The sequence below is a fragment of the Tenacibaculum sp. Ill genome (assembly GCF_051938915.1).
GTDB lineage: Bacteria > Bacteroidota > Bacteroidia > Flavobacteriales > Flavobacteriaceae > Polaribacter > Polaribacter larymnensis.
The window spans coordinates 1,158,430-1,389,115 of sequence record NZ_JBPSCW010000002.1 but is presented as its reverse complement, the minus strand read 5'-3'; the positions used below and the strand labels follow the sequence as shown (position 1 = coordinate 1,389,115).

General features: G+C 31.6%; 228 protein-coding genes, 1 tRNA gene, 1 other RNA gene and 1 riboswitch (2 of these 231 running past the window's edge). Of the genes, 78 read left to right on the top strand and 152 right to left on the bottom strand.

The genetic code is table 11. The annotated features are described in order from the left end of the window. The 4 genes from ACTPNM_RS06620 to ACTPNM_RS06605 form a co-directional block, all read left to right on the top strand. On the top strand, nucleotides 1–680 hold the 3' portion of the coding sequence (locus ACTPNM_RS06620) for an endonuclease/exonuclease/phosphatase family protein (RefSeq protein ID WP_440121085.1). The gene continues 334 nt to the left of window position 1, outside the view; only the last 680 of its 1,014 coding nucleotides appear in the window; its start codon lies off the left edge, out of view; it ends in the stop codon at nucleotides 678–680. 55 nt (nucleotides 681–735) lie between these two features. Then, nucleotides 736–1,878: a geranylgeranyl reductase family protein gene (locus ACTPNM_RS06615; RefSeq protein WP_440121084.1), complete on the top strand. Its 1,143-nt coding sequence runs from the start codon at nucleotides 736–738 to the stop codon at nucleotides 1,876–1,878. A 157-nt stretch (nucleotides 1,879–2,035) separates the two neighbouring features. Then, nucleotides 2,036–2,761, top strand: a complete 726-nt coding sequence (locus tag ACTPNM_RS06610) for an aspartyl/asparaginyl beta-hydroxylase domain-containing protein (protein WP_440121083.1) — start codon at nucleotides 2,036–2,038, stop codon at nucleotides 2,759–2,761. 6 nt (nucleotides 2,762–2,767) lie between these two features. Continuing rightward, nucleotides 2,768–3,766 (top strand): hypothetical protein, encoded by a 999-nt coding sequence (locus ACTPNM_RS06605; RefSeq protein WP_440121082.1) that lies wholly within the window; start codon nucleotides 2,768–2,770, stop codon nucleotides 3,764–3,766. On the opposite strand, the gene ACTPNM_RS06600 is transcribed toward ACTPNM_RS06605, so the two are convergent. The 5 genes from ACTPNM_RS06600 to ACTPNM_RS06580 form a co-directional block, all read right to left on the bottom strand. Then, nucleotides 3,763–4,305 (bottom strand): hypothetical protein, encoded by a 543-nt coding sequence (locus ACTPNM_RS06600; protein WP_440121081.1) that lies wholly within the window; start codon nucleotides 4,303–4,305, stop codon nucleotides 3,763–3,765. The two genes, ACTPNM_RS06605 and ACTPNM_RS06600, sit on opposite strands and share 4 nt — an antisense overlap. A 166-nt stretch (nucleotides 4,306–4,471) precedes the next feature. Further along, nucleotides 4,472–4,891, bottom strand: a complete 420-nt coding sequence (locus tag ACTPNM_RS06595) for a hypothetical protein (protein WP_125068289.1) — start codon at nucleotides 4,889–4,891, stop codon at nucleotides 4,472–4,474. Nucleotides 4,892–4,927: 36 nt separating this feature from the next. Then, entirely contained in the window at nucleotides 4,928–5,269 is a 342-nt protein-coding gene (locus tag ACTPNM_RS06590) for a hypothetical protein (RefSeq protein WP_440121080.1), read from the bottom strand. Between the two features lie 108 nt (nucleotides 5,270–5,377). Beyond that, nucleotides 5,378–6,022, bottom strand: a complete 645-nt coding sequence (locus ACTPNM_RS06585) for a response regulator (RefSeq protein ID WP_440121079.1) — start codon at nucleotides 6,020–6,022, stop codon at nucleotides 5,378–5,380. Nucleotides 6,023–6,025: 3 nt separating this feature from the next. Next, nucleotides 6,026–7,816, bottom strand: coding sequence for an ATP-binding protein (locus ACTPNM_RS06580; RefSeq protein ID WP_440121078.1), 1,791 nt, complete (start codon nucleotides 7,814–7,816; stop codon nucleotides 6,026–6,028). A gap of 307 nt (nucleotides 7,817–8,123) precedes the next feature. On the opposite strand from ACTPNM_RS06580, the gene ACTPNM_RS06575 reads away from it, so the two are divergent. From ACTPNM_RS06575 to ACTPNM_RS06555, 5 genes are all read left to right on the top strand, one after another. Beyond that, nucleotides 8,124–8,357: a thioredoxin family protein gene (locus ACTPNM_RS06575; RefSeq protein ID WP_274641363.1), complete on the top strand. Its 234-nt coding sequence runs from the start codon at nucleotides 8,124–8,126 to the stop codon at nucleotides 8,355–8,357. 67 nt (nucleotides 8,358–8,424) lie between these two features. After that, nucleotides 8,425–8,688: a DUF2024 family protein gene (locus tag ACTPNM_RS06570; RefSeq protein WP_440121077.1), complete on the top strand. Its 264-nt coding sequence runs from the start codon at nucleotides 8,425–8,427 to the stop codon at nucleotides 8,686–8,688. Then, nucleotides 8,688–9,290 carry a MarR family winged helix-turn-helix transcriptional regulator gene (locus ACTPNM_RS06565; protein ID WP_440121076.1) on the top strand — a complete coding sequence of 201 codons (603 nt, stop codon included), beginning with the start codon at nucleotides 8,688–8,690 and terminating at the stop codon, nucleotides 9,288–9,290. Before ACTPNM_RS06570 ends, ACTPNM_RS06565 begins: the two co-directional genes overlap by 1 nt. Before the next feature lie 91 nt (nucleotides 9,291–9,381). Next, complete coding sequence (locus tag ACTPNM_RS06560; protein WP_440121075.1) at nucleotides 9,382–10,107, top strand: AAA family ATPase; 726 nt, start codon at nucleotides 9,382–9,384, stop codon at nucleotides 10,105–10,107. Next, the gene (locus ACTPNM_RS06555; RefSeq protein ID WP_440121074.1) at nucleotides 10,100–10,834 is read left to right on the top strand and encodes a YggS family pyridoxal phosphate-dependent enzyme; all 735 of its coding nucleotides are present in this window, start codon (nucleotides 10,100–10,102) and stop codon (nucleotides 10,832–10,834) included. The genes ACTPNM_RS06560 and ACTPNM_RS06555 overlap by 8 nt, the downstream gene beginning before the upstream one ends. Here ACTPNM_RS06555 and ACTPNM_RS06550 read toward each other — a convergent pair. Genes ACTPNM_RS06550 through ACTPNM_RS06540 form a run of 3 tightly spaced genes read right to left on the bottom strand, consistent with a single transcriptional unit; the run spans nucleotide 10,831 to nucleotide 13,317 of the window. Then, entirely contained in the window at nucleotides 10,831–12,519 is a 1,689-nt protein-coding gene (locus ACTPNM_RS06550; protein WP_440121073.1) for an ABC transporter substrate-binding protein, read from the bottom strand. The two genes, ACTPNM_RS06555 and ACTPNM_RS06550, sit on opposite strands and share 4 nt — an antisense overlap. Continuing rightward, nucleotides 12,503–12,820, bottom strand: a complete 318-nt coding sequence (locus ACTPNM_RS06545) for an antibiotic biosynthesis monooxygenase family protein (protein ID WP_440121072.1) — start codon at nucleotides 12,818–12,820, stop codon at nucleotides 12,503–12,505. Before ACTPNM_RS06545 ends, ACTPNM_RS06550 begins: the two co-directional genes overlap by 17 nt. Continuing rightward, complete coding sequence (locus ACTPNM_RS06540; protein WP_440121071.1) at nucleotides 12,817–13,317, bottom strand: GNAT family N-acetyltransferase; 501 nt, start codon at nucleotides 13,315–13,317, stop codon at nucleotides 12,817–12,819. Before ACTPNM_RS06540 ends, ACTPNM_RS06545 begins: the two co-directional genes overlap by 4 nt. A 127-nt stretch (nucleotides 13,318–13,444) precedes the next feature. Here ACTPNM_RS06540 and mtaB point away from each other — a divergent pair, with 127 nt between their 5' ends. The 6 genes from mtaB to ACTPNM_RS06510 are packed head-to-tail and all read left to right on the top strand — an operon-like array spanning nucleotide 13,445 to nucleotide 17,953. Beyond that, a complete protein-coding gene (gene mtaB, locus ACTPNM_RS06535; protein ID WP_440121070.1) occupies nucleotides 13,445–14,779 on the top strand; it encodes a tRNA (N(6)-L-threonylcarbamoyladenosine(37)-C(2))-methylthiotransferase MtaB in 1,335 nt (444 codons plus the stop codon). A 36-nt stretch (nucleotides 14,780–14,815) separates the two neighbouring features. Further along, nucleotides 14,816–15,562, top strand: coding sequence for a DUF6438 domain-containing protein (locus ACTPNM_RS06530; RefSeq protein WP_274641372.1), 747 nt, complete (start codon nucleotides 14,816–14,818; stop codon nucleotides 15,560–15,562). Next, the gene (locus ACTPNM_RS06525) at nucleotides 15,562–16,227 is read left to right on the top strand and encodes an alpha/beta hydrolase (RefSeq protein WP_440121069.1); all 666 of its coding nucleotides are present in this window, start codon (nucleotides 15,562–15,564) and stop codon (nucleotides 16,225–16,227) included. Before ACTPNM_RS06530 ends, ACTPNM_RS06525 begins: the two co-directional genes overlap by 1 nt. Nucleotides 16,228–16,262: 35 nt before the next feature. Next, on the top strand, nucleotides 16,263–17,165 hold the full coding sequence (locus ACTPNM_RS06520; protein ID WP_173360425.1) for a lytic transglycosylase domain-containing protein: 903 nt from the start codon (nucleotides 16,263–16,265) through the stop codon (nucleotides 17,163–17,165). Next, complete coding sequence (locus ACTPNM_RS06515) at nucleotides 17,165–17,371, top strand: hypothetical protein (protein WP_440121068.1); 207 nt, start codon at nucleotides 17,165–17,167, stop codon at nucleotides 17,369–17,371. The genes ACTPNM_RS06520 and ACTPNM_RS06515 overlap by 1 nt, the downstream gene beginning before the upstream one ends. A gap of 6 nt (nucleotides 17,372–17,377) precedes the next feature. Then, the gene (locus tag ACTPNM_RS06510) at nucleotides 17,378–17,953 is read left to right on the top strand and encodes a helix-turn-helix domain-containing protein (protein ID WP_440121067.1); all 576 of its coding nucleotides are present in this window, start codon (nucleotides 17,378–17,380) and stop codon (nucleotides 17,951–17,953) included. Nucleotides 17,954–17,988: 35 nt separating this feature from the next. On the opposite strand, the gene ACTPNM_RS06505 is transcribed toward ACTPNM_RS06510, so the two are convergent. From ACTPNM_RS06505 to nadC, 12 genes are all read right to left on the bottom strand, one after another. Beyond that, nucleotides 17,989–19,803 (bottom strand): hemopexin repeat-containing protein, encoded by a 1,815-nt coding sequence (locus ACTPNM_RS06505; RefSeq protein WP_440121066.1) that lies wholly within the window; start codon nucleotides 19,801–19,803, stop codon nucleotides 17,989–17,991. A gap of 143 nt (nucleotides 19,804–19,946) precedes the next feature. Next, nucleotides 19,947–20,612 (bottom strand): phosphonatase-like hydrolase, encoded by a 666-nt coding sequence (locus ACTPNM_RS06500; RefSeq protein ID WP_440121065.1) that lies wholly within the window; start codon nucleotides 20,610–20,612, stop codon nucleotides 19,947–19,949. An 8-nt stretch (nucleotides 20,613–20,620) separates the two neighbouring features. Beyond that, complete coding sequence (locus ACTPNM_RS06495; RefSeq protein ID WP_440121064.1) at nucleotides 20,621–21,772, bottom strand: TIGR03364 family FAD-dependent oxidoreductase; 1,152 nt, start codon at nucleotides 21,770–21,772, stop codon at nucleotides 20,621–20,623. Continuing rightward, a complete protein-coding gene (locus tag ACTPNM_RS06490; RefSeq protein WP_440121063.1) occupies nucleotides 21,762–23,024 on the bottom strand; it encodes a DUF5690 family protein in 1,263 nt (420 codons plus the stop codon). Before ACTPNM_RS06490 ends, ACTPNM_RS06495 begins: the two co-directional genes overlap by 11 nt. Before the next feature lie 75 nt (nucleotides 23,025–23,099). Continuing rightward, entirely contained in the window at nucleotides 23,100–25,955 is a 2,856-nt protein-coding gene (locus ACTPNM_RS06485) for a TonB-dependent receptor (protein ID WP_440121062.1), read from the bottom strand. 314 nt (nucleotides 25,956–26,269) lie between these two features. After that, nucleotides 26,270–26,962 carry a GTP cyclohydrolase I FolE gene (gene folE, locus ACTPNM_RS06480; protein ID WP_099215356.1) on the bottom strand — a complete coding sequence of 231 codons (693 nt, stop codon included), beginning with the start codon at nucleotides 26,960–26,962 and terminating at the stop codon, nucleotides 26,270–26,272. Nucleotides 26,963–27,009: 47 nt separating this feature from the next. Continuing rightward, on the bottom strand, nucleotides 27,010–28,374 hold the full coding sequence (hisS, locus tag ACTPNM_RS06475) for a histidine--tRNA ligase (protein WP_121145747.1): 1,365 nt from the start codon (nucleotides 28,372–28,374) through the stop codon (nucleotides 27,010–27,012). Between the two features lie 158 nt (nucleotides 28,375–28,532). Continuing rightward, complete coding sequence (locus ACTPNM_RS06470) at nucleotides 28,533–29,468, bottom strand: YihY/virulence factor BrkB family protein (RefSeq protein WP_440121061.1); 936 nt, start codon at nucleotides 29,466–29,468, stop codon at nucleotides 28,533–28,535. 122 nt (nucleotides 29,469–29,590) lie between these two features. Beyond that, nucleotides 29,591–29,968 (bottom strand): four helix bundle protein, encoded by a 378-nt coding sequence (locus tag ACTPNM_RS06465; protein ID WP_440121060.1) that lies wholly within the window; start codon nucleotides 29,966–29,968, stop codon nucleotides 29,591–29,593. A 119-nt stretch (nucleotides 29,969–30,087) separates the two neighbouring features. Beyond that, nucleotides 30,088–30,657 (bottom strand): pentapeptide repeat-containing protein, encoded by a 570-nt coding sequence (locus ACTPNM_RS06460; RefSeq protein WP_440121059.1) that lies wholly within the window; start codon nucleotides 30,655–30,657, stop codon nucleotides 30,088–30,090. Then, a complete protein-coding gene (locus tag ACTPNM_RS06455; protein ID WP_440121058.1) occupies nucleotides 30,658–32,760 on the bottom strand; it encodes a M3 family metallopeptidase in 2,103 nt (700 codons plus the stop codon). A gap of 16 nt (nucleotides 32,761–32,776) precedes the next feature. Then, nucleotides 32,777–33,637, bottom strand: coding sequence for a carboxylating nicotinate-nucleotide diphosphorylase (gene nadC / locus ACTPNM_RS06450; protein WP_121145756.1), 861 nt, complete (start codon nucleotides 33,635–33,637; stop codon nucleotides 32,777–32,779). Between the two features lie 362 nt (nucleotides 33,638–33,999). On the opposite strand from nadC, the gene ACTPNM_RS06445 reads away from it, so the two are divergent. The 14 genes from ACTPNM_RS06445 to ACTPNM_RS06380 all read left to right on the top strand — a co-directional run bounded on the left by ACTPNM_RS06445 (nucleotide 34,000) and on the right by ACTPNM_RS06380 (nucleotide 44,458). Beyond that, the gene (locus ACTPNM_RS06445) at nucleotides 34,000–34,587 is read left to right on the top strand and encodes a 2OG-Fe(II) oxygenase (RefSeq protein ID WP_120187476.1); all 588 of its coding nucleotides are present in this window, start codon (nucleotides 34,000–34,002) and stop codon (nucleotides 34,585–34,587) included. A 68-nt stretch (nucleotides 34,588–34,655) separates the two neighbouring features. Next, nucleotides 34,656–35,201: a hypothetical protein gene (locus ACTPNM_RS06440; RefSeq protein ID WP_440121057.1), complete on the top strand. Its 546-nt coding sequence runs from the start codon at nucleotides 34,656–34,658 to the stop codon at nucleotides 35,199–35,201. Between the two features lie 174 nt (nucleotides 35,202–35,375). Further along, on the top strand, nucleotides 35,376–36,041 hold the full coding sequence (locus ACTPNM_RS06435) for a hypothetical protein (protein ID WP_440121056.1): 666 nt from the start codon (nucleotides 35,376–35,378) through the stop codon (nucleotides 36,039–36,041). Between the two features lie 157 nt (nucleotides 36,042–36,198). Further along, on the top strand, nucleotides 36,199–36,699 hold the full coding sequence (locus ACTPNM_RS06430) for a hypothetical protein (RefSeq protein WP_273694266.1): 501 nt from the start codon (nucleotides 36,199–36,201) through the stop codon (nucleotides 36,697–36,699). Then, a complete protein-coding gene (locus ACTPNM_RS06425; protein WP_273694265.1) occupies nucleotides 36,692–37,411 on the top strand; it encodes a hypothetical protein in 720 nt (239 codons plus the stop codon). The genes ACTPNM_RS06430 and ACTPNM_RS06425 overlap by 8 nt, the downstream gene beginning before the upstream one ends. A 171-nt stretch (nucleotides 37,412–37,582) precedes the next feature. Further along, the gene (locus tag ACTPNM_RS06420; protein WP_440121055.1) at nucleotides 37,583–37,972 is read left to right on the top strand and encodes a hypothetical protein; all 390 of its coding nucleotides are present in this window, start codon (nucleotides 37,583–37,585) and stop codon (nucleotides 37,970–37,972) included. A 176-nt stretch (nucleotides 37,973–38,148) separates the two neighbouring features. Next, nucleotides 38,149–38,976, top strand: a complete 828-nt coding sequence (locus ACTPNM_RS06415; protein ID WP_440121054.1) for a cyclase family protein — start codon at nucleotides 38,149–38,151, stop codon at nucleotides 38,974–38,976. A 44-nt stretch (nucleotides 38,977–39,020) separates the two neighbouring features. Next, entirely contained in the window at nucleotides 39,021–39,443 is a 423-nt protein-coding gene (locus ACTPNM_RS06410; RefSeq protein ID WP_440121053.1) for a hypothetical protein, read from the top strand. A gap of 150 nt (nucleotides 39,444–39,593) precedes the next feature. Further along, nucleotides 39,594–40,133, top strand: a complete 540-nt coding sequence (locus ACTPNM_RS06405) for a DinB family protein (RefSeq protein WP_440121052.1) — start codon at nucleotides 39,594–39,596, stop codon at nucleotides 40,131–40,133. Nucleotides 40,134–40,283: 150 nt separating this feature from the next. After that, nucleotides 40,284–40,607, top strand: coding sequence for a hypothetical protein (locus tag ACTPNM_RS06400; RefSeq protein WP_141554039.1), 324 nt, complete (start codon nucleotides 40,284–40,286; stop codon nucleotides 40,605–40,607). Then, entirely contained in the window at nucleotides 40,597–41,292 is a 696-nt protein-coding gene (locus tag ACTPNM_RS06395; RefSeq protein ID WP_440121051.1) for a TauD/TfdA family dioxygenase, read from the top strand. Before ACTPNM_RS06400 ends, ACTPNM_RS06395 begins: the two co-directional genes overlap by 11 nt. Nucleotides 41,293–41,503: 211 nt before the next feature. Continuing rightward, nucleotides 41,504–41,977, top strand: a complete 474-nt coding sequence (gene rlmH / locus ACTPNM_RS06390; protein WP_440121050.1) for a 23S rRNA (pseudouridine(1915)-N(3))-methyltransferase RlmH — start codon at nucleotides 41,504–41,506, stop codon at nucleotides 41,975–41,977. Nucleotides 41,978–42,142: 165 nt separating this feature from the next. After that, complete coding sequence (locus ACTPNM_RS06385; RefSeq protein WP_440121049.1) at nucleotides 42,143–43,003, top strand: hypothetical protein; 861 nt, start codon at nucleotides 42,143–42,145, stop codon at nucleotides 43,001–43,003. 171 nt (nucleotides 43,004–43,174) lie between these two features. Then, nucleotides 43,175–44,458, top strand: coding sequence for a glycosyl hydrolase family 18 protein (locus ACTPNM_RS06380; RefSeq protein ID WP_440121048.1), 1,284 nt, complete (start codon nucleotides 43,175–43,177; stop codon nucleotides 44,456–44,458). Nucleotides 44,459–44,517: 59 nt separating this feature from the next. On the opposite strand, the gene lgt is transcribed toward ACTPNM_RS06380, so the two are convergent. The 6 genes from lgt to ACTPNM_RS06350 all read right to left on the bottom strand — a co-directional run bounded on the left by lgt (nucleotide 44,518) and on the right by ACTPNM_RS06350 (nucleotide 49,872). Beyond that, nucleotides 44,518–45,378, bottom strand: a complete 861-nt coding sequence (gene lgt, locus ACTPNM_RS06375) for a prolipoprotein diacylglyceryl transferase (protein WP_099215335.1) — start codon at nucleotides 45,376–45,378, stop codon at nucleotides 44,518–44,520. A gap of 112 nt (nucleotides 45,379–45,490) precedes the next feature. After that, complete coding sequence (gene yidD, locus ACTPNM_RS06370; RefSeq protein WP_073181389.1) at nucleotides 45,491–45,727, bottom strand: membrane protein insertion efficiency factor YidD; 237 nt, start codon at nucleotides 45,725–45,727, stop codon at nucleotides 45,491–45,493. Further along, entirely contained in the window at nucleotides 45,728–47,209 is a 1,482-nt protein-coding gene (gene cysS / locus ACTPNM_RS06365; RefSeq protein ID WP_440121047.1) for a cysteine--tRNA ligase, read from the bottom strand. Nucleotides 47,210–47,317: 108 nt separating this feature from the next. After that, complete coding sequence (locus ACTPNM_RS06360; protein ID WP_440121046.1) at nucleotides 47,318–48,784, bottom strand: MAP7 domain-containing protein; 1,467 nt, start codon at nucleotides 48,782–48,784, stop codon at nucleotides 47,318–47,320. Next, nucleotides 48,765–49,331, bottom strand: a complete 567-nt coding sequence (locus tag ACTPNM_RS06355; protein ID WP_425657766.1) for a hypothetical protein — start codon at nucleotides 49,329–49,331, stop codon at nucleotides 48,765–48,767. The genes ACTPNM_RS06360 and ACTPNM_RS06355 overlap by 20 nt, the downstream gene beginning before the upstream one ends. Further along, nucleotides 49,324–49,872 (bottom strand): RNA polymerase sigma factor, encoded by a 549-nt coding sequence (locus ACTPNM_RS06350; protein WP_440121045.1) that lies wholly within the window; start codon nucleotides 49,870–49,872, stop codon nucleotides 49,324–49,326. The genes ACTPNM_RS06355 and ACTPNM_RS06350 overlap by 8 nt, the downstream gene beginning before the upstream one ends. A 100-nt stretch (nucleotides 49,873–49,972) precedes the next feature. On the opposite strand from ACTPNM_RS06350, the gene meaB reads away from it, so the two are divergent. From meaB to ACTPNM_RS06330, 4 genes are all read left to right on the top strand, one after another. Continuing rightward, nucleotides 49,973–51,058, top strand: coding sequence for a methylmalonyl Co-A mutase-associated GTPase MeaB (gene meaB / locus ACTPNM_RS06345; RefSeq protein ID WP_440121044.1), 1,086 nt, complete (start codon nucleotides 49,973–49,975; stop codon nucleotides 51,056–51,058). Next, on the top strand, nucleotides 51,045–51,389 hold the full coding sequence (locus ACTPNM_RS06340; protein WP_440121043.1) for a tRNA-binding protein: 345 nt from the start codon (nucleotides 51,045–51,047) through the stop codon (nucleotides 51,387–51,389). Before meaB ends, ACTPNM_RS06340 begins: the two co-directional genes overlap by 14 nt. A gap of 48 nt (nucleotides 51,390–51,437) precedes the next feature. Continuing rightward, on the top strand, nucleotides 51,438–52,214 hold the full coding sequence (locus tag ACTPNM_RS06335) for a helix-turn-helix domain-containing protein (protein ID WP_440121042.1): 777 nt from the start codon (nucleotides 51,438–51,440) through the stop codon (nucleotides 52,212–52,214). Between the two features lie 102 nt (nucleotides 52,215–52,316). Then, nucleotides 52,317–52,679, top strand: a complete 363-nt coding sequence (locus ACTPNM_RS06330; protein WP_440121041.1) for a cupin domain-containing protein — start codon at nucleotides 52,317–52,319, stop codon at nucleotides 52,677–52,679. 104 nt (nucleotides 52,680–52,783) lie between these two features. Here the strand turns inward: ACTPNM_RS06330 and ACTPNM_RS06325 are convergent, their stop codons facing one another. The 18 genes from ACTPNM_RS06325 to ACTPNM_RS06240 all read right to left on the bottom strand — a co-directional run bounded on the left by ACTPNM_RS06325 (nucleotide 52,784) and on the right by ACTPNM_RS06240 (nucleotide 87,446). Then, a complete protein-coding gene (locus tag ACTPNM_RS06325; RefSeq protein ID WP_440121040.1) occupies nucleotides 52,784–55,192 on the bottom strand; it encodes a hypothetical protein in 2,409 nt (802 codons plus the stop codon). A gap of 136 nt (nucleotides 55,193–55,328) precedes the next feature. After that, entirely contained in the window at nucleotides 55,329–56,120 is a 792-nt protein-coding gene (locus ACTPNM_RS06320) for an imm11 family protein (protein WP_440121039.1), read from the bottom strand. A gap of 12 nt (nucleotides 56,121–56,132) precedes the next feature. Continuing rightward, a complete protein-coding gene (locus ACTPNM_RS06315; protein ID WP_440121038.1) occupies nucleotides 56,133–56,849 on the bottom strand; it encodes a hypothetical protein in 717 nt (238 codons plus the stop codon). A 6-nt stretch (nucleotides 56,850–56,855) separates the two neighbouring features. Further along, nucleotides 56,856–63,401 carry a hypothetical protein gene (locus tag ACTPNM_RS06310; RefSeq protein ID WP_440121037.1) on the bottom strand — a complete coding sequence of 2,182 codons (6,546 nt, stop codon included), beginning with the start codon at nucleotides 63,399–63,401 and terminating at the stop codon, nucleotides 56,856–56,858. A gap of 1 nt (nucleotide 63,402) precedes the next feature. Beyond that, nucleotides 63,403–64,767 (bottom strand): PKD domain-containing protein, encoded by a 1,365-nt coding sequence (locus ACTPNM_RS06305; protein ID WP_440121036.1) that lies wholly within the window; start codon nucleotides 64,765–64,767, stop codon nucleotides 63,403–63,405. A gap of 4 nt (nucleotides 64,768–64,771) precedes the next feature. Continuing rightward, nucleotides 64,772–70,033: a T9SS type A sorting domain-containing protein gene (locus ACTPNM_RS06300; protein ID WP_440121035.1), complete on the bottom strand. Its 5,262-nt coding sequence runs from the start codon at nucleotides 70,031–70,033 to the stop codon at nucleotides 64,772–64,774. A 3-nt stretch (nucleotides 70,034–70,036) separates the two neighbouring features. Beyond that, the gene (locus tag ACTPNM_RS06295) at nucleotides 70,037–72,130 is read right to left on the bottom strand and encodes a fibronectin type III domain-containing protein (RefSeq protein WP_440121034.1); all 2,094 of its coding nucleotides are present in this window, start codon (nucleotides 72,128–72,130) and stop codon (nucleotides 70,037–70,039) included. A 44-nt stretch (nucleotides 72,131–72,174) separates the two neighbouring features. Further along, nucleotides 72,175–76,962, bottom strand: coding sequence for a hypothetical protein (locus ACTPNM_RS06290; RefSeq protein ID WP_440121033.1), 4,788 nt, complete (start codon nucleotides 76,960–76,962; stop codon nucleotides 72,175–72,177). A gap of 300 nt (nucleotides 76,963–77,262) precedes the next feature. Further along, nucleotides 77,263–78,315: a molybdopterin-synthase adenylyltransferase MoeB gene (gene moeB / locus ACTPNM_RS06285; RefSeq protein ID WP_440121032.1), complete on the bottom strand. Its 1,053-nt coding sequence runs from the start codon at nucleotides 78,313–78,315 to the stop codon at nucleotides 77,263–77,265. 70 nt (nucleotides 78,316–78,385) lie between these two features. Beyond that, nucleotides 78,386–79,498: a 2-iminoacetate synthase ThiH gene (gene thiH, locus ACTPNM_RS06280; protein WP_440121031.1), complete on the bottom strand. Its 1,113-nt coding sequence runs from the start codon at nucleotides 79,496–79,498 to the stop codon at nucleotides 78,386–78,388. Nucleotides 79,499–79,694: 196 nt separating this feature from the next. Then, nucleotides 79,695–80,465 (bottom strand): thiazole synthase, encoded by a 771-nt coding sequence (locus tag ACTPNM_RS06275; protein ID WP_440121030.1) that lies wholly within the window; start codon nucleotides 80,463–80,465, stop codon nucleotides 79,695–79,697. Between the two features lie 10 nt (nucleotides 80,466–80,475). Next, nucleotides 80,476–81,123 carry a thiamine phosphate synthase gene (thiE, locus tag ACTPNM_RS06270; RefSeq protein ID WP_440121029.1) on the bottom strand — a complete coding sequence of 216 codons (648 nt, stop codon included), beginning with the start codon at nucleotides 81,121–81,123 and terminating at the stop codon, nucleotides 80,476–80,478. Further along, nucleotides 81,120–81,875 (bottom strand): hydroxymethylpyrimidine/phosphomethylpyrimidine kinase, encoded by a 756-nt coding sequence (locus tag ACTPNM_RS06265; protein WP_440121028.1) that lies wholly within the window; start codon nucleotides 81,873–81,875, stop codon nucleotides 81,120–81,122. Before ACTPNM_RS06265 ends, thiE begins: the two co-directional genes overlap by 4 nt. Before the next feature lie 219 nt (nucleotides 81,876–82,094). Beyond that, on the bottom strand, nucleotides 82,095–82,697 hold the full coding sequence (locus ACTPNM_RS06260; protein WP_440121027.1) for a thiamine phosphate synthase: 603 nt from the start codon (nucleotides 82,695–82,697) through the stop codon (nucleotides 82,095–82,097). 73 nt (nucleotides 82,698–82,770) lie between these two features. Then, a complete protein-coding gene (gene thiC / locus ACTPNM_RS06255; RefSeq protein WP_440121026.1) occupies nucleotides 82,771–84,630 on the bottom strand; it encodes a phosphomethylpyrimidine synthase ThiC in 1,860 nt (619 codons plus the stop codon). Nucleotides 84,631–84,676: 46 nt separating this feature from the next. Next, nucleotides 84,677–84,880, bottom strand: a complete 204-nt coding sequence (gene thiS, locus ACTPNM_RS06250) for a sulfur carrier protein ThiS (RefSeq protein WP_440121025.1) — start codon at nucleotides 84,878–84,880, stop codon at nucleotides 84,677–84,679. A 71-nt stretch (nucleotides 84,881–84,951) separates the two neighbouring features. Next, a riboswitch (TPP riboswitch) is annotated at nucleotides 84,952–85,046 on the bottom strand. A 96-nt stretch (nucleotides 85,047–85,142) separates the two neighbouring features. Beyond that, the gene (locus tag ACTPNM_RS06245; RefSeq protein ID WP_440121024.1) at nucleotides 85,143–86,096 is read right to left on the bottom strand and encodes an arginase; all 954 of its coding nucleotides are present in this window, start codon (nucleotides 86,094–86,096) and stop codon (nucleotides 85,143–85,145) included. Nucleotides 86,097–86,159: 63 nt separating this feature from the next. Further along, a complete protein-coding gene (locus ACTPNM_RS06240; RefSeq protein ID WP_121145828.1) occupies nucleotides 86,160–87,446 on the bottom strand; it encodes a citrate synthase in 1,287 nt (428 codons plus the stop codon). Between the two features lie 429 nt (nucleotides 87,447–87,875). On the opposite strand from ACTPNM_RS06240, the gene ACTPNM_RS06235 reads away from it, so the two are divergent. Continuing rightward, nucleotides 87,876–88,730: a hypothetical protein gene (locus tag ACTPNM_RS06235; protein ID WP_440121023.1), complete on the top strand. Its 855-nt coding sequence runs from the start codon at nucleotides 87,876–87,878 to the stop codon at nucleotides 88,728–88,730. Between the two features lie 186 nt (nucleotides 88,731–88,916). On the opposite strand, the gene eno is transcribed toward ACTPNM_RS06235, so the two are convergent. The 34 genes from eno to rpsL all read right to left on the bottom strand — a co-directional run bounded on the left by eno (nucleotide 88,917) and on the right by rpsL (nucleotide 109,108). Continuing rightward, the gene (eno, locus tag ACTPNM_RS06230) at nucleotides 88,917–90,206 is read right to left on the bottom strand and encodes a phosphopyruvate hydratase (RefSeq protein WP_440121022.1); all 1,290 of its coding nucleotides are present in this window, start codon (nucleotides 90,204–90,206) and stop codon (nucleotides 88,917–88,919) included. A gap of 108 nt (nucleotides 90,207–90,314) precedes the next feature. Continuing rightward, nucleotides 90,315–91,424, bottom strand: coding sequence for a glutamine-hydrolyzing carbamoyl-phosphate synthase small subunit (carA, locus tag ACTPNM_RS06225; RefSeq protein ID WP_440121021.1), 1,110 nt, complete (start codon nucleotides 91,422–91,424; stop codon nucleotides 90,315–90,317). Nucleotides 91,425–91,521: 97 nt separating this feature from the next. Continuing rightward, nucleotides 91,522–91,998 carry a 50S ribosomal protein L17 gene (gene rplQ / locus ACTPNM_RS06220; protein ID WP_047789815.1) on the bottom strand — a complete coding sequence of 159 codons (477 nt, stop codon included), beginning with the start codon at nucleotides 91,996–91,998 and terminating at the stop codon, nucleotides 91,522–91,524. Nucleotides 91,999–92,060: 62 nt separating this feature from the next. Then, a complete protein-coding gene (locus ACTPNM_RS06215) occupies nucleotides 92,061–93,053 on the bottom strand; it encodes a DNA-directed RNA polymerase subunit alpha (RefSeq protein WP_099215313.1) in 993 nt (330 codons plus the stop codon). A 98-nt stretch (nucleotides 93,054–93,151) separates the two neighbouring features. Next, nucleotides 93,152–93,757: a 30S ribosomal protein S4 gene (rpsD, locus tag ACTPNM_RS06210; protein WP_099215312.1), complete on the bottom strand. Its 606-nt coding sequence runs from the start codon at nucleotides 93,755–93,757 to the stop codon at nucleotides 93,152–93,154. A gap of 133 nt (nucleotides 93,758–93,890) precedes the next feature. After that, the gene (gene rpsK, locus ACTPNM_RS06205) at nucleotides 93,891–94,277 is read right to left on the bottom strand and encodes a 30S ribosomal protein S11 (protein ID WP_047789818.1); all 387 of its coding nucleotides are present in this window, start codon (nucleotides 94,275–94,277) and stop codon (nucleotides 93,891–93,893) included. Between the two features lie 33 nt (nucleotides 94,278–94,310). Then, a complete protein-coding gene (gene rpsM / locus ACTPNM_RS06200; protein WP_047789819.1) occupies nucleotides 94,311–94,676 on the bottom strand; it encodes a 30S ribosomal protein S13 in 366 nt (121 codons plus the stop codon). Nucleotides 94,677–94,678: 2 nt separating this feature from the next. Next, complete coding sequence (gene ykgO, locus ACTPNM_RS06195; RefSeq protein WP_010181906.1) at nucleotides 94,679–94,795, bottom strand: type B 50S ribosomal protein L36; 117 nt, start codon at nucleotides 94,793–94,795, stop codon at nucleotides 94,679–94,681. A gap of 12 nt (nucleotides 94,796–94,807) precedes the next feature. Then, nucleotides 94,808–95,023 carry a translation initiation factor IF-1 gene (gene infA / locus ACTPNM_RS06190; RefSeq protein ID WP_024740627.1) on the bottom strand — a complete coding sequence of 72 codons (216 nt, stop codon included), beginning with the start codon at nucleotides 95,021–95,023 and terminating at the stop codon, nucleotides 94,808–94,810. A gap of 1 nt (nucleotide 95,024) precedes the next feature. After that, nucleotides 95,025–96,344 (bottom strand): preprotein translocase subunit SecY, encoded by a 1,320-nt coding sequence (gene secY / locus ACTPNM_RS06185; protein WP_274639426.1) that lies wholly within the window; start codon nucleotides 96,342–96,344, stop codon nucleotides 95,025–95,027. A gap of 12 nt (nucleotides 96,345–96,356) precedes the next feature. Further along, entirely contained in the window at nucleotides 96,357–96,806 is a 450-nt protein-coding gene (rplO, locus tag ACTPNM_RS06180) for a 50S ribosomal protein L15 (RefSeq protein WP_047789821.1), read from the bottom strand. Nucleotides 96,807–96,818: 12 nt separating this feature from the next. After that, nucleotides 96,819–97,001 (bottom strand): 50S ribosomal protein L30, encoded by a 183-nt coding sequence (gene rpmD / locus ACTPNM_RS06175; RefSeq protein WP_047789822.1) that lies wholly within the window; start codon nucleotides 96,999–97,001, stop codon nucleotides 96,819–96,821. Between the two features lie 11 nt (nucleotides 97,002–97,012). After that, the gene (gene rpsE, locus ACTPNM_RS06170; RefSeq protein ID WP_099215310.1) at nucleotides 97,013–97,537 is read right to left on the bottom strand and encodes a 30S ribosomal protein S5; all 525 of its coding nucleotides are present in this window, start codon (nucleotides 97,535–97,537) and stop codon (nucleotides 97,013–97,015) included. Between the two features lie 8 nt (nucleotides 97,538–97,545). Next, entirely contained in the window at nucleotides 97,546–97,896 is a 351-nt protein-coding gene (gene rplR, locus ACTPNM_RS06165; protein WP_047789824.1) for a 50S ribosomal protein L18, read from the bottom strand. A gap of 18 nt (nucleotides 97,897–97,914) precedes the next feature. Next, nucleotides 97,915–98,460, bottom strand: a complete 546-nt coding sequence (gene rplF, locus ACTPNM_RS06160; RefSeq protein WP_274639398.1) for a 50S ribosomal protein L6 — start codon at nucleotides 98,458–98,460, stop codon at nucleotides 97,915–97,917. 15 nt (nucleotides 98,461–98,475) lie between these two features. After that, entirely contained in the window at nucleotides 98,476–98,874 is a 399-nt protein-coding gene (rpsH, locus tag ACTPNM_RS06155) for a 30S ribosomal protein S8 (RefSeq protein WP_099215307.1), read from the bottom strand. Nucleotides 98,875–99,233: 359 nt separating this feature from the next. Further along, nucleotides 99,234–99,503 carry a 30S ribosomal protein S14 gene (rpsN, locus tag ACTPNM_RS06150; RefSeq protein ID WP_028890738.1) on the bottom strand — a complete coding sequence of 90 codons (270 nt, stop codon included), beginning with the start codon at nucleotides 99,501–99,503 and terminating at the stop codon, nucleotides 99,234–99,236. A gap of 4 nt (nucleotides 99,504–99,507) precedes the next feature. Beyond that, nucleotides 99,508–100,059, bottom strand: a complete 552-nt coding sequence (gene rplE, locus ACTPNM_RS06145; RefSeq protein ID WP_125068407.1) for a 50S ribosomal protein L5 — start codon at nucleotides 100,057–100,059, stop codon at nucleotides 99,508–99,510. Nucleotides 100,060–100,061: 2 nt separating this feature from the next. Next, nucleotides 100,062–100,370, bottom strand: a complete 309-nt coding sequence (rplX, locus tag ACTPNM_RS06140) for a 50S ribosomal protein L24 (protein WP_125068409.1) — start codon at nucleotides 100,368–100,370, stop codon at nucleotides 100,062–100,064. A 14-nt stretch (nucleotides 100,371–100,384) separates the two neighbouring features. Then, nucleotides 100,385–100,753, bottom strand: coding sequence for a 50S ribosomal protein L14 (gene rplN / locus ACTPNM_RS06135; protein ID WP_099215305.1), 369 nt, complete (start codon nucleotides 100,751–100,753; stop codon nucleotides 100,385–100,387). Nucleotide 100,754: 1 nt separating this feature from the next. Further along, nucleotides 100,755–101,012, bottom strand: a complete 258-nt coding sequence (gene rpsQ, locus ACTPNM_RS06130) for a 30S ribosomal protein S17 (protein ID WP_099215304.1) — start codon at nucleotides 101,010–101,012, stop codon at nucleotides 100,755–100,757. 18 nt (nucleotides 101,013–101,030) lie between these two features. Continuing rightward, nucleotides 101,031–101,222, bottom strand: coding sequence for a 50S ribosomal protein L29 (gene rpmC, locus ACTPNM_RS06125; RefSeq protein WP_028890733.1), 192 nt, complete (start codon nucleotides 101,220–101,222; stop codon nucleotides 101,031–101,033). Nucleotides 101,223–101,234: 12 nt separating this feature from the next. Continuing rightward, nucleotides 101,235–101,666: a 50S ribosomal protein L16 gene (rplP, locus tag ACTPNM_RS06120; RefSeq protein WP_047789830.1), complete on the bottom strand. Its 432-nt coding sequence runs from the start codon at nucleotides 101,664–101,666 to the stop codon at nucleotides 101,235–101,237. 19 nt (nucleotides 101,667–101,685) lie between these two features. Beyond that, nucleotides 101,686–102,402, bottom strand: coding sequence for a 30S ribosomal protein S3 (gene rpsC / locus ACTPNM_RS06115; RefSeq protein ID WP_125068412.1), 717 nt, complete (start codon nucleotides 102,400–102,402; stop codon nucleotides 101,686–101,688). Nucleotides 102,403–102,413: 11 nt separating this feature from the next. After that, nucleotides 102,414–102,818, bottom strand: coding sequence for a 50S ribosomal protein L22 (rplV, locus tag ACTPNM_RS06110; protein ID WP_028890730.1), 405 nt, complete (start codon nucleotides 102,816–102,818; stop codon nucleotides 102,414–102,416). Between the two features lie 9 nt (nucleotides 102,819–102,827). After that, on the bottom strand, nucleotides 102,828–103,106 hold the full coding sequence (gene rpsS, locus ACTPNM_RS06105) for a 30S ribosomal protein S19 (RefSeq protein WP_028890729.1): 279 nt from the start codon (nucleotides 103,104–103,106) through the stop codon (nucleotides 102,828–102,830). Nucleotides 103,107–103,112: 6 nt separating this feature from the next. Then, complete coding sequence (gene rplB / locus ACTPNM_RS06100) at nucleotides 103,113–103,937, bottom strand: 50S ribosomal protein L2 (RefSeq protein ID WP_274639395.1); 825 nt, start codon at nucleotides 103,935–103,937, stop codon at nucleotides 103,113–103,115. Nucleotides 103,938–103,948: 11 nt separating this feature from the next. Then, complete coding sequence (gene rplW, locus ACTPNM_RS06095) at nucleotides 103,949–104,239, bottom strand: 50S ribosomal protein L23 (protein ID WP_047789833.1); 291 nt, start codon at nucleotides 104,237–104,239, stop codon at nucleotides 103,949–103,951. A gap of 8 nt (nucleotides 104,240–104,247) precedes the next feature. Beyond that, a complete protein-coding gene (gene rplD / locus ACTPNM_RS06090) occupies nucleotides 104,248–104,877 on the bottom strand; it encodes a 50S ribosomal protein L4 (RefSeq protein WP_099215301.1) in 630 nt (209 codons plus the stop codon). After that, a complete protein-coding gene (rplC, locus tag ACTPNM_RS06085; protein WP_440121020.1) occupies nucleotides 104,877–105,494 on the bottom strand; it encodes a 50S ribosomal protein L3 in 618 nt (205 codons plus the stop codon). The genes rplD and rplC overlap by 1 nt, the downstream gene beginning before the upstream one ends. Nucleotides 105,495–105,783: 289 nt before the next feature. Beyond that, nucleotides 105,784–106,089 carry a 30S ribosomal protein S10 gene (gene rpsJ, locus ACTPNM_RS06080; protein WP_024740605.1) on the bottom strand — a complete coding sequence of 102 codons (306 nt, stop codon included), beginning with the start codon at nucleotides 106,087–106,089 and terminating at the stop codon, nucleotides 105,784–105,786. Between the two features lie 5 nt (nucleotides 106,090–106,094). Beyond that, the gene (gene fusA / locus ACTPNM_RS06075; protein ID WP_274639393.1) at nucleotides 106,095–108,212 is read right to left on the bottom strand and encodes an elongation factor G; all 2,118 of its coding nucleotides are present in this window, start codon (nucleotides 108,210–108,212) and stop codon (nucleotides 106,095–106,097) included. A gap of 6 nt (nucleotides 108,213–108,218) precedes the next feature. Then, nucleotides 108,219–108,695, bottom strand: a complete 477-nt coding sequence (gene rpsG / locus ACTPNM_RS06070) for a 30S ribosomal protein S7 (protein WP_028890723.1) — start codon at nucleotides 108,693–108,695, stop codon at nucleotides 108,219–108,221. Nucleotides 108,696–108,727: 32 nt separating this feature from the next. After that, nucleotides 108,728–109,108, bottom strand: a complete 381-nt coding sequence (gene rpsL / locus ACTPNM_RS06065; protein ID WP_028890722.1) for a 30S ribosomal protein S12 — start codon at nucleotides 109,106–109,108, stop codon at nucleotides 108,728–108,730. Nucleotides 109,109–109,448: 340 nt separating this feature from the next. Here rpsL and ACTPNM_RS06060 point away from each other — a divergent pair, with 340 nt between their 5' ends. From ACTPNM_RS06060 to rlmB, 5 genes are all read left to right on the top strand, one after another. Beyond that, nucleotides 109,449–112,676 carry a SusC/RagA family TonB-linked outer membrane protein gene (locus tag ACTPNM_RS06060; RefSeq protein WP_440121019.1) on the top strand — a complete coding sequence of 1,076 codons (3,228 nt, stop codon included), beginning with the start codon at nucleotides 109,449–109,451 and terminating at the stop codon, nucleotides 112,674–112,676. Nucleotides 112,677–112,689: 13 nt separating this feature from the next. Next, complete coding sequence (locus ACTPNM_RS06055; protein ID WP_440121018.1) at nucleotides 112,690–114,195, top strand: SusD/RagB family nutrient-binding outer membrane lipoprotein; 1,506 nt, start codon at nucleotides 112,690–112,692, stop codon at nucleotides 114,193–114,195. A gap of 133 nt (nucleotides 114,196–114,328) precedes the next feature. Further along, entirely contained in the window at nucleotides 114,329–117,418 is a 3,090-nt protein-coding gene (locus tag ACTPNM_RS06050; protein ID WP_440121017.1) for a SusC/RagA family TonB-linked outer membrane protein, read from the top strand. 4 nt (nucleotides 117,419–117,422) lie between these two features. Next, nucleotides 117,423–118,790 (top strand): RagB/SusD family nutrient uptake outer membrane protein, encoded by a 1,368-nt coding sequence (locus tag ACTPNM_RS06045; protein ID WP_440121016.1) that lies wholly within the window; start codon nucleotides 117,423–117,425, stop codon nucleotides 118,788–118,790. Nucleotides 118,791–118,863: 73 nt separating this feature from the next. Continuing rightward, entirely contained in the window at nucleotides 118,864–119,601 is a 738-nt protein-coding gene (gene rlmB / locus ACTPNM_RS06040; RefSeq protein ID WP_440121015.1) for a 23S rRNA (guanosine(2251)-2'-O)-methyltransferase RlmB, read from the top strand. 31 nt (nucleotides 119,602–119,632) lie between these two features. Here rlmB and ACTPNM_RS06035 read toward each other — a convergent pair whose 3' ends face one another. Then, a complete protein-coding gene (locus ACTPNM_RS06035; RefSeq protein ID WP_440121014.1) occupies nucleotides 119,633–120,394 on the bottom strand; it encodes a rhomboid family intramembrane serine protease in 762 nt (253 codons plus the stop codon). A gap of 22 nt (nucleotides 120,395–120,416) precedes the next feature. Between ACTPNM_RS06035 and ACTPNM_RS06030 the strand changes: the two genes are divergently transcribed. Further along, nucleotides 120,417–121,688 carry a replication-associated recombination protein A gene (locus tag ACTPNM_RS06030; protein ID WP_440121013.1) on the top strand — a complete coding sequence of 424 codons (1,272 nt, stop codon included), beginning with the start codon at nucleotides 120,417–120,419 and terminating at the stop codon, nucleotides 121,686–121,688. 36 nt (nucleotides 121,689–121,724) lie between these two features. Here the strand turns inward: ACTPNM_RS06030 and ACTPNM_RS06025 are convergent, their stop codons facing one another. The 4 genes from ACTPNM_RS06025 to radC are packed head-to-tail and all read right to left on the bottom strand — an operon-like array spanning nucleotide 121,725 to nucleotide 125,208. Next, complete coding sequence (locus tag ACTPNM_RS06025) at nucleotides 121,725–122,471, bottom strand: hypothetical protein (protein WP_440121012.1); 747 nt, start codon at nucleotides 122,469–122,471, stop codon at nucleotides 121,725–121,727. Nucleotides 122,472–122,504: 33 nt separating this feature from the next. Beyond that, nucleotides 122,505–123,194 (bottom strand): YjjG family noncanonical pyrimidine nucleotidase, encoded by a 690-nt coding sequence (locus ACTPNM_RS06020; RefSeq protein WP_440121011.1) that lies wholly within the window; start codon nucleotides 123,192–123,194, stop codon nucleotides 122,505–122,507. Further along, a complete protein-coding gene (locus tag ACTPNM_RS06015; RefSeq protein ID WP_440121010.1) occupies nucleotides 123,187–124,494 on the bottom strand; it encodes a polysaccharide deacetylase family protein in 1,308 nt (435 codons plus the stop codon). The genes ACTPNM_RS06020 and ACTPNM_RS06015 overlap by 8 nt, the downstream gene beginning before the upstream one ends. Before the next feature lie 27 nt (nucleotides 124,495–124,521). Continuing rightward, the gene (gene radC / locus ACTPNM_RS06010) at nucleotides 124,522–125,208 is read right to left on the bottom strand and encodes a RadC family protein (protein ID WP_440121009.1); all 687 of its coding nucleotides are present in this window, start codon (nucleotides 125,206–125,208) and stop codon (nucleotides 124,522–124,524) included. A gap of 166 nt (nucleotides 125,209–125,374) precedes the next feature. Here radC and trkA point away from each other — a divergent pair, with 166 nt between their 5' ends. The 7 genes from trkA to ACTPNM_RS05975 all read left to right on the top strand — a co-directional run bounded on the left by trkA (nucleotide 125,375) and on the right by ACTPNM_RS05975 (nucleotide 134,745). Beyond that, entirely contained in the window at nucleotides 125,375–126,721 is a 1,347-nt protein-coding gene (trkA, locus tag ACTPNM_RS06005; protein ID WP_274639381.1) for a Trk system potassium transporter TrkA, read from the top strand. Then, nucleotides 126,721–128,220 carry a TrkH family potassium uptake protein gene (locus ACTPNM_RS06000; RefSeq protein ID WP_440121008.1) on the top strand — a complete coding sequence of 500 codons (1,500 nt, stop codon included), beginning with the start codon at nucleotides 126,721–126,723 and terminating at the stop codon, nucleotides 128,218–128,220. The genes trkA and ACTPNM_RS06000 overlap by 1 nt, the downstream gene beginning before the upstream one ends. A gap of 280 nt (nucleotides 128,221–128,500) precedes the next feature. Continuing rightward, nucleotides 128,501–129,091, top strand: a complete 591-nt coding sequence (locus ACTPNM_RS05995) for a phage tail protein (RefSeq protein WP_274639379.1) — start codon at nucleotides 128,501–128,503, stop codon at nucleotides 129,089–129,091. Between the two features lie 106 nt (nucleotides 129,092–129,197). Then, nucleotides 129,198–132,326: a T9SS type A sorting domain-containing protein gene (locus tag ACTPNM_RS05990; RefSeq protein ID WP_440121007.1), complete on the top strand. Its 3,129-nt coding sequence runs from the start codon at nucleotides 129,198–129,200 to the stop codon at nucleotides 132,324–132,326. A 24-nt stretch (nucleotides 132,327–132,350) separates the two neighbouring features. Continuing rightward, nucleotides 132,351–132,530 (top strand): hypothetical protein, encoded by a 180-nt coding sequence (locus ACTPNM_RS05985; RefSeq protein WP_440121006.1) that lies wholly within the window; start codon nucleotides 132,351–132,353, stop codon nucleotides 132,528–132,530. Between the two features lie 66 nt (nucleotides 132,531–132,596). Beyond that, complete coding sequence (locus ACTPNM_RS05980; RefSeq protein ID WP_440121005.1) at nucleotides 132,597–133,703, top strand: hypothetical protein; 1,107 nt, start codon at nucleotides 132,597–132,599, stop codon at nucleotides 133,701–133,703. Next, complete coding sequence (locus tag ACTPNM_RS05975) at nucleotides 133,693–134,745, top strand: nucleotidyltransferase domain-containing protein (protein WP_440121004.1); 1,053 nt, start codon at nucleotides 133,693–133,695, stop codon at nucleotides 134,743–134,745. Before ACTPNM_RS05980 ends, ACTPNM_RS05975 begins: the two co-directional genes overlap by 11 nt. Here ACTPNM_RS05975 and ACTPNM_RS05970 read toward each other — a convergent pair. Next, nucleotides 134,742–136,097 carry a UDP-N-acetylmuramate--L-alanine ligase gene (locus tag ACTPNM_RS05970; RefSeq protein WP_440121003.1) on the bottom strand — a complete coding sequence of 452 codons (1,356 nt, stop codon included), beginning with the start codon at nucleotides 136,095–136,097 and terminating at the stop codon, nucleotides 134,742–134,744. The genes ACTPNM_RS05975 and ACTPNM_RS05970 overlap by 4 nt on opposite strands. A gap of 210 nt (nucleotides 136,098–136,307) precedes the next feature. Between ACTPNM_RS05970 and ACTPNM_RS05965 the strand changes: the two genes are divergently transcribed. From ACTPNM_RS05965 to ACTPNM_RS05950, 4 genes are all read left to right on the top strand, one after another. Then, nucleotides 136,308–142,421, top strand: coding sequence for an alpha-2-macroglobulin family protein (locus ACTPNM_RS05965; RefSeq protein ID WP_440121002.1), 6,114 nt, complete (start codon nucleotides 136,308–136,310; stop codon nucleotides 142,419–142,421). A gap of 40 nt (nucleotides 142,422–142,461) precedes the next feature. Next, on the top strand, nucleotides 142,462–142,959 hold the full coding sequence (locus ACTPNM_RS05960) for a hypothetical protein (protein ID WP_440121001.1): 498 nt from the start codon (nucleotides 142,462–142,464) through the stop codon (nucleotides 142,957–142,959). A 265-nt stretch (nucleotides 142,960–143,224) separates the two neighbouring features. Next, the gene (locus tag ACTPNM_RS05955) at nucleotides 143,225–145,972 is read left to right on the top strand and encodes a TonB-dependent receptor (protein ID WP_440121000.1); all 2,748 of its coding nucleotides are present in this window, start codon (nucleotides 143,225–143,227) and stop codon (nucleotides 145,970–145,972) included. 2 nt (nucleotides 145,973–145,974) lie between these two features. Then, nucleotides 145,975–147,039, top strand: coding sequence for a phytase (locus ACTPNM_RS05950; protein WP_440120999.1), 1,065 nt, complete (start codon nucleotides 145,975–145,977; stop codon nucleotides 147,037–147,039). A gap of 195 nt (nucleotides 147,040–147,234) precedes the next feature. Here ACTPNM_RS05950 and ACTPNM_RS05945 read toward each other — a convergent pair whose 3' ends face one another. From ACTPNM_RS05945 to ACTPNM_RS05910, 8 genes are all read right to left on the bottom strand, one after another. Beyond that, nucleotides 147,235–147,495: a hypothetical protein gene (locus ACTPNM_RS05945; protein WP_440120998.1), complete on the bottom strand. Its 261-nt coding sequence runs from the start codon at nucleotides 147,493–147,495 to the stop codon at nucleotides 147,235–147,237. Between the two features lie 68 nt (nucleotides 147,496–147,563). After that, entirely contained in the window at nucleotides 147,564–148,079 is a 516-nt protein-coding gene (locus ACTPNM_RS05940) for a hypothetical protein (protein ID WP_440120997.1), read from the bottom strand. Nucleotides 148,080–148,484: 405 nt separating this feature from the next. After that, the gene (locus ACTPNM_RS05935) at nucleotides 148,485–149,000 is read right to left on the bottom strand and encodes a hypothetical protein (RefSeq protein WP_440120996.1); all 516 of its coding nucleotides are present in this window, start codon (nucleotides 148,998–149,000) and stop codon (nucleotides 148,485–148,487) included. Between the two features lie 63 nt (nucleotides 149,001–149,063). Next, nucleotides 149,064–149,402, bottom strand: a complete 339-nt coding sequence (locus tag ACTPNM_RS05930; protein WP_440120995.1) for a hypothetical protein — start codon at nucleotides 149,400–149,402, stop codon at nucleotides 149,064–149,066. A 5-nt stretch (nucleotides 149,403–149,407) separates the two neighbouring features. Further along, nucleotides 149,408–151,321: a hypothetical protein gene (locus tag ACTPNM_RS05925; protein ID WP_440120994.1), complete on the bottom strand. Its 1,914-nt coding sequence runs from the start codon at nucleotides 151,319–151,321 to the stop codon at nucleotides 149,408–149,410. A 261-nt stretch (nucleotides 151,322–151,582) separates the two neighbouring features. Continuing rightward, nucleotides 151,583–152,098 carry a DUF4136 domain-containing protein gene (locus tag ACTPNM_RS05920; protein WP_440120993.1) on the bottom strand — a complete coding sequence of 172 codons (516 nt, stop codon included), beginning with the start codon at nucleotides 152,096–152,098 and terminating at the stop codon, nucleotides 151,583–151,585. A gap of 101 nt (nucleotides 152,099–152,199) precedes the next feature. Beyond that, complete coding sequence (locus ACTPNM_RS05915) at nucleotides 152,200–153,684, bottom strand: S8 family peptidase (RefSeq protein WP_440120992.1); 1,485 nt, start codon at nucleotides 153,682–153,684, stop codon at nucleotides 152,200–152,202. Nucleotides 153,685–153,864: 180 nt separating this feature from the next. Continuing rightward, the gene (locus ACTPNM_RS05910) at nucleotides 153,865–154,863 is read right to left on the bottom strand and encodes a M28 family peptidase (protein WP_440120991.1); all 999 of its coding nucleotides are present in this window, start codon (nucleotides 154,861–154,863) and stop codon (nucleotides 153,865–153,867) included. Nucleotides 154,864–154,930: 67 nt separating this feature from the next. On the opposite strand from ACTPNM_RS05910, the gene kdsA reads away from it, so the two are divergent. Next, nucleotides 154,931–155,749: a 3-deoxy-8-phosphooctulonate synthase gene (gene kdsA, locus ACTPNM_RS05905; protein WP_440120990.1), complete on the top strand. Its 819-nt coding sequence runs from the start codon at nucleotides 154,931–154,933 to the stop codon at nucleotides 155,747–155,749. A gap of 40 nt (nucleotides 155,750–155,789) precedes the next feature. Beyond that, nucleotides 155,790–156,740: a transglutaminase domain-containing protein gene (locus ACTPNM_RS05900; protein ID WP_440120989.1), complete on the top strand. Its 951-nt coding sequence runs from the start codon at nucleotides 155,790–155,792 to the stop codon at nucleotides 156,738–156,740. On the opposite strand, the gene ACTPNM_RS05895 is transcribed toward ACTPNM_RS05900, so the two are convergent. After that, nucleotides 156,741–157,109, bottom strand: a complete 369-nt coding sequence (locus tag ACTPNM_RS05895) for a DUF1801 domain-containing protein (protein WP_440120988.1) — start codon at nucleotides 157,107–157,109, stop codon at nucleotides 156,741–156,743. Nucleotides 157,110–157,187: 78 nt separating this feature from the next. Here ACTPNM_RS05895 and ACTPNM_RS05890 point away from each other — a divergent pair, with 78 nt between their 5' ends. From ACTPNM_RS05890 to ACTPNM_RS05875, 4 genes are read left to right on the top strand one after another with little or no spacing between them, the layout of a single operon-like run. Beyond that, nucleotides 157,188–157,796, top strand: a complete 609-nt coding sequence (locus ACTPNM_RS05890; protein ID WP_274639365.1) for a hypothetical protein — start codon at nucleotides 157,188–157,190, stop codon at nucleotides 157,794–157,796. A gap of 32 nt (nucleotides 157,797–157,828) precedes the next feature. Continuing rightward, nucleotides 157,829–158,125 carry a winged helix-turn-helix domain-containing protein gene (locus tag ACTPNM_RS05885; RefSeq protein WP_047789877.1) on the top strand — a complete coding sequence of 99 codons (297 nt, stop codon included), beginning with the start codon at nucleotides 157,829–157,831 and terminating at the stop codon, nucleotides 158,123–158,125. Between the two features lie 57 nt (nucleotides 158,126–158,182). Beyond that, nucleotides 158,183–159,568, top strand: coding sequence for a cell envelope integrity protein CreD (gene creD / locus ACTPNM_RS05880; RefSeq protein ID WP_440120987.1), 1,386 nt, complete (start codon nucleotides 158,183–158,185; stop codon nucleotides 159,566–159,568). A gap of 52 nt (nucleotides 159,569–159,620) precedes the next feature. Next, nucleotides 159,621–160,001, top strand: coding sequence for a DUF2809 domain-containing protein (locus tag ACTPNM_RS05875; protein ID WP_440120986.1), 381 nt, complete (start codon nucleotides 159,621–159,623; stop codon nucleotides 159,999–160,001). Here the strand turns inward: ACTPNM_RS05875 and ACTPNM_RS05870 are convergent. Together ACTPNM_RS05870 and ACTPNM_RS05865 are read right to left on the bottom strand one after the other, a co-directional pair. Beyond that, entirely contained in the window at nucleotides 159,981–160,196 is a 216-nt protein-coding gene (locus tag ACTPNM_RS05870; RefSeq protein WP_099215263.1) for a DUF3820 family protein, read from the bottom strand. The two genes, ACTPNM_RS05875 and ACTPNM_RS05870, sit on opposite strands and share 21 nt — an antisense overlap. Before the next feature lie 41 nt (nucleotides 160,197–160,237). Next, nucleotides 160,238–161,446 carry an NAD(P)-dependent oxidoreductase gene (locus tag ACTPNM_RS05865; protein ID WP_440120985.1) on the bottom strand — a complete coding sequence of 403 codons (1,209 nt, stop codon included), beginning with the start codon at nucleotides 161,444–161,446 and terminating at the stop codon, nucleotides 160,238–160,240. A 229-nt stretch (nucleotides 161,447–161,675) separates the two neighbouring features. Here ACTPNM_RS05865 and ssrA point away from each other — a divergent pair. After that, nucleotides 161,676–162,070: a transfer-messenger RNA gene (ssrA, locus tag ACTPNM_RS05860) on the top strand. An 89-nt stretch (nucleotides 162,071–162,159) separates the two neighbouring features. Here the strand turns inward: ssrA and ACTPNM_RS05855 are convergent. Beyond that, nucleotides 162,160–162,930: a helix-turn-helix domain-containing protein gene (locus ACTPNM_RS05855; RefSeq protein WP_440120984.1), complete on the bottom strand. Its 771-nt coding sequence runs from the start codon at nucleotides 162,928–162,930 to the stop codon at nucleotides 162,160–162,162. 133 nt (nucleotides 162,931–163,063) lie between these two features. On the opposite strand from ACTPNM_RS05855, the gene ACTPNM_RS05850 reads away from it, so the two are divergent. After that, a complete protein-coding gene (locus ACTPNM_RS05850) occupies nucleotides 163,064–163,252 on the top strand; it encodes a hypothetical protein (RefSeq protein ID WP_440120983.1) in 189 nt (62 codons plus the stop codon). A gap of 670 nt (nucleotides 163,253–163,922) precedes the next feature. Here ACTPNM_RS05850 and ACTPNM_RS05845 read toward each other — a convergent pair. From ACTPNM_RS05845 to ACTPNM_RS05830, 4 genes are all read right to left on the bottom strand, one after another. Further along, nucleotides 163,923–164,348, bottom strand: a complete 426-nt coding sequence (locus tag ACTPNM_RS05845) for a hypothetical protein (RefSeq protein WP_440120982.1) — start codon at nucleotides 164,346–164,348, stop codon at nucleotides 163,923–163,925. Beyond that, the gene (locus ACTPNM_RS05840) at nucleotides 164,349–165,641 is read right to left on the bottom strand and encodes a hypothetical protein (RefSeq protein ID WP_440120981.1); all 1,293 of its coding nucleotides are present in this window, start codon (nucleotides 165,639–165,641) and stop codon (nucleotides 164,349–164,351) included. Nucleotides 165,642–165,647: 6 nt separating this feature from the next. Continuing rightward, nucleotides 165,648–166,418: a type VI secretion system tube protein TssD gene (tssD, locus tag ACTPNM_RS05835; RefSeq protein ID WP_274639344.1), complete on the bottom strand. Its 771-nt coding sequence runs from the start codon at nucleotides 166,416–166,418 to the stop codon at nucleotides 165,648–165,650. Nucleotides 166,419–166,824: 406 nt separating this feature from the next. Next, on the bottom strand, nucleotides 166,825–167,577 hold the full coding sequence (locus tag ACTPNM_RS05830; RefSeq protein WP_440120980.1) for a hypothetical protein: 753 nt from the start codon (nucleotides 167,575–167,577) through the stop codon (nucleotides 166,825–166,827). Between the two features lie 87 nt (nucleotides 167,578–167,664). On the opposite strand from ACTPNM_RS05830, the gene ACTPNM_RS05825 reads away from it, so the two are divergent. Then, nucleotides 167,665–167,916, top strand: coding sequence for a helix-turn-helix domain-containing protein (locus tag ACTPNM_RS05825; protein WP_415269117.1), 252 nt, complete (start codon nucleotides 167,665–167,667; stop codon nucleotides 167,914–167,916). A gap of 86 nt (nucleotides 167,917–168,002) precedes the next feature. Here the strand turns inward: ACTPNM_RS05825 and ACTPNM_RS05820 are convergent, their stop codons facing one another. The 9 genes from ACTPNM_RS05820 to ACTPNM_RS05780 form a co-directional block, all read right to left on the bottom strand. Continuing rightward, nucleotides 168,003–168,356, bottom strand: coding sequence for a DUF7222 domain-containing protein (locus ACTPNM_RS05820; protein ID WP_274639341.1), 354 nt, complete (start codon nucleotides 168,354–168,356; stop codon nucleotides 168,003–168,005). A gap of 356 nt (nucleotides 168,357–168,712) precedes the next feature. After that, nucleotides 168,713–169,228 carry a lecithin retinol acyltransferase family protein gene (locus tag ACTPNM_RS05815; protein ID WP_415269118.1) on the bottom strand — a complete coding sequence of 172 codons (516 nt, stop codon included), beginning with the start codon at nucleotides 169,226–169,228 and terminating at the stop codon, nucleotides 168,713–168,715. An 84-nt stretch (nucleotides 169,229–169,312) separates the two neighbouring features. Beyond that, nucleotides 169,313–170,134, bottom strand: a complete 822-nt coding sequence (locus tag ACTPNM_RS05810) for a hypothetical protein (RefSeq protein ID WP_440120979.1) — start codon at nucleotides 170,132–170,134, stop codon at nucleotides 169,313–169,315. A gap of 51 nt (nucleotides 170,135–170,185) precedes the next feature. Beyond that, the gene (locus tag ACTPNM_RS05805) at nucleotides 170,186–171,994 is read right to left on the bottom strand and encodes a UvrD-helicase domain-containing protein (protein ID WP_415269120.1); all 1,809 of its coding nucleotides are present in this window, start codon (nucleotides 171,992–171,994) and stop codon (nucleotides 170,186–170,188) included. A 1-nt stretch (nucleotide 171,995) separates the two neighbouring features. Then, nucleotides 171,996–174,137 carry an ATP-dependent nuclease gene (locus ACTPNM_RS05800; RefSeq protein WP_415269121.1) on the bottom strand — a complete coding sequence of 714 codons (2,142 nt, stop codon included), beginning with the start codon at nucleotides 174,135–174,137 and terminating at the stop codon, nucleotides 171,996–171,998. A 24-nt stretch (nucleotides 174,138–174,161) separates the two neighbouring features. Beyond that, the gene (locus ACTPNM_RS05795) at nucleotides 174,162–174,818 is read right to left on the bottom strand and encodes an SLATT domain-containing protein (protein ID WP_415269122.1); all 657 of its coding nucleotides are present in this window, start codon (nucleotides 174,816–174,818) and stop codon (nucleotides 174,162–174,164) included. Nucleotides 174,819–175,340: 522 nt separating this feature from the next. Further along, nucleotides 175,341–175,511 carry a hypothetical protein gene (locus ACTPNM_RS05790; protein ID WP_440120978.1) on the bottom strand — a complete coding sequence of 57 codons (171 nt, stop codon included), beginning with the start codon at nucleotides 175,509–175,511 and terminating at the stop codon, nucleotides 175,341–175,343. A 26-nt stretch (nucleotides 175,512–175,537) separates the two neighbouring features. Next, nucleotides 175,538–175,684, bottom strand: coding sequence for a hypothetical protein (locus ACTPNM_RS05785; RefSeq protein ID WP_415269124.1), 147 nt, complete (start codon nucleotides 175,682–175,684; stop codon nucleotides 175,538–175,540). Between the two features lie 125 nt (nucleotides 175,685–175,809). After that, complete coding sequence (locus tag ACTPNM_RS05780; RefSeq protein WP_415269125.1) at nucleotides 175,810–177,084, bottom strand: phage integrase SAM-like domain-containing protein; 1,275 nt, start codon at nucleotides 177,082–177,084, stop codon at nucleotides 175,810–175,812. Nucleotides 177,085–177,414: 330 nt separating this feature from the next. Between ACTPNM_RS05780 and ACTPNM_RS05775 the strand changes: the two genes are divergently transcribed. Beyond that, entirely contained in the window at nucleotides 177,415–177,942 is a 528-nt protein-coding gene (locus tag ACTPNM_RS05775) for a hypothetical protein (protein WP_440120977.1), read from the top strand. A gap of 79 nt (nucleotides 177,943–178,021) precedes the next feature. Here ACTPNM_RS05775 and rpsU read toward each other — a convergent pair whose 3' ends face one another. Beyond that, a complete protein-coding gene (rpsU, locus tag ACTPNM_RS05770; protein WP_115900369.1) occupies nucleotides 178,022–178,210 on the bottom strand; it encodes a 30S ribosomal protein S21 in 189 nt (62 codons plus the stop codon). A 304-nt stretch (nucleotides 178,211–178,514) separates the two neighbouring features. Beyond that, nucleotides 178,515–179,591 carry a peptide chain release factor 1 gene (prfA, locus tag ACTPNM_RS05765; protein WP_274639327.1) on the bottom strand — a complete coding sequence of 359 codons (1,077 nt, stop codon included), beginning with the start codon at nucleotides 179,589–179,591 and terminating at the stop codon, nucleotides 178,515–178,517. A gap of 78 nt (nucleotides 179,592–179,669) precedes the next feature. Between prfA and ACTPNM_RS05760 the strand changes: the two genes are divergently transcribed. Continuing rightward, nucleotides 179,670–180,101, top strand: a complete 432-nt coding sequence (locus tag ACTPNM_RS05760) for a hypothetical protein (protein WP_440120976.1) — start codon at nucleotides 179,670–179,672, stop codon at nucleotides 180,099–180,101. A 51-nt stretch (nucleotides 180,102–180,152) separates the two neighbouring features. On the opposite strand, the gene ACTPNM_RS05755 is transcribed toward ACTPNM_RS05760, so the two are convergent. The 4 genes from ACTPNM_RS05755 to ACTPNM_RS05740 are packed head-to-tail and all read right to left on the bottom strand — an operon-like array spanning nucleotide 180,153 to nucleotide 184,540. Continuing rightward, nucleotides 180,153–181,331, bottom strand: coding sequence for an AIR synthase related protein (locus ACTPNM_RS05755; RefSeq protein WP_440120975.1), 1,179 nt, complete (start codon nucleotides 181,329–181,331; stop codon nucleotides 180,153–180,155). Nucleotides 181,332–181,378: 47 nt separating this feature from the next. Then, complete coding sequence (locus ACTPNM_RS05750; RefSeq protein WP_440120974.1) at nucleotides 181,379–181,873, bottom strand: N-acetyltransferase family protein; 495 nt, start codon at nucleotides 181,871–181,873, stop codon at nucleotides 181,379–181,381. 25 nt (nucleotides 181,874–181,898) lie between these two features. After that, nucleotides 181,899–182,357, bottom strand: coding sequence for a GNAT family N-acetyltransferase (locus tag ACTPNM_RS05745; protein ID WP_440120973.1), 459 nt, complete (start codon nucleotides 182,355–182,357; stop codon nucleotides 181,899–181,901). Beyond that, nucleotides 182,357–184,540, bottom strand: coding sequence for a glutamine synthetase III family protein (locus tag ACTPNM_RS05740; RefSeq protein WP_440120972.1), 2,184 nt, complete (start codon nucleotides 184,538–184,540; stop codon nucleotides 182,357–182,359). The genes ACTPNM_RS05745 and ACTPNM_RS05740 overlap by 1 nt, the downstream gene beginning before the upstream one ends. A gap of 184 nt (nucleotides 184,541–184,724) precedes the next feature. Here ACTPNM_RS05740 and ACTPNM_RS05735 point away from each other — a divergent pair, with 184 nt between their 5' ends. Beyond that, nucleotides 184,725–185,735, top strand: a complete 1,011-nt coding sequence (locus ACTPNM_RS05735) for a glutamine synthetase beta-grasp domain-containing protein (RefSeq protein ID WP_274639322.1) — start codon at nucleotides 184,725–184,727, stop codon at nucleotides 185,733–185,735. A gap of 71 nt (nucleotides 185,736–185,806) precedes the next feature. On the opposite strand, the gene ACTPNM_RS05730 is transcribed toward ACTPNM_RS05735, so the two are convergent. The 3 genes from ACTPNM_RS05730 to ACTPNM_RS05720 form a co-directional block, all read right to left on the bottom strand. Continuing rightward, nucleotides 185,807–186,748 carry a calcium/sodium antiporter gene (locus ACTPNM_RS05730; protein ID WP_274639321.1) on the bottom strand — a complete coding sequence of 314 codons (942 nt, stop codon included), beginning with the start codon at nucleotides 186,746–186,748 and terminating at the stop codon, nucleotides 185,807–185,809. 79 nt (nucleotides 186,749–186,827) lie between these two features. Next, a complete protein-coding gene (locus tag ACTPNM_RS05725) occupies nucleotides 186,828–187,910 on the bottom strand; it encodes a PepSY-associated TM helix domain-containing protein (RefSeq protein ID WP_440120971.1) in 1,083 nt (360 codons plus the stop codon). Between the two features lie 90 nt (nucleotides 187,911–188,000). Continuing rightward, nucleotides 188,001–190,385, bottom strand: a complete 2,385-nt coding sequence (locus ACTPNM_RS05720; protein WP_440120970.1) for a TonB-dependent receptor — start codon at nucleotides 190,383–190,385, stop codon at nucleotides 188,001–188,003. A gap of 589 nt (nucleotides 190,386–190,974) precedes the next feature. On the opposite strand from ACTPNM_RS05720, the gene ACTPNM_RS05715 reads away from it, so the two are divergent. The 3 genes from ACTPNM_RS05715 (at nucleotide 190,975) to ACTPNM_RS05705 (ending at nucleotide 191,520) form a co-directional block, all read left to right on the top strand. Next, nucleotides 190,975–191,127 carry an SsrA-binding protein gene (locus tag ACTPNM_RS05715; protein ID WP_274639318.1) on the top strand — a complete coding sequence of 51 codons (153 nt, stop codon included), beginning with the start codon at nucleotides 190,975–190,977 and terminating at the stop codon, nucleotides 191,125–191,127. An 11-nt stretch (nucleotides 191,128–191,138) separates the two neighbouring features. Next, the gene (locus tag ACTPNM_RS05710; protein WP_274639317.1) at nucleotides 191,139–191,372 is read left to right on the top strand and encodes a putative signal transducing protein; all 234 of its coding nucleotides are present in this window, start codon (nucleotides 191,139–191,141) and stop codon (nucleotides 191,370–191,372) included. Between the two features lie 74 nt (nucleotides 191,373–191,446). Continuing rightward, nucleotides 191,447–191,520: transfer RNA gene (locus ACTPNM_RS05705), tRNA-Arg, on the top strand. A 59-nt stretch (nucleotides 191,521–191,579) separates the two neighbouring features. On the opposite strand, the gene ACTPNM_RS05700 is transcribed toward ACTPNM_RS05705, so the two are convergent. Genes ACTPNM_RS05700 through ACTPNM_RS05675 form a run of 6 tightly spaced genes read right to left on the bottom strand, consistent with a single transcriptional unit; the run spans nucleotide 191,580 to nucleotide 194,082 of the window. Continuing rightward, nucleotides 191,580–191,807 carry a hypothetical protein gene (locus ACTPNM_RS05700; protein ID WP_440120969.1) on the bottom strand — a complete coding sequence of 76 codons (228 nt, stop codon included), beginning with the start codon at nucleotides 191,805–191,807 and terminating at the stop codon, nucleotides 191,580–191,582. Between the two features lie 18 nt (nucleotides 191,808–191,825). Next, on the bottom strand, nucleotides 191,826–192,251 hold the full coding sequence (locus ACTPNM_RS05695; RefSeq protein ID WP_440120968.1) for a VOC family protein: 426 nt from the start codon (nucleotides 192,249–192,251) through the stop codon (nucleotides 191,826–191,828). Between the two features lie 28 nt (nucleotides 192,252–192,279). After that, nucleotides 192,280–192,726: an SRPBCC domain-containing protein gene (locus ACTPNM_RS05690; protein ID WP_440120967.1), complete on the bottom strand. Its 447-nt coding sequence runs from the start codon at nucleotides 192,724–192,726 to the stop codon at nucleotides 192,280–192,282. Nucleotides 192,727–192,737: 11 nt separating this feature from the next. Then, complete coding sequence (locus ACTPNM_RS05685; RefSeq protein ID WP_440120966.1) at nucleotides 192,738–193,148, bottom strand: VOC family protein; 411 nt, start codon at nucleotides 193,146–193,148, stop codon at nucleotides 192,738–192,740. Nucleotides 193,149–193,166: 18 nt separating this feature from the next. Further along, nucleotides 193,167–193,574 carry a VOC family protein gene (locus tag ACTPNM_RS05680; RefSeq protein WP_440120965.1) on the bottom strand — a complete coding sequence of 136 codons (408 nt, stop codon included), beginning with the start codon at nucleotides 193,572–193,574 and terminating at the stop codon, nucleotides 193,167–193,169. A 4-nt stretch (nucleotides 193,575–193,578) separates the two neighbouring features. Further along, nucleotides 193,579–194,082, bottom strand: a complete 504-nt coding sequence (locus ACTPNM_RS05675) for a DinB family protein (RefSeq protein ID WP_440120964.1) — start codon at nucleotides 194,080–194,082, stop codon at nucleotides 193,579–193,581. Nucleotides 194,083–194,217: 135 nt separating this feature from the next. Between ACTPNM_RS05675 and ACTPNM_RS05670 the strand changes: the two genes are divergently transcribed. Continuing rightward, on the top strand, nucleotides 194,218–195,198 hold the full coding sequence (locus ACTPNM_RS05670; RefSeq protein WP_440120963.1) for a GlxA family transcriptional regulator: 981 nt from the start codon (nucleotides 194,218–194,220) through the stop codon (nucleotides 195,196–195,198). 102 nt (nucleotides 195,199–195,300) lie between these two features. Continuing rightward, a complete protein-coding gene (locus ACTPNM_RS05665) occupies nucleotides 195,301–195,753 on the top strand; it encodes a carboxymuconolactone decarboxylase family protein (protein ID WP_440120962.1) in 453 nt (150 codons plus the stop codon). A gap of 71 nt (nucleotides 195,754–195,824) precedes the next feature. On the opposite strand, the gene ACTPNM_RS05660 is transcribed toward ACTPNM_RS05665, so the two are convergent. The 5 genes from ACTPNM_RS05660 to ACTPNM_RS05640 all read right to left on the bottom strand — a co-directional run bounded on the left by ACTPNM_RS05660 (nucleotide 195,825) and on the right by ACTPNM_RS05640 (nucleotide 198,682). Next, nucleotides 195,825–196,403, bottom strand: a complete 579-nt coding sequence (locus tag ACTPNM_RS05660) for a YdeI/OmpD-associated family protein (RefSeq protein ID WP_440120961.1) — start codon at nucleotides 196,401–196,403, stop codon at nucleotides 195,825–195,827. Nucleotides 196,404–196,410: 7 nt separating this feature from the next. After that, a complete protein-coding gene (locus ACTPNM_RS05655) occupies nucleotides 196,411–196,791 on the bottom strand; it encodes a DoxX family protein (RefSeq protein WP_440120960.1) in 381 nt (126 codons plus the stop codon). Then, nucleotides 196,788–197,258 carry an SRPBCC domain-containing protein gene (locus ACTPNM_RS05650; protein WP_440120959.1) on the bottom strand — a complete coding sequence of 157 codons (471 nt, stop codon included), beginning with the start codon at nucleotides 197,256–197,258 and terminating at the stop codon, nucleotides 196,788–196,790. Before ACTPNM_RS05650 ends, ACTPNM_RS05655 begins: the two co-directional genes overlap by 4 nt. Nucleotides 197,259–197,261: 3 nt before the next feature. Further along, the gene (locus tag ACTPNM_RS05645; protein WP_440120958.1) at nucleotides 197,262–197,585 is read right to left on the bottom strand and encodes an ArsR/SmtB family transcription factor; all 324 of its coding nucleotides are present in this window, start codon (nucleotides 197,583–197,585) and stop codon (nucleotides 197,262–197,264) included. A 125-nt stretch (nucleotides 197,586–197,710) separates the two neighbouring features. Beyond that, the gene (locus tag ACTPNM_RS05640) at nucleotides 197,711–198,682 is read right to left on the bottom strand and encodes a GlxA family transcriptional regulator (protein ID WP_440120957.1); all 972 of its coding nucleotides are present in this window, start codon (nucleotides 198,680–198,682) and stop codon (nucleotides 197,711–197,713) included. A gap of 113 nt (nucleotides 198,683–198,795) precedes the next feature. On the opposite strand from ACTPNM_RS05640, the gene ACTPNM_RS05635 reads away from it, so the two are divergent. Beyond that, nucleotides 198,796–199,206 (top strand): SRPBCC family protein, encoded by a 411-nt coding sequence (locus ACTPNM_RS05635; protein ID WP_440120956.1) that lies wholly within the window; start codon nucleotides 198,796–198,798, stop codon nucleotides 199,204–199,206. A gap of 9 nt (nucleotides 199,207–199,215) precedes the next feature. Further along, complete coding sequence (locus tag ACTPNM_RS05630) at nucleotides 199,216–199,623, top strand: VOC family protein (protein ID WP_440120955.1); 408 nt, start codon at nucleotides 199,216–199,218, stop codon at nucleotides 199,621–199,623. A 50-nt stretch (nucleotides 199,624–199,673) separates the two neighbouring features. Here the strand turns inward: ACTPNM_RS05630 and ACTPNM_RS05625 are convergent, their stop codons facing one another. The 9 genes from ACTPNM_RS05625 to ACTPNM_RS05585 all read right to left on the bottom strand — a co-directional run bounded on the left by ACTPNM_RS05625 (nucleotide 199,674) and on the right by ACTPNM_RS05585 (nucleotide 210,404). Beyond that, a complete protein-coding gene (locus ACTPNM_RS05625; RefSeq protein ID WP_440120954.1) occupies nucleotides 199,674–200,120 on the bottom strand; it encodes a heavy-metal-associated domain-containing protein in 447 nt (148 codons plus the stop codon). A gap of 13 nt (nucleotides 200,121–200,133) precedes the next feature. After that, nucleotides 200,134–201,834, bottom strand: a complete 1,701-nt coding sequence (locus ACTPNM_RS05620; protein ID WP_440120953.1) for an efflux RND transporter periplasmic adaptor subunit — start codon at nucleotides 201,832–201,834, stop codon at nucleotides 200,134–200,136. A gap of 2 nt (nucleotides 201,835–201,836) precedes the next feature. Beyond that, nucleotides 201,837–202,547 (bottom strand): PepSY domain-containing protein, encoded by a 711-nt coding sequence (locus tag ACTPNM_RS05615; protein WP_440120952.1) that lies wholly within the window; start codon nucleotides 202,545–202,547, stop codon nucleotides 201,837–201,839. Nucleotides 202,548–202,557: 10 nt separating this feature from the next. After that, a complete protein-coding gene (locus tag ACTPNM_RS05610; protein WP_440120951.1) occupies nucleotides 202,558–203,793 on the bottom strand; it encodes a TolC family protein in 1,236 nt (411 codons plus the stop codon). After that, entirely contained in the window at nucleotides 203,783–207,544 is a 3,762-nt protein-coding gene (locus ACTPNM_RS05605; protein WP_440120950.1) for an efflux RND transporter permease subunit, read from the bottom strand. Before ACTPNM_RS05605 ends, ACTPNM_RS05610 begins: the two co-directional genes overlap by 11 nt. Nucleotides 207,545–207,647: 103 nt before the next feature. Beyond that, nucleotides 207,648–208,067, bottom strand: coding sequence for an HYC_CC_PP family protein (locus ACTPNM_RS05600; protein ID WP_274639297.1), 420 nt, complete (start codon nucleotides 208,065–208,067; stop codon nucleotides 207,648–207,650). 50 nt (nucleotides 208,068–208,117) lie between these two features. After that, complete coding sequence (gene corA / locus ACTPNM_RS05595; RefSeq protein WP_440120949.1) at nucleotides 208,118–209,182, bottom strand: magnesium/cobalt transporter CorA; 1,065 nt, start codon at nucleotides 209,180–209,182, stop codon at nucleotides 208,118–208,120. Nucleotides 209,183–209,190: 8 nt separating this feature from the next. Then, a complete protein-coding gene (locus tag ACTPNM_RS05590) occupies nucleotides 209,191–209,568 on the bottom strand; it encodes a hypothetical protein (RefSeq protein ID WP_274639295.1) in 378 nt (125 codons plus the stop codon). Nucleotides 209,569–209,570: 2 nt separating this feature from the next. Further along, nucleotides 209,571–210,404 carry a universal stress protein gene (locus ACTPNM_RS05585; protein ID WP_440120948.1) on the bottom strand — a complete coding sequence of 278 codons (834 nt, stop codon included), beginning with the start codon at nucleotides 210,402–210,404 and terminating at the stop codon, nucleotides 209,571–209,573. A gap of 95 nt (nucleotides 210,405–210,499) precedes the next feature. Here ACTPNM_RS05585 and ACTPNM_RS05580 point away from each other — a divergent pair, with 95 nt between their 5' ends. From ACTPNM_RS05580 to ACTPNM_RS05550, 7 genes are all read left to right on the top strand, one after another. Beyond that, nucleotides 210,500–211,027: a mechanosensitive ion channel domain-containing protein gene (locus ACTPNM_RS05580; protein ID WP_440120947.1), complete on the top strand. Its 528-nt coding sequence runs from the start codon at nucleotides 210,500–210,502 to the stop codon at nucleotides 211,025–211,027. Nucleotides 211,028–211,432: 405 nt separating this feature from the next. Beyond that, nucleotides 211,433–212,824 (top strand): arginine decarboxylase, encoded by a 1,392-nt coding sequence (locus ACTPNM_RS05575; protein ID WP_121146296.1) that lies wholly within the window; start codon nucleotides 211,433–211,435, stop codon nucleotides 212,822–212,824. 15 nt (nucleotides 212,825–212,839) lie between these two features. After that, on the top strand, nucleotides 212,840–213,778 hold the full coding sequence (gene speB, locus ACTPNM_RS05570) for an agmatinase (RefSeq protein WP_274639292.1): 939 nt from the start codon (nucleotides 212,840–212,842) through the stop codon (nucleotides 213,776–213,778). Between the two features lies 1 nt (nucleotide 213,779). After that, the gene (locus tag ACTPNM_RS05565; protein ID WP_274639291.1) at nucleotides 213,780–214,559 is read left to right on the top strand and encodes an RMD1 family protein; all 780 of its coding nucleotides are present in this window, start codon (nucleotides 213,780–213,782) and stop codon (nucleotides 214,557–214,559) included. A gap of 12 nt (nucleotides 214,560–214,571) precedes the next feature. Continuing rightward, nucleotides 214,572–215,540: a deoxyhypusine synthase family protein gene (locus ACTPNM_RS05560; RefSeq protein WP_274639290.1), complete on the top strand. Its 969-nt coding sequence runs from the start codon at nucleotides 214,572–214,574 to the stop codon at nucleotides 215,538–215,540. Between the two features lie 4 nt (nucleotides 215,541–215,544). Beyond that, entirely contained in the window at nucleotides 215,545–215,826 is a 282-nt protein-coding gene (locus ACTPNM_RS05555) for a hypothetical protein (protein WP_274639289.1), read from the top strand. A 21-nt stretch (nucleotides 215,827–215,847) separates the two neighbouring features. Then, a complete protein-coding gene (locus tag ACTPNM_RS05550) occupies nucleotides 215,848–216,108 on the top strand; it encodes a hypothetical protein (RefSeq protein ID WP_099216027.1) in 261 nt (86 codons plus the stop codon). A 38-nt stretch (nucleotides 216,109–216,146) separates the two neighbouring features. Here ACTPNM_RS05550 and ACTPNM_RS05545 read toward each other — a convergent pair whose 3' ends face one another. From ACTPNM_RS05545 to ACTPNM_RS05505, 9 genes are all read right to left on the bottom strand, one after another. Beyond that, nucleotides 216,147–216,572 (bottom strand): TerB family tellurite resistance protein, encoded by a 426-nt coding sequence (locus tag ACTPNM_RS05545; protein ID WP_121146030.1) that lies wholly within the window; start codon nucleotides 216,570–216,572, stop codon nucleotides 216,147–216,149. Nucleotides 216,573–216,574: 2 nt separating this feature from the next. Beyond that, the gene (locus ACTPNM_RS05540) at nucleotides 216,575–216,904 is read right to left on the bottom strand and encodes a hypothetical protein (RefSeq protein WP_440120946.1); all 330 of its coding nucleotides are present in this window, start codon (nucleotides 216,902–216,904) and stop codon (nucleotides 216,575–216,577) included. Between the two features lie 472 nt (nucleotides 216,905–217,376). Further along, a complete protein-coding gene (locus ACTPNM_RS05535) occupies nucleotides 217,377–217,649 on the bottom strand; it encodes a hypothetical protein (protein ID WP_440120945.1) in 273 nt (90 codons plus the stop codon). A 2-nt stretch (nucleotides 217,650–217,651) separates the two neighbouring features. Further along, on the bottom strand, nucleotides 217,652–217,927 hold the full coding sequence (locus ACTPNM_RS05530) for an ATP-dependent Clp protease adaptor ClpS (protein ID WP_121146033.1): 276 nt from the start codon (nucleotides 217,925–217,927) through the stop codon (nucleotides 217,652–217,654). A gap of 5 nt (nucleotides 217,928–217,932) precedes the next feature. Further along, nucleotides 217,933–218,766 (bottom strand): 50S ribosomal protein L11 methyltransferase, encoded by an 834-nt coding sequence (prmA, locus tag ACTPNM_RS05525; protein ID WP_440120944.1) that lies wholly within the window; start codon nucleotides 218,764–218,766, stop codon nucleotides 217,933–217,935. Next, nucleotides 218,766–219,524 (bottom strand): triose-phosphate isomerase, encoded by a 759-nt coding sequence (gene tpiA / locus ACTPNM_RS05520; protein ID WP_440120943.1) that lies wholly within the window; start codon nucleotides 219,522–219,524, stop codon nucleotides 218,766–218,768. Before tpiA ends, prmA begins: the two co-directional genes overlap by 1 nt. Before the next feature lie 41 nt (nucleotides 219,525–219,565). Beyond that, complete coding sequence (locus tag ACTPNM_RS05515) at nucleotides 219,566–220,060, bottom strand: TlpA family protein disulfide reductase (protein WP_440120942.1); 495 nt, start codon at nucleotides 220,058–220,060, stop codon at nucleotides 219,566–219,568. A 1-nt stretch (nucleotide 220,061) separates the two neighbouring features. After that, the gene (locus ACTPNM_RS05510; protein WP_440120941.1) at nucleotides 220,062–220,544 is read right to left on the bottom strand and encodes a TlpA family protein disulfide reductase; all 483 of its coding nucleotides are present in this window, start codon (nucleotides 220,542–220,544) and stop codon (nucleotides 220,062–220,064) included. Further along, nucleotides 220,545–221,621 (bottom strand): ABC transporter permease, encoded by a 1,077-nt coding sequence (locus tag ACTPNM_RS05505; protein WP_440120940.1) that lies wholly within the window; start codon nucleotides 221,619–221,621, stop codon nucleotides 220,545–220,547. It lies immediately after the preceding gene. Nucleotides 221,622–221,684: 63 nt separating this feature from the next. Between ACTPNM_RS05505 and pyrF the strand changes: the two genes are divergently transcribed. Then, on the top strand, nucleotides 221,685–222,497 hold the full coding sequence (gene pyrF, locus ACTPNM_RS05500) for an orotidine-5'-phosphate decarboxylase (protein ID WP_440120939.1): 813 nt from the start codon (nucleotides 221,685–221,687) through the stop codon (nucleotides 222,495–222,497). Between the two features lie 118 nt (nucleotides 222,498–222,615). On the opposite strand, the gene ACTPNM_RS05495 is transcribed toward pyrF, so the two are convergent. The 5 genes from ACTPNM_RS05495 to ACTPNM_RS05475 all read right to left on the bottom strand — a co-directional run. Continuing rightward, a complete protein-coding gene (locus tag ACTPNM_RS05495; RefSeq protein ID WP_440120938.1) occupies nucleotides 222,616–222,810 on the bottom strand; it encodes a hypothetical protein in 195 nt (64 codons plus the stop codon). A gap of 187 nt (nucleotides 222,811–222,997) precedes the next feature. Beyond that, nucleotides 222,998–224,647: a RagB/SusD family nutrient uptake outer membrane protein gene (locus ACTPNM_RS05490; protein WP_440120937.1), complete on the bottom strand. Its 1,650-nt coding sequence runs from the start codon at nucleotides 224,645–224,647 to the stop codon at nucleotides 222,998–223,000. A gap of 11 nt (nucleotides 224,648–224,658) precedes the next feature. Then, a complete protein-coding gene (locus ACTPNM_RS05485) occupies nucleotides 224,659–227,772 on the bottom strand; it encodes a SusC/RagA family TonB-linked outer membrane protein (RefSeq protein WP_440120936.1) in 3,114 nt (1,037 codons plus the stop codon). Between the two features lie 428 nt (nucleotides 227,773–228,200). Next, nucleotides 228,201–229,397: a RagB/SusD family nutrient uptake outer membrane protein gene (locus ACTPNM_RS05480; RefSeq protein WP_440120935.1), complete on the bottom strand. Its 1,197-nt coding sequence runs from the start codon at nucleotides 229,395–229,397 to the stop codon at nucleotides 228,201–228,203. Between the two features lie 9 nt (nucleotides 229,398–229,406). Next, a protein-coding gene (locus ACTPNM_RS05475) for a SusC/RagA family TonB-linked outer membrane protein (RefSeq protein WP_440120934.1) crosses the window boundary here: on the bottom strand, nucleotides 229,407–230,686 show its 3' portion. It continues 1,795 nt past the right edge of the window; the window shows 1,280 of its 3,075 coding nt (coding positions 1,796–3,075); its start codon lies beyond the right edge, outside the window; its stop codon occupies nucleotides 229,407–229,409.

Here is a 230,686-nt window from a genome sequence, read left to right as displayed (position 1 = left end):
ATAAACATGAAGAAGATATAACTACTGAGCAGAAAATTTACGAATTCATCAACAATGAAAATCCAGATGTTATTGCCATACAGGAGTTTTATAACTCAAAAATGTTAGACATTAAACTTCCTTACAAATACATAAAAACGAAAACGAAAACGAATAAATTCGGACTAGCTATTTACTCTAAGCACCCAATTATAAATTCTGGTTCTCTTGATTTTAAACAAAGTGCTAACAATACCATTTTTGCTGATATTCTTGTTAAAAATGACACTGTTCGTGTATACAATGTACATTTAGAATCGTTAAAACTAAATCCAAAAAAAGAAAATTTTGGAGAAAAAAATTCAGAACGTTTATTTAAACGTTTAGAAAATGGTTTTGTTAAACAAGTAAGTCAGGTTGAATTAATCCAACAACATGAGTATTCTTGGAAAGGCAAAAAAATTGTTTGTGGCGACTTTAATAACACAGCTTATTCTTGGGCGTATAAACAATTGGCTACTGATAAAAAAGATGCTTTTATTGAATGTGGAATTGGCCTAGGTAAATCTTTCCGATACATCTACCCTATGCGTATCGACTTTGTTTTAACAGATAAAAAAGCTACCATTAACCAGTTTAAAACATACGGAGACATAAAACTTTCTGATCACTACCCTGTTATGGCTCGCTTACATTGGTAATTTTATTTTTATTTCGGTATAAAAGTGTATTTTTAACCGATTTAAAAACTAACCTATGAAACAACATTACGATGTTGCTGTTATTGGCAGCGGACCATCAGGAGCTTCAACAGCTTTTTATTTAGCACAAAAAGGTATTTCAACTGTTATTATTGAAAAAGAAACTTTACCTCGCTATAAAACATGCGGAGGTGGTTTTGTTTTTAGAGGACGTAAAAACTTACCTTTTGATATTAAGGAGGTAGTTGAAAAAGAGTTCCATACTGTTGATATTTATTTGGGAGAAAAACTTCATTTTAAAACGCATAGAGAAAAACCAACTATTTCTATGATTATGCGTGATTCTTTTGACAATCTAATTACCCAAAAAGCAAAAGAATTTGGAGCTACGTTATTAGAAAATCATAAATTAAAAGGATTATCTTTTTCTGATGATATTATTACTCTAGAAACTTCTCAGGGGAATTTTACTGCTAATTTTGTTATTGCTGCAGACGGAGCTTTGAGTCCAACCGCAAAAATGGCTGGATGGAAAGAAGATACTCGTAAATTAATTCCTGCTTTAGAATATGAAGTAGAGGTTTCTGATGAAGACTTTGAACGTTTATCTAAAGAAGTTCGTTTTGATATTGATGCTATTCCTTATGGTTATGCATGGAATTTTCCAAAGAAGAAGCATTTATCTATTGGAGTTGCTTCCGCTAGAAGAACTAAAATTAATTTAAAAGAACACTATCAACAATATTTAAAAACTTTAAATATTACTAATATTGTTAGCGAATCTCAGCATGGATTTCAAATTCCTGTTTCTCCTCGTACAGACGGATTTGTTAAAAACAATGTATTTTTAATTGGTGATGCTGCTGGCTTTGCTGATCCCATAACTGCAGAAGGAATTTCTAACGCTATTTACAGTGGTAAATTGGCTGCTGAAGCTATAATTGAGAGTGAAAAAGAACCTGAATTAGCTAAAAAATTATACCTAGAAAAAATATCGGAAAGCTTACTTCCTGAAATAAAAACTGGTTTATGGCTTTCTAAGTGGTTTTACGAACAAAAAAATATTCGAAATATTGTATTGAAAAAATACGGTCAACAGTTTAGCGAAGCTATGGCCGATGTTTTTCACGGGGATAGAAGTTATCCTAAAGACATTAAAAAAACAATTACGAATCGAATTAAAGATTTAGTTTCTTAAAAATAAAGAGCAGCCCCAAAAAGGTTGCTTTTTTTTTATTTTTAATATTCTTTCATTTATACTTAAAAAGTTAGCACTTATTCTCAAAAGATATTTTGTCTGCTTTTTTTCTTTTAACTTGCTGTAAAACTATTCCATCTCTAAATTTTACATTCTAGTGAAAGAAATTAAAACTACCACATCCTTAAAACTTCCTTTTCTGTTTGATACAGATAAGCTTTTACATGATTATTCTTCAGTTGTAAATCAACATTGGATTCCTCATTTTAACACATCAGGATATGAAGGTGAGTGGAAAGCAATTCCTTTATATACTAGCAATGGTGATACTTCTAACATTTTTGCTTTTCAAAATGATAATGGTACTATTCAGGAAACTCCCATAATGAGTGATTGTAATTATTTTAGAAAGGTCATTAACTCTTTTCAATGCCCTATTTTATCTGCTCGCTTACTGCGTTTAAATGTTGGCGCAGAAATAAAACCTCACCGTGATTACAAACTGGGTTATGAAGATGGCAACTTTCGCTTACATATTCCGATTATTACAAATAACAAGGTTGAATTTATTTTAAATGATAAACAATTGAATATGTTGCCTGGAGAATGTTGGTATACGAATGTAAATTATGTACATTCTGTTGCCAACAAAGGAAATAAGGATCGTGTACACTTAGTTATTGATGCAGAAAGAAACGAATGGTCAGATTCTTTATTCTTTTCACTTGCTCCAAAAGATAGCTTTCAACCTATACAAGAAGAAACTGATTCTCCTGAAACAATACGTCTTATCTTAAACGAGCTAAAACGTAACAATGAGCCTGCTTCTGAAAAACTTATTATGGAAATGGAACAAAAGTTATTAAAACTTACATCTAAATAATAACTTATGATGAATTTAAAAAAAGAGTTACTGCATATTACTTCTCAATTCTTTGAAGAAAAACCTGATTATTCTTCAGCTTTAAAAGAGTATAAACAATTACTTTTTAGAACTTCAAATGAAACTATAAATAATGAAGAGCATCGAAATAATGTTCAACTTGAAAATGGTTTAGCGATAGGTACTTTATGGGCCGCTAATTGTCTTGATGATTTGGTAAGAACCTATAAGTTTATTAGAGGAATTGAGGTTGCTATTCAAGAGAAAATCTATCAAAAAGACTCACTACATATTCTTTATGCTGGTACTGGTCCTTTTGCTTCGCTCATACTTCCTTTTATATTGAAGTATACTGATTTTGATATAACATACACACTTTTAGAAATAAATCCCTTAAGTTTTGAGGCTTTGAAAAGTACAATTAAAAAGTTAGGTTTAGAATCACATAACATCAATTTTGTAAATAAAGATGCTACAAAATATCAATTCCCAAAAAACTTTTCTCCAGATATTATTGTGAGTGAAACTATGCAACGTGCATTGGATAGTGAGCAACAAGTTTCTGTTTTTTATAACTTAATGAGGCAGTCTAATTCAGATACTGTCTTTATTCCTGAGAAAATTACGTTAACTATTGGTACAAGCTCTTCTGAAAATAGGAAACCTGACATTCAACAAAAATACTATTGCGAACATCACAAAGTATTTGAGGTTAGTAAAAAAGCCATGAAATCGAATGATTGGTTGTTTGAAAAGACTTCAAACAAATTAGGTTTTACTGAAAAGCATACAGTTTTAAAAGAGGAAGAACTTTCTACAGCTAGTGAAATTGTGGTGATGACAGAAATTACAATTTATAAAAATGAGAAACTTATTATAAATGAAAGCGGCTTAACTGTTCCTAAATACATTAAAGATGTTTCCAACGACAAAAAAGAATCCTTAACTATTAAGTCTAAATATGTAATTGGTGTTGAACCTAAGCTTGATTTAAAAATTGTTTAAACAAACTTCAAGTTTACTCCTTTTTTCTCAGCATATTTCTTTGCTGCCTCGTCTAGTTCTAAGTTTTTTTCTTTAATCTCTTCTAGGCTTTTTGCTTTAAACTCTTTGATTAACTGATTAATTTCTTGTTGAGTTTTTCCCTCATCATACATATATGCTATTTCTGCATAGTCCTTTTTATAAAAGTCGATACAAAACTCAAATAATTCAACAGAAGCATTTATTAACTCTTTTGAATCTTCATTTACTTCTAATTTCTGAATATCTTTTAAACTTCTTTCAAGATTTGGTATGGTGACTCTATGAAGGTATTGAGAATATGTTGCTGCATATTCTTCTCCGTCATTATCATAGTACTTTAGATATTCATTTTTTTGTAATTCTTTAAGTTGCTCAAAATACCCTATGCCATAATTAGCCATCAATAAATTGGCTTTAAGTACTGTTTTTTCAACAACTTTTTGCGGAGTTTCTTTCTGACAACTTGCAAACATTATAAATACTACAATTACCCCTAAAATATTATTTACCCTTTTCATTTCTAATATCTTTTATCAGGTTATAAAATAAATTCTTAACGTTTATGTAAAAAACATTGCAAACAAGGCTTTTTTTTTGATTTTTTGATAGAAACCCCACACCCCTACCTTATTTAAGCCTTAGTTTACAATGTTATATTTTTTTCTCTTTCTTTATTTAGTTAGCTTATATAAAGATGAATGAAGCAACAATCATCCACACTCCTACAGCTATTCCTAATAATCCTAACTTTCCTTGTTTCGGTGCAATCTTCCCTCTCAATATTTCTGCTTTTTCTCTAGCTTCAGGATTTTTTGATAATAATAACTTGTTTATCATTCCGTATCCTAACATAAAACCTAACCCTGCTTCAACAATACTACCTGCTAAGAAAGTTCCCCACCATATTGGTGCCGTAGTTAACCAACCTATATTTAAAACAGCTGAAATGATTCCCCAAATTCCCCAAATACAGAAGATAAGACCAATCCATCCTTGGTAAGGCTCTATTTTTTCTAATAATTCTTTGGCGTTTGGTTTTTTTGATAAGATTAAAGATGGCACTGCCACAATACTTAAAAATACTAATGAGATTCCGTAAATCATGTTTAATTAAAATTTAAATGGTTTATATTGATTTTATTATTTATGAATTAAAAGTGCTGAAGAAAACATAAACAGCATTAAAAAAGTTGCGATGATAAGTCCTGAAAACATCCACCAAGGAGTTTTACTTGTTTGCTTATGCTCTTTTGCTTTTCGTTGTAAATCTGGTGGCATTTGACTTTTGCTCATTTCTAATTTACAATGCCCACAAATACTGTATGTTTTTTTGAATAATGGAAAAACAGGAATCCAAAATATATGTGCATACAATCTATTTACTTGTATAAACAATCGCTCTGGCGTATTACAATAATTGCAACTATGATTGTTTACTGGTTGTATGTTTATTTTGGCTTCTCGCCATCCAAAAATTACCATAACTTTATTACTTATTAATTACGGTACAAAGATGCGAGAGTATCTATTGTTTAAATAGACTGAAACTAGTGAAAGTTATTACCCTGTTTTCAGGGGTACGCTAAATTATTACTCTACAAGTCCTAGTTTTATTGCGTATTTTGTTAATCCGGCTAGGTTTTTTACGTTTAGTTTTGATATTAAATTCTTCCTGTAACTTTCAATAGTATGTTTACTTAAAAAGAGTTTATCTGCTATTTCTTGTGTAGTATATTCTTCAGCAATTAACTTAAGTACGTCTTTTTCTCTTGCCGTTAACATTACAGACGCTTCTTTTCTTTTATTAAAAACATTTTCCATGTAAGCTTCCCGTACAGATTGTGAAAAGTATTTTTCACCATTAAGAATAGTTTGCACAGCTTGTAGTAATTCAGATTGTGTTGCATTTTTAGACAGGTATCCATCAACATTATTCTTAATCAATGCATCTATCATCCCTGTATCTGTATGCATACTAACAATTAATGTTTTGATGTCTGAACGTTCTTTTTTTATATAATCGTTCAATGTAATACCATCTATATCTGGCATAGAAATATCACTAATAACAATATCTATATGTTGATCTGGATTTGTTTTTATGTACTTTATTACATTTTCACCACTATTTGCCGTTAATAAGATATTATAAACATCTTCATTCTTAAAAATGTTTAACAATCCGTCTAAGAACATTTTATGGTCATCAACTAAAATAATATTATAAGTCATCATGTATTAATTTAAAGGTACATCAATATCTATCACTGTTCCTCTGCTAGGAAAAGAGTTTATTAAAACATTTCCCTTAATTGTTTTTAATCTATCTTTTAAATTTTGAAACCCAAGTCCGTACCTTACTTTTTCTTGATCAAATCCAACCCCATCATCTTCAAAAAGTAGTTGTATTGTATTATTGAATACGGAAAGTTGAATGTCTATTTGTGTTGCCTTAGCATGTTTTAATGCATTGGTCAATAATTCTTGAATTATTTTATAGAGTTCTACTTTTAAGTTCTCATCTATTTGATCCACCTCATCTGCCGGATGAATTTGTAGCGTTATTTGTTCTTTAGATAATGCTTTAACATTATTTATATATTCCGTTATAATTGTTGTAAAAGCAGAATCTTTAAACTTTTTAGGCATTAAGTTATGAGACAACTCTCTTACCTGATTATACGTTTCATCTACTTGTTTAATGAGACTTTCTTCTTCTAATTTACTCTTATTAGATAATTGCAATTTTATAGTTGCTAAGTTGCCTCCAATACTATCATGTAACTCTCTAGCAATACGCTTTCTTTCATTATTCTGTCCTTCTAGTGAAGCTTTTACCAACTTTAACTCTTGGTCTTTAAGTAAAGTAGTTATTTTTTGTTGATTTACTTCTTCTAAAGTCTTATTAAGTTTACTTTGTGTTTGAAGCTTTTGATAGTAAACATATAATAGAGCAAGTACAGGTATTAATACAATAAGAAAGACTATTAAAATATGAGCTTTCATTGTTTTTTGTCGTTCTATTTCTTGTTTTTGCTCCAGTGTTTTATACTGTACTTCTAGCTCATTGACTTGCTGTTTATTTTGACTTACTAAAATTTCATTGTTTACACGATTTAATTGTGTCATTAAAGCATGCGCATTTTTATAATCTCCTGTTTCTGCATAAGCATTTTGAAGACCTAAAATAGCTCTTCTTTCTATTTCTAAATTTCTCCACTGAATAGAGTTTATATATACTGTAGACAATATAGTTTTGGCATTTTCATAATCTTTCTCCTTTAAATAAAAATTCCCTACTACATTCCCTGCTTTAGCATATAAGGTATAGAAGCCTCTGGATAACGATTCGTTAAAAACATTATAACAAAGATCTAATGCCTCATCTATTTTCCCTTCTTTTTGTAATATTCTACCAAGCCATAAGTCAGTTTTCAATGCTTCTTTTACAAAGCCTTCTGCTACATAAAACAGTCTTGCTTTCTCATAGTTTTCCTTTGCTTTTTCAAACTCTTTTCTTGTGTAATAAATAAAACCTAGCTCAAAAATAGCATCGTGCTTTAGCTTTTCGTTTGGAGCATTTTCAATACATTCTTCTAAAATTGCTTTTCCTTCCTCTTCTTTTCCTCTAACATATTTTACTATTCCTAGTCCTATTCTATTTTTGATAAACAACTCATCATTCGACTCACTATTTGAATGTTCTATTCCTTTAAAAAACCACTTCAAAGCCTCGTCAAAAAGTCCTTTTTCTAACTTTCCTTCAGCAACTATACTTGAAACCTTTGATAAATGATTTTCTTTGTCTATTAATTTATTCTTAGTGGTTTCTGTATACAGTTTATTTCCATAGTATATTATAGAGTCTAAGTTTCCTTTTTCTCTATGAAATTCTATAAGGTCAAATGTAGCATCATATTTGGCTTTAAAATTTTCTGCAGTATTAATTTTAAAAAAAAGAGAATCATTAGGTATTGTAGGGTTCACTCCAAAAGCTTTAAACCCTTGCACTCCTTCCGACTGTGACATTGCTTTAAAAGTAAATAACAAAAGGACTGCGATTGTAACTTGTTTTACAAATAACAATCTCATACCTCTTTTTAAGTAACCTATTCTCATCTCAATTATTAAATCTTTTCTCTAAACAATTAGAACCGCTAAAATTACATAACATTTTTATTTCTTAATTAACTATTAATGATTTTATTCTTTCTACTCCTTTCTAAAGAAATAAAACTCTTTTATCAGTATTTATTTTTAAAAATTTATTCATGATAATTTTTATTAGTTAGGAAACCTAACTATATTTGTAATAAAATTTAAAATAAATATAATTATGAGTAAATCTATTTTTTATCACGCAGGTTGCCCTGTTTGTGTTAGTGCAGAACAAGACATTATAAATCTAATTGGTTTAGACAATGTTGAAGTAGTTCACTTCGGTAATGACAAAAATCGAATTTTAGAAGCAGAAAATGCTGGTGTAAAATCTGTCCCTGCTTTGGTAACTCCTACTGGTAATGTACTCCATATTAATTTTGGAGCATCAATGGAAGAAGTAAAAGGATAATTTTTTTGCTCTACAAAGTTAGGATTCCTAATCTTGTAGAGCTTTTTAATATTTTAAATTATATAAAATGGAAGTAGCTGTTTGGGATACTTATGTAACTAAGAAAGATAATACAATAATGCATTTTGATATTATTGCACCTTCTAACAATAAAGACACTAACATAATTTTTAATTATGGAAAAGAATATTTAAGAACTAAAGGTCTAGAAAACCTAGAAATATCTTCAAAAGAATGTGTATTTTGCCATATTGAAATACTCAAACCTGAATGGGAAGATGCGATACATAAAAAAGGGTATTTTATATACGAAATGGAAAACTGTAATTAATGAAATCTCCTTTTGACTTAAATCAGCAAAACACTAAAATTGAAAGTAAAATAGTTGTGGCTTTGGAGCGAATTTCTGAAGCTTTCAGAGTACTTCTTTGGAGCGAAAGTAAGGAGAACTCTTTGAGCCCTATTCAAATTCAAATTCTAATTTTTTTACTATTTCACTCTGAAGAAAAATGCAAAGTGAGTTATTTGGCTGAAGAGTTCAATATGACTAAAGCTACCATTAGTGATAGTATTAGGGTTTTATTGAAAAAAGAGTTAGTTCAAAAGTTTAATAACCCTAGCGATACTAGAAGTTATATTATTGGTTTAACCAATCAAGGAAAACAAATAGCAGAGAAATCAGCTAATTTTACACTTAATATAGAGAAACCTTTAAGTTCATTACCTGAAAATCAAAAGAAAGATATACTAACAGGACTCTTAAAAGTAATATACCAACTAAATCAGGCAGGAGTTATAACTATTCAAAGAATGTGCTTTACTTGTTCTTATTATCAAAATGAAAACAATGAGCATTTTTGTAAACTTTTACAATCTAAATTATCTTCGAAAGAGTTAAGAATTGATTGTCCAGAACATGAGTTTAAAGGTTAGTGTTTTAAAGCATCAATCCTACTTCTTAACTGTATGTTAAAAGGTTTACTTTATTACCTATAACCTTTTATTTTTGACAAAAAATTATAAAATGGCTATACATAACTTGATTCTTCAAACGAAAGAAACAACTATAGAACTAGATGAAGTTCATCTTAGTAATAAAAATAAAAATACGCTACAGCAACTACTAAAAGAATTTAAACATATAGCTGTTTTGAATCAATACAAACTCCCTGTTGACAATAAAATCTTATTATTCGGACATACTGGTTGTGGTAAAACTACCACCGCTAAAGCTATTGCCAAAAAGCTTGATAAAAAAATTATCATACTTAATTTGGGTAGCATTGTTTCTTCAAAACTAGGAGAAACAGCTAAAAATATTTCCGAAGTTTTTAAAAAAGCTACAAGAGAAAGTGCTGTGTTATTTTTAGATGAATTTGATTACATCGGTAAAGCTCGTGATTATGACAGCAAAGACTCAAGCGAGATGAAACGATTGGTTAATACTGTAATCCAATTAATAGATCAATTACCTAACGATGTTTTATTAATTGCTGCTACCAATCACTCTAGTGTTATAGATACTGCACTTTTAAGACGTTTTCAGTTAAAACTTAAATTCGAAGCGCCTAGTGAATCAGACTTAGACAGCTATTACGAAACGTTACTGCAACAATTCCCAGAAGAGTTTAGAAAAGTAAATCGTGTGTACGATATATCGTATGCGGAAGCAAAAGACATTACTCTTCGAGCTGTAAAAAATAAAATTATTGAAAAAGAAGAACTAAACAATCAATTCGTAAATGGATAATATTCAAAACAACCTTAGCATTATTCATCAAAGAATACAATTTGCTTGTAAGAAAGCTAACAGATTACCAGAAGATGTTCGATTGTTACTAGCTACAAAAACAGTAAATACTGATAAAATAAACTTTGCTTTAGAACAAGGTGAAACTCTTGTGGGTGAAAATAAAGTACAAGAATTAAAGCAAAAGTGTAATGCAATAAAGCATTTACAACCTGAAGTACATTTTATTGGTCATTTACAAAGTAACAAGATTAAAGAAGTTCTAAAATGGGCTAGTTGTATTGAATCTATCGATCGTTTATCAGTTGCTGAAAAATTACATCAACGGTTGATTTTTGAGGAAAAAGAAATTGATGTATACATACAAGTAAACACCTCTTTTGAAGAAAGTAAATTCGGAGCTAATCCAGAGGAAACTATTGAGCTTATAAAAGAAATATCTAAGTTTAAAAATATTCATGTAAAGGGGTTAATGACCATTGGTTTACTAAGCTCAGAATCCGATGAAGTTCGAAAATGTTTTCGCCTTTTAAAACAGCTTCAAGAAAAAATCAAGGCACTACAAATTCCTAATGTAGCTATGGAAGAACTCTCCATGGGAATGAGTGGTGATTTAGAAATCGCTATTGAAGAAGGTGCTACTATTGTACGAGTTGGAACAGCTATTTTTGGAGAACGTATCTACCCTGATAGCTACTACTGGAATGAAGCAAAAAGTAGCTCTTAATTTTTCTGTACTCTTTTTAAATTCAATAAATCAATAGGGTTAATTCCTAAACCTGTAACATTTTTCTGTGTAAAGCGGATTACCTCATCATAATATAATGGTACAATTGGGGCCTCAGCAATAATAATACTATCCATTTTTTGGTATAGGGTATAACGCTTTTTTACATTTACTTCTTTAATGGATTGTTCATACAACCTATCAAAAAAATCATTTGTAAAGTGTGTATAATTAGGGCCGTTTGGTGTAAAGTTTTTGCTATAAAAAAGCGATAAATAATTTTCTGCATCAGGATAATCAGCTATCCAACTTGCTCTAAAAATAGGCAACTTACCATTAGCTTTTCCTTGGCGTAATGTTGAAGGAGGTATCACATCTACTTTAGTTACTATTCCTATTTTTTGTAATTCACGTTGAATAAACTCACACAAATCTAAATAGTTGCTGTTCGTTGTAATTGCTATTTGCGGACTCTCATCTCCTGTCTCTTCTTTGTATTGTGCTACTAACTTCTTTGCTTCTTCAGGTTTGTATGAATATCCTTGTTGATTATTGAACGATGGCAATCCCTTTGGAATAAATCCACTTGTAGCAGGACTCCCGATTCCGTTTCTCAAAAACTTAATCATCTTCTCCCTATCAAACCCAAAATTTATAGCTTGTCGTATCAATTTCGATTTTGTTGGGTGCTCTTCTTCTCCATCTAAATAAATCCCTAAATATTCTGTGTTTAAATACGCCCCTGTTTTCATATTGATTTTAGAAACATATTTCTCTTTTAAGGTTCCGTCTGTGTTTAGAATATCATCTTTATACGAGGCATCTAAACTTTTCATAAAATCTATATTTCCTTGAATAAACTGTAGAAACTCACTTTGTTTGTCTGGTAAAAAAGTTACAGCTACTGCTTCTAAATACGGAAGTTGATTTCCTTTGTCATCCTTTTCAAAAAATAGTGGATTTTTTCTCAATACCAACTTGGTATTTTCTACCCAAAGTTTAAAATGAAAAGGACCAGTTCCTATCGGGTTTGCTCTAAACTCATTTCCAAAATAATCAACTGCTTCTTTTGGAACTACAGAGCAATACTTCATGGCTAACAATCCTAAAAAAGGTGGAAAAGGTTGCTTTAAATTGATTGTAAAAACAGAATCGCTTTCTGCTTTAAAATTAGCAACATTTTGTAACACCCAACCTCCTGGAGATGCCACATTTTTGTCAAGTAATCGATTAAAAGAGTATTCAAAATCTTTAGCTATTACATTTCTTGTAGAGTCTTTTCCAAACAGTTTATGTTTGTGAAATAATACATCATTTCTTAAATGAAACTGGTAAGCTCTTCCATCTTCAGAAATTGTCCAATTCTTAGCTATCGAAGGTTGTACTTGTAAACTATCATCCAACTCTACCAATCCATTATACAATTGATTTACAGCCCAAATATTTCGTTGATCTTTTGCAAAAGCAGGATCTAATGAGGTAATATTTGAATGCTCGTTATAGCGAAAAACTTGTGAATCGTTAAAAGTTGACGTTTTTTTTCCGCAGGAAGTGATTAAAAGCAAAAGACAAATGGCAAAAGGTAAAAGCTCTCGACTACATTCAAACTGACGCTTTCTAGAGTCTCTCTTCTCTCTTCTCTCTTTTCTTTCCTCTATTTTCTCTTCTCTATTTTTCAAACCCATACTCTCGTTCTACTTTGCTTATTCGAAGTTGATATTTTTTATACCATCTCTCTCTTCCTATATTTCTAGCTTTAGTATGTTCTACATTATTTTTCCATTTTAAAATAGCATCCAAACTTTCCCAATACGAAACCGTAATCCCTACATCGCTTCTTGTCGATTCAATACCTAAATACCCATCTTGTTCTTTAGCTAAATTGTCCATTTTTTCAGCCATTTCATAATATCCTTCTGTGTCATCTGAAAGAGTTGTCGTGAAAATTACTGCGTAATACGGAGGTTTTAAATTATCTACTATCATAAAATTAGTTCATATTTTGTTTCTGGTAAGCCAATATCATCACTTATAAATTTCTCTATCACAACAAAGTTAAATCGTTCTAATATTTTAGCGGAAGCTACATTTTCATCCACCACACACCCAATCAGTTTTTTCATTCCTACCGATTTACAGTACTGTATTAATCCTTCACAAAGTTCCGTTGCAAAACCATTACCCCAGTATCGTTCTATAAACCGATAGCCTATTTCATCATTTCCCTCTTCGTCTTTTACCAAAGCAACCGTACCTACAAATTCATTGTCTAACTTACGTTCTATGGCATATATCCAAAAATCATTTTCCTTATTAGTGTATCGTGCTATAAGCTGTTTTAAATCTTCTTTACTTTCTTCTAAATTTTTAGGTTCTCCTGTGGCATATTGTAATACTTTAGGGTTACTTTCTAACTCATAAAAAGGTTCTATATCAACAACTTGAAGCTTTCGAATAAGTAATCTTTTCGTTTCAAAAATCATGAATATTATCGTACTTTTGCAAACCCAAAACTGCTTTAAGCAGTAGTAGATTAAATAAACTATACGAACTTCTAAAAAATTAAAGACTTGTACAAGGCTTTTGTTTTTTATTTAGGACAGAGAAAAGATGAATGTAGATAAGAAAGTAGCTTTTTACACATTAGGTTGTAAATTAAATTTTTCAGAAACCTCAACCATTGCCAGAAACTTTGTTAATGAAGGGTTTGAGCGTGTTGAGTTTGAAGAAAAAGCAGATATATATGTAATTAACACCTGCTCGGTAACAGACAATGCTGATAAACGTTTTAAAAGTATTGTAAAATCTGCCTTAAAGAAAAATGAAGAGGCTTTTGTTATTGGTGTAGGATGTTATGCGCAATTAAAACCTGAAGAATTAGCTGCTGTTGATGGTGTAGACTTAGTATTAGGTGCTACTGAAAAGTTTAATGTAACTAGCTATATTAACGACCTGACCAAAAACGAAATTGGTGAAGTACATTCTTGTGAGATTGAAGAAGCTGATTTTTATGTGGGTTCATATTCTATTGGGGATCGTACTCGTGCTTTCTTAAAAGTACAAGATGGATGTGATTATAAGTGTACTTATTGTACCATTCCGTTAGCACGTGGAATTTCACGAAGTGATACGTTAGAAAACGTATTAAAAAATGCTAAAGAAATTTCTGAGAAAGGAATTAAAGAAATTGTTTTAACAGGAGTAAATATTGGTGACTACGGAAAAGGAGAATTCGGTAATAAAAAACACGAACATACTTTTTTAGAATTGGTACAAGCACTTGATAAAGTTGAAGGAATTAATCGTTTACGAATCTCTTCTATTGAGCCTAATTTATTAAAAGATGAAACGATTGATTTTGTTTCAAACTCAAACACATTTGTTCCGCACTTTCACATTCCACTACAATCTGGTAGTGATGAACTGTTAAAGAAAATGAAGCGTCGTTATTTACGTAAAGTATATACTGATAGAGTTACTAAGATTAAAGAGGTAATGCCTAACGCTTGTATTGGTGTAGATGTTATTGTTGGTTTTCCTGGTGAAACAGATGAATTATTTTTAGAAACCTACAACTATTTAAGTGAATTAGACATTTCATACTTACACGTTTTCACTTATTCTGAAAGACCAAACACAGAAGCTGTTGAAATGGACGGTGTGGTACCTAAGAAAACACGTGCAAAACGTAGTAAAATGCTACGCGGGTTATCTGTTAAAAAACGTAGAGCTTTTTATGAAAGTCAGTTAGGTAACACCTTAACAGTTTTATTTGAAAGTGAAAATAAAGAGGGATATATCCACGGTTTTACAGAAAACTATGTAAAAGTTAAGGCTCCTTGGAATCCTGAATTGGTAAATACATTACACACAGTTACGTTAACAAAAATTGATGAAGATGGTTTAGTTCGTTTTGATTTTGTGGATGCTGGAGTTATTGCTTAACTTGTCAACTAGTTCACACAATCAAAAAACTCATTTATGAAGTACCTATTATACTCTTTTTTAGCCTTAGGAATCTCTTGTGGTATTCCTAAAAAAAGTTCTGAAACCAAATTAACAGAGCCAATAGAAAAAGAAACAATTATTGAAGAAGAAGTTACAAAACCTATAGCTTCTCAAAATGAGTTAATTATTGTTCTTAAAAACGCTAAAAGTATTGATGATGTAAAATCACTTATAAAAAATAGCGGCTTAACTTGGAGTAAAATGGCTTATGAAACTGATGCTTCAAAAATAGGCATTGTTGAAGTTCCTGAAGGCAAGCGTGATTTTTGGATTGGTAAACTACAGGAAAGCGGAGAGTTTAGATTAGTTGATGCCAACTCAGAAGAAAAATTAACTAACATCATTTCCGAAGAAAAAAATAACCTTTTAAGAATTATCAAAACGAAATGCTTTGGTGATTGCCCTGTATATACAGTTTCTATTGATAAAAAAGGGAATGTAGTTTATAATGGGGTAGAATATGTACTTGTAGAGGGTATTCAAAAATTCACTCTTTCAGAAAAACAACTACAAGAGTTAAACGAAAAACTTACTAAAAAAGATTTTAAAAGCTTTAAGGACGCTTATAATAATCCCAAAATTCCAGATTTATCTAGTACTTATATAGTTCATGATGGAAAACAAATCTTAATTCGTTTATGGAAAGATATTCCTGATGAGCTTATTGATGTACACGAATATATTGATGGTATATTATTAGACAAAAAGTTTATTGAATAATGCCTAAAACTCACTTGTATTTTGTCCCTGGTTTAGCTGCCAATACCAAAATATTTGAGCGTATTTCTTTACCGGAAGAGCATTTTGAACTGCACTTTTTAGATTGGATGCTACCAACCTCTATTAACGAAAGTATTGAAGAATATGCTCTACGAATGTGTGCTAAAATTCAACACAAAAACCCTGTGTTAATTGGAGTTTCTTTTGGAGGTATTATGGTACAGGAAATGAGTAAAATTATTGATTGTAAAAAAATAATTATAATATCAAGTGTTAAAAGCAATAAAGAGTTTCCTAAGCGTTTTAAACTAGTACAAGTAACAAAAGCCTATAAGCTTTTCCCTTCAAAAGTTATTTCAAATATTGAAAATTATGAACGTTACTTTTTTAATGATTATTTAAAAAAACGTGCTGAATTATATAAAATATACCTATCAATTAGAAACAAAGAATATTTGCAATGGGCTATATATAATGTATTACACTGGAAACAAAAAGAATCTATTCCCGGTATAATTCATATTCACGGAAAAAAAGATGAAGTTTTTCCTATAAAATATATTAAAAATTCAATTGAAATTGAAAACGGAACACATGTAATGATTTTAAACAAAGCAAAAACAATTTCTGAAATACTAAAAAAGGAATGTTTTTTGATGGATTAACATCATTACACAACTTGACAAAAACTAAAAGAGAAATGAACAAATCAATCCGCTTCTTATCTATCTTAACTATAGTATTTGTTGGAATTTTATTTACCAATACTATAAGCAAATCAAACGAACCAACCATTAAAAATGTAGCGGAAAGTTACGAGGTTAAAGCTCTAAAATTACCTAACGATCTAAATTTAGCAGGAGAGCGAGTTCCTATTGAAAAACCTGACATTAGAGAACGAATGGATCGCGAGTTATTAGTAAACACCTATTGGCAGTCTAATGGGTTGTTACTTATAAAACGTGCAAATAAATACTTTCCTATTTTAGAGCCTTTATTAGAAAAATATGGTTTACCTGACGATTTCAAATTCTTAGCCTTGGCTGAAAGTGGTTTTATTGATGAAACATCACATGTAGGAGCTGCTGGTATGTGGCACTTTATGAAGCAAACAGGTAGAGAATATGGTTTAGAAATTAATAGTAATGTTGATGAACGTTATCATATAGAAAAATCTACTAAAGTAGCTGCTGAGTATTTAAAAAAATCGAAAGAACGTTTTGGTTCTTGGACGCTTGCAGCTGCGGCTTATAATGCAGGAAACTATGGTGTTTCTAAAAGACTAGACGCTCAAGGTGTAACTAGCTATTACGATGCATTGTTACCTGATGAAACCGAGCGCTACGTTTTTAGAATTTTAGCTTTAAAAGAAATTATATCTAATCCAAAAGAGTATGGTTTTGTTTTCGATCAAGAAGATTTATACACCCTTCCTGAAACCTATACTGTTAAAGTAGATACTGCTATTAGTAATATCGCCTTATTTGCTAAAAAATTCGGAATAACCTACAAAGAGCTTAAACTACATAACTCTTGGTTACGAGAAAACAAATTAAACAACCGTAGTAGAAAACTATACGAAATTAAAATTCCAGTTAAATAGTGAAAAAAGTACTTCCTTTTATATATCTATTTATAGGTATATTTATTTTAATTAATACGTTTTCTGCCTTTTCTCAAAAAAGAGAAGTGTATCGACTCCTATTCAACTTCACAACTGAAAACCAATATGTTTTCTTACTCGTTAGAGTATTGTTTGCTTCTTGGTTTATAGTTGATGGTTTTAAAAAACTAAGAAAAAATCAATAAGTATTTATGGATAACTTTTTAATCGGAATAGGAAAACGAATTAAAGAAATTAGAAAAAAGCAACATATTACTATTAATACTTTAGCAACCAATGCACAAGTAAGTAATGGTCTAATTTCAAGAATAGAAAACGGAAGAACCATTCCATCTTTACCTGTTTTATTAGAAATTATAAGTGCTTTAGAAATAGATGCCAGTACTTTTTTTGAAGGGGTTGAGAAAAAAACCGGTTCAAAATATATTCATATTAAAAAAGAAGAGCAGCAATTAATAGAAAAAGAAGTAGAAGCTGAAGGGTTTACGTATTATCAAATTTTTGGCAAAAGTTTAAATGCCGTTGGTTTTGAAGCTGTTTTATTAACTGTATCTCCTAATTCTAAAAGAGAAAAGGTAATTACTGATGCTTGGGAGTTTAAATACATTATGAGTGGTGAATGTACCTATCTTATCGATAATGTTGAAGTCACAGTTAAAGAAGGTGACTCTTTGTATTTTGACGGAAGGCTTCCTCATGTACCTGTTAATCGTACTCAAATGCCTTGTACCATGTTGGTACTATATTTTTATTCAGAAAATAATTAAGTAGGGTGCTCACACACCCTACTTATTTTACCCTTTTAGTTTTTTAATCCAGGCCAAGTGCTATTGTTAACCTCTTTAGGATAACCTGACACTGCACTATCTGTTGATTTATTATACTTAATATAAGTATTATCATCAAGGAAAAAGTAACAATAGGTTACATCCCAATCTACAGCTGCTGTTATCTTTGTTGCATAATCTCCTAACCCTGGCCAGCTTCCATTGGTAATAGCTGCTGGATATCCAGAATCTACTGAGTCATTTGTTATACTATATCTTATATAAGTTCCATCATTTAAAAAGAAATAAGCTCTGCTATTATTCCATTTAAAAGCTGCTATAATTTTATTTTTATACGGTTCCAACCCAGGCCAATTTCCATTTGTTATGTTTGCTGGGTATCCCGAATCTACAGAGTCATTATTCATATCGTAACGTAAATACCTTCCATCTTTTAAGAAGAAATATCCTTTATGATTATGCCATTTAAAAGCTGCGCTGATTAAATCTTTATACGCTCCTAACCCTGGCCAAGTACTATTATTTACTTCTTTTGGATAACCATCATCAGACTTATCTACTAGTTTGTCATAACGTATATAGCTATTGTCACTTCTAAAAAAATAAGCTCTATTGTCTGTAAAATCATTCCAATCCAATCCTGCAATTATTTGAGAATTATTATAGGCTACAGAACCTGTTTGTCCGTCAAGTAATACAGTGTAATTAATACTTCCATCAGAATTGTTAGCATCGGTAAAATACCCTTGTGAAGCAGGTACCGTTGCTACGTATGCATTGTTTTTATAAATATCAACATTGTTAGATGCGTTAGAACTCCAATACACTGTATTCGCATTTTGCATCATTACTTTTCTTACCCCTACATTTCCTACTAAAGAAGTACTATTCAATTGCCATTCTTTTTGAATCGGGATGTTTAAGTGAGTTAAGATAGAGGGAACGATTGCTGTTTGTGCAACATGACCGTAAATTCCGCCAAAATCTTGATTTGGAACATTTGAAACATAGGAATTAAACTCATCATTTCCTTCTTTGTTCATTCCTACAAAAATTGTTTTTTCTTGCGTTGTTTGTCCTCCATGATTAAATCCACCAAAACCTCTTCCGTGATCGGTTACTACTAATATTAACCAATCTTCATTCGTTCTTTTTTCAACCTCAGCCACTATTCTACCAAACTGCTCATCTGCTTTAGTAATAGCATTATTATAAGCACTACCAAAACCTAAAGAGTGACCTACATTATCCACATTATCTATATGTGCAAAAACTACATCAGAGTTTTCATTGTTTATAGCATGGATAGCTCCTGTAACGGTATTTTCATCTCCTCCGCTTTTTGAGTGATAATCGATATAGTTCAGTTGCTCTCTAAAGAAATCGTGAATAGGCCCCCAAGTAACAACACTAGCTGTTTTTAGTCCTGAATTTGATTCTTTAATTAATTGAAAAACACTTTTCGCTTTAGAAATATGCGAAGTGCTGTTGTCTGTAACTCCGTGTTTGTTTACCCAAACACCCGTTAAAATAGTTGACCACCCCGGTCCACTACTTGTTTTTTGTTCAGAAAAGGTATTATCGATTCCTCCTGCATAAGCTTTTACAATATTAAGCTTATCTAAATTTGGAGTGGAAGTTCCTGCTATTTTCTCAAACTGGATTCCATCGAAGCCAACAACAAGTACTTTTTTCTTTAAAGAAGACTTTGCCTGTCGTTCTAGTTTTCCTTGTTCTTTGGATACCTCATCCAAATTGTTCTCTTGACAGCTCGACAATCCGAACAATAAAATTAAAGCGCTTAGCTTTACTAAATAATTGGTTTTCATTTTAAAAAAGTTTACTAATAGTTAATTTATTAATCAAAAATACACTATTAGTAAACTTTCAAACTGTTGTTTTTGAGTCTTAATACAAAGATAAATTAGCTAACATTAAATATATATTTAGCAAACATATCATTTACATTTTATTAAACTAACTCACTTAAAGACAACAAAATATAATCTGGCTTTTGAGATTCTAACTGTTCTTTTGTTTGCGCTCCTGATAAAACACCGATGGTTACTCCACAATTGGCATTTTTACCTTCCTCTATATCAATGGCTGAATCTCCAGCTTTTAAAACGAACCTAGCATTGGTTATATTAAATACTTCCATTGCTTTGTGTATCATTTCTGGATGAGGGCGTCCTTTTTCTACATCAGAGGCAGTTAATAACAAATCATAATGTATGTTCTTGTCCCATGCTAATTTTTCTAACAGCTTTTCTGCTATTTGTCTGTTATAGCCCGTATTTAAAACTACTATTATTCCTTTTTGCCTTAAATTGAGCAATACATTCTCTACGCCTTTTATAGGAATTACTTCTAAATTTTCATAAGCTTCATCCAGCATTCTTTTGAACTCTTCAAATATTACTTCAGACTCCCCAAGTTTATTTGGCATGAATTCAACTAAAACATCTTTTATTGCTTGATGTTTTTCTTTTCCTGCTCCTATTCTTAAAACGGTATTTAAATCAACTGCTACTCCGTGTGCATTTAATGCTTCATGTAAGGTTTTATACACTACATTTTGCTCATCTACTGTTGTTCCTGCCATATCAAAAACAACCATTTTAATATTTTCTAACATCTATTTACTTAAAATAATTTATTAATACTTTCTTTTGAAAAGCCTGCACTACCTGTCATTCCTTTTCCTCCAATTCCTGTAACAATGTGTATATTTTCTCCTACAGAATGTTCGAAAAGATCTTTGGTTTTACATTGACTATAAAAGCCTGCCCAACGATATTGAATTTCGTACGTTGGTAGATCGATAATTTTTTTAGCTTCTTGAATCATGAAATTATCTATATCTTCATTCAAGTCAAATCCAAGATCATCTATATTTTTTGCCGTTGCATATTCGTGTGAGTCTCCTAAAATTACTGAACCATCTGTTGCTTGCTTAAATAAAATATGTACACCATATTTTTTCTCAAACGAATTCGGATCTTCTTTTGCTTTTATTGTATTCCACGAAGTACATTCTTCAAAAGCTTCATATCTTCTAATTGTTAGTCCTGTTAAAATAGATCCGTCTAGTTGATAATTCTTCTGTGGTTTCGTCTGCATCATTTGTAGCTTCGATACAATTAAATCACTTTCATTATATATTGACGGATACAGTGTTTTAAAATCACTTCCGTTGCAGATGATTACTTTTGACGCCAATAATTCTTCGGAATTTGATGTTAACACTGATACACCACCGTTAACATTATTTGTAGCAATCACGTTAGTATTATAGTGTATTGTTACATTCAATTCTTTTTTCATGAACTCATGTAAACGAAGAATCATAACTCTAGGCTCCACAGTTACTTCTTCAGGAAAAAACAACCCTGCTTTACAGTAATCACTTCGCAAGCCAGCATACTTATATAAGCATTGTTCTTTGGTTAATAGTTGTGAAGTATAGCTATTATTCTTATTAATTTGATGCAATTCTTCTATTAACTGAACTTCTTCTTCGTTTGAAGCGATATATACAGTTCCGTTTTGACGTATGGAAACATCAAACTGTTCTTGAATACTTTTATAAATAGCTAAACTTTCTCTTCCATAGTTTTGCCATTTTTGATTCATTCCTGAGGGTACTACTTGTCCGAAATTACGAACGGTAGCTCCTTGTGGTTTGTTATCTTTTTCTAAAATAGCTACTGACAACCCTCTCTTTGCGGCATGGTAGGCATGAAAAGTTCCTAAAACTCCTCCCCCTACAACAATAAGGTCATATTTATGATTCATATACCAATTGATTTATTTTTTGTTCTTTGTTTTTTTTAGCTTTAAAAAAGTAAAAGCTATATAGTGTTATAAGTATTCCTATAAATGCTAATATGTAAAGTGCGTATGTAAAAAAGCTTAGCCATGAAATATCTCCTTTTCCGAAGTTTTTATATAATAGAATTAATATACTTCCAAAGTAACCAAAAGCATCAGCTATGTAGATTAAGAACCCTACATTTCCGTTAATTTTAAAAGTTGCTATCATGCGGTCGAAAAATATTCCGTTAAAAGGCACATAGCAACTATACAATCCTAAACCAGAAATAATCATCCACGTTAATGCTGAAATTTCGTTATACTGAAATAAATAAGTACTAATAATCACTGCCAAACACGATACAAACAACACATAATGATAGTAAACAAATGCTTTGTAGTTTTTGCTAATGCTTCCTATTACCCCTAAAATAATGAGTACAATAATGGCTATAGGGATTTCTGAAATACTATAAATTGAAGCGTCTTTGTACCCTAAAGAGTCCCATATTTCTCGGGCAAAGTTGTCTCTAAAATCTCTTAATGCTGTGAGTAGCATAAAAAAGAAAACGATAAGTATTAAAGGTCCTGAAAATTCTTTGAATAACTTTTTTCTTCCTGCTGAATCTAATGGTTTACGTACTACTTTAAGTCGTGTATCTTCTTCTGTTGGTTTGGGTAACTTCTCTAGTAACCAAGCAAAAAATATTAACGGAATTATAAAAAACAACCCTGTTATAAAAGGCATCCAATATTCGTTAAACCCAAAACTATCTAACACTATTTTTCCAACTGATTTTACAGCTCCTGAAGAAACTATAAAACTCGAGGACAAAATTACTCCTAATAGTTCTGTGGCTTTTCTTCCTTCTAAATAAGAAAACACAATTCCCCAAACCATACCTAAAGGCAATCCGTTTAAAAACAGGAATAAGATATTGTAGGGTGCGGGGGTTATAGCAAAACCTAACAAGCTTACTTCTGCAAATAGAATAAAGCTAACTAAAGCTAGCATCCTTTTACCTGATTTCATTTCGGAAATGACTTTTATCCCTATAAACTTTGATAATGTATATCCAATTACTTGGGCTATTATCAAGAGAATTTTATAATCAACTCCCCAAAAACTTTCATCGGCAAAAGTGGCTACTGTAAATGGCTTTCGAAAAGCGTACATACAAAAGTACGTACCGAAAGCTGCTATAGAGGCTCTTGCTATAAATCTTATATTCATACTAACTTTTTTAATAATGCAAGCCCTCATAAAAATGAGAGCCCGCATTGCATTTATAAACAGAAAACAAGTTCATTACAGATTATACTTTACACCGATGCTTCCTTTTATCCCGTAGAATTCTACTTGCTTAGGACGGTCTTCAGTTTTTCCATAATGATAAATTAGGGGATTGTTTAATATGTTATTTACATCTGTAAAAATGGTCCAGTTTTTTCCTATTTGACACGATGCTGAAAAATCTAGCGTATTGTATTTTCCATAGTAAATGTCATCGATATCTCTTTCTCCAAAACCAATTGCATAGCTTCCTTTGTGGTTATAAGCTAATCGTGTATTGAATCCTCCTTTTTCAAAGAATAACTGTGCATTGAATAAGGTATTGGCTTGGTATGCAATAGATACTTTTCTTCCACTTGGTTTTGTCATTTCAGAGTCCATAAATGTTGCATTTAACTGAGTTCCGAAGTATTGTAAGAATCCAGGTAAGAAATCAAATCGTTTATTAATTCCTAATTCTATACCACCAATCCAAGCGTCTGCTCCATTTACTGGTGTACTAAACTCTACTCCTGTATTTCCATTGTAAGTGCCTTGATACGTATCGTTGAATACAGGGTCTGTAATTGATTTATAGAAAATACCTGCATTTATTACCCCTACATTTTTAAAGTAGTACTCTCCTAATAAGTCAAAGTTCCATGAGAATGTAGGGTTTAAGTTTGGATTCCCTCCTTTAAACTCGTTATCAAATGAGATGAAAGTACCTCCTGGAGCGATATCTCCAAAGTTTGGTCTTGAAAAACTTCTTGTTGCTGCAAAACGAATGTTTAAATCAGTTTTTGGAGAGTATTTTACATGCAACATTGGTAATACTGCCCAATAGTCTTTTACATTTCTTACAGCATTTAATTGGCTTTGATCAGCATCCCAAACATAACCGTTTACCTCTGTTTCTGTTTTGGTTGCTCGTAAACCTCCCAATACCGTGAATTGATCTGATAATTTTAAGGTTCCCATTCCGTAGAATGATAAGTGAGTTTCATCTACATTAAAGTTTCTTCCTAAACCTCCACCGTTTTGTAAAATTTCTGAATCTCCTTCTAAAACAGTTAGGTTATTTTTATTGTTTTTCCAGAAGTTTACCATTCCTTGTTCTGATAATACTGGACCGAAAGTAGCCTGAATATTAGCCCCCATTTCTTTCAAATAATCTGCTCTTCCTGGTTGCTCTATAATATTTTGAGAATACTCTGATAAATTAGGTGTTGTTCCTGCATTTGCTTCATCCCAACCATAATATACGTCCTCAAACTTAGCTCTACGATCTTTATCTCTAAACTTAGTACCTACTTTTATTTTAAAGTTGTCATTAAAAGTATGTTCATAGTTTAAAGACGCTACAATATTATCACGCTCTTTAATTGATATTTTATACAACTCTAAATCTGCAAACGACATTTGAGACGCATCCATTTTAAATGAAGGATTGCTAAAGAAACCAAATAAAGCATCTGTATCGTTATAATCTAACAATCCTCCATCTGCTTTCCAGTAAGCTCTATCGTCTCCAGCTCCACCAGCTGCTTCTGGTCTATTCTGTAAATATTCAGGTTTCATTCCTACTCCATCTTGCTTAAACTTCACTACATAGTAGCTCTTGTCTTGCTCTGTTGGAATTCCACCGTATCTAAATTCATTATTATAATTAGCTATACTCCAATCAAACTTACCATTACCTGTAATATGTCTCCCACCAATTTCACCACCAATCATTTCAGTAATTAGTTCATTGTAGATATTTTGTAATTCAACTCTTGCTGTGTTAGTTCCTGAATCAAACTTATCAAAACGTACTCTGTGCTTGTAATGTGTTTCGGTATCTGACAATGTTCCATACACTCCTCTAAAGTGCATTTTATGCTCTGGTGTAAAGTTATACTCCATCGCTCCGTTTAAACCTTTGGTTATTCTTACACCATTATAATCTCTTAACTCCATTCTAAATACCCCTTCATCTCCTTTTCTTCTCGCTTCAAAATTGTCCGTTCCCCAGTTTCTATTCCAATATGAACCATTTACAATAAATCCAAACTTTCCATCTTTACTTCTGTTTCCATACGTTAATGAAGCATTGTAAATTGGCTCTCCAGATTTTTCATTATAACCACCACCAACATTTACATTTAAAATTCTTTTTGCTGGTGCTGTTTGAGTAATAAAGTTTACTCCTCCACCAATACCATCAGCTTCCATTTCTGGTGTGTATGCTTTTGCTGCTTGTACGTATGAGATTAAATCGGAAGGAAAAAAATCGAAAGCCGTTGCTCTTGAAGTAGTTTCTTCTTCTGCCGTAGGAATACGGTTTCCGTTAATTGTTGTAGAAGCCCAGAATGGAGGTAATCCACGAACTGATACAAAACGCCCTTCTCCTTGATCTCTTTCAATAGATAATCCTTGGATACGCTGTACCGTTTCTGCTGCATTTCTATCTGGTAGTTTTCCTATTCCATCTGCTGCAATTACATTCATAATACTCATTGATTTCTTTTGAATACTTAATGCTCTTGCTTCACTGTTTCTTCTTCCTGAAGAGGTAATAATTACTTCTTCTAAATTTTGGTTAGATGGCACTAACGTAATTACACCTACATTTTTCTTTACATTCGTGTTAATTGAAACTGTTTTTGTTTCAAAGCCTATGTAGGATATTTCTAAGGTTACATCACCTTTTTTAACATTTGACAATACAAAGTTTCCATCAAAATCTGTGTTGACACCTTTTGTTGTTCCTGACAACATAACACTAGCACCAGGCAAAGGATAATTTCCATCATTTACTATTCCAACAATAGTAGCCCCCTGACCTAAAGCTGCACTACATGTAAAAAGAACAAATAGTGAACTTAGTAAAAGTTTAAAATTATTCATTGGTTTATTATTTACAATTATTAAAATTAATATTGCAAATCACCATATTATTTTACTATTTGTAAACTTTTAAATATTAAGAAAACTTTTACGAATTGCTATTATAGCGTAACAGAATTGTTAACACCAAAGGTTTTAGTTTTAACTAAACGTAAACAACACTGTTTTTCAACTAATTAAAAAATAATTTAGGTATAGATAAAAACAAAAAACTCTCAACTTTAGTCGAGAGTTCTCTTGTTATCCTTTTTACTAGAAGTAAAAAAAGCTCATTCTTTCGAATGAGCTTTTTTATTTATTTTAAACTTTATTTTCTATTGAAAATCAGTATTTAATTTTATGTAATCTAAGAATTCACGCTTGGTTTCTTTATTTTTAAATGCTCCACCAAACTCAGCAGTAACTGTACTACTTTCAATATCTTTAATACCTCTTGAGTTAACACATAAGTGTTTTGCATCTATAACACATGCAACATCTTGAGTTCCTAAAGCTTCTTGCATTGCTTGTACTACCTGCATAGTTAAACGCTCTTGTACTTGTGGGCGCTTAGCATAATACTCAACAATACGATTCATCTTAGATAAACCGATTACTTTACCATTAGAAATATACGCAACATGAGCTCTACCAATAATTGGTAATAAATGGTGCTCACATGTTGAATATACAATAATGTTTTTTTCAACTAACATTTCACCATACTTATAAGTATTGTCAAATGTTGACGCTTCTGGTTTATTTTGTGGGTTTAACCCCATAAACAACTCATTTACGAAAGCTTTTGCTACCCTTTTAGGAGTACCTTGCATGCTATCGTCAGTTAAATCCATTCCTAACGTTTCAAGAATTTCTTTAACGTTCTCTTGAATTTTTTCAATTTTTTCCTTGTCAGAAATATCGAAAGCATCCGCACGTAAAGGCGTTTTAGCCGACGTACCAATGTGGTTCTCTCCTATTTCATCTATGCTATCGTCATTCATTTTGTTGTTGTTCACTTCAAACATTTCTATCTAAAATTAGTAGGGCGCAAATTTACAACATTGTTGGTAATTTACTGCACTTTATTTATCAATTCGTCTAAAGAACAAGTAGTTTGCTCTCCCGTCGACATATTTTTAACAACAAGCGTACCATTTTCAACAGTTGTCACTACAAACTCAATTTCTCTATTTGTAGCATATTTCCACTGCTTTTTTTGCTGGTTGTTACTGCTTGCCACATCTGGATACATTTCTGACTTTATATTGTTTTGTCTTAATGTTTTTATGGCTTTTACTTTATCTAAACTCTCGCTTTCTTCAAAATTTAAAAACAATACTTTAGGTTTTGGTAATTCTACTGCTTCAAACAATCCTAACTCTTCCATTACCAAGTAAATTCTATCTAATCCAAAAGAAATTCCTACTCCAGAAACATCTTTTAAACCAAAAATACCTGTCAAGTCGTCATAACGACCTCCACCACCAATAGAACCCATTTTTACACCTTCAGGTGCTGCTACTTCATAAATAGCCCCTGTGTAATAGTTCAATCCTCTAGCTAAGGTTACATCTAGCTCTAAACTTGCTGAATCTAGCCCTAAACTTTCTACGTTATTAACTACGGTTCTTAAATCAGCCACTCCTTGTAATCCTTCTTCCGAACCTTGTAACATAGCCTCTAAAGAAGCTAACTTATCTTGATTACTTCCAGAAAAATTAAATAATGGATCAACTTTTTCTATCGCTTCAGCAGAAATTCCTTTCTCCAACATCTCCTTAACTACACCGTCTTTTCCTATTTTATCTAACTTATCTAAAGCCACTGTAAAATCAATCAACTTGTCTGATGCTCCAATTACCTCAGCAATTCCTGATAAGATTTTTCGGTTATTGATTTTGATAGTCGTACCTTTTAATCCTAACTTACTAAAAACAGTATCATATAATTGTACAAACTCAACTTCTTGCCATAACGAAGTACTTCCTACCACATCGGCATCACATTGATAAAACTCACGGAAACGTCCTTTTTGTGGTCTATCTGCTCTCCAAACTGGTTGAATTTGGTAACGTTTAAATGGAAATGTAATTTCGTTTTGGTGTTGTACTACGTAACGTGCAAACGGAACTGTTAAGTCGTAACGTAAGGCTTTTTCAGAAATTTTTGAAGTAACTTTTTGACTGTCTTTATCTGCCAATAAGTTTTCATCTACTTTCTTTAAATAATCACCAGAATTCAAGATTTTAAAAATCAATCTATCCCCTTCTTCACCATATTTCCCCATCAATGTAGAAGAGTTTTCAAAACTTGGTGTTTCAATAGGTTGAAATCCGAAATTTTCAAACGAATGTTTAATTGTATTGAAAATATAGTTTCTTTTTGCTACTTCTGTTGATGAAAAATCTCTTGTTCCTTTTGGGATTCCTGGTTTCATTTTATTAGTTTTTAGTCGTTAGTCCTAAGTTGTACTAAGCATTAACGTATAATTATGATTTTTTCAATTAGGAGTTAATTGACAATTCGTAATTAAAAATTCGTAATTTGTTTTGCGTTTTAGCCTGCAAATATCCGAAAAAAATATGAAGAATAATGTTATTTAGCTCTCGCTTTATTTTTACGTTTTAAACGATAAATTGTAGCGTTTAACTCAAAACCTAAGAGTAAAATAATAGCATTTAACCACACGAACAACATTAAAATTAACAGGGTACCAATTGAGCCGTATAGCTGATTGTATTGAGCAAACTTAACTACATAAATTCCAAATAAGTAAAAGGTAAACATAGATACTACTGTAGTTAAAATAGCACCTGGAGAAAAGAACTTAACCTCTTTACCTTGTTTGGTTCCGTACCTAAAGAGTAAGGATACAATGGTAAAAATCATTACTAAAAACAAGAAACCTCTTCCGTAGTAAAACAAGTCTAAATCTCCTGTGTTTAACCATCCAATTTTGTGAATTCTTGTTAAGGCTATTTGATAAAAGATAATGAGTGTTACCGTTACGATTAAGAAAAATGACATTAGCAATGATACTGCTAACGAAATAAAATAGGCTCTTAAAACATTTCTTACTTCGGTTACATGATAAGAATATTCAAACCCACCAAATATTGCATTTACACCATTGGTCATTAAAAAAATAGAGGCTAAGAAACCGAATGACAATAATCCACCGTATTGATTGTTAATAATATCTTTTATAACAAAATCTACCGCCTCAAAGGTTTTTGGTGGTAATGCTTCTTGCATTAATGAAAGTAACCCATCTTGAAATCCATCAATCGGGATATAAGGAATCAATGTTAAAATGAATAGTAAAAAAGGAAAAATAGCCATAAAGAAACTAAAAGCAATACCTCCTGCCCTTGTCGTTAATGCTCCTTTTACAATACCAATAACATACATTTCAAGTACATCGTACAAAGACATTCCTTCTAACCCCGGAATTTTAATTTTCTTTCCGAAGGCCACGAGCCAGTTAATTACTGGAATTTTCTCAAGGTTTTCTTCTATCTGTTTAGTCATTTTCTTTTTAGTTGCAAAGTGTTTCTAGTTTCAGAGATTCTAAGTTACAAAGTGTTTTTAGTTGCAAAGTGTTATTGGTTCCTGAGATTCAAAGATGCTAAGTTTTTTTAGTTGCATAATTTTTATCGTTTTTCTTTTAGCTTTCTTATTAAACTTGACAGCATTCTTTCTATCTCTCTTGATTCTTCATAAAGTCTATCAAAAGATTCTTTTGAAATATACTCTAAGTTTGAAGAAATTTCAAGTTGCGTTTGTAATTCAAACAACGAGGCTATTCCTATTTTTAAAAAGCGAATAAAATCTCCTAAACTTTGTCTTCCAAATCCTTCAGAAATATTACTTGGTACTGAAACTGCACTTCTTCTTATTTGTGAAGTTAGTCCAAAAGTTTCCTCTTTAGGAAAATCATTGGATATTTTATAAACCTCAGTTACAAAACCCATCGATTTTTGCCAAACCAACAAATCTCTGAATGTTTTTATACGCGTTTTCTCTTTCATTTTATACTTTTCTTTTTCACTTTGCTTCTATAACTCTTAGAAACTTTGCCTCTTTCTAACTTTACTTCTCAACTTCTTCGCCACTTTGCCACTTTGCCACTTCAATAACCCCAACCACATTACTCCACCACAATATCATATTTATACAATAGTCCTGCAATATTCTCATTAGAAAACTTTGCTTTTTTAACCCTATTATTTTCAGGATCAATTGCAAAATTAGTAGCAGTTGTAAAATCTGCTTTTTCTAAATTCGTCTGATCAAAAATTGCTCCTTTTAAATCACAATCTTTAAAGAGACCTCTACTTAAGTCAGCTTCAACAAAATCTACTTCTTGCAAATTACAACTTATAAATTTTGTAGTGGGAATTTTTAATTGGTAAAAAGAAGATAAGTTTAACTGGCAGTTATGAAAGCTCATTTCTAGCAAAAAGTTGTTGCATTCATTAAACTTTACCCCAACCATTTTACAATTTTCAAAAGTGCAATCTTTAAAAAAAGTGTGGTTTACCACTGTATTACTAAAATTACAGTTGATAAACTCACACTCTAAAAATTCAATATTTGAAGCATGTACGTTCTCGAAATTGCAATTCTCGAACGTACAGCTGTCATATTCTCCTTTGTTGATTTTTGTTACTGTAAAATCAACCTTTGTAAATGTTTCGTTGTCAAAGAAATCATTCATTTATTGTAACCCTCTTGCTTTTAGCATTGGTTCTGCTTGTGGATCTCTTCCTGCAAAAACTTTATACATTTCTGCATAATCCATCGTATTTCCTTTCGATAAGATTTGCTCTCTAAACTTCTGACCGTTTTCTCTAGTTAACAATCCGTTGTTTTTAAACCAATCGTACGCATCGTGACTTAACATTTCTGTCCATAAATACGAGTAATATCCTGCTCCATATCCTCCACTAAAAATATGTGCAAAATACGTTGAACGATATCTTGGTGGTACCTCATCAATCTTTAACTTCATTTTAGCCAATGCCTCTTCTTCAAATTTAGCTACATCTTCAATTGTAGTGTCTGCTGAAATAGTGTGCCATTGCATATCTAAATTAGAAGATGCTAAGTTTTCTATAATTGAATATCCTTGGTTGAACGTTCCTGCATCTTTAATTTTTTGTAATAATGCATCAGGAATTACTTCTCCTGTTTTATAATGCAATGCATAGTTGTTTAATACCTCTGGATGTGTTGCCCAGTTTTCGTTAAACTGCGATGGGAACTCTACAAAATCTCTTGCTGTACTTGTTCCTGAAATTGATGCATATTTTTGATTTCCGAATAAACCGTGTAACGCATGTCCGAACTCATGGAAGGTAGTTTCTACATTATCAAAACTAATTAATGCTGGTTCTCCTTCTGCTGGTTTTGGATAGTTACAAACGTTAAATATTACTGGCTTTTGTCCTCTTAATTTAGATTGTTTTACAAAAGCACTCATCCACGCTCCTCCTCTTTTACTATCTCTTGCAAAGAAGTCTCCGTAGAACAATCCTAACTTACTACCATCTTCTTCAAAGATTTCATACACTACCACATCTGGGTGATATGTTGGAATATCTGTACGCTTTTTAAAGGTAATTCCGTATAATTTTGTTGCCGCATAAAACACTCCTTTTTCCAACACATTGGTTAACTCAAAGTATGGTTTTACCTCATCTTCATTTAAGTTGTACTTAGACTTACGAACTTTTTCAGCAAAATGATTCCAATCATATGGTGCTAAAGTAAAGTCGTTTCCTTCTTTGTTAATTTCTGCTTGAATTTCTTTCGTTTCAGCAGCTACTTTTTCTAATGAACCAGGAATTAATCCGTTGAACATTTCAAAAACTTTATCTGGTGTAGATGCCATTGTTCCTTGTAAGCTCCAACTAGCAAAGTTGTCAAAACCTAAAATTTGTGCTTTCTTAGCACGTAACGAAGCCATTTTCTTTACTAAATCGCTTGTATCGTACTCACCTGCATCTGTTCTATGAATAGATTTTTCGAACAATTGTTTACGAACTTCTCTATTTTCTAAAGTTTGTAATAAAGGTTGTTGCGTAGTATTGATTAATTGGATTTCGTACTTTCCGTCTTTCTCTAATCCTTTAATTTTTTCTTCAGAAAGTCCTTTTAACTGTTCTTTATCCGTAACCGTTAAACCTCCTTTTTTGCTAGCATCTAATAACTTTTTTCCGAAGTCGTTAGATAAGCTTGCTAATTCTGCATTAATTTCTTTTAACTCGTTTTTCTTTTCTTCAGATAAGTTAGCACCTGCTTTAACGAACTTTTTATATTGTTCTTTTACCAAGTGTTTAGACTCTGCATCCAACTCTAAGTTCTCTAAATTATCGTGTACCGCTTTTATTTTTTCAAACAACTTGGTGTTTAATAAAATTTCATCGTTGTGTTTAGAAAACTTTGGAGCTAATTCTTTTTGATTGTCTTTAATTGTATCGTTCGTATGTGCACCTGCTAAGGCATAAAAAACTGCTTCAACATTATCTAACGTTTTGCTACTTTCTTCAAAAGCTATAATTGTATTTTCAAATGTTGGAGCTTCTGTATTTGCTATAATTTTAGCAATTTCTTCATTTTGAACTTCCATACCTTTTAAAATTGCAGGCATAAAGTGTTCGTTTTTTATTTTGGTAAAATCAGGTGCACCATAAGGTAAACTGCTTTTTACTAATAATGGGTTTTCTACCATGTTTGAAGTGGTTTCTTTTTTAGTTTGCTCTGTTTTACACGACATAGCTACTACTAGCGTTGCTATGAGTAATAGTTGTTTTTTCATGATGTAGTAAGTTATATTAATCGACTGCTTTTAAGCTTAAATCCATATTATATACTGAATGTGTTAAGGCTCCAGACGAAATAAAATCAACACCACACTCTGCATACTCTCTAATAGTCTTTTCGTTAATTCCTCCAGAAGATTCTGTTAAACATGTATCTCCTATCATTGCTACCGCCTTTCGGGTATCTTCATAGTTAAAATTATCTATCAAAATTCTATACACCCCTTCGTTTTGTAAAATTTCTTCAATTTCTTCTAAACTGCGTGCTTCTACAATAATTTTAATATCTAGTCCTTTTTCCGCTAGGTATTTCTTAGTCTTGGTTATTGCTTGTGTAATTCCGCCAGCAAAATCAATATGATTGTCTTTAATCATTACCATATCATATAAGGCAAATCGATGATTTTCTCCACCTCCTATTTTTACTGCCCATTTTTCTAAAGCACGGATTCCTGGTGTTGTTTTACGAGTGTCTAACACCTTAGTTTTGGTTCCTTCTAACAGGTCTGCGAAAAACTTGGTTTTGGTTGCTATAGCACTCATACGTTGCATGGCATTTAGTACCAAACGTTCTGCCATTAATATAGATTGTGATTTTCCTGATACGTAAAAAACAATATCTCCATACTTTACTTTTTCTCCATCATTTATTAAGGTTTCAACTTCTAATTCTGGGTCAACATAATTAAACACCATTTTAGCAAATTCTACCCCAGCAATTACTCCTTCGTCTTTTACCAATAGCTTTGCTTTACCTTTTGCATCGGCAGGAATACATGATAATGAGGTATGATCTCCGTCTCCTATATCTTCTCTAATAGCATTGGCTATAATTAAATCTAACTCTTTATTAAATTGTTCTTTTGAAATCATAGTTTTGAATTATTGACGTAAAAATACAACTATTTTTAGTTCTCCGTTTTGAGTTATTAGTTTATTGTTTGATAATTTTTATCACTCCTTTGCTAACAAAGTTCTACAACTTCTACAGTTTTTTTCTAATACTTAATAGCTTTATAATTATTAAAATGATTCTTGTTTTTTGGGCTAATAGGGTTGCCATTATTTAAAAAAACTGAAAGCCATTACTTACTATTTAACACTCTTGGTTAAAATACTTGCTTTTACGGAATGCTTTTTATGGTTATTGGTTGTTTTTTTATACTTTGCTGTTAAAAACCTAATTTTTATAAAGAGAAACTTACTTTTTCTTCGCTTTTAACTACTTATATACTATGGCAATAAACTATCCTTTTGGTCTTCCGTTGAAACATAATTTTGCTGAATTTGTGCATTATAATGGGTTATTTCTTCCGCATGAAACGGAACGAATTCTTAATTTATGGGATGATAATGAAAAAATTAAAGCTACGCTGAGCGGAGCAGACACTTATGATGATGAGCTTCGAAAAAGTGATGTGATGTTTATTGATAATACTCCTGAAAACGAATGGATTTACAACCGATTGGCTGGTTTGGCTATTAAATGTAATAACGAACGGTATTGGTTTGATTTATTAGGGTTTCATAACAATTTGCAATTGGCTAGCTATACTGAGGGCGATTTTTTTGATTGGCATTTAGATTTTGGTGCGGGTGAAATTTCTGATAGAAAGTTGAGTATTTCCATGCAGTTATCTGACCCCGATGAGTATGAGGGTGGTGATTTACAGTTTATGTTTAATCAGAAAATTGTAAGTGCTCCTAGAGAGAAAGGTACCATCATTGTTTTTCCTTCTTTTATGATGCATCGTGTTACTCCTATTACTAAAGGGGTTCGTAAATCTATTGTGGGTTGGGTTGCGGGGCCTCCGTACAGGTAGTGGTTAATCGCTAGTTTTTAGTTTTTAATGCTTAGTTGTTAGTTCTTGGGAGTTAGCGATTTATTTCTATGCAAAGTTTTTATGATGTTACGGCAATTACTTTTGATAAAAAGGTCTGTGCCGTAGTGTTAACGGAGCATGCCGTGATATCAGCGACCCGTGCCGTAGTGTCTGCGGAGCATGCCGTGATATTAGCGACCCGTGCCGTGGTGTCTGCGGAGCATGCCGTGATATCAGCGACCCATGCCGCGGTGTCTGCGGAGCACGCCGTGATATTAGCGACCCGTGCCGTAGTGTCTGCGGAGCATGCCGTGATATCAGCGACCCGTGCCGTGGTGTCTTCGGAGCATGCCGTGATATCAGCGACCCGTGCCGTAGTGTCTGCGGAGCATGCCGTGATATTAGCGACCCGTGCCGCGGTGTCAACGGAGCATGCCGTGATATTAGCGACCCGTGCCGTAGTGTCTGCGGAGCACGCCGTGATATCAGCGACCCGTGCCGCGGTGTCTGCGGAGCATGCCGTGATATCAGCGACCCGTGCCGCGGTGTCTGCGGAGCATGCCGTGATATTAGCGACCTTGATAGCTACATCTGAAGTCGTTAATGACACCTAAAACTACTTTTATTACTTAAATAATTGAGCTTATGGGATTCCGTAAGAATGTATGCATGCTTTGTGTTAGGTTCGCAGGGATTTAAAATATAAAATACAATTATAGTCTTACTAAAGTAGCTGTATAACAGTGTATTCTACATCTACACAAACAAGTTAGCTGTAATATAAAAAAATGACAAAAGAAAAATTAATTGACAGAGTACAGCATTTAATAAACCAAGGAAATACTGTTGTCGGAACTCAGAAATATGCACAATTTCACGGAAATTATGTTGACCACGGATTACAAATGGGATTTAGGTCAGCTTCATTATCATTTATCCAGAATTTGTATGGAGAAAAACATAATTACTATAAAGACTTTGATGAACGTGTAAAAGGAGATGGATTATCTGAAACAAAAAGTGGCTTAAACATTCTTACTTCAATAAAGGCTGAAATTGAAAATGATTGGCTTCTCTCAATAAAGGAATTAGTAACATCTGAAATATTTGCTGATTTTTTAGAAATGAGTAAACATTTTTTAGACTTAAAATACAAAGACCCTGCGGCTGTGATGATTGGCTCTACTTTAGAAGAACATTTAAGACAATTATGTAATAAACATTCTGTAGATACAACATTTGAGAAAAATGGAGATTTAGTTCCTAAAAAAGCAAATCTTTTGAATGCAGATTTGGTTAAAGCAGGAGCTTATGGTGTTTTAGAACAAAAAAACGTCACTGCATGGTTGGACTTGAGAAATAGAGCAGCACACGGAAAGTATTCAGAATACACAATAGAACAAGTTGATTTAATGTATCAAGGTGTTTTAAATTTTATAATGACAACTAAATAAATACTACAGCTAACAATGGCTATAAGTAATTGCTTGTTCTCGCCTACTTCTGAAAATCCTCGCGGATTTTCAGCTTGGTGTGTACTTGCAAAGTTAAGTACTGACCCACGCAACTACTCATAGCCGAGACCGTTAGCAGCAATTAAAACCAAACAATATGAATCATAACATCAGAATTAAAATTGGCTCAATAGAAATTGAGTATGAAGGAACAGAAGACTACTTAAAGAATGACTTACCATCTTTAATTGACAAATTGGTAGCCCTAAAGGGAATACCAATGGAAGAACCTGCAACTGAATCTAATAACGGGAATGATGAAAACGCTAATGACACAAAAGATGTAGCGAATAACACCCAATTACAAATGTCAATAAATTCAATTTCAGCAAAACTTAATGTAAAGTCTGGTTCTGACTTAATAATTGCTGCTTGTGCTCACTTGGTTCTTGTTCAAAACAGAGAGACATTCCAAAGACAAGATATCCTTAACGAAATGAAAAAGGCTTCAAATTACTTTAAAAGCTCACATCGTGGAAACTTGACTACGTCACTTAAAACACTTGTAACAAATCATAAACTAATCGAGAGAAAAACTGGTACTTATGCACTTCCAGCAACTACACTGAAATCATTGAAATCAACTTTGAATGCATAAACCTTTACAAGACTTATTAAGCGACTCTAAACTTAATCGTAAAGAAAAAGTTTTAGTTTTATTGGCTCACGATGACTCATCAGTCAAAAAGGTATCTGAAATAAAAGTTTTAGCTGTCACTAATGGATTAAGAGAAATTGAAAAGTGGAATATTTCAATGGTTTTAAAATCTTTAAATGGTTTAGCTATTAAAGTGAAAGACGGTTGGTGTTTAACAACTAAAGGAGAAGCATATTTAGTTGATAAAAATTTTCAACCTAAAAAACCAAAGGTTGTCGAATATGTAAATTTAAAAACCGAAGCTGAAAAAATTAAGTCAACTTATGTCAAAGAATTCGTAATCGAAGCTATTGATGCTCTTGAATACGACTTACTAAAATCTGCAGTCGTTTTTTCTTGGATTGGAGCTATTTCTGTAATGTATGAACATATTATAAATAACCGACTTGTCGACTTTAATAAAGAAGCTAAAAGGAGGTTTCCGAAATGGAAATCTGCGACTAACATAGATGGCTTGACAAGAATGAAAGAATATGATTTTTTGCAAGTTTTAGAATCGCTTTCTGTTTTCGGAAAAAACACTAAAAATGAATTAGAACAATGCTTGAAATTGAGAAATTCTTGTGGACATCCGAGCACTCTGAAAATTGGTGGAAATCGAGTTTCTGCTCATTTAGAAATATTGATTTTAAACATTTATAAAAAATATTAACCGAATAAATAACAGCTGCTAACACCGTATATAATTTATTGCTAGTTCTAGCCTACTTACGAAAATCCTTGCTGATTTTTTATCTGAGATTTATTTGCTAGCTTTAGTGCTTAAATACACGCAACTAAACATACACAAAAACGTTGTGCATAATTTAAGAAAACGAAAACTATGAAAATAATTTTAATGACTTTATTATTTGGAATTTTAAACATCCAAACCAATCAAGAAAAACCTATTGATAAATGGATTCAAGAAATCGTTAACGAAATGATTGAAATGAATGACCTAGAAAAATACAGTGAAAAAGAAATCCCTTCTGACATAAAAGTAAATTTTATTATGGTGGAATCCGTGAAAGACATAAAAATTGAAAACGGAATTATAAGTATGCTCATAAATCACGGAACTGGAAAATATTGCACTGAATTGAAATTTAAATATGTGGAAAAGGACAAGAATTTCTACCTGATTTTTGACGAACCCGAAATGAAAACAATACTCGGAACTGAAAGAAAATTTATTAATCCGTGGATTGAAAAAAATAGAGTATGTGAATAAAAACTATGCACAACACCGTATAAAATTAATTGCTAGTGTAAGCCTACTTACGAAAATCCTCGCGGATTTTCTATTCGGTTTGTATTTGCTAAATTAGTTACTTAAAACGTGTAACTAACCATATACAAACATGTTGTGCGTGATTAAAAATCATCCAGCTTTTTAAATTTAAAAAAATGAAAAAAACATTTTCTTTAATTCAATTATTCCTTTTTTTACTGTTGGCGTGTAATGAGAAACAGACCAAATCGTCAGATTCAAATAAATCACACCAAACAAAATTCTCAGAAAGCAAAATTATAGATTTATCTCATGCATATTCCAGTGAGACTGTATATTGGGTTACAGCAAAGGAGTTTAAATTAGATACTGTTTTTAAAGGACAAACAGATAAAGGTTTTTATTATTCCGCAAATAATTTTAGTACTGCAGAGCATGGTGGAACTCATATAGATGCACCTATCCATTTTGCTGAAAAAGGTCAAACTGTAGATGAAATTCCTCTTGAAAAATTAATTGGGTCTGCTATTAAAATTGATGTTTCTTCAAAAACACTTAATAATCCTAACTACTTAATAAAAATTGATGATTTTTTAGCGTGGGAAAATAAAGAGAAAATCAAAATTCCTAACGGAAGTATTATTTTATTAGAAACAGGTTTTTCTAAATACTATCCTGATAAAGTTAAATATATGGGAACCGATGAACGAGGTGAAGATGCAATTAAAAAACTACACTTTCCTGGGTTGTCTAAAGAAGCAGCAAAATGGTTAATTGAAGAACGAAACATCAATGCAATTGGAATTGACACGCCAAGTATCGATTATGGTCAATCTGAATATTTTGAAAGTCATGTTATATTACTCTCTAAAAACATACCAGCTTTTGAAAATCTAACCAATCTAGATAAACTACCTAGTATTGGATTTAAAATAATTGCATTACCAATGAAAATTAAAAATGGTAGTGGTGCGCCATTGAGAATTGTAGCAATAGTTAATTAGAATAATAACCACGCGCAATAACATGTAGAATTTATTGCTAGTATTTGCCTACTTACGAAATGAAACAGGATATTAGATTAATTTTTAAAGCAAATGAATCTGACTTTTATGTAAATGGAACAGAATTTAATGATTCTGATTTAAAGAATATACCTAACTCAACAATTACTCTGAACTTGGAGTTATCTAACATAACTGACAATGGAATTCAAAACCTACCGAAACTTCCTAATTTAATCTGCATTGACCTTGACTCGACAAAAATCACAGATGAATCTTTGAGAAAGATAGGAGAATACAAATCGTTAAAAGAAATTTGGATTGAACAAACCCAAATTACCGATATTGGAGTCAAATACCTGACTGAATTAAGAAACCTTGAATTTATCTCTATTCTCGATACAGAAATTACGGAAAAAGGAATTGAATTATTAAGAAACGAAATACCTAACGTAGTAATTCATTAAAAAACACAAGGTATATGATTCATTACTAGTACTCGCCTACTTAAGAAAATCCTTGCGGATTTTCTATTCGGTTTGTATTTACTAAATTAGTTGCTGAAACAACTAATTACTCATAGTCAAGATCGTTGACAACAACATAAAAAAAGCTATATGATTAAACACATTGAATTTCCATTAGAAAATGAATATCCTGGTTATGCTGAAATGTACATGAAACTAGTTAAAAGAGATGGAAGTCTTATTGAACAATTGAAATCGAGTTTGTATAAAACAAAGTCTTTAATAGGTAACTTATCGAATGATGAATTAGACTATCGATATGAAAAGAATAAATGGTCAATTAAAGAAGTTTTAGTTCACATAATTGATGACGAAAGAATATATGGATATAGGGCTCTTTCATTCGCTAGAAATGATAAAACAAATCTCCCAGGATTTGAACAGGAAGATTATAATTATTATTCTGACACATCGGAAAGAACAATTGAGAATATATTAGAGGAATACGAAGCTTTAAGATTATCAACAATAGCTTTGTTTAATGGGTTATCTGACAAATCATTAAAACGTATCGGGGTTGCAAACGGAAATAGAGCAAGTGCAAGAGCTCTAGGATATCATATTCTCGGGCACGAATTACATCATATTAAAATAATAGAAAACTTATACTTGAAAGAATTAAAGAAGTAAAAACTCAACAATGTGTAACCGCAATTACTTTAGATTTGACTACATACTAACCCACTCGGAATTACTAACGTAAGTTTTTAACCTGAAAACAGTAACTTTGAGCGCTTAAATGACGATTACACAAAATTGTTAAACAAAATTAAAAACGATATGAAAATTGAATATTATTCTGAATTTGACGATAATGACTTTCCAATAGTTAAAAAGCTAGATATTGAGATTGATGAAAGTCTACCAATTACAATGTTGCTTGAATCAATTCATAAACTGACTAAAATACCAAAGTATAGAGAAATAAAATGGGACGGAAAAGTGGAAAAAATAGCCTGTTCCTATTATTTCAAAAATTCTAATGAACCTTACGATTTTGAAATGATAATGGATTTAAATAAGCCAATAAGTGACTTTCCTAAAAAAGGTTCAAAAGAAGAATTAAGCCTATTTATTGACAAAAACACTGGGCTTGTTAACTAAATATAATTTTAAAGAGACAATAATTTTTCAACAAATTATTGATGACTTAAGAAAGGGAGAAAGTATTGTACATATAACGCATTTTCCTATTTCAGACAATGATTTAAGTACATTCATAAATCAAATTGGAAGTCCCATTCATGAATATAGAAATAATGACCAGAAAGCTATCTTTGATGTAAAGATATACAAACAAAACAACTATTTTAAATCCATTGCCAATTCTAATTTAGCTTTTCCACTACATACAGACTGTGCAGATTTTGAATCAGTCCCGAATTGTATAGGCTTATTGTGTGTTGAGCCAGCTTTAAATATGCAAGGAATCAATAGTTTTTCATCTGTAGATGATATTTTGAAAAAAATACCCCAAAAAAAGCTAAATGAACTAAAAACTAAAAATTGGAGATTTAGAAATCGATTAAAACCAATCTTTCAGAAAAACAGAGAAAATATAACAGTATGCTATGATAGAATTACAATTGAATCTTTTTCCAAAAATAATAAAGAAGAGATAGAAGAACTAAATAGACTTGATAAATTATTTGAAGAAAACTCATTTCAAATTATGTTGAGAAAAGGAGATTTGATATTATTCAGAAATGATTTGTTTCTACACGGGAGAAGTTCTTTTGAAGCTAATTCAAAACGATTGATTAAAAGAATTAGGTTTGATATAAAATAACTTTTTCCAACAAAGAACTGGGGTAAAAACAAGTAAGTTTCACAAACCTTTATACCAAAGTGCTTTTATGGTATATATTATACGGTAAAGCACTTTTTACTATTGTAAAGGTTTGTTTTAGTAGCATATTACACACCACTCACTATTAAAAAAGCTTTTCATACTTAAACCTACCCTTTAAGAGTTTATAAAACATTCGTAATTTTGCCGTATGAAAATAAAACTACTCGCTATAGGTAAAACTGACAATAAGCAGTTACAGCAATTAATTGACGAATATCAAAACCGATTAAAACACTACGTAAAGTTTGAGCTGGAAATTATTCCAGATATAAAAAACGTTAAAAACCTAAGCGAAGCGCAACAAAAAGAAAAAGAAGGAGAGTTAATTTTAGCTAAACTACAAGCTACAGATCAGTTAGTTTTATTAGACGATAAAGGAAAACAACATACTTCAGTAGAATTTTCAAAATATTTACAAAAGAAAATGAACTCTGGTATTAAACAACTAGTGTTGGTTATTGGAGGTCCGTATGGTTTTTCTGATGCTGTATACAATAAAGCACAAGGAAAGTTATCGTTATCTAAAATGACATTTTCTCACCAAATGATTCGCTTATTTATTGTTGAGCAAGTGTATCGTGGATTTACTATTCTTAGAAACGAACCTTATCATCACGAGTAAAAACTCTAAAACTTTTATTTACATCAAATTTTATGTTACTCAAAGCATTATGTTTTTAATTTCCTGAAAAGCATGGTAAAAAACATGTTAAAAAGTTATTTTTTTTTTGCAATTAGCCATACTTTTGCGCCCCAAAAAAACATATACTTAATAACATAGATTAAAATGAAAACATTAAGACTCTTAGTTACTTTAACTTTTTTCATAACGTTTGCTTCCCTACAGCAGGTAAATGCTCAAAATGATATTAAAGCTTTAAAAATTCAGGTAAAGAATAAGAAAGATCAAATTAGTGCTAATGAAGAGATTTTAATTAGTGGAGTTGATGCTTTAAAACGTGTGAAAGGAAACTTAGAACGTTTTAAAAAAAGTAAAAAAGCTACAAAACAAGAAGTAGAGAGAAAAGAAAAAATTGTTGCTAACATGCAACAAAGACTTAGCAAGCTTAACAATCAAATTGATTTGCATAAAAAAGATTTGGCTTCTTTAGAAAGAAAATTAGCTAGAAAGGAAAAGAAAGAACAACCAAAAGAAGAAACTAAAACTGAATCTACTGCTGCAAGCACTGGTCTTGTTGTGTATGAAGATAATATAAGTGATGAGCAGAAAGAGGTTCTTTTACAAAAGCAAAAGCTTGAAGAGGCTCGTAAAAAATTAGACGAAGAAAGAAAAGCTAGAGAGCTTGCTTATTTAAAAGAGCAAGAAGCTTTACGTTTAGAAGAAGAGAAGCTTAAACAATTAAGTAACCAAATTAAAGCTAAAGAAAAGAACATTAGTAAAGAGAAAAACACTTTAATTAGTGACCTTGAAGATGATATTAGCATTAATGAAGAGATTTTAATTAGTGGTAAAGAAGGTTTAGCTAGAATGAAGTCTAAATTAGAAGAGGCTAAAAAAGATGCTTCTAATTCAAAAGAAAGCATTGAAAGAAAACAAGCTATTGTTAATAAAATTGAAAATCGCTTGTTAAAAATTGAAAACGAAATTGATGCTAAAAAACAAGAGTTAGCTAAAATAAAAGGATAAGAAATCCTATCTTAATACAATTAAAAAACTCCAAGCTTTTCGCTTGGAGTTTTTTATTTTTTTAAACATCCACTTTTAAACAAAAACTTGCTTAGAAAACTTATTGTATTTTAGTAACTCTTATAGTTTGTAATAAGCTATGAATTTGACTAACCTATCTTTTTGTTAAAAATGAAGCACCCCAAAAATAAACAAACACGGTTATTAATTAGCCTCTTGTTTTTAATCGTATTAATTACTTCTTGTTCAAAGAAGAAAAAGAAAGTTACCCTTAACAACAATAATCAACCATCTTTAAAACATGAAAAAATAGGTAAAATTTCTGACAGCAGTAAATTCGTAAGCCAACGTAATTTACATGAGCAAAAGTATGGTAACCTCAACTTTTCTACCGAGCGTCAATGGGATAGTTTAAACAATATTTCTTACAAACCTATAACTCATAAAAAAGGAACCGTACATCCAAAATATCGCACATTTGGATGGCATGTATACTCAAACGGTTCTGCTTATAAAAGTTATAATTTTTCCATGCTTTGGGGAATTTCATATTTTTCATATTCTGTTGAACCCAAAACAGGTAATTATAAAAGTATACATCAATGGAAAACTACTCCGTTAATTGACAGTGCAAAAACAAAAGGTTGTAAAGTCTTTTTATCTGTTACTAACTTTGGAAGCAAAAACAATACTGTATTTTTAAAAAATTCAAAAGCTCAAACAAGATTAATAGAGAACCTAGCTGAGTTACTTGCGTTAAGAAATGCTAATGGAATTAATATAGATTTTGAAGGTGTTGCTAAAGAAGATAGAAGCCAGTTTACACAATTTATCATTAACGTTTCTAAAAAACTAAAAGAGAAAAACCCTAATTATATGGTTTCTTTATGTTTGTATGCTATTGACTGGAACAATGTTTTTGATATTCCTGCTATCAATCCGCATATTGATTTTTACACGCTAATGGGATACGATTACTACGGAAGTTTTAGCAAAACTACAGGACCTGTAACTCCTTTTAAATACAGTGAAAAATTCGGAAATGGTTTAAAAGCTTCCGTTAATTATTATAAAAATAAAGGTGTTCCGCTACATAAATTAATTGCCGGACTCCCTTATTACGGTGCTGAATGGTATACAAAAAAATCTGAAATGGGTGCTAAAGTAACTAAGTTCAAATCGCATCCTCGTTACCATACCATACGAGATATGTATATTGATTCTTTACAAATCCCGGTTAAGTTTGATCCTAAAAGTGCTTCTAGCTATATAATTATTAAAGATAGTAACCAAGAGTATAGACAGTTGTTTTTTGAAGACGTACAATCTCTTGCTTTGAAATACGACTGGATAAAACACAATAAAATAGGCGGTGTAGGTATTTGGGCATTGGGTTATGACAATGGCTATTCTCAGCTGTGGGATTTGCTGGCTGAAAAATTTTCTAAAGAGTAAAACAGTTACTTTTTAATAATAAAAAACTCCAAGTGTACACTTGGAGTTTTTTATTATTTTTATGCAGTTGCTTTTGGTTTTCTAAACATTAACCAAAAACCGATTAATACTAACGGAATACTTAATACTTGACCTGTATTTAAGGTATTAAACACCCAATCTTCTCTTCCTTCTACTTGTGCTTCTTTTAAAAATTCTATTACAAAACGTAACGACCACAATACTACCATAAACAGTCCGAATAAAAATCCTGTTTGGTTTTTCTTGTCTGTTTTCCAATAAAAATACCATAAAGCAAAGAACAATACTAAATAACTAAATGCTTCGTATAATTGGGTTGGGTGACGTGGTACCGTCTCTCCTGCTCTTTTAAAGATTACACCAAAGCTGCTTCCTGTTGGTTTTCCGTAAATTTCAGAATTAAAGAAGTTTCCGAAACGGATAAAAAATCCTGCTAAGGCCACCATAATTCCTAATCTATCTAAAATAAACAACCATGGTTTTTGTAAGTGTTTCTTAGCGTAAAAATACATTGCAATCGGAATTGCTATTGCTGCTCCGTGACTTGCGAATCCTGTAAACCCTGTAAATTTCCATCCATCTAACAATCCGAATAAAGCCGAAGCTCCTTCTTGTTTTTTAAATGGTAATATGATTTCCAATAAATGGTTTTGATAATAATCCCAACTATAAAAGAAAACGTCTCCTAAACGCATTCCTACCAACATAGAAACAAACACGTACATAAATAACGGATCTAGTTTCTCTACAGAAATATTGTCGTTGATATAAATCTTTTTCATTAATTGAAGTCCTAAAATAAACGCTGCTACAAACATTAAACTGTACCAACGAATACCAAAACCTCCTAAATTTATTATTTCTGGGTTCCAATCCCACACTATGGATAAAAAATTCATCTACTTTAATTTAGTTTTTGTGTCATTGCGAACCTTTCGGCTGTCGCTAAAGACAAGTTAAAATGAAATAATCTCTAAGATTACTACTTAATAAGCTCCTTAATGACAATTATTATTTTTCTTTTTTCTCTGGAACAGGATCGTAACCACTTCCGCCCCATGGGTGACAACTAAAAATTCTTTTTAATGCCAACCAACCACCGTAAAACAATCCATGCTTTTGCAATGCTTCAATTGTATAGCTTGAACACGTTGGTGAATATCTACATGTTGCTGGTGTAAACGGAGATATTGCTGTTTGATAAAATCGAACTAACAATATAAATGGATATGTTAATATTTTTTTCAATTAGTTAACTGTAAATGTTGTTCCTTCCCTACCGTCTTTTAATTGAATACCTAACTCCAATAATCTATCACGAATTTCATCAGATAATGCCCAGTCTTTATTTTCACGTGCTTCTTTACGCATGCTAATTAACATTTCAACTACACCACTTAATTTATCAGAATTGTTTCCTTCTGAAGTTTCATTCATTAATCCTAATACATCAAAAACAAATGCATTGATTGTATTTTTAAATACTTCTAGATCTTCTGTAGTTAAACTCGCTTTTCCTTCTTTTATTTGATTGATAACTTTTACAGCTTCAAATAAATGTGATATTAAAATTGGTGTATTAAAATCATCATTCATAGCATCGTAACAATCTTGTCTCCATTTTTCAACATCAAATGAAGAAGAACTACCTACTTCTATTTTATCTAAGAAATCTACAGCTTCCATCAACTTTGCATGTCCTTTTTCAGCAGCCTCTAAAGCTTCTCCAGAAAAATCTAAAATGCTTCGATAATTGGCTTGCATATTGAAAAAACGAACTACACTTGCAGAGAACGCTTTCCCTAAAATGTTATTTTCTCCTGTTAAAATTTCATTTGGTAAAATAAAGTTACCTGTTGATTTTGCCATTTTTTGACTGTTCAACAATAGCATGTTGGTATGCATCCAGTAGTTTACTGGCTTTACACCACTACAAGTTTGTGATTGTGCAATTTCACACTCGTGATGCGGGAATTTCAAGTCCATTCCTCCACCATGAATATCGAATTGTTCGCCCAAATACTTTGTACTCATTACTGAACATTCTAAATGCCAACCTGGGAAACCATCACTCCAAGGAGAAGGCCAACGCATGATATGGCGTTCATCGGCTTTTTTCCAAAGTGCAAAGTCTTGCGGATTTCTTTTATCTGACTGTCCATCCAATGCTCTTGTATTATGAATAGCATCTTCAAATTTTCTACCAGAAAGAATACCATAGTTACCCGTTTCGTTATATTTTAATACATCAAAATATACAGAACCGTTTACTTCATAAGCAAAACCTTTCTCCATGATTTCTTTAATCATTTCAATCTGCTCTACAATATGACCTGTTGCTGTAGGCTCTATACTTGGTGGTAAAAAGTTGTAGTTATTTAATACATTATGGAAATCAACCGTATAACGTTGCACTACTTCCATAGGTTCGATTTCCTCTAGTCGTGCTTTTTTTGCAATTCTGTCTTCTCCTTCATCAGCATCATTTTCTAAGTGACCAGCGTCTGTAATATTACGTACATAACGCACCTTATAACCAAGGTGTAATAAATAACGATACACCACATCAAAAAACATAAAAGTTCTTACGTTTCCTAAATGGGCGTTGCTATATACTGTAGGACCACATACGTACATACCTACGCGTCCTTCAATTACTGGTTTAAAAAGCTCTTTTGATTTGGTTAAAGAGTTATATATTTTAAGTTGATTTTCTTTGTATAATTCCATAGTAAAAGTGACTATTTGCAATCGCTAATATAGGCACTTTATAAGGAATATAGAAAAAGAATTTGGTAGCAATTTTGTAGAAATAAAAAGTAAATTTGTTTGTATTTCTTATTGATTTTTAACTTTTAATTGACTGTATTTACCGTCTATTTCAATTTTTTTATCGTTTGAAATTAAAATAAACTCACCGTTATATTCTACAGTTCCATCTTTTAATTTTTTAGCCTTGTCTCCTTGAATATTAAATTTCTTATTAACTCCTTTTAAATCAACTCCAGCATCTGAATAACTTAAAAATACTTTTAAATTATCGTGGCTAGGGTGTACTTTGGCAATAGTTAAATTTCCAAATTTATTATTCACTTCTACATTACTATACACATTACTCACTACAAGCCCTGATGAATTAGAGTTTACTGTTGTATTGGTAACCGATGCTAATTGAGCATCGGTTACATTATTTAAGAACAAGGTACAAGCGTTTAATGAGCTTATGTTTACTGGCGAATATGAAATATTTAACTTTCCTCCGTCAAGTGCATCAGCTTTAAAAGTTCCATAACTTACCTTTCCTGAAGCTTTAGTTTTTGGTAATTTTACTTTACAGTGACGAGTGTTTAAGTCAAATGTTGCTGATTTTGGAACTTTTATCGTAATCTTCTTTGTAATTTTTACTTTTTTCCCATTAATCATAAGGTTATTGCTGTCAGAAGAGTAAGAATAATTCATACGGACTTTTTGCATCTCTTTTCTAGCCTTGTGCATTTCCTTTCTAGCTTTTGCAAGTTCTTTTCTAATTTCTTCTCTATTTATCTTTCTAATTTCAGCTCTTGCTTTAGCCATTTCTCTTCTCAGTTCTTTTTCATTGATTCGCTCTTTTTTAACTCTTTCTAATTCTTTTTTAATATCTCTTTTTCTTTCTTCTTGATGTTTTTTAAACTCTTTATACTTATCTGTTTTCTTAAATTCTTCCCATTCTTTTTTCGACTTAATAGTAATATCATTCACACCATCTTTCCATTGAAAGAAGTAATTTCTTCCATCTTTTGCATACTTATCAAAGTCAAATTCGATGTCTTCTAAGCCTGTAACAATTTCTTCAAAATTGATTTCTGGTATTTTTATTTCTGGAAGTTCAGGTATTTCAGGCATCTCCGGAATTCTCACTTCTGGAACTACTACAACCTCATCATCACCATCAAATTGAAATACTCTTGGATAATTATTGTCTGATGAATTAAAGAACACAATATTGTCTCCTCCTATTCTAAAGCTATTTTTGTTGGCATTAACTTGTACCTTACTTTTATTCCCTAAAGCTTCAAATTTCCAGTTGTCTAAATATTTTTGAGCTTCTTTTTTATCTAGCCCTTCAACTTCTACAACCGCTTCTACTGAAACTTCGTTTTTATTCCATGTAGTTACATCTACATCTGCATTAGATGCATTGATATTAATTACTACGTCTTTATTCGTTTTAAAATTTTCACTAAACTTTTTGTTGTATTTCTGTGCAGATACAACGCCAGTTACTAACAGTAAAAAAACACTGATTTTAAATTGTTTGAATGTCATTTTGAGTTGGATTTTTAAATTCTTGTAATTGTTTTTGCATACGTTTTAACAGCTGTAAACGTAATTGCAGGTTTCCAATCAATGCATTGATAGTATCGTCGTTAATTCCTTTTGTATTGAGCTCTTCGGTTAACGATTTATATTCTTTGGTTAATTCTCCTATTTTATTCAAATAACCATCAAAAAGTTCTTTATTATCGTCGGTTAATTCTAACTGACTTAATTCGTAATTAATGGTATTTACATAATAATCTTCTACTGTTTTTAATTCAGGTGAAATTGCTCCTAAACTAATTTGATTTTGAGTTTCTTTTGGAAGCTCTGTTATTATTGGATCTACAGTATTTGTTGGATAAAACTGAATTCCCAAACTCACCAACAACACAATAGATGCTGCTATATACAACCATTGATATGATTTTTTTGTTGATGGCTTTTCGTGCAATTCATCCATCAACTTTTGTTGAAAACGCTGTCTGTGATTTGTTGATAACCTCTCTGTGTTTTCAACATTGTTTTTTAGTATTTCTCTAATATCTTTAGACATGATGTACTGCTTTTAATTGTTCTTGCACTTGTCTTTTTCCTCTTAATAAATGTGTTCTTGAACTCACTTCAGAAATTCCTAATATTTGCGAAATCTCTCCATGATCATACCCCTCTAACAAAAACAGGGTTAACACAACTCTATATTTTTCTTTTAATTGCTGAATACAGTTTACAATATCTTGATACGATATCGTAGAAGCTACATTCCAATTATCATCGTCTGCTACTGTGGTAATCTCTTCGTTAATAGAAACCAGTTCTAGTTTCTTCTTCTTTAAATAATCAATACTTTGGTTGATAACGATTCTTTTTAACCAAGCACCAAAGGCTACTCCATCTTTATATGAATCAATATTTTTAAATGCTTTTATAAATGCCTCTTGCATAACATCTTCCGCTATAAATGAATCTTTCACGTAACGTAATGCCACTGTATACATAGCATCACAATACAAATCATATAATTGCATTTCTGCTTTTGCATCATTGTTTTTACAGGCATCTATTACCGGTTGATGTATCTGTTTGGTTGATTTCATTATTGATTTCTTACCCTAAATACGACACTTTTTCCTTCGTGTTGCATTTTCCTGCATTTTTATTTCTAAATTTACGTTATTATTTTGTTTTACCTACATAATGACCAATAAAGACACATCTGCACTCTCTGAAAAAGACGGGGTTTCCCAGCCTGAAACCACCAGTAAATCATCTGCAGAAAAAATAAAACGCAATAGAAGAAAAACTACCTCTACCGAAGATTTTGTTACTCAAATAATAGCTGGAAATATTCCTTTTTTAAGTAGAGCTATTACGTTAGTAGAAAGTACCAATCCAAAACACCAACAACAAGCTAATGAAATTTTAGAAGCTTGTTTACCTCATGCCAATAAATCGGTTAGAATTGGAATTACAGGTGTTCCTGGTGTAGGAAAAAGTACATTTATTGAATCTTTTGGTAAGCATTTAACTTCATTAGGTAAAAAGGTTGCTGTTTTAGCTGTAGACCCGAGTAGTTCTGTTAACAAAGGAAGTATTTTAGGAGATAAAACACGTATGGAAGAGTTAGTAACCGATGAGAACGCTTTTATTCGTCCTTCTCCTTCTGGAACTTCATTAGGTGGTGTTGCTCAAAAAACACGTGAAAGTATTATTTTATGTGAAGCCGCTGGCTTTGATACAATTATTATTGAAACGGTGGGTGTGGGACAATCGGAAACTGCTGTACATTCTATGACCGATTTCTTTTTATTATTGAAATTGGCTGGAGCTGGTGACGAATTACAAGGTATTAAACGTGGAATTATTGAAATGGCTGATGCTATTGTGATTAATAAAGCTGATAGTGGTAATGAGAAAAATGCTAAACTAGCAAAAGTAGAGTTCAATAGAGCCTTACACTTATACCCTGCTAAAGAAAGCGGCTGGCAACCTAAAGTTTTATTAGCAAGTGCGCTACATCATCAAGGAATTGATGCTATTTACGCTATGATTGAAGAGTACATGAACTTAGTAAAAAAATCTGGTTACTTTCAGCAGAAAAGAAATGAACAAAATAACTATTGGTTGTTAGAAACCATCAATCAACAATTAAAAAATAACTTTTACAATAACCCAAAAATTAAAGAACGCTTACAGCAGGAAGTTACTAAACTAGAAAACGGGAAAACTACTCCATTTACTGCTGCGAAACGATTATTAAATAAAAACTATGGAAAACAATAACTATTTAACTTGGAACGATTTTACGAAAGTAGAAATGCGTATTGGCACCATTATTTCTGCGGAAATTTTTAAAGAGGTTAAAAACCCTGCCTATAAAATGCAAGTTGATTTTGGCGACTACGGAATTAAAAAAACCTCAGCTCAGATTACTAAACTGTATCAACCTGAAGATTTAATAGGAAAACAAGTGGTAGCTGTGGTAAACTTTCCAAAAAAACAAATTGCAAATATGATGAGCGAATGCTTGGTATTAGGTGGCTTAGGAGATGATAAAGAGGTAACTTTATTAACTGCTGAACGTAGTGTTAAAAATGGGACGAAGATTGCGTAAAAATTTATTTAAGCTATAGCAGTTTTTTCATTCGAAAATCTACTACAGATGATTAACATTCAAAAAATTGAAAATGTTACCAATTTTGAACCTCAAAGAGTAAAAAAGTATCTTTTTATTTGGTGTAGTAAAGGGACGATAACTATTCTTGTTGATCAGAAACTTTTAAAGTTAACCGAAAACCAGGTACTTACTATTACATCTGGGCAATACCACTGTTTTAAAGATGTAAAAAACGCTAAGGGTTATGTACTTGATTTTACATTAAATTATATTTGTAAAACCAAAAAGGATATTGAATTAATTTTTCAGAATGGCTTATTTTGTCATTTCGATTACAACGAAGTTATCACAATAAATTACCCAAAAGACATTGATCGTGAGTTATCTAAAATTGAAAATGAACTTGTAAACAAACCTTTTCAATATTTAGAATCTATTCACTCTCGAATTGAATTATTACTCTTTGAAACCAACCGTTCTAAAATTTCTAATGGTGGTGAAATATGGAAACCCGATGCTTTATTTTTAAGATTTTTGGAGTTTGTTAGAAATAATTTTGAATATAATTACTCCTTAAAAAATATAGCTGAACAGCTTAAAACCTCTGAATTAAAACTCAATGAGCTAGCCAAAAAACATACAGGTAAAACAGCTCAAAATGTTATTTACGGTTTACTAATTTCTGAAGCGCAACGGATTCTTCAATACGAAAATAAAAGCGTAAAAGAAGCCGCTTACAAACTAGGTTTTTATTTTTCTAAATTCTTTAAAAACCATACAGAAATGTCTCCTACAGAGTTCCAAAACACATTGATTTTATAAATCTTACATCAAAAACTTAGGATTCTCCATTCCTTAAGTTTCAGTTAAGTTTCAACTTTGCGGTAACAAAAAATTATAAATAATCGTAAAACTTAACTTATTATGAGTATTAAAAAATATATCACTAAAAGTGAACAAATTACTTGGAATCCACTTATTGAAAACGACATCCATTATCAAGGTGTATATGTTAAATCATTACATTTTGACAAGACTACACAACGTTCTAAAGCAATCTTATTAAAGTTTGAAAAAGGAGCTTCTTATCCTTATCATTCTCATCCCGCAGGCGAAGAAGTATTTGTTTTAAATGGAAGTTGTGAAATTTTTGGAGAAACCTTAGAACAAGGAGATTATTTATATACACCACCAAACGGAAAACATAGTGTAAAAACTCAACATGGATGTGTTTTGTTTTTATCGGTTCCTGAAGAAGTCACTCTTATTCCAGAAGAAAACGACTAAAAAACGTATCTATATAAATATGAATGGGCAGTAAAACTGCCCTATTCTATTAATAAAATTTAAAACTGGTAAAGTTCACTACAAAATTTTATGACTCAAAAAAATTACTCTTGCGATTTCTTAATACTTTTTTTATGATAGAATTTAGCGAATTCTAAAGCTAAAAAGTTTTCAATTTCCTCTTCTGTTTTCTTTTCTTCTATCATTTTAAAAATAGTTGATATATGATTATTTTTAAACTCATTGAGAATTCCATTATTAGTCACAACATCTTGATATGTTAACTTTTGTAATTCTGATTGCATCCATTGATGCGCCTCCATCTTTACTTTTCTAGTCTTTAAATCTTTTTTATCACTTTTAGATATAAAGTTTCCTCTTTTTGCTTCTTGTTTCATCAAGTGTAGTAAACGATTATAACTAGCTTTTACTTCTTCATCTAGTAAGACTGCTTGATCGTAAAGCTTCTTTAAACTTTTAAACGCTAACTTATGATACGTATCTATAAAATCTTTGTGTTTATATAAATAGTCTAAATAATTTACTGCTGCCTTCTTATAATGTTTATTACTTACATTTTCATTATTTACAACATCTATTTCTAACAAACTTAAATCGTTTCTTACTTTTTCTATATTTTTTATACTTGCAAAAACAGGATCATTTAATAACTGCTTAATCTCTGAGGTAATTTTAGAATGTTCTCCACTAAAAGTATGCTCTTTATACGAGAATGAAAATTCTTTTACTTTTTTGTTTCTTTCTCTTTTTTCAAATCTGAATTTCGGTTTTTTCAAGCCAAAGCTATAACTATAACCAAAAGTTAAAGTTAATTCACTTAGTTTTTCTTGCTGTGTAGATTCTCTGAATAATTGTATTGCATTTAAATTTAAATTATGGTTTTGTGCAATAGTTGTAGAAGCACTTGCCCTAAAATTTAAAACATTACTTGTAATTTCTTTGTTTACATTACTATTATACGAAGCTCCTAGAGTGGTATTTAATATGTTTTTAAAAAATAGTTTATTCATATTTAAAGACGCTCCGTATGCTTTGCTATCATCTCTACCAATATCGCTATAATTGTAGTTTAGCGAAGGTGAAATTGTTAGCGCTTTTTCAGGAAATCCTAATGTATAAACTACATTTCCGTTATGAAAATTATTAGCTTGACCAATTCTAATAATACCATTCTCTTTATTTGCTGAAGATGCTAAAGAATAGTTTAAATTAACATTCTGCGTTACGTTTTTCTTTTTAGCCAACATCCAATTCAAGTTTATATTGGCATTTTGTGACAGTTGCTTAAAATTTAATGCTTCTTGTTCTTCATCAGTTAAATCATTGTCGTTAATATCATCAAACTGATTTAAACTTTTGTTCGTAAACGTGGTGAAGTTAGAATACATTCCTGATAAGGTAATGGCATCTGTCATTTGATACGTTGCATTAACGCTTCCTATATTTCTTCCTGTAGATTGTGTTTTTTGATTGTTTAGATTATCTCTTTGGTATCCTATATTAAAAGATAAGTTCAACTTATTTTTTAATAATGATCGAGCCATATTTAATGTGATATTCTCAAAATCATTATTAAAATAATAGGCTCCTAAGGTTTCATAATTAGGATCAATACGTTCATAGCCCAAACCTACCTTCATTTGTCCTAATTTTACATCTAAATCTGCTTTAATCGCATTGTAATACTCGGTTGATGTACGATTGTTAAATAAAAAACCTGCTACATTGTTAGAGCTATTACTACTTTTATCTGCTCTTAAATCTTGTGTAATGGCAGTTGATGCGTATTCTGCTCTTATGGTGTATTTTTTTGCAATAGTGGTTTCTCCCGTAAGACTTATCACTAAATTTTCTTTGGGCTTGATATTTCTTTCTTCTGGTATTGCTGCAATAGAGTTTTCTGCATCCTTTGCATAAAAACCTATTAGTCCTAACTTATAATTTGGTTTTTCCCAAGCTACTCTTGCTCCATATCCTGTGCGCTCAAAAGCTGGTAAAGTTTGCGGATTTCCGTCATCTTCTGTAGCTTTTAATAAGCGTCCATACATGGCACTAAACTTTATTGGCTTGTTAGGAGTTAACTCAATACCTCCCCCTGTAAATTGATGTCCGTTTAAGGTATAAGGAGAAAAATTCATAGTAACATCTCCTATATGCGCTTGTACCCATTTGTATTTTGGGTGTAAGCTCAACCTGTTAAACTTAAAAGGTAATTGATAATCAAAGTTATCTCCTTGATTAGAAAAACTATAGGTAAAAGGGATGTTAAAACTTAACCAACTTACATTCACTGTTCCTTGTAAAAAATACGTGAATGGAATACGTGCATTACGAGTATTGGCATTGTAATACACCATATTGGCATTAACATTACCACTTACTTTAACCTTGGTAGATTTTGTAATGGTCTCTATATCTAAATTTTGCGCTAAACTTATACTACTTACTAAACATAGTAAGCTTACTAATATGTACTGTTTCCCCCTTTTCAATACTTCTTTTTCTTCTCGAATATTTTTTTCCTAACCCTAATTGTTTCCCTTCCCAATTGACATGCTTATTAACCTAATATTTGTGTTAATTTATAAGGCATATTACCCTCCTAAACAAAATTAAGCTTACATTATTCTAACTATTATTCATTTGCTTGTATTCAAAAGGGCGTATTATATTCTCGGGCATTTCGTAAAAATGTCCATTAGTAATACCAACAGCTTCTAACTCGTTTTTTATTTCTTCACTGATATATAAAAGTCCTGATAACCCCCATAATACATCATAATCGTATTTATACACCTTATTTTTAAATTTTAGTTCATTTAATTCAGTAAATGTTTGATTGCCATAAGTAACCTCATACGTTCCTAAAAGCTCTATATCTCCAAACTGTATATCTCCTTTTTCCTCAGACGACTTTATAAACCCTTCTGGGTAAACTTTAACAGGCACATTATTCCCTTCTGAATCTTGAGTTATTTCTACAAAAGTACATTTTGGGTAGTCTATAATATCATCTCCCACTATAGCATTTTCAACTACCGCATGAAATAAAAAATATTCTTCATTGGTTTGTTGAAGCTCTTTACAGTGAAGTATTACAGGATAAAAACGATGTTCAGGTAAATTATATTTTTCTATAACCTCTTTTACCTTTCTACTCATTAGTAAATTAGTTCCTTCAGTAGGTTCTACATCTGCTGTCATTAAATTCGTATACCATCTTAATACATCTACAAAAGGAGTTTCTCCTTGCCATGCCTCAAAATTTTCAAATGAATCTATTAACCTCATTTTTAAAGGTAAAACTTCATCTTTTATCCAGATATTATCATTCATTGGAGCAATAATATCTCCATAATCTTCTTGGTATATGTTAATACTCCATTGAAAGGTACTGCTCTTAAATTTAAAAGATTTCATTATGGTAAAGTACTATCTTATTTCACTATTTGGTTCCATGGTTATATTAATGTCTTTACTCAATATTTCTTTTCTTAACTTATCACTGACTGTTAATATATTTACGTTACCCCACATTATATCAAACTTAACTTTAAATTTTATTTTATAAAATTCTAAAAACTTCTTAATTTTATTTTTCCTATACTTGCTTCTTAACTTTATAAATTCATCTCTTGAGTTCACCACATTTGGACCGATATAGGAAGTATCTATCTGATTTCTAAGTCGAAATTCTGGTTTCAACTTAAACTCACAACGTATCCAATCAAAATAATCTAAAGAATTTTCTGGCATATATAATAAATACCATCTCCTTGATTCTTTCGAGTAAATATTTGTAATATCGACATCGTAAAATCTGTGTTCTGGTAATTCAAAATTCTCTATAATTTTTTTAAGTCTATCACTCATAATAAATGACGTTATACCATGTAAAGTACTACTTCCTATGCGTATATCATTGCTCCAATAAAGAGCATCATAAACAAAAGGAGATTTATCTTCTCTTTTATTTTCTTCTTCTATTATATTATAGGTTATCATAGATAAAGGCTCATCTATTTCTGCTATTCTCCTTTCACTTAAGCTTTGAAAAAAGGTCTTTAACTTTTCATTTTTATAATCTATAATAAATCCTACTTTCCATTGTGATGAACTGGGTATTAAATCATAGTATAAATTTTCCATACTTTATTAATTAGGTTTAACATTATTAAAATTATTTCCTTTCCACAATTCATCTATTTTGATATTCCCTTTAATTGATTTGTTTATTATTTCTTGTTTGATATTATAACGTAACTCGTCTAATTTATCATGAAAATCCTCCATCGCTTCAATTAATTGGTTTTTGTCTTTAAAATCATATTTTTTACTTAAATCATCAAAGAGTTTATCAAAATATTCTCCTATACTTTCAGAATAATTTGGATGGGGAGCATGAACCCCTGATATATTACTTTTAGGATTTGTTAAAAACTTCTCTACCATAATAAGATTCTCTACATTATTTGTTGCATTATAACTATAGAGCGAATATCCGTAATTTTCATACCATGTATAGAAAGACTTTCTTTGAAACAACTCTACAGGAAAAATATGATGAGCTTCAAAACCGTTAAAATCCTCTCCTTTTTTTAACGACTCTCTAAAGTAATTTAACCAATTAATCCCTTCTTTTTTAGTTATTTTCTTACCATTACGCATAAAACTATACAACTCAACTAAATCCTTAAAACTACCTATTTCTAAATCTCCATTTTCCAATAATCTTAAAGTATTCACAAATACATCTCCTCTTCGTTTAACGGCATCAGCACACTTATTCAAACCAAAAAGTCTTAGTCTTGACTCCAGTAATCCTACTGACGAATTTTTTAATACAACTTCAATAAAATTATCAAGGCTACCTGATTCAGATAATCCTTTCAAAATTTTAAAATCCATTCTTAATGTTGGATAATCTTTAGCCTGTAACCAAGCTTCAACAATTTTTTCATTAAGCTGGCTTATATTATTTCCTAAGAGATTAGATTTTGATATATTGTGAGTACTCTCAAAAACCAAAAGATCACTTATAAAGGCTTCTTTATCTGATTCTTTTTCAAACTTCTTGATTATATCTTTTCCATAGTATCCTTCTTCTATACTAGCTAGAATTGTTTCTCTCTTAGATCTATTAGACAACTCTATAAATTCATCCAAAAAATCTACATCATCTAATTGACTTGCATCTGGTCCTCGAGGTCTTGCATTTTCAGGTAATTCAACTTTATTGGCATTACTTTTTAATTCGTACCATTTAGACTCACCTCCAATATTTCTAGGAACATTTGTAATAGAACCGTCACCATGCACTCTAACAAATCCATCCGTAGCATACACTTTATATCCTTCACCTAAATGGTCTACTAGATTTTGTGCTCCAGCAATATCTGTACATGAAAGAAGTCGAATTTCTTTAACTTCTGATCTATTGTTTTTTAACCAGTTTGCTATATCAGTAATATTCTCAACATATTCTCCATCAATCATAAAACGTTCTGCATCACCGTGTATAACTAGGTCTAGAATTCCATCCTTATTTTTATTTTCAAAAGTAATTAACTTTGTTAAATCGATATTTTCCCCTAATACCACCAAATGCTTACTTATATCAAAGTCTAAACCTTTTCCTAACTTATCAAGAGCATTAACTATTTTAATTCTTTTTGTTTCATCTATAAGGTTTAAAGCTTTGAATTCTTCTAAATTTCCTTCTAGAATTCTTCTACTAACACCTATTTCAACTGCATTTAATTTACCTACAGGTAAACTTTCTATCTCTTCTGTAAACTTTATAACATCTTCTACTATATCGTCTGCTGATTTTGCTAGGCTTTTTGAAGAAATCACTTCTTTTAGTAGTTTATTAGGTGTTACCATATCTCCTATACTAGCAACTCCAGTAACAATACTTAACCTATTATAAAATCTAGATAATTCTGGATTATCTTCTCTATTGGCTGTAGCCATAAGACTTGATACAGAACTTATTTTATCTGCATAATAAAACACCTTGCCTAATTGAGATAATTTTGTAGCAGGTATAGGTAGCGTAGCTACATCTATTACAGATTGAATTATATCACTTTTTGTTTGCTCATTACCAACCTCACTTGCATAATAAAGCATTATAGCTGGTAAAGGTACCGACTGAGGTCTTCCTTCTTTATCTTTTAAACTGAAACCATTTAATAAACTTTCTTTACTTATATTTAACATAAGAGATAAATCAAATGGTCCAAAGTCATCTTCATGAAGAGTGTTAGGTATAAAACCCCATTTTAGTTTTTGTTTTAAATGTATTTTATTAAACCCTTTTATCTCTGCATCAATTGAAAAATAGAAATCATCTGGATCGTTAAAAATTCCTCCTGGAGCTGCAGCTCCTTTAAAGTGAGTAAATCCTCTTCTTAAAATATTTTGATAATCGTTTGTAAAAGTATAGAGTTGTTTGTGCAAAGCATCAATTGCTTTTACTGGTTGACCTAAAACTTTTTCTTGATAATCTAGAACTACTTTGTTAATATCTTTTTCGTACTGTGAAGAATTATAATAGTGATTTAGTAACTGTAACATTACTGCATTTCTATTATCTCCTGGGAATAAGAATTTAGAGTCATCTATTTTATCAAACAATACTTGCCATAAAGGAGTATCAAAATTTGTTACTGTACCGTATTGAGAAGTAGTGTATAATGAAATAGTTGTATTTGTTAAATACGAAATAAATTCATCTCTGTTAAAACTTGAAGGCACATACTTTATTAATCTTTGAACTACTGTTTCTTCTCTATCTCTAAGAAAATCACTAGTATTACCTTCATAGGCTATAATTCTTATTGCTTCTTGCCTATTTTCTTGAGATATTAATTTAAGCTCATCATTACTAGCTAGTTCAACACACTCAAAAATTTCTTTTGCTGTTTTATCTTTTAAATTATTTAAACACTCAAAATTTCCTTCACTTTGCGTATCTGTATATTTTCTTAAGCTTATCGTAAAGTCTTTATAAAAATCATATATATCATCATTATGGCTCGATAAATTATCTTTCCACTTTCTGTAACTGCTGAATTGATTGTTAATAGACTGCTTTGTTATATTATCTCTTTCCCAAACTCCATAGTTAAAACTAGCAACAGTAGATATTATGTTAGCACTAACAGATAGGTAGTTTTCTTGTGTTAAAGCGTATACGTTCCATTGATCAAACCACTTACTATACTTTTCAAACAAAAATGGATATCTATTTTGTATTTCAGCTATTTTTATTAATAGAAATACTTCTGGCTTTTCATCATGATTTATTGTTGTTATACCTTTAATTAGAGTTGTGAAATCGGTAATTTTTGGAATCTCAAAATATCTACCTCTTAAAATTTTAAGTTCAGATTCTGTTACGCTTATCTGTTCTTCTCCTAATATTTTAGATATATTATCATAAATTTTAACCTTTACAGGTTTTTTACTAGAAAACAGCTTTAAACTCTTAAACTCGTTTGAAGTTACTTTTAAAACTTTTTGATCTTTTTCTTTAAAACTTTCTAGGTCTTGTAATGTAAATTTATAATTCTTCCATTTAGAAGCTCCTCCAGAAGATCCGCCAAAAGGAAGTCCTATAACAACACTGTTATCATCATCATCAAAACTCTTTTCTTCATAAATAAAATCATTATTATACCCTAAAAAGTTTTCTCCATTTGATGAAAGTAATGACCAGTACTTTTCTTTTCCTGTTGGATTCTCTATTTCTCTCTCAAAACCTATTAAAGCACCAGGTACTATATGTGTATATTTATCATTTGAAATTCCATGATAAAAAATCGGTGTATAATCCTGCGATAATATTACTCTTTTTCCTGATGGAGTTAAATAACTATAATAATACTTACCTTTTTCTGACTTGATACATTTACCATTTTCGCACTTATATTTCGTTTCATTTATGGATAAAGAAATATCTAGAGATGTTTTTACACTTTGCCCCTCACTATCTCTATCAAAAACCCCTATACGTAATTTAGGGTTGTGTATAGTTTGCCAATGTACAAAAGGGAGTTTTGTTCCGTCTTTATAATCAAGTAACCAATTGGTAGCTTTTTGTGCATATTGATAACTCTGTGAAGAGAACGGGTGCTTTAATTGGAAAGCTCCGTGTCCTAACTCGTGAGCAGCAGTTAATGCTACACAGTCTGCAGTTGAGCAGTTGGTCGTATACACATACCCAAACTGCCTACCTAAAGGCATTAATCCTTTTTCGCTAGTAGAAGAAGGTGTTTTATCTGTTACAATCAAATAGTAAGCATCTTGCTGGTATTGTGAGTGTTGTTTTAGTTTATTGTTTATTTGACGTTGTTGTTCGGTATATTGTGCTGCAAAACCACTTTCTCCACTTTGTATGGTTCCATTTGGAGTTAACGCTTCTAAATCATTTTTAAAATCGTTAATTTCAGTAATGGTAAGGTTTACCATTGCTTGTTTATATATGTTTTGTAACGATTCTTTTATTGTACGTGCACTAGTATTAGAAGTATTTACCACTACTACTTTTACGTTTTTAGGAGTTGCTTGGTATTGTATAAAAGCACCTGCAACCTCATATTTAGTTCCTTGTTTTACTAAGGCTTGTGTTTCTATTTCAGCATCGTCAAAAACACCTTTTAATTGTAAGGTATAAGAAGTAGCTGTACTGTCTATTTTTGTAATCGCTACTCCGTCTTTTGTTTTAAAAACAATGTCTTGGGGTTTAATTTTGCTATCTGTAATAGCTAAATTCGCTACAATAGTTTCAGTATCGTTCTTTGCAACAGCTTTGTAGGGTACATAATAATCGTTACCTAATTTTTTATATAAATCTTTCGTAGCACTATAGTTACTTTCGTAACCATCGAACCCATATTTACTATTGGATGCTTTTTTAAAGGTTACTATTACTCCTTTGGCTGATATCGCAGTAGCTTGACCATTGTTATTAACACCATTGGTATTTTCTGGATTGCTAGCTCCTCCTTCTGCTTGTGTTCCTTGCGGAGTTACATTACCTTCTTCATCAACTGCCCAAACTTGTCCGTTACTATCAGTTATTACAATATCTTCACCTCCTGGTAATTCTACTACTTCTCCGTTTTCTCCTATAATTAATATATCTCCATTCGGATCTATCTGCACATCTGAAACTGGAAAATCTACCTCAGTTGATTCTGAGTTTCCAGTTCCCCCTTGAGTCCAATCGTTAGTGTCTCCCATGTCTCCCCAAGTTGGGTCGTAGGTCGTTTTTACCACTCCTTCTATCAATTGATAATCGGTATTGATACTTATAGCATCAAAGGTTACCGCTATTTTAGTATCCCCTAAATAAGGAACTACGATGTACCCTACTCCTGTAAAGGTTCCGTTTCCTCCTTGTACTTGTTTAACTGTTACAGGAAAATCACCTGCGGTGAAGGTTTCATTGATTCCTATATTTTTTAGAGGATCGTTATTATCAATTTGTATTTCTGGAATAATTCCGCAGTTATAACTACTCCCCATTTCGTCTTTTGCAGGCATGGTAAACTGACTCATATGACTGTACGAATAGCTTTGTTCAAAATCTGTCAATTCATTACAAGTACCTCCTACTCGAAACATATAAGTTTTTCCTGCTCGTAAATTACTTATTTGCGCTTGTGTGTTATAGGTATATACCTCAAACCATTCAGCATCGGGTATATCTGCTCTTTTATATTGTACATGGTATTTTTTATGGTCTGGGTGTCCTTGCCAAGTAAGTTTAACTCTATCTTTGGCTACTACTTCTGACAATACAAAAGTTGGTGGATAACAGGCATTGGTATAGGTAAAGTAATAAATTTCGCTATAACCATCATTTTTAAAAATTGAGTTTTCACTAACTCCTGTAGTAGATTTGGCTTTTACTCGCCAACCATATCTTCTATTAGGTAATAAAGTAGGTTTCCCTATATTATATAATAATGTTGTTGTATACGTAGTTTCTGAGTAATAGTTAGGCGATGCTAAAAAAGCTGCTTGCGGATTTATTTGCGTATCCCACAACTCTCGCAACTCAAATTCGTACGATACATTGGTAGCATTGGTATGTCTTGGCGTCCATTGAAAAATAATATTCATCGGATCTTGCGCCACAATTTGATCTCCTTTATAAGGTAAATTTAAAAACGGTGGATCGTTTAGTAATAAATAAACGTTAGAACAGCCAGCTGTTGGGTGATTTAATTGTTGATTTGTATAAGCATCGTATACTTCCCAACAAAAGGAGTACATACCTTCTGGCAAAGGTTTATTATATTGTTGAGGCGAAATACCTATTAAATTATTAGGCTGAAAATAAGCAGCTAAATCGATATTTGTAAACTGCTGTAATACTCCCCCATTCAAAGTCACTTGTGAAGCTCCCGCAACAAAATCTGTTGACTGAATATCAAAACCATTTCCTTTTATACGTAGCTTTAATCGTACTTGTTTGTTATTAGCTACCACATCGGTTAACAATAGGTTTAAACGAAACTTAACATCGCTTGCCGTTGCATAGTCACTTAATTTTGTTGAATATGGTGGAATAATGGTTTGCGTTACTTGTACTGGATAACGTTGCGCATATACTCCTACAACTAGCAATAAGCAATAAAAAAACAATGCTTGTTTTAATCTATATTTTAATTTCGATAAATTCATTCTAAGGCAATTTTTGAACTTTAATATCACAAAGGATGTATGAATCACTTCCGTTATCTACGAACTCCTTTATTTTTATAGCTCCTTTTCTTCCATCAGCAGTTTGAAACAATACAATTCTTGGTTTCATGGTACTATCAAAATGTAATAATCCGTTTGGAGTTTCCGTAATTGTTATAGTTTGTAAAGGAATGTCATTTTTCATTGCATCAAATTGAGCAACACTAAAACTTACCCCACAGCTACAGGTTTCTTGAGAGTTAATTAATTTCGTGTGTTGTGCATTAGGGATTGCTACAAAACCATTGGAACCTGCTTCGGTTGGTGACAGAAATTTATTATAGGTAAAACCATTACTAAGTCCCAGAAAAACGAGATCTATTTTAGATCCGTTTTCTTCAGTAACTTCATTTGCAGTAACTGTTTTTCTTAATTCTGTTGAAAAAAAGGCTCCTACATTATTGTTACTATGAGCAGAGTTAATCCCTAACTTAACATCTGTAAATGTTCTTAAGTTTGTATTTGGTTTAACCTGTATAGTTTTTGTTATTGTTTTTTCTTTCTTCCCATTAGAAGCAATCAACTTGATTGTATATGTCCCTATATTTTGAAAAGTAACCTCTGGATTCTCTTCTATACTTTTACTAGGTGCTCCTCCTTCAAAAGTCCATTGATAACTTAATGCATCCGTTGTTTTATTCTGTAAGGTAATAGTTACTGGAGCTTGATAATCATCATCAAAAAAATCGACTTCCCATCCAAAATCTATATCAATATCTGGTAAAACTGTTATAGTTTCTTCTTTGGTAATAGTTTCAAAACCATTTGACACCACAACTTGTATACGGTGATCTCCTGGTGTTTCAAATACTACGTTAGTTGGGTTTCTATCAGATGAATTTGTTGGTTTACCTCCTTCAAAGGTCCATTGATACGTTAAATCTTCTCCAATTGTATTATTTGTTAGTTTAACTTCTACTGGTGGATAATTGCTTTTAATTATTTCTGTTGAGAACTGTATGTCTATTCCTTCTACAACAGTAATCTCTTTTGTTAACGTTTCTTCCAAACCATCAACATTAGAAGCTTTTAAAGTTATTGTGTATGTTCCTGCTTTCGTATATTCAATACCTCCTGGGTTTTTATCTGAAGAAGAAATTATTGTTGCCCCTTCAAAAGTCCATTCGTAAGTATCTGCCCCTTCTGTTTTGTTTCGAATACTTATTTGTACAGGTACAGACTCATCATCATTGACAAAAGAAGTTTCAAAATCTGCTTTTATAAAAATTGGGGTCTCTTTATAACATGCAGTCATCACAAAAATTACTGCTAGTAAAATATATGTATAGTTATAAAATTTCTTCATTTTTTTAATCTACAATCATTCTTTTTACCTGTGTTTGCTTTGCTGTTTCTAACACAACAACATACATTCCTGAAGCTAAATTCATTGTAAACGGAATACTATATTCTTCTAATGTCTCATTGGGTATATGTTTTGTTATAAATTGCCCTTGTGTGTTAAAAATACGAAGAGAAATAGGGGTTGCTTCTACTAAATCTATACTAACCGAAAAACTTCCTTTATTTGGATTTGGAGAAATACTAAACGCCTCAATAAATGGGGTTTCTGTATCTCCTGGGTCGACTAATCCACTTTCTTCTTCAACTACTACTTTTTTGTATACTTCTTGTACACAGTCACCAACTTTTGTTAATAATCCAACTTCGTAGGTTCCTGCTTTAGAAAAGCTAAGAACTACTGTATTTTCCTTCTCTTCTACTACTTTTGCTTCGTCTGACAACATCCATTCAAAAGATTCAGGAGCAGGATTACTTGTATGAAACACAACCACTTCTTCATTAAGATACGCTTGTGACGACATTAAAAACTCAGCGTTTATTTCTTGATTACTGTAATTAATTGTTATAGTATCGGTAGCTACACAACCTAATGAAGATGTTGCAGTAACAGTATAAATACCCTCTTCTGTTATAGTTATTGATGCTTCTTTTGAGCTAAACCCATTACTTGACATCCAGCTGTATGTTGCATTTTCATCTTCAATACTTGCGTCTAAAACATAGGTTTGATCTATACATAAGGTCTTGTCTGTTCCCAAGTCTATAATTAATTTTTCAGGATTTTCCAGTTTTACTTCTGTAAAAGCTTTACATCCATTAGCATCTATTAATGAAAACTTATAAGTTCCTTCTACCAAATTTAGTAAGCTTGTAGCTTTTTCTCCTGTGTCCCACATGTAAGTATATGGCGCTTCTCCTCCTGAAATATCAAGATAAATGGTTCCATCATTTGCTCCATAACAAGTAGGATTCTTTTTATTTACTTCAATCTTTAACCCTCCTGGCTGTCCGATTGTAATATTTCCTGTTGCTTCGCATCCTCTAGCATCGGTAACAAACACCAAATGATTTCCTGCTATTAAGTTTTCTGCCGTGTTAGTAGTTGCTCCATTAGACCACTGTATATTATAAGGAGGTATTCCTCCTGAAATAGCTACAGTTGCAGTTCCATCATTTCCTGTATCACAAGAAATTTCTGTAGCAGATAACGATAGTGCAAGTAATTCTGGTTCTTCAAAGCTAAACAATACATCTGATGGATTGATTAACTGTAAACTTTCATAAGCACCTATTATAACTCCTCTACTATCTTCTACATTTAAAGCGTATTCTCCTGTTGATAAATTAGTGGCTATTGGATTGTTTTGACTCAAATCTTCATATACTCCATTACTGTTTTTCTTTTTCCAATAATATATATACGACTGTCCTGTACTAAAAGGCAAACCTCCAATTACACTCGCCTTCAAAGCCCCATCGGCATAAGGATTGTTAAACTTATTATTCTGATTACATGAAATAGGATTTTCAATGCTAATAGTAGCTTCTATGGGATCATATAAAATAAACTCTTCTTCTATATGAGTACAGCCTTCTTTAGTAGTAGCTGAAACATAATTTGCATCTTCAATAGTTAAGTGATATAACCCTTTGGGGATATTGTTAATTTTTATTTGAAATTTACCATTTACGATACTTGTTTCCGTTTGCCCGTTCAATATTGTTCCTTTTTCATCCTGCCAATAATAAGTATAACTACCATCAGCAAAAGAGGTTCCTCCTTCTATCTCTGCTTGTATCCAACCATCTGATGCTTGTCCTGTAGAAGGCGTAGCAAAAGCTGTAAAGTTTATACTTATTGGATTCTCTGGTTGTTTTATTAATATGCTTCCTGTTACTTGACAACCTCTGTCATCTGTAACCGTAACACTATATTCTCCTTTTGTTAGGGAATTTATTTGCGCTACTTTGTTTCCTCTTTCCCACTCGATGTTATATGGAGGCATTCCTCCTTTAATAATTGCTTTTGCCCAACCATCACTACCTTCGTAACAATACACATCTTGCTTTTCAAAAGTTAATTCCAGCAATGGTGGTTCTTCAAAATTATAAATTACATCTGTTGGGGTTTCTAATACATTGTTTTTATATACACCTAAAATAATACCATTAGCATCTTCTATATTTACTGCATAATTTCCTGCGTCTAATCCACTTGCTATATTTGATGTTTGTGTAGTAAGTATTGTCCAAACTCCTGGACTTGTTTCTTTTTTCCAAGTATAATAATAGGATAAACCGTTATTTTCATTGGGTTGTAGTTTTATCCCTCCTTCTGCTATAACTTCTAAAACGCCATCAGAAAATGGGTCTCCGTAACTATTACTACTATTACATGAAATAGGTTTTCTTAATTCAACATTTGCTTTTAACGGTTCGGGGTCATCAATATAATATTCACTTTCAATTACAGTACACCCCTTTTTATCAACTGCCAAAGGGTAGTTTTTATCTTGAATTGTTAGCTTATATGTTCCCTCTCCTATACTATTTAAGGTTAATTCATAACTCCCCGTATTAGAACTTGAAGTTACCTGAGTATTTAAATTATTTCCACTCGCATCTTGCCATATATATGTATAAGAACCATCGTTTAAAGGAGTCCCTCCTGTTATTGTAGCTTTAATCCATCCGTTTGTAGCACCAGCAAATGTTGGTTCAAAAAAGGTATAACTTATATCAATTGGAGAAAGAGGCTCATCTATTGTTATGGTTTCCCTTGCTTGACACCCTTTTTCGTCGGTTACCTCAATAGTATAATTACCAGCTACTAAGTTTGATATATCTTCTGTAGTTTCTCCTGTACTCCAAGAGATAATATAATTCCCCGTTCCTCCTGTTATTGTAGTGTTTATAGTTCCGTCTGTTCCTTTATGGCAAAATACATCTTGTTTAGTGTATGTTATTTTTAATAATTCTGGCTGTTGTAGCTCGTATTCTATATCTGTTGGGTTGACTAATCTATTATTGTTATAGCTTCCTATAATAATTCCATTTGCGTCTTCAATATTAACTGCATATTCTCCTGCTCCTCTATTTTTAAGTACATTTCCTGTTTCTCCAGGTATGATTTGATAAACACCAGACGCGTCTTTCTTTTTCCATGTGTATTTATACTTGTACTCACCTTTTATAAGTGGACTAAAAGGGACTCCTCCTGAAGCTATAGCTGTAAGTTCCCCATCACTAGATGGATCTCCGTAAGTATTACTACTATTACAAGAAATGGAATTAGTTTCTTCTATTTTCAATATTAACTTTGACGGCTCTTGTAATACATACTCTGCATTTGCTACTGTACAACCTTCTTTATTTGTAGCGCTATTATAATTTGCATCTGTTATAGTTAAACTATATTTTCCTGCAATAGCATTTGTTAACGTTAAATACCACCCATCGGCATTTACAATATCACTAAAGGTATTCCATGTAGTACCATTTTCGTGTTTCCATGTATAATTGTACTTTCCATTAGGTAATGGAGTTCCTCCCGTAACATGAGCTTTAATTTCTCCATCAGAAAACCCAAAAGCAGTTGGCTGTTCCTCATGTACAAAATTTATTTTTACAGGTGAATCTGGTTCATTAACCACTACAGGGTCTTTTTTTTCTTCTCCTAAACCTATAATGTTTCCTGCTCCATCTCTTACAGGCACTTTAGCAATACAATTATTAGCATCTTTTATTTGAATAATATAATCTCCAGCTGGTTTTCCTGTGATAACTTCTGTAGCTTCACGTTTTACGTTTGGAAAGGTTCCTGTATAAGTTGCTAAGTTTTTAAATTCAATCCAATCACTATCTAACACAGGACTTGTATCTTCTTTTTCTCGTAGCAAATACTTGTACTTTTCTTTATCTTGCCCTCCACTAGCTTTTATAGTAATTGTCCCATCACTACCTCCTTTACACCATACACTAGTTGAAGTTGCTGAAAATTCGATGGGGTTGGGTTCATCTATGGGGAAATCTTTTTCATGTGTATCTCCTCCTGTATAAGTAGCAACTCCATTAATCGATCCTAACAACACTACACGAAAATTACCACTAGGTAGTGCTTTTCCTATTTCTGAGCTAAACGTAAATGAATTGTCTACATCCAAGCCACCTACACCAATGTTAGAATACGAATCTACATTTTCATAAATAGGATTATTATCTATATCAACACCTATTTGATTATTTAAATCAACAATATTTATACTTAGAAGTTCATTAGGTAGTATAGCTCTATCAAAATTTATTTTTACACTACCATTCCCTTCTTTAAAACAACTGATATCTATAGGCTCTACTGACACTATGTGAGGTGCACCCTTTAAGTATGTAAACTGGATTACATTTGAGGTGTTATTATCATATGCATCAATCAATTCTTGTGTATAATATTTATCATAGAATTTAGTTGCATTTTTATTAAGATCATTATAACATTTTTTTAGTTGAAAAATATTTCTAGAACATTTATAGAATATATTAGCAGCTTCAGAATAAGCATCTCTAGCTGCTATATGACTTGCTAATTGTGCTCCCATATCACACTTTGTTTCTACCCAAACTGATATAGTTTTTCCAAAATCTAAGTCTGTTAAAAAATCTTCTCCTTTTAAGTTTAAAATATTTGTATTATTAAATGAATTAGGAATCAATTTAGTAGCCCCATTACCTACTTTATACTTCCAGTTATAATGCTCATTATTCAGTGTGTTTGGCAGGTCAATTGTTAAAAAGTTTGTTTCATCTAAATACAAAGGAGTTCCTTTTTCTTCAATAACCGTTATTGGTCTTGAATTTATTGAAACTCTTTTAAGTTGATGCCCTAAATCCTTTGCAAAACCATTAAAACAAGTATTGTTTATAGAGATGGATGTGTTTATATCCCTTGGGCCACCATTACAACCAAAAGTTGTTTTCCATCTATTTATTTCATGAAAAAGCACTTCTGTTATAACATTACTTTTATTGTATTCCACTACATGGGTAAAAGAATCTCTATATCTTCTTCCACTCCATACAGTCTGTATTTTTCCATCCTCATACTTTACTTTAATACTTCTTAATCCAAAAATATCCCCACATGCTTTAATATCTATCTGTGCATATCCACTAATAGTTAATTCATATTTAGCTTCTCCTCCAAGATTTATCTGTGAAAATATTCTACTGGTACTTGCTATCAATAAAAAAAGAATTATAACCTTTTTCATTTTCTAAAATTTTATTTCAATAGTTTTTACTTTAGCGTAGCCTCCTTTTTTTAGTGTAGCACGTATATGGTATATATACGTTTCATTAGGGCTTATTTCTTTATCTATAACTGTTTTTATGTTAGCTGGTAAAATACGCCAAGTACTCGGTTGTTTATCTTTTAACTGTTTATAAATAGTGTATTCAGCTATTTCAGCTTTATTTGCTCTCCAAAAAAGTTCTATATGATTTGTTTCTCTATTCACCACGTAATCTAACCCTCGTACATATTCTTTTGGAACTAAGTTGACCATTTCAATAGTTAAAGGTGATGAGGGAAGCGAAGTCAGCCCACTTTTATCAATAGCTTTGATATGATATCGATACCTATTATTAGATTCCAATTTGGTATCTATAAATTGACGAACTGTATCATTAGTAGTAAACACAGTTTCTAACTCCTTGCTTTCCGTAAGGTTCTCTCTTAACAAAACATGTGTTACTTTTTCTTCTGAAGAAGGTATCCATTCTATTATGATTTTTCCTTCTTTTATTTTATATCCTGAAAAAACTGGAGCTGTTGGTGGTATTAGATCAGGCTTTTCTAATATTAACACCTCTGATTTTTCGGAGTGATTGTGACGCTTATCAACAGCTACTATACTATAAAACACCTCAGCGTTTAAGTTTTTTACTGTTACTGTGTCAATAAAACTATTTTGGTTTATAGGTGATACTGTTATTTGTGACGGTTCTTCATCTTTTAAGAAACCTCTAAAAACTCTATATCCTAAAAAATCAGGTTCTATATTTTGTTTCCAAGTAATATGGACTACACCTAAACTATCTATTTTCCCACTTAATTCTGTAGGTATCGCTGGCGGGGTCCTATCTAAAGGTTGTATCAGTGTTGAAAACGATGTTTTTTCTTGTTTTGGATCTTTCCCTATTGCCTTAATCTTAACATAATTTGACGCTTGTAGTTTGGAATAGGTAAGTTTACGTTGTTGCGGAGAAATGTTATCTACAGCCACGATGTAAGGACCTTTATCTACTGGGGCGATTAGTAGTTGGAATTTTTCTAGCAATGTTTCTCCTTTTTTGGGAAACTCCCATGTAATTATTGCCTCATTAGTGTTTTTGGTGAGCTCTACATCAAAAACTCTAGGCGTGTAAGGCAAAATAGGTTTTCCTTCTCCTGAAATTATTGTAGAATACAATCCTTTTTCTCCGAACGGGGAAATTCCGTTAACTCTATAATAATACGTCTTTGTATTATTTGCTAAGGAATCAATATAAAACATGCGCTTTGCTGGGGCTTCAGGTTTATCGTTCAAGTTCACCAAAGGTTCTTTGCTTAGCGGTGTAAAGTTTATACCATCCTCTGAACGTTCTAAATTATAAGAAGTATATATTGTTTTAAATAATTGATACTCCCATGTTAGAATTACGTTTTTATCTCCAAAAATCCCCTGAAAATCTATAGGGGCTGGTAACGGTTCATAATCTTTAATACTAGCTATAGCAGCTGTTCCTTTTATTTTAAAAGTTTTTGAAGCGCTTTCTATAATTGCTGGTTTAATCTTGTACACATATTTCTCATGAAGTTTTACATCCGTGTCTTCAAAACCCCAACCTGCTTTTTTTGCTGCTTCAAAACTCATATCAGCCGCTAATAAAGAGAATGAAAAACGTTGTTCATTTTCATTCACTAAATTGTAAATATCTGCCAATTGCCCTTCACTTCCTCCTTGTATAAAAAAACTTTCACCAAATAATGCTTGTGCTATGATTGCTGCATTGTTGTCTTTTTCTACAATTTCTTGCCAAGTTTCAATAGGGTCTGCTTGTATGTTTTTTGCCCATACTTTTTCTAGACTTGGTAATCGTTTACCATCACGAGAAAGCACGTATTTTTCTAATGTAAAACCACTCTTGTTTGTCTTCTTCCATGCATTTGCTGTAGTTGCCGCCCATCGTAATAAAACTTTATCTTTTTGCACTCTAGCAAGTATTTGTACATTTGTTTCATTTATTTGAGCTAAAGAACTCATAGGAAACAAAAAACTCATAGCTACGAAAAACAATATCTTACAAACAATAAACTGTTTTTTCATGTTCTTTTATCTTTTTTAAAGCCTCTAATTAATATTTTAAATTACTACCTAAACTTATTAAGGTTTTTAAACTTATAAATAGTATTGGTTCCTTTAATACCACTTGGTAATGTATAGAACAGTTTTATTTTATAATCTCCATATCTCATAAATAAATAATTCTTATCTAAGAATTCCAATACTGAATTTCCATCGTTTATAATTCCGTCACTGTAATCATTTACTATTTGTGATTGTATATCTATCCAGTCTTGTTTATATACGTACCCTAAATTATATCTGAAAGGAAACGTCGTTTCTAGCATCTTTTTATTTACCTCATACTCTGCATTACTTACATAGCTGTTTAATAATGGAAGTGCATATTTTGGAGGCGCTCCCAATTCGCTTTCGTCACGTCTTTTTACTCGGTAACCTCCTAAAGGATATTTTGCATACAATGGTGGATTTATATCTTTTTCAAAATAATCGTCTTGTAAAGTTGCTTCTATAGTTACTAAAGGAACATTATCTGTGTAGCTTGTTCCTAACAGTTCTACTATATCAAATGGTTCATGGCTCTCTATTCTATTACTTAAATAAATAACATCTGAATAAAGTTTTCCCCAGTTATATTCCTTTGTATTTATTGAGTTTATCTTATCCTTGAACGTTTTATATTTTGAAGTACTAAAATCATATGTTAATCTTTCTATTTCTCCATCTTTTGAAATACTTTTTGCTTTATTTTGTTGTATTTCAACTGTGTTACTATCATCTCCTAAATCCACATCTTTATAAGTACTATCACTGTTACTTGAAGTATTGTTTTTAGTTTTAGGCTCACTTACAATACTTAAATGATATTTAGATGATTGTACTACATTAGGTAAATCGTATGTAAGTACATTATCTGATGTATTGTAATTAAACTCACTTTTCAGGGGTAATTCTCCTTCTTTTTCATACGCTATATGACTCTTCCATTGTGTATCATCGAATAGATAGTCTTGTCCTCTTTTTAACTGGATATATCCTTTATCGTATTCTTTCTCTAAAAAATACTTTTGATCTAAAACAGGATATGCATATGTAATATTATGTAGTGGAATTACTGTTGGTGCTCCTCCTGTAACAAAGGTTCTTTCTTCTATTTCAATAGCTTTTTTACCATCAATCATTATTGTTTTAAAGATTCCTTTTACTTTTTCTTTAAAACTTACTTCTACTTCAACAGTTAATTCTTCATTAGGTGGTAAAATATCAGTAGAAATAAAGTTGGCTCTATCTTTATAATTAGACCATTCTATTACTCCCGGTATCTCTTTCCCTTTATGTAGTATTCTGTATTTTTCAAGAATGATTTTATACGTTTTATCTCCTTCGTCTTCTGGTATAACAATTGGCTCCCCAACCTTCATACTAAAAGTAGCCTGAGGTATAGCAAATACATCTACATCTTTGCCTCCATCATCTGGGGTTACATCTGTAATTATTTTGAGTCCACCTAACGGCGAGGCATTTTCAAATACACATTCTTCTCCTAATGTTAATTTGAATCTAAACCTTCCCTTTACTAAACCTCCTAGCACACTGAAATGTCCACCAACATACCCTCTCATCCATACAGGGTTTGGAGCTTTCGCTTGTAAAAGTACAGCTGCACCAGCTTTTATGATTGGTATTTTTTTGCTTACAAAAAATAGCTTAACATGAATACCTAACTCCCCTTGTAAATACACATAAGCTTGTCCATTAGCATACCACCCATTAATTCCAACCTGATCACCTGTATTAGAACATCGAGCTTCTTTATAATCTTTTAACATAATATCAAAACCTGCTCCTGCTTGAAAACGAGCATAAAAGATTAAAAAGCGTAAATCTCCTGTATCTATCGATATATCTGCTCCAAAAGCAAAACCTCCCCCATTACTTAAACTATTTTCATCTCGCATGTAATCAAGTTCATTGGCATCAACTCCTAAAATTTCAGCGACTATAGGTGGGGGTGGTGGCGATCCCGGTAATTTAGACCCTACCATAAAGTACCCTCCTGACTCTACACTTACAGGGCCAACGCCTATACGTAAACCTAAACGATCCTCAGGTGTGCCTACATATATATACCAATCCTCAGGGGAAAAATGTAATACTGCCCAACCTGCTCTACCACCTGTTCCTCTACCTTCTACAAAACCACCTGCAACATTTACATAAGCATCTAATTCACCGTGAAGTACATCATTTTGAAAGTCATAGGTAATTCCAACTTTAGCACTAATAGCCATTTTATCTGTTGGTGTTTGTGGAAAATCTCCCGATGCTTTATTTAAGAGGTTTCTTCCCGTCCATGAATTATCTATATTCTCTTTAGTTACCCCTAAAAATTTTTCTTTGGCTATAGTATTTTCCTTCAGCTTTGACATTAACTCACTTACTTTTCCCATTCCTGGAATCTCCACTCCCATAAGCGTTGCTTGCCCGTAAAAACCTAAGAAATCAACACCTCCTTTGCTGTTAAAAACTATTTCAAACCCCGCTCCTCCTTTTACTAATTCTTTCTTAACAGCATTAAACATTACCATAGCTTTAACACCTAAACCAATCTTACTATCTGGAACATAGCCTATACCAGAAGGTGAAAAAGAAGACGAAAAATCTGTACGTTTCATTCGATAAGAAGCTCCTCCTGAAAAACCTTCTAAATTTAGTATTCCCGATCCTGTCCCAGGAGGTAAATTATCCACCATCGCTTCAAATTGCCAATACCTAAAAGTAGTTTTTCCGAAAACTCCTTTAGCCCCTACCTTGATCCCATTTCCTGACTTAAACTCAGCCTTCAAATTAGCTGCAAAACCGTTACCATACTCTGGGTCGTCATTCATTAATGTTAGGTTTCCTTCCATAGAGAAGCCTCCCAAATCAGCTTTTAAGGCTATAGCATTAATTTCAACTCCCTGAAACTTCCATTTTTGTCTGTAATTTTCTTCCTCATAAGTCCCTATAATACCTAAACTAGTTTTTGCTGCAAAACCATTATTTTCTCCCATTAGGTTAATCCCTAGGTCAAAATATAAGTTTGCATTTGTTTTATTTGCTGTAATTCCTATATTTTCTATAGAAACTGGGAATCCAGCTAGAGCTACCTTATCTCGATACCCCATATAATCAACCGAAAAAACTGGGCTTTCAGTCTGTAAAATTAAGTTTTGAAAAACTATTCCTTTAAACTCAACTAACTTCCTTTTACTTGATTTTTTTTCAGTTGTTTTGTTGCTTTCTTTCTGATTTGCACTAATTGCTAAACGACCATGAAGTATTGCTTTTGGTTTAAACTCTCCATCTTTTATTTTTAATTCAATAGCACTGTTGGGCAACAATTCTCCTTTAGCTTTCCATATATTAAAATCAATAACAGAATCATTACGTACGTTTAATAGATATTCTTCTTCAGAGATAACACCTGTATATCTTAAACCCAGTTTTTCATTTTTCTTTTCAGATTTTGAAATGGGTAACTGAATACGTCCATCAAAAGACGCCCCAATTAATTTATTCGCTGCTAACGATATTTCTATTTTATCTAAAGAGTATGCCCAAGCTTTTTCTTTATTTGTTCTTCCTTCATTTAATGGAAAAATGTTTTCTGCATAAAAAGAACCTGAAACTCCATGACCGTCAATTAATAAGTTATGAGCTCCGAAAGCTATTCTCTTATCTCCTTTAGAAATAGTTTTTGAAGTTTTAAACTCTTTAGGTAGTTTTACATCTAAAGTGTTTACATAAACTCCCCTCCAAATATTTTGATTTGGTAGTAATAATCCGTTTTTATGATAATGTTTGGGAAATTTAACACTAGGTGAGTTTCGTAAGTCACTAAAATCTAGAACAGCTTCATTTAAATAGAATTGAAAATTACCATCATAATCTTTTTTATTTCTCTTTTTAGCTAAAACAAAAGGTTGTAGACTTATTCCGACCAATAAATCATTCCAATCTGAAGCAATAGCTTTAAAAGCTCCTTTTACACGATAAGGTACCTGGAGAGTTTGCGTTCCGTTTTCTGTTTCTACTTTATAAGGAACTTTTGTTTTTCCTTCATTTACTTCTCCGTTTTCTTCTAAAGGTACAATCAACTCTCTTGAAAACTCAACTTCTCCTTCTATCCCTAACTCTTTAACACCATCACAGTTAATGGTTACATATGTTTTATTTTGCGTTACACCTGTTCTATAATCAAACCCTCCTTTTAAAGTTAACATCCATTTGCCTCCATTAAAAGGTATATGCATATCTCCTAACAATACTAAGTTAGCATCTCCGATAATACCTCCATCATGCGATAACTTAACATTATTAGCTCCAAAAAATAACTCTACGGGATAACCGTTTTCATTAGTTTGAGGCAAACGCACCCTTGCAAAAACAGTTAACTCTGTATAGTCTTTATAAATGTTAGCTTGTGTTATCCCTATAGCATATTGAATGTTCTCTCTAGTATGCTTAACACCAACAGGGAGTTCTTTTATATCTTCATTTGAAAAATTGTCTACCCAAGACTCATGTTTTTCAATTTGTTCAAATGAAGCTAGTGCTTTATCTCTATCATTAACTACAAGCGAAGAAGCTGGATACCATTTTTTAATATTGGTCCAAGAAAATTCTTTTACTTTCTGTGAAGTCTCTATTTCATAAGTTTCTTTTAATAAAGAATTAGAAAAAGAGTTTATTGGCTTAACTTTTAAGCTATCTTTTATTGTTTCTTTAACAGCATTATACCCTTCTGATGCAATCGTTACCTGAACAGTAAACAACCACAAAAGAAAGAAAACAGCAATTTTCTTTAACATAGTTTTTTATATAGTAGACTTAATCTTTTATTCCCCTTTAATAGTCTGCAAATTAAGTGAAAAATGTAATCACAACAAAGCTTTTTTACTTTATAATACTTTTTTATATAAAAACCACTTAAAATACTGTTAATTTTTATCAACAAATTAAATCTACGTATAAAGAATTTTAAGTTTTAAAAGAAGAATTCTTTATACTATAATAAACTTTGCTTGACAAGCAAAAACATTTATACAAAAGCAATACAAATCTATCAAAAGAAAGCTACACTGCTTGAGATAAACCATACGCAATAAAACTTATAACCCTCCCTTTAAGTTTATAAAAGTAACGGTGTCAAATTGTTGTTCTAAAAAATCAATCGCTCGTTGGCTTCGTACTCCTGATTTACAATAAACCACTACGGGTTTATTTGTTTGTATTTCTTGGTACCGTTGAGCAAGCTCACCTAACGGAATATGTTGCCCGCCTATATGATGTTGCTCTCGTTCCCAATCTTCACGAACATCTAATAGATTATATGCTGACTGATTATTTTGTAGTTCTTCCAAAGTTATTTCGTGGGTAGCTGCTTTAATTCCACAAAAAAAATCATAATCTTTATCTAATTCAGTAATCTCAGCTTTGTCCGTCTTTTCAAATTTCAATATCATTTGACGCATACTTAAGGTATCATACATCAATAATTTATTAGCTAACACTTCTCCTATTCCACAAATAATTTTAATAGTTTCATTAGCTTGTAAACTTCCTATAATTCCAGGCAACACCCCTATTACTCCAATTTCTGAACAATTGGGTGATTCTTCAGGCTTGGGTGGTGTTGGATATAAACATCGATATGTAGCACTTCCTTGATAATTGAATACGCTTACTTGTCCTTCAAATTTAAAAATGGCTCCATATACCAATGGCTTTTGAGTGAGTACTGCTGCATCGTTTGTTAAATAACGAGTAGCAAAATTATCGCTTCCATCTACAATTACATCATATTTATCAAATAAAGAAATAGCATTCTGATTGGTCAATTTCTCTTGATAAACATGAAACTGAACAAACGGATTTAATTTTGACAAACGATTTGCAGCTGTTAGTGCTTTTGACTTTCCTATATCATCCATCGTATATAGAACCTGACGTTGTAAATTACTTTGATCTACTACATCATTATCTATAATTCCAATCGTTCCGACACCAGCAGCCGTTAAATATTGTAATACAGGACAACCCAATCCACCAGCTCCTATCACTAAAACTTTGGCTTGTTTTAATTTTAGTTGTCCTTCTTCTCCTATTTTATCTAGAATTAAATGACGATTGTATTGTTTTTGCTCTTCTTGACTTAAATTCATAATTGTTTGTAGAATAAATCAACCTCAACAACTCTAAAATCTATACTCTTGATTCTAACAGTGCAATAGTCTAACTTCTAAATTGCTCCCAATCCTTCCAAACTACTTCCAGTCCTTGACCTTTTAACATTGCTACAATTTCTTCTGTACTTCGTTCATCTGAAATCTCAAACTGCTCTAGCGACTGAGGTTCAACCGTATAGCCTCCAGGGTTTGTCTTAGATTCTGCACTCATTGAGGTAGCCCCTAAATTAACAATATTATTTCGAAAAACTTCGCTTTCTCGGGTAGACATAGACAACTCTACATCTTCATCCAACATTCTAAATGCACAGATTAATTGTACTAAATCAGCGTCAGTCATTTCTACCTTAGGTTCCAATCCTCCTGAATGTGGTCTTAACCTTGGAAATGAGATAGAATACTTCGTTTTCCAATAGTTTTTTTGTAAATATTTCAAATGCAATGCGGTAAAAAAGCTATCAGCACGCCAGTCTTCTAATCCAAACAAAGCCCCTAAACCAATTTTATGAATTCCTGCTTTTCCTAACCTGTCAGGCGTTTCCAAACGGTACTCAAAATTTGACTTTTTCCCCTTCGGATGATGCTTTTTATATTCTTGTTGGTGATAGGTTTCCTGATATACCAATACAGCATACAATCCGCTTTCAATTAGTAATTCATATTCATCCTGATCCAAAGGCTGGACTTCAATGGTAATATTTGAAAATTGAGAACGAATCAACTGAATTGCATTTTTAATATAATCCACTCCCACAGTTCTATTAGCTTCTCCAGTTACTAATAAAATATGATCGTAACCTTTCTCTTTTAAAAAGGCTACTTCTTTCAAAATTTCAGTATCAGTTAAGGTTCTCCTCGGAATCTTGTTTGTAAAACTGAATCCACAATAGGTACATATGTTCTGACATTCATTACTCAAATACATCGGAGCATACATTTGAATGGTATTTCCAAATCGTTTTTTAGTCAGTATTCGGCTCTTCTGTGCCATCTGCTCTAAAAAAGGTTTTGCAGCGGGCGAAATAAGCGCTTTGAAATCTTCCAAATCAAGTTTGTCCTTTGCTAAAGCACTTTCGACATCAATTGCTGTTTTATTAAAGATCCTTTGTAATGTATCATCCCAATTGTATTGATTGAAAGTATTTTTGAAACTACTCATAATATATTGTTAGTTTTATCTTTTTTCCATTGATGAAAAAAGAAACAAAAAAATCTAGTCTTATTAATTCTTAGCTGATAAAAATCACATCCTCGAAACTAAATGAAAAGAACTCGCTCCACTCAAACAGCTTTTCATTTTTAACGTTTCTTTCGGTGGATTTTATCGCTAGATTTAACTATGACACTTTTATAATCTAATTTAAAAAACTCGTTAACGGACTACTTGCTTCTGCTTGTGTTCTTACAGGTGCTAACTTTGCTTCGTAAGCCATTCTTCCTGCTTCTACCGCCATTTTAAAAGCTTGCGCCATGGCTACTGGATTTTGTGATACAGCAATAGCAGTATTTACCAAAACAGCATCGGCTCCTAATTCCATAGCATAAGCCGCATGAGAAGGCGCTCCTATACCAGCATCAACCACTACAGGAACATTGGATTGTTCAATAATGATTTCTAAAAACTCTAAGGTCTTTAATCCTTTATTACTTCCTATAGGAGCTCCTAACGGCATCACACATTGTGTCCCCACTTCTTCCAAACGTTTACATAAAACAGGATCCGCATGTATATAAGGCATTACAACAAAACCTTTTTTCACCAATTCTTCCGCAGCTTTTAAGGTTTCAATAGGATCTGGTAATAAATACCTCGGATCTGGATGTATTTCTAACTTTACCCAATTTGTTTCCAAAGCTTCTCTAGACAATTCAGCTGCAAACACAGCTTCTTTTGCTGTTCTTACTCCTGAAGTATTTGGCAATAAATTAATTCTTGAGTGATTTAAATGCGATAAAATATCATCTTCTTCATTTTGAACATCTACTCTTTTTAAAGCAACTGTTATCAATTCACTTTCAGAAGCTAATAAAGCTTCTTTCATCAATTGTGAAGAACTAAATTTTCCTGTTCCTGTAAATAAACGTGAGGTAAATGTTTTATTTGCTATTGTTAAGTTGGTATTCATTATTGCTGATTTATTGCGCTCCTATTTTGTACACTTGTTCGTTGGTACTAGGTGCCTTTAATATTTTATGAAATGTAGAAATCGAGTTGAAGTTTTGAGTAATAGCTCCTGACACAGCAACACCATACACTCCTGTATTTATAATTTCTGGTACATTTTCTATAGTTATTCCCCCAATGGCTATGATGGGAGTAGTTGTATTTAACGCTTCTAATAATGTTTGGTATCCGACAGCTCCTAAAACTGGACTCAAATTCTTTTTAGTTTCTGTAAACTGATAAGGACCTAAACCAATATAATCTACTCCTTTTTCTAGTAGAATTTTACAATCTTCTAAAGTATTAGCAGTCCCACCAATGGAATACCATTTCCCTAAATACTCACGAGCTTTTAGCGGACACGTATCCATTTTTCCTAAATGAACTCCATCTGCATTGACTTCTTTAGCTACTTTGTAGTAATCGTTTATAATTAAACGAGTTTGAAAATGACTCGTAATTTCTCTGGCTTTTTGAGCTGTTTCTAGAATTATTTTCGGATCTAGATTCTTTAATCTAAGTTGCACCCATTCTACTCCTGAAGCACAAGCTCTTTGAATATTTTCTAAATGCTCTTCTGGAGTTTTTCCTTGAGTTATATAATGTAATTTACTTATCATTTATAGTTGTGCTCTCCTAAGAGCGTTTTATTAGAGTTTAAAAATTGTTCTGTATACCTTTTCGCATGTATACATGCATCTTCTAAAGAAAGTTCTTTCGCTATATTTGAAGCTAAAGCTGAAGACAACACACAACCGCTTCCATGCTTTTCAAAAACGGATGTAGCTTTCGGTGGAATATTCAACTGTACTATCTTACTATGATACACTTCATCCCATCCTTTTTTGTCTTCTCTATGCCCTCCTTTTAAATAAATATTGGTCTTCTCTGAAATAAACTCAATCTTTTCTTCAATCGATTTATAAGGAAATAAACCCTTGATTTCATCATAATTTGGAGTGATAAAATCGCTATGATGTAATACTTCTTCAAACACCTTTAGGTCTTCTTTAGAATGAAAATCAAATCCGGCACTTGCTTTTAAAATAGGGTCTATAACTATTTTTATGGATGGATTGTATTTTTTAAGAATTTGAACGATTTCTAATAATACTTCCCAAGACTGGATGATTCCTATTTTTACTACTGATATTTCAAAGCGTCCAAATAGGGTTATTATTTGATTAATAATTACTTCCTTTTCAATCCAAATACATTCTTTAAAATCAATATCATTTTGAACTGTAATTGCTGTACATACCGAAAGTCCATATAAACCATGCGCTTCAAATGTTTTTATATCCGAAGTCAATCCTGCTCCTCCCGACGGGTCATGACCTGCAATGGTTAGTATGTATTGTTTTTGTTTCATGTTTCTATACTTTCTTTTTTCCATTGATGAAAAAAGAAACAAAAAAATCTAGTCTTGCCACCTCTTCGTTCATAAAATCTCATCCTCGAAGTTAAATGAAAAGAACTCACTCCGTTCAAACAGCTTTTCATTTTTAACACTTCTTACGGTGGATTTTAATGACTTGATTTGACTATGACATTTTTACTTCTATTAATACAATATCGTTTGACTAAAAGTTTATTTCATCTTACGTTCTTCATAATGACGCTTTATATTTTTAAAACTTTCAACAGGGTTTTCTTCATTCCATACGCCTCCTAAAACACCTACTCCTTGAAAACCTAACTCTAAAGTTTTTTGAATGGTATCGGTATTGATTCCTCCCATTCCTATAATTGTTTTATCTATATGATTTACATCAAAACCTCTTCCTTCATAACCTTTCTTTGAAATAGAAGAAAAAACAGGACTCAATAAATGATAATCAAATTCAATATCACAATTTGCTAATGCTGAAGGTTCGTGAAAAGAACTACTCATTGTTTTTCCTATCATATCTAACCCTATAAAATATTCACTTCCATTCTCTAAAGCATCAATTCTTTTTTGCTCTTGAAAATGAATCCCTTTTAGATTGAATTCATTGATAAGTTCATGAAAATAATGAGTGACTATTCTATCATGATACTTTTCATCTATCTGATTCAAATAAGCTACATGTTCTTCATAATTTTTGTCAGGTTTTCTAAAATGATAATACTCTAACCCTTCTTCAAATAATTGCTGAAGGATTTCAATTTCATTCGGAATGTCTTTTTCTGGAGCTATTAGAACAATCATATAATCAGTTTTAAATTATGAATTACGAATTTAGAAATTGTCAACTCGTAATTCATAATTCTACGTTCAAAATTTATAAGTATACTTCTGAACCTTTGTCCTTAAATTCTTTTGATTTTTCTTCCATTCCTTTTGCAAACACTTCATCTCCTTCTACTTTATTCTCAGCTGCAAAATCACGTACTTCTTGTGATATTTTCATAGAACAGAATTTTGGTCCACACATCGAACAAAAGTGTGCTATTTTAGCCCCTTCTGCAGGTAACGTTTCATCGTGATATTCTCTAGCCAGCTCTGGATCTAAACCTAAGTTAAACTGATCTTCCCAACGGAACTCGAAACGTGCTTTACTTAACGCATCATCTCTGTGTTGTGCTCCTGGATGTCCCTTTGCTAAATCGGCTGCATGGGCTGCTAATTTATAAGTAACTACTCCAGTACGTACATCTTCTTTATTTGGTAATCCTAAATGCTCTTTTGGTGTTACATAACATAACATTGCACAACCAAACCAACCTATCATTGCTGCTCCAATACCTGAAGTAATATGATCGTATCCTGGAGCAATATCGGTTGTTAAAGGTCCTAAAGTATAAAACGGAGCTTCATCACAAGCTTCTAATTGTTTAAGCATGTTAGCTTTAATCATGTGCATTGGCACGTGACCTGGGCCTTCAATGAAACATTGTACTTCATGCTTACGTGCTATTTGTGTTAACTCCCCTAACGTTTCTAATTCAGCAAACTGTGCTTCATCATTCGCGTCAGCAATTGATCCTGGACGTAAACCATCTCCTAATGAAAAAGCTACATCATAAGCTTTCATGATTTCACAGATTTCTTCAAAATGTGTATATAAAAAACTCTCTTTATGATGGGCTAAACACCATTTTGCCATGATGGAACCTCCTCTAGATACAATTCCTGTAATACGTTTTGCCGTCATAGGTACATAGCGTAAACGAACTCCCGCATGAATGGTAAAATAATCCACTCCCTGCTCTGCTTGCTCTATTAAAGTATCTCTAAATATTTCCCAAGTTAAATCTTCAGCAACTCCATTAACCTTTTCTAAGGCTTGATAAATTGGCACAGTTCCTACTGGTACTGGTGAATTACGGATAATCCATTCACGAGTTTCATGAATATTTTTTCCTGTGGATAAATCCATGATATTATCTGCTCCCCAACGACATGCCCAAACGGCTTTTTCTACTTCTTCTTCTATTGATGAGGTTGTGGCTGAATTCCCAATATTGGCATTAATCTTCACCAAGAAATTACGTCCTAAAATCATAGGTTCAGCTTCAGGATGATTGATATTCGAAGGAATAACAGCACGTCCTCTAGCGACTTCTTCTCTTACAAACTCTGGGGTAATCTTTGCAGGAATACTAGCTCCGAAATCTTGTCCTGGATGTTGCTCAGATAAAAGTGTCATTTCATCTATTCGCTGGTTTTCACGAATCGCAATATATTCCATCTCTGGAGTGATAATTCCTTTTTTAGCATAATGTAACTGTGTTACATTTTGTCCCTTTTTAGCTCTCTTAGGTTTGTGTTTTAAATTGAATCGTAAATGATCTAAGTTTTTATCATTTAATCGTTCGTTACAATACTCCGAAGTAAATTCATTAAGCTCTTCTACATCTCCTCTCTCTAAAATCCACTGTTCACGAATACGTTCTAATCCATTATGAATATTAATTTCTTTGTTTGGATCGGTATATGGCCCTGAAGTATCATAAACTGTTACAGGTTCGTTTGGTGTTCTTTTTTTAGTCATCGAATCCACAGTGTCACTCAATTCAATCTCACGCATCGCTACTTTTATCTGTGGATGGATTTTACCTTGAACATATATTTTTTTTGAATTCGGAAACGGTTGCCTTGTTACACCATCTTGTTTTGGTGCTGTATCTTTTTTCTTCATTTTAGGGTTGTTTGTTTATTCTTGTGAATTTTGTTTACTGAAAATATTAACCTCCTTGTGTAGATTTAATGATTAAAATATTATCATTATTTTGGAGTATACGTGAAGTCCACTCTTCCTTTTTCACTACGTTACTATTAACTGCAATAGCAATACCATTAGTTTTAACTTTTAGCTCATTAACTAAGTCTTGTAACGAAAGTGTCCTAGAAAATTCTTTTTGAGTGTCGTTTACTTTTAAGGTTATCATATAAAACTTATTTTAAAGTAAACTGTAGAAGAAGTTCAGAATCGTTTCTTTAAAATAAAAACGACACTGAATAAAATGTTACAACTTTTCCCTACGCTGGTATTAACCATATCAGGTTCTAAGGATGTTTCTCAAACTAGCGAACTAGCTACTCCTAAAGTTTACTGAAGCAAATATAAGTGTTTATTTTTCTAAACTACCTTTATAAAAATAAAAAAGCGAGTATGTACATACTCGCTTTTTTATTTTGTTTTATATTTTTTTATAAGGTCTTTACTTTTTTAGTTACTTCTTCAAGTACTTCAAAAGCAGTTTCAGCCATTTTATTTCCTTTGAAATCTAATAACGGATTTACTTCAACAAACTCTACACAAGCTACTTTTTTACTTGCTAATAATCCATTGATAATATTAATGATTTCATGTTGATCAAATCCTTTAGGCACAGGTGTTCCTGTTCCATAAGAAATCATATCACAATCCATTGAATCTACATCAAACGACACATAAATAACATCACAATTAGAAAGTTTATCTAAAGCTTCGTTTACACAAACATCTAATCCTCGATAACGAACTTCAGCAACCATATAGTTTTTAATACCATATTTTTCCATTTGTTTGTCTTCTGGCTCTTCTGTATCACGAACCCCAAAGAAAACGATGTCTTCTGGTAAAACTTTTTGTCCTGGAGTACCTATGTTTTTCATACGTTCCCATAACTCTGACGTTTCTCTGTCTACATCATTAATTTGGCAATCTAAATTATCATCTGAAATTGCTGCAGACAAAGGCATACCGTGAATATTTCCAGATGGCGATGTATAAGGTGAATGTAAGTCTCCATGAGCATCAATCCAAACTACTCCAACTCTTTTAGTTGGGTTTGCTGCTTTTACTCCACTTATAGTTCCTAACGCTGAAGAATGATCTCCTGACAAAACTATTGGAAACTTCCCTTCTTGTAAATTAACTTTTACGTGATTGCTTAAACGTTTACATTGATTAAAAACGCTATCAATTCGTTTTGCAAATGAGTTATTTACCTTATTATAAATCGATTCATTTTCTGTAATTACATCTTCAAAATCAAAAGAATCGAAATAATTACTTTTTTTATTTATTGCTGCAATTTCAATTGCATCAACCCCCATATCAGATCCACGAGTTCCTGCTCCAATATCTGATCTGTTTTTGATAATTTTAATTTCTTTCATCATCAGTTATTTTATATAAAAAAAATGTCATTTAATTATTTTAAATGACACTTTTTAAATAGTTTATCTCTTGTCTAATTCTACGAACTCCCTTAAGTTCTCTCCAACGTAAACTTGACGTGGACGACCTATTGGTTCTTTGTTTAAACGCATTTCTCTCCATTGTGCTATCCATCCTGGTAAACGTCCTAAAGCAAACATAACTGTAAACATTTCTACAGGAATTCCCATAGCTCTATAAATAATTCCTGAATAGAAATCTACGTTTGGATATAATTTTCTTTCAACAAAATATGGATCATTTAACGCCTCTTGCTCTAATCCTTTTGCGATATCTAAGATTGGATCTTCAACTCCTAAGTCATTTAATACTTCGTCAGCTGCCTTTTTAATAATTCTTGCTCTTGGGTCGAAGTTTTTATATACACGGTGTCCGAATCCCATTAAACGGAAAGGATCGTTTTTATCTTTAGCTTTAGCCATGTACTTTTTAGTATCTCCTCCATCTTCTTTAATAGCTTCTAACATTTCAAGTACTGCTTGGTTTGCACCTCCATGTAAAGGTCCCCATAAAGCTGAAATACCTGCAGATAATGATGCGAATAATCCTGCATGAGAAGATCCAACAATACGTACTGTAGATGTAGAACAGTTTTGTTCGTGATCTGCATGTAAGATTAATAACTTATCTAAAGCATCTTTTACTATTGGGTTTAACTCGTACTCATCGTTTGGTTTTTGAAACATCATTGTTAAGATATTTTCAACATAACCTAATTTACGAGATCCATAGTTTAATGGCAGTCCTTGCTTCTTACGTAAAGTCCAAGCTACTAATACTGGGAATTTACCCATAATTTTAACGATAGCTTTATACATATCTTCTTCTGAATCAACGTTAACAGAAGATGGGTTGAAAGCTGTTAATGCAGACGTTAATGATGATAACACTCCCATTGGATGTGCATTCTTTGGAAATGCATCAATTATTTTTTTGATGTCATCATCAACAATAGCTTCATCTAAGATATCACCATAAAACTTTTCTAATTGTTCCTTAGTTGGTAATTCTCCAAAGATTAAAGCATAAGCAACTTCTAAAAAGTCTGCTTTTTCTGCTAATTCTTCAATTGAATATCCACGGTATCTTAGAATACCTTCTTCACCATTTAAAAATGTTATAGCACTTTGGCATGAACCTGTATTCTTGTATCCTGGGTCTATGGTTATAACTCCATCCGTGACTCCTCTTAAGGCTTTAATATCAATTGCAGTTTCATTTTCTGTTCCTTTTACTAAAGGAAACTCATACGTATTTTCGCCAATTTGTAATTTTGCTATATCTGACATTTTTTAACTATAATTTTTTATGATTGAAGTGAGTTGCGAAGATACCATTTTTTGGATTATTTTGAAAGAGCGAATAGATAGATTTTTAATATAAAAAAATCAATTTATTTTATTCAAAATAAACTAAAACTCACTTATATATAATATAAGGTTTCTATATCTAAAATCTCTTCATCTAATTTCTCATACTTTTTATTCAGCTTTTTAAAATCTACTGAATTACAACACTTTAAACTCTCTTTCAAGAAAACTTCTTTTTAGTTTTTTAGATACATGCTTTTGTTTTAAAAGAAAGATTAATTAAAACACCTACTCTGCTAAAAAATAACATTATAAAATAAAATGTTAATTTTTTATTATTATTTCATTAATACTCAATAAGTATATACTTTTCAAAAAAATAAATTCAATTCATAAAACCCTTTCACAATGAAAAAATTTCAATTTATTATTGCATTATTATGCATATCCTTTCTTACTGTACAATGTACCCAAGAAGAAAATAACCTTACAAATGACAATGCTCCTACAGGTATTAGTTCACCAAGTATGCTAAATGTTAACGACGCTGATCACTACACAGTTGATGGTTTTGGTCCAAATTCTTACTGGGCTGAATATATAGTTAATCAATCTACTACTAATTTTTTAAAGACTGAACATAACGAAGCTGCAAGCTTTTTTGGAATGGGTAATGTACCTTTATACTTAGCAGGTGGTGACGGAACTTTCAATGCTCTTTCTTTTTCAAACGGTTATATTGTTTGGGGAGAGGAATTGTTAGCAAGTGCTTTAAGTTATGGTAATGCTGCCATTGCATACGTTGCTGCACATGAAATGGGACATCAGGTACAATTTAGAGATAATACTATACCTAGTGGTAATCATGTAAGTGCTACTGAATTAGAAGCTGATGGATTTGGAGGATATTTTATCCGAAGAACTTATACTAGTAACTGGAATACTGCTGCTAGTGCTTATAATTTTTCACAAACTTTAGCTGGACCTAATGGAAGCTCTCACGGTACTGCTTCTCAAAGAAGATCTGCTTTTAGATTAGGATATTTATTAGGAGACAACGGAACTTATAGCAACAGAGATTTTGATAGAAACTTTTTTTACTACTATGACTATTATGTTGTAGGTGGTAGACTAAAATTAGAGTTAAAAAAGCCAGCGTCTATAGAACAAAGTCAGCATGAAAATATTGTTGCTCACCTAGAAGAATTACATAAAATTTATACAGGTGAAATTTCAGAAGAAGAATTCTTAAACTTAAATTAAAAACAACTAACTAAACAATTACGAATTGAATTTAAAAGGCTGTCTTAAAATATAAAGACAGCCTTTGTTTTAATAACTATTATAAGTCTAATTAGTCTTCAATCTGGTTTTTAAATCTTTTTTACCATTTTATAACTAAAAAGCCCGTACTTTATGTACGAGCTTTAAAAACTATATTAAAAAGTATTATTTTACTTTAAAAGCTTTTTCTTGTGGATAATAAGCTACATCCGCTAATTCTTCTTCAATACGTAATAATTGATTGTATTTTGCCATACGATCTGAACGTGAAGCTGAACCTGTTTTAATTTGCCCACAGTTTAATGCTACTGCTAAATCTGCAATGGTATTATCTTCTGTTTCTCCTGAGCGGTGACTCATTACAGAAGTATATCCTGCATTGTGTGCCATGTTAACTGCTGCAATTGTTTCTGTTAAGGTACCAATTTGATTTACTTTAATTAAAATTGAATTTGCAATGCCATTTTCAATTCCTTTTGACAAACGTTCTACATTAGTAACAAATAAATCATCTCCTACTAACTGAACTTTATCTCCTACTTTGTCTGTTAACATTTTCCATCCGTCCCAATCATTTTCATCCATTCCATCTTCAATAGAAATAATAGGGTACTTTTCACATAACTCTGCTAAATAAGTAGCTTGCTCTTCAGAAGTTCTAACTGCTCCTTTGTTTCCTTCAAACTTAGTGTAGTCGTATTTTCCATTTACAAAAAATTCAGCTGAAGCACAATCTAGTGCAATCATTACTTCCTCTCCAAATTTATATCCTGCATTTTTAGTTGCTAAAGCAATAGTTTCAATGGCATCTTCAGTTCCTTCTAAAGTTGGAGCAAAACCTCCTTCATCACCTACTGCTGTAGACAAGTTACGTTCATGCAATACTTTCTTTAAATTATGAAAAATTTCAGAACCTACTTGCATTGCTTCTGTAAAGTTTTGGGCTTTTACTGGCATAACCATAAATTCTTGGAATGCAATTGGTGCATCTGAATGCGAACCTCCATTGATGATATTCATCATAGGAACTGGTAATGTATTTGCTGAAACTCCGCCAACGTATCTATATAAAGGTAATCCTAATTCATTTGCTGCTGCTTTTGCTGCTGCTAATGAAACACCTAAAATAGCATTTGCTCCTAAAACTGATTTATTTGGAGTTCCATCTAAATCAATCATTAATTGATCGATCATGTTTTGTTCAAATACTGATACTCCTAATAACTCTTGTGCTATAACAGTGTTTACGTTTTCAACTGCCTTTAGTACACCTTTACCCATATAGCTATCACCTCCATCACGTAACTCAACAGCTTCATGCTCTCCTGTAGAAGCTCCTGATGGTACCGCAGCTCTACCTACAACACCGTTTTCAGTGGTTACATCTACTTCAACTGTTGGATTTCCTCTTGAATCAAAAATTTGACGTGCATGGATGTTTATTATGATACTCATAGTGTTTATTTTTTTTCTTAAACTAGGCTAAGAATGGTGTGAAATTTATTTTTAATTATAGATTCCCGTGAATATTAGTTCACGGGAATTTCTTTATTTTTTATTTATTTAAGCTTTTACTTTTTTGATATTTTCTATAAACTGATCAAATAAGTATTCTGCATCATGTGGCCCTGGACTTGCTTCTGGATGGTACTGTACTGAAAAAACATTTTTAGACTTCATTCTAATACCTGCTACCGTGTTATCATTTAAGTGCACATGTGTAATTTCAACATCAGGATGCGCTTCTGTTTCTTCTCGATTTATAGCAAAACCATGGTTTTGAGAAGTTATTTCTCCTTTTCCTGTCAATAAGTTTTTAACAGGATGATTAATTCCTCTATGACCATTGTGCATTTTATATGTTGAAATACCATTAGCTAACGCTATAACTTGATGCCCTAAACAGATTCCGAACAATGGTAAATCTTTAGCTATAATTTCTTTAGCTGCCTTTTGAGCTTCTTCTAAAGGTTCAGGATCTCCAGGCCCATTAGAAATAAAGTATCCATCTGGATTAAAGTTGCTCATTTGTTCGAAACTTGCATTGTATGGATATACTTTAATGTATGCTCCTCTTTTTGCTAAATTTCGTAAGATATTTTTCTTAATACCTATATCTAGGGCTGATATTTTAATTGGAGCATTTTCATCACCTACAAAATAAGGTTCTTTAGTTGATACCTTAGAAGCTAATTCTAATCCTTCCATATTAGGAATCTCAGCTAGTTGTTTCTTTAATTCGTTTATTTTATCTACTTCAGTTGAAATAATAGCATTCATAGCTCCATTTTCTCTAATGTAAGATACTAACGCACGTGTATCAACATCTGAAATAGCTACTAAATTATGCTTTTCAAACCAGTCAAATAAATTTCCGTCAGAATCTACACGAGAATGTGTAAAACTAAAGTTACGACAAATTAAACCTGAAATTTTTATTCCGTCTGATTCTACTTCTTCATTATTAACTCCGTAATTACCAATATGAGCGTTGGTAGCTACCATTAATTGTCCGAAATAAGAAGGATCTGTAAAAATTTCTTGGTATCCTGTCATACCGGTATTAAAACAAATTTCTCCTGTTGCGGTTCCTTCTATTCCAATAGATTTACCGTAGAAAATAGTTCCGTCTGCTAATAAAACTAATGCTTTTTTACGTGTTTGATATTTCATTTAGTGGTGTTGTGTAATTTGTTTGCAAAAATATATAAAAAAAGGGACAAACATTAAATGTTTATCCCTTTGATATAATTTATAAAAATTCTCATTTTTATTCTTCTTCTTGTGAAGTTTGAGTTTCAACAGCTGCAGCTTCAGTTTTCTTCGCTCCACCACGACGGCTACGACGAGTACTCTTTTTAGCTTTGTTTCCTTTTGGATTGTATAACTCGTTGTAATCAACTAATTCTACCATTGCCATAGGAGCGTTATCTCCTTGACGGTTTCCTAACTTGATAATACGAACATACCCTCCTGGTCTGTCTGCTACTTTTACAGAAATTTCTTTGAATAATTCTGTAACAGCTTCCTTGCTACGTAAGTAACTAAATACTACACGACGGTTGTGAGTTGTATCATCTTTAGATTTTGTAATTAAAGGTTCTACAAACTTACGTAAAGCTTTCGCTTTAGCTTCAGTAGTATTAATTCGCTTGTGCTCGATTAAAGAACAAGCCATGTTAGATAACATCGCTTTTCTATGCGCTGTTTTTCTTCCTAAATGATTAAATTTCTTTCCGTGTCTCATGACATTTGGTTTTAGCTCTCATCTTGCTACTACCCTAGTTTAGGGGAGCAAACTATGAAAGGTTAATCTTTATCTAATTTGTATTTGCTTAAATCCATTCCGAAACTTAAACCTTTGTTAGCCACTAACTCATCTAATTCAGTTAATGATTTTTTACCAAAGTTTCTGAACTTCATTAAATCGCTTTTGTTGAATGATACTAAGTCTCCTAAAGTATCTACTTCTGCAGCTTTTAAACAGTTTAAAGCACGAACAGATAAATCCATATCAACTAATTTCGTCTTTAATAACTGACGCATGTGTAATGATTCTTCATCATATGTTTCAGTTTGTGCGATTTCATCAGCCTCTAAAGTGATACGCTCATCAGAGAATAACATAAAGTGGTGGATTAAAATCTTAGCTGCTTCAGTTAAGGCATCTTTAGGATTGATAGACCCATCAGTATCGATATCGAAAACTAATTTTTCGTAATCGGTCTTTTGCTCTACACGGAAATTTTCAACAGCATATTTTACATTCTTTATAGGAGTGTAAATAGAATCTGTAAAAATTGTTCCTAAAGGAGCACCAGCTCTTTTGTTTTCTTCTGCTGGTACAAAACCCCTACCTTTTTCAATGGTAATTTCAGCATTTAACGTTACCGATTTATCCATGTTACAAATTACTAAATCTGGATTTAGTACTTGGAAACCTGAAATGAACTTTTGTAAGTCACCAGCTGTTAATTGCTCTTGTCCTGATATTGCTATAGAAACTGTTTCTCTATCTGATTCTTCAATCTGCTTCTTAAAACGTACTTGTTTTAAGTTTAAGATAATCTCAGTTACATCTTCTACAACACCTTGAATTGTTGAAAACTCATGATCAACTCCGTCAATACGTAATGATGTAATGGCAAATCCTTCAAGAGAAGATAATAATACTCTTCTTAAAGCGTTACCAACTGTTAATCCAAAACCTGGTTCAAGAGGTCTGAACTCGAATCTTCCTGAAAAATCAGTAGATTCAATCATTATTACTTTATCAGGCTTTTGAAAATTTAAAATTGCCATATTTTTTTCTTCGTTTTAATTGTTATCCAGTTGCGCGGTTTGTAAGTGTGAAGAAGTACGAATAAACCCTTTGGCTGAATACCAATATTATTAATTTATTACTTAGAGTATAATTCTACGATTAACTGCTCTTTGATATTCTCAGGAATTTGTAATCTTTCTGGTACTTTTACAAATGTTCCAGATTTTTGATCAGCGTTCCAAGTTAACCATTCGTAAACATTGCTATTAGCTGCTAAAGCATTTTCAATAGCTTCTAACGACTTAGATTTTTCTCTTACTGCTACTACATCTCCCTCTTTTAATCTATAAGATGGAATGTTAACGATATCTCCGTTAACTGTAATGTGACGGTGAGATACTAACTGACGTGCAGCTCTACGTGAATTAGCAACACCTAAACGGTATACTACGTTATCTAAACGAGATTCACATAATTGTAATAAGATTTCACCTGTTACTCCTTGAGAAGCTGATGCTTTTTTGAAAAGGTTACGGAACTGACGCTCTAAAATACCATAAGTATATTTAGCTTTTTGCTTCTCCATTAACTGGATTGCATATTCAGATTTTTTACCTCTTCTTTTACCTACTCCATGTTGTCCTGGAGGGTAGTTTCTTTTTTCGAAGTTCTTGTCGTCTCCGAAAATTGCCTCGCCAAACTTACGAGCAATCTTAGTTTTTGGTCCTGTATATCTTGCCATTTCTAATAAAAATTAGTAGGGATTATGAATTAAGGCTTACTCCTTCGATAATCTTTAAATCCTACTGTGTTAAAATACTTGTTTTTTGCGCACAAAAGTACGCTAAATAAAGTATAAGTTGAATTAATTCAACTTATACTCTTCTTCTTTTAGGTGGACGACATCCGTTGTGAGGAATTGGAGTAACATCAATGATTTCTGTTACCTCGATACCTGAATTGTGGATAGATCTGATTGCAGATTCTCTACCGTTACCTGGTCCTTTAACGTACACTTTTACTTTACGTAAACCTGCTTCTTTAGCAACGTTTGCACAATCCTCTGCCGCTAACTGAGCTGCATAAGGAGTGTTCTTTTTAGAACCTCTGAAGCCCATTTTCCCTGCAGATGACCAAGAAATAACGTCACCTTTTTTGTTTGTTAAAGAAATAATAATATTGTTGAAAGATGCAGTTACGTGTGCTTCACCAACTGACTCTATTACAACTTTACGTTTTTTTGTTACTTTAGACTTTGCCATAATTCTTTACTATTAGTAAAAAATAATCAATGATTATTTTTTCTTGTTAGCTACAGTTTTTCTCTTACCTTTTCTTGTACGAGAGTTATTCTTTGTTCTTTGTCCACGTAATGGTAAACCAAGTCTGTGACGAATACCTCTTTGACATCCGATGTCCATTAAACGTTTAATGCTTAATTGAACTTCAGAACGTAACTCACCTTCAATAGTGTAAGTTCCAACTTGCTCACGAATTGCTGCAATTTGATCATCAGTCCAGTCTTGAACTTTGATACTTTCATCTATATTGGCAGCAGCTAAAACTTCTTTAGCTCTGCTTCTTCCTATACCAAAGATGTAAGTTAAAGCGATAACACCTCTTTTATTCTTTGGAATATCTATACCTGCGATTCTTGCCATAACTACCCTTGTCTTTGTTTAAATCTAGGATTCTTTTTGTTAATTACATATAATCTGCCTTTTCTGCGTACAATTTTGCAGTCGGCACTTCTTTTCTTTAATGATGCTCTTACTTTCATCAGTGTGTGTTTTTAATATCTGTAAGTAATTCTTGCCTTTGATAAATCATACGGACTCATTTCTAACTTTACCTTATCTCCAGGTAATAATTTGATATAATGCATACGCATTTTTCCTGAAATGTGAGCCGTAACAATATGTCCGTTCTCTAATTCTACTCGAAACATTGCATTTGATAATGCTTCTGTAATGGTTCCGTCTTGTTGAATTGCTGGTTGTTTAGCCATATTATTTTAATGATTTTCTGTTACTGTTACCTGTTTTCATTAAACCGTCATAACGACTGTTTAATAAATACGAGTTTATTTGCTGAATAGTGTCTATTGCAACTCCTACCATAATGATTAATGATGTTCCTCCATAAAACATTGCCCAGTTTTGAGTAACTCCAAACTTTACAATGATTGCTGGTAAAATAGATAAAGCTGCTAAGAAAATAGATCCTGGTAATGTAATTTTCGACAATACTGAATCTAAGAAATTAGCTGTTTCTTCACCTGGCTTATAACCTGGAACAAAACCATTACTTCTCTTTAAATCTTCCGCCATTTTATTTGTTGGAATAGTAATAGCTGTATAAAAGTAACTAAAGACAATAATTAATAAAGCAAATATAACGTTATACCATAAACCGTTAATATCAGTTAAACTGTTTAATGCTGGGTATTTTTGCCCTAATGCTATTGGTAAAAACATAATAGCTTGTGCAAAGATAATTGGCATTACTCCAGCTGCATTCAATTTTAAAGGAATGTACTGTCTTGCGCCATCAACATCTTTAATGTTTGTAACTGCTGTACGACGTGCGTATTGAACGGCTACTTTACGTACTGCTGTAACTAATAATACGGTTAACAAGATTACTACAAACCAAACTATTAATTCGATTAAAATCATCATAATTCCTCCAGCACCTGCAGTTTGCTTTGAAACTAATTCTTGAATGAATGCTGCTGGGAAGTTTGCAATAATACCTACGGTAATTAATAATGAAATTCCATTACCAACTCCTTTATCAGTAATACGCTCTCCTAACCACATTGCAAAAATTGTTCCTGCACTTAAAAGAATGATTGATGATACCCAAAATGTTGCTCCTGTTACTAAGAATGCTTCTTGCGGTAAACCCATTTGATTTTGGATTACTCCAATATAGGTTGGCGCTTGAAACAATGTAATAGCAATTGTAAGCCATCTTGTTATTTGCGTAATCTTCTTACGTCCACTTTCTCCATCTTTTTGTAGTTTTTGTAAGTATGGTACTGCGATTCCCATTAACTGAACTACAATAGATGCAGAAATATAAGGCATTATACCAAGTGCCATTACTGACGCTCTAGCAAATGCCCCACCTGTAAATGCGTTTAATAAACCTAAAAGTCCACTGTCAGTACTGTCTTTTAATGCTGCTAACTGAGTAGGATCAATTCCTGGTAATGGAACTGCTGCCATGAAACGGTAAACAGCGATTAAACCTAAGGTTAAAAGTAATTTCTCTTTTAACTCTTCAATCTTCCAAATGTCTTTTAAAGTATTTATAAAATTCATCATTTACAATTCTTATAATGTTACTGCTTCACCTCCTGCTGCTTCGATAGCTGCTTTAGCTGATGCTGTAAATTTATGTACAGTTATATTTAATTTAGCTTTTAACTCTCCACCACCTAATATTTTTACTAAGTCGTTTTTACGAGCTAATCTGTTTTCTACTAAAACATCTAAATTTACTGTATCTGTTATCTTTCCGTTATCTACTAATGATTGTAACTTGTCTAAATTTACACCAACATATTCTTTACGATTAATGTTAGTGAAACCAAATTTAGGCACACGTCTTTGAAGTGGCATTTGTCCTCCTTCAAATCCTATTTTACGAGAATAACCAGAACGAGATTTAGCTCCTTTATGTCCTCTTGTAGAGGTACCTCCGTGACCAGAACCTTCTCCACGAGCGATTCTTTTACCGCTTTTTGTAGATCCTGCTGCTGGTTTTAAGTTGTGTAAACTCATCTTTATATTGTCTTATTTAATTTCTTCAACAGAAACTAAGTGTGAAACTTTACTTACCATACCCAAAATTGTAGCTGATGCTTCATGTTCTACAGTTTGGTTCATTTTACGTAAACCTAACGCCTCTAACGTTCTTTTTTGATTTTTAAGGCGACCGATTTGACTTTTTACTTGTGTAACTCTAATTTTACTCATCGTCTTAAATTTTAACCGTTAAAAACTTTCTCTAAAGATATACCTCTTTGCTTAGCAATAGTAGCAGCACTACGTAATTGTAATAAAGCATCAAAAGTTGCTTTTACTACGTTGTGAGGGTTTGATGATCCTTGAGACTTTGATAATACGTCTTTAATACCTACAGCTTCTAATACTAAACGTACAGCACCACCGGCAATAACCCCGGTACCGTGTGAAGCAGGTTTGATGAATACTTTTGCTCCACCAAATTTACCTTTTTGTTCGTGTGGTAATGTTCCTTCTAAAATAGGGATACGTACTAAATTTTTCTTTGCATCTTCTACTGCTTTAGCAATTGCAGAAGAAACATCTTTAGACTTTCCTAATCCGTGACCTACAACACCGTTACCATCTCCTACTACTACGATTGCAGAGAATCCGAATGCTCTACCTCCTTTAGTTACTTTGGTAACACGTTGTACACCTACTAATTTATCTACAAGCTCTAATCCGCTTGGTTTTACTCTTTCTACGTTTTTATATCCTAACATAATATAATTTCTTAAAATTTTAAACCAGCTTCTCTTGCAGCGTCTGCTAATACTTTAACTCTTCCGTGGTATAAATATCCGTTACGGTCAAAAGCAACAGTATCAACACCAGCCTTTACAGCTTTTTCAGCAATAGCTTTACCTACAGCTGTAGCCGCTTCTGCTTTAGAACTAGATGTAATTTCTTTATCTCTTGATGATGCAGATGCTAATGTAACACCAGCAACGTCATCGATTAACTGAGCATAGATTTCTTTATTACTTCTGAAAACTGATAATCTTGGTTTTTCAGCTGTTCCTGTAACAATCTTTCTAATTCTATGCTTAATTCGTTGTCTTCTTTCAAGCTTTGATAATGCCATAATAATTTCTCTTATTTATTATGCAGATTTACCTGCTTTTCTTCTTAATACTTCTCCTACAAACTTAATTCCTTTTCCTTTGTAAGGTTCTGGCTTACGGAATGAACGAATTTTTGCTGCAACTTGACCAACTAATTGCTTGTCATGTGAAGTTAATTTTACGATTGGATTCTTACCTTTTTCAGATACTGTTTCAACCTTAACTTCTGGAGCTAAATCTATTACAATATTGTGAGAGAAACCTAAGGCTAAATCTAACTTTTGTCCTTGGTTAGATGCTCTATAACCAACACCTACTAACTCTAACTCTTTAGTAAATCCTTTGCTTACACCTTCAACCATATTATTGATTAAAGCACGGTATAAACCATGTGCAGCTCTATGATCTTTACTTTCTGATGGTCTCTCTAAAGTGATAGTACCATCTTCAACTTTTACAGTAATTCCAGACTTAATTTCTTGAGTTAACTCTCCTAATTTTCCTTTTACTGTAACCACATTTCCGTCTACTTTTACTTCAACACCTTGTGGCAATGCGATTGGATTCTTTCCTATTCTACTCATCTTACAAAATGTTTTTTAGTAAACGTAACATAATACTTCTCCACCAACGTTCTCTTGTCTTGCTTTTTTGTTTGTCATTACACCTTTTGATGTAGAAACAATAGCAATACCTAATCCGTTTAATACTCTTGGCATTTCTTTAGCGCCAACGTATCTACGTAAACCTGGTGTTGAAATTCTTTGAATCTTTCTGATTACTGATTCTTTCGTGTCACGATCGTATTTTAAAGCTATCTTAATAGTCCCTTGAACTTTATCTTCATTGAACTGATAACTTAAAATGTAACCTTGATCGAACAAAATCTTCGTCATTTCCTTCTTCAACTTTGAAGCAGGAACTTCAACTACTCTGTGATTTGCTGCAATAGCATTTCTCACTCGAGTAAGAAAATCCGCGATTGGATCTGTATACATAGTTAATTAATTTTCGGTTTTGGTTTTTAGCATCTTTACAAATACTAAACCTGAAACCAGTTAATATTTATTTAATTGTTTTTTGAGTAAAATCTCGTAGGCATTATACTGTTTGATTAGTATTTACTTACAAGGCATAATTTACCCTATAAAAACAGTGTGCAAATATACATAAACTTTTTAAAAATCAAACCTTTTTAATCATTATCATTTTTAGTATCAAAATATTACGTTTTTATAAGTCTATTTTAAACTAAAGTGAAATTTATATATTTAGCGGTTACAGCTTTATATTAAACACAAAAGGCGTATAACTTTTTATTGTTATACACCTTTTGTTTACATATTTAAAGAGCTGTTTACCAGCTTGCTTTTTTTACTCCTGGAATTAATCCTTGGTTAGCCATTTCACGGAAAGTAACACGTGAAATTCCGAACTGACGCATATATCCTTTAGGACGTCCAGTTAGTTTACAACGGTTGTGCATTCTAATTGGTGATGCGTTTTTTGGTAACTTTTGTAATGCTTCATAGTCTCCAGCTTCTTTTAAAGCTTTTCTCTTTTCTGCATACTTTGCAACCATTTTAGCTCTTTTGCGCTCACGCGCTTTCATTGATTCTTTAGCCATCTTATTAATTCTTTTTAAATGGTAATCCTAATTCTCCTAATAATGATTTAGCTTCTTTATCAGTGTTAGCTGATGTTACAAAAGTAATATCCATACCACTAATTTTTTTCACTTGATCAATATTAATCTCTGGGTAGATGATTTGTTCAGTAATACCTAAGTTGTAATTACCTCTACCATCAAAACCATTTGCTTTGATACCGTTAAAGTCTCTTACACGTGGTAAAGAAGCTGTAACTAATCTATCTAAAAATTCGTACATTTTGTCTCCTCTTAACGTAACCTTTGCACCAATTGGCATTCCTTTACGTAATTTGAAGTTTGCAACGTCTTTCTTAGAGATTGTAGGTACTGCTTTTTGACCTGTAATAGTAGTTAACTCGTCAATAGCGTATTCTATTAATTTCTTATCTGCTATAGCTGCACCAACACCTTTACTTACAACGATTTTTTGTAATTTAGGTACTTGCATTACATTGCTATAACCAAATTCATCAGTAAGAGCTTTGATAACTCTGCTCTTGTACTCTTCTCTTAATCTTGGTACGTAACTCATTGTTATATTGCTTTATCTGATTTTTTTGATACTCTTACTTTCTTATCTCCTTCAACTTTATATCCTACTCTAACAGCTTCACCGTTTTCGGTTAATGCTACGTTTGATATATGTAATGGAGCTTCTTTCTTTACAATTCCTCCTTGTGGATTAGCAGCACTTGGCTTAGTGTGTTTAGACACCATATTTACACCTTCTACTACTACTCTATCCTTATCTTTAAGAATTTGTAAAACTTTTCCTTCAGATCCTTTGTGATCTCCTGCTATAACTTTAACAGTATCTCCTGATTTAATTTTAAATTTTTTCATTTTAAAATCTGATTTTATAACACCTCAGGTGCTAATGATACTATTTTCATAAATTGTTTCTCACGTAATTCACGAGCCACAGGTCCGAATACACGAGTTCCTCTCATTTCCTCTGTAGGATTTAAAAGTACACAAGCATTATCATCAAATCTGATATATGATCCGTCTTTACGTCTAACTTCTTTCTTAGTACGAACAACAACTGCACGAGATACTTGACCTTTCTTTACAGTTCCGTTTGGAGTTGCAGATTTTACCGATACTACGATTTTATCTCCAACGCTAGCGTAACGCTTTTTTGTTCCTCCTAAAACTCTAATCACTAAAACTTCTTTTGCTCCAGTGTTATCTGCGACTTTTAATCTTGATTCTGTCTGTAACATATTATTTAGCTCTTTCTAGGATTTCTACTAATCTCCAACGCTTAGATTTACTCATAGGACGTGTTTCCATGATCCTTACAGTATCACCTTCGTTGCAATCGTTATTCTCGTCATGTGCAACGTACTTCTTAGTCTTTAATACGAACTTTCCGTACATTGGGTGCTTTACTCTTTTTACCTCGTTTACAACGATAGACTTCTCCATCTTGTTACTAGATACTACACCGATTCTCTCTTTTCTAAGATTTCTTTTTTCCATCTTTAAAACTGACTAGAATTATTGTAATTCTCTTTTAGTTAACTCTGTAGCAATTCTTGCTACAGTTTTTCTTAAGCTACGTAACTCTAATGGATTTTCCAATGGAGTTATGGCGTGAGCCATCTTAAGATCAGTATAATTTTTCTTCAACGCCCCTAGCTTTTCTTGTAAGTCAGCTGTTGATAATTCTTTAATTTCTGATTGTTTCATGATCTAATAGAATTAAGCGTTATAATCAAAATCTCTTGCTATTACAAACTTCGTTTTTACAGGAAGTTTTTGCGCTGCTAAACGTAAAGCTTCTTTTGCTACTTCCATTGGTACACCACCAATTTCAAACAAAATTCTACCTGGTTTTACAACTGCTACAAAGTGGTCTGGTGCTCCTTTACCTTTACCCATACGTACCTCTAACGGTTTCTTTGTTATTGGTTTGTCTGGGAAAATTTTAATCCAAAGTTGCCCCTCTCTTTTCATATAACGAGTTGCCGCAATACGAGCTGCCTCAATTTGACGAGAGGTAAGTAAGTTCTGGTCTAATGATTTGATACCAAACATTCCGTTAGAAAGTTGAGTACCTCTACCAGAGTTACCTTTCATATTTCCTTTCGCCTTCTGTACCTTACGGTATTTTACTCTTTTTGGCTGTAACATTGTTAATTTCTTTTAAAAATTATTTTCTTCTGCGAGGTTGACGTTTACCACCACCTTTGTTTCCACTACCCTTTTGCTTAGATAGTCCAACTAATGGAGATAACTCACGTTTTCCATAAACCTCACCTTTCATAATCCATACTTTCACACCGATTCTTCCGTATGTAGTATGTGATTCAACAAGTGCATAATCGATATCTGCTCTGAAGGTAGAAAGAGGAATTCTTCCTTCTTTGTAATGCTCAGAACGTGCCATTTCAGCTCCGTTTAAACGACCTGATAATTGCACTTTAATTCCTTCAGCATTCATTCTCATTGCAGCAGCGATAGCCATTTTAGTAGCTCGCTTGTAAGAAATTCTGTTTTCAATTTGACGTGCAATACTAGCTGCAACTAATTTTGCATCTAATTCTGGACGTTTAATTTCGAAAATATTAATTTGAACTTCTTTACCAGTAATTTTCTTAAGCTCTTCTTTTAACTTGTCTACCTCTTGACCTCCTTTACCAATAATGATACCTGGACGTGCTGTAGTGATAGTAACGGTTACAAGCTTTAAAGTACGCTCAATAATAACTCTTGATACACTTGCTTTAGATAATCTAGCGTATAAATACTTTCTTATCTTGTCATCTTCAGCAATCTTATCTCCGTAGTCATTTCCACCATACCAGTTAGATTCCCATCCTCTGATAATTCCTAAACGATTTCCTATTGGATTTGTCTTTTGTCCCATTTCTACTTTGATTAATTACTGTTATTTTTAGTTCCTAACTCTAAAGTTACGTGATTAGAACGCTTACGAATTCTGTGTGCACGACCTTGTGGAGCTGGTCTTAACCTTTTTAACATACCTGCGCTATCAACACAAATTGATTTTACGTATAATCCAGCATCTTCGATACTTGCATCTTCATTTTTAGCTTGCCAGTTAGCAATTGCTGATAATAATAACTTTTCTAAGTTACGTGATGCTTCTTTTGGACTGAACTTTAAGATTTGTAAAGCTTTTTCAACTTCAACTCCTCTTACTAAATCTGCTACCAAGCGCATTTTTCTTGGTGATGTAGGACAATTAGTTAACTTAGCGAAAGCTCTAGACTTTCTAGCTTCTTTTAACTGTGTTGCCATGTTATGTTTACGACTTCCCATAATTTCCTACTATTTTTTACCTTTATTTTTTGCACCAGCGTGTCCTCTAAATGAGCGTGTTGGTGAAAATTCGCCTAATTTATGACCTACCATGTTTTCAGTAACGTAAACTGGTACAAACTGACGTCCGTTGTGAACTGCAATTGTTTGCCCTACGAAATCAGGAGTAATCATACTTGCTCTAGACCAAGTTTTGATAACTGACTTACTACCTGCTTCTACGTTAGCTAACACTTTTTTCTCTAACTTATAGTGAACGTAAGGTCCTTTTTTTAATGATCTTGCCATGGTTTATTATTTCTTTCTACGTTCTACGATATACTTATTACTAGCTTTGGTCTTTGATCTAGTCTTAAATCCTTTAGCAGGAATACCGTTTCTAGATCTTGGATGCCCTCCAGAAGAGCGTCCTTCACCACCTCCCATTGGGTGATCAACTGGGTTCATTCTAACAGCATTTGTTCTTGGTCTTCTTCCTAACCATCTACTTCTACCTGCTTTACCTGAAACTAATAACTGGTGGTCTGAGTTAGACACTACCCCAATTGTAGCCATACAAGTTAATAAGATAAATCTTGTTTCTCCAGAAGGTAATTTAACTGTTGCATATTTACCTTCTTTTGCAACTAACTGAGCAAAAGCTCCAGCAGAACGAGCCATAACAGCTCCTTGACCTGGGTGTAATTCAATACAAGAAATTGTAGTACCTAATGGAATTTCGCTTAAGTACATAGCATTTCCAACTTCTGGAGATGCTCCTTTTCCTGAAATGATTGTTTGACCTACTTTTAATCCGTTTTGTGCAATCACATAACGCTTTTCACCATCAGCATAACTAACTAAAGCAATAAATGCAGTACGGTTTGGATCGTACTCGATAGTTTTTACTGTTGCAGGAACACCTTGTTTATCTCTTTTAAAATCGATAATACGGTATTTTTGTTTATGACCTCCACCGATATTACGTGTAGTCATTCTACCCTGGTTGTTTCGACCTCCAGATCGTTTTTTCGGAGCTAATAAAGATTTCTCCGGCTTATCAGTAGTAATGGTGTCGAACCCATTTACAACTCTAAAACGCTGACCTGGTGTTATTGGTTTTAATTTTCTAACTGACATTCTGTCTTTTCTTAAAGATTGTTATAAAAATCAATAGTTTCTCCTTCAGCTAACTGAACGATTGCTTTCTTGTATCCACCTGTTAATCCAGTAACTAAACCTTTTTTAGTGTACTTAGTTTTTCTTTGTGCTGGATAATTCATTGTTTTTACAGATTCAATCGCTACACCATAAGCAGCTTCAACAGCTCCTTTGATTTCTAATTTGTTAGCTTTCTTATTTACAACAAATGTATAACGGTTGTTTAACTCGCTATCATTTGTAGCTTTTTCTGTAATAATAGGTTTAATTAAAATACTCATCTTGTTCCCTATTTACTTAAATTAGACTCAATTCCTTCTAGAGAGCTTTCAGAAATAACAACTTTATTTGCATTTAAAACGCTATATGTGTTAATACCTGAAGCATCTACTACTTTAGAACCTTTTAAGTTACGAGATGATAAGTAAACATTTTTACTTTCTTCACCTAATACGAATAAAGACTTTTTAGCGTCTAATTCTAAAGCTTTTAATACATTGATAAACTCTTTAGTTTTTGGAGCTTCAAAGTTGAAGTCTTCTACAACTACTAAATTGTTTTCTTTTGCTTGAATACTTAAAGCTGACTTACGTGCTAAACGCTTTAAGTTTTTATTTAACTTAAAAGAATAGTTTCTTGGTCTTGGACCAAACATACGTCCACCACCTCTAAAAACACCAGACTTGATACTACCCGCACGAGCTGTACCAGTTCCTTTTTGTTTTTTTATCTTTCTTGTACTACCAGCAATCTCAGCTCTTTCTTTCGATTTATGAGTACCTTGTCTTTGATTAGCCAAATACTGCTTTACATCTAAATAAATCGCGTGATCATTTGGCTCGATTCCGAATACCTCGCTAGAAAGTTCAACTTTTCTACCAGTATCTTTCCCTGTAATATCTAATACTGCTACTTTCATTATTTCTCGATAGTTACATAAGAGTTTTTGTGCCCAGGAATTGCTCCTTTTACAACGATAAGATTCTTACCTGCAACCACTTTTAAAACTCTTAAATTTTGAACTTTTACTTTGTCTCCACCCATACGACCTGCCATACGCATTCCTTTGAATACTCTTGCAGGGTATGATGCTGCACCAATTGAACCTGGAGCTCTTAAACGGTTATGTTGACCGTGAGTTGCTTGTCCAACTCCGCCAAAACCATGACGTTTAACAACACCTTGAAAACCTTTACCTTTAGAAACTCCTGATACATCAACGAATTCTCCTTCAGCAAAGTGTTCAACAGTAATTGAGTCACCTAATTTGTACTCACCTTCGAATCCTTGGAACTCAACGACTTTTCTCTTAGCAGATGTACCAGCTTTTTTAAAGTGACCATCTAAAGCTTTATTAGAGCTTTTTGCTTTTTTGTCATCGAAACCAAGTTGTAACGCGTTATAGCCGTCAACCTCTTCGGTTCTGACTTGGGTAACAACGCAAGGACCTGCTTCGATTACAGTACAAGGAATATTCTTCCCGTTTTCATCGAATAAGCTGGTCATTCCTACTTTTCTTCCTATTAACCCAGACATATTTGTTAATTTTCAGACGATAGATTTAATTTATCCAGCGCGTCTATTAATAAAATAAATTTTTGAAACAAATGTTTCTTGTTTTCCTTCAAATTTCTCAAAAAAAAAGAGCGAAAAACATCTTCACTCTTTGAATTTGTTTTACCGTTTTTCCTTCGCGAAACCCTCAGGACATGTCATTTCTGAATACTTTCCAGAAATTTACACACTCCGAAAACTAAAATTTCGGTGTGCAAAAGTAAAAAAAACTTTCGGCTTAACAAAATTAAACCGAAAGTTATTGATTTACTTATACTTTGATCTCAACTTCAACTCCACTTGGTAACTCAAGTTTCATTAACGCATCAATAGTTTTTGAAGAAGAACTATAAATGTCTAATAATCTCTTGTAAGCAGATAATTGAAATTGCTCTCTAGATTTTTTGTTTACGTGTGGTGAACGTAATACTGTAAAAATCTTTTTATTTGTAGGTAAAGGAATTGGACCGTTTACTACAGCTCCAGTACTCTTTACTGTCTTTACGATTTTCTCAGCAGACTTGTCTACTAAATTATAATCGTAAGACTTTAACTTTATTCTAATTTTTTGACTCATCTTAATTAACCTTTAGCGTTTGCGATTACTTCTTCTGAAATGTTACTTGGAGTTTCTGCATAGTGGGAGAATTCCATTGTAGAAGTTGCTCTACCTGAAGATAATGTTCTTAAAGAAGTAACATATCCAAACATTTCTGATAAAGGAACGATTGCTCTAACTACTTTAGATCCTGCACGATCGCTCATATCGTTTACTTGTCCTCTTCTTCTGTTTAAGTCTCCAACGATATCTCCCATGTTCTCCTCTGGAGTTAACACTTCTAATTTCATCATTGGTTCCATGATTACAGCTCTTGCAGCTTTTGCAGCAGCTTTGTAACCTAACTTAGCCGCTAATTCGAATGATAATTGATCAGAATCTACAGGGTGGAAAGATCCATCCTTTAAAGTAATCTTCATCGAATCCATTTCGTAACCAGCTAAAGGACCATTTTTCATTGCTTCTTTGAATCCTTTTTCTACTGACGGTACAAATTCCTTAGGAACGTTACCACCTTTAATTATAGACTCAAATTGTAATCCTGTTACACCTTCATCAGCAGGCTCCATAGTAAATACAATATCAGCAAACTTACCACGTCCACCAGATTGCTTTTTATAAACCTCTCTGTGATCTGCAGTAGCTGTTAAAGCTTCTTTATACTCTACTTGTGGTTGTCCTTGATTTACTTCAACCTTAAACTCACGCTTTAAACGGTCTACAATAATATCTAAGTGTAACTCTCCCATTCCTGAAATAACAGTTTGCCCTGAAGCTTCATCTGTTTTTACAGTAAACGTTGGATCTTCTTCAGCTAATTTAGCTAAAGCCATACCTAACTTATCTACATCTGCCTTAGTTTTAGGCTCAACAGCGATACCAATTACTGGATCTGGGAAATCCATAGATTCTAAAACGATTGGGTGTTTTTCGTCAGATAACGTATCTCCTGTTTTAATATCTTTAAATCCTACTGCTGCTCCAATATCTCCAGCTTCGATAAAATCGATTGCATTTTGTTTATTAGAGTGCATTTGGTAAATACGTGAAATACGTTCTTTCTTACCTGAACGGTTATTTAACACATAAGAACCTGCATCTAAGTGACCAGAATACGCACGGAAGAATGCTAAACGACCTACGAAAGGATCAGTAGCAATTTTAAATGCTAGAGCTGAGAATGGTGCTTTTGCATCTGGCTTACGTGTTTCTTCTTCACCTGAATCTGGGTTAGTACCAATGATATTATCTCTATCTACAGGAGATGGTAAGTAACGACATACAGCATCTAATAAGAACTGTACACCTTTATTTTTAAATGATGAACCACACACCATTGGAATGATAGACATATCCATTACAGCAGCTCTTAATGCAGCGTGCACTTCTTCTTCTGTAATTGAATCTTCATCTTCCATGTACTTCTCTAATAAGTTTTCGTCATAAGCAGCAACCTCTTCGATTAACTTACCACGTAACTCACGAGCCTCTTCTTTTAAATCTTCTGGAATATCTACAACATCGAAAGTTGACCCATAGTTATCATCATGCCATACAATAGCACGGTTTTTAACTAAATCAACAATACCTTTAAAGTCTGCTTCATCACCAATATTTAATACGATTGGCACTGCGTTAGACTTTAACATATCTTTTACTTGCTGACAAACTGCTAAGAAGTTTGCTCCTTGACGGTCCATTTTGTTAACGAAACCGATACGAGGTACTTTATAGTTATCAGCTAAACGCCAGTTAGTTTCAGACTGTGGTTCTACTCCATCAACTGCTGAGAATAAGAACACTAATCCATCTAATACACGTAATGAACGGTTTACCTCTACAGTAAAGTCAACGTGACCTGGAGTATCAATAATATTAAAATGGTATCCTTTTGTTTCAGGTAATGGCTTTGCATTTTCTAAAGGAAACTGCCAAGTACAAGTAGTTGCAGCAGAAGTAATTGTAATACCTCTCTCTGCCTCTTGCTCCATCCAGTCCATTGTAGAAGCTCCATCGTGCACTTCTCCAATTTTATGAGACACTCCTGTATAGAAAAGGATACGCTCAGTTGTTGTTGTTTTACCAGCATCAATATGAGCAGCAATACCTATATTTCTTGTATATTTTAAATCTCTTGCCATTTCTTATTAAAATCTAAAGTGTGAGAATGCTTTGTTTGCTTCAGCCATCTTATGAGTATCAACTCTTTTCTTAACAGCAGCACCTTCTTCTTTAGCAGCAGCTAAAATCTCAGCAGCTAAACGTTGTGCCATTGTTTTTTCATTACGCTTACGCGCATAAGAGATCATCCATTTAATCGCCATAGAAACCTTACGGTCTGGACGAATTTGCATTGGAATTTGGAAAGTTGCTCCACCAACACGGCGAGAACGAACTTCTACGTGAGGCATCACGTTAGATAAACCATCTTTCCACACTTCTAAAGCCGACTTTTCTTCGTCAGTTTTCTTTTCATTTACGATATCCATTGCATCGTAAAACACTTTGAACGCTACAGATTTCTTACCGTCCCACATTAAGTTATTCACAAAACGTGTAACTAATTGATCATTGAATCTAGGATCCGGTAACAAAACTCTTTTTTTAGCTCTTCTTTTCCTCATGTCTTTACATTAAAAAAGTTACTAATTAATTTTTACTTTTTGTCTTTTGGGCGTTTTGCACCATACTTAGATCTACGTTGGGTTCTACCCTCAACTCCTGCAGTATCTAATGCTCCACGTACCACGTGATATTTAACACCTGGTAAATCTTTTACCCTTCCGCCTCTAACTAATACTATCGAGTGCTCTTGCAAGTTATGTCCCTCACCTGGAATATACGCGTTGATTTCGTTACCATTTGTTAAACGAACCCTTGCTACCTTACGCATTGCTGAGTTAGGTTTCTTAGGTGTAGTGGTATACACACGCGTACAAACTCCACGTCTTTGTGGACATGCTTGTAAAGCAGCCGATTTACTCTTCTTAGTTATTTTGGCTCTTCCTTTACGAACTAATTGTTGAATAGTTGGCATACTAAATTATTACTTGTTTTTAATTTGTACTTAAATTACTCTAATTTTAAGAGTGTGCAAATGTACGACATTTTTCTATTTATTCAAATATCAAGGAGTTATTTTTAACAACACTTAAAAAAAACTAACCAAAACAACCCCACCCCCTTAATTTAATCATCAGTCTACATTAAATAAAAACATCTTTAAACAAAAAAAACTAAACAATTATCAAAAAACCAACAACAAAAACACACTTTACACTAAAACCAACTCTATTTTTTAGAATTATTTAACAAATACCTTGTTTTTTTAAGTTTTATTTATGATTTTTGGCTCAATTAATTCAAATAATTACATAATGAAAACAAAGTTTAATGGAATATTAACGCTACTCTTAGCGTTAATTGTGCAAGTATCCTTTGCGCAAGAAAAAATGGTTTCAGGTACTGTTTCCGACGAAACAGGTCCACTACCTGGAGTTAATGTATTAATAAAAGGAACTACTTCTGGAGTGGAAACAGATTTTGACGGTAAATTTTCTATTAAAACAAAAACTGGAGACATTCTTGTTTTTAGTTTTGTTGGTATGAAAACTACTGAAAGAACAGTTACAAGCTCTGACACAATTAATATAACAATGACTACCGATAATGTACTTGACGAAGTTGTTGTTACCGCGCTTGGTCAATCGAGAAGCGAAAGAGCTCTAGCTTTTGCTGCACCAAAAGTAAAAGCTGCTGAATTAAATGCTGCTCAAAATGACAATGCCATAAGCGCTTTGTCTGGAAAAGTAGCTGGTTTAAAAATTAATTCTCCTTCTGGTAACATCGGTGGTTCTCAAAGAATCTTAATTAGAGGATCAAATTCTGTTACTGGTGAAAACCAACCTTTATTCGTTATTGATGGAATCCCAATGGATAACTCAAATTTTAACAGTTCTAACGCTCAAAGAGGTGCTGGTGGTGTTGACTTTGGTAGTACTATTAATGATATTGACCCTAGTAATATAGAAACTGTTACCGTTTTAAAAGGAGCAGCAGCAGCTCTTTATGGGTCTAGAGCTTCTAACGGTGTTGTTTTAATCACAACTAAGACTGGTAAAAATTCAAAAAAACTAGGAGTAAGCGTTAGCTCTTCGATTACTTTTTCCGAAGTAGCAATCTTACCTAACCTTCAAAGAGAGTATGGTGGAGGATCTATAATCCCTGATTTTGATGATGATGGAAACAGAATAGGTCGCAATGGTTTTGCTATACAAAACATTGGTGGAACTGAATACATGCTAGTTCAGTACAATACTGACGAGAGCTGGGGACCTAAATACAATCCAAACTTAAAAGTATTACACTGGGATGCTTTTGATCAAGCCAGTTTCCCTAATGACTATTTAAAACCAAGAGCCTGGGTAGCTCCTGAAAATGATGTAGATTCATTTTTTAAAACTGGTATATCTACAAATAACACCTTAACATTAACTTCTGCAAGCGACAAAGGAAATGTTCTTTTTTCTGCTGGTATTCAAGAAAATAGTGGTATAGTACCAAACACAGAGGTTAATCGTCATTTTGCAAAGTTTAGCATCAATCAAAAACTATCTGATGATTTAACTGCTGTTAGTAGTATAAATTATGTTCAAACATCTGGTTCTAGACCTGTTATTGGCTATGACGACAATAGTGTTACCCAAAAGTTTTTTCAATGGGGACAAAGACAATTAGACTATAAAAGGTTACAGAAGTATAAAAATGATGACGGAACCCAAAGAACTTGGAATAGAAATTCATGGGACAATCCTAAACCTAAATATTCTGACAATCCTTACTGGACTATAAACGAAAATTTACCTACAGATAAAAGAACTCGTGTATATGGAAATGCTAGTTTAAACTATCAAATAACAGATGATTTAAACATTAAAGGTAGCATATATGCTGACACATATAATTTTAGAAACACAGAGCAAAAAGCTATAGGTTCTCAAGCTCAGTCTGAATTCTTAGAAAGAGCATACAACTTCAAAGAGTACAACTACGAATTTACAGCTAATTATAAGAAAGATTTTTCAGACAACTTTAAGCTATCTGCTTTGTTTGGGGCTAACAAAAGAAACCACACCTTAAATTATCGCTTCAACCAAACTACTGGTGGCTTATCAGTACCTAACATTTATAATATTAATAATGGTAAAGGGCCTTTAGAAAAAAATGTTGATAACATAGACAAAGTAGTAAATAGTTTATTTGGAAGTGTTAGCTTATCTTTTGCTAATCAATTATTCATTGATTTAACGGGTAGAAACGACTGGTCTTCTACTTTGCCTGAAGACAAAAACTCATACTTCTACCCTTCTGCTTCTGTTGCATGGGTATTCAACGATGTTTTATTCCCTGAATCAAACTGGTTCAACTATGGTAAACTAAGATTTGGTTGGGCGCAAGTAGGTAATGACACTGATCCATACAGAGTTATCAGCACCTTAACCTTAGACACCCCTTTTAAAAGTGATGGTAGAGTTACAGTTCCTTCAAGTCTTTTAAATTCTGACTTAATTAACGAAACAACAACCACATGGGAGGTTGGAACTGAATTAAACTTTTTAAACAGGAGAGTAAACTTAGATGTTACGTATTACAACAATGAAACAACAGATCAAATCATACCTGTAGATCTTTCTTATGGTACAGGTTATGGTTCTCAATGGATTAACGCTGGTAAAATGACAAACAAAGGGGTTGAGATTCAACTAGGTTTGAAGCCAATAGTTAATGAAAACTTTACTTGGAACATTGATGTAAATTTCGCTAAAAATGAAAATGAATTGGTTGAATTAAAAGAAGGTTTGAGTTCTGTTCTTTTAACAAATGCTCCTTTCCAAGCTCAGTTAGCCGCTACAGTAGGTAAAGCTTATGGTTCAATTATGGGTACTGACTTTATTTATGATGATCAAGGAAATAAGGTAATTACTAGTGATGGTACATATGCAGCGACTAATGATTTAGTTGCTTTAGGTTCTGCTAACCCTGACTTCAGCGCTGGGTTAAGAAATAGCTTTAAATATAAAAACTTTGATTTAGGTATATTACTAGAAATGAGTAAAGGAGGAAAATACTTTTCTACTTCACATATGTGGGGTATGTACTCTGGTATGCTACAAGAAACAGTTGATAATAACATAAGAGAAGATGGTATTGTATTACCTGGAGTAACTGGTACTGTAACTTATAATGACGATGGAAGCTATACTGTTACTAATACCGCTCCTAACACAACTAGAATATCTGGTCAAACTTATGGTACTTCACACTACGGTGGTTTTGGAACTCCTGATGCCCAAAATGTGTTTGATGCTGACTTTTATAAAATAAGAGAAGTATCTCTAGGCTATACTTTTAAAGGAGAATTTTTGAAAGTTTTTGATAAAGCTAGAGTTAGTTTATTCGGTAGAAATCTATATACTTGGGGACTTGATTACGATGGAATTGACCCAGAAACAGTATCAACAGGTTCAGGGAATATTCAAGGTCTAGAAGGAGGATTACAACCTTCTGTTAGATCTTTTGGTATGAACTTAAACTTATCTTTCTAAAACTAATAATAAGATGAAAAAAATAAAATATATATTCGCTTCACTTTTGCTAAGTTCTTTTTTAGCATGTGATACAGATTACATTAATGATCCTGACAATCCTGAAATAGCTCCTTCTACTCAACTAGTAACAAGTGCTCAGTTTAATTTAGCCTATGAACTAAATGACCAATGGACTGGTGGAAGAGGTATGTTAGGGTTTGCTCAATATTGGGCTGGTGAATTTTACACTGACGAAAACAGATATGCTTTAAGGATTTCTCAAATAGATGATCTATGGCAGGAACCTTATTTAATTTTAACTGACTTAAAAAAAGTTATCGAATTAAATGAAGACCCTCAAACTGCTGTTTTAATGTCTGCTTATGGCGATAACAATAATCAAATACAGGCCTCAAGAATAATGATGGCATTCACTTTCTCTAAACTAGTTGACACTTTTGGGAATGTACCTTACTGGAGTTATGGACAAAAGGATAATACTGCTTTTGAAGCTTTACGCCTAGAAGAAGGAATAAATAGTCCAGCATATACTGATGCTGAAACTATCTATGAAGACTTATTAACTGAATTATTAGATGCTGCAAATAAAATGGACTCTTCTAAAACTGTATTTAATTCAGGAGATAACATTTATGGTGGAGAACCTACTTTATGGGTTAAGTTTGCTCATTCTATAAGATTAAGATTAGCTAACCACATTTACAATTACAATAATGCTTTAGCTATGACGGTATTTAACGAATCTAACTCCAAAGCTTTTAATTCTAATGCAGACAATGCCACTTTTAAATATGGTACTGATGACATAACTGGTGGACCTTGGCATAATGCATTTACAGTTGAATCTCGAAGAGATTTTGCTCCTGCATTATCTTTTACGGATTTATTATACAACCGTGTTGGGCCATTCTCTGCAATTACTGAAGAAGATCCTAGAGTTACTAAATATTTTGATACACGATTAGGCACAACTGAAATTGTTGGTATTCCTTATGGTTTTGGTAATGCCGTTGCCCGTGCTGTTGAAAATGAAAGTATCCCAAGCTCTGAAATAATCAAACCAGACTACAACCAGATTCTATTATCTTATGCTGAAATGGAATTTATAAGGTCTGAATTCAAGGGCTGGGATCAAACAAATTATGAAAACGGAGTAAAAGCTTCAATGGAGTCTTGGGGAGTTCCTTTATCAGATGCTGACAACTATGTAGCAATGTTACCTGTTGCTAATGAAGAAAACGTCTTAACTCAAAAATATATTGCTCTATATATGGACGGGTTGGAAGCTTGGACTGAATATAGAAGAACTGGGTACCCTAATACTTTATCTGTACCTGGAGACACTTTTGGATCTGCTACTTTCACTACTTTAGTTCCAGGGTTAAACACTATACCTAATAGAGTAAGTTACCCACAGAAAGAACAATTACTAAATCGATCTAATTGGGATGCTGCTAGACAGGGCTTCTCTGATGGTGACACCATGATATCAAAGTTGTTTTGGGATGTAAATTAATATTTACACATAACTGAACATAAACTGTAACTTTAAAAGTGTCTTGATATCAAGGCACTTTTTTATGTTAAAAAATTGTTTATTTAAGATATATTTATGATTTTAGCAGCTAATTAATTCAAATAATTACATAATGAGAACAAAGTTTAATGGAATTTTAACGCTATTCCTAGCGTTAATTGTGCAAATATCCTTTGCACAAGAAAGAACAATTTCAGGTACTGTTTCAGATGAGACGGGTCCTCTACCTGGAGTTACAATTTTAAAAAAGGGTACTACTCAGGGGACTGAAACAGATTTTGATGGAAATTACTCTATTCAAGCAAAAACAGGAGATGTTTTAGTTTTTAGTTTTGTAGGTATGCAAACTATTGAAAAAACTGTTGGCAACTCAAATCAAATAAACGCACTTTTAAAAGGTGATAATTTACTTGAAGAAGTAGTTGTACTAGGGTATGGTAGCAAAAGTAAAAGCGAGTTGACGGGATCTACAGTACAAATCAACTCAGATGAAATATCTCAAGTCCCTGTTGCGTCAGTTGACCAAGTACTTCAAGGAAAAGTAGCTGGTTTAGCTATTTCAGGTACTTCTGGTACCCCTGGTTCTACTCAAGATATCAGAATTAGAGGTATTAGTTCAATTACTGCTGGCAACCAACCTTTATATGTTGTTGATGGAGTACCTTTAACTAACACTGATCTTGCTGCATCAACGGCTACCTCTACTTTCTCTACACTTTCTAGTATAAACAGTAATGATATTCAAAGTATTACTGTTTTGAAAGACGCTTCTGCTACTGCAGCTTATGGTGCAAGAGGTGCTAACGGTGTAATAGTTATTACAACTAAAAAAGGTAAAAGTGGAAAAACCTCTTTTAACTTTAACACTTCTGTTGGTTTTTCAAATGACGCAGTCGAAGGTCCTGTTATGCTTACCGCAGCTGAAAGAGAGATGCTTTACTATGAGTCTCTTTACAATACTTATGGTGCAGATTATGGGTTTAGTAAAGATGAGGCTAAGGATTTTTATCAGTCTAACCCTGGTGCTTTTGGTACTGAATATACTGACTGGAACAATGCTGGTAGACAAGTTTATAATTGGGCTGATGCTATTAAAAATAAAGATGCTGTAACAAAAGAATATAACTTATCTGCTACTGGAGGTGATGATGTTTCTAGGTTTTATGCTTCTTTAGGTTTATACCAATCTGAAGCTACAGTAATTGGATCTGATTTTGAGAGATTATCTGCTTCTTTTAAATATGATAGAGATTTAACCAGTAAACTTAAATTAAGTACTAATAATAGTTTTTCTAATACTATTCAAGATGGATTATTAGAACAAAGTGCGTATTTCTCTTCTCCTAGGACCGCTAAATATTTTATGAGTCCTTTAGTTAATCCTTATAACGCTGACGGTTCAATAAATACTCAAGATATTTTAAGCTATACTAATGTTAGAAACCCTTTATGGATTGCTGAAAATGATATTAATGAAACTAAATTAGCAAGGTTTATATCTAACAATTCATTGACATGGGAAACTCCTATTGAAAACTTGTCTTTTACTACAAGAATCAATGTTGATTATCAAGTTTTTGATTATAAAGAATATCAAAACAGAGTTCACGGTGATGGTATGGACGTTAATGGTAGCGGAACTAGAACTAACAGAACTATTACAAATACAGTATATCAAAATTCTTTAGATTATAATTTCATATTAGGAGGATCTCATAAATTTGATGTTAAGTTATTGCAAGAATATCAAGAAAACAAACGTAACTATTTATATGCATATGCAGAAAATTTTGGTGCTGACGGCTTAACTAATATTAATTCTGCTTCAAGTAATAAAGATGCTGATGCTCAATTTACTGATTGGAGTGTTGCTTCTTATCTAGCTATGCTTAATTACTCTTATGATAATAGATATATAACTAACCTTACATTTAGAAGAGAAGGAAATTCTAGATTTCCTAGAAAAGGTAGATGGGGTAACTTTTGGTCTGCTGGTGTAGCTTGGAATATTCATAATGAAGCTTTTGCTGCAGACAGTAATGTTATAAATAATCTTAAAGTCCGTGCATCATACGGGGTTTCTGGTAATGCTAATATTGGATTAAATACATTTCAATCAAAGTTAAGTTTTGATGGAGGTTATGCCGATCAGCCTGCTCCTTATGTAAGCACATTAGGTAACCCTGATTTATCTTGGGAAACAGCAAGTACTTTTGACACAGGTATTGACTTTGGTTTGTTCCAAAACAGATTATCTGGTAGTGTATCATATTACAAACGAAATACTGAAGATTTATTACTAGATGTTCCTCTTTCTATAACTACTGGTATTGTTGATGCTAATGGCGATGTTGTTCAAACTAGAAACATTGGTAAAATGGAAAACTCTGGTTTAGAATTTGAATTAAACTATGAAATCATACGTTCTGATAATTTTAACTTTAGTATCGGTGGTAATTTAGCTACTGTTGATAACGAAGTATTAGAGATGGCTGTAGATGGAAATGGAGAAGAAATTAATATTGTTACAGGTACTAGAAGAGTTCAATCAGGCCATACAGTATACGAGTGGTATATGCGTAAATTTGCTGGTGTTGACCCTGCTACTGGTGAAGATACATTTTACGTAAACGGAAAGGATGGTGCTACAACTATGAATATTTCTGAAGCAGAAAGAGCTTTTCAGGGTACTTCAGCTTTACCTACATTAACGGCTGGTATGAATATTCATTTAGATTATAAAGGATTCTTCTTAGATGCTAATGCTTATTATGCTGGAGGTCATCAAGTGTTTGAAGATTGGACTAGATATACAAATGGTAATGACAGGTATGGATTAGATTTATTTAATGCAATAAACACTGTTCTTGACAGATGGCAAGAGCCTGGGGATATTACAAGAGTTTCAAAGGTTATTTATGGAACTAAAAGTTGGCCACAACAACAGCACACAAAATATTTGTATGATGGAGATTATATAAGACTTAAAAATGTAACTTTTGGCTATGATTTCGCTCCTCAAATATTAGATAATGTTGGTTTTTTAGATGGTGCTAGAGTATTTTTAAGAGGTACTAATTTATATACATGGGTTAAAGATAAAAACTTAAAGTATGACCCTGAAGTTCAAGCTAATGGTTTTACAAGTTTAACAACTCCTCCAGTTAAAACTATATCTGTTGGATTTAATTTTAAATTTTAATATTATGAAAAATTTGAATAAAATACTATATACATTTTCCTTTGTTTTTTTAGTGTTTCTTTCTTCATGTGGAACTGAAGATTTAGACCCAACACTAGCTCAGGATAAAGATCTTACCGGAAATATAAACACTGTTAATGACCTACAAGGTATTATGTTTGGTGCATATGATCAAATGACTCAGTCTAATTATTATGGTAGAGATTTTATAATTAATAACGAAGTAAGAACAGATAATACATTTGCAAATGGTAATTCTGGTCGTTTCTTAACTCAAGGAGCTTTTGGTTACCTCCCTTCTACTTCTGATGGTGTATGGACACCAGCTTATGCTGTAATAGCCTCTGCCAACATAGTTATTGGCAAAGATATTACTTCTTTATCTGGTGATAAGGACTTTGCTAAACATTTACAAGGAGAAGCTTATGCTATTAGAGCTTTAGCTCATTTTGACTTATTACGTAATTATGGTCAACAGCATACGGGAGGTACTCTAGGTGTACCTTACATTAAAGAGTTCTCAAGTGAAGCTACTTCCCCTTCTAGAAATACTATTGAAGAGGTTAAATCTTTCATTATTGAAGATTTACAAACTGCTTTTAGCATGATGCAAAATAATTATTTTGACTCATCAAAACAAACTGTATCTAAATTTACAGCTAAAGCTTTAGAATCTAAGGTTGCTATATATTTTGGTATGTGGGAAGAAGCTAAAGCTGCAGCAAAAGCGGTTATAGATTCAGGTGTTTACTCTATAATTCCCGCTTCTAATTATGTAGCTTCTTTTGCTTCAGACGGGTCTCAAAACTCCATCTTTGAGCTTGCTTTTAGTAATGTAGATAATCTTGCAGGTAATAGTTTAGGTTTTATGTATAAAGGTGATACTTATGGAGATATACAAGTTTTACCTGAAGTAGAAAATATTTACACAGCAGGTGATGTTAGAGCTGATATTTTAGGTTATGAAGGATCTAAACTAAGAAACCTAGGTAAATATCCTGAATTAAATGGTTATGATAATGTTGCCATAATTCGTTTTGAAGAAGTTATTTTAAATTACGCCGAAGCTTTATTTGAAACAGGTGGTGATGCCTTAACTGAATTAAATAAAATAACTTCAAATAGAAATGCTGATCCTTATACTACAGTGACTAAGGAAGATATTTTAAATGAAAGAAGGAAAGAGTTAATCTTTGAAGGTTTCAGATATGATGACTTATTAAGAACAGGGAAAGGGATAGAAAAGGTTTCTATTTTACAAAATATTGAAGCTACAATACCTTATGGAGATCATAAACTGGCAATGCCAATTCCTATTGATGAAATGGATGCCAATTCTAACATGGTTCAAAATACCGGTTATAATCAATAAGGTTTTCTTATGATTTAAACCACCTCGAAATGAGGTGGTTTTTTTATACCATAAAATCAACTACATTTGCAGCATGGAACAAAACACAAACATTTTTGGTATTAGAGCCATTATTGAAGCTATAGAAAGTGGAGCTTCTATTAATAAAGTATACCTTCAGAAAGGCTTAAGAGGAGACTTATTTTTTCAATTAGATAAGCTCTTGAAAAAAAATAAAATTTCAACTAGTGTAGTTCCTACAGAGAAATTAGACCGTTTATCTAAACATAATAACCATCAAGGTGCTGTTGCTAAGATTTCTCCTATTGACTTTTATGATTTAGAAAGCTTAATTGAAGAAACATTAGAATCAGACAAAACTCCCCTGTTCTTATTATTAGATCAAGTTTCAGATGTAAGAAACTTTGGAGCTATTATAAGAACTGCAGAATGTACGGGTGTTAATGGAATTATTATTCAAAAGAGTGGTAGTGCTCCTGTAAATGCTGAAACTATCAAAACCTCAGCTGGGGCTGCTTTTAAAGTACCTATTTGTAAAGTAGATCATATAAAAGACGCTATTTTTCAACTAAAAGCTGCTGACATTAAATTAGCTGCTGCTACTGAAAAAACTGAAGATTCAGTTTTTGATGTTGATTTTAACCAACCTATTGCAATTGTTATGGGGTCAGAACACAAAGGAGTAAGTAACTCTGTTTTAAAAATGATGGACTATAAAGCTAAATTGCCATTACTAGGAGAAATAGAATCTCTTAATGTATCGGTTGCATGTGGCGCATTTTTATACGAAGCCGTAAGACAACGTTTATAATATTTTAAATCCTGCTCAATGCAGGATTTTTTTATTCCTCTTCTTTATTATAGATGTAACGGTAATTTATTTCCTTCAATTCTACTTCTTCTTCAATAATTGGCGGAACATAGTTACCATCATCATCAAACATATCATCAAATTCTGTTTTGGAGAATTCAAATCTTTCCTTAACTATTCCTTTATTTCTATATAACAAAGCTAATACTACTCCTGTGATTAATCCTGATAAATGACCTTCCCAAGACATACCCTCTTTAATAGGTAACACATACCAAACCATACTTCCATATAGAAAAATAGTAATAAATGAGACAGCTACTAATCTATAATTCTTTTTTATTATCCCACTAAAAAGCACAAAACTAAAAAGTAAATACACAATTCCGCTAGCTCCAATATGGTACGACTCTCTTGCAATTATCCAAGTTAATAATCCAGTTATAACTCCTCCATACACCAAAACTTTTACTGCTACTTTTCTATAAAAATAAAAAAGACATGCTGAAAGCACAAATAACGGAACAGAGTTATTAAAAAGATGATTAGTATCACTATGAATAAGAGGAGAGCAGAAAACGCCCTTTAAGCCACTAAAATTTCTTGGAAACACTCCAAACTTGTTAAAATTCCATCCAAATTTTATTTCTAACCAGTATACAAACCATATGGTAAATACAAATAAAAGTGGAATTGTAAAGATTGTCGGAGAAAATTTTAGTTGTTGTTCAGTTTTCATAATGCTAAAAATAACAAAAATAAATCCAAAGTAGTATTTATGAACTTCTGTCATAAATCTTTGCTATTTTTACATTATGAATCAACCTTTGGCAGAAAGAATTCGTCCACAAAGTTTAGGTGACTATATTAGTCAACAACATTTGGTGGGTGAAAATGGTATTTTAACTAATCATATTAAACAAGGAATCATACCCTCTTTAATTTTATGGGGACCTCCAGGAATTGGTAAAACTACTTTAGCAAATATTATTGCAAATGAATCTGGACGTCCTTTTTATACTCTAAGCGCTATTAGTTCAGGTGTAAAAGATGTTCGTGAAGTTATTGAGAAAGCTAAAAAAAGTGGAGGACTATTCACTCAGAAAAATCCAATTTTATTTATTGATGAAATTCACCGATTTAGTAAATCACAACAAGATTCTTTACTAGGTGCTGTTGAGAAAGGTTGGGTAACTTTAGTTGGTGCAACAACAGAAAATCCAAGTTTTGAAGTTATACCTGCCCTACTCTCTCGATGCCAAGTGTATATTTTAAATTCTTTTGATAAAAATGATTTGATTGCTCTTTTACATAGAGCGATGGAAAAAGATGAAATCATTTCTCAAAAAAAAATCAATTTAAAAGAAACCGACGCACTTCTTCAGGTTTCTGGAGGTGATGCCAGAAAACTTTTGAATATTTTTGAGTTATTGGTCGCTGCTGATGATGAAATTGAGGTTACTAATGAATTAGTGTTATCTAAAATTCAAAAAAATACTGTTCGTTATGATAAGACTGGCGAACAACATTACGACATTGTTTCTGCCTTTATAAAATCTATAAGAGGTAGTGACCCTAACGCTGCTGTATACTGGTTAGCACGAATGATTGAAGGAGGTGAAGATGTGAAATTTATTGCTAGGAGAATGTTAATTGCAGCTTCTGAAGATATTGGTAATGCAAACCCTACGGCTTTAATTCTAGCTAATAATACGTTTCAAGCTGTTTCAGTTATTGGTTATCCCGAATCTAGAATTATTTTAAGTCAATGTGCTGTTTATTTAGCCAATTCAGCAAAAAGTAATGCTTCTTATATAGCGATTGGCGAAGCTCAAAACTTGGTAAAAACTACAGGAGATTTGTCTGTTCCTCTTCACTTAAGAAATGCTCCTACTAAACTAATGAAAGATTTAGACTACGGAAAAGAGTATCAGTACTCGCACAACTATGCGGGGAATTTTGTGAACCAAGAATTTTTACCTGATGAAATTAAGAACACTAAATTGTACGAACCAGGAAATAACGCTCGGGAAAATCAATTTAGAGAATTATTAAAACAACGCTGGAAAGACAAGTATAATTATTAAAAAAAGAGAGTTTTACAAACTCTCTTTTTTTTACTTTTAAAATTTTATCTGATATTGTTTTTCAATTTTATCACCTTTATTATAATATTCAGCAAACCAAGAATTTCCGTTTTTGTATAAAATTCCGTTTTTATCTTTAATTACAAAAACATCCTTTACATTGGTTTTTAATACTTGAAAAACAACCTCTGGTTTCATATTTACTAATTGAAATCCATTAGCTATGGGCTGTGCGAATAATTGTTCTTTAGCCTTAGCTGGCTTTTCAACAACCTCAGCTGGTGTGCTTTCAGCTGCCTTTGATATGACAGCTAAGGCTGGTACTTCTTTGTTTTTAGTTACAACATCTTCTTGTAACGGAACATATTTATACTTTAAAGCTTCAATCGATTTAAAAGCATTACGAATGGCTTCATGATACGCTTTTTTATATTCTTTTTCTTTACTTCTTCCTACTTGCGAAGTAAACACCACCTTATTATAACAGTCTCTTAATTCTACAATACTTTTTGTTGTAAACAACCCAGAATCATCTTTAACTACCCCTGTTAAAACCAAACATCTATTGTTTACAGTCTCTTCTGGTAATTTTTCATCCTCTAAAAAAGCGGCAAATCCGTATTTATTAAATAAAAATTTTGTTAGTGAACTTGTTTGATACTTATCTTTTTCTTTTACAAAATCAAACTTGCTAGGTACTATTACGTATTTATAATTATTGATTGACTTTTGTGCAAAGCTTGCTGTTGTTATAAATAACGCTATTAAAAGTATTTTTTTCATTTTTTATTGTTTTTATTAAATATAGCTTTAAACCTATAAATATTTTTTTAACTCTACCAAGGTACTTACTCGTTGTCCTTCGGTACCTTTATTTTCTTGTGAAAAGTGAATAGCTCTCATACCAGAATTTATCGCCCCCATCACATCTGCCTCATAACTATCTCCAATCATAACCGATTGATGTGCCTTTGCTCCTGCTTTGCCTAATGCAAATTCAAAAACTTTAGGGTTTGGCTTTTTAACTCCGACACATTCAGAAGTTATTATTTCTCTAAAAAAAGTATGAATTCCTGATTTTTCTAATTTCAAATTTTGTACTTCTTCAAAACCGTTTGTAATAATATGTAAATGATACTTTTTCTCTAAATACTGTAAAACCTCAATAGCATCATCAAACAGATAGTTGAAGTTAGGTAAATAACGAATGTAATCTTCAGATATTAGATTAATCAAATTATCAGAAACTCTATACTCTAAACTATCAAATGTTTCTTTTAACCTATGATATCTTAGTGCTGATTTTTCTACTTTATCTTCCCTATAGAGTTTCCAGTATTTTAAATTCACAGGAATATACGCTTTTAAAAAATCATGTATTGGGATATTAATTTTTTGTTCTTCGAAAATCTGTTGAAAGGTTAGTTTAGAATTTCTATCAAAATCCCATAACGTGTGATCTAAATCAAAAAACAAATGCTTTATTTCCATTTCTTCTCTAAACATTTCCTACTATTTTAAGCATTGAGTTATATAATCTATTCCATCCTCTCCATCTTAAATAGTTACTCAAACTTTCATTATGAAACACCGTTATTAAAGTACCATTTACTGCCTTTACTTCATTTTTTAAATCTCTAATTTTCCCTAAAGATTGCTTTGGCGTCAACTTCATATAATCGTTTAACGTTGTATCCATCAAAGCAAACGGAAATATTTTTAAGGGTGTTTGAATTTCAAAATCTAAATCGTAAAAGTAAAACGGAGTACAAGTACTTGCACGGAATCCCACATGCGTTGCATACCCCATAGAGTAATCTTCCTCTATTTCTAAATCTATTAACTGTTGATAAGTTTCAGGTAAAGACACTCGTAAATAATGTTGTCTTGATCGTTTAATTGGCATATTCGTTATTGCCTCTAAACGTTCTTTTTCTTTTTTCAACATTATAGCATCATTCATCGTGTAATATGACGGGTGTAACCCAACACGAGCATAATCAACCATATCCTTTATTAATAATTTGAATTTTCTTTTTGAAGCTGACACATTGGTATCAAATGTAGTATAATCACCTATTAAAAAGAAAAATATGGTTCTTACATTATAGGTTTTCTTTAATTCAATAGTTTTTTCAAACGTATCAAAAGGATCTTTCTTAATATTAAAAAGTACAGCAAATCTATCCCAAATAGTAAAAACCTTAAACTGAGAAGCGTCCTTTAAAAAGCCTCCAATTGTTCTAATAAAGCTTTTATGCTTATATGCGTATGCATTATCAACATCAATTGTAGATATATATTCAAATTTCCTCGTTGTATGTTCAAAATCAGGGAATTTTTGTTTCAAAGTTTCCAAAAATTTATAGCCCCAAATATCAACTAAGGGTTTCTCTAAAAAACCATTTTGATAAGCTATACTCTCACTTGCTGTAAATCTCCCATGTTTATCTTTTATATGTGGTAAATATTCTTCATACCTTGAAACTAAGAAGAAGCTAGCAGCAAAAATATCAAACGGAATTTCAGAGGCTTCAACGGCTGGAAAGAAACAAGGAATTTCATCCCATTTTTGAATTACTATCTCTACATCTTTTATTCCTTGCTGAAACAGCAACTCATTACTCTGAACAAAGAATTCTTTTCCTAAAGGGACATTTGTATATGAAAACTTAGGTCCATTATAAGCTACAAACTCTTCTACCTTACCTGTAAAATCAATTTTAACTTGTAAAATACGAGTAAAAATATGTTTAAAAATATAACGTACTCTTGGAGTAACTTTGTGAGTGTAAATAAGTATCATAAACATTAACTAGTAATCGTAAAACGATTATAAAATTCCTTCATCTGCAAAGCTAAAATAAGCTTTTTCAGTAACTATTAAGTGATCTAATAATTTAATATCTAAAGTAACACCTGCTTGTTTTATCTTCTCTGTTATATCAACATCTGATTTACTTGGTGATAATTTTTCTGAAGGATGGTTGTGACAAACAATTATTCCAATTGCAGAAAGCTCTAAGGCTCTTTTATATAGCAACCTAACATCTACCAATGTAGCTGTAAAACCACCTTTACTTAACTGATGTTTTGCTAATACTTTATTTGAATTATTGAGGTACAATACCCAAAATTCTTCATACTGCAAATCTCCTATAAGGGGTTGCATAATCTTTGCTACATCTTTAGAACTCTTGATTTTTGGCACGGTAGCTCTTTCTTCAAATTGCCTTCTTTTCCCAAATTCTAAGGCTGTTACTACCGATATTGCTTTCGCCTCCCCTATTCCCTTAAACTTCATTAACTCCTCTACCGATAACTTTGCTAATGCATTTAGATCATTATTTACTGATAGTAATATTCTTTTAGCTAAAGCAACCGCACTTTCATCCCTGTTACCTGAACCTATTAAAATAGCGACTAGCTCAGCGTCTGATAATACTGTTTTTCCTTTAGACATTAGTTTTTCTCTTGGCCTATCATCTAATGCCCACGATTTAATAGAAATCTTATTCATATTTATTTTCTTTTTCACAGTCTTATAAAACTATTCATATATAAATTTAGTCTTTTAACTATGAGTCTTTAATTACTTTTTCTTATAGATTTATAAATATAATTCATTTTTTGCACAACCAAAAGAAGCACAGTATCTTTGCACTCTATCTTTTTTAATTTTTAATATGAAGATTATTATAGCCGGGGCTGGAGACGTTGGTTTTCATTTGGCTAAACTCCTTTCTTACGAAGCACAAGACACATATGTAGTCGATTTTGATGGTGAAAAATTAGAATATCTAAACAATCATTTAGATGTTATCACCAAAAAAGGAGACGCTACCTCTATAAAACTATTGAAAGAAATAGGTGTAAGCTCTGCCGATTTATTATTAGCAGTAACTGAAAGTCCTAATACAAACTTTACTATTTCTGTAATAGGTAAAGCATTAGGTGTAAAGAAAACAATTGCTAGAATTAGTAACCCTGAATTTTTAAACAATCCTTGTATTAATTTTAAAGATTATGGTGTAGATTTTATGATTTCTCCAGAAGAGTTAGCTGCTGAAGAAATTAAATCACTACTTAACCAATCTTCTTTTAACGATACAGTTGCCTTTGAAAATGGAGTTTTTAACATAATGGGAACAACTCTTGGGTATAAATCTCCTATTCTTGATCTAACAGTTAAGGAAACTAAAGAAAAATTTTGTTTAGTAGACTTTATAACCATTGCTATAAAACGTGAAGGAACTTCTCAAACAATTATTCCTCGTGGAGATACTGAGTATAAAATAAATGATCAAGTATATTTCTCTGTTCCTAAATATAGTATTGATAAACTATATCCTATTATCGGAAAAGAATATATCGACATTACAAATGTGATGATTTTAGGAGGAAGCCGTGTTGGAAGAAAAACAGCGAGAAAACTTTGTAAAGATAATTTTAAAGTAAAGCTAATAGAAAAAGATAAAGATAAAGCTTTACAACTTGCTGAAGACCTACGTAATACATTAGTCATTTATGGTGATGGTAGAGATTTAGAATTATTAGAGGAAGAAAGTATTAGAGAAATGGATGCTTTTGTGGCAGTTACTGGAGACTCTGAAACTAATATCATGTCTTGTTTAGTAGCAAAATCTAAAGGTGTAAAAAAAACAGTAGCTTTAGTGGAGAATATGGATTATATTAATATTTCTCAGACTATTGGTATTGACACTTTAATTAATAAAAAGTTAATTGCTGCAAGTAATATTTTCCGCCATATTAGAAAAGGTGAAATAGTAGCTTTAGCCAACCTACATAATGTTGATGCTGAAGTTTTTGAATTTGAAGTACATCCTGGAGCTAAAGTAACTCAAAAAATAATTAGAGAATTACGTTTTCCTAGAGAAGCTATTATTGGTGGTGTAATTAGAAACGGAGAAGCCTTAATGTCTTTTGGTGATTTTCAAATGCAAAGTGGTGATAAAGCCATTGTTTTTTGTTTACCTGAAGCCATAAATATTGTAGAAGACCTATTCAAGTAATGGAAAGCCTTAACCTTAAATTAGTTTATCGTTTTTTAGGAGTTACTGCCATCCTGAACGGATTATTTATGTGGCTTGCTCTACCCTTAAGTTTTTATTATGATGAGTCAGCAAAGTTAGGAATATTAAATGCTGGTATTATTACCATTGCAATTGGATCTTTGCTGTTTTTTTTTAATAAACCTGATAATAAAAACATCCATAAAAAAGAAGGATACCTTATTGTTACTTTAGGATGGCTTACTCTATCATTTACAGGAATGCTTCCATATTTACTTACAGAAAGTATTCCAAGTGTTACCAATGCTTTTTTTGAAACAATTTCAGGGTACTCAACAACAGGGTCATCTATTTTAACAGATATTGAATCTATGCCAAAAGGTATTTTATTTTGGCGTAGCTGTACACACTGGATTGGTGGTATGGGAATTATTGTACTTACCATAGCTATTTTACCTTTATTAGGTATTGGAGGTATGCAACTTTTTATGGCAGAAGCCCCAGGACCTTCTGCTGATAAACTACATCCAAGAATTACTGATACAGCAAAACGTTTATGGTTAATTTATGTATTATTAACTGCTATTGAGTTTTTATTACTAAAAGTAGCTGGAATGACTTGGTTTGATGCTATAAACCACGCTATGGCAACCGTTAGTACAGGTGGGTTTTCTACCAAAAATGCTAGTGTAGCTCATTGGAATGGAACTCCACTTATTCAATATATCATTATATTTTTCATGTTCATCGCAGGAACTAACTTTGTACTTACATACTTTGCTTTAAAAGGAAAAGTTAGAAAAGTTATCCAAAGTGAAGAATTTAAATACTATTTCTTCGGAATTATAGGAATATCTACCATAGTAGCTTTAATGATTATCTTCTTTCAGGATTCAAACCTACAAACCAGTATAGAGCATCCTAAAGTATGGGGTGAAGTAGAAAGTGCTATAAGACATTCTTTATTCTCCGTTATTTCTGTAGTAACCACAACTGGTTTTGTTACAGCAGACTTTACTATGTGGAGCTTTTTTGTTACAGCTATATTTTTCTCTTTATTTTTCTTAGGAGGATCGGCAGGATCTACATCTGGAGGAGTAAAAATTGTTCGTCACATTATTATGTTGAAGAATAGTTTTTTAGAGTTTAAAAAATCGTTACACCCCAATGCAATAATACCTGTTCGTTATGATGGTAAAGCTGTAAACCAGACCATTATATTTAACATACTTTCGTTTTTTGTACTCTACATGTTGATTTTTATAATTGGTACTGTTGTACTAGCCCTTTTAGGTTTAGATATAAAGTCTGCTTTAGGTTCATGTGCTTCTTCATTAGGAAACATTGGACCTGCAATAGGTAGTGTTAGTCCTGTTGACAACTTTAACCATTTATCAGCAGGCGCAAAATGGTTTTGTTCTTTTTTAATGTTAATTGGTCGTTTAGAACTATTTACCGTGTTAATTTTATTGACTCCATTTTTTTGGAGAAAAAACTAACTTAGCTAATACACTTACCAATAAATAACATTCCTCCTTAAACGTATATACCTTAAAAATATACGTTCGCATATCAATCAAACACGCTTAAACAATAGAATGAAAGTTTAGTTCAGTTTGTTTTTAAATTTGATTTTAGAAAACAAATATTCAACATTTAGTAATTTCACAAGCTTGCCCCCAACACTGTAATTAACAAATAATTAAATAGTTACATGAAGCATATTGTTTTTTTTACTAAATTGTTGTTCTAAACATTAACTACTAAACTTTATTATTTATGGATCCATTTATCGGAGAAATTGTTATGTTCGGAGGAAACTTCGCTCCAAGAGGTTGGGCGTTTTGTGATGGTCAATTATTAGCAATATCTCAAAACACAGCTTTATTTTCAATTTTAGGCACCACTTACGGAGGTGACGGAAGAACAACTTTTGCTTTACCTGATTTAAGAGGTAGAGCCCCAATAGGACCTAGAAATGGTCCTGGCTTAAGTGATTATAGATTAGGGCAAAGAGGAGGTGTAGAAACGGTTACCTTAAACATTACTCAAATGCCAAGTCATAATCATGCAACTCAAAATAACACAGCAGCTGACCAACATATTCAATTAAGTGCTGATGCTGGTATTCGTAGTACTCCTCAAGCAGGAGATGTCCCTGCTGGCGCAAGTTTTGGATCTGGTATTGGTGCAACACCTGTAAATGCTTATGGGCCAGCTAACAATACTGTTAATGGACAAACTATTAGTGCTAACGCTGGTTTAAATATACTTAACACAGGTGGAAACCTACCACATACTAATGTACAGCCTTATTTAGCTATTAATTATATTATTGCTTTGGTAGGTATTTTTCCTTCTAGAAATTAACTTATTTACTACAGTTCACTTATAAAATAAAACTCTAGTGGAAATCATTAGAGTTTTATCTATAAAATAGCTTTAATATTTATTAACCAATCATATACTAAATAAAATGAGACATTATTACTTCAAACTCTTTTTGAATGCAATTGTTTATTCTGTGCTATTGTTCGCAAACAACCAATTAAGAGCTCAAACTCCTAGTACTATGGAATTTGGTTCATCAACAGCAATTTTAGCTACTGGTACAGATCCTAGTGCAGATCAATCTGCTAGTTCTCTATTAAACAACTTTGATATATCTAGTACATCAAATGGAAATATTACTCTTGCCTTAGCTACAAGTGGGAATGGAGTCGGTACTAATGCTATTGGCGGAGCTACTGATGCTGTATTAGCTTGGGCCGGTAATGGTGGTTCAGCAGTGTCTTCAGCTACATTATCAACAGATAGTGGAGGTGAAGTAGGTATAACATCAATTCAATTTGCTTACGAGCAAGCTGTAGGCGGTACTATTATTGATTTTACATTCACTGGTAAAAAAAATGGTGTTGTAGTTGGTACGCTTAGTTTAGTATCACCTACTCATAATTCTGCTATAAGTATAGACTTTACATCTCCTACAACTGGTTCATTTTCTGATATTGACGAATTAATTATCACACCTGATACTGAAATTTTTGGAGGATTCTCTATAGATGAAATGATAGTTACGTCTGCTGTTTCAAATACAGCTCCAGTAATTGGAGGAACAACTGCTGGTCAAAGTGTGAATGATAATAGTACAATTTCTCCTTTTTCTAGTATTACTACCACAGATGCTGATGGAGATAACTTATCAGCAACTATTACTTTAGATAATAATGCAAAAGGATTATTAACAGGTACGGGACTTTCTGGTAGTGGTCCTTATACTATAGCTAGTACTACACCTACTGATTTACAGTCAAAACTAAGAGCTTTATCTTTCAACCCAACTGACAACAGAACAGCTACTTCAGAAACAACCACTTTTACAGTAGTTATTAATGATGGTACCACTGATGATACGGACAACACTACAACTGTAATTTCAAATGCAGTTGCACCTACTGTTTCTAGTGTGAGTGTACCTGCCAATGCTACTTATGTAACAGGGGAAAATTTAGATTTTACCGTAACCTTTGATGAAAATGTAACTGTAAATACTACAGGAGGAATACCACAAATAGCTATTACTATCGGAGCTACCACACGCCAAGCAACTTATATTAGTGGCAGCGGAACAAGTTCTTTAGTTTTTAGACACACAATTCTTACAGGAGATCTTGATACTGACGGTATTGCTGTTGGTTCGTTAGCTGCAAATGGAAGCACTTTAAAAGATGCTGGTGGAAAAGATGCAAACCTAACTTTAAATAGTGTAGGTTCTACAGCCGCTGTTTTAGTAGATGCTGCTGCTCCAACTGTAACAAGTGCTAGTGTTCCTGCAAACGGTAATTATCTTACAGGTCAAAACTTGGACTTTACTGTAAATTTTGATGAGAATATAACTGTAAATACTACAGGGGGAACTCCTCAAATAGCTATCACTATTGGAGCAACTACGCGTCAAGCAGTTTACCAAAGCGGAAGCGGAACTAGTGCCTTAGTTTTTAGATACACAGTACAATCAGGTGATTCAGATACTGATGGTATAGCTGTTGGTACATTAGCTGCAAATGGAGGGACGTTAAAAGACGATGCTTCTAACGATGCTGTTTTGACATTAAACAGTGTAGGAAGCACCACCAATGTTTTAGTGGGTATAGAAACCGTAACTTGGTCAGGATCTACTGATAACGATTGGAATACAGCATCAAACTGGAGTCCTAGTGTAGTTCCCCCAACCAATGCTAATGTTATTATACCTTCTAGTTTAACAAACTACCCAACCGCTTCTTCGGCAGTTACTTTTAATTCATTAACAATTAATAACGGAGCTTCATTTATACCACAAAGTACCGTTACTGGTACTGTAACTTATAAAAGAAGTTTACCAACTACAAACTGGTACTTAGTATCACCTCCTGTTGCTGGTGAAACTTTAGAAGATATTATTGCTAACCATACCTTAGCTTCCGGAACTGGTGGTAATTTAGGGTTAGCTCCTTATAGCAATATTACTGGGCCTGCATGGTTATACGTTCAAAGTGGTAATACAGGAACAGTAACTAATGGAACAGGTGTTTCTATTAAGTTAGCTACTCCTGGAGATGTTTCAATAAGTGGAACAGCAAATACTTCTAATATTGCTAAAGCTATTTCTACAGGTAGTAGAACTAATTATAACCTTGTAGGGAATCCGTATACATCTTACATTAACTCTGCTAATTTTGCAGCTGCGAATACAGCTATACTTACCGAGGAAACTATTTGGCTATGGAATGGCTCACAATATATAACTAAGAATGCGATTGATGACATAGAAATTGCTCCAGGTCAAGGATTCTTTGTGGAAGCTGCAGCAAGTAACAATCTTATCTTTGCTTTCTCTAACCAAAGTCATCAAAATTCAGATACATTCATGAGGCAAGAACCTATTCCTTCAATTGAATTATCTGTTAATAATGACGATATCAAAAGATCTACAAAAGTTTTTTATGCTTCAGGAAAAACTACGGGATATGATAGAAGTTATGATTCAAAAATGTTTGGAGAAGATACTTCTGACTTAGCTGTTTTTACTGAGCTACTAACTAATAACCAAGGAAAACAATTAGCTATTCAAACCTTACCAAATAATGATTATGAGAACATGGTAATTCCTGTTGGTCTAAGGGCTTTAAGCGGTGAAAAGGTAACTTTTTCAATCAATACTAAAAATATACCAGCAAATCTTAAAGTATATTTAGAAGATAGAATAAATAACGTTTTTACTAATCTATCTGAGGAAAATTATACTACTACTCTTAACAAAGATTCAAATAGTATTGGGCAGTTCTATTTACATACAAGTTCAGAAAAGCCAACATCAATTATTGAATCTTCTTTAGATAATGTTAGTATTTATAGTTCTTCTAAGGATGAAATAACCATTACTGGTTTACAAACAAAAGCGAATATAACTGTATATTCAATCTTAGGTAAAGAAATTATAAATCAAAACATAATTTCTAACGGAGTTAGTAAAGTAAGTATCCCTAGCGTAGCTTCCGGAGTATACATTGTAAAACTAAATTCTAATTTAGGAGAGGTTTCTAAAAAAGTAATTTTAAAATAAGTAAGCTATCAAAATCGAGCAATCATGAAAAAAGACATAAAAAACACTGATAAAAGTTCTAAAGACATTACTCGTAAAGAGGCTATAAAAAAAATAGGGAGTTATGGTAAATATGCAGCTTTAACAGCATTAGGGACTTATATGATCTTAAATCCACAAAAAGCACAGGCACAGAGCCCTGAAAGGCCAGGAGATGGGTTTTAATATCAAAAGATTATTTCACTCTAAAACCTCGAGAACATCTCGAGGTTTTATTACTTTTACAAGTACATGACTAGTAAACAAATAGAGAATAAGCAAATTATTTGGTTTCAAGACAATAATGAATATCTTGTTGTAGACCCCTTGATAGCAGAAACACTATCTCTTTTAGATAAAAAGATTGATAAACAAGAAATTATTAATCAGGTAATAAAGCAAGTTAACATACCTTACCAACAAGCAGTAGAACTTGTTACTGATATTGAAGCTTTACTTATTTCTTCAGAAAATAAAAACGATAAAAAGCTAATACCTGTAACTAAACCTAAGACTTTTAAAGTTGTAAAATACTATAGCATAAATAGTTTACATTTTAAAGTAAGCTACGCATCTAATACTGAAGCCTTTTTAATACACCCAAAATTTGCTCATTTAGAAATTCAGGAAACAGTCAAAACACACCATCATTTTGAAGTGTATAATGATTCTAAATCTATTTTTTTTTCTGTTGACGATAGCCTTATTGGTACATGGAGTTTAAAAGAAGTACATTACTTCCAAGGAAAATTCTCAATGGAACTAGTGCAAAAAATACATCAAAAAAATGAAAATGAATGGATAGGAGTTTTTCATGCTTCCGCAGTTAGTAAGGACAATAATTCTATTTTATTTTTAGGTGATTCTGGAAATGGAAAGAGTACTTCATTAGCATTATTACAAGCCAATGGTTTTACTTGTTTAGCCGATGATTTTGTACCTATTGATAACTCTTTAAATGTACACAGCTTTCCTTCTGCCATATCTATTAAAAAGAATAGTTTAGAAACACTACTTCCAATTTATCCTGAATTAAAAACATCTGCTGAATATCATTTTAAAAAACTAAATAAAATTGTCCGCTACTTACCTACAAACAACCATGATTACTTGCTAAAAACTCCTTGCAAAGCTCTAATTTTTATTAAATATCAAAAAGATAGTGACTTAATCATTAATAAAATTTCAAACATTACAGCATTCGAGCAATTGGTTCCTGATTCTTGGTTATCTCCATTACCTCAAAATGCTGAGCTCTTTTTAGATTGGTTTGAAAAATTACCTTGTTACCAATTAACCTATTCTAATAATGAAAAAATGATTGAAACTGTAAAAAAACTATTTGCTAATGAATTATAAAGACACCTTATTATTTATTGGCAAGTGTTTAACTATTACTCACGAAAAAAACAATAGAGCTTTAGTTGAAGGGAAAATTAAATCAGGATTGGTTGACTGGGAAGCTGTAGTTAAAGTAAGTACAACCCACTATGTTTTCCCTGCATTATATTGTAACTTAAACCGTGTAAATTTTTTGCAATACCTACCTACAGATTTAGTCGAGTATATGAAACATATTACTGACTTAAACAGAGAGCGTAATCAACAAATTATTGCAGAAGCCAAAGAAATTAACGAACTCCTACTCTCAAATAATATTATCCCTATTTTTTTAAAAGGAACAGGTAATTTATTAGAAGGCCTATATGAAGATATCGCTGAACGTATGGTAGGTGATATTGATTTTTTAGTCAATCCAGAAAAGTTTAAGCTTACTGTTAATATTCTCAAAGAAAATGGGTATAAAGAGAAGACTTCTGATTATTTAGATAATACAGTTTTAAATAGGCATTACCCAAAAATAACCAAAAAAGAAAAAATTGCTGCCGTTGAAGTACATTATAAAATGATTACAAATGAAAAAGGATTCGACTATAATTTTGTTGAAAATAGCCTAAAAAAACTGACGAATAACATTAATATCCTTTCGTATGAAAATCAAGTTCTTTTAACTTGTTTTAACAAGCAAATTAACGAGAAAGCTCAATGGACTAAAACAATCTCTCTAAGAAACTCTTATGATCTTTATATGTTATCTAAAAGAGCTTCGATTAAGACAGTTTTAAACAAGTTTTATCATTCTGAATCTGACTATTTAAAAAACTTTCTTGCTATTACTAATTATATTTTTGGCTCTCCTGAATCACTCGAATATGTAAAAACACATAAGACTAAGAGCTACATCAAAAAAGTACTTTTTTTCATTAACAACCCAAAAGAAAGTGCTGATAACAAAAAAAAATGGGACCTATATTTTTTATATAAACATCGCTTTTCTGTTATTTTAAAATCTTTTTATTTAAAAAAGTATAGAAAATATTTATTTGATAAGTTTTTTTAATTAACCAAAGCCTTAACCTCATCAAAATCTAACCCTCCGTAGTTACCAGAACTCATTAATAACAAAGCTGTATTTTCACGGTTTTCATTGAATAAAAACTCTTTAAACTTTTCTGGATTTGTATAAATAATCAAATCGTCACGTTCAAAAGCCTTCGCTATTTGTGCTGCTGAAACTTCTTCCAACTGTTTAATCTTTACAGCATGTGGAGAATAAAAAACCACTGCTTTATCTGCTTTATCTAAAGCTCCTTTGTATTCTGATAAAAACTCAGCATTTAAGCTCGAATAAGTATGTAGCTCTAAACATGCTAACAAAGTTCTATTTGAATATTGATCTTTAACCGCAGTAGTAGTTGCTTTAACTTTAGATGGTGAATGCGCAAAATCTTTAAACACAACTGTTGAAGAATTTTCAGCAATCTTTTCTAAACGTTTACTTGCACCTTTAAAACTAGCAATCGCCTCATAAAACTCATCTTCATCAATTCCCATGTGTTGACAAATCCACTTTGCTCCTGCCAAATTTTGTAAGTTATGTTCTCCAAAAATTTCTAATGGTAAATCTCCTTCTTCAGTTTCCAAGTAAGTAATTCCATTATCAATAAAACATTCAGGAGTTTTATAAGGGTATTTTTTTATTGGATGATTTGAACTTTCAACAACCTCTTTTAACACCTCATCTTCCTCATTATACACCATAATTCCACCATTCGTCAAAGAATCAGTAAAAATTGAAAATTGTTCTACATAATTTTCAAACGTTGGAAACACATTGATATGATCCCAAGCAATTCCACTTAACAACGCTATATTCGGTTTGTACAGGTGAAACTTCGGACGCATATCTATAGGAGAACTCAAATATTCGTCTCCCTCCAAAACAATAAACTCATTTTCTTCTGTTAAATGCACCATAGTATCAAAACCTTCTAACTGTGCACCTACCATATAATCCACTTCTCTATCATGATAATTTAACACATGTAGAATCATCGAAGTTATAGTTGTTTTCCCATGAGAACCACCTATAACCACACGTGTTTTATCTTTAGATTGTTCATACAAAAACTCTGGATACGAATAAATTTTCACTCCAAGTTCCTGCGCCTTTAACAGCTCAGGATTATCTTTTTTTGCATGCATTCCTAAAATTACAGCATCTAAATCGGTAGTTATTTTTTCTGGAAACCAACCAAACACATCTGGCAACAAACCTTTATTTGCCAAACGAGTTTTTGACGGATCATGAATAGTATCGTCACTACCCGTAATTTGGTATCCTTTTTGTTGTAATGCGATTGCTAAGTTATGCATTGCGCTACCGCCGATAGCTATAAAGTGAATTTTCATAGTACTGTTATCTGTGATATAAGCGTCAAAAATACAAAACCAAGTGAGAATTTTAAGTATCTTTAAATCGAAACTCTTTAAATAGCTATGTTCACTCACTCAAATAGTACCTTTACAAACTTCAACTTGTAAAAAACCACTATTTTTTAGTGCTTTGTTCATATATGTATACTCACGACTAGTATCAAAAAAATATAAAAATTTAGATAGATGAAAAGAATAACCCCCGTTTTACTAATGATTTTATTTTCAACATTAGTACACGCCCAAGAAAACTATAACAACCTGTGGGAAAAAGTTCACAAGTTTGAGGCAGATAACTTACCAAAATCTGCTTTAAAAATAGTAAATACTATTTATGATAAAGCTGAAAAAAGTAATAATGCTCCTCAGATTATAAAATCATTATTTTATAAAAGTAAGTACTCTTTAACTTTAGAAGAAAATGCACAATTAAAAATTATTGATGAGTTTAAACAACAAATTAATAAAAGTAATTTTCCAACAAAAAATGTGCTAGAAAATGTATTAGCAAACTTATACTGGCAATATTTTAATCAGAACAGATGGAAGTTTTACAATCGTACCCAAACACAACAAAAAGTTGATGAAAATGATTTTAGAACATGGGATTTGAATACGCTATTTGCAGAAATTCATTGCCACTATCAAAACTCTTTAGAAAATGAATCTGAACTACAAAAAACAGCTATTCATACTTTTAAAGATATTATTCAAACAGAAAAGGACTCAAAAAAATACCGCCCTACCCTATTTGATTTTTTAGCTCACAATTCCTTAGGATTTTATAAAACCACAGAAACTAATATTACAAAACCTACTTATCAATTTAAAGTTGATGACGCTTTATACCTAAGTGAAGCTAACAAGTTTTCTGGATTAAACCTTACCACGAAAGATGATTTATCATTACAATTTAATGCCTTGAAAATTTATCAAAAATTAATAAACTTTCATTTAAAAAACAACAACCTCGATGCCTGTGCTGATGTAGATATTCAACGATTACAATTTGTTAACCAACACGCAACTTTAAATAACAAACAAGAATTACTCTTACAAACGCTAAAAGCATCAGTTAGTAATTATAAAAACAATGAAATTTCTGGATTATATAACTATGAAATAGCCAGAGTTTATAATCAACAAGCTGAATCTTATAAAGCTGAAAAAAATGAAGAGTTTCGTTTTAAAAACAGAGAGGCACTTGCTATTTGTAAAAAGGTTATTGAACAATTTCCTAAAAGCTTAGCTGCTGAAAAATCTGAGTATCTACAACTACAAATCAAAACTACATCGCTAAGTATTCTTTCTGAAAAGTTTGTTCCTATTCAATCTCACTCTAGGTTACTAATTACTTATAAGAATATTGATAAACTATACTTCTCTGCTTATAAAATTGACCAAAAACAATTAGAAGAGTTTCAAAAGATTTATAAGGAAGAAGAACGCTTTAACTTTATAAAAAAACTTACAAAAGCTACTTCATGGAACAGTAATTTACGAAATGAAAAAGATTACTTATTACACACAACTGAAGTAGTTCTTCCTAAATTAACTCAAGGAAATTATTTAATTGTAACACATCAAAATACTACTTTAAATTCTAAAGATTTATATGCTACTGCTCATTTACAAGCAACCAATTTAGTTTTAGTTGAAAATAGCAATAATGGTATAAAAACTTATCAAGTTGTTGATAGAAACAATGGAAAACCAATTAAAAATGCTGAGTTATTGTTACAAAACAAACAGCGTAGGTATGGAAAATCAATTCACAAAAAACTAACAACTGATAAAAACGGTTTTGCTTCTTTTAAAAGTGATGATAGTTATGGTAATGTGTATGTTACAGTTACATACAAAAACGATACTGCTATTTTTGGTAACTACTACCTAAATAAATATCAAAAACAAGTCTCTCCAACTGCAAATGATAGTTATACCTCTATAAAGCCCTTTATTTTTACAGATAGGAGCATTTATCGACCAGGACAAACTGTATACTTTAAAACTATTTTTATTAAAGAAACGGAAGACAAATCAACTCCATTCACCAATGAGTTTGTTCAAATAACATTAAATAATGTCAATGGAGAAGCAGTAAAAAAACTAGATCTAAAACTAAATGAATACGGATCGGCTTCAGGAGAAATTATATTACCTAGTACAGGGTTAACAGGCGAATATTGGTTTTCTATTGATAAGAGTGAAAAGCAAAAAAGTATCTTTTATGATACTATAGATTTTGATTTTGAACATGAAGACTACATTACTCGTATTTCTGTTGAGGAATATAAGCGTCCTAAGTTTGAAACAGAATTTAAACCTGTAACAAAAACCTATAAGTTACATGATAGCATTACAGTAAACGGGTTTGCAAAAGCTTTTGCAGGATCAACTATCACAGATGCTAAAGTAGTATATCGCGTGCATCGTAAAGTACAATATCCTATTTGGTGGTACTGGCGTAAACCTCAGTTTACTTCAGAAGCACAAGAAATTACACACGGTGAATTAATAACTGATTCACAAGGTAACTTTTCAATTACATTTAAAGCTTTACCTGATGAAAGTGTAAACAAAGAAAACTTACCTGTTTTTGAATATGAAGTTACTGCTGATGTAACCGATATTAATGGAGAAACTCGCTCTGCAACCTCTATTGTAAAAGTAGGATATCATGCATTACTTGCTACTATACAAGCTCCTTCTACTATACATAAATCAGACAAGGAAACAACAATTGAAGTTTCAAGTAAAAACTTAAATGGTGAGTTTGTTCCTGCAAAAGGAAATATAAAAGTTTATAAACTTCAGGCACCTAAAAACCCTTTACGTAAAAGACCTTGGAATACTCCAGATTATCAAGATATTTCAGAAAGTGAGTTTAGAAACTTATTTCCTCATGATGCTTATACTTCGGAAGAACAAAGTCCTCTAAATTGGAAAAAAGGGAAACTAGTATTTGAGCAAACTTTCAACACACAAAACTCGAAAGAAGTTACGCTTACAAACTATAAAAAATGGATTTCGGGAAAGTATATTCTTATTCTAGACACCAAAGATGAGTTTGGAAAAAAAGTTACCGACAAAGCTCGTTTTACTATAATCGATCAAAAAGAAAAAAGTGTAACTGATAACCAATTATTCACGTACAAAACAAACAAAACAACATACAAACCAAATGATATAGTAGCATTACAAATTGGTTCTGCCTCAAAAGATGCAACGGTTATAGTTCAAACAGAAAAAAACCACGCTATTGTAGAAACCAAACTTATTCATTTAAACAACAAACTTAAAACAATTGAAGTTCCTGTTACAAAACAAGATGTTGGTGGGTTTGTTATCAAATATTACTTTGTGAATTACAATAGTTTCGTAAGTGGAATGATTCCTATTTCTGTTCCAAATGAACAAGATAGCATTACTATAGAAACTAATACGTTTAGAGATAAATTACAACCTGGAACCCAAGAAACATGGAGTTTTACTATTAAAAACGATAAAAAAAACAAAGTCGCAGCAGAGGTCTTAGCGAGTATGTATGATGCCTCTTTAGATGAATTTAAGCCTCATAATTGGGAGTTTTCACCTATCTCAACTTCAACATATTACTCACAAAGTGGTTACGCTAACGCTTATCAAAGTTTTGGTAATGAACGTTTCAGAGTTTTTAATAATAACTACCCTTCATCTTTTAAAACTCAACGATACGACCAATTAAATTGGTTTGGTTTTTACTTCGGAATGAATAGAAATATTCCTTTAAGAGGCTTAGCCATGAGTTCCAAAATGCAACCTTCACCTGAAAGAGAGATTGTTGAAGAAGAAACTCTTTTAGATACTCAAGAAAACTTACTAGATCAAGTAGTAGCTACTGCTTTAGGTATAAAAAAGACAGAGGAAGAAAAAGTTTCTTTAGACGGCGTACAAATTCGTAAAAACTTACAAGAAACTGCATTTTTCTATCCGCTTTTACAAACTGATAAAGAAGGGAATATCACGTTTAGCTTCACCACTCCAGAAGCTTTAACACGTTGGAAGTTGCAGCTACTAGCACACACAAAAGAATTGCAATCAGCTACCAAAACATTAACTACCGTAACTCAAAAAGAGTTGATGGTAATACCTAACGCTCCAAGATTTTTAAGAGAAGGAGATCAAATTACATTAAATACCAAAATAGCTAACATCTCTGAAAAAAACTTACAAGGGACAGCGTTACTTATATTAACTGACGCTATTACAGGAAAAGAAATCAACTTGTTAAACAATTCTACGAAAAATCAATCTTTCAGTGTTGATTCTAACGGAAACACTCAGGTTTCTTGGAACTTATCAATTCCTGATACTTATCAAGCAATTCAATATAAAGTAATTGCCAAGGCAGGAGATTTTTCAGACGGTGAACAAAATGTGTTACCAGTATTATCAAACCGAATGTTGGTTACAGAAACGCTACCTATGTGGGTTCGTTCAAATCAAACCAAAACATTTACATTAGATAAGCTTAAAAATCAAACTTCGACTACGCTCAGTCACCATAAATTAACGTTAGAAGTTACCTCAAACCCTGCATGGTATGCTGTGCAAGCTTTACCGTATTTAATGGAATATCCATACGAATGTAGTGAACAAACCTTTGCACGTTATTATGCAAACACACTCGCTAGTCATATCGCAAATTCAAATCCAAGAATACAAGAGGTGTTCAATACTTGGAAATCTTCAGATGCTTTGTTGAGTAACTTAGAAAAGAATCAAGAATTAAAATCATTGATTATCCAAGAAACTCCTTGGTTACGTGATGCTCAATCTGAAACCGAACAAAAGAAGCGTATTGCTTTGTTATTTGATTTAAACAAAATGAAAAACGAGCAACAAAACGCCATTAATAAACTATTGCAAATGCAATTAAACAATGGAGGATTCCCTTGGTTTAAAGGGAATGACAATCCTAATGTTTATATCACAAATCATATTGCTACTGGTTTTGGACATTTACAAAAATTAGGTATTGATAATAAAGATGATTCTTTACAGAAAATGCTTATGGATGCTATCCACTTTTTAGATGCTGAAATTGAACATACCTACAAGAAGTTATTAGAAAGTGCTGAACGTATTAAAGCTGAAAAAGGTCAAAAAAAATATACTGAGTACTTAAAGAAAAACCATCTAAACTATTTCATTATTCAGTATTTATACATGCGTTCTTTTTATACTAATATTGAAATTAACGATACAACTAAAACCGCTTTTGAATACTATAAAAGTCAAACAGCAACTTACTGGAAAGAGTTTAGTTTATACGGAAAAGGACAAATTTCCCTGCTACAGTTTAGAAATGGTAATACACAAATCTCTTCTAAAATTTTAAAATCTTTAAGAGAGAACAGTGTTACTTCTGATGAATTAGGAATGTATTGGAAAGAGAATCAACCAAGTTGGTATTGGCACCAAGCACCTATTGAAACCCAATCGTTGTTAATTGAAGCTTTTTCAGAAATTGAAAATAACACAGAAACGATTGATAACTTAAAAATATGGTTACTAAAAAACAAACAAACCAATCGTTGGAAAACCACCAAAGCAACTACTGAGGCTGTATATGCTTTATTATTACAAGGTAATGATTGGATCTCGGTAACTGATATGGTGGATGTGAAAATCGGAAAGCAAACTATCAATCCTTCTAAATTAGAAGATACAAAAATTGAAGCAGGTACTGGTTATTTTAAAACTTCATGGAATGGTTCTGAAATCACTCCTAACATGAGTACTGTTAGTATTTCTAAAAAAGGAAAAGGTATTGCTTGGGGTGGATTGTATTGGCAGTATTTTGAAAATTTAGATAAAATTACTTCTGCTAAAACTCCTTTACAATTAAATAAAAAACTATTTAAAAAAGTTAATACTAATACTGGTAAGCAACTCCAAGAAGTTACAGAAAACACACAGTTAAATGTTGGAGATTTAATTACTGTTAGAATTGAACTTCGTTCGGATAGAAATATGGAGTTTGTTCATATGAAAGATATGAGAGCAAGTGGAGTTGAACCAATTAATGTATTATCACAATACAAGTGGCAAGATGGTTTAGGATACTACGAAAGCACAAAAGATGCTGCAACAAATTTCTTTTTTGAGCGTTTACCTAAAGGAATATATGTATTTGAATATGATGTTCGTATAAATAATGCAGGAAATTTCAGCAATGGTATTACAACAATTCAAAGTATGTATGCCTCAGAGTTTACTAGTCATTCAAAAGGAAAAAGGTTACTAATTAAATAAAATAACTATCTTAGCAACACATAACATTAAATTAAAAATTATGAAAAAATTATTTTTATTCATTGGTTTTTTAACCCTTTCGTTTTTTACAGCAAATGCCCAAGAAATTGCTGACAATGCTATTGGTCTTCGTTTAGGAGATAACGATGGTTTTGGTGGTGAAATTTCTTACCAACGCAGATTAAGCGATAACAATCGTTTAGAAATTGACTTAGGTTTAAGAAACGGTAATAATTATGATGGGTTTAAAGCTACAGCTTTATATCAATGGGTATGGCAAATAGAAAACCGCTTTAACTGGTACGCAGGTGCTGGTGGAGGTTTAGGATTCTGGAGTATTGATGACCAAACATCTGGAGGTGTTACTATTGAAGGTGGATCTGAGACATTTATCTTTGCTTCTGGAGTTGTGGGTATCGAGTATAACTTTGATATTCCTTTAATCTTATCTTTAGACTTTAGACCAGAAATTGGTTTTAATGATGCTTACGATGGATTTAATTCAGACTTCGGTTTAGGTATCCGTTACCAATTCTAAAAAGACAGTAATAAAATTTATAAAAAACCTCCAAGTTAACTTGGAGGTTTTTCTTTTTATGCCCTTATAATTTAAACGTTAAATATTTTTATAAAGTAATTTTTACTTTAATTCAAAAACACCAAAACATCATTAAAACCTTAACTAATTAACGTATAATCAACTTTATAAATACATTTTAATAATTTTTTACTAACAAATTTGAAATCTGGTTGCTAGTTATCATAAATAATTTCGCCGTGGATAATTCACTAAAGATTTCAAAATGAAAAAATTAATTTTAATTACTTTATGCTTTGTTAGTATTTTAGGATACTCACAAAGTAAATCTGGATTAAAAGGAAGAGTTTTAGACGAAACAAATCAACCTTTACCTGGAGCTACGATTAGCATTCCTTCTTTACAAGTTGGATTTTCTACCGACTTTAATGGAAACTACGAACTTTTAAATTTACCAATAGGGAATTATGAAGTTCAAATATCTTTCCTAGGCTATCAAACCCTAACAGAATCCATTACGCTTACAAACAACATTCGGTCTAAAAACTTTTCTCTAACACCTAAAATAGACAGGTTGGATGAAGTTATTATTAAAGGAAGTATTGGTAAAGGACAAGCCAAAGCCCTTAACCAACAAAAAAATAAAGAGAATATAACTAATATTATTTCTGCAGATCAAGTAGGAAAGTTTCCAGACGCAAATATTGGTGATGCCTTAAAGCGTGTTCCTGGTATTTCTATGCAAAATGATCAAGGAGAAGCTAGAGATATTGTTATTCGTGGATTAGCACCTCAATTAAACTCGGTAACTTTAAACGGTGACAGAATTCCGTCTGCTGAAGGTGACAACCGTAGAGTTCAAATGGACTTAATTCCTTCTGACATGATTCAAACCATTGAAGTTAACAAAGCAGTAACTCCAGATATGGAAGGAGACGCTATTGGTGGCTCTGTTAATTTAGTTACACGTTCTGCTCCTACTACTTTTAGAGCTTTTGTTGCTGGTTCTTACGGACAAAATCCTGTAAGAAATACTCCTAACTATAATGTTTCTGCATTAGTTGCCAACAGAACTTTTAAAGACAAACTAGGCTATGTAATCAATGCTTCTTATAACTCTAACGATTATGGTTCAGATAATGTTGAGTTTGAATGGGAAAAAGAAAATAGTAAAACCTACATTGGTGAACACGATATTAGACGCTACGACGTAAAAAGAAATAGAATGAGCGTTTCTGCTAATTTAGACTGGACACCAGACAACAACAATACAATTTTCTTCAAGTCTATGTACAACCAAAGAAACGATTATGAAAATCGTTATAGAGTACGTTTTAGAAAAATAGATGAACCTGATGCTACTGGATTATCAAAAGCTGAAGTACGTCGTCAAACTAAAGGTGGTATCAATAACAATACAAACGACAACACGCGTTTAGAGCGTCAAAGTACTTACAATATATCTGTAGGTGGAGAACATATTATTTTTGGGAATATTAAACTAAACTGGAAAACAGGAACTGCCAAGGCAAAAGAAGAACGTCCAGATGAACGTTACATAAGTTTTGAGAATGATGATATTGAAGTTATGCAAGACTTCTCGCGAACAAATTTCCCTGTATTACGTCCAACAAATAACGATTTTAACGATCCTTCAACTTTTGAATATAAAGAAGTAACGCAACAACAAGGATTTACACAAGAACGTAAAATCAGTTCTAATTTTGATGTCTTGGCTCCTATCAATGCTACTGGAGCTTATAAAAACTCTTTAAAATTTGGATTTAAGCACAAATACAAAGAAAAAGTAAGAGACAATAGTTTTTATGAATATGATTTAGAAGATCAATTTCCAACCATGAATACCACTACTACTAAAGACTATACTATTAATGGTTATTTAGCAGGCGATGATTATAAATCAGGGCTATTTGTTTCAAAAGAATTTTTAGGAAGTTTAAACTTAACAGGAGGTGAACTTGTACTAGATGAATTTGTTCCTGAAAACTACAATGCTAACGAAAATATTTATGCCTTTTACGGAATGTTGCAACAAAACATCAATAATAACTTTTCTTTTATTGCAGGTGTAAGAGTTGAAAAAACAACAACTGACTACAATGGTTTTGCAATTGATGTTGAAACTGCTGAAGATTTAAGCGACGTAACTAAAACATCTGGAACTCGAAACTACACAAACTGGTTACCAAACTTACAAGCAAAATACAATATTGATAAAAACACCATTGTTAGAGCTGCTTGGACAAATACAATTGCGAGACCTAACTATTACGATTTAGTACCTTACAGAAACATTAATAGTGATGATATTGAAGCTGAGTATGGAAACCCTAATTTAGATCCTACTGAAGCGATGAACTTTGATTTAATGTTTGAACACTACTTTAGTAATGTAGGTATTATATCGGCAGGAGTTTTTTACAAAGATTTAGATCAATTTATTTACAATTCAGTTACTGAAGAACCAATTACCATTGGAGGTGTTACAGAAACTTATGATGTAACAAGGCCTTTCAACGGAGGTACTGCCGAAATTTATGGTTTTGAAGTTGCTTTACAACGTAAATTAAACTTCTTACCAGGTTTCTTAAGAAACTTAACAGTGTATGGTAACTATACCTATACAGATTCTAAAACAGATGGTATTGCTGATAGAGAAGATGGATTACCTTTAGCTGGTGCTGTTAAAAACATGTTTAACGGATCGTTAGCCTATGAAAGTTCTAAACTATCTATTAGAGCCTCACTAAACTTTGCTGATGATTATATTTTTGAATACGGAGACGATACCTTTACTGATGTATTTTATGACGAACAATTGTTTGTAGACCTAAATGCTTCTTACCGTATTACCAAAAACTTACAAATCTTTGCTGAAGCAAAAAACTTAACTAATCAAGAATTACGTTTTTACCAAGGTACAAAACACCAAACAATGCAGGCTGAGTTTTATAACTACAACTGGAATGCTGGTTTAAAATACAATTTTTAAAAATGAATAATTTATATAAAATAACACTTACTTGCCTTATTTTAAGCGCTTGTAAAGTTGAAAAAATAGTCCATCAAAACCCACAAGTTAAACCAGTGGTAGCTTTAGTTGCTGACGCTGAAACAGAACCTGTCACTTCTTTTGACGACGCTGCTGATGATCCGTGTGTGTGGGTAAACCCTGCTAATGTAACAAAATCAACCATAATTGGTACAAACAAAAAAGAAGGTTTAGAAGTTTATAATTTAGAAGGAAAACGCTTGTATTCTTATAAAATAGGACGTGTAAACAATGTTGATATTCGTGACGGATTTTCATTAAACGGAAAAGAAGTTTCGGTTGTTACTGCTAGTAATAGAACACACAATACTATTTCTATATTGATTGTAAAACCTACAGGTGAATTAGAAGATGCTGCTGCACGAAAAATAACTTCTAACTTAAAAGAAGTATACGGTTTAGGAATGTATAAAAGCCCTAAAACTAACAAATTTTATGTTTTTATGGTTGGTAAAAAAGGTGGTGTTGAGCAATGGGAATTGTTTGAAAACAACACTCAAATTGATGCCAAGTTAGTTCGTGAATTCTCATTAAGAAGTCAAGGAGAAGGTATTGTTGCCGATGATGTACATGCCAAAGTATATATTGGTGAAGAAGATAAAGCTTTGTGGAAATACGATGCAGAACCTAATGCTGAAAATAAGCGCGTAAAGGTTATCAGCACCAAAGATTTGAATATGAAAGATGATTTTGAAGGCGTTACCTTATACGATGCTGGAAACGGAAAAGGATATATTATTTTATCCTCACAAGGAAATAACAGTTATGCTATTTTCGATAGAGTTAGCAATCAATACCTAGGAAGTTTCTCATTAAAAGATGGTGCTATTGACGGTACCTACGACACGGACGGAATTGATGTAACTTCTGTTAATTTTGGCGCAAAATATCCTAAAGGATTCTTTATTGCGCAAGATGGTGCTAATACCCAAGGTAAAGACAGTTTACATCAAAATTTTAAAATCATTGACTGGCAAAAAATTTCTAAAAGTCTACATTTAGATTAGTCAAATTAGTGTGTTTGTTGTGTAATTTGAAAAGCCTTTTGGTAAAACCAAGAGGCTTTTTTATTTGTATACAAAAGTTCCCTTTTAAGAAATAGATAACACTTTGCCTTTTAACTCATGCTCATATTTTCCCCAATGAAACACTTCAATTAAATCTAATTCAAAAAGTTGATTAATGACTCTTAACCCATCCCTTCAAGCCTTCAGTGTAGTAAAGTCTTTATAGTGGTTAATATTTTGTAATATGTAATGTATCAACTCAACACCATTTTCCGGCTCAAAAAGAAGTACATTCTTTTTCTCAAAAATATCTATGCGGTTCATGTCTATAACATTCAACCTCTCATTTTCTATTTTATCATGAATTCTCTTCGACTTTTCTTTATTCTTATAATTTAAAAGTCGAACACCCAAAGAAGCCAATAACAATACAACCAAAAGAAGTTCAAGTTTCATACCACTAATTTATTTAGATTTAGGTCTATTTTGATTCTATATATCAATTCACTATTCATCCTATTAAACTAATAATCTTCTAATTGGATGGTTTCACTAATTTCCCATTTATCATTATTTTTAATAAAATGAAAAACTCTTTCTCCTCCCCCTTTAACTCTATTAGTACTTGGAGACACAAACTTAATTTTGTTAAAGACCAATACCTGTCTTACATTAATTTTGCAGGGTAATGAAAATTCATATATTATTTTTTCTTTATCCTTTTTTTCTTCTGTGGATTGATCTATTATGTTTTTATTTTCTGAGGAAATTTCTTTAGAAAAGAATTTATACACTTTACAAGAATCTAATTTTAAATGACTATTAGTGTTTTTTAACTTAAAACTATTCTCTTTTTCATAATCACTATTTATTAAATACTCAATCAAATACTTGTCAGTATCAACTTCTCTAACTTCATTGAGAATTATATCATAAAAGTATCCGTTATTTACTTCTTTTACTTCACTTTTCTTATCTGTTTTACATGATGAACATATAAAACAGGTTAAAAAACTAGTTATAAATAATATTCTTTTCATTTTATTTTCTTTTTAATTCAAAAATTAAACTTGTAGATTTCCGTTTTCCTCAACCGTACTTCTATCAAAACAATCTTATAATATCTTTCAAATTACTTAATAGTAAAATCAAAATAATCAAAGGAAAAAAAGAATTTAAAAACAGGCTAAATAAAAAAGCAGTTCTCGAAATTAACTTACTTTTCAAATATTTAAAACCTACTAACCAACCTAGAGTACTTAAGATTATTCCTAATAAGATTAGCAAGAAAATCAGTAGTAATAAAAAAATACTCTCTTCTTTACTGAAAGATATTAACAACATAAAAAGTAGTAACGTAAATACTAAATTTACAATACCTATTATTAATGGTTTTTTCATGATTTTAAATTTTTATAATATTTTAATAAGAGATTTAAGCTATTTTAAAGTTTGTTACGAAGTGCTTTTATCTTTGTTTCAGTAAGAACTTCTATTTCATGTATAAAGCTATCTTTTAAATCTGGCCAATTCCAAAAAGAAACACTACATTCACTAAAAAACCATTTGTCTAAAAAGTTATATTTTGTAATAGAATTTTTTACTTTACAATTTGAGCATTCTAAGTTATAACTTTCACTATAAGTAAACCAATTATTTATAGCATCATCCCAATAATTATCTTCAATAACATTAAAACCGCAACTAGGACAATAAATAGCTTCTAAATCATTTCCATCATATAAAATTTGTCTGCTAGTAACAAACTCTACATAATTAGGGTTAATACTTAAAAATAGTTTATCTTGATTTTTTACTATGCTTAAAGCTTCTTTAGTAGGACGTGCTTCTTTTGATATAACACCTCTGTTTAGTAGTAAATCCTCTATTTTACTCTTAAATTGACTTATGTTCTCTACTTTTATCTCTAAAGGAGCTATCGAGTAAATTAAATCACTCATATTTAATTAAGGTAAAAACAGGGATACTATTTTAAAGCATCCCTATTATTATATTTTAACAAATTATCCTTCTTTTTTAAGCTCCTTACTAAAACGTTCTATCCACCCATTTTCTATAATAGGTTCTGCTTTCAGCATTTCACTAATTTCTACTAAATTAACTTTTTGCCCATCTTTTTCGTAATACAATTTAAACTCTTCATTCTCTTCAAAAATTTTTAAGAAATCAAATAATACACTCCTTAAAGTTTCTTCTGAAAAAAAACTTATCTTCTTATTATCAAGAGTTCCTTTTTTTAGATTATTATTTATATTTGATTTTAGCATTACATAATTAAAATCAAAAACTGTATTAATTACTTCTTTTCCAAAATCATCTAATATTTCTTCATTTGTTTTCATATTTATTAATTTATTCCATTCCAAGGAATGTTAGTTATTACTTTTACACCTTGCGCTTTTAAGTCTTCTAATGCCTTTATAACCCAACCTGTAGCTACATCTTTTGGTACTCCAACATTAGTCATCGCTTTTATTTCAATTTCAGCCATTTTATCTAAAGTAAGTACTTCTCCAGTTTTTGCAAAGGCTGAATATAAACTATTTTGTTGTCCTGTAATTTTATTATGTATATTTATTAAGTCAGCACTGGGATTTGCAGCTCTCCAAATATCTTGTAATTTACTAGAAGAGACACTAAAAGCTTTTTGAATATCATAAAATTTATCACTTCTAAAAGCACTTTTAGCTAAAGGGTGGTGACCTTTAACAATACTATGCTTCCCTGTACCTATTAGGTCAAATTTAGCAGAGCTCTTTAAGCTATTTACAACATTATCTACTTTAGTTGTAGTAACACTTATATCTCGTAAATGTTGAGTTAGTTTGGTGGTGGTAATATTACCTCCCATTTTAGTAGCTAAAAAGGCACCACCTCCTTTACTAGGAGATAAAAAAGAAAGAATATCTAAAGTATCAAGACCAAAATTTAGCATGCTTTTCAGCAAGCCTGCTCTATATTCTACAATTATTAAACCATCTTTTTTACGTATCTGATAAAGTTCTGCTAAATGTTCATTTGTAATATCACTAGGTACTGTCATACCAATTTCAGTCATAATGCGTCGAGCTCTTTTTCCTACCCATTCTTTACTACCTACAACCCCAGTAACAAAAGCTAAACCATTAAAAGTAGCATCTACAGCTGCTTGCACGGGTTTTATTCCATATTCTTGTATGATTAAGTCATTATCATAGATAGTAGGGTTAGGGCAACAATCCCCAGGACAGCAATCGCTAATTTCATTAGGGTGTTTTCCTGTAGTTTTTACCTCTAGGTTATTGTCTAGAATCATGTCTAGCTTAATAGCTTGTTCAGCAAATGTTTTGGTTTCTGAGATAAGTTGTTTATTTTCATCTTCATTTGCTATAATAAAGTTTACTATTTTAAAAGACTCTAGTGGATGTGTATCTATCCATTCTAATTCTGAATCACTTAATGTACCTCCTAAAGATTTGTTTATTCCTAATGCTGTATCTGTATAAATAGCTTCCGTAGGATCAGTTTGTGCTGAACCTGATGAGCCTCCTGAATCTAATCCTCCACTTACTCCATCTAAATCTCCAGGTTCCCCATTACTGCCTCCTCCACTACAACTAAACTCCATATCGTACCCTAACAAAGGACTTCCTTTACAACACCATGCTCCTGAAGGAGCATGACCATTGGCACTTCCACCACAGCCACAAGGTGCATAAAAAGCTTTTAATATAGTTTCACAAGACGATTTTGAAGCATAACTCTTTTTGGAACGCCCTTCTTTATCTATTAACTCAAAACTTCCTTCATACTTCTCATTTTTATTTGATAACCAATTGGAAGACGGTATATACTTAATCACACCTACATATAATTTTCCTTTATATTCTTGAAGTAACAAATTAAAAAAACTATGTTCTTCTTTCTCTAAATTAGTAATTATAGGAAAAGTATAGGTTTTTATCGTATCATTATAAAATAAAATTCCTTGTGAGGTATACACCTTTAATATATAATTATAAGGTATAAACTCATTTACCTTTTTTTGCTCACCACTCCTTATAAAGTTTTTTTCAAGTACATTGTATAATTCTTCATTTGATAAAACTTCCTTTAATGTTATTTTCTTTTTAAAGTATTTTTGAGGAATTCCAAAATGTTCATTTTCTAATCCGTGATTAACTTCTTCTTGCTTTTCACAATTCCATAACAATAGCGAAACCCCAAAAAGGAAAACGCCTAGTTTTAAAAATTTAGCAATTTGTTTCTTTCTTTTTTTCATGATATATAATTTTAAATTAATTACAATTTTTATTTAAAAGTAGTTGTTCATGTTTTTTTGCACAATAAGGGTTTTCCCTAGTCGTTTTAAGTTCTTCTCAGGGATATCCCTGAGTTTTCTTTAACATTTTTAGCGTAAAAACCTAACATACTGCTACTTGACTCCAAAGTAAAGCATAAAAAATTAGAAATAGGTAAGTCACTGACTTACTTTTAGTGCGTCAATTGTACGGTTATCAGTATTTTAAAACAAAAAAGGAGGCTATTTCGGCGGATAATTATTGATTACTTTACCAACTACTTTTTGAAAATGTAATTTCTTTTGTTCTGGTGTTGCTTTTTCTCTTATTTCACTAGTAACAATTCCTTGCCATATTAACTGGTTGTCTTTACTTTCAACAAAATCAATGGTTAATTGCTGGTTTATTTTTCTACTTTCAATAGGAATACCTCCTGAAATTCCAAAACCAACATTTCTTCCCCCACTTCCTAAGCCAACACCTATCGTATTTCTATTAACTGATTCTCGTTCTTCAGCTAAAATATTGATATACATATCTGGGTTTTCAGTTAATCGCATTCCTTTAGCTTTTAAAGCAGCCGTTATTTCATAAGTAACCCTTTTTATATCCAACTCATTTAAACCTTTACCAGCATCTTCAAAAAAATTAAAGGTTTTATACTGACTAAAATCTGTTTGACTATCGTAGTCATATACTACTTTAGAAGAGGAGCATCCAATAATAACTAGCAGAAAAAAATATTTGTAATACTTCATATATAAATTCTTTACGGTGTATTTAATCAAAAACTATACCTTATAAAAATACAAAAAGCCTCGCGTAAACGAGACTTTTTCTAAGGTTAGTTAGTTGACTTTTATTGAACCGCTTTTAAAGCATCAATATTTCCATATCCAAACTCTGAATGCTTGTTTGGATAAAAATCAGCAGACTCTTTCATTTTTTGTAAAACTTGTTCTCTTGACCAAGAAGGATTTTTTGCCCATACCAATGCAGCAATACCTGCTGTAGTAGCTGTTGCTACAGATGAACCTCCAACATAATTTGCTTGCCCATCATAATAACTTAATACAGGTATTTTATTATCTGTTCCGTTAGTTCGTTGCATTTGTACAGTAAAATCAATTTGTGATCCTGTATGACATACATCACACTTGCTATATTGTCCTTCTTTAACACCTGTTACCGCAACAGTTTCAGACATACTTGCTGGAAAAATTACTCCATACCAAGTAGTAAATGAAGTAGAAGTTCCTCCTGCTGCTAAAATCATCTTTCCTTTGCTATGTGCGTACTTTACTGCATCCGATACATTCCCAATACTAAACGGAGAACCTAATGACATAGAAATAACTTTTACATCACTTCTGTTTGCTAATGCTGTTAATGCTTCAACAACACCTCTTTTTTCATGGTAATCGTCAATTACCACATTTTCAACAGCTCTATACGTTACTAAGCTTGCATTATAAGCAACACCAACAGGTAAATTATCATTATTTCTAGGAGCTGTAGCTACTGCTGCCATTTTTGTTCCATGACCACACTTATCATTTACGCCATCATAATTATTAGACCACGCCCACCAAGAATCTACAAACGTTCCATATTTCTGAACTGTTCTTCCTGATGAATATCCATCGTTAAAATACTGGTTCATCCATTTTTGCTCTGGTGATAAACCAGAATCAACCACCGCTACAGTTACACCTGATCCTGTACTGTAATTCCAAGCTTGTGAAATATTATGTGCATCGAAAGACCATGGTAATCTAGCACCTGGTGATACTGTACGATAATCACTCGCATTTAAAGTTGCTGTACCATACCCACATCCTGAAGAACCTGATGAATCTGATTTAGCTTGAGCTGTTGACTCTAAAAAACTATATCCTCCTGGTTCTATATAACGAACTCTGCTGTCTTTTAATAAGACTTTTATTGTTTCCTTGTTGGTTACTTTAATATCTAATACATTAATATTTTCGTTTACATATAGTTCCGTTTCTCCCTTTGCTGAAGTAGGTTCAAAACTTCTTACTAAGGCTAGTAACTCATTTTTAATATTCGTACTTTCTTCATTCTTCGCATAGTTATTTTTTGAAGTACCGTAGCCTATAGTCAAGATACTTTCTCCATGATTCACTGCACTCCATATTATATGAGCATCTTGTGACATCCATTTAAAATCTCCAGTTTCTTCTAAAGATGTCTTAATTTTTGAATTGATTTCTTTTTTGGTAAGTAAATCTTGATCTTGTTTTATATCTAATGTTTCATCATTATTAGAACATGAGATCATAGTTAAAACAACCGTTAGGCTTAAAAGTTTTTTTTTCATTTTTTGAAGGGGTTAAAGATTAAATTTATTTTTTTTCGAATATAATAAAATTTTAATACAATTTTAACACTTAACATAATTAAGACTTATAATAATTAACATTATCTTAAAAATAAGATATAAAAGGCCAATAAAAAAAGGAGCCTATAGCTCCTTCTTTACATTAAGTTTTCAAAATGTTTACTCCATCTTTACTCTAGTCGGTGTATCTTTTCCTTCAATAATGCTTTGAGTACCTCTAGCAACTGCTTTTACAGTTTCTGTTAAAACAGTCATATTTAACGTTTCAGCCTCATCTGTTACTTTATGATAATCAGCATCAATATCAATTGGAGTGGTTGAAAATGTATGAGACGGCACACCTAAACGTGCTAAAGAAGCATTATCTGATCGTAAGAACAATTGAAATTTCGGATATGGATCTGGAAATAGCTTATATCCTGATCCTTCTAAGTTCTTCTGAATTATTTTACCAAAATCCGATTTATCAAAACCAGTTAACCATGCAGTTTTAGGTCCTGTTTTTGGTTGTTTTCCTATTAACTCTAAATTAATTCCAGCTACAAACTTATCGGCATCAATTCCTTTTCCAAAGTACTCAGAGCCTACCAATCCCATTTCTTCAGCAGTAAAACATACAAACAAAATACTACGCTCATTATTTCCTTTTTTAGCATAATACTCAGCTAAAGACAATACACCTGTTACTCCTGAAGCATCATCATTTGCTCCATTAAAAATTCTATCACCCTCTCCATCTTTCTTTACACCTAAATGATCGTGATGTGCAGATACAATAACAAACTCATCTTTTTTAGATTTTCCTTCTAACAAGCCTATAATATTGCTCATTTTGATTCCTTTATACTCAAAGTTTTGGCGATATGTAGTTAGTGTATCAAAAGTTTTTAAACCTATTCTTTTATATTCATTTTCAATATACTGGGTTGCTTTTTCCATCCCCTCAGTCCCAGGTTTTCTACCTTCCATCTCATCTGAAGCAAGTGTATATAAGTGTTTTCTTACTACAATAGAATCAATTAACTCTTCTTTACTTTGTTTTTTCTGAGTTACCTCTACAGTATTCATAGCAACTTCGTTACTAGTCTTTTTAGTCTGCTTACACGATAATAAAACTGATACACTTACAAGTGCTAATGGGTATAAAACTTTTTTCATTCTTTATTTATTTAAAAGCCTAAATATAGCCAATTTAATTTCTTAATTTTGTTGAAAATTTTTAAGGATGGCTTTAACTGATATTCCAAACATAAAACATACTGATTCAAACAACTTTTTCTTACTTGCTGGTCCTTGTGCCATTGAAGGAGAAGATATGGCTATGCGAATTGCTGAAAGAGCAATTTCTATTACCGACAAGTTAGAAATCCCTTACGTATTTAAAGGAAGTTTTAAAAAAGCAAATCGTAGTAGAATTGATAGTTTTACAGGAATTGGTGACGAAAAAGCATTAAAAATTTTACGTAAAGTTTCTGAAACCTTTAATATTCCTACCGTAACCGACATTCATGAAGTTTCTGATGCAGAAAAAGCAGCTCAATATGTAGATGTATTACAGATACCTGCTTTCTTAGTTCGTCAAACCGATTTAGTTGTAGCTGCGGCGAAAACTGGTAAAGTTGTGAATTTAAAAAAAGGACAATTTATGAGTCCTGAAGCTATGCAACATGCCGTAAAAAAAGTACATGATGCTGGTAACCAAAAAGCATGGATAACTGATAGAGGAACCATGTTTGGATATCAAGATATGATTGTTGATTTCCGCGGAATTCCAACCATGCGTCAATATGCTCCTACTTTGTTAGATGTTACACATTCATTACAACAGCCTAATCAATCAAGTGGTGTTACTGGAGGACGTCCAGATATGATTGAAACAATTGCTCGTGCAGGTGTGGTTAACAATGTTGATGGTTTATTTATTGAAACTCATTTTGATCCTGCCAATGCAAAGAGTGATGGAGCCAACATGTTACACCTTGATTATTTAGAAGGTTTACTTACCAACTTAGTAACAATTAGAAAAACCATTAATAATTTATAGGCACAATTTTTGTTTTATAAAGTTGTTTTTAAACTCATATATGAAACAACTTCTTTTTTTATTCTTTCTAATAACTAACCTTGTTAGCGCGCAAAACTTTTCTTTAATTGAAAAAAAAGTCAATGATTATCCTAAATTTAATAAAGTAGAAAATTTAGCTCAACAGATAGCAAGCGACTTTAAAACTGAAGAACAGCAAGTACAAGCTGCTTTTTATTGGCTAGCTCATAATATTAGATATGATTTAGACGGGTATTACAATCCAAAGCAAAAAAGAATTTCTTTTAGGTACAGGAATGAGCAAGAAAGATTAGAAAAATTACAGGCTATAAAAGATAATATTGTTAATGAAACCTTATTAACTCAAAAAGCAATTTGTGAGGGGTATGCGCAAACTTTTGCGAAAATTTGCTCAATACTTCAGATTGAGAATGAAGTTATAAAAGGATATATCAGAAATTCCTCAAACGATATAGCTAATCCTAAAACCAACTCAAATCATGCTTGGAATGCTGTTAAGCTGAATGATAAATGGATTTATATTGATGCTACATGGGCAGCTGGTGTTGTAAATAATAACAGATGGCAACCTTCATTTAATGCTTACTACTTCAACTTTCCAAAAGAAAAATACTTTAAAACTCATTTCCCTGAAAAGAAACTTTGGCAATTAAGAGTTGGTAGAATGGATAAAAAAGATTTTTATAATCAACCAATTTATGATGCTGCCTTTTTAAAATCAGATTTAGAATTAATAACACCTTCTAAAGGGTTGTTAAAAAAAGATTCTATTATTGAATTAAAAATAAAAAATCTACGTCCTAATCAATCAGTTTCCTTTGGATATAGTGGATACCGATATGCAGTAAAACCACACAGTATATCTATCAAAAATAATGTTGCTACAATTACAACCTCTCCTCTTAAAAATAGCAAACGGCTACTTTTAATTATAGATAAAAAAGTTATGCTTGAGTTTTTGATTCAGTAATTATTTGCTCCAAAAACCTTTATGATTGTGTTTTGCTACTTCGCCTATAACTTGTAGTAGTATTTCTTCTTTAATTTCTTCTACTGAAGTATAACGGAGTGATTTTACCACTGCTCTTCCTTCCGAAACTAAAAAAGCATCATAATCTTGTAGAATCCCTTTTGCCCAAAATCCAACGTCAACAAAACCTTTTTTATGGGATGCATTTATATAACATAATTGCTTACCATTAACATAATATACTGGTATTTTCCATTTGTATTTTAGTTCTAAACCCTGAAAATTACTTTCTATCAATACCTGTAAATGCAGTAAAATAGACTTGAATGGTTCTGGTTGTTTGAGTATATATTCTTCAGCTGGTTTCATTCTTTCAAAAATACATTAAAATTTTATTTGTCTGTTTCATAAAATTACTTTTACTTTGTTTTTCAAAGTTCTTTAAAGATGAGTTCAGAAGATTATTTAAAAGACATATCAGAAATTAAAAACCTAATGAATAAATCATCTAGATTTATATCATTAAGTGGTTTATCGGGTGTTTTAGCAGGTATATATGCACTAATTGGTGCAGCTTATGCATACTGGTTGGTTAGCAACAATTCTAATGGTTATTTGATGCTAGATGGAAAAATTTTCCAAATAGTCATCTTTGATTTATTGTTGGTTGGCTTTTTAAGTATTGCTACAGCTATCTTTTTAACCACAAGAAAAGCTAAAAAGAATGGAGAAAAAATTTGGGATGCCACCACTAGAAGGTTACTATTAAATTTCCTTATCCCTCTGGTTTCTGGTGCAATCTATATCATTATCATACTAGGACATCAAAAATATGGACAAACAGGTGCATTAATGTTACTTTTTTATGGTTTAGCATTGATTAATGCTTCTAAATATACTGTAGGAGATATTAAGTATTTAGGCTATACTGAAGTTGTTTTAGGACTTATTGCTGCAATGTTACCCGGTTATGGCTTTTGGTTTTGGGTTATAGGGTTTGGAATCATGCATATTGTTTACGGTACACTTATGTATTTTAAACACGATAGAAAATAAGAACTATTTTCGTACTTTAAAATTTATCTTTTTTGAAAAACATTATTCTAAATATAAATAAAGCTTTTGATCATAGAATTAGACTGGGAATTATGTCTGTTCTTATGGTAAATGAATATGCTGAATTTACTACCCTAAAAGAATTATTAGGTGCTACGGATGGTAATTTAGCAAGCCATACCAAAGCCTTAGAAAAAGTTGAATTTATTAGGATAGAAAAACAATTTATTGGTAGAAAACCCAATACTAGATACTACGCTACAGAGCTTGGTAAACAAGAATTTAAAAAACATATTGACGCTTTAGAAAAACTGATTAAAAATAAATAACACTAATTTTTTTACTATTTAACTTTGAATTTCAAAGTTCTTTTAAAATAATAAACTATGGAAACATCAAACAAACAAAATGGAAAGTTCGGAAAGTGGGTAAAAACATCAATCACAGCTAGGATGTTAATGATTGGATTTTTAATTCTCATCCTTTTAATTCCTTTATCCTTTATTAAAAGCTTAATTGTTGAGCGAATGAATCGACAGCAAGAAGTTGTACAAGAAATCAATCAAAAATGGGGTAAAGAGGTATTGTTATATGGTCCTATTTTAAAAGTTCCGTACAAAACATATAAAGAGAAATTTGTTAGAAATCAAAAAACAAAAGAAACTCAAACCGAGATTGAAGAAAAAATAAAGTATGCTTACTTTTTTCCGAAGAAATTAAATATCAAATCTTCTATAAATCCTGAAGAGAAAAAACGTGGTATTTATAAAACAGCGGTGTATAATAGTAAGATAGATATCGATGGAAGTTTTACGAAGCCTGATTTTAGTGAAAAAGATATTAATGAAGAAGATATACTTTGGAACAAAGCTCGATTAATTATAAAAACTTCTAATTTAAAAGGAGTTAACAACTTAGTTGAAATAAAATTGCATAAAAACACCTATGCTTTTACTTCTAAATATGAAGATGATGCTAGAAATGAAAAAGCATACTACAACTATTTAAACCTTCATAAATTAGAAAGTAAATTTTTAAATGAAGAAGACCTTCCTAAAAAATCAGATACAAACTTTAGTTTATCTCTAAGCATTAATGGAAGTAAACAAATTCGTTTTATTCCTATTGGAAAAGAAACATCTGTTCATATAAACTCTGACTGGAAAACTGCTAATTTTATTGGTGAATATCTTCCCTTTAACTCTGACAAAATCTCTGATAATGGTTTTGATGCTAAATGGAAAATACTAGATATCAACAGACCATTTTCTCAACAATCTTTTAATGGAATTCCAAACTTAAAAGACTATGCTTTTGGTGTAAACTTTATGATTCCTGTAGACGAATATCAAAAAAGTGAACGATCGGCTAAATATGGATTCTTGGTTATTGGACTTACCTTTTTAATCTTCTTTTTAATTCAAACAATGAGTAAAATATCCATTCATCCATTTCAATATTTAATGATTGGTGTTGCCTTAACTATGTTTTATACATTACTGATATCAATTTCTGAACATAGTAGCTTCTTAAAGGCATATTTAATTGCTTCTATAGCAGTAGTGCTATTGATTACGTTGTATTCTAAATCCATTTTAAAAAGTATTAAATTTCCATTATTTGTTGGAGCTTCTCTTACCACATTATACGCCTTTATTTTTGTAATTATTCAGCTAGAAAATTATGCTTTATTAGTAGGTAGTGTAGGGTTATTTATAATTCTAGCCTCAGTAATGTATGCCTCAAGAAAAATAGATTGGCAAAACGATTAATTAATAAGCAAACTATCGTATTGTATGGTAGTTTGCTTTTACATAAACAACTATGAAATTTAATTTGAAAAACTTTCTTGCTTTTGCATTTTTTTTACTACTGGAAATTGCAATAGCTCAAACTTCAGGTTTTATAAGACATACTTTTGGTGACTTCTTAGTAGTTATTTTACTCTTTTATTTAGTAAAAACTTTCTTTAACCTCTCTAATAAAACCGTAGCAGTTTCAGTCCTAATTTTTGCTTATATCGTAGAATTTTTACAATTAACTCCTCTTTTAGAATTTCTCGGTTTAGAAAATAACCGATTGGCTATAATTATATTTGGTGCTACTTTTAGTATTGGTGATTTAATAGCTTATACATTGGGAATTGGTACTATTCTACTTTTAGAAAAAATTTTAACTCATAAATTACCTTCTAATCTTTCGTAAGATGTCTTCTAGTCCGTTTAACTTTAATTCATAAACCAACTCTAGCATCGTACCTAACTTACCTTTAGGAAAACCTTTATTTTTATACCAAACAATATAATATTCAGGAATTTCAATTAAATACGTTCCTTTATATTTACCAAAAGGCATTCTCATGTTTGCAGTATCAATTAAAAATTGTTTGTCTGGTATCATATTTAAATAAAAAATCCCGCCGAAGCGGGAGTTAATGAGTGTTATTCTTTTCCGTCTACGTAATCCTGCAAATATGCATAACGTTCGGTTAATTTACCAGTATTAGTTGTCATTTTTGATCGAGCTAAAATTCCATCTTTATCATTGTTATAAAATGCAGGAATTACATGCTCTAAAAACATTTCTCCAAAACCTTCACTAGCATCTTTTGGTAATTCACAAGGTAAATTATCTACAGCCATTACTGTGATTGCTTTTTCATCTTTATAGTCAATTTCTGATTCCGCTTCTGGGTTGTAACCATAAATAGGATCTGCAATTGTAGAAGCTCTTAATGTTGATGCCACAGGTCCATCAATATCACATGAAATATCAGCTACATACTTTATTCTAAACTCAGGATGTTTAGTATCTTCACGTGTATACAAATATGGAGCTCCGTCACCATAAAAATGTCCCGCTATAAAGAAATCAGTTTGTTTAGCATACGCCATAAAATTACTTTCGTACCCAGTTGGATCTTTATAAAACTCAAACTTATCTCCTACTTTACCATCTTTACGTTTTGCATATTCCATTACATCTGCTATACAATATACTGGCTCAGTAAACTCACTTGTTAAATACAAAGCATCACTTACTTGTTTAATTTTTAGATGGTCTAATATTTCTTGAGCCCCTTTAGCTACTTTTCCCGTTCCTGTAAGTAATATTTTGATGTTTGGTAAGCTTATTTTATCTAATTCAGCTTTTACCGCATCTAAATCAGCTAAGGTTTCTACTTTAGGTAAATTGAATAAACTTTCACGTAAGCCCAAAGCTCTAAAACCATTATATGCACCTACTAAACCTGCATAACGACCAAAACCAATTAAACGAGCTCCGTTTTCTTTTATAATAGTTTCATGATCGAACATTTCAATATTTTTTTCTAACATAGCTTTTAACAACTTACGATTGTATGGTTGCTTTTTTATAGTATGACTAAAGAAAAAGTATTTCTTATTAGGTATTAAATTGTCTACAGGTACTTCTTTTACTCCTAATAACACATCACAATCAGAAACATCATTTGTTACTTCAAAACCTGCTTTTGCGTAAGCCTCATCAGAAAAAACTCGGATATCTGAACTTTCTACCACTATTTCTGCTTGAGGAAACTGTTGTTTAAACTCTTGCAGTTTTTCTGGAGAAAATACAACTCTTCTATCAGGTGGATTTTTACGCTCTTTTATAATTCCGAATTTCATAATTGATTTTGTATTAAAATTAAACAATTTTACATATAATGTTATAGTTTATAACAATTGCAGCGAAAATACTCGTTTTAAAATGATTGTACAAGTAGTATTTTTTTATATTTGCATTCTCTTGTTTAAGCAGTATATCTTTATAGTACTGCCAAACTAAATTGCATAGAATTACAAAGATTATCTGGTATATTTTTTGCAGAGATATTTATAGCATCTTTGACATATTGGGGACGACTGGTTTTGACAGCGAGATTAGTGAAAATGTAAGCATACCGAGGAGTGAAATGATAACTCGTTAAACTTATTTCAAACATTTAAACGGCGAAGATAACTACGCTTTAGCTGCATAATCTGAATTAACAGTAAGATTTGCCTCGGCGCACAAGGTGCGCAAGCTAAATGTCCACGAAAAGCCTTGGTTTACGGCGTTTCATTTTTGGGCATCGTAAAAGTAAACATAGAGAACTTAGGGCTTCGATAGGTTTTCGAAACTAAAGAAGATAAGTTAAGATTGGGCAGTTTTTGGTCAGGTCTTAATCGAAAATTAAACAAAAACTAAGTATGTAGAAAGCCTTTGAGCTACTTGTTTGGACCCGAGTTCGATTCTCGGCGTCTCCACAATCAAAAACCTCAACTAACTAAAAAACAGTTAATTGAGGTTTTTTTATTTATTTTTTAGTCAGTATTTAGTCAGCTTTATAAAATAAATACTACTTCAATTCTTCAAGTAACTCTAATATTTCGTTTTTCTTATAGTATACCCTACCTCCTATTCCGTATGATTTAATCATTCCTTTCTTTGTCCAATTATTTAATGTTGGTAAAGATATATTAAGAAAGTCTTTTGCTTCATTTCGAGTTAATAAATCTTTATCTATAATAGGTTGAATATTTTTAACAACCTCAACTTTTTCTTTACTTGAAGATTTATCTTGTATTAAAAAATCATTCTCTTTCTTTACTTTTAGTGCTTCTTCTGTAATCTCAATAAAATTCCTTGCTCTTTCTGAAATTCCAGAACTTGAGCCCTTCATTAAGAACTCTACAATAACATTCCTAACTATTTCAATAATTTTGATATCATCATAAGCAAAAATCGCATGAATCGAACTAGGATTAAAAATTTCATCATTATTATTTTCGTAAGTTCTTACTATATACTGTAAATATGCGCTTTGTCTAATTATCAATTCTTTATTCTTAATTTTTTTTGTTTTTTCACCATAAAATATAATGTTATCAATAACTGAATCATGAGGAACAAAAGAAAAAAGATGCGACATACCTAAAGCCTTACCAATCTCATATAACAAATCACAATATATATGGCTAAAATACACCGTCCATATTGTTTTCGAATTCTTATATTCTAATAAATCAACATAGACTCTACACCATCCTTCTTCCTCTTCAGCAGAAAACTTATTCTCCTTAAAAATTATACTGTTTATTGATTTAATATTACTTTTACTAGACTTCATTTGTTTTATAAATATACAAACAAAAGTAACGTATTTTTCAAGCACTATAACTCACTATTTTTACTTATAAGAGAGCTAATAAAAAGAATTAAAGTAGTTGAATATTCAACTACTTTAATTCTTTCTACAAACCTTGATTATACTAAAAGCTAAACAACTAATTCCTGCTCCTATTGCCATAGGAACTGTTAAAGGAATTCCTACCGCAATCGCTAAACCGAATCCAACTGATGCGCCAGACGCACTAACCATTGCGATAACTGCACTTGCTTTATTTTTTTCTTCATTCATATTTGGTGATATATTATTAAGTTACAACTAAGGTCTTTCCTAAACTAATTAGACCTAAAAAGTCAAACAAAACTTCCATACAAAATGAAACGAAAAAAGTTTTTCAAAATTCAGACGTAGTTCATATAAAATCAAAATAATTGGCTTTCTCTAGTTTAGAATATTATTGTTCTCTAATTTGTAAACTCTATCACAAAAGGATCATTTTAATGTTTCAAAGGTTAATTTTTTTATTACAAAAGTTGTCATAGTGTTCTTTTACTTATAATAATAAAAATACAGAGTGACAACTTTTGCAGTCTTTTATAGAAGGTGTTTTTACGCTTTCTAAGCTGTTTTAAAACCTTCTAACAAGATATGGTGAATCACTTATCAAAACCTCTTAAAACATCCAAAAAAACAACTTTAAGAAGGTGATTGAAGAGGCTTTTACGTAAAAAAACACAAAGTAATAAAGTATAAATTATAGATTTGATTTACTTAAACCATCTATTCTCAAAACTACGGATGGATTGATAAGCTTCTCCACTTGTCTATCTATATACTTTTTCATTAACTATGTTTTCTTCAAGCAATAAGCACAACTAGTAATAAGCTAGAGTACATTATAATTATTCTTTCCCTCTAAAGTCTTTATAAATACACTTTTAGACCTATAACAAAGTATTACATTACTATTTATTTTTGAATTTGAATCATGATTAATCAATAGGTCTATTTTTATTTAATAGTTTAATATATTCATCATACGAAAGTCCATTTATAGAATCTTGCTTCAATTTAATAAGTATAGGTATCTTTAAACTATCGAACATTATTTTTTTAGAGATACATCCTTTATTTACAGCATATATGTATGATTTTTCATCAACTTTATTAGATTTAAAATCGTAAAAAGTAAAATTTCCATCAAAATCAGAACCTGCGTAAATTTTGGTAGAATCATTATAATACAACAATAAAATTGCTGAAGTATACTCCTTTGGTTGTGGAACAGGAAGTATCTTACCTGATAATAATTTTATCTTGCTGTTTTGTTGTTTCTCTGTAGTTGATACAACCTTGGTTGGAGCTACTTTATTAGAACAAGAAAATAAGAATAAAATAATATATATATACCTTTTCATTTAATTAGAATAATATTTTTTTACTTCTTTAAACATAACATTCCATTGCCACTTATAAAAACTTTTTGCATCATTATAATAATCCATAAAATTATCTGTCTTACTTTGCGTAAATTTATAAGGATTGTTATCTCCTATTGAAAAATTATCTTCAAGAATTTTAATATTCGTTGTTAATATACGTATATTGTTGTTTACCGTTTTTCTACCCTCTTCACTTAATTTTTTATTTAAATATTCCTCTTGCTTCTTTAATTGTTCCTTGTAGCTTTTAACTTTATTTACCTTGCTCTCTGTTCTATCATATTTTTTATCTTCAATAAAAGAATGTGTAAGCCCTAATGCATGACCAATCTCATGTGTAAAATCAGAAATATTACCTGCATTAACATACATAAACACATAACTCCAATCAAGAGGTATTACTCTTGAATCACCCGCTTGATTCCTTTCATGATTTTTTGCTATTAGAAAAACAGAAATACCTTTTTCGAAATTTATATTATCTTCAAATCTTTTTATTATTCTGTCTTTTCCTTTTTTAGACAAATTTGTTCCACTATAATCATCTTCGTCAAAATCATCTAAAGAAATAATAGGAGCATTATTTAAATTATTCGTTAAAACTGGCTTAATAAAAGCCTGATTAAAAGACCTCTTTTGAAGAAATTCTTCAAGACTATTTATTCTATTACCAAACAATTCTTTTAACTTTTCAATATGTCTGCTTTCAGAAACTAAAACAATATTTATCGGTAAACTCAATACTTCATCATTCTTAACTACATTGATAGCACCTACCTTTTCATCATTCTTATCTAACAGGTCAATCATTACATCACTACTTAAAGGCGAATTACAAATAATTTTTATTTGCTTACTCTCAGCTTCATTTACTTTTATTTGTTCAGGTTCAAAACGTATACCATCTTTTGATGGGAGTTTAATTATATCAACATCTATTGCCTCTCCTTCTAATATCTCAACTTCTAATTTAAGTTTTACATTTTCTTGCAGAGGAAACATACTTAACCAAGTTACAAAGTAATCTTTATCATGAATTTTAGTTGGAGTATATTCTTTTTTTAACTTTTCGTAATCTTTACATATAGTTTGATAATCATCTCTCATCCAATCAAAACCAAATTCTCCTTTGTAATTGTCTAACCTTCTTAAATTTGCTGTGAACTTTAATGCTGGTCTTACTTTTGGAAAAGTAATTTCCATTGTATTTCCTTTACCACTATCAAAAGAAGCTATTCCTTTATACGTTCTTTCCTTTTCTTTAGTCATTTTTATTTACTTTTCTTCAGTAGCTATTAATTCTAATTTTGTTTGTTTTCCTGTGATTGAAACTCTTTTCAAAATATCGTTTTCTAATACTTTATCTTGGTATTTATAATTTAGGCTATCGTCTTTTAAATCAATGGTTACTGTTTCTCCCTCTGCATTTTCTGTTTCTATAACTAAGATAACTTTTTCATTTATCTCAATATCATCCTGTTGTATTCGTTCTCCGTTCTTATTCTCAAAAAAATACCTTTTAAATCTTGGCATAACATCTTCTTTCGCTTTATAAGGAGTATCTTTTATAGGAGGTATAAAACTCTCTTGCCAAGGTTTTATATAACGAGTACGGCTTTTTCTTCTCCAATCGGTACTGTTTTTAAAAAAACGATAATCTTGCATCGCAGGCGATATGGTTAACGTAACATACATGCCTTCTTGATTATTAAAGACCTCATGATAGTTTATAAGTGTACCATCTTGAAAATTATATTGGAATAATTCTACTCCATCAAAATCGTCTTCATAAAAAACCACTTTCCCATCTCTTAATAAATATAAGTTAGCAGGGTAATCTATTTTTTTATTTTCTGCTCTGTCGGCAATACCCCATTCGATAAAGGTATCATCATACATTTGAGATTCGTAAGTAACTGTAAAAGTTCCTCCCATTAAAGCTGAGGTTGGTTTACCATTCCAATCAGTGAGTCGGATATAATTTAAACTGGTAGAAATTAATTCTCTTTCTTCTCCACATACAAAGAGTTTGGCTTTTATATTCATAGATATTTTTTGTGTAGTGCAATTTTTTATGACCTTAAATATATAAAAACATTATCAGACCTCAAACGGATCATTTTAAAGTTTCAAAGGTTAATTTTTTTATTACAAAAGTTGTCATAGTGTTCTTTTACTTATAATAATAAAAATACAGAGTGACAGATTTTGCAAAACAATTTTAAAGAATTTGAATTAACTCACTAAATAAAAAAATGACCCTTTTCGGATCATTTTAAGATTTTCAAAAGGTTATTTTTTTTATTACAAAAGTTGTCATAGTGTTCTTTTACTTATAATAATAAAAATACAGAGTGACAACTTTTGCAAATAATTAGAGAACTTAAAACTTACATTCTCAACTGTTAATTTAAATGATTTTGCTTTAGCTTATTCATTATACTCATCTAAACTAATTGCTTTTAAAAACATTATTAATATCCAAAAGGTTATCAGTTGTATATTGAATATTTTTAAGATTATCTTCAAGCATTCCGCATTTATTTATTGCTTCTATTTTTGCGTTCTTTACATCATCTCCAATACCAAAATTACACCAGACACTTGTAAATTCAGTAATTCTATTTTTTCTGTGTTTTTTTGAATTGAGTTGAGGATAATATATAAAACTATCATTACAGCTCATATTACGTAACATTATTACATCTTGTTTAGTTTTAACAACCCATTTATTCAATTTTGAATCCCAAAAATTATATTTAGTATCTCCATTGAGTTGAGATTTAACTAAAAAACCTTCTAGTTCAATGTTATCAATAACTTTTCCATTAGATTTAAGTTTAAAAAGAGTTTTAATACGATAAGAACTTACTACAACATATTTATCAAAACCTATATCCCCTTTAGTAACATACATTTTCTTAGAAGTATACATATTTTCCTGACCAATAATGGTTTTAACAACCTCTAGCTTGTAAGAAATCCCATTTTCATCTGTTACAGAAGAGTTATTCATGTAATAGCGAAGCTTTTCCAACTTCTTTTCCTCTTGTTTTTTCTTTGCTAATTCTTTTTCCTTTTCAGCTTGAATAACCTTCTCTGTTGAGTTATCATTTTCGGAGTTCTCCTTAGGGGTTTCTTCTTTAGTTGTTGTTCCACACGACACTAGAAAAGCAATCATAATACTTGCTAAATATTTTTTCATAAGATTTTATTTTAATTCGGTCAAATATACAAAAATGCAGTTATTTAAGGTTACAAAATATCATTTATCATATTGGACATTTACAATATGATAGAGTTATCAGAAAAAAAATTAGAGGCATTAAAATCTGAGATACCAATAAAAATTGGTAACCGTGTTAAAGAAATTAGAAAACAAAAAGGCTTAACCCAGACACAACTTGCTGAATTAGTAGGAAAAGATAGACAATACCTATATAAAATAGAGAAAGCTGTAGTTACACCTAACGTAGTAACAATATCAGCATTAGCAATAGCTATGGAAGTTCCCCTAAAGGAGTTCTTCAATATTGAAATTTAAATGTCTTTTTATTTAGCTTATGAGCAAACAAATAAACACCTACAATTATTGTAAGTGCTTATTATTTCTAATACATTGAATCTCGTTCAATATTCTGAAAATGATATAATCTCTCCCATCATATTCTCCCAAGCAAACCAAGAAAGCCAATTAAAATATTGCGTTTCATCATGTGGGCTAGGTTTATTTTTTATCTTCCCACAATTTACTTCAAATTCATCTAAAATTTGCAAAATGGATAAATGATATCTTTTTGCAAAGGATACAGTATCACTATAATAAATTAAGCCAGGAATAGAACCATTATTTGCAGAATAATAATCATCAGGGTTATTTATTAATAAAGACCACTCAACATTTCCTTGTTCTAAAAGTTTTATATGGAAATAAGGGAAGGAACTGAAGTTTTCTAAAAAATTTTTCTTTTTAAATTTAGACATACTTTTCGATTTCTTATAAGGCTAATCATCTATAAATAAGACCTTAGGAAATTGAAAAGAGTTTTATCACACTTACCATCTTCTGAGTTATTTGCTGTAACTAATACTTGTAACAATCTAGATATTATTCCCTTTACTATATTTTAAACTGAAGGGATAGTAACTACCCGTAATTTTTTACACCTTTTTAACTTTTTCTATCAATGACTTGTTTTTTTTCAGGAGGACTATTTCAATGAACTTTCGTTAAACTACGAACTAAAGTAATTCTTTGGATATTTATACTCTAATTGTTTCACAAATAAAAACACAACCTTATGAAAAAGATTATGTTTTTATTTTTCCTCTTTTTAATTCTATTCTTTTTTTGATAAATTTTTTAAAATTAACCCTAAGGTTAGTAATCCCAAACCTTTGAATACATTTTTATTATTATTTGAAACTAATCCAGCAATTGTTACCCCTGTGCCTAAAACAGCTGATATATTACCTGCCTTATTAACTTGTCCACTTATTTCCTTGCCATAGTGAACCCAATTTTTAAAATGCTCGCAATTATTTCCTAAAAGATTATAGGCTTCATCTCCTATTTTGAGCCAAGCTCTTTCTATTGCACTTCTTCTTTGGTGTGTTGTTCCTTCAAATCTTTCTATTTTTTTAGGAACATAAGTTTTTAATTGATTTACAATTTCTTTTTCAGGTATTATTTGAACACCTTTAGTGAAATTTGCTACAAACTCAGGGCTTCCTGACTGTGGATTATCTCCTAAATAAATAGCATAATGATCTACCATACCCATGAATTTTTTTCTTAAAACGATAGCATCGGCTGGTCGTAATTGGTTTTGTTTAACAAATTGACTTAATATCATATATAAAATTTTTCTTCAAAAATAGATTAAAGACACAAGCGTCTCCTAATGACCTTCACAAAGGTCTAGTAAAAGTCAAAACTCTTATTCAACCCAATTCTTTACTTTCCTCAACAATTGGTTATTTAACTCTTCATTTTTTTTAATTCTAGCTTTATCATATTTAACCTTACCATTGAATAAAAAATTATTTTCATGGTCAACTACAAAGTTTTTAATAGGTGTAAAATGCCCTCTTTTAATTTTAGTTTTTAAATATTTTTTCTGAAACAAATAATCAATAAATACTACTAAAAAGTCTTTGTGCTGAACATTAAATTTTATTTTGACAGGATTACTGGTAAAAAGTTTTTTAAAATCTTTTACTGAGTCAATCATTTTTTCACTTTTTAAATTACCTATTACTTCGTGAAAAACATTAGGATCAGCTAACCATTCATAATATGATGTTTGCCCTACTGATTTTTCACCAGAAACCTCGAGAAAATCATAAATATGTTCAAGATTAAGAAGACTTTTCAATTCATAAAAATCATAATTTTCTAATTCACAAACTGTTTTTAATTGATTGTTTATCTCTTTTATATCAAACTTATCAATTTTATTCTTTTTAAATTGATCTTTAATTAAATAAACACCTATATCAGAAATAAGACATTTTAAAAACATCTTATCTTCTAAATTATCAATATTAATTATTTTTTTATTTACGGAACTAAGAAAAACTCCAGCCAAGTGTGTTATAACCTTAACAGGTTTTTCTTTTTTCTCTTCTAATATGGATGTACTTTTTTGAATAATTTCATAAAGCTGATATTTTTTAAGAGACTCTACAGCAAGTTTAATATCATTAGAATAGATCTCTTCTAAAATTTGCTCTATTGGGGACAATGTATCTACCTTCATTAATAGTAATAAGTTGAAATATTATTTATGTCTAAAAAACTAAGTACCTTTCTAAAAATCTAAATTATCATATTTATAGTGGTAATTCGATAAATGTGGAGTTGGTATTTTCCCTTCAGGCGCATAATATTCATGTATAGCTCTATTTTTTTCTGAAATCAAATGTAAATTTTTTCTTGCTCTAGAAGCTAAGACATAGAGAAGTTTTTTTGAATTCAAATCTCCATTATCATCATTGAAGTGAGGAATATAATCATCAAGAAGAGCAAAACCAATCATTGTATCGTATTCTTCTCCTTTTACTCCATGGATAGTAGAAACTGTAATTCCTTCTCTTTGCTTAAAAACTTTTCTAAAATTTTCAATTTCTCCTATAAATTCATTTCCTTCTTTCTCTAACTTTCTAATTCTTTTCTCAGAGCTTTGAAAAAAAGAAGTATGATGCTCTAATAGTGAAGGATATCTATTTATATCGATTGATAGATAAGTACATATTTTATAAAAGAACTTCTCTAAGTAAACTAACCCTTGTTGCTCTTCAACCTCTATTGAATTACAAATTTTTAAAAGTTGTTTACTAGTTAAATTAGAAACATCTACTCCAGATGATTCTAAGCTATTTATAATCTCCTTACTCCATCTTAATCTTCTCATATACATATAAGGAGAAGGCTCTGTTAAAACTATTCTAGATAATTTATACCAGAAATTTTCTATATCTCTAGAAAATGGTGCCATTCCTGGACCATCAAAACTATAATCGGGCATTTTTATCATTAACTGTCTTGTAATAGCCGCTAAATGAATCCACTGAGGGGCAACTATACAAATTTCATTTGGAGAGATATTTTCTTCAACAACATTATATTTAATTAACTTGACTAATTCATCAATTAGATTCTTGACAGTAATACTTGAATTAAAAGTTATCTTACTAGGATAATCTTTATAAGATCCACTTGGGTTAATTTCACTATCAAATGTTCTGTAATTATCAAAGTAATCAATAATTTTAGATGAAGAGCGATAATTATTTGTTAGACTTCTTTGACTTAATTTAAACCCCAATAACTTCTCTAGATCTTCTTTTTCCATAGGATACCCACCTAATGAATCATAAATGGATTGGTTAGGGTCACCTACAATCAATGCTTTAGTAACTCCCTTGTTAGATTTAAGTATAGTAGAAATTATATGATATTGAATTTCTTTTGTGTCTTGATATTCATCGATTAATATAAATGGAAAAAGTTTACATAAAATATTAGATATAATAGGTTTAGTTTTTAATATTTGATAACTAAAGAAGAGTATTTGTTCAAAATCAATTTGATTGTTTTTTTCTAAAATAGAAAAGTACTCTGGCATTATTTTAAAAAGAGATTCATGTTTCTTACTATCTAAACAGGTTAAATAAAACTTATCAGGTTTAGCTAGCAAACCACAATCCCAATAAGTGATTTCTTCTTTTTTATATGGTTTACATAACTCTGTTAGAATTTCCTCAGATTCATATGAGTTAATAACTCTAAATCCATTTTTTAATCGATCAGAGTATAAATGATAAGGCTTTAAAATCCATTCCATACAAAAGGAATGTATAGTTCCAATCCATAATTGACTAGTATCAACACCTAACAATTCAACTCTATCTTTTATTTCATCCGCTGCATTATTAGTGTAGGTTATTGCTATAATAAATTCTTTATTCGACTTTAATCTCGTTAACTCATAAGCTATTTTATAAGTTAACGTTCTTGTTTTTCCACTTCCGGGGCAAGCAATTAATAAAATACTTTCATCATCAAGAACCGCTTGCTCTTGTTCTTCATTTAAGTCTCCTTTATCCCAAATAAACATTTTATTTTACCTTATTTAGAAAAGTTAATACTTGATCATCAGGTATTACAGCTTTAACTTCTATAATTACATCATTAATTGATGCATCACTCCCTCTATATCTAACAAGAATTTCCTCTAAAGAATTAAAGTCAAGTTTATCGTTGTCTTCAGAATATTTAGATATTCTATATTCAATTATATTCGCAATTACATTATTCGGATATGATTTTTTGGCAAATAATATTGCATCAACGATATACTCTGGAATTATAGTTTTATAAGAAACATATTTTCCTAACATTATAGCAAACCATCCTTTACCTTCTTGCTTTGCCATCGTTAAAATTCTTTTTCCAAAAATAGATACATCAGTATTTTTCAACTCTTTTTTAGATTTTTTTATGGTATTTTTATCAGAATAAACATCATCAACTATTGCGCATACTTCTTCTTCGTTATCTTCATATAAAAAATCTACTTCAAAGGTATATTCTGCATAAAAAGTTTTAATCCAATCATTATCTTTTTCAAATTCATCGAGAATTTTCTTTCTCTCTAAACCACTTTTTTGAGATTTCTCTACTTTTTTCTTATACTTTACTAAAGATTTACTGTCTCCATCATTTATGGTCGTGTCACAAATAGCCTTATCTAAATCTGTTAGTATACTACATTTTCTTCTGATCCTATTATCATGAAATAATTGGGCTACATTTTTAAAACCAGTACTTCTAATATTTATAAGACTAATCCCTAATTCATCAAGACTTACTCCATATACTTCCTTTATCATTTGTGGAATTAATATTTCTTCTGCATCTCCTTCAACTAGAATTACACCTTTAGCAAATAATAAATTGGTTCTTATTGCGTCTAAGTACCTTTGAATTTGATTTATTTCTTTTGGAGATAGACCTTTAGATGGCTGATAGACTTCAGCAAAGTTTAATTTTTTAGCAAGAATATTAATATTATCTACATTACTAACTTCAGAAATTTGAGTTGAATGTGTAGAATAAATAATTTGAGTATCTCCATAGTCTAATTTATCAAATAATGTTTTTTGAATGTGATTATGAATATGAGCTTCTGGCTCCTCTATTATTAAAAAATTAGCAAACGTATCTTTTGATTTTTGATATTTAAACTCTAATAATTTAAGTGTTAAAAAAATCAAATTAGCTCCCCCTAAGCTAAGCTCGTGTATTCCTCCCTCATACTCTTCATTGGGTTCTCCGATATATAATTTCAATGATTGAAGTAATTTATCCGCTTCACTAGGTAAATTAGATTTGATAGACAAAGAAGAAGGAGAGTAAGTTAAGCCAACTGCATCTTGAATAGTACTTTTTATATCTCTTCTTATGTTTTGTACATCATTCAACTCTTCAATCTCTTTATTTAAACTCTCAACCAACTCACTAATTGGTTTATAATCTTCATCTTTTATTTCTCCACTTTTATTTTTTAAGAGGGTTAATAAAGGGTTAGTTCTGTTATTATGAAAATCGCTTACCACATCTCTCAACGCTTGTATAAAAGTAAATGACACTTCTTTTGATATAGAAAGTTGATGAGGTATTTTTGTTCCAAATTTTGAAGAATCTATTTTCGCAGGAAAAACAACATTATCAAAATCTCCTACTAATTCCTTATAAACTTCTGGATCATTAAAGTCAGCAGTACTTTTACCCGTAAAAAAAGTTTCATAATTTTCTTCTATTGATATTTCATCTAGTATTCTATTTAAACCTGCTTTATCACCTCTTTCTAATTCAGAAAGGCTTTGTCTAATATCTGCTTTAGGTCTAAAAAATAAATTATAAGAAGCATTTTTCACATAATCTTCTTCGGCTATTCCTGCTCCATGAATAAATAATGATTGAATAGCTTCTTCATTAGTTAAATCTGAAAATTCTATACTTATAATTATCCAATGTCCTTTCCACGAATCACCAGATAATGTTCTATTAAAATCATTTTCTTTTAATTTATAGGAGTAATGTAAAGAAGTATCTTCAAGGAGTAATCTAATAGCTTTGAAAACATTCGTTTTCCCTGATCCATTTTCACCTATGATAGTATTAATTCCTTTATTGAATAAAAATTTTGCGTTGGAAAAATTCTTATAATTAATAAGACTTACTTTAGAAATATACATTTATATGATTTATTTAAAATATTTTTATTTTGAAGTAAATATGATTAGAGAAACTATCATAATTGGTGTGCCTGCAATCATCAATAAATACCACCCATAAATATTCCAATATAATTTCCTTTTTATTTTCGTTATTTCTTTATCTGTGAATTCCTCCCTGAAATAATCTAAATTTTTAATTCTAAATGTATCATAATCGATATCATCATGATTACTATATTTATTTAAAATAAGCTGGTACTCTCTATTTATTTCAGTACAAAAATCTTCTATTTCTTTTTCGCCTTTCTCCTTTTTTAAAGTCTTGAAAGTCCTTAATCTATTATAGATTTTAGACAATTCAAGACCACAATTATGATGGTTAGAAGCTCTAAGTTTATAATCTTGATTATTTTCATGCATGCTAACTACCAGTAATAATATAGATAAAGCGGTAACCAAGTAGTTAATTATATTATGATCTGAATTTTGATTAATATTATAAACAGAAATTAAACTAGCAATGATTAAGTATGCAGACAAAAATGAAATACTGATATTCGACCATTTTGATTTTTTCTTGAACCTACTATCGGCGCTAAACCTTGTCCCTTTTGTGCTCCAAATTTTATGATTTAACTCTTCTAAAAATGTTTTATCTAAATACTCTTTGGATTTAATTCTTTTCTTTTTTCCTTCCATGTATTTTACTTATAAAAGTTCAATTTGATTTAATTTCCCTTAAAACCACAAACACTAAAAACTTAGTTAACAAACAGATAAACAACCTAGAAATACTATCATTTAATTCCTTTAAATATATTAGATTTACCATTTTTTTCATTACGGAAAACCACAACTCCACATACACTTATTTTAAAAAGTAAAAGTGATCAAGGAGGTGCTATGGATAAGTTTACTCTTATAAGAATCTATATTTATAATTCTTGAGTAATTTGAAAACAATAGTAGTTTTTTTCATGTTTAGCAGTTTACAGTTCACCAACTGTAAACTTATACTATTTCAAATAAATAAAAAAATGGGATATCCGTAATTCAAAATGTGTTTTTCCGCAAAAAGAAGAGCTTATTCATGTTTTAATTTATTGGATGCAAACTCTCAATAACCTCCTGTAGATTTTCAAGGTTATCTTAAACATAACGTTCAGTAGAAGAAATACAACGATGTCCCACCATATATTGAACTTCTCTAATATTATGATGTTACAACCAATGAGTAATAACAGAAGCTCTAATCTGTTTGGTTTTTTTTAAATTATGATTGATTCTTCTATGCTTTTTAAACAACCAATACGTTATCATTTTAAATCGATCACCACAAGGAAAGCCTTTATCGACTTTACTTCTAATATCTTCATAAATCAGTAAACCCATGTTATCATACTCTTATGGGATAACTCTTACGATAAGCTCTTACTTATTCTATCTAATCCTAAATTGAGAAATTTCATATAATTATTCCATACACCAAACTGATCAGCAAACATACTTAATGTTAAATTATACATAGAAATAGAACCTATACTGTACCTGTTCCTAAAAGTCATTTTAAGCGCTTTTAAGCGACTTTACATGGTTTTAGGTAATTATACTTAAAAAAGAAAACAAAACCCTTAAATAAATAGATTTTAACTATTGATCACCAAAGTAAAATAAATTACACCTATCTTTATTAAATTTCTTCCGACCAAATTTTAGCTAATTGCACTCCGTAGTCAATAGGCTTCTTCCCTATATAACTCAAAAACATTTTTTCTGTTCCATGAGCTGTAATATTCATTAATAGAGGGGTAGGATATTTCTTTTGCGCATAGAAGTTAGTCGCAAATGACCTCCTACAGATATGAGAGGAAACTAATTTGTACTTCGAAAATTTTCCTTCTTCTAGCCTTCCTGTCTCTTCATTTCTAAGCTTTCCCTCTATTAAATAAGTTAACTTAGCTTCTTTGCAAACTAGTTTAAGATATCTATTAAACAAAGCTGAATTACTACTTTCATTATTACTAAATACAGGAGGAAAATTACCCTCACGAGCATCTAAAATAGCTTTCACTTTCTTATGAACAGGTATCTGAACAATTTTACCTGTTTTCTTTTGAGTTAACACTATGAATTCAAACCCATGATGCTCTTCTATCATGGATTTATTCATCCTCATTAAATCAGAAACTCTTTGACCAGTAAAACAACCAATAACTAACCAATCTCTAGCAACAGATAAAGCATCTTCTTTAAACTTTACTTTCTGAATCTCTTCGATTTCTTCAAAGGTCAATGTTACTTTGTAAGATTTTGAAGTAAAACCTTTAAAATGTATTAATTGTGAACTTACTTCAATATTATTCTTTTGAGCATCTGTACAAATCGTTTTAACCTCCTTCAAATACCTACCTATTGTTCCTTCCGATAATTTCTCTTCTTCATCTAAGAAATCTATAAAATCTTCCCTAAATCTTAAATCAACATCTTTTACTCTAAACTTTATTTTCTTCTTTTCTTGAAACTTAATCAACTTATTAAGAATTGTAGTTCTCTTCTTTATAGTAGATTCCGAAACTCCTTTCTTACCGTCTTTATTAGCATTATATTTAAGCCTCTCAATATATTGCTCGGTATAAGCAATTAAATAATCTATTTCCTTTATCTCTGACTTCCCTAAAAATTTAGCGATTGATTCTTGCAACCATAAAGAAGTCACCTCTACTCCTTTTGTATTACTCGTGTTAAGCTCTTTTTCTATATAAACCTCTAAATTCTTAAGGTCTACTTTTAAGTTCTTATTAAAAGGATTGTTCGTCTTTGGATATCCTGTTGCTTTACTCCATTCTTTAGAATCAATAAAATATCCTGTCTTTCTCTTGAAAGAAATACTCTTACTCAGAGACAATCTTAAATAGATTTGAGAATTATTAGATTTCCCCTGTAGAATAAACTTAATCTTTGCCATATCATTTTTAAACAAAGATAAGAATATTTAGTCAGCATTTAGTCAGCCAATCATTTATTCTATTTTATCTTATTTAATAAATAAGTAAACAAAAAGCACCAAAAACCCCGTATTTATTAGTGTTAATGTTTTTCAATAATAAAATAGAATTAAATAAAACAAAGTATTGTAGTCTCGGCGTCTCCACAAAACAACCCTGCAAATACAGTATTTGCAGGGTTTTTTGTTTTTACTTATGGTTTTAGTAATGTAACAGGTTTTATTTTATATTTACCTTACAAAAGTTACAATTAACTTTTTTACTATAATAAATTGTTATAACCAAAAATCATGCATACAAAAATTGACGAAGAACTACGCCAGTATAAACTTTATAAAATTCAGGAAACCGAATCTAAGTTAAGGCGTTTTAAAAAGGTTTATGAAAAAATTAAAGAACACGTATTTATTAAACTTTCTAAAAACATCTCTTCAAACATAATTAAGTTTTCAGTTTATATAATAGGAGTATCATTTTTATTAATTGGCTTAGTTTCTTTTTTTCCTAATGAAATTTTTAACTTTTTAGAATCTAACGGAAATTTATTTTCTTCAAAAGAAAAAGAAGGTTTTACTATTTTAATTAATATTAGCAAGTACTTCTTTTTAAGTCTTTCCGTCTTATTTAGTTTTGTTGGTTATTTACTAAAACTAAATAATCAAAAACGTAGTTATATTTATGATTTATCTATACTTTTAGAAGAAGTTATGGATTATATGGAGAACTCAGCTACAGAAGATAAAAAGAAATATGAGTATTTTGTTGATAGTATTGCTGAGAAAGATAAAATCATCAGAAAAGCACAGAATCAACAATAAGTTTCAAAAAAATAATTATCCTACAAACAAAAAGCGCAACCAAGTTGGTTGCGCTTTTGTATTTTATATAGCTATACTACTATTCTTCTTTAAATAACTGCTCTTTATAAGCTGCTTTTTGAACTTGTGCTCTTCTTGTTACTGAAGGCTTAGTGTATTGCTTTCTTTCTCTTAACTCTTGTAAAACTTTTACATTTCTAAATTTACGCTTGTAACGCTTTAAGGCTCTATCGATATTTTCACCTTCTTTTACAACTATTCTTAACATACTATAAGGTTTTATTGTTTGACATACTTTAAGTCATATAAATTACAGCACAATACTAAACATAGTATAAACTATGCTATGATTTATATGATATTTATTTTAGATTAAAAATTCTATTGAAAACGCTTTGTAAAGCAACTGAAGACTATGGAATCTGATGGTTACAGAAAATAGTATAAAGACTTGTAGATTTTCTCCTAAAAGGACAGAACATTAATACGGCGCAAAGGTATGTTTTATTTATCGGCTCTACAAGGATTTGAGACATTAAAAAAGGCGCTACTAAAATAGTAACGCCTTTTAATTAAATAGTTTCTCCTAGTTCTTTTAACTTAGAAGTATTTTCTGCGAGCATTAACTCGTCTATAATTTTTTGAATATCTCCATTTACAATATTAGATAAATCATATAAGGTTAATCCAATTCTGTGATCTGTTACACGTCCTTGTGGATAGTTATACGTTCTAATCTTTGCAGAACGGTCTCCTGAGGTTACCATCGAACCACGTTTAGCTGCATCAGCTTCTTGTTTTTTAGCCAACTCTAAATCGTATAAACGAGAGCGTAATACTTTAAATGCCTTCTCTTTGTTTTTATGCTGTGATTTTTGATCTTGACATTGTGCTACTAATCCTGTAGGAATATGCGTTAAACGTACTGCTGAATACGTAGTGTTTACTGACTGTCCCCCTGGCCCTGACGAACAGAAATAATCAATACGTACATCTTTTGGATTAATCTCTACATCAAATTCTTCTGCTTCTGGGAATACCATACAAGTTGCTGCTGATGTATGTACACGTCCTTGTGTTTCTGTTTGTGGTACACGCTGCACACGGTGTACACCCGCTTCAAACTTTAACGTTCCGTATACATCTTCTCCTGTGACTTCAAACTGAATTTCTTTAAATCCACCGTTAGTTCCTTCAGAAAAATCTACTGTAGATACTTTCCATCCTTTGCTTTCGCAATATTTGGTGTACATACGGTATAAGTCTCCTGCAAAAATACTTGCCTCGTCTCCTCCTGTTCCAGCACGTAATTCAACAACCGCATTTTTAGCATCTTCAGGGTCTTTTGGAATTAGTAAAAACTTAATCTCTTCTTCCAATTCAGGAATACGAGTTTTTGCTTCGTCCATTTCCATTTTCGCCATTTCAACCATTTCTGCATCCGATCCATCAGCAATGATTTCCTTAGCTTCTTCTATATTATTTAATAAAGTTTTGTACTCGTCTGCTTTTTTTACAACCTTTCCTAAATCTTTATATTCTTTGTTTAATTGTACATAACGTTTCTGATCAGAAATAACATCTGGTTGGATGATTAAGTCTGAAACCTCATCGTAACGTTGTTTAACTATCTGTAATTTATCTAGCATAGTATCTTTTCTTGGGGTGCGAATTTACGATTTTTTATCGAATTTTATTCATATCTTTAGTTCATTAAGGCTTTTGTTATGCGAATTTTAATCTTATTTTTTACTTGTGCACTACTTTTTTCTTGTCAGCAAGAAAAGAAAATCACAAAACCTACTTGGTTGTTTGGTAAATGGGAACGTGTTTATAACGAAACTGATAAAGGGACTTTCGAGTTTTGGGAAAATGATTTTTCTGGAATTGGTTTTTCCTTACAAAAAAACGATACTGTATTTAAAGAGATTTTACACATTATTACTAAAAACGATTCATTGTTTTTACAAGTAACCGGTGTAAATGAAAATCCTACTTTATTTGCCTTTACACAACAAACAGATACTTCTTTTACTGCGGAAAATAAACTGAATGAATTCCCTACTTCTATTCATTACTGGAAAGAGAATGGTCAACTAAAAGCTACTGTAGCTAACGATGAGTTTTCTATTGATTTTGTTTTTAATAAAATGAAATAAAAAAATCCTCAGATTTCTCTGAGGATTCTATATTACTTTTATCTTGTTGAGTTAATATTCAAAAGTTCCGTATTCACTTTTGATTGTCAATCGTTTTTTATCAGATTTTTCTACTCTACCAATCACCTTCGCATTCACATTAAATGACTTAGAAATTTCAATGATATTTTCCGCTACTTCTGGAGAAACGTATAATTCCATTCTGTGACCACAGTTGAAAACTTGATACATTTCTTTCCAATCTGTTTTTGATTGTTCTTGTATTAGTTTGAATAATGGTGGAATTGAGAACATATTATCTTTTACAATATGTAAGTTATCTACAAAGTGTAAAATTTTTGTTTGTGCCCCTCCAGAACAGTGAATCATTCCGTGTACATCTTCAGAAGAATATTTCGATAAGATTTCTTTGATGATTGGCGCATATGTTCTTGTTGGAGACAACACTAACTTACCTGCATCAATTGGTGAATCTGCTACCTCATCTGTTAGTTTTGTATTTCCTGAGTACACTAAATCTGACGGTACTGAAGCATCAAAACTTTCTGGGTATTTCTCTGCTAAATATTTATGGAATACATCATGACGTGCAGAAGTTAATCCATTACTTCCCATACCTCCATTATATTCTTTCTCGTAAGTAGCTTGTCCGAATGACTCTAAACCAACAATTACGTCTCCTTCTTTGATATTTGCATTATCAATTACATCAGCACGTTTCATACGAGCAGTTACTGTAGAATCAACAATTATTGTACGTACTAAATCTCCTACATCTGCAGTTTCTCCTCCTGTTGAGTGAATGGTAACCCCAAATTCTTTCAACTCATTAATTAACTCTTCTGTTCCGTTAATAATTGCCGATAAAACTTCTCCTGGAATATTACTTTTATTACGTCCGATAGTAGAAGACAACATAATGTTATCTGTAGCACCTACACATAATAAATCATCAATATTCATGATTAAAGCATCTTGAGCAATACCTTTCCATACAGAAATATCTCCTGTTTCTTTCCAGTACATGTATGCTAAAGATGATTTTGTTCCTGCACCATCAGCATGCATAATTAAACAATACTCTTCATCATTTGTTAAGTAATCTGGAACTATTTTACAAAAAGCTTTTGGAAACAATCCTTTATCAATATTCTTGATTGCGTTGTGTACATCCTCTTTAGATGCCGATACTCCGCGTTGTGCGTAGCGTTTAGATACTTCGTTACTCATGTGTTGTGTTGTTGTTGCCGCGAAATTACTTTAAAAACAGGAAACTATCAAAGTAAATATTGTTTTTTACTTCGTCTTTCATACAATACGGTATCTCTCCACACTCCATCTAATTCTGCTATTTTTTCTCGATAACCTATCTTTCGAAAGCCATATTTAAGATGTAGCTTAACACTTGCTTCGTTTTCGGGAAATAAACTTGAATACAACGTCCAAATACCATTCTCTTCTGAAGATTTTACAACAGCATTCATCAATAAGCTTCCTACACCATTTCCTAATACTCCTAACTTAACATAAACACTTACTTCTGCTACTCCTCTATATTCAAATCTTGTTGATACTGGGGCTATAGCACACCAACCTAATATTTTATTATCCTCAATAGCTATAAATCGAGTGTGTTGATGGTATGAAGTGTTCCATTCCTCCCAACTAGGAACTTTTGTTCTAAACGTAGCATTTTTTGTAGCGATACCTTCTTTATAAATTTCAGCTACTTCTTTCCAATGATTTTGAGTAAGTTTAACTACCTCTATCATATTATTTACCTTAAAACTATTTAGTTCAATGTTTTTTTTTAAAACATATACTTGATTCTACACCTTTATAAGGACCATAGTTCGATATAACACCATATTCATTTTTCTTATACAAATGTACCGCTGGTTGCATGGTTTTACTCGTTTCTAAAACAACAGAACTAAACCGCTCTTCTCTTGCCCACTCTTCCAGTTCTTTTAGAATCAAGGTTGCTATATTTTTCCCTCTGTATATTGGTTTAACATACATACGTTTAACCTCAACAGTCGTGTCGTTAATTCGCTTAAAAGCACCACAACCTGCCGCTACCTTGTTTATGTAACACACCACTACATACTGTAGCTTATCTATGGTGTTAAATTCCTTAAAAAAAGCATCTTGATTGCCGTTAATTCCTGAGAGATATTCGTCCAGTTCTTTTACTAGACGAATAAAACTCTCGTGAGTGGAATTTAATCTTTCTAAACTTATTTTATCATTCATTACCTAGTAAACAATAACTCTCTATACTTAGTTAAAGGCCAAAGGTTATCATCAACCATTAACTCTAACTTATCACAGTGATAACGAATTTCATCAAAATAAGGTTTTACTTTATTACAATATGCGTCAGCATTTTTCTGCCCTTCCAGTTTATTGGCTTTTTTACGTTCTTCAATCATGTCTTCAACTTTTGAATTTATTTCAGCAATATGATTTGATATTTTTTGAATTAAATCAATTTGTTCGTTAGCATACTTCTCAAAATTATTTCCAAAAATTTCTTTTAGTCCTCTTACGTTTTCTATTAAGGTGTTTTGGTATTGAATAGCAATTGGTATAATATGATTTCTTGCAATATCACCCAACACCCTACTTTCAATTTGAATTTTCTTTGAATATTCTTCCAACTCGATTTCATGGCGTGCTTCTACCTCTACCTTATTCATTACGTTCATTTCTTCGAAAAGAGAAATTGCTTTTTTTGAAATCTTTGCTTTTAAAGCTTCTGGGGTTGTTTTATTATTTGATAAACCTCTTTTCTTTGCTTCTTTCTCCCAAGCTTCTCCATACCCATCTCCCTCAAATCGAATACTTTTTGATGCCTTAATATATTCTCTTAACACATTAAATATCGCCTCGTCTTTTTTAAGTTTTTTGCTATCAATTAATTTATCTACTTCTTCTTTAAATTCATTTAATTGTCTAGCTATAATGGTATTCAATACTGTCATAGGCCCTGCACAGTTAGACCATGAACCTACTGCACGTAACTCAAACTTGTTTCCTGTGAAGGCAAAAGGTGAAGTTCTATTTCTATCTGTATTATCTAATAAGATTTCTGGAATCTTACCTACAATATTTAATTTTAGATCTGTTTTTTCTTCAGGTGATAGTTTTCCTTTCGTTACATTTTCTAACTCATCTAATACTGATGATAATTGTGAACCTATGAAAACTGATATGATTGCTGGTGGCGCTTCATTTGCCCCTAAACGATGATCGTTACTTGCACTTGCTATAGACGCCCTTATTAATTCTTCATAATCATGAACCGCTTTAATGGTATTTACAAAAAAGGTTAAGAATTGTAAATTCTTCATTGGAGTTTTTCCCGGGCTTAATAAATTAACTCCTGTATTGGTAGATAAACTCCAGTTGTTATGCTTTCCTGAACCATTAATTCCTGCAAATGGCTTTTCGTGGAATAACACTTTAAACTTATGACGTTGCGATACTTTTTCCATCACATCCATTAATAATGAATTATGGTCTACCGCTAAATTGGCTTCTTCAAAAATTGGAGCTAATTCAAACTGATTCGGTGCTACTTCATTATGACGTGTTTTAACTGGCACTCCTAACAGCATACATTCATGCTCCAAATCACGCATAAAGTTCAATACTCTTGTAGGTATTGATCCAAAGTAATGATCATCTAATTGTTGGCCTTTTGCTGGAGCATGTCCTAACAATGCTCTTCCTGTCATCATAATATCAGGACGTGCTGCTGCTAATGCCGTATCAATTAAAAAATACTCTTGCTCCCAACCTAAGGTTGCATTTACTTTACTTACATTCTTATCAAAATACTTACAAACTGCTGTAGCTGCTGTATCAACCGCTTGTAATGCTCTTAGCAATGGTGCTTTATTATCTAACGCTTCACCTGTATATGCTACAAAAACTGTTGGAATACATAAGGTGGTACCATAAATAAACGCAGGTGATGTTGGATCCCATGCCGTATAACCACGTGCTTCAAAAGTATTTCGAATTCCTCCGTTAGGAAAACTCGACGCATCTGGCTCTTGTTGCACCAACTGACCTCCATCAAACTTCTCCATTGCTCCTCCTCCTTCAACAGTTTCAAAAAACGCATCGTGCTTTTCTGCTGTAGACCCCGTTAAAGGTTGGAACCAGTGTGTATAATGTGTTGCTCCTTTAGATAATGCCCAATCTTTCATGCTCACAGCAATCTGATCAGCAGTTTTTCTATCAATCTTAGTTCCAAATTCAATAGCATCCATTACACTTTGGTATGCCTCTTTGGTCATATATTGACGCATTGCTTGTTCATTAAACACGTTTTTACCAAACAATTCTGAACGACGTTCGTTTTCTTCTACTACAACAGTTTCTCTATGTAAAACCTCTTGTAAAGCATTTAATCTTAAAGTTGACATATAATAAAGTATTAAATTAGACAATCAAAAATACATTTTTAAAATAAACACCCCTAAAAAAATAGGGGTTAAATTAATTTAAAGTTAATTTTAAATAAAAACACCCCAAAAAATTTTGACCTTTGATAAAAAATACTCAATTTTGCCCCATAATTAACTCGAAAACAACACAAAAACAAAAATCATGAGTAAATCAAAATTAGAATACATTTGGTTAGATGGTCATGAACCAACTCAAAACATGCGTAGTAAAACTAAAGTTGAAGAAAACTTTAGCGGTAAATTAGAAGATTGTGCTATTTGGTCTTTTGATGGAAGTTCAACAGAACAAGCTTCTGGAGGTGCTTCTGACTGTTTACTTAAGCCTGTTGCTATTTATCCTGACCCAACTAGAAAAAATGGATTCTTAGTAATGTCTGAAGTTTTAAATGCTGACGGTACTCCGCACGCATCTAATGCACGTGCTAAAATTGATGATAACGATAATGATTTTTGGTTTGGTTTTGAGCAAGAGTATTTCTTAATGGATACTAAAACTGATTTACCTTTAGGATTCCCACGTGGTGGATTTCCTGGACCTCAAGGAAAATACTACTGTTCTGTAGGTGGAAGATACACTTGGGGAAGAGATTTTGTTGAAGAGCACGCTGATTTATGTATTGAAGCTGGTTTAAACTTTGAAGGAATTAACCAAGAAGTTGCTCCAGGACAATGGGAATTCCAATTATTTGCTAAAGGTGCTAAAAAAGCTGGTGATGAAATTTGGGTTGCTCGTTATTTATTAGATCGTTTAACTGAAAAGTACGGTTACTATATTGAGTATCATCCAAAACCTATAAAAGGAGACTGGAATGGTTCTGGTATGCATGCAAACTTCTCTAACACTACATTAAGAACTTGTGGTTCTAAGGAAACTTACGAAAAAATTTGTGAAGCATTCAGACCTGTTACTGAAGAGCACATGGATGTATATGGAGCTAACAATGATGAGCGCTTAACTGGTTTACACGAAACTGCTCATGTATCTGACTTTAGTTATGGAGTTTCTGATAGAGGCGCTTCAATCCGTATTCCTATTATTACTGTAGAAAAAGGATGGAAAGGTTGGTTAGAAGACAGAAGACCTGCTTCAAACGCTGATCCTTACAAAGTAGCTGGTAGAATTATAGAGACTGTAAAAGGTACAGACATATAGTTAACAAACACAACAACACAACTAAAAAAGCCGCTAATAGCGGCTTTTTTTTGATTTATGACTAATTCTTTTTATGAAATAGTTAAATATATAAAAGTTGCATACGTTCCTAGTAAAACGATTCCATCTCTCCATCCTAATCGCATACCTTTTGGAATAAACACCAAGGGTAGTATAGCAAACGAAACTCCTAACATCCAATAAATATCATTATTTATTAAACTATATGCATCTGGTTTCACCTCAACAGGAGTAATCATTGCTGTAATTCCTAAAACTGCTAAAATATTAAACACATTAGAACCTACAAGGTTTCCTAATGAAATGGCTTTTTCTTTCTTTAACACCGCAATAATTGATGCTGCTAACTCAGGAACACTTGTTCCTACCGATACTACTGTTACTCCAATTATAGCGTCACTAACACCTAAATTCTTCGCTAAACTTACTGAACCGTTAATTAATAATTCTGAACCTCCCCATAAACCAACTCCTCCAACTGCTAAGAATAGTGCTATTTTGTATAATGGTAGCTCTTCATCATCTTCAGGCATTTCATCAACCACAGCTTGTTTTTGGAAACGTAATAAATAGATTAAAAACACTACTAACATTCCAAATAATATAGCTCCTTCGTAAAACTGGATGGTTTTATCATTCACTATAAAAAAATACAACATTACAGAAGCAATCATCATTACTGGCCAATCAGTCTTGTAAAAACTTTTTTCTACATCAATTGATGATAGTATTACTGTTATACCTAATACTAAACCTAGGTTTGCAATATTAGACCCAATTACATTTCCTACAGCTAGTCCTGTAGCTCCATCTAAAGCTGACTTTATACTTACTATTAATTCTGGTGCTGAAGTAGCAAAAGACACTACCGTCATACCTATTACAATTTTTGGTATATTTAGTTTTAGCGACAAACCTACCGCTGCTTTCAACAGCCAATTTCCTCCTAAAACCAACAATGTTAAACCAATAATAATGTATAGAATGCTCATAAAATATTTTTTGGGCGAAGATAAGATTTTTAGCAAGCAAATATGAAAACAAATTCAGCTACTACCTCTAAGAAAAATGTTAATTAATAGTCTTTTTTAATCGTTTAGTTTTTGAGCTATAAACCTTATACCCTGTGATTAATAAAATTAAAGGCACCAAACCTGATATGAACACTAAGACCCTACCTAATACCCCAACTATTTCTCCTATATGTATTGGATAAAACTGAGCTACTATCCTATTATTATTTGGATCAAAATCAAAACTTGATAACGTTCGTAACTTACCTTGTTGATTTAGCTCCATTTCTTTTGTTCTTCTAAATCCTGATTTGATAAATCGATCTTTTATATATCTTAGTTTATAAACTCCTAAACTGTCTTTCGGATAATAAATAGCTCTTAATACATATTTCCCATCGGTTTGTAATACTGCCTCTTCCAAGGAAAAAATCTTAGCTTGTTTTGCTTCATCATCCAAGATTATTTTATCTGAACCATTAAAAATAGACAAAGCTGATTTATAGGTTTTATGATACGTAAAGTAACCTCCTGTAAATGCAATTATAATTAATGGCAGCAAAAAATAAATTCCGAATACTTTATGTAAATTGAAATGAAAACGTTTCTTTTTAGGTTTCCACTTCATCGTAAATCCTTTTGATAGATTATTTTTATATGCTTTCCACCACATATAAACCCCTGTTGTTAACAAGAAGAAACAGAATAACAAAGCACTTGTGCCTATAATATACTTACCTATTGTAGGTATTCCTAATGTACGGTGTAACTTCAGAAGTATTTCAAAAAACTGTATTGACACCGATTTTTCACCTAAAAAAACTCTTGTTTTCGGGTGATAATACAATGTTTTTCCGTTTTTATAATTTATTGAAATTGTTTGCTGCTCTCTGTAAGGCAAAAAAACTTTATTTACTTTTCCTTCATTCTGCGCAGCTAAAAAATACGCAGAATTTAAAATTGTTTTTTCTTTTATTTTAGAAAAATCTTCAACCTTTAATAATTTGGAACTCAATAATGAAGTTATTTCAGGTTGCCAAACATACAATGATCCCGTTAAGCCTGAAAATGATGCAATAATCCCACAGCTAAGACCCAGCCATAGGTGTATTTTCCAAATTATTTTATGTATCTGCTGCAATTGATATCTTTTATTTTTAAAACCCAGAGTCTAAAATAAAATAGACACTGGGTTTATAATTTTTGCAAATGTAAGACCTTATTAACTCTCTTAGAAGTTATACAATACACTTAATTTAGCGTTTGTTCCTTCACCTGTACCAGTAAAAGTTCTTAAAGGTGCTGCCCATTGTGATCTTGCTGGTAAATAATATTCGTTTAACAAGTTATTTACCGCTAATGAAACTGATATATTTTCTTGCAGTTTATAGTTCATAGACCAATTAAGTAAAGTGTATCCTTCTACTGGAAATTGTGTATGTCTAAACGTATAATTATCTTTTGCATCTAAATACGGATTAAAACGACTTCTATTTCCTAAATTAGTCATTCGTAAAGAGGTACTTATTTTGTTTGTTGGTAACCATGTTACATAAGCCGTTAACTTAGGTGCTGAAATAACATCTCCTCCTAAATAAGTTAAGTTGTTTTCATCCCCCACGTTATGAGTAACACCTTCAACGTAAGAATATGATGTTCCTACTTGTAATTTATTATCAAAAGCAGTATAGTCTATGGCTATTTCTCCTCCATAAATATTCTGTGGCTTTTTTGATGGTACAAAAGAATTTATATTTTCATCAAATACAACCCCTGTTCCTAAATTAGAAACACTGTAATATCCTACAGCCTCTAGTCTAAAGTTTTTGAACTTTGATAAAAATCCGAACTCATAATTTTTAGTTACTGCTGGCTCTAATTGAATATCTTCAACACTATCTGCTTTTGCTGAACGTAAAACAGAGCCTAAATCAGCAATTGAAAAACCTTGAGAGTAACTTACATAAGGAATAAACTCTTGGTGCTTAATATACCTAACTCCTACATTAAAAGCCAGATTATCAAATCCTAATCTACCTCCTTCTACCGCTACTGAAGGATTAAAATTACCATCACCTAAAGGTGAATATGGTAAGGTATTATAATCATCTATGGTAAGGTTCATATCATCATATCTTAACCCTGCTTTTAAAACCCATTCATCATTAAATTTTACTGTAGATTGTATGTATTGTGCCCAACTAAACATTTCAATATTTGGCACCCATAATCTACCATCTAACAACCCTTGATTAGTTTTATCTTTTAACAAATCCAAACCATATGTTAATGAGATTTCTGTTGATTCATTTGGAGTAAGTGTAGTGTTAAAGTTTGGTCTTAAACCATACTTTTCTGCATTAATTACTGATTGACCTCCGTTTTCAAATTTATCTGAATAAAAGAATATATTTTTTGTTTTTTGATAATACACATCAGCTGTAAAATCTGTTGTACCATCAAAAATATTATTTAAGTCATATTTCAAGTTTCCATTATACAGTTTAGATCCTGTAGGTTCTTGTCCCTCAATAGATCCTTCAACACCATAACCAGGTGTTAAGGTGTAATCCCCTCCTTCATTATACACTTCAAAAGATCCTGGAACAGGTATAAAAGGTGTGTCTTGTAAAGAATTATATAAATTTCCTCCAATACTTATTTTTTGTCTATCAGATATTTCATACTCTAATTTAGCTAAAGCAGTATAGATTCTTGTATTATCCAACCCATAAGTAGGAAGTATAACTTTACCATCTGCATCATACTTATTTCCTGTTTCCTCATAACTTCCACTTACATAATAGTTTAATTTATCTATTTTTCCACGCAGTGATTGATAAGCTCCAAACCCAAGAGCATCTTTGGTTTTTGTCAAACTAGAAGTTCCCCAAATATTGGTAGTCCCTTCAATTTTTTCACTACTATTTGGCTTTTTGGTAATATAATTAATAAAACCTCCATTTCCTCCATTTCCAAAAATAGAAGTTGCTCCTTTAATAACCTCTACTCGACTAATATCGTTAGGGCTTACCGATTTTATTCCTAATTGACCGTTACGTAACGGAGTAGATTGCGGAACACCATCAATCATCACCAATAAAGAACGACCACGTAATGTTTGTCCCCAGTTAGAAAAAGTTCCTGTAGATACTGCCAAACCAGGAACTGTAAATTCTAATATTTCATTAATATTAGTTGTTGAGTTTGATAAATCTGCTAATTGTTTTTGGTTAACAACAGTTATTGATGCTGGTATCTCTGAAAGATATTCTGAACGTCTACTAGCTGAAACAACAACTTCATTTAAACTCTCTTCATTTTCTTTTAGTACTTGTACTATCTCAACTGTACTATTTTGAGTAAATGTTATTTCTTTTGTTATGGTTTGAAACCCGACCATGCTAAAAGTCACCTTGAAAACACCTTCTCTTATATTTTTTAATACAAAGCTTCCATTTTCATCAGTGGTAGTACCTTTTTGAAGTTCAGAGACATGAATATTAACCCCATAAATTGGTAGACCTTTTTCATCCTTTATTTTTCCTTTTAAACTAGACTGAGCTGATACTCCGAAGGTTAAAAATAAAGCTGCTACTATTACGTAAAATTTCATTATATTTATTTAGATTTATTTTAAATTACAAATATATCTCCTCTCAAATTAGTACCAAACATTTATTAAGAAAAACTTATTTTTTTTCTCAGAAGAAATGGAACTCCTTAAAAACACCTGTTTTTAAAACTCTTTTTCCTTTACTTTTAAAATCCACTCAAAAAAAACCCTTTAAAACCTTAATAAAATAAACAAAAACAACTTCTTTTTGTTTATAATTAAAACACAATCATAGATACTTTAGTTTTATTTTAAAACTAAAACCACTTTTTTAACCTTAAATTAAAACTCAATTTGATTAATTGATGTTTTAAAATTTGGTTGTAATATTTCCTTTCTCATATATTGAAAAAACAATTCCGGAATTCATCATTATTTACTAACTAAAAACACATAAATCAAACATGATTATACTTGCTTTAAAACTAATTCTAATAACCATTAAAATTGCTTATTTATTACTGGAATTGATATTTTAAGAGGTTGGCTTGTTAAAACCTATACTTTTCATTTTAAGTCAAGTAAAGTTTATACTTTCTTATTATAACAAATTATTTTTCGTTATTTTTGATAGTAGAATCAACTACTAATGAAAAAAAGTTTTTTTAAGTTTTTAGCCAAACTAAACAAGGCTCTACTACCTTCCTTTACTAAAAAGGAATTGGATATATCGAAAGCATCAAAATTTCAATTGGCTATTATTGGATGGCGTGCTTATATTACAATAAATTCGTTGGATTAAAATTTACCATTATGAACAAGCATATTAAAGTTTTCTCAGGTTCTCAAATCTTTGTGAACAGATTAAGTCAGTTACTTAATGAAATTGAAGTTCCGTATTTAGTAAAAGATAATAAAGAAGCTGGAAGGGTTGCTGGTTTTGGAACTTTAGGTAACTCTATTGACGTATTTATCTATGAATCAGACCTTGAAAAAGCTCAACGTACTATTGACGATTTTAAACAAGAAATAGAAGCTGATAAATAATTGAAAAGCTTGAAAAAAAATTATTTTTTTGCTTTAGTTTTTAAAAAACATTCTTATATTTGCACCCGCAAAAAGGCCTCGTAGCATAACTGAATAGTGCACTTGATTACGGCTCAAGAGGTTGCAGGTTTGAATCCTGCCGAGGTCACAAAAAAACCCTGTTAGTTTTCTAACAGGGTTTTATTTTTAAATAGCTTGAAGTTATATTTAACCTACTACATCTTCCAATACTTCTATATCAAAATTATAAGACCTCACTAATTTGATAATTCTAGCAACGTTAATTTTTTCGTTAGCAATTTCTATTCGAAGAATATTATCACAATCCTCCAGATCAAAATTAATTAGATAATCTGGGAACTTCTTTTGAAGTTCTCTTAAAAGATATTTTTCATCTTCAATTAATGCTACTGACGTTTTAAAAACTTCTACCATTAAATAACAGCATTAAAATTAACTGTATTGCTCGTTATAATTAATCATCCAATGAACTCCAAACTTATCTACAAAGCTTCCATAATAATCTCCCCAAAACTGATCTTCCATGGGCATTTCAATTTTTCCTTCTACAGAAAGTCCATTAAATAAACGATCTGCTTCTTCACGACTATTAGGGTGAATTGAAATGTAATTATTGTTCCCTTTGTTAAGCTTATGTCCCATTGATGGCACGGTATCTGATGCCATTAAAATAGTATCTTTTGATAATGGTAGCGAAATATGCATTGTACGGTTTCTCTCATTTTCTGGTAATTTTTCTACATCTGGAGCGTCACTCATTTTCATATTTGCAATGAATTCACCACCAAATACTGATTTGTAAAAATTGAATGCTTGTTCTGCATCTCCGTCAAAATTTAAATAAGGATTTACTTTCATTTTTCTTGTTTTTAAGGTTATTTTTATTCTAATTTTTCTTTTCTGCTAAATCTTTTATTTTACTCATTGCCTTGGGCCATGTATTTAAAAAGAAGTCTTTATACTCTTCAACTACATCCATTTTAACCGTTAATTGCGTTTTATTGTTCTTAACAGACTCTAACATATATGCCTCTGTAGCTCCAGCCCATTCTTTAGCTTCATTACTTTCATGGTTCTCTATCTCATTTTCAATTATTCCCAAATGTTCAAAGAGCATATACTCATTAGGCATCTTCTTTTTTATTTTACTTACCATCCCTCTACCATCTGGTGTAAGAAATAATACTTTACTCCCTTCTTTCCAATCTGTTTTTGCATAAGACCCTTTTGAAAAAATTGCTGTCCACTGAGGATACGTTTCATCATCCCAAAGAACCTTCCACACCTTTTCAGGGCTAGCATTTATAACTTTTGTAAATTTTTGCTGTTCCATTTTTAAAGTTTTTATTGTGGTATTTTTTCCATATCCATATATAACATACTCCAGCGATGTCCGTCTAAATCTGCAAACCCAAAGCCATACATCCAACCTTGAGACTCACTAGGCTCCGAAAATATTACACCACCAGCTTTACTAACAGTTATAGCCATTTTATCTATTTCTTCTCTACTCTGTGCATCAACATTGATAAGCATTTCTGTTCCTTTTTGAGTATTGCTAACTTCATTTTTTGTGAAGCCTTTAAACTCTTTTTCAGGAAAAAGCATGAGTACAAAATTGTTTTCTCCAATAAAGAAACTACCAATATGCTCTGCATTTTTATGCATTGGATTTTCCTCAAAACCAATTGTTTTAAAAAAAACTTTTGATTTTTTCATATTCTTTACAGGAAGGTTTAGCCAAATAGTTTTCATTTTCTTTTATTTTTTTGATTATTTATTCAAATTACAAAACAGATTAAACAAATGCCCATCTAAGTCTTCAAACACACAAACATAATAGCCATTATCATCATAAAACTTTTTCTTGTCTTTTCTAGGGTCAAAACGAATATCTCCTCCTACTTTAATTATTTTACTTATTAATACATTAATTTCTTCTTTGCTTTTTGCCGAAAGTGTAAACATTATTTCATTACCGTTGTTAAGGTTTGTTATCTCTCCTTCAAAACTTTCTTTTAACTTTTCCTTTTTAAAAAAGTGGATTACAAACTCATCATCTCCAAATAGAAAACTTACTATTTCGTTCGTAGGGGTTCCATTAAGTTTAAAACCTAATGCTTGATAGAACTTTTGTGTACGTTCTATATCCTCTACTCCTAAGTTCGCCCATATTTTCATTATTTTATAATTTTAGACTTCTAATAATTTGTTTTATTTGGTAAATATGACGCTTTGTATGCACTGTATTAAACCCTATCCACTCAAGTCGCGTAAACGCCCCTAATTCAGGGATTTTAAAGTCTAAACAGAGTTTTGACAGATCTGCTTTCCTTGAGAAATCGTTCACCCATTGTATTTTACTTCTTAACTCGATCAATAAGTTTTCTTTATCAATAAATTCTTCAGTAGGTATAATTTCTTTAGGTGAACTCATCTTTACATCAAGGTTTAAAAAAAGCTCCTGTACTTCTTGTAACTTTTCATTTGGACTACGCTTAGTTTCTTTCACTTTTCCATTCAAAACTTTTGATAATGCATACGATTTATTAAGGTGTTCTCCTATTTGTGCTGCTGTCCAATCTCCTTCATTTGTCTTTTTGTTCAGTTCTTCTTCTGTTAACAATGATAGCAACCTCAACAGTTCCTTTGTTGTGATATAATATTCATTTAAAACTTCTTCTCCCATACCTTAATTATTTGATAACCAAAGATAAAAGGTCTTTTTCATACTTCAAAGGTATGTTCCCGACAATACCACGGGTTGATTGCGACAAATGCTTATCTTATATTTGAAATGGTTTAACCTATTGAAAAACAACTCATGAAACATATTTCTATTCTTGTACCTGAAGGCGACTCTAGCTTGAGTAATTTAGAAGCTACTTATAAAATGTTTACCATGGCTAACGATTCCTTATTAAAAGCTGGCAAACAACCTATGTTTACAACGCATCTTGTTGGTACACATAAAAAAGCTAGGTTAAGCAACGGACTATTTAGTATTATTCCTAACACAACAATTGCTGATGTACAAAAAACGGATTTGATTATTATTCCTGCCACTCATGGAGATTATGCTCAAGTAATTTCAAAGAATAGTGCTTTTATTCCTTGGATAAGGAAGCAGTACACTAATGGTGCTGAAATAGCTAGCCTTTGTATAGGTGCGTTTTTATTAGCTAGCACAGGGCTACTTAACGGTAAGGATTGTGCTACGCATTGGTTGGCTGCTGATGAATTTAGAAAAATGTTTCCTGACGTGAATCTTGTTAATGATAGGATTATTACTGACGAAAATGGGTTATATACAAGTGGTGGCGCCTATTCTTCTTTAAATTTAAACCTTTATTTGGTAGAAAAGTTTGCTGGTCGTGACATGGCTGTGCTTTCTTCTAAAATTTTTGAAATAGATATTAGTCGTAATAGCCAATCTCCTTTCATTATTTTTAAAGGACAAAAATCTCATAACGATGTTGACATTTTAAAAGTTCAAGAACATATTGAGCAAAATTATCAGCAGAAAATAACTGTTGATGAGCTTTCTGAAAAAATCGCTGTAAGCCGTAGAACTTTTGAAAGACGTTTTAAAAAGGCTACAGCCAACACCGTGATTGAATATGTACAACGTGTTAAAATAGAAGCTGCTAAAAAAGAATTTGAGAGAGGAAATAAAACAATTAATGAAATAATGTACGAAGTTGGTTATAATGACCCAAAAGGTTTTAGAGAAGTTTTTAAAAAGGTTACCAATATGACTCCTTCTGAATACGCTAACAAATATCGTAAGGCGGTTTATATTTAACTAATCTTTTTTCTGATTCTTAATACTGCTTAACCTTTCTTAAACTGGCTTAAGTTTTAACTTTACGAGGAGTAATACCTTTGGTTTATAAAATTTAAAATTATGAAACAAAGACTAAACATTCAAGAATTAGAACCCAACGCTTATAATGCTATCTTAGGAATTTTTAAATATCTTGAAACATCAACTCTTTCAAAAAAAAGTAAAAATCTTATAAAAATAAGAGCTTCTCAAATTAACACATGCGCTTATTGTATCGAGATGCATACCGCAGAGGCTCTAAAAAATGGAGAAGAACAAAACAGAGTTTTTGCTTTGAGTGCATGGAAGGAATCTCCTTTATTTTCCGAAAAAGAAAAAGCATTATTATCTGCTACTGATGAAATAACACTGATAAGTGATAATGGATTAACAGAAGGTACCTTTCAGAAACTTAAGGAGTACTTTACCGATAACGAAATAGCACAAATTATTATGCAAATAGGAGAAATTAATATTTGGAATCGTATTGCGGTTTCTACACAAATGTTTCACACTACTTCCAAGATTTATTAATATGTAATAATATTAATTTATCTAGTTTTCATCTAAGTTTCTATAAAGCTACCTAAATTTAGGTAGCTTTATTATCTTTCATTATGTCCTTTACCTTCAATCATTTTAGGTATCGATTTTTCTATTCTTGATAAGCGTGTTTTTGATTGTTTAGCTTGAGAAAAATACAATAAATAACTTCTTTGTCTTCCTGGTGTTAGTGCTTCGAAAACTTTTTTTACATCTGAATTTTCTTCCAAAACTTCTTTAAATTCACTTACCATTTCAAATTCTGAAGTTTTCTTAGTTTTTACTTTTAAGCCTGCTTTTCCAACTTCTATTGCTTCGAAAATATATCTTTTGATTGTTGGTGTAAAATCTAAAACCTCTTCAGGTTTAGTAAACCTAATTTGACGAGCAGATTGTACATTTTCTGTCTGTTGAATTAAAACCCTTTCTGTATCTTTTAACAAAGCTCCTTTATAGAAAAGTAATGCACAATAATCTTTAAAACCATGAATTAACACAATATTTTTTCCTTGAAAAGTATAACAAGGGTGCATCCATTTAAAGTCTTCCTCTAGACCACAATCCAAACAAATTTGTCGTAACAGTTTTGTTTCTTCTTTCCAATTTTTTATATTTTCTATATACTTATCTACTTTTTCCATTTCAAACTTACTTTATAATTCTTTTAATTTTTCTACTATCTGGTCTTAAATACCAAGATAAAACGACAATCACTAATAATATTGAAGCAGGCATTGCTTCAATAAAATTTTGTCCTACCGAGATATGAGAAATTACAGCTCCTGACATAGCAAAGAAAAAGCCTGCATATGCCCATTCTTTTAACAAGGTTAGCTTAGGAGCTAGAATAACAATTACTCCTAGTATTTTCCATACTCCTAAAATACTTAGTACATATAATGGATAGCCTAAAGGTTTAACGATGTCATTATATCCACCAATTTGCAACATCTGCTGAATACCTCCTGCTAACATTCCTATTGAGAGAAATATTGTTAACACCCAGTATGTAATATTCTTTACTCTCATACTTTTAATAATTTACTTACAACTTCTTCTAATCGTTGATGCGCCCAATTAATTCCTTGCTTAAACGGAAGTTTTAGGTTTTCATCTCTATCTTTAACAGATTGATAAACTACTTTCTTAGTTAACTTACTACTATTGTTTGTTAACTTTTCAAACACCAACGTTTCTAATTGTACACCGAAAGACATGCTTACCATTTCAAAAGTTCTAACAATTTTGTTCTGAGGGATAATTTCATGAATAACTCCTCTTAACAAATGTTTGTTCCCTACTGGATCTGTTGTTTCAAACTGATAATTTCCATTTGTTTTACTTTCAATTTTTAAAACCTTTGTTCCCATCCATTGCTCAATAATTTCAGGTTCAACATACGCCATAAACAAATGTTCTATAGGCAAATCAAACATTCGTGTTATTATAATATCTTGTTTTCCTGTTTCTGCCACAACTTTAGTTTTCTGTTCCATAGTTTATTTTTTAGGTTTATAATTCTTCATAACAGATTCTAATTTATTATAACGTTCATCCCAAAACTTCCTGAAAGGCTCTATAAAAGCCGCTATCTCTTTCATTCCTTCAGGGTTTAAATGATAGTATATCTCTCTACCCTTTTGTTCCTGTTTTAGAATATCACATTCTGATAGTATTTGTATGTGTTTAGAAATTGTTTGTCTAGAATATTCAAAATTATTGGCTATTGTAGATGGCGTCATTGCTTGAAGGGCTACTAAAGAAATAATAGCTCTACGAGTTGGGTCTGCAATGGCTTGAAAAACATCTCTTCTTAATTTCATTACGCAGTTATTTAGCTGCTAAAATAAGTGAAGTTATTTGACTGCACAAATTTAAAACAGAAAAAATAAAAAATACACAACTGACAACCAACAACATACAAACAAAAAAAGGATACTTTAAAGACTTAAACGCCCTTACTATATTTATTTCTATACTCAATAGGTGTTAATCCAGTAATTTTTTTAAAAACATTTCTAAAAGCTTTTGTGTCTGTGTATCCTACATCGTACATTACTTCTGTAATGTTTTTTCTAGTACTTTCAAAGTGCCTTTTAGCAGCTTCAACTTTTACACGCTGATGATATTGGATAATGGTGTTATTAGTAGCTTGTTTAAAACGCCTTTCAAAACTTCTTCTACTAACAGCTACTAAACTTGCCATATCATCTACAGTAATTTTGTCTTTATAATTTACTTCTATATATTCTTGTACTTTTATAACCTCTAAGTCATTATGATTTTTTTGTCCTGTGAACATTGTAAATGCTGATTGGCTATCTCTATCAATATCTATCGCAAAATATTTAGATGCTAAAATTGCCGTGTCTCTATCTGTATATTTTTCTAAAAGGTATAACAATAAATTCCAATATGAGTTTGCTCCTCCACTAGAATAAACTCCGTTTTCTTCTGTAATAACACTACCGTCTACTACCTCAACATTAGGATACGTTTCTTGAAACTCATTGTAAAAAGCCCAATGAGTAGAGCATTTTTTTCCATCTAAAATTCCTGTTGAAGCTAATAAAAATGCACCAACACATAAGGAAGCTACTTCAGTTCCTTTTTCGTAATGCTTTACAATCCAAGGAACAGCTTCTTTATTAAGTTCTACTGCAGTTTTCATATCTCCAAAAAGGGCTGGTATTATAATAAGATCTGTTTGAGTTACCTCTTCTAACAGCTTATTTGTATGCACAGAAAACATACCACCATTAAACCTTATCTCCTTTTTACTTCCTACAAGGTTTACCTTAAATAGAGGGTCTTGATTATTAGAAATTAAAAAATTATTAGCAGCCGAAAACATGTATTGAGGATCAGCAACAGACTCTATTACAGCCGACTCTGGGACAAGTATAGAAACGTTCTTCATTAAACAAATATAAGAAATTGACGTAATTAGCCCTTAAAAACGCCGTTATACCACCCAAACAAAACTTTAAACTAACCTCATCTTTGTAGTATTAACATTAACACCTTAAAATCATGGAACAAATAACAGTTAAAACAACAATTAAAGGAACTCCTAACAAAGTATGGGATATATGGACAACTCCAAAGCATATAAAAACATGGAATACGGCATCTGAAGATTGGCATACAACTAAAGCTGAAAACGATTTAAAAGTTGGAGGAAAATTCTTATCAAGAATGGAAGCTAAAGATGGAAGTTTTAGTTTCGATTTTACTGGTACTTATGATGAAGTGACACCTCTTAAATGTATTGCTTATACCATGGGTGATGGTAGAAAGGCAAAAACAAACTTTACACCAAAAGAAGGTTATACGGAAGTTATAACAGTTTTTGATGCCGAAACTCAAAACTCTATTGAAATGCAAAAAGAGGGATGGCAAGCTATTTTAGATAATTTTAAAAAATACACTGAAAGTTTGTAAAAGATAATAATGAGTCAACTAATAACGTATCTTACATTTAATGGTAATTGTAGAGAAGCGATGCTTTTTTACCAAAATTGTTTGGGTGGCGAATTATATTTTCAAACCTTAGAAGACTCCCCTAAAACCAGGGGACTTCCCTACAATTATAAAAAGCACATTGTACAGGCTTTTCTTAAAAAAGAAAACATGTTATTAATGGGTACTGATTTGTTTGATGAAGATAAATTATTACAAGGAAACACTGTTTCTATTCTTCTAAAAAGCAATGATGAAACTAAAATAAGACAGTACTATTCAAGTTTTTCAAAGAAGAAAACAATATCTCTTCCATTAAAAAGAAATTATTGGGGTATGTTATTTGGAAGTATAACCGATGAATATGGAATACGCTGGCTGTTTAGTTGTAATAATTAAAACAACAAAAAAAGTGTAACGAAGCTTATATCGTTACACTTTTTTTATAATTAGTGATTAGACGTTTCGTCTGCTTTTACATCACCTTTTAAACTCATTTCCATATTGTGATCGTATTGACAACATCCTGGTAAGTTTCCATAAGCTTCTTCACTACTAGCTACTTTATCAGTATCGTAACCAGATGCTGCAATTGCGTTATGAATAGCATCTAAATTAGTCTTAGAATCATCAAACGATACGTTGATTTGCTTTCTTAATTTATCCCAATCTGCTGATGCTACTCCATCAACACCATTTACTGCCTTTTCAATTGTGTTTTTACACATTCCACAGTTACCTCTTACTCCAAAAGTTGCATCAGTCATTGCTACTTCTTTAGTAGTAGTTTGTTCTGTTTGTACTTCTTTTGTTTCTGTTTCTTTTTTAGCTTCGTTTTTACAACTTACTAAACCAATAGTAGCCAACATAGCTACCCCTAAGATTACTCTTTTCATTTTGAATTGATATTTAATTATTATTAATTGTTTCTTTTACTTCACCGCATTTTAACATCATATCACCAAAATACGGATTTAACACTTGTTTTTCTTTACTTAACCAATAAGCTCCTTTGTCACTATCAGCCATAGGACAGTATTGTTTATAAGTCACCTCATTTATTCCGAAAGACTGAACTGCCATAATAAAATGCTCTGACAACACTTTAAAGTGCTTTCGTTGTATAGCTACATCTGTAGCTTTTGCAATTTCTTCGTTACTTGATTTTAGCGCAGGGATTAACTGCATCCACTGTTTATGTGCTTCTTCATTGGTTAACAACTTCATATCAACTGACAATAAGTCTTTTTGTAGATTTTCTGCACTTGTTTTGGCTACATCTGCATTAGTTTTTACTAAAGCATCTTTTAAGTCTATATAAGCTTCATAGGCTTTTTGTAATTGCTCTTTAAACTCTTTAGGAGTACTAAAAGATTCCATAATTTCTTTTGTGTGGTTCATCATTGACTTCTTTCCTTGTAATTGTGCTGATGCATCTATTGTGAACACTCCATTAGTCACAATCTCTTCTCCAGCTTTCAATCCTTTTTCTACTTGATAGTTGTCCCCTGCTCTTCCTCCTAACACCACTTCTCGCATTTCAAAAACAGGTTTACTTGCCTCAGGCTTTACATATACAACCGAACGCTTTCCTGTCCATAAAACTGCTGTTGCAGGGATATTTAATTGTTGTTCTGTTTGTTTTTCTGTAGCCTCCACTTTCCCTGTAACAAACATAGCTGGTTTAAACTTCCCTTTACTATTATTAAGAACAGCACGCATAGTTACCGTACGAGTTTCTTGATTTAACACGGGATCAATAAACGAAACTTTTGCTTTAAAAGTTTCATTAGAGTACGCATTGGTGGTTATTGATATGTCTTGACCTACTTTAAAATTACTGATTTGATTTTCATATACATCAAAGTTTGCCCATACTGAATTCAAATTAGCTATTTTTAACAATGCTTGTCCCTGACTTACATAATCTCCTTGTTCAACTAGTTTTTCAGATACTGTACCAGAAACCGTAGCATACACAGGAAAGTTTTCTTTAACTTTTCCTGTCTCTTCTATCTGATTGATTTGATTTTCAGAAAGCTTCCATAATTTCAGTTTATTTCTAACTGCTTTATACAATGCTGGCTGATTTTCTTTTACTGACGCTGCTGTTAATAATTCTTGTTGTGCTTTTACCAGTTCTGGAGAGTATACCGTTGCCAACAACTGACCTTTTCTTATTTTTTCTCCTGTAAAATTCACGTTCAAACGTTCTATCCTTCCTGCAAAATAGCTTACCTGCACCGCATTTGATTTTTCGTTTTCTGCTATTTTTCCAGATAATGTAATTGTATTATCTGTACTTATAGCATTACCAATCACAGTCGTTTGTACATTAGCCAATGCCATTGCATTTTTAGTCAATTTAAACTGATTTGCAGATAGTCCTTCAGCTCCTGCTTCCGCAGGGATTAAATCCATTCCACAAATAGGACAATCTCCTGGTTCAGGTTGCATAATTTGTGGATGCATAGAACATGTCCACATCTTACCTTTTTCTGCTGTAGTATGATCATGCGTCTCCTCATTGCTTGAAGAATCTCCAAAAAATAGCCACCCCATGAATAAGCCAGCAATTAAAATTACTATGTATATTATATATTTTTTCATTGTTATTTGTTTTTCTTTTTTACTAGTTTTCTAATAGAGGGAGATGTGATATACCATAATAAAAAACCACTTAATACTGTTATTAAACCTAATAATGAAAACACCCTCAAAACAGTGGTATTAAAATTATCTCTGCTTTCATAGTCCATTGTATGAGTCATCCATAAAAAATCAAACCAACGCCAACTCTGGTGTCTTACCGTTTGAAATTTTCCGTCATTAACAGACACATAAGCTTTAATACCTCCTTTAGCTTTATATGTTATAACATAAGCTGGGAGTAGTTTTCCTCTATATTCATGATGCTCTCCTACGTCGTTTACCTGTTCTATTGAAGCTACTTCAAGGTTGCTTTTCATATAGTTTTTAGCTATATGTAATGCTTCTTCTTTTGTAATACTTTCTTTTAAGTTTCCATTTAAAGCATTATATAAACTCTTTTTATTCACCCAATAATGCGGAACATTATTAACATCTCTTAACTCAATAGTTCTAATTCCTTCAGAAATATTAAGTTCTGACGGACTAATTAAGTTATTAAACGCTTTAGGTTTTAATTCAGCTTTTTTTAAATGATCGCCATGAATTTCATCAATATTTGTCCAACTGAAATACAATCCACTTATCGTCCACATTAAGAATTGAATTCCTAAAAATAACCCTAAGTATCTATGTATTTTTCTAATTTTTAATGATGTATGCCTATTTACCATCTTACTGTATTTATTGAATCAAATAATTAATAATGGTACTTTGTGTGTAATAAGTTACTTCTGATACAATCATATTTGTTTGAAACTTTAATTGTAACTCTTGAATATCTAACACATCGTTAAAATCTATGGTTCCAGTCTCGTAACTTTTCACCAAAATTTGTTCGGCATTTTTAGCTTGCTCTAAATTTTCAAGTTGTGTTCGGTAACTAATTACAGATGCATTTCTATCCGAAACAGCTCTGTATAATACAGACTCTAACGTATTATATCGTTGTTCTTTTTGTGATAAAATTTCCTCTTGCTGTAACTTGTTTTGCTTGCTTATAGATTTATTTTTTTTATTAAAAATAGGTATTGATAACGACACCATAGGCATTACAATATCTTTTCCATTATCTACTACGTTCATATCTGTACGTTTACCAACATTCACATAATCCAGCCCAAAACCAATCATTGGTTGTTTATCTTTTTGGTTTAAGAATTCAGACTTTTCTATAGAAGTATACAACTTATCAAACTTCACTAATTCTGGATGTAACTTTAAGGTACTTGGTTGTATTTTATCAGCTTCTTTCGGAATATTCAAACTATCAATTACTGAAATTAATGTATTAACATCTTGATTTAATAATTTATTAAATGCTTTCTGCATTCCTAAAAAAGTTTCCTGCAATACTTCTTTTTGTTGTGCTAACTCATTTTGCCTTATTTGTAACCTCAACACATCTACTGCAGAAGCTTTTCCTACTTCAACAGAAGTTAACGCTAACTTTTCATACGTTTGAAGTAACGCAATATTTTCGTCTAATACTTTTTGTTTTGCTTTAACTTCATAAAGCTTGTAATACGACTGCGCTACTGATGTTGCTAGTTTACGTTTTACTACTATAATATCTTGATAAGCTGCATCTGCTAATGAAGACACATAGTTTTCTCGTGCTGTTATGGTTCCAAAAAATGGAATCATTTGTTTTACCGAAAGTTTAAATTGTTGTGGACCTGTACGCGTTTCTGGCTCGCTTACAAAATATCCTGCTCCAAACTCTGTATTAGGCAATGTATTTACCTCTTCTTTTTTCTCTGAAATACGCTTATACTTAATATCAAACTGTTGTACTTCTGGATTGTTTTCTAAGGCAATTTTAATATATTCCTGTAGGTCTTGCCCTTGTGTTGTAAAAGTAAAAAACATAGAAGCCAGAAATAAGGTTACTTTTTTATTATTTATTTTAAAACTCATCTCTTTTCGTTTTTCTTTTTAATAAAAATTCTTCCCTCCAACTGTATAATACAGGTACTATAAAGTATGAAGTAACATCTATAATCATTCCTCCAAAAGCAGGAATTGCCATTGGTATCATAATATCACTACCTCTTCCTGTTGAAGTTAATACTGGCAACAAGGCTAAAATTGTTGTTGCCGTTGTCATTAAGCATGCTCTAATACGCTTATTTCCTCCGTGCAATGCAGATGCTCGAATGGCTTCGATTGTTTGAGGTTTATCTCTATTAAATGTTTGTGTTAAGTAAGTAGCCATTACCACACCATCATCGGTTGCAATTCCGAACAATGCAATAAATCCTACCCAAACAGCAACACTCAAGTTAATTGGATGCATTTGAAATAGTTCTCGTAAGTTTTCTCCAAATACACTAAAATTCAGGAACCAATCTTGTCCGTATAACCACATCATAATAAACCCTCCTGCAAAAGCTACTGTAATTCCAGTAAACACCATTAACGAAGTAGCTACAGAACGGAACTGAAAATACAATATTAAAAAGATTATCATCAATGCTAGTGGTACTACTACCGATAGCGTTTTTTCTGCTCTTAATTGATTTTCGTAGGTTCCTGTAAATTGATATGATATTCCTTTAGGAACAGTTAGCTCTCCTGAGTCTATTTTTTGTTGAATTGATTTTTGAGCTGTTTCTACCACATTTACTTCTGCAAAACCATCTAACTTATCAAACAACACATACCCGATTAAAAAAGTATCTTCACTCTTAATCACTTGAGGTCCTTGCTCATAACGAATCGTTGCTAATTCACTCAACGGAATTGGAGCTCCTTTGGCTACTGGTACATAAATGTTTTCTAAATCCGTTGGACTAGAGCGTAATTCTCTTGGGTAACGAACTCGAATTCCATAACGCTCTCTTCCTTCTACCGTTTGCGATAATTGCATACCTCCTACTGCTACTTTTAATACATCTTGTACCGTTTGAATAGCTATTCCGTAGCGTGCTAATTTTTCTCTGTTAATATCAATCAACAAATAAGGCTTACCTACAATTCTATCCGCAAAAACAGCCTCTTTTTTAACTCCCTCAATCTCTTTTAAAACTCCTTCAAGTTCTACTCCAAAAGCTTCAATTTGTTTTAAATCTTGTCCTTTTACTTTTATTCCCATAGGAGCACGCATTCCTGTTTGTAACATTACCAATCGAGTTTCGATAGGTTGTAGCTTAGGTGCAGATGTTACTCCAGGTAACTTAGTTACTTTTACTATTTCGTTCCAAATATCATTAGGAGACTTAATATTTGGTCTCCAATTACGATAAAACTCTCCGTCTTCATCTTCTATTAATTCATTTGAAGAAACTTCATAGAAAGTAATTTCTGAAATCTTATCTGTCATATTTGGATTTGCAACCGCTTTGCCATTTTTCAACATAAACAACCCTTCTTCATTCACTCGATAACGTTGACGTTCTCCATCAGAATTTAACGCATACTCTGGCTTGTAGTTAATCACATTCTCATACATTGATAAAGGAGCTGGATCTAATGCTGAATCTGTTCTTCCTGCTTTACCCACAACCGTTCCTATTTCTGGAATATTAGCAACTGCCATGTCTAGTTGTTGCAATACCCGCTTGTTTTCTTCTACTCCTGAATGTGGCATAGAGGTCGGCATCAATAAAAATGACCCTTCATTTAACGAAGGCATAAACTCTTTTCCTGTATTTTTAAAAATTAAGAATCCACAAGTTAATACTGTTAGCGGAATTGTTAAAAACAGAAGTTTGTTATTCAATGCCCATTGTAATATCTGATTGTAATATTTTTGAAGTAAACTAAAAAAACCTAACAGGCCGAAACAAACAAGTGCTACAAATAAAAGATTGGTAACAATACTTTTATCAACTCCTAAAGGCCTCCAATATTCCGCCAACAAACCAACAATTGCTAATGCAGATATAATGATATTAATGGTATTTACTGGCAGTGTAAAATTGTAATTAGAAAACGAAACATGAGTTGTTGTTTTTCCTGAGTAATTACTCCAAACTTGTACAGCTCCAAAAGATACCAATACAGTTCCTAACCAATACCCGTAAAAAATAGCTGTAATACCTAAAGCGATTAAAACTCCATTTACAATATATTTAAAGTTTTTTGTCAGCTCTTTTTTCTTGAATAATACGGCTGCAAATGGTGGTATTAAAAACAGCGCTACCACAATCGCTGCTATTAAAGCAAAAGTTTTGGTGAATGCTAGTGGGCGGAATAGTTTTCCTTCTGCACCAATCATCGTAAATACAGGAATAAAACTAATAATAGTTGTCATTACCGCTGTTACAATTGCTCCTGAAACTTCAGCTGTCGCATTGTAAACTAATGTATTTATCGGTAATTTGTTCTTATCTCTCTCTAAGTGACTTATAATATTTTCGGAGAGTATAACCCCGACATCTACCATTGTTCCAATAGCAATAGCAATTCCTGATAAGGCTACGATGTTTGCATCAACTCCAAAGGCTTTCATTGCTATGAAAACCATCAATACTGCCACGGGTAATAATCCTGAGATTAGTACAGAAGCTCGTAAATTAAAAACCATCACTACGATTACCAAAATCGTTATCAATATTTCTAGCGTAAGAGCTTCGTTCAACGTATCTAGAGTTTCATGAATTAACTCTGTACGATCGTAAAACGGAACAATGGTTAATTGAGAGGTTCTACCATCTTTTAACTCTTTACTTGGTAAACCTGCACTTAGTTCTTTAATCTTCTCCTTTACATTGGTAATTACTTCTAAGGGATTTGCCCCATAACGAGCTACTACTACACCTCCTACTACCTCAGCTCCTTCTTTATCTAAGATACCTCTACGAGGTTCTGCTCCTAACGATACTTTTGCAATGTCTTTTACTCGTATTGAAGTATAATTTTTAGCAGTTACTACAGCATTTTCAATATCTGCTATTGACTTTACATATCCTAAACCACGAACTAGGTATTCTGCTTGATTTATTTCTATCGTTTGTGCTCCAATATCTTGATTACTTTGCTTTACTGCTGCTACAATTTGCTGTAAACTGATATTGTATTGACGCATTAACTCTGGTTTTACGTCTATTTGATATTCTTGAACATATCCACCTATAGAACTTACTTCAGACACGCCATTTGCAGACGAAAGTGCATATTTTACATAGTAGTCTTGTACACTACGTAATTCATGTAAATCCCAACCTCCAGTGACATTACCATCTTCATCACGGCCTTCAAGTGTATACCAAAAAATCTGCCCCAATCCAGTGGCATCTGGTCCTAATGAAGGACTTACTCCTTCTGGTAGTAAATTACTTGGTAATGAGTTTAACTTTTCAAGAATTCGAGAACGACTCCAATAAAAATCTACTCCTTCTTCAAAAATGACATAAATACTTGAAAGTCCAAACATAGAAGAACTACGGATGGTTTTTACCCCTGAAATTCCTAATAAAGATGTTGTTAAAGGGTAGGTTATTTGGTCTTCTATATCTTGTGGTGATTGCCCATCCCACTTTGTGAAAACAATTTGTTGATTTTCTCCGATATCTGGAATTGCATCAACAGCTACAGGTTTGCTTGGTAAAAAACCCGTATCTAAATTAAATGGTGCATTTACAGTTCCCCATCCTACAAATAAAACGAGTAATATAACTGCTACCAGTTTGTTTTCTATTAAAAATTTGATGCTTTTATTTAGCATATAAAAATGATTTTAAACAATTAAACATTGATGTTAAAAACATCGAGTACGACAAATCATCCAATTGAAATTTTCAAAAGGACGAATAGTTATTGTTTAAAAATCATATTAAATATACTTCATCAAGTACATGAATATCCTTGATGACCAGTGGAGGTGTATAATCTTTAAAAGGAATTACTTTATTATGAATTCCTTCAAATAAATTAATATAGCTGTAGTAAAATGAAGCTATAAAAACTTGTTGGTCAAAAGACAGTTGGTCAAAAGAAGTAAGCTTTAAATTATCTTGTCCTTCAACTACAGACGCAACATCTTGACAGCAATTTTTCTTAATTACTGAACATTCTTCAGGTTTTGATTCCTGCTTCATTTCCATTCCACAAGATTCAGCCTTTACAAAATAGCTTGTACCCACTAACATGTCTCCACAAAAGTGACTATTAACGGTAAATGACATTGTAGATAACAACACTACAAAAGACATTAAAATAGATGCTATTTTACCAAATGCTTTTTTCATTTTACGCCACAAAGATACAAAAATTTAATTTTCAAAAACTTAAACAATCCTTAAAACCATTTTTTGTATTTAAAATACCCTAACATTACCATTACAGTGAACAAAATTACTCCCCACATTACAAAGTATCCACTACGATACGTAAGCTCAGGAATATATTCAAAGTTTGTACCATAAATACCCGCTATAAAGGTAATGGGAATGAATACTACCGAAAATATCGTTAGTATTTTCATAATATCATTCAAACGATTGTTTACGTTTGTTGAGTATACTGTAAGTTGCTCACTCAACATGCTCTTATAGTTTTCAACTGAATCATAACTTCGTTGAACCAAATCATTCAAATCATTAAAAAAAGGTTGTTCTTTTTTTGTTATTAATTCTGTTTTTAATGCTCTAAAACTATTTATTGCCTCACGAGCTGGTCGTATTGCTTTTCTAAAATAATTAAGTTCTATTTTGTATTTATTAATTTCTTGTAATGTATTTTTATTAGGTTGTAGTAAAATTTTATCTTCTAAGAATTCAACTTTCTCACCAAAAGTTTCCATTAAAAAATTGTAATTATCTACAATTACATCTAATAAACAATACTTTAAATATGTTACACTATAATTTCGTACTCTTCCTTTTTTATGACGTAACCTCTCTCTTACTGACTCAAAAATATCACCTTGTTTTTCTTGAAAAGTAATCAGCACATTTTTCAATAAATACATAGATATTTGTTCTGCTTCTAATTGATGCTTTTCTTTATTTAAAAACAACATTTTAATACTTGTAAAAATGTAATGTTCCTCTATATCTACTCTAGGTCTCTGATCGGTATTTACAATATCTTCAAGAACAAGTGTATGAATATCAAAAAATTCACCAACCTTTCCTACTAATTCAACATCATGTAAACCATCAATATTAAGCCAAAGTCTCTTGTATTTATTTATATAATTTTCAAGTTCATCTATAGTTTCTAGCTCTATTTCTTCAAGTTCATTTTCATCATATCCTATTAATCGTATCCTTGTATTCTCTTCTTTTTGATTTCCTACAAAAACTGGGCTTCCTGGAATTACATTTTTAGTGTTTTTTTGCTTGGTTATAAACCTTGTCATCTGTTTAATTATACGAGATTAAATAATTTGTAAAGTCTGGCTAAAATTATGAGTTCTGATTTATTTTTTCTCGCATAAGAGCTAGAAATCTCATGTGACGCTGCTAATAAATCGTGAATTACTTTTTTTGAGAATTCTTCTTTATGCACTAAGTAATACTCTTTAAAGCTTTCATAAGCTGTTTCTGATGTTGCTTTTTCTTTTATAAGTTCTCTTAACGTTTCATATATCAACTCGCTATCTGATTTATTTTCTGATGCAGACCAGTTTTTTTCTACTCTTTTAACAATACTCTTTTTTTCTTCTACAGTCATGTTTTTATCTGCCATAGAAACTGCATAAAATAAATTAGCTATACTTTTATAGAATCCTTCAGTAAATTTCATAATTAAGCTATTTCTGGTAATATCAATATAGGGATTTTACTGTTAAATGCCGATTTTTTTATTACATTTTCTTCCAATAAACGATTAAAAAAATTGTACTTATGGTTTATTAAAACCAACAACTCACTTTCTGTTTCTTCAATATGTTTTTCAACTGTTAACGTTTCAGAGCCTTCCCAATCAATTTTTTTATACGTAACATTTACATCTTGTAATAACTCTCTTAATTTTACCTTATTCCTTTGTTGATTCTCAGATAAAAAGTTCTCTTCAGATAAGCTTACAACTTCCAACATACATTTCTTAATTGTGCTTAAATTAATTAAAAACTGTAATTCTTTTGCTGTAAACAATCTTTTATAGTTTGTTGAAAACACAATTTGATGTAATGGTTTATACTTGTAATTCATAGGAACCACAAGTATTGAACATTTATTAACTACATTAATCATTTTCATGGTATTTGTACCAATAAATGTTTCTGCCAAACTTTTTGCGCCTTTTGTACCCGCAATTACTACATCAATATTCTTTTCTTCAATTGTTTTAGTAACTGCCTTTGTTAATGAATTTGACTCTACAACATACTCGTAATTAAAACTAGTATTCTCTCTTCTTAAAACTTCAATTAAATACTTTAATTCATCTTCAATTTCATTATCCATTTCATTAAACCATTTTTCATTTTCTTCGTCGCTCAATAATTCTGAAGGTTGACTTATATACACATCTAATAAATAAATGGTTACCTCAACACCTTTAAACAGTTGTTTTGTGTAATTTAAAGCATTAATAGCTGCTTCTGAAAAATTATAGGGTATTAAAACATTCTTCATAACGATATATAACTATGATTTTCAATCAAATATAATTTTTTATTTCGAGATTATATTTACAAAACCAGAAGTATATTTGTATAAAAAACACAATAATGAAAAATCGTTTTCTAGAATTATCTATCTACAACCCATTTTTACAATTCTTGCTTTTAACAGCTTCGTTATTTTTTTTAATTCATGTAACAAAAAAATTAACTAGATCTTATGTTGTAAAAAATGCTATTGAACCTCATAGAAGAAAGTTAATTTTAAACATAAGCTATTTTTTATACTATACTTTAGCTTTATTCATTTCATTAATTATTTTTGGTATTAACTTTAAAGAAGTAATTGTTTTTGCTTCGTCAATACTCGCAGTATTAGGAGTCGGTTTTTTTGCTCAATGGTCTATTTTATCAAACCTAACGGCTAGCATTATTCTGTTTTTTTATCACCCTATGCGTATAGGAGATACTATAAAAATTATAGACAAAGACTTCGATTTACAAGGTATTGTAAAAAACATTACTGGATTTTACGTTTTACTGTATATGCCAGAAGAAAAAAGGGAAATTACTATACCTAATACGACTATTTTATACAAAGGGATAGAGCTAATAAAGAAACAAAAAACAAGCTAACCAACTAAACTTCAATTTATTAAAAAAAATAAAAAAAAGTTTGTTGTATTAAAAAATAGTTTACATTTACCACATCTTATTACATAAGTCAAAATGTTACGTTTTACTTATTTCGGCAATAACTTCTATGGGAAGATAGTGAGTTATTTAGTGTTTGAGAAACACAACCGAAACATTAAGGTTTCTTCCTACTTTCAATACTCTCTACCACTGAATTTTTATAAACAGTGCGGTGATTGCTTAGCTTTAAGAGTCTAACTATTCATTTTATTTTGGTTTAACATCTTGTTGTAAAACAGCAACAAAGCCTTGTTATACAATTTATTTAAAAAAGTTTTGGTGTATACCTCAACTGTTTTTTGAATGATTTTCTGTACACAATATACAGATACAACTAAAATAATAATGAATACTAAATATAAAGACTTAATAGAACAAACGTTTGATTTTCCGCAAGCGGAATTTCATACTGAAAACAATAACTTATTTTTTCACAACATTGATATGATGGAATTAGTGAAGCAATACGGAGCACCGTTAAAATTCACTTATTTACCTAAAATATCAGAAAATATAAACAAAGCCAAAAACTGGTTTCATAAAGCTATTGAAAAGCACAATTATCAAGGCAGTTACAACTATAGTTATTGTACCAAAAGCTCACACTTTAAATATGTTTTAAATGAAGCTTTAAAAAATGATATACATATTGAAACATCGTCTGCTTTTGATATAGATATTGTAAAATCACTAAAAAAAGAAGGAAAGTTAAGTGATGATGCTTATGTATTGTGCAACGGTTTTAAACGCGATCAATACATTGCTAATATTGTTAGTTTAATTGATGGTGGACATACAAATTGCATACCAATAATAGACAATTATGAGGAGTTAAATTTATTACTAGACGAAACTAGAAGTAAGTTTAATGTAGGAATTCGTATAGCTTCTGAAGAAGAACCTAAGTTTGAGTTTTACACTAGCCGTTTAGGAATTGGTTATAAAAATATTGTATCCTTTTATGAACGTGAAATAGCTAATAATCCGCAAGTAGAGTTAAAGATGTTACACTTCTTTATTAATACAGGAATTAGAGATAATGCCTATTACTGGAACGAATTATTAAAGTGTTTACGAGTGTATACAAAACTTAAAAAAGTGTGTCCTAGTTTAGATAGTTTAAATATAGGTGGAGGGTTTCCTATTAAAAACTCATTAGCGTTTGATTACGATTATGAGTATATGGTAGACGAAATCATCAACCAAATAAATCTTGCTTGTAAAGAAGCTGGTGTAGAAGTTCCTAACATTTTTACTGAATTTGGAAGTTTTACTGTAGGAGAATCGGGAGGAGCTGTGTATGAAGTGTTATACCAAAAGAAACAAAATGATCGTGAAAAATGGAATATGATTAATTCATCTTTCATTACCACCTTACCTGATTCTTGGGCTATAAACAAACGCTTTATCATGCTTCCGCTTAACAAATGGAATCATAGATACGAACGTGTTTTATTAGGAGGTTTAACCTGCGACAGCGACGATTATTATAACTCAGAGCAGCATGTAAACGGAATTTATTTACCTGTATACGAAAAAGAGAGTCCTTTATACGTAGGCTTTTTCAACACAGGAGCATACCAAGAAACTATTGGTGGTTTTGGCGGATTACAACACTGTTTAATCCCAACTCCAAAACATATATTAATTGACATAAACGAAAATGGTGATTTAACCACCAAATTATTTAAAGAACAACAAAAAAGCGAAGAGCTATTATCTATCTTAGGATACTAGTAAAAAAATATTAAGATGAAAAAAAGAAATTACGCAGGAATACCTGACCAATACGCAAAACTAGAAAACGCGAAAGTAGTACTTATACCTGTTCCTTATGATGGAACTAGTACTTGGCAAAAAGGAGCTGATAAAGGACCTGAGGCATTTTTAGATGCCTCTGAAAACATGGAGTTATACGATATAGAAACTGATAGTGAAGTATACAAAGAAGGTGTTTATTTAGCTGATGCTGTTACTGAAGACTCTTCTCCTGAAGCCATGGTAGAAGCTGTACATGCAACAACAAAAAAATTCATTAACAAAAATAAGTTTGTAACTCTTTTTGGAGGAGAACATTCAATTTCGATAGGAACAATCCGTGCTTTTAACGAATGTTTTAACAACCTTACTGTTTTACATATTGATGCACATGCCGATTTACGTAAAGAATATGAAGGTAGCTCTTGCAATCATGCTTGTGCTGTATACGAAGCGAGTCAAACTACCAACTTAGTACAAGTAGGTATTCGCAGTATGGACATATCAGAAAAGTCTTCTATGAATATGGATAAAGTCTTTTTTGCACACGATATGGCTGTAAATGAATACTGGATGGATGAAGTTATCGATCAATTAACAGGTAATGTCTTTATCACATTTGATTTAGATGCTATAGATCCTTCATTATTGCCAAGTACAGGAACACCTGAACCAGGAGGATTATTTTACTATGAAACTTTAGAGTTTTTAAAGAGAGTGTTTACCGAAAGAAATGTAGTTGGTTTTGATATTGTAGAATTATGCCCTAACGAAAATGAGAAATCTTCAGATTTTTTAGCTGCAAAATTATACTATAAAATGTTGAGCTATAAGTTTTCTTCTACCATGGAAGATGAAGAAGATTATGATGATGACGAAAACTCTGCATTTAACAAATTAGCAAAGTTTAAAAGCGACGACGACGATTATTAAAATGCACTTACAAACAATTGCATATCATCTTGAAAAACGAATAGCACTAAGTGCTATTCGCTCACAGTTTGAATCGTATGAATTAATAAAAAGAGAACATTCTTTTTTATTATATAAAATTACTGACAACTCATACATCTATGTAAAGGATTATGGAAGTGTTGTTTTCATGAACTGTACGGATAATTTAATTAGTCAAATTGTTAGTTTTTTAATCAATAAAGAAAATTCAAATGTCAACAACTTACCCTCAGAAAAATACAACATCACTTTTTCTGACACTATAGAAGTTGATTTTGGAACTATTCAAATTAAAAATTTAAACGATGACGTAGCACATATTATCATGCTTAACCTAGCACAATCAGTAGCATTGATGAATTATGTAAATAAAACATCTGATTTACACGATAAAACATTAGTGTATTCAAAGCAATTAGAAAAAACTGGAAGTTTTAAACTTTCTAAAATTCAAATGCGAAAATTTATTGGTAAAACCTTAAATTTAAAAAATAACATTGCTGAAAACTTATTTGTTTTTGACTCACCAGATGTTGCTTGGAATAACAAAGATTTGTCTGATTTAGACTATAAACTAAAAGATGAATTAGACATTTTAAAACGTCACCAAGGAATTGAAAATAGTTTAAACGTAATTAAAGAAAATTTAGATTTATTCAACGATATACTACAACATAAATACAGTAGCATGCTAGAATGGATTATCATTCTTCTAATTCTTTTTGAAGTAGTACAGGTAATTGTTGAAAAACTTATTTAACAAAATAAAAAAATGGACAAACCTATAACCAATTTTATAGAAAAATACTTTTTACACTTTAACGCAGCTGCTCTAGTAGATGCTGCAAAAGGGTATGAAGAACAACTAGAACAAGGCTCTAAAATGTTAGTGTCATTAGCAGGAGCTATGAGTACAGCTGAGTTGGGTAAAATTTTCGCTGAAATGATTCGTCAAGATAAAGTGCATATCATTTCTTGTACTGGTGCAAATCTTGAAGAAGATATTATGAACCTAGTTGCTCACTCACATTATAAAAGAGTACCAAACTATCGTGACTTAACACCTCAAGAAGAATGGGACTTATTATTAAAAGGGTTAAACCGTGTTACCGATACTTGCATTCCTGAAGAGGAAGCTTTTAGACGCCTACAAAAGCATATTTTCAAAATTTGGAAAGATGCAGAAGAAGCTGGTGAACGTTATCTTCCACATGAATTTATGTACAAGCTTTTATTATCAGGAGTTTTAGAAGAGTATTACGAAATCGACTTGAAAGATTCTTGGATGTATGCAGCTGCAGAAAAAAACCTACCTATTGTTGTTCCTGGATGGGAAGATAGTACTATGGGAAATATTTTTGCTTCTTATGTAGTAAAAGGAGAATTAAAAGCTTCTACTATGAAGTCAGGTATTGAGTACATGACTTTTTTAGCTGATTGGTATACTGAAAACTCAGAAAATGGAATTGGTTTTTTCCAAATTGGAGGTGGAATCGCTGGAGATTTCCCTATTTGTGTAGTACCAATGTTGTATCAAGATTTAGAGAGAGAAGACACTCCTTTCTGGAGTTATTTCTGTCAAATTTCAGATTCAACTACAAGCTACGGATCATATTCAGGAGCTGTTCCTAATGAAAAGATTACATGGGGTAAATTAGACATTGATACTCCAAAGTTTATTATAGAAAGTGATGCAACTATTGTTGCTCCATTAATATTTGCTTATTTATTAAAAATGTAACCTTATGAAAAGAGTTATTGTAGACTATGCTAAGTTAACTACTGATATTTTAGATCTATTAGTAGAGAGATATCCTGATGGATATGATCATTCGGACATTATTTCCTTTAAAAACAGTAAAGGAGAAACAGTAAAAGCTGTAGAAGTAAATACTGAAGACACTCTTTTTTTAGTAAAAATAAGTTCTCAGTTACAACAATCTATGGAAGATCATGAAACTGACGATGAAGATAATGATGATACTTTTGATGAAATTGAAATAACTGATGATTTCGATAATGAATAAATAGTAAATTGTATTTAAACCATGGCTTATTATAACTCACAACAAACAGTTACATTAGTCGGCGTTTATCAAGGATACACAAACGGCTATTATGTTTTTGAATTAGAAAATGGAGATATTATTGACTTTGAACAAATCAATAAAAAAAATCTTGAACATTTAGATTTAAAGTCTTCATCTCTAAAAAATAAAAGTTTTGAAATTACGTATAAAGAAATTTTTGATGATGTAGATGATGAAGATCTTGTAATTTTTAAGTTAGAAAACTTACAACCACTTTAAAAACAAATCCCATTCTCTTTAGAATGGGATTTAACTTTTTATAATATACTTAGTATTGATTTATACTGATCTAAATCTATCTTACCACTAAAAACCTTTGTGGTTTTAGAGATTATCTCTTCTGCTCTTTCTTGTGAAAAACCTAGCTGAATAGCATATCTCAAAATTAATTTTAACTCAGCCTCATCTATTTCATGGTCTGAATAAATTATTTTGAATAAATCTAGTAAACGCTCCAACCTATCATCAGTTTTTGCTTGTGGCACTACTGGATATTTTTTTGAGTTTTCTACTATTTCTTTGTACTCTGCTTCCGTAATGTCTAATTTTCTAGCAAAACGATTTACTAATTTTTCTTCATCTTCATTTAAATCTCCATCAATAATAGCAAGATTTACAATAGCACTAAAGTGAGCTACATTATTTCTATGCTTACTTGATTCGTATAAATCTACAATACTCATAATTATTCTATTTTTTTTATTGATTGTAAAACAGGAGTTTCAATTTCATCGTCTGATACCTTATAATCATACGTAATTTCAAACTTCTGTTCTACAAATTTATCATCTTTTAAATTATAAAATTTTAATATTTTCTCTGATATAGTTTCAAAAGTAATTACATCTTCATCTCCCTCTTCGTCTTCAAACGAAAAAGTATAACCATACTCATCATAACCTTGAAAAATTGCTACAGTTTTTATAGGGTCTATAAGTTTATTTTGTTTAGTTGTAAAAGCCAAACTTGCCCCAATAAATAATATAAAAACTGTTTTTATAAATGTACTTTTCATTTTCTTTAAAAATTTTAATTAATAAACTTTCATCTTGGATATTAACCACAACAAGTCCAAGTTTCTTTTAGCAAAAACTAGCTTTTAGTTATGCTCGTGGCACTTAAAGAAAATGATGTTACATAGGCTTTTATTATTACTGTTTCATCTATATAAAGATACATTTTTTTTCATTCTTTTTTACAAAGTCTTAATTATTTTTAAGTTAAAAGAACACAATAAAAAAGACCTTAAACTTCCGCTTAAGGCCTTTTCGTCTAACCAAACTTAGTATAAAAACTAACTACTACTATTTTTAATCCTTTAAAAACTTCTCTTTGTAAGCTTTAAGCAGAAAAGAGAAGTTTTGTATTTAAAGGGTAATATTTTTAATGAATTTATATTCTTTTCTTTTGCCTACACTATTATGACACCATTATTTTTAATTGGTCACCTAAAAGCATAAAAAAAACTCAAAAAAGTTTTTGAGTTTTTAATACAAGTATTTTCTAAGTACTATTCTGTGTTCTGGTATAGATTTATCGTAGTTTTCAACCAACAATTCTAATATTTCTGGAGGTTCATTTCCTATACCCTTTTTTGAGCTGTATTTTGATACGTACAAGTTATATTGTGAATCTTTCTTTTCAAAAATTAAAAAATGCTCTTTGTTCAGTTCCGAAAAGCTTATTTCATTTTCTTGAAACGTTCCTGAGCTATCTTTAAAAAATTCTGAAAATTCGTAATACCTAAAAATGTTCTCCATTCTTACACTATCTCTGCTGATAAACCTAACTCTAATAACTTAGAGCATCTTGGTTCTAAATCTTTATACTCTCCTGTCTTAACCGAGCATTTCCCTTTATAATGCACTAAAATAGTACACTGTTCTGCTTGCTCTAATGTATGATCACATACGGTTACAAGACTATCAATTACAAAATCAAAGGTATTTACATCATCGTTATGTAAAACAATTTCATGCTTTCTTGTTTCATTTAATAAAACATCAAGCTCTTCTTGAATTTTTTCTATCGTACTCATTTGTTTTATTTTTGATACTGCAAAGCTACCCAATTATTTCTTTTTATGGTATCTTTTAATGTTAAACTGTACTTAGACACCTCATTATCAATTACTGGAATATCTTCACTATAAAATCCACTTAATAATAAAACTCCTTTTTCAGTTAAGCAATTTGTATATGTTTGCATATCATTTAGTAAAATATTACGGTTAATATTTGCTATTATAACATCATACTTTTTTCCTTCTAAAAGTGATGCATCTCCTTCATAAACTGAAATATGCTTACAGTTATTTCTTTCTACATTTTCTAATGAGTTTTCATAACACCAAGCATCTATATCTATAGCATCAATAGGCTGTGCTCCTTTCATTTCAGCAAAAATTGCTAAAATACCTGTTCCACACCCCATGTCTAAAACTTTTTTATCAGTTACATCTAAATTAATTAAATGTTGTACCATCATGTGTGTAGTTTCATGATGCCCTGTGCCAAAACTCATTTTTGGTTCAATAACAATATCATATGGCAAATTCGGGTTTTCATGAAACGGAGCTCTTATGCTTACCAAGTCATCTACTTGAATAGGATTGAAGTTCTTTTCCCATTCCGCATTCCAATTAGTTTGTTCTATTTCTTTATGCTCGTATTGAATTGAAAATTCTTCTGAATTTAGAACAAAAACATCTTCTAAAATAGTTTCGCTCCAATCATCTTTTTGAATATACGCTACTACCCCATTTTCGTTTTCAACAAAACTTTCAAACCCTAAAGACCCCAATTCAGCTATTAAAATTTCTGTAGTTGGTTCTTTTGGTGTTACTTCAAAAGTATATTCTATATAAATATTATCCATTAAATTGATTTAATTATTGCTGCAAAATCTTCAGCTTTTAATGCTGCTCCACCTATTAAACCTCCATCTACATCTGACTTAGAAAAAATTTCTTTAGCATTAGAAGGCTTTACACTTCCTCCGTATAAAATTGAAATAGCATTGGCTGTTTCTGCTCCATACTTTTTTGCTAAAAGCTCTCTTACAAAAGCATGTATTTCTTGCGCTTGCTCAGGCGAAGCTGTTTCTCCTGTACCAATTGCCCAAACTGGTTCATACGCTAAAATAATATTTTTAAAATCAGCTTCTTTAAGATGAAACAACGCTTTTTTAAGTTGGTTTTCAACTACTTTAAAGTGATTTCCAGACTTTCTATCTTCTAACAATTCCCCAAAACAAAAAACAACTTCTAATTTGTTTTCTAAAGCAGCATCTACCTTTTGAGCTAATAACTCATCAGTTTCACCAAAATATTCTCTACGCTCAGAGTGTCCTAAAATTACTATGTTAACACCTAAATTCGTTAACATATCTGCAGAAACCTCTCCTGTATACGCTCCACTTTTAGATTGATGCATGTTTTGTGCGGCAACCTCTACAACCGAATCTTCAGTGTTTTTAACTGCTGATTGTAGGTTTACAAAACTAGGAGCAATTATTACTCTAGTACCTTCTTCTAAACCAGCTTGTACTTCTTTCTTTATTCCCTCGATTAATCCTTTTGCTTCATCAAGGTTTTTATTCATCTTCCAGTTACCTGCAACTATTTTTTGTCTCACGTGTATTATTTTTTCTGGTTATTGATTTTGTGTTTGCAAAATTACATTTTTTCTAGGCTTTGACGAATTAATTTATCGGTGGCTTTTGTTGCATCAAAAACAATTATTTTTCCATTTTCGTCTATAACTAAAAACCTTGGTATCCAATCTAAACCTAAAAACTTACCAAACTTGCCTTCCCATCCTGATTCTATAAAATAATGTTCTCCTTTTATATTTAGGCGTTCAATACCATTTTTCCAATCGGTCTTATTTCTATCTAAGGATAAAAAAATATATGTGGCTCCTGCGTAATCTTCTTGTATCTTCTGTACTTCAGGAATACTTTTTAAACAGTCTGGACACCAAGAAGCCCAAATATCTATTAATATCTTCTTCCCTTTGTGTTTTTCTAAGATTTTACTGAATGAAACCTCTTTTCCTTCTAAAGAAGTAAAAACATCCTCCAACGCTTCTGTAGAGAAACGATCTGGGCTTTCTTTTGAACAACCGAATAAGGTTAATCCAATAAAAGCTACTATTATTATTTTTTTCATGTTATTGTACTTTGTTTTGGAGCTTATCTGACACTTTAGATGATTTATACACGCTAATTTTACCTTCTTCATCAATTACTAAAAATCTCGGAATCGTTTTTAATTTTAAAAACTCGCCAAGTGCTCCTTTTCCTTTTTTTTGAATGTAATAGTGTTGACCTTTTACAGGAATGCTTTCTAAGCCTCTTTTCCAATCATGATATGAATGATCTACTGATAGAAAAATATACGCAAGTTCTGGATTTTTCTTCTGAAAGTTGATTACATCTTTAAAACTGCGTTGACTGTAAGGACAGTAAGTTGCAAATACTTGTACAAATACCTTTTTACCTTTATTTTTCTCTAAAACTTCTTTGAATAAAATTGGTTTTCTATCTAAAGTCAGTAATTCTTCATTTAGAGGTTCTAACGTGAATTCTTTAGGTTGAAATACAGCACAACTTGATAAAAAAACTATGGTAATCAATAAAAAAAATGCTCTCATCTATTGTAATCTTATTCGAGGATCTAACCAACTATATAATATATCTACTAAAATATTTATAACTATAAATAGTGTAGCAACCACTAAAACAGCTCCCATAATTACTGGTAAATCGAGTGTATTTAGCGAGTTTACTATTTCTTTTCCTAATCCGTTCCAATTAAAAATATACTCTACAAAAACTGCTCCGGCCAGCATCGAGGCAAACCATCCAGATATTGCTGTTATTACTGGGTTTAATGAGTTTTTCAACGCATGTTTTTTTATTACTTGATACATTGTTAGTCCTTTTGCTTTTGCTGTTCGAATATAATCTTGACTTAAGGTTTCTAACAATGAATTACGCATTAACTGTATTACTACCGCTAACGGGCGAATTCCCAACACTATTGCTGGTAATATTAAATTCTTCCATTGAATATGCATTCCTTCACCAAAATCATTAACTTCATATAAACTTCCTGTCATTTCTAAATTTGTATATTTATTCAACACAAACCCAAAAAACCAAGCAAACAATATAGCTGAGAAAAATGAGGGTACACTCATTCCTAAAGTACTGACGACTGCTATAAGTCTATCAAAAAAAGTGTCTTTTAATAAAGCTGAAAATATTCCTAATACAATTCCTAAAAACAGTGCCATTGTTATGGCTACAATAGCTAAAATTGCAGTATTTGGTAAGGTTTCTTTAATTACTTCAGAAACATTTTTACCGTTCTTCTGGAAAGATTGACGCAAATACGGAGTTTTTATTACTACTTCAGTATTCCCTATAGAGAATAAGGATTGAGCATTGTATTTTCCTCCAGATAAAAAAGTATAATTTCCTTTGTTTTTACTATGGAATGATAATGGCGATACATCATTTAAATAATATAAGTATTGTGTAAAAACAGGTTTATCAAATCCATATTTCTTTCGTATATTTTGTAGTTGTTCAGTATCTTCTCGTTGATCTAACATCATACGAGCAGGGTCACCCGGTAAGATATTGAACAGTAAAAAAATTACTGTAACTACCCCAAATAGTGTTAAGAAACCGTAAAAAATTTTGTTAATGATATATTGAAACATATGTAACAAAGATAACAGAAACTGCTAAATTTATGTACTTTTGCCTAACTTTTACAACAACACATGACAACACAACAACTTGTATCTGAAATCCGAAAAAAGAAATCGTTTTTATGTATTGGATTAGATGTTGATTTAAACAAAATTCCAGCACATTTACTTCAAGAAGAAGACCCCATTTTTGCCTTTAACAAAGCTATTATTGATGCAACACATCATTTTTGTGTAGCTTATAAACCTAACACTGCTTTTTATGAAGCATACGGTATTAAAGGGTGGAAATCTCTTGAAAAAACGATTAATTACCTAAACGAAAAATATCCTGAAATTTTCACAATTGCTGATGCTAAACGTGGTGATATCGGTAACACTTCAACTATGTATGCTAAAGCCTTTTTTGAGGATTTAGCTTTTGATTCGGTAACTGTTGCCCCGTATATGGGTAAAGACTCTGTTGAGCCTTTTTTAGCTTTTGAAGATAAACACACCATTATGTTGGCGTTAACTTCTAACCAAGGTGCTTTTGATTTTCAAACAAAAACAGTTGATGGTAAAGAGTTATATAAACAGGTCATTGAAACTTCTAAATCTTGGAAAAACTCTCAAAACCTAATGTATGTCGTGGGAGCTACCAAGGCTGAATATTTAGCTGACATCAGAAAGATTATTCCTGAATGCTTTTTATTAGTTCCTGGTGTTGGTGCCCAAGGAGGAAATCTAGAAGAAGTTTGCAAATATGGAATGACTGATACTGTAGGGCTATTAATTAATTCTTCTCGTGGAGTTATTTATGCTTCTAACAATAATGATTTTGCTAAAACCGCAGCTACAAAAGCTGAGGAGCTACAACAACAAATGGAAACTATTCTAAAATAAAAAAAGCCAAGGTTAATGACTCCTTGGCTTTTTTATAACTTAGCTCATACATCCTAGAGTTAAACAAGTGGACAAAGTCCACTTGTTTAAGAAACCAAAAAAAGAGAAGTCTGACAGATTAACATCGTCTTTCTCTACAATCTGACTTAAGCATTTCATCTACTGTCGGATTATCTTCAGATGTAATTGGCCTAGAACAATCTACACAATATTTATATCCTTCAACCCAAAAAGTATAAGCAAACCCTCCATTAATAGATTTTTGCTCTTCTTTGTTTAGAATAGTACCTAAGTTTAAAATATTTTTTAACATAAGAAAAAAATTAGAGTTAATATCTCTAAAAATAAAGAAAAACCTTGTTATAAACAAAAACGTTAAATAAAAACAATAAAAGAAAGCCAAGGTTAATGACTCCTTGGCTTATAATTAATTCAAATAACTACATTAAATGAAAACAAAAATTTAATGTAATTAGCTTCTTGTTCTATTCATAACTCTTTTAATTTTGGTCACTTGGTGTTATGTTTGGATTTGCATTAATTTCTGCTTGAGGAATTTTAAAAATCCAATCGTCATTTAAAGAAGGTTTTTCTATCTGATAAGCTCCTTGATAAAGTACTGCTGAAGCTCCTGAGCCTCCATTAGCTCCATGGTCTATCCCTTCATCCCAACGGATTTTATCTGTGTATCCAAACCCTTCTCCCCATAACTCTACTCCTCTTTGAAACTTAATATGATCCATTAAAGATTCTTGCGTATTATAAACTGTTACATCATAAGCACTATCTCGTTCTTCTCCTAAAGGTTTTAAAGCTGCTTGAGCCCCAGCAATATCATTCATCATTGCTTTAGCCTCAGCTTCTATCAAATACATTTCTGAAGCACGCATATAAATTACATCATCAGGATCAATAGATCCTGGGTTCTTTTGCTTCAGCTTAAAATGCATGTACGGATGTGTATTATGACCAGAAACTAACCCATATTCAGACTTAATACTTGCAATAGCTGCATCAAACTCTTCTTCTGTGGTATATAAAGGGTTAGTATTATTCTCCCAACCACCTTCTCCATTTGCTGCTGAAGTATTTGAATTTGGCGCATCTGGTAAAAAAACATCTTTTCTATAATCTGTATCAGGAATTGCATCTACCAATCTTCTATCAGCTATTTTTGGATTATTTCTAATTTGACTTCCATTAAAAGTATTGCTAGCTAAATAAAAGTAAGCGCGGAAAAATGTCGTCTCAGTATCTATTACGTTGCTTCCCCAAATAACTTCAGACAAATTATTTGTATTAAAACCTGATTTCCAATCTGATTCATTCATTAATGGATAATTTTGACGTGCAGCTACTGCTGCATCAGCAGCTGTTTGCCAGTCCCCTTTAGAAAGAGCCCATCTAGCTTTTAATCCATACGCTACATCTATATTTAACTGAGACTTTACTTCTGGTCCTCCTGATGGTCTTGATGATCCGTTTTCAAAAGCACTAATAGCAGCATCTAAATCTTGTCCTATTTGATTATATACCTCCTCAACTGTTGACCTAGGCTCACTAGTAAATGGTGATTCTGAAGAAAAAAGTATAGGCACACCAGGGTCTGTGCTAGGGTTACCTATCAAATATCCTCGACCATAATGTTGCACTAAAGATAAATACGCATAAGCTCTATACGTATAAGCTTGCCCTAAAATTGTATTTAATGTTGGAGTTTCTGTCAAGTTTCCTTCTAAAACCCCATTAATCAACAGGTTAGCATGCAAAATAATGTTATATCTATGATACCATAACAATTCATTTGTTAGCGATGTTGGTTGTGTATGTGAATTCCATTGCATTGCGTCTCTCCATGACAAATTATTAGCGCTAGCACTATGAATAAGTCCTCCTGACAAATTATCTCCTAACGGAACCCAATAATGGTTATTTGCCCTTGCTGTGTTACCACCTGGAAATATATCTTGAGACTGAGAATACAATCCTCTATGCACTCCATCAAGAACTAATTGCATATTTGTTTCGTTAGCTAACGCATCAGATGCAGAAATAGCATCTGTTGGGGTTCTTTCAAGAAAGTCTTCTTTACAAGATGTTACCGAAATAAGAATAACAGCTATTGATAAGTATTTTAATTTATTTAACATAATGATTTTTTTTAGAATGAAACGTTAATACCAAAAGAAATAATTCTTGGAGGTGAAAAATCATCACCAGGTGATACTCCTGATAAGTCATATTGAGGATCTAAACCTTTTCTCTCACTTTTTAAGAATAAATTCTCTCCAGATAAATTAAACCTAATATTATCCATTTTAAGCGCCTCTACAACTTTTTTATCTAATGTATAACCTATGTTAACATTTTTTAATGTCCAGAAAGAAGCATCGGTTAAAAACCTGTCTGACTGAGTTCTAACTAAATCAGGATTTCCATTTTCCAATCTCGGAACATTTGTAATATCTCCAGGTTGTCTCCATGCATTCAATATATCTGGATGCAAAGATCTTCCATAACTACCACTATGCATCATAGATGAATATGCGTTGTCTAACACTTTTCCACCTATACCATAGGTCATTAAAAAATCAAAAGTGAAATCTTTATATGTAATTTTATTTAAAATTGAACCTAAAAGATCTGGTACTGAAGAGTCTCCTGTATAGGCTCTTTCTGTTTCTTGCCAATCATTTGTTGTTTCTATGTTTCCATTTGCATCTAAAACAGGAACACTTTCTCCATTCTCATCTTGTTCATACATATAGAACAACTGATCTCCATTATCAGGGTCTACCCCTGCAGTTCTTAATAAAAAGTAATCAAACCTAGACCTACCTTCAGCCCAACGTTTTGATCCATTTATAAATGGATCAGGTAATTTTGTGATTTCATTTTTAAACGTAGAAGCTTGTAATGTTAAATCCCATTTAAAATTTTCTTTATTAAAAAGATGAGCTGTTAAACCCAACTCCCAACCTGAATTAAACATATCTCCTGCGTTTACCGGAACTTCATTCAATCCATTACTTGGTGCAATAGGCAAAAGGTAAAGTAAGTCTGTTGAATTTTTCTTATAATATTCTACAGAACCATCTAAAAAGTTATCGAACAACGCAAACTCCAATGCTACATCAAAATTCTCAATGGTTTCCCACTGCAAGTTAGCATTACCAATATCTGTAAAAATAATTGCTGGATTAGCTGCATTGGATGTTATTGAAAATCGTGCTTGTGACAAATATGAATCAAGCAAATCATCGTTCCCTACTTCTCCATAAGATGCTCTTAATTTTAATCTATTTATAAAAGAGACATCTTTCATGAAGTTTTCTTGATCAATACGCCAAGAAGCTCCTACAGAGTAGAAGGTACCCCATCTTTTATCCATATCAAATACAGAAGAACCATCACGACGAACAGAACCACTTAGATAATATTTGTTATTATAGTTATAGTTCGCTCTAAAAAAATACCCTTCAATGGCCTTATCAAAAGTTGCACCATCTAAATCAACAATATTTGAAAAGTTAGCAAACTCAAAAATTCCATTAGCTGCTTGTATGGTAGCAAGTCCTTCAATATTAGAGATAGACCTTTCAAAACTTTCATGTCCTGCAAGTAATTCTAAATTATGATTACCAAAACTTTTAACATAAGTTAAAATTTGATTAAAGTTTTCTACTTCTCTTCTTCCACGGTCTTCACTTAGCCTTCCATCTGGCTGAGCATCTCCAATAATTGCATTTTCATATTCTCTCTCAAATAACTCATTAATATCTCTACCGTAAGTTACTTTTAAGTTAAGACCTTCTAAAAGTTTAATATCTCCATAAAACCTAAATCCATAAGTATTATCCTTATCTCTCTCATTATTAAGCAACAATTCTTGAAGTGCGTGACGACCTTGGTTAGTTGGTCTGGAACCTATATTATATTCAGCATACCCTTCTCCATTATCAAAAACAGGATTTCCAAATTCGTCTCTTACAATATTTCCTTGTAAATCATTCACATATACTGGATAGATAGACCCCATACCCAGTGCAAAACTAAATGGATTAACAATACTTCCTGTTCCTGCGGAACTTGGACCTCTTGCTTCGGTAAGCGCAATATTGGCACTACCTCCAATTTTGATACTTTCACTTACATCAAAATCAGCATTCAATCTTGCTGTTATACGCTCAAAACCTGAAGTTACTACATAACTCTCCTCATCCAAATATGAAGCTGAAAAAAACACTGTATGATCTTCACCTCCTGCTGATATACCTATATTATAGTTATTTCTAAACCCTGTTTGTTGTAATTCATCAAACCAATCAAGACTCTTATATATAACTCTCGCACTAGGATTTAACCTACCATTTGCTCCAACAATTTCATCGTTTGGTACATTAAATGGGTTATAACCTAATTGATTATAAATATTTGCACTAGCAAATGCTGGATCTCCTCCTCCAGCACTAGAGTTTTTTAGAGCTTCCCACATTACCTCATAGTACTGACCAGGTGACACCTGATCGTATGTGCGGACTCCATTTGCTACAACTCCAGATTGAGCTGTGAGATTGACTTTTACTTCTCCTTTTTTTCCTTTCTTCGTCGTAATAATTACAACTCCATTAGCTGCTCTGGAACCATATAATGATGTAGAAGATGCATCTTTAAGTACAGTAAAAGACTCTATATCTTCTTGATTTATTGTATTTAACTCACCTTCATATTGAATACCATCAACTATAAATAATGGATCAGTATCTCCATTTAATGTACCTACACCACGAATTACAATATCCGGTGATGCTCCTGGGCCTGATGATGATGTGAATTGAACTCCAGTTGCACGACCTTCAATAGCTGCGATAGGTGATGTTACATTACGTGTAGCTAAATCTTTAACTCCTAAAACACTTGCTGAACCTGTAAATGCTTCTTTAGTCGTCGTACCATAAGCTACAACTACTACTTCATCTAACAAGTTAGCATCTTCCTCCATTTTAATATTTAAAACAGAAATAGCTCCAACTATTCTTTCAACAGTTTTGAGCCCCACAAAACTAAAAACAAGTATATCTCCTTGATTTACTTTTATGGTATATTTACCATCAAAATCTGTTTCAACACCTCGATCAGTACCTTTAATAACAATACTAACACCTGGCAATGCCCCCGTTTGGTCGGTTACAGTTCCAGTAACCGTTTTTTCTTGTGCTAAAATTGACATACTTATAAGTATGAACATTAGCAATAGGTAGTTTTTTAATTTCATAAATTAAATCTTTTAGACTTAAAACTCTTATAACAAGAGCCTTAAAATTGACATCTTATAAAATTAACAAAACATCAAAAACAACACTAAAAAAACACCATTTTAACATAAAAAAAGTTAAATAATTAACAAAAAAACATTAAAACAACAAATAAACAACAAAAAAAACATTAATTAAACAATAATTAATGCTCTAAAAGAAAAAAGTCAAGGTTAATGACTCCTTGACTTATATAATTAATTCAAATAATTACACCAATGAAAACAAGTTGGTATAAGTTACCACAAATGTATGAAGCTTAACTCTTCGTTTTTACAACTTTGATTTGAACTACCTTTTTTTTGAATTGAGAAACAATTTCTTTAATATGAAAAGGGCTGAGTTTTGAAACTCAGCCCTTTCTTTTTAGGGGAATATCTAAATCAAACTACTTTAATAATGGATTTGAATCCACTGCTCTTGTAGGGTAAGGTAAAATATAAGAAGCTTTTCCTTCTAATTTTAAATCTTGCCATCTAGTCCACTCAAAAGACATTTCTAAACGTCTTTCTTCTGCTAGTGTTAAAGAAGATTTTCTTGCTGTTTGTAATTCTGTTAATCTCCCAGTATTACCTGCTTCAGCAGATATTAAATACATCTCTGCTATTCTAGATACTAATAAATCTGAATCATCTTCTCTTTTATATTTATTTGAGTAAATATAACCTCCGTTATCATCTTTGCCTTCAAAATCGAATAAGATTTCACGAGTATCTTCTCCTTTTACTAATGCTGTTAAATCATCAGCTACAGCAAAACAGTTCCAATCTTTTGCCATAGGGCTCATAATCCAACCCCAAGAACCAACACCTTCAGCTTTATTACCTTTAAACATAAAGATTACTTCTGGGTCTCTCTCTAAAGGGTTTGCTGCTAAAGAGAACTTACCTGATGTAATTAACTCTTCTGCTTCTGCTCCTGCAGCTGCAATATTACCTTGCACTCTGTAAACTCTTGCTAAAAGAGCTGTTGCCGCTTCTTTTGTAGGAGTTTTTTGACTTTCTAGTAAACTAAGTCCGTTAAAACTTACACAATTTTCTTTTGCGTATTTTAGGTCTTCCACAATAAAATTTAACACTTCCTCTTTTGAAGATGGTGCAATAGGTGCTCTATCATAGCTCTCATCTACTAAAGGAACTCTTTCAAACATATCATATAACCTTAAATAACTTAAAGCTCTACCATAACGTGCTGCTCCTTTTTGAGCTTCACTTGCTGAAGGTACTTTTAATATAGTATTCGCTCTATCAATACCTGCATAATAATCAGCATAAAAATAGCTTAATAAGATATCACTTGCAGGAACTTTATTTTCATAAAAGTTCTGTACTTGAAACCACTGAAATTTAACAGGCTTATAGTTATCTCCCATAATTTCAGTATTCATTATCGCAAAATAACCATATGTATTAGGGTGTCTCATTTTTTTATACAACCCTGTCAATAATTTATCCACATCTTCTGTTGCTAAGTTTGCATTAGCATCAAGAGCTTCTTCTGAAGGTATATCCAACTGGTCACTACAAGATATCGTTAATATCGAGAATATCCCTATAAAAAGTATTTTTGAAATTTTTTTAATCATCTTCATTTTTTAAAATTTAACATTTAAACCTACTAAGAACGATTTTACGTTAGGAACACCTCCTAAATCAACACCTGCTCCAATCTTACTTCCATCACTTCTATCTTGGCTACTTTCAGCTGTTTGATCTACATAACTTACTTCTGGATCTGATCCCGAATACTTAGTAAATGTAAATGGATTTCTTAACTGTGCATAAAGCCTTAAACTCTTTATAAACTTTACATCTGAATCTTTTAAGAAATCAAAGTTGTATCCTAAAGTAATATCTGAAATTCTTAAATAATCAGCATCTTCTAAGTATCTTGTTGATCTTTGAGTATTCCATGAAGAAATTTCTGGAGCGAAATGTGGTCTTGGGTTAGAGGCATTCGTATTTGTTGGCGTCCAATAATCTAACATTTCAGTTAACATATTATCAGAATAAGATGGTGCTCCTACTGCTCCACCATTTAATCCATCTTCTTTGAAAGCTGCATATACTTTTTTACCTATAGAATATTGTCCACTTATTGCTAAATCAAATCCTTTGTATTCAACAGAAGTGTTAAAACCTCCATAAATTGGAGCGATACCTCCTTCAAATACTTTTTTATCAGCATCAGTTATCTGTCCATCTCCATTTTGATCTACATAAATCATGTCCCCAGCTGCTACTGTATAACCATCTGTACCATCAGCTTTTTTATACGTATATTCTTCAGATGCAATACCTGCAGATTCTAATATAAAGAATGAACCTAAAGGGCTCCCTTCTTTAACAATAGATGCAAAACCTGTTTCGTATTGTCCTGATTCAGCCCCTACTTTTAACACCTTATTATCATTGTATGAAAAGTTAGCTCCAAAATTCCATCTAAAATTTTCTTTTTCAATAATTCTAGCATTAATATTAGCTTCGAAACCTTTATTTGAAATATTACCTACATTGGCTAACATAGTTCTAAATCCACTTTCTTGTGGTACATTAACTCTACTTAAAAGATCTTGAGTTTCTTTTTCATAGTAATCTAAATTAACATCAACTCTATCAAATAATGTAATATCTAAACCTAAGTTTAAAGCTTCTCCTTTTTCCCATTTTAAATCTGGGTTAAAAATAGTAGTAGCTGCTAAACCTGGTTCTTGATCATAATTTTCTCCTGAACCAATTAAACTTTGTCCTGAAGCATAAGAAATACCAGTTTGGTTACCTGTATAACCGAAAGAAGCTCTTGCTTTCAATTCAGTAATTGCTGGTACATTAAAGAACTTTTCATTAGAAATAGTCCATCCTAAAGATGCCGCGG

Bases quoted from the DNA above. Each gene is read 5' to 3' on its own strand.
- ACTPNM_RS06000 (WP_440121008.1), top strand. From the start codon at position 126,721: ATGGAAAGCCTTAACCTTAAATTAGTTTATCGTTTTTTAGGAGTTACT.
- ACTPNM_RS05935 (WP_440120996.1), bottom strand. From the start codon at position 149,000: ATGAGTGATTTAATTTACTCGATAGCTCCTTTAGAGATAAAAGTAGAG.
- ACTPNM_RS05670 (WP_440120963.1), top strand. From the start codon at position 194,218: ATGAAACATATTTCTATTCTTGTACCTGAAGGCGACTCTAGCTTGAGT.
- ACTPNM_RS06445 (WP_120187476.1), top strand. From the start codon at position 34,000: ATGGCAATAAACTATCCTTTTGGTCTTCCGTTGAAACATAATTTTGCT.
- rplQ (WP_047789815.1), bottom strand. From the start codon at position 91,998: ATGAGACACGGAAAGAAATTTAATCATTTAGGAAGAAAAACAGCGCAT.
- ACTPNM_RS06355 (WP_425657766.1), bottom strand. From the start codon at position 49,331: ATGTCTAAAGATATTAGAGAAATACTAAAAAACAATGTTGAAAACACA.
- ACTPNM_RS05585 (WP_440120948.1), bottom strand. From the start codon at position 210,404: ATGAAGAATGTTTTAATACCCTATAATTTTTCAGAAGCAGCTATTAAT.
- ACTPNM_RS05540 (WP_440120946.1), bottom strand. From the start codon at position 216,904: ATGAAAAGTACATTTATAAAAACAGTTTTTATATTATTTATTGGGGCA.
- ACTPNM_RS05985 (WP_440121006.1), top strand. From the start codon at position 132,351: ATGAAAAAAGACATAAAAAACACTGATAAAAGTTCTAAAGACATTACT.
- ACTPNM_RS05845 (WP_440120982.1), bottom strand. From the start codon at position 164,348: ATGAAAAGGTATATATATATTATTTTATTCTTATTTTCTTGTTCTAAT.
- ACTPNM_RS05805 (WP_415269120.1), bottom strand. From the start codon at position 171,994: ATGTTTATTTGGGATAAAGGAGACTTAAATGAAGAACAAGAGCAAGCG.
- ACTPNM_RS06590 (WP_440121080.1), bottom strand. From the start codon at position 5,269: ATGGTAATTTTTGGATGGCGAGAAGCCAAAATAAACATACAACCAGTA.
- ACTPNM_RS05485 (WP_440120936.1), bottom strand. From the start codon at position 227,772: ATGAAATTAAAAAACTACCTATTGCTAATGTTCATACTTATAAGTATG.
- ACTPNM_RS06335 (WP_440121042.1), top strand. From the start codon at position 51,438: ATGATTAACATTCAAAAAATTGAAAATGTTACCAATTTTGAACCTCAA.
- ACTPNM_RS06015 (WP_440121010.1), bottom strand. From the start codon at position 124,494: ATGATACTTATTTACACTCACAAAGTTACTCCAAGAGTACGTTATATT.
- rpsK (WP_047789818.1), bottom strand. From the start codon at position 94,277: ATGGCAAAGTCTAAAGTAACAAAAAAACGTAAAGTTGTAATAGAGTCA.
- ACTPNM_RS06505 (WP_440121066.1), bottom strand. From the start codon at position 19,803: ATGAAAACCAATTATTTAGTAAAGCTAAGCGCTTTAATTTTATTGTTC.
- ACTPNM_RS06485 (WP_440121062.1), bottom strand. From the start codon at position 25,955: ATGAATAATTTTAAACTTTTACTAAGTTCACTATTTGTTCTTTTTACA.
- ACTPNM_RS05650 (WP_440120959.1), bottom strand. From the start codon at position 197,258: ATGGAACAGAAAACTAAAGTTGTGGCAGAAACAGGAAAACAAGATATT.
- ACTPNM_RS05685 (WP_440120966.1), bottom strand. From the start codon at position 193,148: ATGAAAACTATTTGGCTAAACCTTCCTGTAAAGAATATGAAAAAATCA.
- ACTPNM_RS05825 (WP_415269117.1), top strand. From the start codon at position 167,665: ATGATAGAGTTATCAGAAAAAAAATTAGAGGCATTAAAATCTGAGATA.
- ACTPNM_RS05655 (WP_440120960.1), bottom strand. From the start codon at position 196,791: ATGAGAGTAAAGAATATTACATACTGGGTGTTAACAATATTTCTCTCA.
- rlmB (WP_440121015.1), top strand. From the start codon at position 118,864: ATGGAACAAAACACAAACATTTTTGGTATTAGAGCCATTATTGAAGCT.
- ACTPNM_RS05870 (WP_099215263.1), bottom strand. From the start codon at position 160,196: ATGATACCAGACAAACAATTTTTAATTGATACTGCAAACATGAGAATG.
- ACTPNM_RS06305 (WP_440121036.1), bottom strand. From the start codon at position 64,767: ATGAAGAAATTTTATAACTATACATATATTTTACTAGCAGTAATTTTT.
- ACTPNM_RS06050 (WP_440121017.1), top strand. From the start codon at position 114,329: ATGAGAACAAAGTTTAATGGAATTTTAACGCTATTCCTAGCGTTAATT.
- prfA (WP_274639327.1), bottom strand. From the start codon at position 179,591: ATGCTAGATAAATTACAGATAGTTAAACAACGTTACGATGAGGTTTCA.
- ACTPNM_RS05605 (WP_440120950.1), bottom strand. From the start codon at position 207,544: ATGCTAAATAAAAGCATCAAATTTTTAATAGAAAACAAACTGGTAGCA.
- ACTPNM_RS05865 (WP_440120985.1), bottom strand. From the start codon at position 161,446: ATGAAATTCGGAATTATAAAAGAGCGTAAAAATCCACCTGATAGAAGA.
- ACTPNM_RS06315 (WP_440121038.1), bottom strand. From the start codon at position 56,849: ATGGAAAATTTATACTATGATTTAATACCCAGTTCATCACAATGGAAA.
- rplB (WP_274639395.1), bottom strand. From the start codon at position 103,937: ATGTCAGTTAGAAAATTAAAACCAATAACACCAGGTCAGCGTTTTAGA.
- ACTPNM_RS05630 (WP_440120955.1), top strand. From the start codon at position 199,216: ATGAGTCAACTAATAACGTATCTTACATTTAATGGTAATTGTAGAGAA.
- ACTPNM_RS06235 (WP_440121023.1), top strand. From the start codon at position 87,876: ATGAAAAAATTTCAATTTATTATTGCATTATTATGCATATCCTTTCTT.
- ACTPNM_RS05820 (WP_274639341.1), bottom strand. From the start codon at position 168,356: ATGTCTAAATTTAAAAAGAAAAATTTTTTAGAAAACTTCAGTTCCTTC.
- rpsL (WP_028890722.1), bottom strand. From the start codon at position 109,108: ATGCCAACTATTCAACAATTAGTTCGTAAAGGAAGAGCCAAAATAACT.
- ACTPNM_RS05615 (WP_440120952.1), bottom strand. From the start codon at position 202,547: ATGGTAAATAGGCATACATCATTAAAAATTAGAAAAATACATAGATAC.
- ACTPNM_RS05970 (WP_440121003.1), bottom strand. From the start codon at position 136,097: ATGAAAATTCACTTTATAGCTATCGGCGGTAGCGCAATGCATAACTTA.
- ACTPNM_RS06055 (WP_440121018.1), top strand. From the start codon at position 112,690: ATGAAAAAAATAAAATATATATTCGCTTCACTTTTGCTAAGTTCTTTT.
- ACTPNM_RS06310 (WP_440121037.1), bottom strand. From the start codon at position 63,401: ATGAATTTATCGAAATTAAAATATAGATTAAAACAAGCATTGTTTTTT.
- thiC (WP_440121026.1), bottom strand. From the start codon at position 84,630: ATGAAGAAAAAAGATACAGCACCAAAACAAGATGGTGTAACAAGGCAA.
- ACTPNM_RS05495 (WP_440120938.1), bottom strand. From the start codon at position 222,810: ATGTTAAAAAATATTTTAAACTTAGGTACTATTCTAAACAAAGAAGAG.
- ACTPNM_RS06580 (WP_440121078.1), bottom strand. From the start codon at position 7,816: ATGTCACAGTCGGAAGGAGTGCAAGGGTTTAAAGCTTTTGGAGTGAAC.
- ACTPNM_RS05895 (WP_440120988.1), bottom strand. From the start codon at position 157,109: ATGAAACCAGCTGAAGAATATATACTCAAACAACCAGAACCATTCAAG.
- radC (WP_440121009.1), bottom strand. From the start codon at position 125,208: ATGAATAAGATTTCTATTAAATCGTGGGCATTAGATGATAGGCCAAGA.
- ACTPNM_RS06525 (WP_440121069.1), top strand. From the start codon at position 15,562: ATGCCTAAAACTCACTTGTATTTTGTCCCTGGTTTAGCTGCCAATACC.
- ACTPNM_RS05990 (WP_440121007.1), top strand. From the start codon at position 129,198: ATGAGACATTATTACTTCAAACTCTTTTTGAATGCAATTGTTTATTCT.
- ACTPNM_RS06405 (WP_440121052.1), top strand. From the start codon at position 39,594: ATGATTAAACACATTGAATTTCCATTAGAAAATGAATATCCTGGTTAT.
- pyrF (WP_440120939.1), top strand. From the start codon at position 221,685: ATGACAACACAACAACTTGTATCTGAAATCCGAAAAAAGAAATCGTTT.
- ACTPNM_RS06020 (WP_440121011.1), bottom strand. From the start codon at position 123,194: ATGTTTAGAGAAGAAATGGAAATAAAGCATTTGTTTTTTGATTTAGAT.
- hisS (WP_121145747.1), bottom strand. From the start codon at position 28,374: ATGAAACCAGGAATCCCAAAAGGAACAAGAGATTTTTCATCAACAGAA.
- ACTPNM_RS06265 (WP_440121028.1), bottom strand. From the start codon at position 81,875: ATGAAACAAAAACAATACATACTAACCATTGCAGGTCATGACCCGTCG.
- ACTPNM_RS06045 (WP_440121016.1), top strand. From the start codon at position 117,423: ATGAAAAATTTGAATAAAATACTATATACATTTTCCTTTGTTTTTTTA.
- creD (WP_440120987.1), top strand. From the start codon at position 158,183: ATGGAAACATCAAACAAACAAAATGGAAAGTTCGGAAAGTGGGTAAAA.
- rpsM (WP_047789819.1), bottom strand. From the start codon at position 94,676: ATGGCAAGAATCGCAGGTATAGATATTCCAAAGAATAAAAGAGGTGTT.
- ACTPNM_RS05490 (WP_440120937.1), bottom strand. From the start codon at position 224,647: ATGTTAAATAAATTAAAATACTTATCAATAGCTGTTATTCTTATTTCG.
- ACTPNM_RS06460 (WP_440121059.1), bottom strand. From the start codon at position 30,657: ATGAATGATTTCTTTGACAACGAAACATTTACAAAGGTTGATTTTACA.
- ACTPNM_RS06600 (WP_440121081.1), bottom strand. From the start codon at position 4,305: ATGAAAAGGGTAAATAATATTTTAGGGGTAATTGTAGTATTTATAATG.
- ACTPNM_RS05575 (WP_121146296.1), top strand. From the start codon at position 211,433: ATGAATACTAAATATAAAGACTTAATAGAACAAACGTTTGATTTTCCG.
- ACTPNM_RS06320 (WP_440121039.1), bottom strand. From the start codon at position 56,120: ATGAAATCTTTTAAATTTAAGAGCAGTACCTTTCAATGGAGTATTAAC.
- ACTPNM_RS06435 (WP_440121056.1), top strand. From the start codon at position 35,376: ATGACAAAAGAAAAATTAATTGACAGAGTACAGCATTTAATAAACCAA.
- ACTPNM_RS06420 (WP_440121055.1), top strand. From the start codon at position 37,583: ATGAAAATAATTTTAATGACTTTATTATTTGGAATTTTAAACATCCAA.
- ACTPNM_RS05700 (WP_440120969.1), bottom strand. From the start codon at position 191,807: ATGGTAGAAGTTTTTAAAACGTCAGTAGCATTAATTGAAGATGAAAAA.
- ACTPNM_RS06440 (WP_440121057.1), top strand. From the start codon at position 34,656: ATGCAAAGTTTTTATGATGTTACGGCAATTACTTTTGATAAAAAGGTC.
- ACTPNM_RS06035 (WP_440121014.1), bottom strand. From the start codon at position 120,394: ATGACAGAAGTTCATAAATACTACTTTGGATTTATTTTTGTTATTTTT.
- ACTPNM_RS05675 (WP_440120964.1), bottom strand. From the start codon at position 194,082: ATGGGAGAAGAAGTTTTAAATGAATATTATATCACAACAAAGGAACTG.
- ACTPNM_RS06520 (WP_173360425.1), top strand. From the start codon at position 16,263: ATGAACAAATCAATCCGCTTCTTATCTATCTTAACTATAGTATTTGTT.
- prmA (WP_440120944.1), bottom strand. From the start codon at position 218,766: ATGGATAATATTTATATAGAATATACTTTTGAAGTAACACCAAAAGAA.
- ACTPNM_RS05640 (WP_440120957.1), bottom strand. From the start codon at position 198,682: ATGAAGAACGTTTCTATACTTGTCCCAGAGTCGGCTGTAATAGAGTCT.
- ACTPNM_RS05480 (WP_440120935.1), bottom strand. From the start codon at position 229,397: ATGATTAAAAAAATTTCAAAAATACTTTTTATAGGGATATTCTCGATA.
- ykgO (WP_010181906.1), bottom strand. From the start codon at position 94,795: ATGAAAGTAAGAGCATCATTAAAGAAAAGAAGTGCCGACTGCAAAATT.
- ACTPNM_RS06455 (WP_440121058.1), bottom strand. From the start codon at position 32,760: ATGAAAAAACAACTATTACTCATAGCAACGCTAGTAGTAGCTATGTCG.
- ACTPNM_RS06510 (WP_440121067.1), top strand. From the start codon at position 17,378: ATGGATAACTTTTTAATCGGAATAGGAAAACGAATTAAAGAAATTAGA.
- ACTPNM_RS05810 (WP_440120979.1), bottom strand. From the start codon at position 170,134: ATGAAGGTAGATACATTGTCCCCAATAGAGCAAATTTTAGAAGAGATC.
- ACTPNM_RS05720 (WP_440120970.1), bottom strand. From the start codon at position 190,385: ATGAAATTTTACGTAATAGTAGCAGCTTTATTTTTAACCTTCGGAGTA.
- ACTPNM_RS05755 (WP_440120975.1), bottom strand. From the start codon at position 181,331: ATGAGTAACGAAGTATCTAAACGCTACGCACAACGCGGAGTATCGGCA.
- meaB (WP_440121044.1), top strand. From the start codon at position 49,973: ATGACCAATAAAGACACATCTGCACTCTCTGAAAAAGACGGGGTTTCC.
- ACTPNM_RS06350 (WP_440121045.1), bottom strand. From the start codon at position 49,872: ATGAAATCAACCAAACAGATACATCAACCGGTAATAGATGCCTGTAAA.
- ACTPNM_RS05950 (WP_440120999.1), top strand. From the start codon at position 145,975: ATGAATAATTTATATAAAATAACACTTACTTGCCTTATTTTAAGCGCT.
- ACTPNM_RS06295 (WP_440121034.1), bottom strand. From the start codon at position 72,130: ATGAAAAAACAGTTTATTGTTTGTAAGATATTGTTTTTCGTAGCTATG.
- ACTPNM_RS06330 (WP_440121041.1), top strand. From the start codon at position 52,317: ATGAGTATTAAAAAATATATCACTAAAAGTGAACAAATTACTTGGAAT.
- rplC (WP_440121020.1), bottom strand. From the start codon at position 105,494: ATGTCTGGGTTAATAGGAAGAAAAGTAGGAATGACCAGCTTATTCGAT.
- mtaB (WP_440121070.1), top strand. From the start codon at position 13,445: ATGAATGTAGATAAGAAAGTAGCTTTTTACACATTAGGTTGTAAATTA.
- ACTPNM_RS05600 (WP_274639297.1), bottom strand. From the start codon at position 208,067: ATGAAAAAAGCATTTGGTAAAATAGCATCTATTTTAATGTCTTTTGTA.
- rpsS (WP_028890729.1), bottom strand. From the start codon at position 103,106: ATGGCAAGATCATTAAAAAAAGGACCTTACGTTCACTATAAGTTAGAG.
- ACTPNM_RS05620 (WP_440120953.1), bottom strand. From the start codon at position 201,834: ATGAAAAAATATATAATATACATAGTAATTTTAATTGCTGGCTTATTC.
- thiE (WP_440121029.1), bottom strand. From the start codon at position 81,123: ATGATAAGTAAATTACATTATATAACTCAAGGAAAAACTCCAGAAGAG.
- tssD (WP_274639344.1), bottom strand. From the start codon at position 166,418: ATGAATATAAAAGCCAAACTCTTTGTATGTGGAGAAGAAAGAGAATTA.
- ACTPNM_RS05925 (WP_440120994.1), bottom strand. From the start codon at position 151,321: ATGAAAAAAAGAAAGAAACAAATTGCTAAATTTTTAAAACTAGGCGTT.
- ACTPNM_RS06470 (WP_440121061.1), bottom strand. From the start codon at position 29,468: ATGACTAAACAGATAGAAGAAAACCTTGAGAAAATTCCAGTAATTAAC.
- ACTPNM_RS05760 (WP_440120976.1), top strand. From the start codon at position 179,670: ATGCGAATTTTAATCTTATTTTTTACTTGTGCACTACTTTTTTCTTGT.
- rplV (WP_028890730.1), bottom strand. From the start codon at position 102,818: ATGGGAAGTCGTAAACATAACATGGCAACACAGTTAAAAGAAGCTAGA.
- moeB (WP_440121032.1), bottom strand. From the start codon at position 78,315: ATGAATTTAAGTCAAGAAGAGCAAAAACAATACAATCGTCATTTAATT.
- rpmC (WP_028890733.1), bottom strand. From the start codon at position 101,222: ATGAAACAATCAGAAATTAAAGAATTATCAACAGCTGACTTACAAGAA.
- rplO (WP_047789821.1), bottom strand. From the start codon at position 96,806: ATGAGTTTACACAACTTAAAACCAGCAGCAGGATCTACAAAAAGCGGT.
- ACTPNM_RS05785 (WP_415269124.1), bottom strand. From the start codon at position 175,684: ATGACTTTTAGGAACAGGTACAGTATAGGTTCTATTTCTATGTATAAT.
- folE (WP_099215356.1), bottom strand. From the start codon at position 26,962: ATGTTTGAAGTGAACAACAACAAAATGAATGACGATAGCATAGATGAA.
- ACTPNM_RS05530 (WP_121146033.1), bottom strand. From the start codon at position 217,927: ATGAGTACGATAGAAAAAATTCAAGAAGAGCTTGATGTTTTATTAAAT.
- ACTPNM_RS06245 (WP_440121024.1), bottom strand. From the start codon at position 86,096: ATGAAAGAAATTAAAATTATCAAAAACAGATCAGATATTGGAGCAGGA.
- ACTPNM_RS06385 (WP_440121049.1), top strand. From the start codon at position 42,143: ATGAAAACATTAAGACTCTTAGTTACTTTAACTTTTTTCATAACGTTT.
- rpsH (WP_099215307.1), bottom strand. From the start codon at position 98,874: ATGTATACAGATCCAATCGCGGATTTTCTTACTCGAGTGAGAAATGCT.
- ACTPNM_RS06605 (WP_440121082.1), top strand. From the start codon at position 2,768: ATGATGAATTTAAAAAAAGAGTTACTGCATATTACTTCTCAATTCTTT.
- ACTPNM_RS06550 (WP_440121073.1), bottom strand. From the start codon at position 12,519: ATGGGTTTGAAAAATAGAGAAGAGAAAATAGAGGAAAGAAAAGAGAGA.
- rpmD (WP_047789822.1), bottom strand. From the start codon at position 97,001: ATGAGTAAAATTAGAGTTACACAAGTAAAAAGTCAAATCGGTCGCCTT.
- ACTPNM_RS06060 (WP_440121019.1), top strand. From the start codon at position 109,449: ATGAAAACAAAGTTTAATGGAATATTAACGCTACTCTTAGCGTTAATT.
- rpsD (WP_099215312.1), bottom strand. From the start codon at position 93,757: ATGGCAAGATATACAGGACCAAAAACTAAGATTGCTCGTAAGTTTGGC.
- ACTPNM_RS05900 (WP_440120989.1), top strand. From the start codon at position 155,790: ATGAAACAACTTCTTTTTTTATTCTTTCTAATAACTAACCTTGTTAGC.
- ACTPNM_RS05550 (WP_099216027.1), top strand. From the start codon at position 215,848: ATGGCTTATTATAACTCACAACAAACAGTTACATTAGTCGGCGTTTAT.
- infA (WP_024740627.1), bottom strand. From the start codon at position 95,023: ATGGCTAAACAACCAGCAATTCAACAAGACGGAACCATTACAGAAGCA.
- rpsQ (WP_099215304.1), bottom strand. From the start codon at position 101,012: ATGGAAAAAAGAAATCTTAGAAAAGAGAGAATCGGTGTAGTATCTAGT.
- ACTPNM_RS05795 (WP_415269122.1), bottom strand. From the start codon at position 174,818: ATGGAAGGAAAAAAGAAAAGAATTAAATCCAAAGAGTATTTAGATAAA.
- thiH (WP_440121031.1), bottom strand. From the start codon at position 79,498: ATGAGTAGTTTCAAAAATACTTTCAATCAATACAATTGGGATGATACA.
- ACTPNM_RS06465 (WP_440121060.1), bottom strand. From the start codon at position 29,968: ATGAAAGAGAAAACGCGTATAAAAACATTCAGAGATTTGTTGGTTTGG.
- ACTPNM_RS06240 (WP_121145828.1), bottom strand. From the start codon at position 87,446: ATGTCAGATATAGCAAAATTACAAATTGGCGAAAATACGTATGAGTTT.
- ACTPNM_RS05800 (WP_415269121.1), bottom strand. From the start codon at position 174,137: ATGTATATTTCTAAAGTAAGTCTTATTAATTATAAGAATTTTTCCAAC.
- ACTPNM_RS06400 (WP_141554039.1), top strand. From the start codon at position 40,284: ATGAAAATTGAATATTATTCTGAATTTGACGATAATGACTTTCCAATA.
- ACTPNM_RS05580 (WP_440120947.1), top strand. From the start codon at position 210,500: ATGAAAAATCGTTTTCTAGAATTATCTATCTACAACCCATTTTTACAA.
- ACTPNM_RS05775 (WP_440120977.1), top strand. From the start codon at position 177,415: ATGCATACAAAAATTGACGAAGAACTACGCCAGTATAAACTTTATAAA.
- ACTPNM_RS05645 (WP_440120958.1), bottom strand. From the start codon at position 197,585: ATGAAATTAAGAAGAGATGTTTTTCAAGCCATTGCAGACCCAACTCGT.
- corA (WP_440120949.1), bottom strand. From the start codon at position 209,182: ATGACAAGGTTTATAACCAAGCAAAAAAACACTAAAAATGTAATTCCA.
- ACTPNM_RS05750 (WP_440120974.1), bottom strand. From the start codon at position 181,873: ATGATAGAGGTAGTTAAACTTACTCAAAATCATTGGAAAGAAGTAGCT.
- rpsN (WP_028890738.1), bottom strand. From the start codon at position 99,503: ATGGCTAAAGAATCAATGAAAGCGCGTGAGCGCAAAAGAGCTAAAATG.
- ACTPNM_RS05610 (WP_440120951.1), bottom strand. From the start codon at position 203,793: ATGAGTTTTAAAATAAATAATAAAAAAGTAACCTTATTTCTGGCTTCT.
- ACTPNM_RS05735 (WP_274639322.1), top strand. From the start codon at position 184,725: ATGAGTAAATCAAAATTAGAATACATTTGGTTAGATGGTCATGAACCA.
- ACTPNM_RS05660 (WP_440120961.1), bottom strand. From the start codon at position 196,403: ATGGAAAAAGTAGATAAGTATATAGAAAATATAAAAAATTGGAAAGAA.
- ACTPNM_RS05955 (WP_440121000.1), top strand. From the start codon at position 143,225: ATGAAAAAATTAATTTTAATTACTTTATGCTTTGTTAGTATTTTAGGA.
- rplR (WP_047789824.1), bottom strand. From the start codon at position 97,896: ATGGCATTATCAAAGCTTGAAAGAAGACAACGAATTAAGCATAGAATT.
- ACTPNM_RS05945 (WP_440120998.1), bottom strand. From the start codon at position 147,495: ATGAAACTTGAACTTCTTTTGGTTGTATTGTTATTGGCTTCTTTGGGT.
- rplE (WP_125068407.1), bottom strand. From the start codon at position 100,059: ATGAGTTACGTACCAAGATTAAGAGAAGAGTACAAGAGCAGAGTTATC.
- ACTPNM_RS06555 (WP_440121074.1), top strand. From the start codon at position 10,100: ATGGATAATATTCAAAACAACCTTAGCATTATTCATCAAAGAATACAA.
- ACTPNM_RS06260 (WP_440121027.1), bottom strand. From the start codon at position 82,697: ATGATTGTTCTAATAGCTCCAGAAAAAGACATTCCGAATGAAATTGAA.
- rpsJ (WP_024740605.1), bottom strand. From the start codon at position 106,089: ATGAGTCAAAAAATTAGAATAAAGTTAAAGTCTTACGATTATAATTTA.
- rpsU (WP_115900369.1), bottom strand. From the start codon at position 178,210: ATGTTAAGAATAGTTGTAAAAGAAGGTGAAAATATCGATAGAGCCTTA.
- ACTPNM_RS06490 (WP_440121063.1), bottom strand. From the start codon at position 23,024: ATGAATATAAGATTTATAGCAAGAGCCTCTATAGCAGCTTTCGGTACG.
- ACTPNM_RS05975 (WP_440121004.1), top strand. From the start codon at position 133,693: ATGAATTATAAAGACACCTTATTATTTATTGGCAAGTGTTTAACTATT.
- ACTPNM_RS06530 (WP_274641372.1), top strand. From the start codon at position 14,816: ATGAAGTACCTATTATACTCTTTTTTAGCCTTAGGAATCTCTTGTGGT.
- ACTPNM_RS05830 (WP_440120980.1), bottom strand. From the start codon at position 167,577: ATGAAAAAATATTTAGCAAGTATTATGATTGCTTTTCTAGTGTCGTGT.
- ACTPNM_RS06560 (WP_440121075.1), top strand. From the start codon at position 9,382: ATGGCTATACATAACTTGATTCTTCAAACGAAAGAAACAACTATAGAA.
- ACTPNM_RS06215 (WP_099215313.1), bottom strand. From the start codon at position 93,053: ATGGCAATTTTAAATTTTCAAAAGCCTGATAAAGTAATAATGATTGAA.
- eno (WP_440121022.1), bottom strand. From the start codon at position 90,206: ATGAGTATCATAATAAACATCCATGCACGTCAAATTTTTGATTCAAGA.
- ACTPNM_RS06025 (WP_440121012.1), bottom strand. From the start codon at position 122,471: ATGAAAAAAATACTTTTAATAGCGTTATTTATAACAACAGCAAGCTTT.
- rplF (WP_274639398.1), bottom strand. From the start codon at position 98,460: ATGAGTAGAATAGGAAAGAATCCAATCGCATTGCCACAAGGTGTTGAA.
- cysS (WP_440121047.1), bottom strand. From the start codon at position 47,209: ATGGAATTATACAAAGAAAATCAACTTAAAATATATAACTCTTTAACC.
- kdsA (WP_440120990.1), top strand. From the start codon at position 154,931: ATGGCTTTAACTGATATTCCAAACATAAAACATACTGATTCAAACAAC.
- rplX (WP_125068409.1), bottom strand. From the start codon at position 100,370: ATGAAAAAATTTAAAATTAAATCAGGAGATACTGTTAAAGTTATAGCA.
- ACTPNM_RS06290 (WP_440121033.1), bottom strand. From the start codon at position 76,962: ATGTTAAAGAAAATTGCTGTTTTCTTTCTTTTGTGGTTGTTTACTGTT.
- ACTPNM_RS05875 (WP_440120986.1), top strand. From the start codon at position 159,621: ATGAAATTTAATTTGAAAAACTTTCTTGCTTTTGCATTTTTTTTACTA.
- ACTPNM_RS06495 (WP_440121064.1), bottom strand. From the start codon at position 21,772: ATGAATCATAAATATGACCTTATTGTTGTAGGGGGAGGAGTTTTAGGA.
- thiS (WP_440121025.1), bottom strand. From the start codon at position 84,880: ATGATAACCTTAAAAGTAAACGACACTCAAAAAGAATTTTCTAGGACA.
- ACTPNM_RS05515 (WP_440120942.1), bottom strand. From the start codon at position 220,060: ATGAAAAAAATAATAATAGTAGCTTTTATTGGATTAACCTTATTCGGT.
- ACTPNM_RS05590 (WP_274639295.1), bottom strand. From the start codon at position 209,568: ATGAAATTTACTGAAGGATTCTATAAAAGTATAGCTAATTTATTTTAT.
- ACTPNM_RS05695 (WP_440120968.1), bottom strand. From the start codon at position 192,251: ATGAAAGTAAATCCTTATTTAAATTTTGACGGAGATGCAGAACAAGCA.
- ACTPNM_RS05690 (WP_440120967.1), bottom strand. From the start codon at position 192,726: ATGGAACAGCAAAAATTTACAAAAGTTATAAATGCTAGCCCTGAAAAG.
- ACTPNM_RS05505 (WP_440120940.1), bottom strand. From the start codon at position 221,621: ATGTTTCAATATATCATTAACAAAATTTTTTACGGTTTCTTAACACTA.
- ACTPNM_RS06300 (WP_440121035.1), bottom strand. From the start codon at position 70,033: ATGAAAAAGGTTATAATTCTTTTTTTATTGATAGCAAGTACCAGTAGA.
- ACTPNM_RS05980 (WP_440121005.1), top strand. From the start codon at position 132,597: ATGACTAGTAAACAAATAGAGAATAAGCAAATTATTTGGTTTCAAGAC.
- ACTPNM_RS05780 (WP_415269125.1), bottom strand. From the start codon at position 177,084: ATGGCAAAGATTAAGTTTATTCTACAGGGGAAATCTAATAATTCTCAA.
- ACTPNM_RS06425 (WP_273694265.1), top strand. From the start codon at position 36,692: ATGCATAAACCTTTACAAGACTTATTAAGCGACTCTAAACTTAATCGT.
- ACTPNM_RS05910 (WP_440120991.1), bottom strand. From the start codon at position 154,863: ATGAAAAAAGTTTTATACCCATTAGCACTTGTAAGTGTATCAGTTTTA.
- ACTPNM_RS06565 (WP_440121076.1), top strand. From the start codon at position 8,688: ATGAAATCTCCTTTTGACTTAAATCAGCAAAACACTAAAATTGAAAGT.
- ACTPNM_RS05710 (WP_274639317.1), top strand. From the start codon at position 191,139: ATGAACAAGCATATTAAAGTTTTCTCAGGTTCTCAAATCTTTGTGAAC.
- rplD (WP_099215301.1), bottom strand. From the start codon at position 104,877: ATGAAAGTAGCAGTATTAGATATTACAGGGAAAGATACTGGTAGAAAA.
- ACTPNM_RS05840 (WP_440120981.1), bottom strand. From the start codon at position 165,641: ATGACTAAAGAAAAGGAAAGAACGTATAAAGGAATAGCTTCTTTTGAT.
- ACTPNM_RS05965 (WP_440121002.1), top strand. From the start codon at position 136,308: ATGAAAAGAATAACCCCCGTTTTACTAATGATTTTATTTTCAACATTA.
- trkA (WP_274639381.1), top strand. From the start codon at position 125,375: ATGAAGATTATTATAGCCGGGGCTGGAGACGTTGGTTTTCATTTGGCT.
- ACTPNM_RS05855 (WP_440120984.1), bottom strand. From the start codon at position 162,930: ATGAAGTCTAGTAAAAGTAATATTAAATCAATAAACAGTATAATTTTT.
- ACTPNM_RS06540 (WP_440121071.1), bottom strand. From the start codon at position 13,317: ATGATTTTTGAAACGAAAAGATTACTTATTCGAAAGCTTCAAGTTGTT.
- ACTPNM_RS06415 (WP_440121054.1), top strand. From the start codon at position 38,149: ATGAAAAAAACATTTTCTTTAATTCAATTATTCCTTTTTTTACTGTTG.
- ACTPNM_RS05740 (WP_440120972.1), bottom strand. From the start codon at position 184,540: ATGTCAACTTTAAGATTAAATGCTTTACAAGAGGTTTTACATAGAGAA.
- ACTPNM_RS06030 (WP_440121013.1), top strand. From the start codon at position 120,417: ATGAATCAACCTTTGGCAGAAAGAATTCGTCCACAAAGTTTAGGTGAC.
- ACTPNM_RS06570 (WP_440121077.1), top strand. From the start codon at position 8,425: ATGGAAGTAGCTGTTTGGGATACTTATGTAACTAAGAAAGATAATACA.
- ACTPNM_RS05960 (WP_440121001.1), top strand. From the start codon at position 142,462: ATGAAAAAATTATTTTTATTCATTGGTTTTTTAACCCTTTCGTTTTTT.
- ACTPNM_RS05790 (WP_440120978.1), bottom strand. From the start codon at position 175,511: ATGGGTTTACTGATTTATGAAGATATTAGAAGTAAAGTCGATAAAGGC.
- ACTPNM_RS05715 (WP_274639318.1), top strand. From the start codon at position 190,975: ATGAAAAAAAGTTTTTTTAAGTTTTTAGCCAAACTAAACAAGGCTCTA.
- nadC (WP_121145756.1), bottom strand. From the start codon at position 33,637: ATGATTTCAAAAGAACAATTTAATAAAGAGTTAGATTTAATTATAGCC.
- ACTPNM_RS05815 (WP_415269118.1), bottom strand. From the start codon at position 169,228: ATGATATTAAGTCAATTTGTTAAACAAAACCAATTACGACCAGCCGAT.
- ACTPNM_RS05510 (WP_440120941.1), bottom strand. From the start codon at position 220,544: ATGAGAGCATTTTTTTTATTGATTACCATAGTTTTTTTATCAAGTTGT.
- ACTPNM_RS05545 (WP_121146030.1), bottom strand. From the start codon at position 216,572: ATGAGTATTGTAGATTTATACGAATCAAGTAAGCATAGAAATAATGTA.
- ACTPNM_RS05745 (WP_440120973.1), bottom strand. From the start codon at position 182,357: ATGAATGATAAAATAAGTTTAGAAAGATTAAATTCCACTCACGAGAGT.
- ACTPNM_RS05680 (WP_440120965.1), bottom strand. From the start codon at position 193,574: ATGAAAATATGGGCGAACTTAGGAGTAGAGGATATAGAACGTACACAA.
- ACTPNM_RS05535 (WP_440120945.1), bottom strand. From the start codon at position 217,649: ATGGAGAACATTTTTAGGTATTACGAATTTTCAGAATTTTTTAAAGAT.
- rpsG (WP_028890723.1), bottom strand. From the start codon at position 108,695: ATGAGGAAAAGAAGAGCTAAAAAAAGAGTTTTGTTACCGGATCCTAGA.
- ACTPNM_RS06615 (WP_440121084.1), top strand. From the start codon at position 736: ATGAAACAACATTACGATGTTGCTGTTATTGGCAGCGGACCATCAGGA.
- rplP (WP_047789830.1), bottom strand. From the start codon at position 101,666: ATGTTACAGCCAAAAAGAGTAAAATACCGTAAGGTACAGAAGGCGAAA.
- ACTPNM_RS06275 (WP_440121030.1), bottom strand. From the start codon at position 80,465: ATGAATACCAACTTAACAATAGCAAATAAAACATTTACCTCACGTTTA.
- rplW (WP_047789833.1), bottom strand. From the start codon at position 104,239: ATGAGTATTTTAATTAAACCTATTATTACAGAAAAAGCTACAAATGAT.
- ACTPNM_RS06340 (WP_440121043.1), top strand. From the start codon at position 51,045: ATGGAAAACAATAACTATTTAACTTGGAACGATTTTACGAAAGTAGAA.
- ACTPNM_RS06585 (WP_440121079.1), bottom strand. From the start codon at position 6,022: ATGATGACTTATAATATTATTTTAGTTGATGACCATAAAATGTTCTTA.
- lgt (WP_099215335.1), bottom strand. From the start codon at position 45,378: ATGAATTTTTTATCCATAGTGTGGGATTGGAACCCAGAAATAATAAAT.
- ACTPNM_RS05730 (WP_274639321.1), bottom strand. From the start codon at position 186,748: ATGAGCATTCTATACATTATTATTGGTTTAACATTGTTGGTTTTAGGA.
- fusA (WP_274639393.1), bottom strand. From the start codon at position 108,212: ATGGCAAGAGATTTAAAATATACAAGAAATATAGGTATTGCTGCTCAT.
- ACTPNM_RS06430 (WP_273694266.1), top strand. From the start codon at position 36,199: ATGAATCATAACATCAGAATTAAAATTGGCTCAATAGAAATTGAGTAT.
- ACTPNM_RS05890 (WP_274639365.1), top strand. From the start codon at position 157,188: ATGAGTTCAGAAGATTATTTAAAAGACATATCAGAAATTAAAAACCTA.
- ACTPNM_RS06500 (WP_440121065.1), bottom strand. From the start codon at position 20,612: ATGTTAGAAAATATTAAAATGGTTGTTTTTGATATGGCAGGAACAACA.
- rpsC (WP_125068412.1), bottom strand. From the start codon at position 102,402: ATGGGACAAAAGACAAATCCAATAGGAAATCGTTTAGGAATTATCAGA.
- ACTPNM_RS05920 (WP_440120993.1), bottom strand. From the start codon at position 152,098: ATGAAGTATTACAAATATTTTTTTCTGCTAGTTATTATTGGATGCTCC.
- rlmH (WP_440121050.1), top strand. From the start codon at position 41,504: ATGAAAATAAAACTACTCGCTATAGGTAAAACTGACAATAAGCAGTTA.
- ACTPNM_RS05565 (WP_274639291.1), top strand. From the start codon at position 213,780: ATGCACTTACAAACAATTGCATATCATCTTGAAAAACGAATAGCACTA.
- ACTPNM_RS05940 (WP_440120997.1), bottom strand. From the start codon at position 148,079: ATGAAAAGAATATTATTTATAACTAGTTTTTTAACCTGTTTTATATGT.
- ACTPNM_RS06380 (WP_440121048.1), top strand. From the start codon at position 43,175: ATGAAGCACCCCAAAAATAAACAAACACGGTTATTAATTAGCCTCTTG.
- ACTPNM_RS06545 (WP_440121072.1), bottom strand. From the start codon at position 12,820: ATGATAGTAGATAATTTAAAACCTCCGTATTACGCAGTAATTTTCACG.
- ACTPNM_RS05930 (WP_440120995.1), bottom strand. From the start codon at position 149,402: ATGAAAACAAATGAAGAAATATTAGATGATTTTGGAAAAGAAGTAATT.
- ACTPNM_RS06575 (WP_274641363.1), top strand. From the start codon at position 8,124: ATGAGTAAATCTATTTTTTATCACGCAGGTTGCCCTGTTTGTGTTAGT.
- ACTPNM_RS05995 (WP_274639379.1), top strand. From the start codon at position 128,501: ATGGATCCATTTATCGGAGAAATTGTTATGTTCGGAGGAAACTTCGCT.
- secY (WP_274639426.1), bottom strand. From the start codon at position 96,344: ATGAATTTTATAAATACTTTAAAAGACATTTGGAAGATTGAAGAGTTA.
- carA (WP_440121021.1), bottom strand. From the start codon at position 91,424: ATGAAATATCAAACACGTAAAAAAGCATTAGTTTTATTAGCAGACGGA.
- ACTPNM_RS05635 (WP_440120956.1), top strand. From the start codon at position 198,796: ATGGAACAAATAACAGTTAAAACAACAATTAAAGGAACTCCTAACAAA.
- ACTPNM_RS05625 (WP_440120954.1), bottom strand. From the start codon at position 200,120: ATGAAAAGAGTAATCTTAGGGGTAGCTATGTTGGCTACTATTGGTTTA.
- rplN (WP_099215305.1), bottom strand. From the start codon at position 100,753: ATGTTACAGACAGAATCAAGATTAAAAGTCGCAGATAACACTGGAGCA.
- ACTPNM_RS05555 (WP_274639289.1), top strand. From the start codon at position 215,545: ATGAAAAGAGTTATTGTAGACTATGCTAAGTTAACTACTGATATTTTA.
- ACTPNM_RS05560 (WP_274639290.1), top strand. From the start codon at position 214,572: ATGGACAAACCTATAACCAATTTTATAGAAAAATACTTTTTACACTTT.
- ACTPNM_RS06360 (WP_440121046.1), bottom strand. From the start codon at position 48,784: ATGACATTCAAACAATTTAAAATCAGTGTTTTTTTACTGTTAGTAACT.
- speB (WP_274639292.1), top strand. From the start codon at position 212,840: ATGAAAAAAAGAAATTACGCAGGAATACCTGACCAATACGCAAAACTA.
- ACTPNM_RS06595 (WP_125068289.1), bottom strand. From the start codon at position 4,891: ATGATTTACGGAATCTCATTAGTATTTTTAAGTATTGTGGCAGTGCCA.
- ACTPNM_RS05915 (WP_440120992.1), bottom strand. From the start codon at position 153,684: ATGAAAAAAAAACTTTTAAGCCTAACGGTTGTTTTAACTATGATCTCA.
- ACTPNM_RS05665 (WP_440120962.1), top strand. From the start codon at position 195,301: ATGAAACAAAGACTAAACATTCAAGAATTAGAACCCAACGCTTATAAT.